Here is a 229,028-nt window from a genome sequence, read left to right on the forward strand (position 1 = left end):
CGATTTTATTCGACGATCTTGGCAACCACGCCGGCACCAACGGTACGGCCACCTTCACGAATCGCGAAGCGCAGACCTTCTTCCATGGCGATCGGAGCGATCAGGGTAACAACCATCTTGATGTTGTCACCCGGCATTACCATCTCAACGCCTTCCGGCAGCTCGCAGTTACCAGTTACATCCGTAGTACGGAAGTAGAACTGCGGACGGTAGCCCTTGAAGAATGGGGTATGACGACCACCTTCTTCCTTGGACAGCACATACACTTCGCACTCAAACTTAGTGTGCGGCTTGATAGTGCCCGGCTTGGCCAAAACCTGGCCACGCTCAACGTCTTCACGCTTGGTGCCACGCAGCAGAGCGCCAACGTTCTCACCAGCACGACCTTCGTCAAGCAGCTTACGGAACATTTCAACGCCGGTACAGGTAGTCTTGGTCGTAGCACGAATGCCCACGATTTCAACTTCCTCACCCACTTTAACGATACCGCGCTCAACACGACCAGTCACAACAGTACCGCGACCAGAGATGGAGAATACATCTTCGATTGGCATCAGGAACGGCTGATCAATGGCACGAACCGGCTCAGGAATGTAAGCATCCAGAGTTTCTACCAGTTTACGTACAGCCGATACACCGATTTCGTTATCGTCTTTGCCTTCCAGCGCCATCAGCGCGGAGCCAACAACGATCGGAGTGTCATCGCCCGGGAAGTCATAGGTGTTCAGCAGATCGCGAACTTCCATTTCTACCAGCTCGAGCAGCTCGGCATCATCAACCATGTCGGCCTTGTTCAGGAACACGACAATGTAAGGAACGCCTACCTGTCGGGACAGCAGAATGTGCTCACGCGTCTGCGGCATGGGGCCGTCAGCAGCGGAACATACCAGGATAGCGCCGTCCATCTGCGCAGCACCGGTAATCATGTTCTTCACGTAGTCAGCGTGACCCGGGCAGTCAACGTGAGCATAGTGACGAACAGGCGAATCGTATTCAACATGGGAGGTGTTGATGGTGATACCGCGAGCCTTTTCTTCCGGTGCGTTATCGATCTGATCGAAGTTACGCGCGGAGCCGCCCCACGTTTCTGCGCAAACCTTGGTCAGCGCAGCGGTCAGCGTTGTCTTACCATGGTCGACGTGGCCGATGGTGCCGACGTTGACGTGCGGTTTGTTACGTTCAAATTTTTCTTTAGCCATCGACACTCTCTCCCATCAAGAATTGAGCAAGTAACGCCGCCATAAAATAAAGGCAGATATTCACATATCTGCCCTTAATAATGGAGCTCATGAGCGGATTTGAACCGCTGACCTCACCCTTACCAAGGGTGTGCTCTACCAACTGAGCTACATGAGCAATCAACAACAAACTGGAGCGGGTAGCGGGAATCGAACCCGCATCATCAGCTTGGAAGGCTGAGGTTCTACCACTGAACTATACCCGCATAGCCTGCAGCTCTTGCAATTTGGTGGAGGGAGAAGGATTCGAACCTTCGAAGTCGTAGACGTCAGATTTACAGTCTGATCCCTTTGGCCGCTCGGGAATCCCTCCAAAGGAGGCGGCATTTTCTTTTCTTGCCGCCGTCGTGTCAAGGATTTTCTTTAAAAACCTCAACTTACGTTGCCTGGGCTGCCGCTAAGCGGCCTTACATCACCAGAGCGGGCGCATTTTATGCATTTAGTCGCAGACATGCAATTACTAAAACGCATAATTTGTAAAAATCTCTTTATAAAACAAAAGGCCGCCGAGGCGACCTTTTGTTTTATAGCTATACGTACTTAAAGCTGTGGGCCTGCCGCCTTAATGGCTTCAGAGACGCCACTGAACTTCTTAAAGTTTTCGACAAATTTGGTTGCCAGCGCCCTGGCAGCCTCATCATAAGCATTCGGATCCGACCATGTGTTGCGCGGATTTAACAACACGGTATCAACACCTGAAACAGCCTTAGGAACGTCCAGATTAATAATTGGTAAATGCTCAGTCTCGACATTTACCAGCGCGCCACTTTGAATAGCCGCAATGACTGCCCGAGTCGTAGGAATGCTGAAGCGCTTCCCTACCCCATAGCCGCCGCCCGTCCATCCTGTGTTTACAAGATATACCTTAGACCCAAAGCCATTGATCCGCTTGATCAGCAGCTCTGCGTATTCAGCGGCTGGACGAGGAAAGAATGGTGCCCCGAAGCAAGTTGAGAACGTAGATTTGATTCCCGGGCCAGACCCCATTTCAGTAGAACCTACCAAGGCAGTGTAACCGGACAAGAAGTGATACGCCGCCTGCTCATTATTGAGAATAGATACTGGCGGAAGGACACCGGTTAGATCACAGGTCAGGAAAATGACCGCATTCGGCTCACCACCCCGATTTAACTCAGCACGCTTGTCGATCAGCTCACGGGGATAAGCAGCACGACTGTTCTGTGTGAGACTGTCATCCGCGTAGTCAGGATTACGCGTCTGTGGGTCGAGCACCACGTTCTCCAGAACAGCACCAAACTGGATAGCCTTCCAGATCACCGGCTCATTCTTCTCGGACAGGTCGATGCATTTGGCATAGCACCCACCTTCAATATTGAAGACAGTACCTACACCCCACCCATGCTCGTCATCACCAATCAGGTAACGACTCTCATCTGCAGACAAGGTAGTTTTACCTGTCCCGGACAAGCCGAAGAACAACGTGACGTCGCCGTCTTCTCCCATATTCGCCGCGCAATGCATCGGCAGAACATCACGTTCGGGCAGAAGGAAGTTCTGCACAGAGAACATAGCCTTCTTCATCTCGCCCGCGTAACGCATACCTGCAATCAGCACTTTCTTGGCTGCAAAGTTGATAATTACGGTGCCATCAGAATTGGTACCATCACGCTCAGGCTCACAGACGAACCAGGGGGCATTCAGAATTTCCCATTCAGGACGGGACTGTGGGTTGTAGCTTTCTGGATTAATGAAGAGGCAACGGCCGAAAAGGTTATGCCACGCCGTCTCGGTGGTCATTTTTACTGCCAGGTAGTGTTCAGGATCAGAGCCTACATGAACATGCGAAATAAAATGATCACGCTCACCCAGATAGCTGGAGACTCGCTCCCATAGCGCATCAAATTTTTCCGCCGGGAATGGACGGTTAATAGCACCCCAATCAATCGCATCACGAGTCGAAACTTCTTCAACAATGTAGCGATCGGCTGGCGAACGTCCCGTGCGATGTCCTGTCTTGACTACAAGAGAGCCATTGGCGGCTAACTCACCCTCGCCGCGCCGAAGCGCCTCTTCGACCAGCTGCGCGGCGCTAATATCGGTATAAACGTTGGCTTGCATCGTGTAGTTCCCCGTCGGCACTCGGCCGGTCCTTTTTTAATTTGTAGCTGAAACCGATCTTGGCTACATAAAAACCGAAGTCGCGATTATGCCAGAAAGCCTATTCCTGATTGCAATGCTTAGTGACGGGTTTCTTGCGGTGTTTGGCTACCACCGCCGGCAAAAATCTGAGCGACATCAGCGGCGTCGAACAGATAACGCTCATTACAGAACTGGCAATCGATTTCGATCTGCCCGCCCTGCTCATGCAATAGCAATTCGACATCCGCCTGGCCCAGAGAGACAAGCGCATTTGCGGATCGTTCCCTTGAGCAGCTGCAATTAAAATGGACGAGTTGCGGATCAAACAGGCGAACAGCTTCTTCGTGATACAGGCGATGCAGCACAGTTTCATTAGGCAAGCTCAACAGCTCCTCAGCCGTTAGAGTATCAGCCAGGGTTGTCAGATGCTGCCAGCTCGCTTCACGCACCTCTTTATCTTTGTGCTTATCGGCTGGTAACTGCTGCAACAACAGCCCGCGGGCACGACGGCCATCGGCATTGAGCCAGAAGCGTGTAGGAAGCTGTTCAGAGGTTGCAAAGTAGCCAGACAGGCATTCTGCCAAGGTCTGACCTTCTAATGGGACGATCCCCTGATAACGCTGACCGTTGGTCGGATCGACCGTAATCGCTAACACACCCTCAGGCATCAAATCCTGCAAAGTAGCGTTGGCAGGAATAGCTTCCGCATCGTACCGGGCAATTCCTCTTACCTCCCGAGAGCTTGAGCACTCAACGATCAGCAACGGCACAGCGCCGCTGGAGCGCGCCTGGAGAACCAACAGACCGTCAAATTTCAGTGTCCCACATAACAGAGCAGCCGCCGCCAGCATCTCACCCAGCAACTGGGCGACAGGTTCCGGGTAGGTATGTTTAGCAAGGACCTCGATGTAGCTGCGCTCCAGCAAGGCCAGCTCACCTCTTACATCGGTTTCATCGAAGAGGAAGCGTTGAGTGTAATCGAATGGAGTCATAACAGAGATGTGCCTGAAAAGGGAAATGACAAACACGTGGCCGAGACGAATACGGTCACGCTTCCTACTTAGTTGCCTAGGTTTACTTCATTTTATGAACAATGCCTTACTCTTCCAAGCCAAAGGGTCGAGTAGACATTTCTTGATCTTCAAGTAAGGCCTTAAGTCAGCCTTCAGCTTTGAGCCGTAAAATCTGGCTCTTAGCCATGACTCGTATAAAACTGGCGCTCGTTACCGCTGCCGATCACGTTGTGAGACTTCAGCCAGGCTCATCAACATATTTTGTCCGACCTGTAGAACAAGGCCATCTCAGTCCATAGAGCGCTGATCGGCATCGCCCCAAAACCGGTGAATCTGGCGACGTTGTTTTTTGGAAGGCCGCCCCTCCGTTGTCATGCCTAAGGCTCCTGCTTTGCGTAATGAGGCAGCACGCTCTCTTCGCTCAAGACTTTCTTCGGTCTCCCGATACAGTAACTGCGCCTCGGGTGCACCACGGCGTTGCTGTGATAAGGCCGTAATCACGACGGTCTTTTCATCGAAACCCTGACGAATCGTCAGCTCTTCGCCGACCTTGGGTTCCTTGCTGGGCTTGCACCGCTCCCCTCGACACTGGACCTTGCCACCTTCAATAGCCGCCTTGGCTAGTGCTCGGGTTTTAAAAAAGCGTGCAGCCCATAACCATTTATCCAACCGGATTTTTTCGTCATTTGCCTGTTGCGCTAACGTCATTAATTAAAGCTCTCCAGGATGCGTTTTTGCATTAACCATTAACTGATTGCTCATGCACCGAGCGTTTATTTTTACGCCCGCCTTTGGTACCACTATGACTACATTTTTCCCTAAAGAGTTGACTCAGCCGACACGCTGCCAGGGTTGCCAACAGAGCGAGCCGTTGAACTTCGACTTTTCATTTGCTTTCCAGCCTATCGTAGACGTAGAAAGTCGTCGTATCTTCGCTCACGAAGCCTTAATACGCGGCCCGGAAGGTCAAGGTGCACTCAGCGTACTCGAGCGGGTAAACGACCAGAACCGCTACCGTTTCGATCAGCGCTGCCGCACGCAGGCGATTGCCAACGCCAGCGCTTTGGGAATGCAGGAAAAGTTATCAATCAACTTTTTGCCAAACGCTGTCTATCGTCCAGAACTGTGCATTCGAAGTACATTAGAAGCCGCACAGGCCCATAACTTTCCTCTCGAACGTCTTATTTTTGAAACCGTCGAGAGTGAACATATGAGTAACAACAAGCATCTCACGCATATCTTGCGCGAGTACCGGCAGTTCGGTTTCATGACAGCCATTGACGACTTCGGAGCAGGCCACTCGGGCTTAAATCTACTAGCTGATTTTCAGCCGGACCTGATCAAGCTAGACATGGCTCTGATTCGCAATATCGATCGTGACGCTGTACGCCAAGCGATTGTTCGTGGCATCGTCTCCATCTGTACAGAGCTGAATGTGCGTATCATCGCCGAAGGTATAGAAACCTCTGCAGAGCGCGATTGTCTACGCGACCACGGCATTATGTTGATGCAAGGTTATTTCTTTGCCAAACCGGCGTTCAATACGCTGGCACTCATCGATACCCAGACATGGGGGCATTAAGCCTCATTTCAAGGATAGCGCTTGAAGACACTCGACGATCTGGCCGTCATCGGCTTGCGGGAATGGGTCGCCTTGCCTGAATTAGGCGTGATCGGTCTCAGGGCCAAGATCGACACAGGCGCCAGTACATCAGCACTTCACGCTACAGAAGTTACCCCCTTTGAACGAAACGGTGAGCGCTGGGTGCGCTTCACTGTTCATCTCGGCACGTTGGTACAGTCACGGCATCGGCATTGCGAGGCGCCGCTGGTTGCTAGGAAAACCATTCGCAGCTCCAACGGCCATGCGCAAACCCGCTATGTCATCCGGACACATCTGGCCCTAGGCGAACGTTCTTGGCCCGTGGAATTCACTCTGGCCTGCCGTAAAAGTATGCGCTATCGCCTGTTATTAGGATCGAAAGCATTGATCGAAGGTGGCTTGATCGTGAATCCGGCCGTCAGTTATGCCCAAGACAAACCAACCCTATCCCTTTCCCCCGCTCCGGGTGCCGCATGAAAATCGCTGTGCTTTCGCGTAATCCTCGCTTGTACTCCACTCGTCGCCTAGTGGAGGCTGGTGAGCAACGTGGCCATGAAATGGTCGTAATCGACACGTTGCGCGCGTATATGAACATTGCCAGTCATAAACCCCAGATTCATTATCGTGGAAAGCCGCTCGAAGGGTTCGATGCGGTCATTCCTCGGATTGGCGCTTCCGTTACGTTTTATGGCTGCGCCGTGCTGCGTCAGTTCGAAATGATGGGTGTCTTTCCGCTCAACGAGTCCGTTGCGATCAGCCGGGCACGTGACAAGCTGCGCTCATTGCAGCTTATGTCCCGCAAAGGCGTGGGCCTTCCAGTAACCGGTTTTGCTCACTCACCGGATGATGTACCGGACCTGATTCGCATGGTAGGCGGGGCTCCCCTGGTCATCAAACTCCTCGAGGGTACGCAAGGCATCGGTGTCGTGCTGTGTGAGACGGAAAAAGCGGCCGAGTCCGTTTTAGAAGCCTTTATGGGCCTCAAGCAAAACATCATGGTGCAGGAGTACATTCGCGAGGCCGGCGGCGCTGACATTCGATGCTTTGTCGTGGGCGACAAGGTCATCGCTGCCATGAAGCGTCAGGCCAAACCAGGAGAGTTCCGCTCCAACCTGCACCGGGGCGGCACGGCCAGTCTGGTCAAAATCACGCCCGAAGAGCGCATGGCAGCTATTCGCGCGGCCAAGGTACTGGGCCTGAACGTGGCCGGTGTGGATATTCTGCGCTCCAACCATGGCCCGCTCGTTATGGAGGTCAACTCATCGCCGGGCCTAGAGGGTATTGAGGAGACAACCAAACAGGATATTGCCGGCATCATCATTCAGTATTTAGAGAAAAATAGCGGCCCCAATTTAACCCGAACCAAGGGCAAGGGCTAATGAGCGATACCGCATCCTGTCAGACCTTTGCGGGCCGAGTCGCCTTGATTGCCCCTGCGGCGGCTATTGCTGTAGAGGCGCTTGAGGCAACGTATGCGCGCCTGACGGCATTGGGAATTAACTACCTGCCGGGCGCCTATGTGCAGGCTCGGCATCGCTACCTGGCCGGAACGCTTGAGGAGCGTCTGACTGATTTGTATACCGCCTACGAAAACCCCGAAACCACTGCAGTCTGGTGTCTGCGGGGCGGGTATGGCTGCGCCCATCTGCTTCCGCATATCGATTGGCAGCGCTTGCGTCGCGTGACGCCAAAGCCCCTGATTGGGTTTTCAGATATTTCCGTTCTGCTCAGCGACTTTCATCGTCATGGATTGACCGGTATCCATGGGCCGGTGGCTACTGCCTGGGCGCGAAGTTATGACGAAGCAGAGCAGCAGGAAATACATGAGGCGTCTCTGTTTAGCCTGCTCGATCTACTGAAAGAGCAGTTGCATACCTTGCCGACCCGCCAGCTTAGCGGCCCGAAAGATGCCATTCGAGGGCCATTGATCGGCGGTAACCTGACAGCCCTGGCCAGTGTAGCCGGGACTGCCCACGGGCTTTATGTGCCGCCACGGTCGATTTTGATCCTGGAAGACGTAGGCGAGCCATATTATCGAATCGAGCGTAGCCTTTGGCAGCTGTTACACAGCATCGATAGGCATCAACTAGGTGCAGTGTGTCTGGGCACTTTTACCGACTGCCCACGCAAAGGAGTCGCCCATAGCATTGAGGAGATTGTGGCGGAATGGCTCGCGCCCTGGGATATCCCCTTGTATGCCGGCCTTCCCAGCGGCCATGGCCCCGCTAATAGGGCCTGGCCTTATGGACGGGATGCGACGATCAGCGCTACAGAGCTCCGGTGGGCTTGAACTCAGCTGGCAGTACGTGGCAACAAAAGGCCCAAGGGGAGGAGCACACGAGCCTCCACCCCACCGCCCTCTCGATTACGTAGCTCCACGCTGCCGCCGTGCTGCGCTGCAATCCGCTTGACGATAGCCAGACCCAGCCCCGTCCCTGAACCGGTACGTGCACGATTACCACGTATGAACGGGTTGAAGATCTCTTCCATGTCTTGCGGATCAATACCTGGCCCGCGGTCCAGTACGCTCAGGACCACATACGGGGCTGTAGCATCCCCTCCCACATAGGCTGCTACTTCAACAGCGCTGCCCCCGTGCTTTAGCGCGTTTTCCAATAGGTTGATCAGCAACCGCTTGATCGATACTCGTCTCAGAACAACAGGCGGCACGCTGGTCTGATACAGACGCACCCGCTCTTCGGTCTGGTTGTAGGGGGAAACGGCTTCCTGGATCAGCTGATTGAGGTCCGTTTCTTCTAAAGGCTCATCTCGCCCATCGCGAATGAAGGCTAGAAACTGATCGAGAATAACGTTCATGTCCTCGATATCGCGAATCATGTCTTCGGTCATTTCATCCGCGTTGGGCAAGAGCTCTACGGAGAGGCGCAGCCGGGTCAGCGGGGTACGTAAGTCATGAGAGACGCCAGCCAGCATCAGCTCACGCTCCCGTCCGGCCTGCTCCACATCATGGGCCATCTGATTGAAAGCGTGATAAACCTCCATGATTTCACTCGGCGCGCTCTGCTCAGGCAGCCGCACACTGTGGCCTTTACCTAACTCCCGTGCAGCATGCACCAGTCGTTTCAAGGGACGGTTGAGCTGACCGACGAAAACCCAGGCCACCGCTGTGGAAAACAGGCCGATTCCGAGGAACCATCCCAACACGCTCCAGATTCGCTGGCCGCGCAGTGGATGGGCATAGAGAGGAATCTTGATCCAGTCTGGCCCTAATGACGGGGCCAGTACCCAGAGCGCCGGCCCTTGCTGTACGCGAACCCGGACCTGAGTATCAGGCCCTAGCTCCTCCTGCATTTGTCTGTCGAATATTTGACTGTAAGGCCAATGATACTCACCAGCCGGTACAGTCTCAGGCGACTCATAATGCAAGCCTGCAGCCTGGGCAATGGCAGGGCGATCCGATTCGTCTGCAGCCCAGTACGCACGCAGGGTAAGCGCTGCGCCATGACTGTACTGACGATCAACCAGAACATCCTCATTCAGGAGCAGGTAGATCAGCGTCAGGGCCTTGGAAAATAAAACCGCAATGAGCACCAGCCATAGCGAGCGGGCGAAAAAACTTTGCGGAAACCACGCGGGGGTTTTCATGAGCCCTGCCCGTTCGTCACGAAACAAAGAAATACGAGGCGGTAATGCTCTGCTAGCACAGGCAAACCTTGCTCCTTTGGCTGTTCATCCCGGACATAGCTGTTGAGCCTGTAGCATCCGGGCTTCGCCTATCAAGACAGGCGTGGGCAAGGGCCACTGCTTCTGCGGTGACCCTTATGCTCTGTTACTGGTAGTCAGGATTTTGCACCGTCCGGCACAAAGACATAGCCTACTCCCCAAACGGTCTGGATATAACGCGGCTTGGAAGCATCCGGCTCGATCATTCGCCGCAGGCGAGAAATCTGGACATCAATCGAGCGCTCCAGCGCATCCCATTCACGGCCACGGGCCAGGTTCATCAGCTTGTCACGGGTTAGAGGCTCGCGGGCATGCTGGACTAACGCCTTGAGGACAGCGAACTCACCGGTGGTCAACATATGCACTTCATCGCCGCGTTTGAGTTCGCGGGTGGCCAGCGACAGCTCGTAATCCCCAAAGGTGACGACCTCGTCCTCGCTTCCTGGTGCCCCCGGCACGACAGGCGCTTGTCGACGTAGCACTGCCTTGATTCGAGCCAGCAGCTCACGCGGATTGAAAGGCTTAGCCAGATAGTCGTCGGCGCCCTGCTCAAGCCCCTGAATACGGCTACCCTCATCACCCTTGGCAGTCAGCATGATGATGGGAATCTGGTTATTCTGCTCACGTAGACGGGCACAGGCCGAAAGGCCATCTTCTCCTGGCATCATCAGATCCAGCACGACGAGATGAAACAGCTCGCGCGCCATCAAACGATCCATCTGCTCGGTGCTTTCTACCGTACGTACACGATAGCCTTGCTCGTCCAGAAAGCGCTCGAGCAGGCGGCGCAACCGGGCATCGTCATCGACGACCAGAATCTTTTCACCTTCCGAGACGGGCGTGGTACTCATGTGAACTCCTTGAAAGACGGCATTAGATTATGGCGTAAGCCCTATTATTAACAGGACAAACCATTGTTAGCAGATTTTTCCCCATAACAGGGGTTCCCGAGCGGATCCAAGAAAAAGCTTGATCACGTATACGCCAAATTGGCGCAGCGCCCAGGTTACTGGTGGTTATAATGCCTGGATTTCAAGCCTGCCGGTCAGGCCCGCTCCTCTGTTTTCAGGTGGTTCCATGGACAGTATCAACTCCCGTATCGCCGAGGAACTCGGCGTCCGCCCTCAACAGGTCGCTGCCGCAGTGGCATTGCTCGACGAGGGCTCGACCGTTCCTTTCATCGCTCGTTACCGAAAGGAAGTTACCGGCAGCCTCGACGATACCCAGCTGCGTCATCTCGATGAGCGTCTGCGCTACTTGCGTGAGCTGGAAGAACGCCGGACGGCTATCCTGTCCAGCATTGAGGAACAAGGCAAACTCACACCTGAGCTAGCGCGTGACATCAAGCTGGCTGAGACTAAGACCCGCCTTGAAGACCTTTATCTGCCTTACAAGCAAAAGCGCCGCACGAAGGGCCAGATTGCCCTAGAGGCAGGCCTTGGCCCACTGGCCGAGGCATTACTGGCCGATCCCACCCTGACGCCCGAGACCGAAGCGGCGCGCTACGTGGATGCCGACAAGGGTGTCGCAGATGTCAAAGCCGCCTTGGAAGGCGCCAAATACATCTTGATGGAACGCTTTGCCGAAGATGCCAACCTATTGGAAAAGCTGCGCGGTTTCCTTAAGCAGGAAGCAACCCTGTCGGCTCGACTGGTAACCGGAAAAGAGCAGGAAGGTGCCAAGTTCAGCGATTACTTCGAGCATGACGAGCCGTTCAAGAACGTACCGTCGCATCGCGCCTTGGCAATTTTCCGTGGCCGTAACGAGGGCATTCTCAGCGCCTCGCTCAAAGTAGGCGACGAAGCGCCTGGCACACTTCATCCATGCGAAGTGATGGTCGCCGAGCATTTTGAAGTTAAGAACCAGAGTCGCGCGGCGGACAAATGGCTCGCCGAAGTTGTACGCTGGACCTGGAAGGTCAAGCTGTATACCTCGCTGGAAACCGACCTATTGGGCGAGTTGCGCGAAAAGGCCGAAGACGAGGCCATCAGCGTGTTCGCGCGCAACCTGCATGACCTACTACTGGCGGCACCGGCCGGGCCGCGCGCCACACTGGGTCTCGACCCTGGCCTACGCACCGGCGTTAAAGTCGCCGTGGTGGACGCGACCGGCAAGTTGCTGGCCACCGACACCGTTTACCCCCATGCACCAAAGAATCAGTGGGACCAGACCCTCGACACCCTGGCCAAGCTCTGCGCCAAGCATGCCGTTGACCTGATCGCCATTGGTAATGGTACGGCCAGTCGCGAGACAGACAAACTGGCCGGTGAGCTGATCAAGAAATACCCTGGCCTAAAGATGACCAAGATCATGGTCAGCGAGGCCGGCGCATCGGTTTATTCTGCGTCGGAGTTGGCTGCGAAAGAGTTCCCGGACCTGGACGTATCCCTGCGCGGTGCAGTGTCTATTGCCCGTCGGTTGCAGGATCCGCTGGCCGAACTGGTGAAGATCGAGCCTAAGTCCATTGGTGTAGGGCAGTACCAGCATGACGTTTCCCAGCTCAAACTGGCGCGCAGCCTGGATGCCGTGGTCGAGGACTGTGTGAACGCCGTTGGCGTGGATGTAAACACCGCTTCCGCGGCCCTACTGGCCCGGATTTCCGGCCTTAACGCAACCCTGGCACAAAACATCGTGGCCCACCGGGACCTGAACGGCGCGTTCAAGTCCCGGACCGAGCTTAAGAAGGTCAGCCGCCTGGGCGAGAAGACATTTGAGCAGGCCGCTGGCTTCCTACGGGTAATGAATGGCAGCAACCCTCTGGATGCCTCGGCCGTTCACCCAGAAGCTTACCCAGTAGTGGAGCGTATTGCGGCCGATACGGGTCGCGATATTCGCTCCCTTGTTGGGGACTCTAGCTTTATCAAGCGGCTGGACCCGAAGAAGTTCACTGACGAAACCTTCGGTCTACCCACCGTAACGGACATCCTGAGCGAGCTGGACAAGCCCGGCCGCGATCCGCGTCCTGAGTTTAAAACAGCAGAGTTCCAAGAAGGCGTCGAGTCGCTCAAGGATCTCAAGCCCGGCATGGTGCTTGAGGGTGTGGTAACCAACGTGACTAATTTCGGCGCATTCGTTGATGTAGGCGTACACCAAGACGGGCTTGTACATATCAGCGCTCTGTCGGAGAAATTCGTCAAAGATCCGTATGAAGTGGTGAAGGCCGGCGATATCGTCAAGGTGAAGGTCATGGAAGTAGATATTCCGCGCAACCGCGTCGGTTTGTCGATGCGCATGAGTGATACACCTGGAGAAAAGGTCGAGGGTACACGCGGCCAATCTCGCGGCGGACAGGCGCGCACCAAACCGTCTCGCGAATCCCATACCAATAATAAGCCTGCGGCTACCGGAGCCATGGCGGCACTGTTTGCCAATGCGAAACAATTGAGGAAATAACCGATGAACCAATCTACGGCGGGCAAAGACAGCGCGTTCAGCCAACTGCTAGGCATGCGTATCCACAAGGCGGAGAACGGTGAGTCCGAAGTGCACATGAGCATGCAGGACAAGCTGCTTAATCTGCATGGCAAGATGCATGGGGGCGCTGTGTTTTCCTTGATTGACACGGCCCTTGGCCAGGCGAGCCACAGCCTGTTCGACGGCAAGGCTGGCAGTGTTACTCTGGAGTGCAAAGTCAACTACATCCGCGGTGTGAGCGAAGGCGATATCGTCTGTCGCGCCAAGGTTATCCACCCTGGCCGCAAGACCCATGTCATCGAAGCAGAGGTCTACCAGGGCGACAAACTGGTGGCCAAGGCCCAGGCTACCTTCGCCTGCCTGTAAGCGAGCGAGCCCGGCACAACCATTCTGTACCGGGCTCTCCTGGCATCGCTACAGTACAGCGTCTTCGCATTCGACTCGTCCGGTGCAACCGCACGGGTCGGTCGAAGTCTATTCGTCAGGCTTGTACACCGGCTGACTCACCCCCATAGTGGGGCCACTGTCGAGTGAAGGAAAACATCTTGAGCGATATCTTGACCCGCCGCCTGGCCCTGCTCGGCGAATCGGCCTACCTGCCCCTACTGACTCAATGCCTGCATGGTATCGAGCGCGAAACGCTGCGCGTCGATTCGCAGGGCAATCTGGCCCAGACGCCCCACCCTGCTGCCCTTGGCTCAGCATTGACGCATCCGCAGATCACGACGGACTACTCCGAAGCGCTGCTGGAATTTATTACACCCACGGCGCAGGATCCCGCGCAGGTCATCGACGCGCTGGACACGATTCATCGCTTCGCGGTACGTCAGCTGGGAGAAGAACTCTTGTGGAGCCCTTCGATGCCATGCGTGTTACCTGAGGAAGAGCAGATTCCCATCGCGGAATATGGTCACTCCAATATTGGCCGGCTCAAGCATATTTACCGACGCGGCCTGGCTGTACGCTACGGCCGGACGATGCAATGCATTGCTGGTATTCATTACAACTTCTCGCTTCCAGAAGCCCTCTGGCCAATGCTGAAGGCCGCAGAAAACGATACGCGCAGCGACCGTGACTATCAGTCGGCCCGCTACATCGCCCTGACGCGTAATTTCCGGCGTTACAGCTGGATTCTGATGTACCTGTTCGGCGCGTCCCCTGCACTGGATGTCGGCTTCATGCGTGGCCGCCCGCATCAGCTGGAGACCTTTGACGCTGACACCCTGTACTTGCCCTATGCAACCAGCCTGCGCATGAGTGACCTAGGTTATCAGAGCGCCGCCCAGGCCAGCCTGACGCCCTGTTATAACGACCTGAAAAGTTATACGGAAAGCCTACGCCTAGCCGTGGGTACGCCATACGCGCCTTATGCCGAAATCGGCACACACCGCGATGGGGAATGGGTCCAGCTCAATACCAACATCCTGCAGATCGAAAACGAATACTACTCATCGATCCGACCGAAGCGGGTAACCCGCACAGGCGAGCGCCCAGTACAGGCTCTGATTGCCCGGGGCGTTCAGTATGTTGAGGTCCGCTGTTTGGATATCAACCCGTTTCTGCCGATGGGCATAGATCTGGCTGAGTCTCGCTTCCTCGATGCGTTCCTGCTGTTCTGTGCAATGGAAGAAAGCCCACCGTTGAACAATGAATGCCGCGAGTGCACCCACAACTTTACAAAGGTTGTTCGAGAAGGCCGCAAGCCGGGCCTACACCTGCAGCATCATGGCGCACCGGTTGCCTTAATGGACTGGGCTGACACCCTGCTGGGTTGCATTGATCGCTGCGCCAAGCTGTTGGACGCTGCCAACGGCGGGGATGCCTACAGCCGTGCCGTGGACGAGCAGCGCATGAAGTTCATCGACCCTTCGCTCACGCCTTCAGCTCAGGTACTGGCCGAGATGAGGACGCATGCAGAAAGCTTTGCTGACTTTGCGCTGCGCCAGAGTAAAGCCCATGCTGAGTATTTCCGACAGCAGCCACTGGCCCCAGAAAAGCGCGAACAGTTCGAGCGCATGGCGCAGCAGTCTCTAACTGAGCAGCATGAGCTGGAAGCCAGCGATGAGGGCGATTTCGATGCCTTTGTTGCCAGTTACCAAGCCAGTATTCTGGGCACATTAAGCGTCTAGAATAAGTTCTGGCTGGCGACATGCCAGCCAGAATGTCTGCTTGTTACAGCGCTTTCTCGAAAATCTTCGAATTGCGCTGGTAGTTGTAAAGCGAAGCTCGTGCGCTAGGCAGCCGATCAACACTGCTGGGCTCGAAACCACGCTCCCGAAACCAGTGAGCTGTGCGTGTCGTCAGTACAAATAGCGTTTTAAGACCCTGGGCGCGGGCGCGCTGTTCTATACGCTCCAGTAACTGATCGCCTCGACCACCATGCCGATAGTCCGGATTAACCGCCAGACAGGCCAGCTCCCCGGCATTCGAGTCGGCAATTGGATACAGCGCGGCACAGGCAATGATCAGTCCCTCACGTTCGACAATGCTGAACTTGTCGATCTCACGCTCCAGTACTTCCCGCGAGCGGCGTACAAGGATGCCCTGCTCTTCCAGAGGCTGAATCAGATCGATCAGTCCTCCCACATCCCCGATATCTGCCTCCCGCAGCGACTCGAACTGCTCTTGAGCAACCAGGGTGCCTCCACCGCTGCGCGTGAACAGTTCATTGAGCAGCGCGCCGTCCTCGACATAACTGACAATATGGCTACGGCGTACGCCACCTCGGCAGGCTTGAGCAGCGGCATCAAGCAGCTCCGCCTGATAATTACCACTGCCGAGACGCTCCAGATGGGGTGGAACCTGCTGCGGGCGCAGTTCGCGAATCAAACGGCCCTGCTCGTCCAATAATCCCTGCTCGGCCCCATAGAGCACCAGCTTGTCTGCTGATAAATCGATGGCGGCCCGGGTAGCTACGTCTTCACAGGCGATGTTGAAGATTTCTCCAGTGGGGGAGTACCCCAACGGGGATAAAAGCACGATGGTGCGCTCGTCCAGCAGCCGGTTAATACCCTTGCGGTCGATTCGACGTACTTCACCGGTGTGATGGAAGTCGACGCCATCATGCACACCATAAGGCCGTGCAGTAACCAGATTGCCGCCAGCAACCCGCAAGCGAGCGCCCTGCATCGGCGAAGCCGCCATGTCCATGGACAAGCGTGCCTCAATAGCGATCCGCAGGCTACCTACCGCGTCGATTACGCATTCCAGCGTAGGCGTATCAGTGATTCTCAGGTCCCGGTGATAACGTGGCGCGATTCCGCGTGCCGCCAGCCGCGCCTCGATCTGCGGACGCGAGCCATGAACCAGGACCAGACGTACACCCAGACTATGGAGCAGCACGAGGTCGTGGACGATATTGCCAAAATTCGGATGTTCTACGCCGTCACCCGGCAACATGACCACAAAGGTACGGTCGCGATGGGCATTGATGTAGGGAGACGCGTGGCGGAGCCAATTGACATAGTCATGCATGGAGCGAAGGGCCTTGGACAGCAAAGAGATAGTAGGGGTGAACGGTGACGGGAACGTTCATCGTCGTCGCAGCGGCACGGTCACTCCTTGGCTCCCGAAGGGGACAGGCAATAATGGTCGATTAACTGGCGCAGCACCTGCACCATGGGTTCGATGCGTGATAAGTCCAGGTGTTCATCCGGCTGGTGAGCGCAGGCGATGTCGCCTGGTCCCAGGACCAGCGTTTCACAACCGAGCTGCTGAAAATAAGGTGCTTCCGTGCCAAAGGCTACCGCCTCGGCGCGATGACCCGTCAGTTTTTCCGCGAGGTAAACCAACTCGCTGGTGGCAGGCTCTTCAAACGGCGGCACTTCTGGAAACAAGGGATGATAATCGATCTGGACGGCATGCCGTTCGGCAAGCGGCTGCAAGCGTGCCTGGATAGCCTGCCGCAGCTCGTCTGGGCGCATGCCTGGAAGCGGCCGTATATCGAACTCTAGAGCACATTGGCCACAGATCCGGTTGGGGTTATCGCCCCCATGAATACAGCCCAGGTTAAGGGTGGGCTGAGGAACATTGAAGAAGGGGTTGTTGTAGTCACGCTGCCATTGCTGGCGTAGCCCCATCAATTCCCCCATTACGTCATGCATCGCCTCTAGAGCGCTATGTCCCAACCGAGGGTCGGAGGAATGGCCGCTCTGCCCCAGAATTTCAATGCGCTCCATCATTACGCCCTTGTGCAGGCGGATGGGCTTCAGGCTAGTGGGCTCGCCAATGACCACGGCACGCGCCAGAGGTCGCCCCGCTTCAGCAATGGCCCGGGCGCCCGACATCGAGCACTCTTCGTCACACGTCGCAAGGATAATGAGAGGCTGGCGGAACGGTTGGTCCAGCAGTGGCCGCACCGCCTCGATGGCCAGAGCGAAAAAGCCTTTCATATCGCAGCTACCCAACCCGTACCAGCGATTTCCTTCTTCGCGCAGCGCCAGGGGATTGCTACTCCAGAGGGCTTCATCATAAGGCACCGTGTCGGTATGCCCGGCCAGCACCAAGCCGCCCGGCCCGGTGCCGTAGGTTGCGATGAGGTTGTATTTGCCTGGAGTGACTTCCTGTGTCTCGCAGCGAAACCCCAGATCACCCAACCACGAGGCCAGGATGTCGATAACCCCCCGGTTGGATTGATCCAGACTAGGCTGGGTACAACTGACGGAGGACTCGGTGAGCAGCGCAGAAAATTGCTGTTTGAGCGTAGGCAACATCATCGAAGTCCTCCAACAGTTCTACAAGCCGATTAGCCGAAAATACCTCTCAGAATGGAGAAGAACACGATCGACAAGATTGCGCCAGCCGGCAAGGTAATGATCCAAGACATAAAAATGGAACCCACTACGCTCAGGTTCAGCGCACCGATACCTCGTGCGATGCCGATACCCAGGACAGCGCCCACCAGCGTATGCGTGGTAGAGACCGGCAGGCCAATAGCTGAGGCTCCAACTACAGTGCTGGCTGTGGCCAGCTCGGCAGCGAAACCACGGCTTGGTGTCAGCTCTGTAATTTCCTTGCCAATGGTGGCAATTACCTTGTAGCCATATGTAGCCAAGCCGATGACGATACCGACTGCGCCCAGCAGGAGGACCCAGGCCGGCACCGGCGATTTCGCCAGGATTTCCAGATTACCGTTTGCGTTAATGACATTCACGACTGCTGCCAATGGGCCGACCGCATTCGCCACATCGTTAGCACCATGAGCGAAGGCCATGGAACACGCAGTAAAGATCATCAGGACGGCAAAGACCTTTTCTACGCTGGAAAAATGAAAAGTCTTGTCGGCTTCCTCGTCGATCTTGATACGGGTCAGGATGGCTATTCCCACCAGCATGACCAATATCCCCACCCCGACCGAAAGCAGCACACTTTCGCCAGAACTCAGACTGATACCAACATGCTTGAGACCTTTGGTAAACGTCATTACGGATATCATGAACCCGGTCAGGAACATATACAGCGGCACGAACCGCTTGGCATTACGGAACGGCTCATCAGTATCGATAATCAGCTTTTGCACGCTCATAAACAGCAGGAAAGCAACAATTCCTGATAGGAGAGGCGATACCACCCAACTGGCCACGATAGGCCCGATAGCCGCCCACTTCACCGCGTCCATCGACACCCCTACCGAAGCAAAGCCGATAATGGCGCCAATGATGGAATGGGTCGTAGACACGGGCCATCCCTTCAGAGTGGCGATCATCAACCACGTTCCAGCGGCCAGCAGGGCCGATAACATGCCAAACACCATAAGGTCCGGTGTAATCACCGAGGCATCTACGATTCCGCCCTTGATAGTGTCGGTAACCTGCCCGCCAGCAAAATAGGCGCCACAGAACTCGAATACCATGGCGATGAAAATGGCCTGCTTAATGGTCAGGGCACGGGAACCCACTGAGGTTCCCATGGCATTAGCCACGTCGTTGGCGCCCACACCCCAGGCCATAAAAAAGCCGAAGAGACAGGCCATAACCAGCAGCACGAAGCCGTAATCCGCAATCAAAGACATAAACGGTAAAATCCAGTGAATCTAAAAGAGCCGGCTTAACGTGCCAGCAGTTGTTCAAGCCGATTACCCACGCGCTGGGCCCGGTCGGCAACATCGCCGATCCAGTCGATGATCTGGTAAAGAAAGATGACATCCACAGGAGGCATGTCCTTTTCCAGAGTAAACAGAGTGCGACGCACCTCGATCTGCAGACGGTCCGAATCCCGCTCCAGGTCGTAAAGCTCTTCCACCATAAGTTCGACTCGGGTCGCCTCTCGCCCGCTGAAGCCTGTCTCAAGCAGAGAATCCAGCTCGTTCATGGCCTTCAGGGCTTGAGCGCTGGCATCTACGCTGCGCTGCACATAGGTCATGATAACCGGACGCAGGCTCTCCGGAATGGCCATCTGCCGCCCTAGAGTCAGCCCCGCAATGTCCTTGGCGCGGTTGGCGATTTTGTCCTGTACACTGAGTAGTTCCAGCAGATCCGAACGGGGAACTGGCAGGAACAGGCTCTTAGGTAGATGCTGACGAACACTTTTCTTGAGTGTGTCAGCCTCTCGCTCCAGACGCACCATGTTCTGTTGCACCTGTTCTACCGTGGGCCATTCCTGGTTGATGACCGCCTGGAAGAAAGGAAGCAGTTGCGCTGCGCACTCGTGCGCCTTGGCCATATGTTGTTGCATCGGTCCGATCGGCGAGCGCCCGAATAGACTGACAAACGGATTGGTTGGCATTGTTAAATCCCCGTTGAAATGAGCGGCAAGCAGGAAAAGGTCCGCTCGTGTTTGTGATCGGGCATCAATATTTCACCATAATAGGCGCTGTCATGGCTAAAGAGACTGAAATCAAGCTGCGCGCCAGCCGCGAAACCCTCGCCGCGCTGCGTGCACATCCCCTGTTGAACACACACAGCAAGGAAGGCTGGGAGCGTAGCGAACTGCTCAACCAGTATTACGACACCGATACGCGTGAGTTAGCTCATGCACGCGTGGCCTTGCGGGTACGCCGAGACGGCGACCGCTATATTCAGACGCTTAAGAGTCGCGGCCAGAGCATGGCCGGGCTGTCCGAGCGTAACGAATGGGAATGGCCGCTGGAAACAGCAGAGCTGGATACGTCCCTCCTTGGGCCAGAATGCTGGCCAGAAGCGCTGGCCCATCTCGATAAGCGTCAGCTCAAACCGATTTTCACTACTGACTTCACGCGTGAGCGTACGCTGATTGCCTGGGAGCATGGCAATACGCGTACGGCACTCGAAGCCGCCCTTGATCTAGGCCAGGTAGTTGCCGGAGAATATCACGAAGATATTTGTGAGCTTGAGCTCGAATTGCGTGAAGGCGAGCCGGCTACCCTGCTTGAACTGGCCGAACAGCTGGCCGCTGACCTACCCTTGATGCCATGCGATATCAGCAAGGCCGAGCGTGGTTACCGGCTGCATGATTCTGCCAGCTATACGCTTTATCTCACCGCCCCCACGGTAACACCTTCCACAGCGCTGGATACGGCCTTCTCAACCCTGGCCTGGCATCTGCTGGGCAGCAGTCAGCGGCTGGCCGAGCAGTATCGTTGGAATGGTCATTGGCGTCTGCTGGTAGACTGGGTCCATCATTTGGTAGACCTGCGCGCTTTGCTCGGCAGTCTGGGGCAAGCTGTTCCGCGATCCAGCAGCCGCGAGCTGCGGCAGGCCCTTGATACCTTGCTACTCGATTGGAAGCCTTTGGCGACGATTGGGCAAGAAGACGAAGAGGCCCGCCAGCAAGCCCCGGCCCGCTTTGCCGCTGAACTGGAAAAGCCACGATGGGGACATTTCTCACTCCTTGCCGCGCGCTGGCTGCACGAACGCACGTGGACTACCTCGCGCAACGCACGCGGCAATACGTTGGGTGAGCGCTCGGTTGGTAAATGGCTGCTGCGTACCTTGGCGGAAGAAGCCGCTGAAATCCCGCTTCAGCGTGCCTTGAACCAGCCCAGCCTGTTGGCTGACCAGCTGCCCCGTATCGAGCGGATGCTTGTCTGGTTGCGCCTGGCCCGCCCAGCCATCGAGCTGCCAGAAATCGACCGCCTGTACGGCGAAATGGCCAAGTTGCCCAGCCTCATTGCACACGACGCGGATGAAGCCTTAGGTGCCCAGGCGCATACACTGATCACACTAGCATCCTGGAAAGCCCTTCTTCGCGGATAAACGATCCGCCGATCAACAACTGGCCCTCTTCATGCTGGCAGAGGGCCAGGCTTTCCGCTACGCCGTACTGTTTATAAAATGATCAAGTCATACCCATCGAAGGTCCTTCCGCCCTCCTAATACGTATCGTCGGGCGTACCGAACTTCCGACCGGTTTTTAGGCTCAGCTGTTATGAGTGGCCAAGCCCAAGCGCCTCTGATCCATCGAAACCGCTATCCTGTCTTCATACCCGCATAACCGGGCGCTCTGAGGTCCTTTACGGCCAGAGCAGCAGTATCTGACGAGGAGACTTGCATGTCCGCCATTGCCTCACCCGCCGCTGACCGTTGGCTTGAACTGTCCGAAGTTCTGCGTGAACTGGTTGCTCAAGGACGTATTGATCAGCAAGCCGCCGAGCAGTGCCTGATGATTCGTCGCGGCTCGCAGCAGAATCAGCAGCTACATCCGCTGGAATTCCTCGCGTCGCAAAATGTGGAAGACCTACAACGTCCTGGCAAGAAGCTGGACCTGGAAACGCTTACCCACTGGCTCGCTGATTATTCCGGCCAGCCCTATTATCGAATCGATCCGCTGAAGATCGACGTCGCAGCGATCACTCCCCTGATGTCCTATGCGTTTGCCCAACGCAACAAGATTCTGGCTGTGGCCGTCGCGGCAGACGAAGTAACGATCGCCAGCGCCCAGCCCTTTGTTAACAGCTGGGAAAGCAACCTGACCCATGTGCTTAAACGCCCGATCAAGCGCGTCGTAGCCAATCCAACGGATATTACGCGGTATACCCAGGAATTCTTCCGGCTCGCCAAATCAGTAAGCGGTGCAACATCGGTCGATCAAAAAACGACCAACGTCGGTAACTTCGAGCAGTTGGTCAACCTGGGAGCCATGGATCAGGAGCCCGATGCAAACGATGCCCACATCGTTAATATCGTCGACTGGCTGTTTCAGTACGCCTTTCAGCAGCGAGCCAGCGATATTCATGTCGAGCCGCGTCGCGATCAGGGCACAGTCCGCTTCCGCATCGACGGCGTGCTGCACAGCGTTTACCAGTTTCCTTCCCAAGTTACCCTGGCAGTAATCAGCCGAATCAAGAACCTGGGGCGGATGAATGTGGCCGAGAAGCGCAAGCCTCAGGATGGCCGGGTAAAAACGCGCATGCCGGGCGACAAGGAAGTGGAGCTGCGTTTGTCCACTATGCCGACGGCCTTTGGTGAAAAGCTTGTCATGCGGATTTTCGACCCGGACGTGCTTCTCAAGAGCTTTGATCAGCTGGGCTTCTCAAGTGACGACCTGCGCCGCTGGACCAGCATGACCAGCCAGCCCAACGGTATCATTCTGGTCACCGGCCCGACCGGGTCAGGTAAAACGACAACGCTCTATACCACCCTCAAGCAGCTGGCTACGCCGGAGGTGAACGTCTGCACCATTGAAGACCCGATCGAAATGGTTGAGGACTCGTTCAACCAGATGCAGGTGCAGCACAACATCGACGTGAACTTCGCCAGCGGTGTACGCGCCCTGATGCGTCAGGATCCGGACATTATTATGATTGGTGAGATCCGTGACCTGGAAACGGCCGAGATGGCGATCCAGGCGGCCCTGACCGGTCACTTGGTGCTGTCGACCTTACACACCAACGATGCACCTAGCTCTATCAGCCGCCTGATTGAACTGGGCGTGCCGTATTATCTGATCCGCGCGACCATATTGGGTGTAATGGCCCAGCGCTTGGTACGTACCTTGTGCCCGCATTGCAAGGCTCCGGTAGAGATGAACCCACAGGACTGGCAAGAGCTGACACGCCCCTGGAATGCACCGTTGCCGACAGGCGCCATGCAACCGGTGGGCTGCCCAGAGTGCCGCGATACAGGTTACCGGGGGCGAGCAGGGGTTTATGAAATTATGATGTTATCGGACGCTACACGTAATCTAATCAATGCCGATACAGATATTTCAGCGTTACGGCGTCAAGCATTCAAAGAAGGTATGCGCAGCCTGCGCCTTTCGGGCGCACAGAAGATTGCGGCTGGCTTGACTACTATGGAGGAAGTGTTGCGCGTGACGCCGCAAAGCGAGCGATAGGAGAATGGATATCCTTTCGTCCATTCATATCGCCGTGCGACATTTTGCCGCAGAATAAGCAATTTCCTGCTGTTGTAGATGGGTTGTATGGACGATGATGAATCATGCGGAGCCTGTATTGAGCCCCACCCCTATGTTGCCGACCGGCTGGAGCGAAAGCGAGCGCCTCGCCGAACTCCGCCGCTACGGTATTCTTGATATACCGGCCACCCCAGCCTTCGATGACATCGTCCAGCTGACCGCCCAGATCTGTCACGCCCCTATAGCTGTCATCAACCTCATCACCGAGGACCGGGAATGGTTCTTGGCCGAAAAGGGTCTGGGTGTTCAGGAAATGCCGCTGCACCTGTCCATCTGTGCCAAAGCGATCCAGCAACCGGGATTGACCGTTATCGCCGACTTACGCGGTGATCGCCGCTTCGCCAGCAATCCACTGGTCCAGACCGCAGACGGCTTGCGCTTCTATGCCGGCGTCCCCTTGGTGACGCCCAATGGCTTCCCACTTGGTACCCTGTGCGTGCTCGATTGGCAGCCACGAGTATTAAGTGCTGCTCAGACGCAGGCGCTGGAAGCGCTGGGCCGTCAGGCCATGAACCTGATCGAACTTCATAAGATCCGGAGCGCCTACCACCGCAGTGAAACCATAAGTCGTCAGCTGTTCGACAGTACGTCCGAGCAGGCCTTGCTGACCCTAGGCCTAGGCGGACATATCCTTTCCGCCAATCCGGCAGCAATGACTGCACTGGGCTGGGCCCCGGATGAGCTGGCTGGCCAGCCTATTGATATCCTCTTCACTGCAGAAGACCAGGCCAAGGGCGTTCCATGTCAACTCCAGAGCCTGGCGGACAGGGACGGTATAACCCAGGATGAGGCCCTGTTCCTGCGCAAGGACAAGCATCTCCTGCAGGCCAATTACACCCTGCGCGCCCTGCTGGACAGCGAGGGGCGGCGTCACGGCTATTTATTTAGCCTGAAAGACGTTACCGCCGAACGAGCACGCCAGCGTAGCGCGATCCAAAACGAAGCCCGGTATCGCGCCCTGATGGATGTGAGCCCGCAGATCGTCTGGTTTGGCGATCGCCATGGCTTTATGGAGTACACCAACCGTTACTGGTACACCTATACCGGTCTGGATCCGCACGACACAGACCCCGATAACTGGATGCGTGCCGTTCACCCTGATCATGCCGAACGTTTACAAAGGACCTGGCGAGAAACACTGATACGCCGCGAACCTTCACGTATCGAGGTACCGTTTCGGGGCGTCGACGGCACCTATCGTTGGTTCGAGGCTCGGGTAACACCTGCCTTTAACGCGGCGGGTGAAATCGAACGCTGGGTAGGCGTTGCCCTGGATATAGATGATCGCCGGCGCGCTGAAGAAGCACGGCTGGAAAGCGAGGCCTTTACCCGCCTCCTACTCGACTCCCTCAGCGAAGCGTTTTACTCCATCGACCGCACCGGCCACGTTACGCTCTGCAATAACGCCTTCTTGCAGCTGCTGGGCTTTACTGATCGTGACCAGGTGCTAGGGCAGCCGATTCACGCCTTAATCCACCCTATGCATGTCGACGGCTCGTCATCTCCAGCACAAGACTGCCCCATTTATCGCACAGCGCAAACCGGCGAATCTTTCCATATCGAGCAGGACTGGATTACTCGTCAGGACGGTAGCTTCTTGCCTGTGGAGTATCGCTCCGAACCGATCTGGCGCGACGGGGAATTAGAAGGTGCGATCTGTACGTTCATGGACATCAGCGAACGCTTGCGCACCCACGACCGCCAACGCTTTCTGCTTGAGCTGGGTGATCGCTTACAAGGTACGCTGACGTTAACCGATGTTGCACAAACCCTAGGCCAAAGCTTGGGTAACGTGCTGCGTGTACAGCGCATTGGTTACGCCTGGATCGATGAGGCAGGCATCCTGCATAAGGAAAGCAGCTGGACGGACGGTAGTGTCGAACCAGACCTGGCGACCTATTCCCTGAACGACTATGGCAATGGCCTCCTGGCCGAGCTGAGACAGGGATCGATTGTTGTAGTGGACGACACGATAGTCGATCCCCGCACTCATGCCTATCAGGACACGCTAGAACAGCTAGCCATCAGGGCCATGCTATTGGTTCCACAGCATGACAAGGGGGTGCTGAAGGGCATGCTCTATGTGCATGCAAGCACACCACATACCTGGTCAGTAGAAGATATCGCCCTGACGCGGGAGGTGGCCGACCGTATCCGCATTGTAGCGGAACGCACCAGTGCCGCCGAAGCCCTGCGCCTGGCGGAACAGCGTATCAACCTGGCCATCGACGTAGCTACGCTTGGTGTCTGGGATTACGACATCAACCGTGACGTAATCAGCTGGGATCACCGTATCACCGAAATGACAGGCATTTCTCCGGAAGCTCTGCTGAGTACCGCCGAGCTGCTGTTCACCATCGTTCACCCGGATGACAGACTTACCGTACAGGCCGCGATCAAGGCGGCAGCGGAAGGCGACGAAGATAGCGAAACACAGTTGGACTTCCGTGTGTGTGGAACGCACCGAGCCGAACCGGTCTGGCTGAGTGTTCGCAGCCGACACTTTACCGAGCCGGACGGCACACGCCGCCTGATCGGTATTGCCCGGGACATCACCCAGGAGAAAGAACATGCCTACACACTCAATGCCATCAACCTGGAGCTGACCCGGCAGATCGAGGAGCGCACCGCAGCGGCCGAGCGACAGGCCGCTTTGAACGAACTGAGCGATGCTCTGCGCGAAGCCAGCGATAGTGATGAAATCGGTGGCGTAGTGGCTCACATCCTGGGCCGTATCCTGAATGTATCCCGGGTTGGCTATGCCCGGATGCTAGAGGATGGTGAAACGGTTCAAATCACACATGACTGGAGTCACAACACCACGAGCTTTACCGGCTCATATTATTTGCCCGATTACGGCACCTACATTGATGACTTGTATCGTGGCGAAGCGGTGGTAATTAATGACGTAGCCAACGACCCACGCACTTGCGATCATGCCTCTGCTTTCCATGTTCTTAATGTCCATGCCTTTATCGACGTTCCTTTACTAGAGCACGGGCAGCTCACTGCCTTCCTGTTCGTCAGCCATGTTCAGCCAAGGGTGTGGAGCGAAGCCGAGGTAGGCTTTCTACGCGACATTGCAGACCGGGTCTGGGCGGCCCTTGAGCGTACTCGTTCTGATCAAGCACTTCGACAGAGCGAAGCACGTTTCCGCCTGATGGCCGATAGTGCGCCAGCGTTGATCTGGGCTTCTGATACCGAAGCCCAAACCATTTTCGCCAACAAGCGTTACGAGACCGAGTATGGTCTTACCTATGAGCAAACCCTAGGCGATGGCTGGCAGCGCATCATTATTAAAGAGGATCTTGAGCGAGCGGTTGCTGAATTCCAGGCTGCATTTACAGCGCGACGCCCTTACCGCGACGAAATGCGCGTTTACGATAAACAAGGCCAAATTCGCTGGCTGCGTTGCGAAGGTATGCCCCGCTACGATACGGAAGGCCAATTCCTGGGCTATATAGGTTGCAGCGTAGATATTACAGAGGCGCGTATTGCTACGGACGCTCTGGAAAACATGATTGCCGAGCGCACCCGCGAATTGGGTGAAAGCCATGCCCGTTTACTGGCCGAAATCTACGAGCGCGAACGGGCTGAGGAAGCCTTGCGGCAATCGCAAAAGATGGAAGCCATCGGCCAGCTTACCGGCGGCATCGCCCACGACTTCAACAACATGCTTACGGGTATTGTCGGAGCACTCGACCTGATCCGCATGCGCGTCATCAGTGGGCGCACCAACGATCTGGATCGCTATATCAATGCCGCCACGGCATCTGCTGACCGGGCGTCGGCGCTGACCCACCGTCTGCTGACCTTTGCCCGTCGCCAGACACTGGATACACGCCCTGTCGACCTCAACCAATTGATCAGCTCCCTACGCGATCTCTTCGTTCGTACGGTGGGCGAGCATGTACGTATCGAGACCCACCTACATGCTGATCTCTGGCCAGCATTCAGCGATGCGCATCAACTAGAGAATGCCTTGCTGAACCTGGTGATCAATGCACGCGACGCGATGCCGTCGGGCGGCCAGTTACGTATCGAGACCAGCAACCTCACCCTGGACAGCGAAAGCGCTCGCCGCGAGACGCTGGAACCGGGTGATTATGTACAGGTTCAAGTCATCGATACCGGACTCGGCATGTCGCCTGAAATCGCCGCCAAGGCTTTCGAACCGTTCTTCACGACCAAGCCTACCGGTCAAGGCACCGGATTGGGTTTAGCGATGATCTATGGCTTCGTCAAGCAGTCGGGAGGTCACGCCCGAATAGAGACTTGTGAGGGTAAGGGTACAACGATCAGCCTGCTACTACCCCGCCATCACAGCCCTGTTTGTGATGAAGTACCTGTAGAGCCTAACCATGCGATGCCACGCGCTCAGGCAGGCCAGACCGTACTGGTGGTAGAAGACGAGGCAGCGGTCCGCATGATCGTTCTCGAAGTATTGAACGAACTGGGCTATACCGCTCTGGAAGCAGGCGATGCCGAACAAGCGCTGCCTATTATCCAGAGTGAGCGACGTATTGATCTGCTGGTTAGCGATGTAGGCTTGCCAGGCATGAACGGCCGTCAACTGGCTGAGCAGGCGCGTCAGCTTCGCCCTGATCTCAAGGTGCTGTTCATTACCGGGTATGCCAAGAATGCTGAAACGCGAAAAGAGTTTTTAGGGCCCAATATGGACTTGCTGACCAAGCCGTTCGACATCGATGCCCTCGCGGTTAAGATCCATGACATGATCCAGGCGAGTTGAAGCCTGGATCAGTCGTCATAGGTAAAGCCAAGTGGCGCACGCCCTGAACAAAGCGGGACGTTCTCAAGGAACTGGACGAGTGACTCGTCAATCCAACGAATACCTGTCAGTAGGAGATGTCCTCATGCGCCTCAAGAAGTTAGCTCTGATTCCCCTTGTAATCCTGCCTTTCGCCGCCAGTTCTGCTATGGCAGATGCCAAGTTCTGGCGTCAAGTCGCGACGTTTGGCGCTACTACGGGTTCGTTTTACCTGACCAGCCGCGATGATGATCGCAAGATGGTTGTTGCGACACAGGATGATGTCAGCACGTTCCTGGCCAGCAACGGCGAAATCCGTGGCCCGTATTTAGAAGCTGCCCTGCGGGAAATGCGTAGCGCCAATCCGAGCGCGCAGGCCAGTGATATGGAGCTGGCCACCCAGATCCTGACAGTGCAGTAACACTGCTAGCGATAGCAAAAAGCCCCGCCGAGGCCACTCGTGCGGGGCTTTTTCATGGCCAGCCGGTACTAGTTCCGCTTCAACCCTGCCTGCTAAAACTCAGACAAGCCCTGGCAGCCTATCCAGGTAGTCTCACCAAGCCAGCAAAGCTGCGGATCGGGCTTGCATTCAGGACAACTTTAACCAAAGCGTAAGCACGCGCACTAGTCTTCGCTAGCAGCGCGGTAGCCCTCTGCATCCAGCAACTTGTCTAACTCTGCAGGATCGTTCGGCTTGATCTTGAAAAACCAAGCCGCGTAAGCATCGGCATTGACCTGCTCGGGCGCATCGGCCAGAGCCTCGTTGATCGCGATAACTTCACCAGATACCGGAGCATAGATGTCCGAGGCGGCCTTGACCGATTCGACCACACCCGCTTCCTGACCTGCCGCGAGGGTCTTACCTACTTCAGGCAGCTCAATGAACACCACGTCACCCAAAGCCTCCTGGGCATGGTCGGAAATGCCGACCGTAATGGTGCCATCGCTCTCCTGGCGCGCCCATTCGTGGCTTGCGGCGTAACGCAGTTCAGCGGGAATAGTACTCATGTTTGGCTCCTCTTGAGACAATCGGCGTTAAATCACGCTTCAAGCGTAGCGTGCCAGAGCCGCCGGCCGCCATGTTACGTGATGAATTTCTTGAAAATGACTAATGGCAGGCGCTTAGAGCAGCGCCTTACCGAAACGAACGAAAGAGGGTTTGACCACCCGTACCGGGAACCATTTCCCGCGGATTTCGACCTCGGCGCGATCACCGGTAGCCATCGGTACGCGCGCCAGGGCAATAGATTTGCCCAAAGTGGGCGCATAGCTGCCGCTGGTGATCTCACCTTCACCACACTCAGCGATTCGCACGACCTGATGCGCTCGCAGTACACCGCGCTCCTCCAGCACCAGACCGACCAAACGGGACGTCACACCGCGGGCCAGCTCTTCTTCCAGTGCCTGACGGCCGATAAATTTACGCCCGAGTGGCTCCCAGGCAATGGTCCATTCCAGATTGGCTTCCAATGGCGAGACGGACTCGTCCATTTCCTGCCCATACAGGTTTAGCCCAGCCTCCAGCCGCAGCGTATCACGAGCGCCAAGCCCAACCGGCCCGATCCCGGCGCCGACCAGCTCGTTCATGAAGCTCACGACTTCGTCTGCCGGAAGGATGATTTCCAGCCCGTCTTCACCGGTATACCCCGTCCGGGCAATGAACCAGCAGCCTTCGGGCAAGCCTTGGAACGGCGTGAGTGCTCGAATGAGCTCAGCACGCTCCGGCGAAACCAGTTGGGCGACTTTTTCCCGAGCATGCGGACCCTGGATAGCTAGAATCGCCAGTTCCGGGCGTGGCTGCAATTTGACCGCATACCCTTCTGCCTGCGTCGCCATCCAAAGCAGCACTTTTTCACGGGTCGCGGCGTTGGTAACCAGCCGATAGCCTTCCTCTAAACGATAGAGAATCAGGTCGTCGACCACGCCACCCTGCGCGTTGAGCATCAGGGAATAAAGAGCCTTACCCTGTGTATCCAGGCGCGCCACGTCACCGACTAGTAAATGTCGCAGGTACTGACTGGCCTGTTCGCCATGAAGATCGATGATTGTCATGTGGGAGACATCGAAGACTCCACAGTCGCGCCGCACCTGATGATGCTCGTCGACCTGAGAGCCATAGTGCAGCGGCATGTCCCAGCCGCTGAAGTCCACCAGCTTGGCCCCCAAGGCCACATGCAGGTCATAGAGTGGTGTGCGCTGTCCCATAAGGGGTTCCTCGTTATCGGCGGCTGCAGCGGCCGGCATTGTAGTCGTTCGAGACGGCAAGCGGGCATCTGAGTTCTCGTCCGTGAGTCCGCGTACGGCTGACACAGACCTCAGGAAAGGTGATCAGTGCCGTGCGGATCGACGAATTAGGCTAATAACAGGTAGCAGACCCACCAGCACCAGTGTCAGGGCGGGCAAAGCGGCACGTGCCCACTCGCCTTCGCTGGTCATTTCAAATATCCGTACAGCCAGCGTATCCCAACCAAAGGGGCGCATCAGTAAGGTCGCGGGCATTTCCTTCAAGACATCCACGAAGACCAGTAACGCGGCGGACAACGCGCCGGGCATCAGTAACGGTAGATAGACCTTCACAAACAGCCCTATTCCCCCTACCCCCAGGCTGCGGGACGCTTCGGGCAAGGACGGTCGGATGCGCGCCAGTGCCGATTCGAGCGGGCCATAGGCCACTGTCAGAAAACGGATCAGGTAAGCCAAGAGCAAGGCGCCCAGACTGCCCAGGAGGATCGGCTTGCCAGCGCCTCCCAACCAGTGGGATAACGGAACCACCAATTCACGGTCCAGCAGGCTGAATGCCAGCATAATGGCTACCGCCAGAACCGAGCCGGGCAAGGCGTATCCCAGATTGGCCAGCCCAATGGCCGAGCGGATCGGTCGGCTAGGCGCCTGCCGACGTGCAAACACAAGAAGCAGTGCGAGACAGACCGTCAGCAGAGCAGCGCACAGGCCGAGCCCCAAGCTGTGCAAAATCAAGCCAATGTAGCGCTCATCAAGATCGAAACGTCCTCGTTGCCAGAACCAGACCACCAGTTGCAGCAGCGGGACACAAAAGGCGCAGGCAAACACGAGGCCGCACCAGCTACTGGCTAACCAGGCCTTCCAACCGTGCAGATGATAGAGTGCGCCACTACGGGCACGTTCATGGGCAGGCCGGGCCACGCCACGTATCCGGCGCTCGCCAAACAGGACCAGCCCGACGCCAAGCAACAGCAGGCTTGCCAGCTGCGCTGCGCTGGACAAGCTGAAGAAGCCATACCATGTCTTGTAGATCGCCGTGGTAAACGTATCGAAGTTGAAAACCGACACGGCCCCGAAATCCGCCAGTGTTTCCATAATGGCCAGCGCCAATCCGGCCCCGATAGCTGGCCAGGCCATAGGCAGTGCCACACGCCAAAATGCTCGCCAGGGAGATAGCCCCAGCACACGAGCCGCCTCCGTAAGGCCTCGCCCTTGGGCTAGAAAGGCACTACGTGCCAGCAGGTAGACATAGGGATAGAAAACCAGAACCAGTACAGTAATCACCCCTCCAGTCGAGCGTACCGGAGGAAAGCGCAGCCGCAGGTCAAGCGTACTGCGCAAAAAGCTCTGCACCGGCCCGGAGAAATCCAGTAGACCTACAAACACAAAGGCCAGTACATAGGCGGGAATGGCGAAGGGCAGCATCAACGCCCAATCAAGCCAACGCCGTCCCGGAAACTCGCAGAGGCTTGTAAGCCAGGCCAGGCTGACACCTACTACGGTCACTCCGATACTAACGCCTACCAGTAGAGTCACTGTATTACTAAGCAGCCGAGGCAACTGGGTCGACCAGAGGTGCGACCAGATTTCACCGTCGATGTGCTGCCAACTCCACAGCAGAACACACAAGGGCATGAGCACCAGCCCCGCCGCTAGAAAAGCCACGGGATACCAGTGGTGCTGAGGGGAATGGGACACTCGGTTACCTTCCTGATAGAGCCATAGCAACAGTCGCTTCGTGAGCGAGTGAGGCGGCGACTTTAACGGGCCGGACCGAGAAAGACCATGCACCAACGCCTGGATAGTCCTTTTGGATGGCTTATCCAGGCGTCAATAACGCTCATCAATGCAGCAGCGCTTACCGGGTTGATTAGTTCCAGCCGACCCTGTCCATCAGCTTGATGGCTTCGGCCTGACGGCGGCCAGCGACTTCTACCGGTACCGTATCTGCCTTGAATGTTCCCCAGCCAGCAACTTCTGCCGAGACAGGCACGGTGGGGTTGGCAGGATATTCCTGGTTGATACGGGCAAACAACGCCTGCGCTTCAGAGCCGGTCATCCACTCTACCAACGCCTTGGCTGCCTCTGGGTGCGGTGCATGCTGGGTCAAGCCGACTCCGGAAAGATTGACATGAACCCCTCGGTCCTGCTGATTCGGCCAGAACAGCTTCACACCCAGATTTGGATTTTCTTTGTGCATACGGCCATAGTAATAAGTGTTGACGATCCCGACATCGCACTGCCCGGCGTCGATTGCCTGCAGAACGGAGTTGTCATCCGGAAAAACACTGGTAGCCAGATTATTGACCCATCCCGACAGGATCTCCTGAGCCTTAGCCTCGCCATGCGTTTCGATCAGCGTAGCGGTCAAGGATTGGTTATAAACCTTTTTCGAAGTCCGCAGGCACAAACGGCCTTCCCACTCCGGGCCAGCCAGCGCTTCGTAGGTACTTAATTCGCCTTCTTTCACCCGGTCCGGCGCGTAGGCGATCGTACGGGCTCGCACGGTGAGGCCTGTCCAGGTACCCACGGAAGAGCGGTATTGGGTAGGAATGTTCTGCTCGATAACCGGGGAGGTAAACGGTTGCAGAATACCCATCTGCTCCGCCTGCCAGAGGTTACCGGCATCCACCGTGATTAGCAGGTCAGCGGGGGTGTTTTCGCCTTCAGCCTTGATTCGCGCCATGAGTGGCGCTTCTTTGTCCGTAATGAACTTGATTTTTACACCGGTTTTCTCGGTGTACATATCAAAGACAGGTTTGATCAGCTCATCGATACGCGACGAATACACAACCACCTCATCGGCAGCAATAGCGGCCCCGGTGGTTGTTAGCAGCAGCAACGTCGCGAATGTTTTACGAAACAGCATATGAAGCGCCTCCAATAGACAGGCGCGAATGATAAACAATCTCTTCTAAGCGTCAGGGTACGATGTTGTGTCGGTTTATTTCGCAAGATTACGCCTGGGCCAATACAGGGAGATCTCCGCTCTGCCCCAAGGCCTGCCGGACAAACAGGGCCTTGGCTTCGAAATGTTTATTTACCAATTTCAGCCCTGTATTACGCAGCCAGCGAATAGGCAGTCGATCATCTTGGAACAGGCGTTGAAAGCCTTCCATAGCGCCCATCATCCCCAGGTTATGTGGCATGCGGCGGCGCTCGTAACGACTCAGGACACGCACGTCAGCCAGGCGCTCACCCCGTGCCAAGGCATGGAGCAGTACCTCGGCCAGCACGGCTGCATCCAGGAAGCCTAGGTTAACGCCCTGCCCCGCCAACGGATGGATCACATGTGCTGCGTCTCCAATCAAGGCCAGACCTGGTTCCACGTAGCGCTTGGCATGGCGCTGCCGCAGCGGAACGCAGACGCGCGGATCAGCGTGCTCGATCATCCCGAGACGATGCTCGAAGGCCTTACCCAGCGCAGCGCAAAAGGCCGGATCGCTCAGGGCCATGAACCGCTCGCTTTCTTTGGGTGTACAGGACCAGACGATAGAGCACCAGTGCTGATCGCCCTGGCGATCCAGCGGCAGGAAGGCCAGCGGACCGTCATCTGTAAAGCGTTGCCAGGCAGTACGTTGATGCGGCTTGGCGCAACGCACGCTGGTCACGATGGCGTTGTGCAGGTAGTCCCACTCTCGCGTCTCGACGCCGGCCAAGCGGCGCACTGTCGAATGGGCACCATCAGCAGCGATCACTAGAGGGGTACGAATAGCCTCGCCGCCGGCCAGCTGAATCAGCCAGTCGTCGCCCGAATGCCGAAGTAATTCCATACGCGCCTCTGGCACGAGACGAATATCGGACTCCTTCAGGCGAGCCAGCAAAGCATCCTGTACGACCCGGTTCTCGACGATATGGCCCAGGACCTCGGCATGTACACTGCTGGCCGTAAAGTCGATCTCGCCTGTTCCCGAGCCATCCCACACATGCATGCGCTCATAGGGGCTGGTGCGCCGCGCCATGATTTCGTCCCAGGCGCCCAAATTTGTCAGGATGCGGCGGCTGGCCTCGGATAGCGCGCTGACCCGCGCCTCGAAGAGCTGGTCCGCCGAAAATGGCTCGACCTGAAGCGACCCACGGTCCAGCAGCAAGATCCGCAGGCCGCAGCCGTCCAGGGCCAGCGCAAGAGCGCTTCCCACCATTCCGGCTCCGACAATAACGATATCTGCTTGGGTCTCCATGGCACAGCTCCTTGAGACGTTAAACGCATTGGAAAAGGATTCACATAAACGGGCGGGACGGCCGAGTACCCAGTCCCATGGCTTGTCGGGCGAAAATGCCTTTGGCCATCGGCGACAGTTCCATACCCAACAGGCCCAGGTTACGACCTGTTGCCAGCCAGGGCCGGTCATTGGAAAACAGACGTGTTACCTGATCGGAAAAACCGATGGTCAACTGTTGATCATGCTGTTGCCCCTGCAGATACGCCTGGAGCGTAGCGAAGTCTCCCGGCTCGGCCGGACTCGCCTGCAAGGCCTCCGCCAGGGCCCAGACATCACGCAGGGACAAATTGAACCCCTGCCCGGCGATGGGATGCAGGCTATGCGCTGCATTACCTAGCACAACAAGATGGGGGCGCACTTGCTCCTGCGCCTCGATCAATACCAGTGGGTAGCAGTGCCGAACGCCCACTTGCTGGAAACGCCCTAAACGATAACCAAAGGCCTCCTGTAATTCGGACAAGAAGCGCTTTTCATCAGCCTCGGCCAGGCGCTGAACGTCCAGCATAGGGCGAGTCCATATTAGCGCACAACGGTTATCCGGCATGGGCAACAAGGCCAACGGGCCGGTCTCTGTAAACCGCTCGAAGGCCCAGCCGTTGTGCGGGTCTCCTGGAGTGACGTTGGCGATTAGAGCCGTCTGGTCATAAGTGGTCCGGTTGACATGTATCCCCAGCTGTTCGCGTAGGCCCGAACGCCCACCGTCGGCCAGCACGGCCAGGTCACATACCAGCTCACTGTCGTCGTCCAGCCTCAAGGTATAGCCCGCAGGCTGCGCCGTGATCGTTCGCACTTCAGCCGGGCAACGCCACTGGACGATGTCTCGATCCAGCGCTTGCCACAGGCAATGCCCCAACCAGGCGTTTTCCACAACATAGCCCAAGGCCTCGACACCTTGTGTCGAGGCCTCCAGCCGGGTAGATCCAAAACGGCCACGGTCAGATACGTGAATGTGGCCGATGGGTTCGGCCCGACTTTCCAGCGCCTGCCAGACACCGAGGCGCTCGTAGATAAGCCGGGAGCCGTAGGACAAGGCCGACGAGCGGGCGTCATAACTGGGCTGAAACGCATCGCCCGGCGCAAAGGGCTCGATCAAGACGATCCGCCAGCCACGCGCACGGGCCAGGCCTTGAAGAGCCAAGGCCAGGCTGGCGCCTACCAGGCCGCCACCAATGATTGCCACGTTGCAGCGCTGCATGTCCACTCTCCTCATTCCGTCGCGCGACGCGCGTCGGCCATCAATCGCTCGATCTCATCGACGGCCTTTGGCACGCCGTCGGTCAGTACTTCATACCCTTGTCGGTTCACTACAACATTGTCTTCGATGCGGATACCGATACCTCGCCACTTACGCGCCACGTTCCGGTTGTCCGGATGCACATAGATGCCCGGCTCGACGGTCATCGCCATACCCGGCTCCAGCATCCGCCACTCATCGCCAATGCGGTAATCCCCGACATCATGTACATCCAGCCCAAGCCAGTGTCCTGCACGGTGCATGTAGAACTCGCGGTAAGCCCCCTGTTCGATCAGGGCGTCGACCGTTCCGCGCAACAACCCCAGATCAACCAGGCCCTCGGTAATGATCCGCACCGTGGCAGCATGGGCTTCGTCCCAGTTCCGCCCTGGGGCTATATAGCCAAAAGCCGCCTCGTTGGCTGCCAGAACAATCTCGTAAAGCACCTTCTGCTCGGGCGAAAAGACGCCACTGACCGGAAAGGTACGCGTAACATCGCTGGCATAGCAGTCCAGCTCGCACCCCGCATCGATCAGTACCAGATCACCGTCTTTGAGCAGGGCGTCGTTGCGCTGGTAGTGCATGATACAGGCGTTGCGACCCGACGCGACGATAGAGCCGTACGCCGTCATTCGCGCGCCTCCCTTGCGAAACGCGTAATCCAGCTCGGCCTCCAGATGATATTCGCGTAAACCGGCCCGGCACGCCTGCATCGCCCGCCGGTGAGCCTGAACGGAAATGGCTGCCGCCTCGCGAATGACCCTGATCTCCGCTGCGGTCTTGAACAAGCGCGCTTCATGAATCAGCGGATCGAGAGCTACCAGCTCCTTGGGTGGTTGAGCCCCCTGGTTGGCCTTGGCGCGAATCAGATTGATCCAGTCGAATAACTGGCGATCAAAATCAGGATTGGCGCCAATGGCGTAATAAACCCGCTCACGCCCTTCGATCAGGCCCGGCAGGATGTCGTGGATATCGCTGATGGGAAACGCATCGTCAGCCCCATAATGACGGACTGCATCCTCGGGGCCGACCCGCTCGCCTTCCCACAGCTCCACTTCCGGATCTTTTTCCCGGCAGAACAGTACGTACTCGCCATATTCGCGGCCCGGAATAAGGGCCAGTACCGCTTCCGGCTCTGGAAAGCCGGTCAGGTACTGGAAGTCGCTGTCCTGACGATAAGCGTATTCGATGTCGCGATTACGGTGACGTACGGGCGCTGCCGGCAGAATGGCAATACTGCCAGCAGCCATCTCGCCCATCAGGGCACGACGGCGGCGGGCAAATTCAGCCTTGGGAATCCGCGTCATACAGCACCCTCGCTACACCATCCTGCCTCGCTCATCCAATACGTTACCAGTATCAGTGCAGGGAAGGCTTCGGCGCTGGCGCAGAGCCCTTGCCGTATTCGTTGTACAGCATCACAGGTGCGACACGCAGGTACTCGGTAACCTCCATATAGTCATTTTCCCCCTCTTCAGTATCTTCAAGGGTGTCCTGCACCTGGGCGATGGCTGCCATATCCTGCAAGACCTCTTGAGCTTCGGTTGTCAGGGCACCGCTACGGCTGACCAGCCCAAAACCGGACAGAAAGCCCTGGCACCATTGAGCCATGGCCGCTAGTCGCTCCTTGAGCGGTGCGTCGTCGGTCGGCAAAAGCAGGACAACAGTTATTTCATTGCCGGCAAATTCCTGTTGAACCATGCCGAGCAGGCCGGTCAATGCCGCCTTCAGGCGGTCCTCGGGCGTCTCGCCCAACAGGTCGGCCGCCGCAGCGAGCCAGTCGTTTTCATCGAAGCCGGACCCGGCGCAGATGCGGCCCATCAGGTGGCCGTGAAGCTCGGCAGGCGAGACCGGAAAGGCCGCGTCGCTAAGCAGGAGGGTGAATGCGGCGTATGCAGAAGATGTACTCGTCATGGATGGCTATGGTCGTCAGCGGACGTGATGGCTAGAATGAACCTGTATCCTACGCGTTGACCTTGTTACCGGCCAACCTTGTATAGCTCCGGAGCAGCCCCCATCCATGCGCGAGCCTTCGATCGACAACGATCTCCAAGCACTGACCGATAAAATCGAGCAATTGCTCGCACACATCGAACAGCTTCGGACTGAGAATCGCCATTTACGCGCCGGAGAACGCGCTTGGCGGGAAGAACGCGCCAAACTGATCGAAAAGAACGATTTGGCCCGACATAAGGTCGAAGCGATGATTTTACGCCTGAAAGCCCTGGAGCAGGATTCATGAGCACCGATACCGTCACCGTCCATATTCTCGATAAGGACTACTGCATCAGCTGTCCCCCGGACGAACGCGCCAACCTCGAAACCACTGCGCGTTATCTCGACGGCAAGATGCGAGAGATCCGCGCTAGCGGCAAGGTCATAGGCTCCGACCGTATCGCGGTCATGGCTGCCCTCAACATTACCCACGACCTGCTGCATCGTCAGGAAGGCGTGAGCTTTGAAGTAAGCAATACTCGCGAACGCGTCCGCGACTTGCTCGACCGGGTCGATCGCGCCCTGACGACCGAGCAGGACGAACGGGGGGTTTGAATCTTGTGGCGACGGGGTATACTGGACGCACTCTCTGGTGTGTTTGCCAGTCGGTCATGTCCCTGAGCCGATAAGCAACACCACGGGGGTCGCTCGCTGAGCTTGTGTGCATGTCCGCACGACGGAAAGCCTAATGGCTCACGACTTCCTCCACCTTGAACTCTCGGGTTCAAGGGCTACACCGGCAGCGGCATTCCGGGGAGCTATTTCTTTTTATGATCAACGCCAGCGATCATTCCCGTCCGGCCCTGCGCCGGCTCTTGCGGCAAAAGCGTCGCGCTTTGAGCAAATCTCAGCAGCGACAGGCTGCACATCATCTGCACCGTCAATTGAGCCATCATCCGCTCTACAGACGCGCCCGGCACATTGCGTTCTACCTGCCCAACGATGGTGAAATCGATCCTCGCCCGCTATTACGTACCGCCCAACGCCGCGGTAAGGCAACTTACCTGCCTGTCCTGAGCGAATGGCCGTCTACTCACATGAGTTTCCAGCGAATAAAACCGGATGAGCGGTGGACACGTAATCGTTTCAAGATCGTAGAACCGCGACCAAATCGCTGTCGCCAACGTAAGCCCTGGACATTGGACCTGATCCTCATGCCGCTTGTAGGCTTCGATGCCTATGGCGGTCGCCTGGGCATGGGTGGGGGTTTCTATGACCGCAGCTTGGCCTATCTGAAACGGCGCACAACGTGGCGCTCACCTAAATTGTTAGGATTAGCCCATGAGTGTCAGAAGGTCGATCGGTTGACGCTAGCGCACTGGGACGTACCCATGGCCGCAACGGTGACGGATAAGGGATGGTATGGGCAAGGCAGAACAGCCCCTACCCTGCGCGAAGAAAGAAGCGCAGGGTCCCCAAAGCAGTAACGTCGTCTTTAGCGCGACGCCTGCACAACATGTGGCGAGGGTAAACGGTCCTGCTGCTTATCCCACAGACTTTGGGTATACCCCGTTGTTACAACACCCAAGCCGAACAGCACTACCAGTACCCAAAGCAAGTCCGGTTTGCGTTTCATGTTATGTGCCTACCCCTTCGTTGGCATAATTAACGTCTCCGCCGCCCTTTTTTTGAGTCAGGCCGTACGGCATTGCAAAAGCCGCGGCATTCTGCGGCAACCTGTTTTTTGACGCAAATGCTGTGTCAACTAACCGACAGACAGCGCAAAGCGCTTTTTCAGGAGCAAGCTTCATGCCGTATTGGCTGATGAAATCGGAGCCCGATGAGTTTTCCATTCATGATCTGCAACGCCTGCGCACTGCGCGCTGGGATGGCGTCAGAAATTACCAGGCACGCAACTTTATGCGAGCCATGGCGGAGGGAGACCTATTCCTGTTCTATCACTCCAGCTGTCCTGAACCAGGCGTCGCCGGCATCGGGCGGATAGAAAATGGTCCCTTTCCTGATCCGACCGCACTCGATCCGAAAAGCCCCTACCATTCGTCGAAAGCCACTGCCGATAATAATCCTTGGGTTGCCCGCGACGTCAGCTTTATTGAGACCTTTCCGCATGTCATTCCACTAACACGTCTACGCGAGCTCGACGCCCTGGCTGACTTTAGCCTCACGCAAAAAGGCAGCCGCCTCTCAGTCATGCCGGTAACCGACGCCCAATGGCACGCTATTTTGGCGTGCCGATGAGCCGTCACGCTTGGTTATGGCTGGATGATCAGGTTATTGAACAGCAGATCTTCGACCAGCGGCTTGCCCTCTTCAGCATTGAGAATATCCTGCGCCTGCTTGAGCGCTGCCTGACGAAGATTCTCGCGGTTCTCGACGCCATTGAGGCTTTCGTCAGTCTGCTGGTCGAACAGCATGATCAACTGGTTGCGAATCAGCGGCTCGTGGAAAGACACTCGGCCAGCCGCTTCCTTGCTCATGGTCATCAAGGCGATATCCGCCTTGTAGTATTTGATTTTGGGCCCGGCACCGTAATTGCCGACCAAGGCTGGCGTCAGGTTCACATAGTTAGGCTGCGATGCGCCCTCCTCGCCCTCCTTGGCTTCACTGGCCCATACGGGCAAGGCGAGAGAGAAAGCGAGTACGCAGGCAAGCAGGGCTTTCACAGGAGAGATCCTCGAACAAAAATGAGTGCATGCATGACGGTGAAACGGTCATGCCAGTAACAGTGTATCGACAGCGGCCGAATTTTCTGAATACACCGCCTCGCTGCCCGTAAATAGGACAGCCGTGTTGTTATGAAAACGCTGCCTGTCTGGAACATCGCCTCGCAGGCAGCGTGACAACAAACATCACTCTGTAACCTTGAAACGCAAGGTTCCGATAAGCTGTCCCGCCTCGGTTACGACCTGGACCTGCCAGCGTCCCTCGACTTGACCAGGAAAATTGCGCTTGTGCGTCCAGGCGCGGTATCCCGCTTCCCGCCCTCCGCTGATATTCAGAGGGATTCGGTCGACCTCGCGGCCATCGTGCCGCCACACATGATAGATACGCTCACTAAGACCACGCGGCGCATTGATAGCGGTATAGGCATAAAGCCCCTGTGATCGAAGTTGAGCCTCGCTGATTTCCTTAAGGCTTTTACCCGGCTCGCGGGCCTGGTTGTCGAATTGACTGGTTATTGCTACGTCGGTCAGCCATAACGTGGCCGGAGGCACCCAGGCCCGCATTATCCAGCCAAAGCCGCCAATAGCCAGCGTAAGAGCTAAAACCATCGGCCACTGCCATCCACGTTTTATACTCAGGGCCACCGCAATACTGGGAAACGACAACAGGACCGCTACACCCAGAGCCAGCTTGTAACTTTCTGGCGTGGTCAAGTGCAAAATGATTGGCAGGGCCGTCAGTAACACAGCAAACAAGGTCAGCGTGTGATACCCAAGAAATACCCAACGTCGCGCTGTCAACGCCTTGTAATACAACGGATCGGTGATGGAAATCAGCGCCATAGTCGCCAAAAGTCCGGTGAAGACTACTTGTCCACTGTTCCAGGTCGTAGTAATGAAAAAGAACGGCAGGACGAAAAACAAGCTCTCCTGGTGGATCATCTGCGTGGCATAGCGCAATAAGCCAGGCGGTACACTCCAGCCGAAACGCCGTGTTACCCATTTCCGCAGGACATTTTCCAGCATCAGCCACAGCCAGCTGGCAAGCATGACCACAGCCATGACCTTGGCAAAGCCGTGCTGACGATCCACCAATAGAAAACTGCACACGCCCGAGATGAACCCCGCCAAGGCGACAAGGCGCGGATAACGGTTGATGATCGTTACGGCGAGGGATACGAGACGTGAGGGGTAGGACTTCCAATGGGACATGATGACCAGTGTAGCGGAGTAAAAAGACAAGAGCCGGATGATAGGAGCGACGATGCTAGGAACATGCAGCATACGCATCGGACACTATCAGAAGAATGCCTGATGTGCGGGTCACCTTTCTTTACTAACGCCTACTCGTGATGGTCATTTTCGACTCTTCCCTTGGATAACGTCTAACATCCGCTCATGTTCACTCCTCCCTATGCTAGCCGATAGGCAAGCCATAGATTGACTATCCAACAGGCAAACCATAGTGCGCGAGTAAGCAACGAAAAGAGCATGCTGCATTATTCACTGGCGACAGACTGGACATTGACCCGCAAAACAGCTCACCCTGACGCCATAGCTATGGTGTACTCGCTGCAACGTTAGTTTCCCTGTATGGAATTTTGCGCGATTCGCCAGCGACTAAGCGTCTTGCCTGTCATTATCCAAGGATGCCCGCCTGATGAAGGTCACCCTACAACCCTCCGGCCTTACACTCGATACGCTGCCGGACGAAAGCATTCTCGACGCCGCGCGTCGGCTCGGCTATGACTGTCCACACAGCTGCCGAAACGGCAACTGTCATCTCTGCGCCGCCCTGCTGATCGAAGGCCGAGTGCAACAAAAAGGACAGGTACTTGATCATGGCGAGATCTTCGTCTGTCTAGCCGTCCCGCTGGAGGATTGCCAACTGCACTGGGATGGCGTTCTGGCACCGGGAACCCTGCCGGTACGCGCCCTGGCCTGCCAGGTAGTGTCATGCGAAGACGTTGGCGGTGACGTACGTCGCGTTCTATTGCGGGCCCCGGCGGGCAAGCCTGTACGCTATTACGCCGGTCAATACCTCATGATCAAGCGCGACGACGGCAAGCAGTCTGCCTTTTCCCTAGCCTCCGCCCCTCACCAGGGCCGCGACCTGGAATTACATATCCTGACGCGCGAGAACAGTACCCAGGCCCTGGTCGCCCAGCTCGAGCGCGAGCGGATCGCACGTGTCCACTTACCCTATGGTGATGCCCACTTGGCCGATCTGCCGGATGGCCCTCTGGTACTGATCGCTGCCGGTACTGGAATGGCGCAGATGCACAGCCTTATCGAAGACTGCCGCGCACGTGACTTTGGTAAGACACTTCATCTGTACTGGGGCGTCCGCCAGCCGGACGACTTCTATGCCCTACCCCATTGGGCAGAATGGGAGCAGGATCCTCGCCTGCACCTGCATAAAGTAGTCAGTGATGTATGCGGCTGGGAAGGACGATGCGGCCTGCTTCACGAGGCCGTACGAGAAGATTTCCCGGATTTGAAGCACCTGCACGTCTATGCCAGCGGCTCGCCAGCCATGGTTTATGCCACGTTGGACGCCCTTGTAGAAGCAGGCATGGACCCGCACCAGATGCGGGCCGATGTGTTTGCCTACGCCCCGCGGGATGCATAAGTAGCTCAGCCTCAAAACATGCAGCCGTAAGCGGCATGCCCGAGAGTAACCAGTCCTGTGAGACGCTTCGTCTTACAGGACTACGCTCAATCGATCCCCAGGCTGTCCCAGAGTTCGTCGACCCGCTTGACCACAGCCTCGTCCTTGACGATCGCCCGTCCCCATTCCCGGTTGGTCTCACCGGGCCACTTGTTGGTGGCATCCAGGCCCATTTTCGACCCTAGGCCTGAAATGGGCGAAGCGAAGTCCAGGTAATCGATCGGTGTGTTGTCGATCATGACCGTATCGCGCTTGGGGTCCATGCGCGTCGTAATGGCCCAGATCACATCGTTCCAATCCCGGGCATTGATGTCATCGTCGGTCACGATCACAAACTTGGTGTACATGAACTGACGCAGAAAGCTCCAGACGCCCAGCATCACTCGCTTGGCATGGCCGGGATACTGCTTTTTCATGGTTACTACTGCCATCCGGTAGGAGCACCCCTCCGGCGGCAGGTAGAAATCGACGATCTCGGGAAATTGCTTCTGCAAAATCGGCACGAATACTTCATTCAATGCTACGCCGAGAATGGCTGGTTCATCTGGCGGACGACCCGTGTAGGTGCTGTGGTAGATAGCATCGCGACGACGGGTAATGCGTTCGATAGTGAATACCGGGAAGCGGTCTACCTCATTGTAATAGCCGGTATGGTCGCCATAGGGACCTTCATCAGCTGTCTCGCCGGGATGGATCACCCCTTCCAGAATGATCTCGGCACTGGCTGGCACCTGTAAATCGTTGCCGATGCATTTCACCAACTCGGTCCGGCTGCCGCGCAAGAGACCGGCGAAAGCATATTCGGATAGTGTGTCCGGCACGGGCGTAACTGCGCCAAGAATCGTCGCCGGGTCTGCGCCCAGGGCAACGGCAACGGGGTACGGTTGCCCTGGATGCTTGGCACACCACTCACGGTAGTCCAGTGCACCACCCCGGTGGCTCAGCCAGCGCATGATGACCTTGTTACGGCCTATCACCTGCTGCCGATAGATGCCCAGGTTCTGCCGCTCCTTATTGGGACCTCTAGTAACGGTAAGACCCCAGGTGATCAACGGTCCAATGTCGCCCGGCCAGCAATGCTGAATCGGCAGCCGAGATAAATCTACCGCCTCGCCTTCCTCGATCACTTCATGACATGGTGCATCTTTCATGACCTTGGGCGCCATGCTGATGACCTTCTTGTAGATCGGCAGCTTTGACCACGCATCCTTGAGCCCCTTCGGCGGCTCCGGCTCTTTCAGAAAGGCCAGAAGTTTGCCGATCTCACGCAGCTCACTGACATCGTCCGCCCCCATACCCAGCGCCACGCGCTCCGGCGTACCGAACAGGTTGCCCAGCACCGGCATGTTGTATCCGGTAGGATTTTCAAACAATAGGGCCGGCCCCTTGCGACGCAAGGTGCGGTCACAGACCTCGGTCATTTCAAGGTTGGGTGAGATAGGCGTCTGAATGCGCTTCAACTCGCCACGCTGTTCCAGGCCGCGGATGAAGTCACGAAGGTCGCGGTAGTGCATGCTGATTCTCGGCAGCGAACGGAAGCAGAAAGTGTACCCCTGTTGGTAAGCGATCTGAAAACGAAAGCCGGAACGCAAACGTAAAAAGGCCGGGTTTCCCCGGCCTTTTTGTCTTACTTACGTTTCATCGAATCGAAGAACTCGTCGTTGGTCTTGGTCTGACGCAACTTGTCGAGCAGGAACTCAATGGCTCCAATTTCTTCCATGGGATGCAGGATCTTGCGCAGGATCCAGATACGCTGTAGTTCTTCCTCACCTGTCAGCAACTCTTCGCGGCGAGTGCCCGAGCGGTTGATGTTAATAGCCGGGAAGACCCGCTTTTCAGCGATCTTACGATCCAGTTGCAGCTCCAGGTTACCAGTACCCTTGAACTCTTCGTAAATGACTTCATCCATCTTCGAGCCGGTGTCTACCAGCGCCGTAGCCAGGATAGTCAGGCTACCGCCTTCCTCGATGTTACGCGCAGCACCGAAGAAACGCTTGGGCTTCTCGAGCGCATGGGCGTCTACACCACCGGTCAGTACCTTGCCGGAGCTAGGAATCACAGTGTTGTAAGCACGAGCCAAACGGGTAATGGAGTCCAGCAGAATGACCACATCCTTCTTGTGCTCGACCAGGCGCTTGGCCTTCTCGATCACCATTTCGGCTACCTGAACGTGGCGGGTCGGCGGCTCGTCGAAGGTGGAAGCAACCACTTCGCCGCGCACGGTGCGCTGCATCTCGGTCACTTCTTCCGGGCGCTCGTCGATCAGCAGAACGATCAAGTGGCACTCGGGGTTGTTACGGGTAATGTTACTGGCGATGTTCTGCAACATCAGCGTCTTGCCCGCTTTTGGCGGGGCGACGATCAGACCGCGCTGGCCTTTACCGATCGGTGCACACAAGTCGATAACACGACCGGTGAGGTCCTCGGTAGAGCCATTGCCCGCTTCCATGATCAGACGCTTGTTTGGGAACAAGGGTGTCAGGTTTTCGAACAGAATCTTGTTCTTGGCGTTTTCGGGTCGATCGTAGTTGATCGTGTCGACCTTGAGCAGGGCGAAATACCGCTCGCCCTCCTTTGGTGGACGGATTTTACCGATGATTGTGTCACCGGTCCGCAGGTTGAAACGGCGGATCTGACTCGGAGAGACATAAATGTCATCGGGCCCGGCCAGGTAGGAGGAGTCCGCACTACGCAGGAAGCCGAAGCCATCCTGCAGAATCTCCAGCACGCCATCACCGGAAATCTCTTCACCGCTTTTTGCGTGTCTTTTCAGCAAAGAAAAAATCACGTCCTGCTTGCGGGAGCGAGCCATGTTTTCCAGGCCCATGGCTTCCGCCATTTCCAACAGTTCCGTGATTGGCTTTTGCTTGAGTTCGGTAAGGTTCATAGGACGTAGCTAACTGAGAAAAGAGGAGGTAAGAAAAATTCAGCTTGAGAGGCTGAGCCGCGGCTAACGACAGATCGCGTTATTTATTCGAATTAAGAGAATGGGCGGCGGCATGCAGAGGGCGACACGAACAATCGGTGTCGTTGCGAGGCCGAATGTAGCACCGACTTCTGTCGGGCGTCTAGTGGAAGTATGAAGAAAAAGCCCCGCAAGGTGCGGGGCTTTTGATCTAAAGCAACAAATCAGATGTTGCTGTCGAGGAAAGCAGCCAGCTGGGATTTGGATAGAGCACCGACCTTGGTTGCTTCAACAGCGCCGTTTTTGAACAGCATTAGCGTCGGAATACCACGAACACCGTACTTAGGCGGCGTATCCTGGTTTTCATCGATATTCAGCTTGCAAACCTTCAGTTTGCCCTGGTAGTCCTTGGCAACTTCATCCAGGACCGGCGCGATCATTTTGCAGGGGCCGCACCATTCAGCCCAATAATCGACCAGCACGGGACCGTCAGCCTTGAGCACTTCTTGCTCGAAGCTGGCATCGCTGACGTTAGTGATGTATTCGCTCATGGACATTCTCCGAATTCGGACACGACAAAAAAAGAACGACCACTATAGCCCCGCCTGCGCTCTACCGAAAGGCAAAAGCCATTAAGTCTTGCTATAGGGACATTTAAAAGACAGTGATTACGTCGATTTACCTAAGATAAGGGCGTTTATTCTATAAACAATCCTAGCCTGCCTGAGGTATCGATACAGACATGAATACGCGCCTTTTTATTGCTTTTTTTACTTTGTTTGCACCAAAAAAGCACAGATAGCTTAAGTCTTCCTGTATCTGGACCTTTGCGAGGCACAGAAAAAGAGCGGCCTGTAAACACGCCGCACTAAAAAGTAAACGAGTGGCATGTCAAATGCACTTACAGGCAGATCCCCCTGCTTGTAGAGTGTCACCATGTTCAAGCGTTGGCCTATTTTTCTTACCCTCACTGCTGGCCTGATGGCTCAGCTTCCGGCCCAAGCTGACCAGTTGGCCGACATTCAAGAACGCGGCACAATCAGGATTGCCGTTCCGCAAGACTTTCCTCCCTTCGGTTCTGTCGGGCCCGATCTCAAGCCACGAGGTCTGGATATCGATACAGCGCATCTGATTGCCGATAAATTGGGTACCACGCTGGTACTGGTACCCGTAACCAGTACCAATCGGATTCCTTTTCTGACCACTGGCAAAGTGGATCTGGTCATTTCCAGTCTAGGCAAGAGCGCCGAGCGAGAGATGGTGATCGATTTCTCCAAGCCCTATGCACCTTTCTTTCTTGGCGTGTTTGGCCCTAAAGACATGAAGATCAGTGCCCCGGCTGATCTTTCCGGAAAAGTGATCGGCGTGACCCGCGGCGGAATCGAGGATATAGAGCTTTCCAAGCAGGCGCCCGAGGACGCGAACATTAAGCGCTTCGAGGATAACAATGCCACGATTGCCGCTTATCTCGCGGGTCAGACCGAATTAATCGCCAGTGGAAGTTCCGTCATGGCGGCTATTGCCGACAAAAATCCTGAGCGTACACCGGTCATGAAGATCACCTTGAAAAACTCGCCTAATTTCGTAGGTCTGAACAAAGGTGAGACGGCCCTGAAAGACAGGGTTAATGCCATCATTGACACAGCCCGTACGGATGGCACCCTAAATGGCGTTTCGCAGCGCTGGTTAGGCCAACCATTGCCCGCTGACATGTAACCGGCATGGCCTATCAATTCGACTTCCAGCCGGTGTTCGCACAAGGCGACCGGCTTCTGCAAGGTGCATTGTTCACACTTGAACTCACAGCGCTAGGCATGCTGTTCGGCATCGGCTTGGGCATTGTTGGCGCCGTGGTCCGAGCCTGGAGAATCAAACCCTTCGACATGTTGTTTGGTGTCTATGTCGAACTGATCCGCAACACACCCTTTATCGTCCAGCTGTTCTTTATTTTCTTCGGCCTGCCCGCGCTCGGGTTGAGGATGAACGAGTGGCAGGCTGGGGCGCTGGCCATGGTTATCAACCTGGGAGCCTATTCCACCGAAATCATTCGCGCCGGTATCGAAGCCGTTCCACGTAGCCAGCTCGAAGCCGCCGCGGCACTGGCCATGAGCCGGATGGAAACTTTTCGTCATGTCGTGCTGCGCCCAGCCTTGGCCAGCGTATGGCCAGCGCTGTCTAGCCAGGTAGTCATTGTGATGCTGGGCTCCGCCGTGTGTTCGCAAATTTCCATAGAGGAGCTGACTTTTGCCGCCAACTTCATCCAGTCGCGTAACTTTCGGGCATTCGAGACCTATCTTGTCACTACACTGTTGTATCTAGTGATGGCGATTCTCATCCGTCAACTTCTGGCCTGGATCGGTCAGCGTTTCGTGATGCGGAGGCGCTGATGGACTTTACCCTTTGGGATATCGTGCGCAACCTGCTGACAGGCCTGCAATGGACCCTGCTGCTGTCGCTCGTGGCATTCATCTGCGGCGGTATGGCTGGATTGGCGCTAGTGTTCGCTCGCCTTTCGCCAATTCAGCCGCTTCGTATAGCGGCGCGGCTATATATCGAGCTGTTCCAGGGCACGCCGCTGCTGATGCAGCTCTTTCTAATGTTCTTTGGGTTATCCCTATTGGGGCTTGAGGTCTCCGCCTGGTTTGCTGCGGCGCTGGCACTCACCCTCTTTACCAGTGCCTTCCTGGCCGAAATCTGGCGCGGCTGCGTCGAAGCCATTCCGCAGGGACAGTGGGAGGCTTCGAGCAGCCTTGCGATGACACGTTTCGAACAGATGCGCCATGTCATCCTGCCACAGGCGCTACGAATCGCCGTGGCCCCTACAGTGGGCTTTTCCGTCCAGGTTGTGAAAGGCACTGCCGTCACGTCCATTATCGGCTTTACTGAATTAACCAAGACCGGCGGCATGCTCGCCAACGCTACGTTCAAGCCGTTCCTCGTGTATGGCCTTGTAGCGCTGGGTTACTTCGTTCTGTGCTATCCGTTGTCATTTGCCGCTCGTCGGCTGGAAAGGAGATTGAATGCGACCGCTGCTTAGGGTTTCAGCCTTGCATAAATACTACGGCGAGCATCATGTGTTGAAAGGCATTGATCTAAGCGTCAAGGAGGGACAGGTTGTAGCCATCATTGGCCGCAGCGGTTCTGGCAAAAGCACCTTTCTGCGAACCCTGAATGGACTTGAGTCAATCAATGACGGGGTGATTGAAGTAGATGGTGAGTACCTCGACGCTGAACGGGTGAACCTGCGCTCGCTACGGCAAAAAGTAGGCATGGTCTTTCAGCAGTTCAACCTGTTTCCTCACCTGACCGTAGGCGAAAACGTCATGCTGGCCCCTCAAGTCGTAAAGAAAACCTCTAAAGATCAGGCCTGTATGGTAGCCCAGCAGATGCTGGAGCGGGTGGGCCTGGGCGAAAAATTCGATGCCTATCCCGAGCGTTTATCAGGCGGCCAGCAACAGCGGGTCGCCATTGCCCGGGCTTTGGCCATGGAGCCCAAGGTATTGCTGTGCGACGAGATCACATCGGCCCTGGATCCAGAATTGGTTACCGAAGTGCTCAGCGTGGTCAAGCAACTGGCTCAGGATGGGATGACCCTGATCATGGTGACCCATGAGATGCGCTTTGCTCGAGAGGTAGGTGATACGCTCGTCTTCATGCATCAAGGCAAGGTGCATGAAACAGGAGATCCTAAAGCACTATTCGCTGAGCCCAAAACCCCTGAACTGGCCCAATTCATCGGCTCAGTGCATTGAGCCAGTGCACAACCGATCGCTTGAGTAGCAACTGACTAGACAATCAGGTTTGGCAGACCTCTGCGATCATGGCACGATTGTCGCCGTTTCCGAATGAGATCGTCAGCATGCCGCACACCTCTGCCGAACCGTTTCCTCTGATTGCAGCCATCGACCTGGGCTCCAACAGCTTTCATATCGTGCGGGCACGGACCGATCACGGCGAGATCCGCATCCTTGAACGGATGGGCGAGAAGATCCAACTAGCCGCCGGACTCGACGAGTCGCGCATGCTCAGCGAAGAGTCGATGGAGCGCGGCCTTGATTGCCTGCGCCGCTTCGCTCAACTGATTACCGGGATGCCCCGTGGCGCCGTCCGAATTGTCGGGACCAATGCCCTGCGCGAGGCCCGCAACCGTAGCGACTTCATCATGCGGGCCCAACACGTACTGGGGCACTCTGTGGAGGTCATTTCCGGTCGTGAAGAAGCCCGCCTGATCTACCTGGGCGTTTCCCACTCCATGCCAGACATGCCAGGCCGTCGTCTGGTGGCCGATATCGGCGGTGGCAGTACCGAATTTATTATTGGGCAGCGCTTCGAGATTCATCAGCGGGAAAGCCTGCAGATGGGTTGCGTGAGCTATACCAAACGCTTTTTTGCCGACGGCAAGATTACCCAGGCGCGTTATGGCCAGGCCTACACGGCAGCACGCCTCGAACTGATGAGTATCGACCAGTCTCTACGCGAAAAAGGCTGGCAGGAAGCCGTTGGCGCCTCGGGCACCATTCGAGCGGTAGCACTGGCTATCCAGGCCGCCGGCCGTGGCAAGGGCGAGGTAAACGCCGACGGCATCGAGTGGCTCAAGCGCAAGATCATCAAGCAGGGCGAGATCGACAAGCTGGAGATCGAAGGCGTCAAACCTGATCGCCGAGCCATCCTGCCGGGTGGACTGGCAATCATGGAAGCCATCTTCAAGGCGCTGGACCTGCAGGAAATGCACCTGTCTGAAGGTGCACTGCGCGAAGGCGTGCTATACGACATGATCGGCCGTCAACACCATGAAGACGTCCGCGAGCGCACCTTGAGCGCGCTGGCGGAGCGTTACCATGTGGACAAGCGCCAGGCCGAGCGTGTAGAGCGGCGCGCCCTCAAAGCATTGGAACAAGTAGCCGAACCCTGGGGGCTGACAAGCGAGGCCTATCGCGAGCTGTTGACCTGGGCCGCGCGAGTTCATGAAATAGGCCTGGATATCGCCCATTACCAGTACCACAAGCATGGCGCCTACCTGATCGAGCATTCGGACCTGCCTGGCTTTTCACGCCGCGACCAGCAAATGCTGGCGCTGCTGGTTCGAGGCCATCGCCGCAACATTCCGCGTGACCGCTTTGCCGAGTTGGGAGAGGAAGAAGGCGAAAGCCTGATCCGGCTGTGCATCCTGCTGCGCTTCGCCATCCTGTTCCACCACATCCGCAGCAATCAGGAGCGGCCTGCTGTCACGCTCAAGGCCGGCCCGCGCAGCCTTGAGGTGTGTTTCCCGGTAGGTTGGCTCGAGCAGAATCCGCTGACCCAGGCAGACTTCGAACAGGAAGCCCAGTGGCTCGAGCGGATCGGCTATCACCTCAGCGTGCGGTAACGCTTGGACTGCTTAGACGCTCCATCAGTGTTGCCTGGACGTTACGTGCGTTCTGGTTCCCTGTTGGGGTAACCCGCTGGTAGCTACCATCCGCTTGCAACACCCAGCTCTGGGTGTTGTCGGTGAGATAGGCTTCCAGCTCCTTCTTTACGCGTGAGATCAGCTTCTTGCCCTCTACGGGGAAGCAGGTCTCCACGCGCATATCAAGGTTACGCTCCATCCAGTCGGCGCTGGACAGGTACATCTTCTCGTCACCGCCATTCAGGAAGTAATAGATTCGGCTGTGTTCCAGGAAGCGGCCAATAATCGAGCGCACCTGAATATTGTGCGAAACACCCGGTACGCCTGGGCGCAGGCAGCACATGCCGCGCACGACCAGATCGATCTTTACACCCGCCTGGCTGGCCTTGTAGAGCGCACGAATGACCTTCGGGTCGGTCAGGCCGTTGACCTTGGCCATGATATGCGCCGGCCGCCCTTCAGCCGCGGCAGACGCCTCGCGGTTGATCATTTCCAGCAGGTTTTTCTTGAGCGTGAACGGCGCATGCAACAGCTTTTTCATGCGCAGCGTCTTGCCCATCCCGATCAACTGGTTAAACAGCTTGTGCACGTCCTCGGTCAACAAGACGTCGGCGGTCAGCAGGCTATAGTCCGTATAAAGCTTGGCATTGCCGGCATGGTAATTACCTGTACCCAAGTGGGCATAACGGCGCAGTTCGCCATTCTCGCGACGCAGGATGAGCATCATCTTGGCGTGGGTCTTGAAGCCTACAACGCCATAGATCACCACCGCACCGGCCTGTTGCAGGCGGCTGGCCAGTTGCAGGTTGGACTCTTCGTCGAAACGGGCCCGCAATTCGATGACAGCTGTGACTTCCTTGCCGCTGCGCGCTGCCTCCACCAAGGCATCAACAATTTCCGAATTGGCACCGCTGCGGTAGAGAGTCTGCTTGATAGCCAGCACGCTCGGGTCCTTAGCGGCCTGACGGAGCAGATCCACTACCGGCGTGAAGGACTCGAAGGGGTGCAGGAGCAGGACGTCAATCTTGCCTAGAACGTTGAACAGGTTTTCTTTCTTCTGCAAAAGCTTGGGAATACTTGGCGTAAGCGGCGGGTTCTGCAGCTCGGGATGGCTGTCGAGCCCGGTTACGCTGAACAACCGCGTCAGGTTGACCGGGCCGTTGACCTTGTACAGCTCGCTCTCGGCCAGGTTGAACTGCTTGAGCAGGTAGTCCGTCAGGTTCTTCGGACAACTCTCAACAACCTCAAGACGTACCGCATCACCGTAGCGGCGAGAGAACAACTCGCCGCGCAAGGCGCGAGCCAGGTCGTCTACATCCTCAGCATCTACCGAAAGGTCGGCGTTACGGGTCAGCCGGAACTGGAAACAGCCCTTGACCTTCATTCCGGGGAACAGATCATCGGCATGGGCATGAATCATCGAGGACAGAAAGACGTAATTGTCGCCTGGCCCGCCAATGTCTTCCGGCAAGCTGATAATACGTGGCAGCGAGCGCGGCGCCGGGATGATGGCCAGGCCAGAGTCGCGGCCAAAGGCATCCATACCCTCAAGCTCAACGATAAAGTTAAGACTTTTGTTAACCAGCAAGGGGAACGGGTGGGTTGGATCCAGGCCGATCGGTGTGATGATGGGAGCGATTTCTTCACGGAAGAACTTACGCACCCATGTCTTGATCTTCATGTCCCAGTTGCGGCGACGGATAAAGCTGATGCGGTGCTTGGCCAGTTCCGGCAGCAGGATATCGTTGAGAATGGTGTACTGCCGCGTCACCTGCTCGTGCACGATGTCGCTGATCCGCGCCAGTGCCTGATGCGGCAGCAGGCCATCGGCGCCGGCCTGCTCACGGGCAAAGGCAACCTGCTTCTTGAGGCCGGCTACTCGGATCTCGAAGAACTCATCCAGGTTGCTGGAAAAAATCAGCAAAAACTTGAGCCGCTCGAGCAGCGGGTAGGACTCATCGAGCGCCTGCTCAAGCACCCGGATATTGAACTGCAACTGAGACAGCTCACGGTGAATGTACAGACTATTGTCATCAACACTGGGGACCGGCAAGGTCGGGGTTTCCGGCACCACTGGTACAGGCATGGTTTCAGTGGTGGGCATGGCGTCGGTCAACGCGGTCTCCTCAGTAAGCAAAGTATGGCTCTCAATGTGTCCCTGGCTGTTCATGGCGGCTCCTGGGAGCGTTAAGGCTCCTGGCGAAGTTGTTGAGCGGCTCGCTTGGCGAAGTAGGTCAGAATGCCATCGGCACCGGCACGTTTGAAAGCAATCAGTGATTCTAGAATCACTGCCTCGGATAGCCAGCCGTTCTGGATGGCAGCCACGTGCATCGCATACTCGCCGCTAACCTGGTAAACGAACGTCGGCACACGAAACTCGTCTTTGACCCGGCGAACGATATCCAAATAGGGCATACCCGGCTTGACCATGACGGAGTCGGCACCTTCGGCCAAGTCCCCCGCCACTTCCTGCAAGGCTTCATCGCTGTTGGCGGGATCCATCTGATAAGTCGCTTTGTTGCCCTTGCCCAAGTTCGCGGCCGAGCCAACGGCATCGCGGAACGGGCCATAGTAAGCGCTGGCGTATTTGGCCGAATAGGCCATGATCTGCACATTATGATACCCAGCCTCTTCCAGGGCGGCCCGAATCGCGCCGATCCGGCCGTCCATCATATCCGACGGGGCCACGACTTGGGCGCCAGCGGCGGCATGGGAAAGGGCTTGCTTGACCAGCACCTCAACGGACACGTCGTTCATGACATATCCGTCTTTATCGAGAATGCCGTCCTGGCCGTGGGTGGTAAACGGATCGAGTGCCACATCAGTAATCACGCCGAGTTCAGGGAACCGTTCACGCAGCGCGCGAGTGGCTCGCTGGGCGATACCGTCCGGGTTATAGGCCTCAGCACCGTCCAGTGATTTTTTTTCAAGCGGTGTCACAGGGAACAGAGCGACGGCAGGGATGCCTAATGCTACGAGTTCAGCCGCTTCTTCCAGCAGCAAATCGATCGATAAGCGCTCGACACCCGGCATGGAAGGAACGCTTTCGCGCCGGTTTTCCCCTTCGAGTACGAACACCGGAAGGATCAGGTCATCGACCGTCAGGGTGTTCTCGCGCATCAGGCGGCGGGAAAAAGCATCCCGACGCTGACGGCGCATACGCGTAGTAGGAAAGGTACGGCTTATAGAAGTGAAACTCACGGTGTACTCCAAGACCCAGGCATGGGCCAGTGTGATGGGTTATAAGGCATTATCATGACCGAATGGTAACAACTGATGACAATAATGCGTGTCTATCGACCCTCTCCAAGACAGACGCTGGTAAGGCTGGCCTTGGCACATCCACTCTTACGGCGGATGTCGAATGCACAGAGCCGGCACCCGAATGCCTTCCCCCCAGCGGCCAACCGGGTTAGGCTGCGCCCTCAATTTGCCCTGTTGTCGTGACGATGCTTCAACAATTCCTTCATGATTTTGGCTACTTCGCCCTGTTCCTCGGCACCTTTTTCGAGGGTGAAACCATTCTGGTCCTGGCCGGCTTTCTGGCCTTTCGTGAATACATGAATATCCAGACGGTTATCATGGTGGCCTTTTTAGGTAGCTATGCCGGTGACCAGCTGTGGTATTTCCTGGGGCGTCGTCACGGTCGAAAGCTGCTCAAACGCAAGCCGCGATGGGAAGCAATGGGCGACAAGGCGCTGGATCACATCCGCCGCCACCCTGACCTGTGGGTATTGAGCTTTCGCTTCGTCTACGGTTTGCGAACGGTCATGCCCGTGGCCATCGGTATGTCAGGCTATCCGCCGGCACGCTATCTGATCCTCAACGGGATTGGGGCTATCGTCTGGGCAACGGTGCTGGGTCTGGCGTCCTATCATTTTGGCGCCGTGCTTGAAAGCGCCCTAGGCAACCTTAAGCGGTACGAGCTAATGGTACTGGGCGGTTTGGTACTGGTCGGCCTGCTTTTGTGGCTATGGCGACGCCTGCGAGCTCCAAAGACCTGATCTAGCCAGCACACCCATCTGACAGCATGCGCTCAAGTCTGCTGTATTTCCGCCGACAACGGGTTATCGATCTCACTCGGTGAGATGCCGTGAGATTATTTCAGTGTCCTTTATTGGCAGGAAGCCCTTTTGTGAGCCTGGAATCATGTTGTTTGCTAGCGATCTACCGGATGGGTTCGTGTCCCTCGGCATGATGCACCACCAGCCGTTGCTGGTTCTTTTATCTTATGTCATCGCAACGGCAGCCGGCTACACAGCCCTCTCGATGGCCACCCTGGCTTCCTCCTCTGCGCTGAACAAGAACCAGACGTTATGGCGCCTTATTGGCGGCTTGTCGCTGGGCAGCGGTATCTGGTCGATGCATTTCGTATCGATGCTGTCCTACGAGGGCCCCGTACCCCTTTATTACAACTACGGCCTTACTGCCGTCTCGCTTGTGATCGCTATGACGGTTTCCTACGTAGTGATCTGCCTAGTGAGTCGCGAATACCTGTCTCCAGGGGAATATAGCCTGGCTTCAATTCTGGCTGGCGTCGGCATCGCCGCCATGCATTACACCGGTATGTACGCTATAGAGTCGGTAGCAAAGCAGGTATACGATCCGGGCCTTTTTGTAGCCTCCATCGTAGTGGCGATACTAGCCTCCCTGGGTGCTCTGATACTGGCGTTCGTACTCCGGAACATGACCGGCCGTTACACCGGCTGGCTTTATGCCGGGGCTAGCCTGATCCTGGGTGGTGCCATTGTCTCCATGCACTTTACCGGAATGGCGGCGCTTACTCTGGTGGTTCCAGAGGGTACCCCTAGCCTAACGCCGACCTCGAACGAGCATGGTTTGTTGATCATTGCCATTACGGTCCTGACCCTTCTGATCATTTGCTCAAGCCTAGCCGCTATGTGGCTGGAAAAGCGTTTCAACGAGCAGAAATCTCAACTAGCCAGGAAGGAATCCGGTGCGCTTAATCAGGTGGCGCTACGCGATCCCTTGACCCACTTGCTTAACGATTACAGCTTCGAGCAGTTTCTGGTCCGGACGTTGAACAGGGCTCAGTCCAATGAGCAGTTTGCCCTGTTCAATCTTGACCTTGATCACTTCAAGCGCATCAATGACAGTCTCGGTCTGAGCGCCGGTGATGATCTCCTGATCCAGGTAGCTCGCCGCGTTTCAGAAATTCTGCCGGATCATTCGGAAATGACACGCCAGGGTGACGAGTTCCGGATACTGGCTCCGTTGAGCGACCCTTCAGATAGCGAAACATTGTCGCTGCGCCTGCTGGAGCAGCTGCGACCGCCCTTTAATCTGAGCGGACAGCAGATCGGCATGACTTCAAGCATTGGCATTGCCCACTTTCCGGAAGATGCTCAGACTGCCAGTGAGCTGCTCAAGAATGCTGGCTTGGCTGTTGGACATTGCAAGCAGAATGGCCGTAACCGCTTCCTGCGCTTCACGCCGGACCTACAGCGACGGGCAGAGGAACTCCTGCACCTGGAGCAAGACCTACGGCAGGCCCTTGCCGAAGGAGGATTGGAAGTTCATTACCAGCCAATCGTTTCCAGCGATGCCCAGCAGGTGATCGGGCTTGAAGCGCTGGTCCGCTGGCGGCACCCTACCCTTGGCCCCGTAAGTCCTGATCGCTTCGTACATGTGGCCGAGCAAAGTGGCCAGATCGGTGAGCTGGATGGCTGGGTCATGCGGCGCGCCTGTCAGGATCTGAAAATCTTGCACGACCTGGGGCACACGCAGTTGCGCGTTGCGGTGAACTGCTCTCCGCTCAACCTGACCAATCGGGGCCTGTTGGCCTCTGTGGAAGGCGCCTTGCGCCAGGCTGGATTGCCCGCCCGTGCGCTGACGCTGGAGCTGACCGAAAACGCACTGATGCATAATTTGAACATTGCCATTGAGTTGCTCGAGCGGATTCGTACCCTTGGCGTGAAGGTATCCATTGACGACTTTGGCAGCGGCTATTCGTCCCTTGCGTATCTCAGCAAGCTGCGCGTGGATACCCTTAAAGTCGACCGGGCTTTCGTACGAGACATTCCTGGTCAACAGACCGATATGGACATTACCGCGGCAATCATTGCCATGGCGCACAAGCTTCAGCTGAAAGTTGTGGCGGAAGGCGTTGAGACACCCGAGCAGTTGGCCTTCCTGCGGGAAAACCAGTGCGACTACATCCAAGGCTATTTTTTCAGTAAACCCCTAGCCCTGCTGCCCTTGCAGGTCTGGTTAAGCAAGTTTGAGAAAGCGGCCGACATGGCCAGTCAGTCTCAACACTTGCCTGTCTGAACCAAATCGCCGCCGCCCCGCTGGCCAAGCAGGCGGCGCACTTATTGCCCTTCCCTCGGCCTTCGCGCTGAACTTCTGCGTCTAATCCGCCTCTCTGAGCAAGCACGTCACTAAAAGACAAATGCTCAGCGGGGGGACGCCATGAAACGGATCAATGCTGGCACTGTTGTCGTTATCACGGGTGCATCGAGTGGGATTGGCCGCGCTACGGCCCATGCCCTTGCCGAGCAGGGAGCCAGGCTGCTGCTGGCCGCTCGCCGCAAGGAGATGCTGGAGGATGCAGTAGAGGAATGCCGTGCACGGGGTGGTGTCGCGTTTGCCATTGCCACCGATGTAACGCGTGAGGAAGAGGTCGAACATCTGGCACGCGAGGCCATCCTTCGCTTCGGCCGTATCGATGTCTGGTTCAATAATGCAGGCGTGGGTGTTTTCGGCCAACTGAACGATATTCCGTCCGAGGTATGGCACCACGTCATCGAAACCAACCTGTTCGGTTACGTGTATGGGGCCAAAGCCGCACTGCGGCAATTCCGTGCTCAAGGGCATGGCGTTCTGATCAACAATGCCTCTATTGTCGGGCGCCTGGCCAAACCCGATTCAACAGCGTACGCCACGAGCAAATTTGCCATTCGTGGCTTTTCCGAGTGCCTGCGCCAGGAGCTGCTGGATCAACCGGACATCCATGTCTGCACGCTCTTGCCATCCGTTATCGACACGCCCTTTTTCGAGCATGCTGCCAACTTCAGCGGGCAGCGTGTCCGTGCCGCACCTCCCGTCTATGATCCGGAAAAAGTCGCCCGCACCGTCATCGGGCTGGTAAGGCGCCCGCGAGCCGAAGTCATCATCGGTGGGTCAGGACGTACAGCCAGCCTGCTAAAGCGCCTAATGCCAAGCCTGATGACTCGTATCAATGGCCGAGCACTGCATCGGGGATTCCTGGCCGAGGAGCCGAGCGACGACACCACAGGAGCCGTACTCGAGCCCATGCGTGACGGGCGTACCGTTTACGGCGACTGGCGCAAGGGGCCAAACAATGGCGGTGTGCCCTCGCTGGTGCTATTGGTGGCGATCGGTCTTCCGCTCGGTCTGCTAGCCTGGCGGCGGTGTAACGCTTCCCGATCAAAAGACCTTGGGTCCTTCTAGCAGGCGCAGGGCCTTTATCCAAGGAGCACACTCATGACTGAACACACCTTGCTCGTTTTGTCCGGCGGTAACGCGCTCGGTGCCTATGAAGCGGGCGCCTATGAGACTTTGCATGCTCAGGGACTCCATCCCGAGCGGATCGTGGCGGTTTCCACCGGTGCCATCAATGCGGCCCTGATTGCCGGCAATCCGCCGGAAAAGCGGGTTGAACGCCTACGCGGCTTCTGGTCTTCCGCCATGCGCGAAACCCCTGGCTGGCCGATGATGTCAACTCATTGGCCGCTGGCCTGGGACAGCAACCGGGCCCGTGCCTTACAGTCCACGGCATTGGGCAGCCCTGCGATTTATCACCCACGTTTTCCCGGCATGCTCTCGATGTTTCCAGGCATGCCGATGGATACCAGCGTTTATGATCTGGCGCCGCTGCGTAAAACCCTTGAGCAATCGGTCGATTTTGGCCGCCTGAACAGTGGAGAAATACGCTTAACCGTGGTTGCCGTCGATATGTGCAGCGGAGAGGAGATACGCTTCGACACCACCGAAGCCCCTCTTGAGATGGATCATCTGCTAGCCAGCTGCGGGTTCGTTCCCTTCTTCTCACCTGTATCGGTCGGGGACCGTTTGGTGGTTGACGGCGGCCTGGCCTCGAACCTGCCCCTGGAAGCGGCCCTGGCGGAGCCCTTTGCCAAGGATCAACTGTGTATTGCCATCGACCTGTTCAGGCGGCGTAGCCAAGGCTTGCGCACCGTAGGGCAGGCTATGGACCGTCAACTTGAACTGTTATTGTCCACCCAGACCTGCCGGGCGCTGGCAGGCTTGAAGCAGGCTCATGCCCTACGGCGGCACCTGCGCCTGTTGGGGGAACGGCTTCCAGAATCCGAGCGGGCCGATCCGGCACTGGCGCAAGCCTTGGCCGAAGGTGCCAAGATTGAGGCAGCAACGACCCTGCTTCTGCTTAACCATGCCTGTGTAACACATGATGCCGAGATGCGAGCCTTCGACTTTTCCCGACCGGCTCTAACCGAGCGCTGGGACTGCGGCCGTTCGGACATGGCGCATGCCCTGGAGGCGCTGGGTAGCCAGCGGGCCGGGCCGGGCGAATTCATGGTACAGGCCTTTAGTGGGTGCGAGCCCCTGGACATGAGTGGCGTAGGGCCGGCCTAAGCCGACCCGGGCTCAGGTGGCTCGCGTCAGGCGCGTCAACAGCCGATCCAGCGCATTGGCAAAGGCTTGCTTTTCACGCTCGCCATAGGGCGGCTGACCGCCGCCCATTTGGCCCTGGTCACGCAGGTCGGTGAGCAGGTTACGTACAGCTAGACGCTCTCCCATGTTGCGGGAGTCGAACTCACGCCCCCGGGGATCAAGGGCATCAACACTCTTCTTGACCAACCGATCAGCCAGGGGGACATCACTGCAAATGACCAGGTCACCCGGCTCGGCCTGTTCGACTAGATAGTCGTCAGCCGCATCCATGCCGCTTTCGACCACGATCAACCGTACGCACGCAAGTGCCGGTTTGACCTGGGGCTGTCCTGCCACCATTACCACCTCAAGCTTGCGTTTCAGCGCAAATTTGAATACCAACTCTTTTGCCGCACGCGGACAAGCGTCCGCGTCGATCCAGATCCGCATGCTTACCTCTTATAGCCCGCTGACAGGCTTGTTCTGCCCTATGGCCGCCTCACGACCACGTTCGGCGCGGCGGCTCCTGGTATAGAGTAGCGCAATGGCTGCCAGGGCGATGGCCTGGGCCGTCAGGGTATAGGCATCCGCATGGATACCGAGCCAGTCGAAATCAAAGAACGGCACCGGGCGCGTACCAAGCACACCCGCTTCCTGCAAGGCCGCCACGCCATGGCCAGCGAACACAACGGACAACACGCACAGCAGGATTGCGTTGGCGCTGAAAAACAGCCCCAGGGGAAGGCGCATCGAGCCACGTAGGATGATCCAGGCCAGACCGATTAACAGGACAACTGCTGTCGCCGCACCGCCCAGCACGGCCGTATGCCCTACCGGGCCCGCCTGCAGCCAAAGGGTTTCGTAGAACAGAATGACTTCAAACAGCTCGCGATAGACCGAGAAGAACGCCAGCACGGCAAAGCCGAAACGGCCACCGCCTCCCACCAGGCTGCTCGTGACGTAGTCCTGCCAGGCTGCCGCGTTACGGCGATCATGCATCCATACGCCTACCCAAAGCAGGACCACACTGGCAAACAGGCCGGTTATGCCTTCCATCAGCTCACGCTGGGCACCGCTGATATCGAGCACATACGCCGCTACAGCCCACGTCGCCACACCGGCCAGCATGGCCAGCCCCCAGCCAATATTCACGCTGCGGATAGCCGATGCCTGACCCGTCTTGCGCAGGAAAGCCAGAATGGCAGCCAGCACGAGGATAGCTTCGAGCCCTTCACGCACCAGAATCAGCAGGCTGGCGAAAAAGCTGAGGGACGTGGACATGCCGCCGCCCTGAAGGAGCTCACCGGCAGCCGACAGCTTGGCTTTGGCGGTTTCCAGCTTGGCCTGGGCATCGTCAGCCGAGAGGCCGTCCTGCAGGGACTGCCGGTAGGCCATCAGGGCCTTTTCAGTGCTCTTGCGCAGATCACTGTCGAGGTTATCAAGCGCGCTTTCGACCAGCTCGAAACCTTCAAGGTAGGCGGCAACGGACAGGTCATAGGCCTGTTCATGCTGGCCTTCCCGGTATACCGCCAGGCTTTTTTCGAGGGTTGTCCGCGTGTAATCGATCAACTGCGCCGGCCCCCGCTGAGCCACGGGCGGCTTGGCCCGCTGGGCACGAAACGCTGCGGCGGCTTGATCACCCTGCGTTGCTGCCACATCAGCCGGCGTTTGACCGGCTAGCTGGGACAGGTCGAAACGGGAGGCACCTGTCTGAGCCGGGTCGGCGCTAAAACTGGCGATATAAGCTGCCACGTCCCAGCGCTCGCGCTCGTCGAGCTGGCCGGCAAACGCTGGCATGTCTGTTCCGTCTACTCCCAAGGTCAGGGTGTTGTACAGATCGTACAGGCTCAAATGGTCCATGCGTGCCGGATCACGCAGGTCGCCAGGCGGCGGTTCCAGACCAATACCGGCAGGGCCGTCTCCAGCACCGGCATTGCCATGGCAGACACTGCATTGCTGCGCATAAAGCGGCGCGCCGCGAACTGGATCGGGGGTGATGGCAGGCGTCCGGGCAACATGGTAGACCTGAGCCAGACGGGCCGAGAGCGCACTCGCCTCCTGAGCAACAGCGGCGCCCTCCGCCTTTTGCATGACGACCTGTTCCAGACGAACCATGCTTTGCTGAAGTGCTGCCTTTTCAGGATGATCAGGCAGACCATCGACCAAGACCGTTACCGTGTGCAAGAGATCCAGCTGGTCGCGGTATTCCGGCTCCTTGACCACCGTACCGGCCTGCACCGTGGCAGGATAACCGGCGCTTAGATAGCCCAGCACGTGCAAGGCGCGGGCGGCCTCCTCCTCAGTCTCGGCCCGTGCGGTCAGACTGAGCAACAAGAGCAGGGGCAAGCCCAAAAAGGCTAATCGGCGGTACAGCTTGAACATAAGGGCTTCCAAACAGGAACAGATGGCATCTGCCATAGTGTTCTACTTGTAAATATTTGTTACAAGTATTGTGTTTGGATTAGGTGCAGATTTTACAGGGGCCTGCCGATTTAGCCTCGAAAAACTGCCCCCCCAGCGTGGCAAGGTGCCCTATCGCTTAAACAACTGCCCGGCGAACCGTGGCTAGCAAGGCGGCGGCACCAATGAACAGGCTGGCAAAGACTCGATTGGTGATCCGCTGCTGGCGCGCCGTTCGCAGCAGGCGCAGCACCCGGGCTGCCAGCCCGGTATATCCCGCCATTACGATCAGGTCGACCGTGACCATGGTCGCGCCAATGATCAGGTATTGCGTGAGTAAGGGTTTTTGCGGGTCTACGAACTGCGGTAGCACTGCCAGCATAAAGACAACGGCCTTGGGGTTACTGGCATTCACGAGAAAACCACGGACGACCAACGCCAGCGGCCGGGTCACTGCCTGCCCGGACGCGGCAGTCAGGTCCATGGGCGGCGCCTGCCACTGTCGAATCGCCAGATAAACCAGATACGCCACGCCAAACCACTTAATCAGCGTAAAGGCCAGTTGTGACGTCGCCAGCAGAGCCCCAACGCCTGCCGCCACGATAGCGATCTGCAAGGCCAACCCTACCTGCAGGCCAATGGCGTTCCAGTAGCCATGCCAGAACCCGTGCCGCAGCCCCGCGGCCATCGACGCGATGGCTCCGGCACCTGGAGAAAGACTGATGACCCAGCAGGCCAGCAAAAAAGCCAGCCATGTGTGCAATGCCATAATGAGCTCCTACCGTTAACGGTCCAGGAAGGTAAACGGGACATCCGTTCCGCGCCAACGCCGCACGGCTTTCTGAAAAAACAGCGAATTGGGAATCTGCAGAAGCGGCGCTTCTTCGATATTGACCCCTTCAGTCATGTCTTCCAGCGTGGTGTACAGCATATTAATGGCCACCACCCGGCCTTTTACGCCCGGCTTATCCGCCGACTCAATCACTTCGACACGATCCCCCAGCCGGAACGGCCCAAGGGTAAAGATCAGCACGGCGCAGAACAGGTTCGACAGTACGCTCCAGATGGCAAAGAACGCCACCGCAGCCACGGCAACGAAACCGGACAGCGCCGCCCAGAGAACCGAGCCGGACACGCCAAAGCGCTCCAGGACCATAAGCACCGCGCTGCCCATGATCAGCCAGCGCAACAGGCCCCGTATGACCAGGACGAACTGCGGCGGCAGATGATAGCGCTCACCGATACGGGTAATGGTACGCGCGACGAAACGTTGCAGGATAAACCCTGCCAATAAAATCGCCAGGACCTGCAGCCCCAGCAGAACGCTGCGCTCCCAGCCCTCGGGAATCAGGTTATATAACGACTCGATCACGAAGCATTCTCCAGCTCCAGTTGCAGACTTTCCAAGCGCTCCAAGGCTTCCAGCCAACTTTCCTCCAGCTCGCTTTCACGGCTTTTCAGCTGTGCCTGCTCTGCCAGCGCCAGCCGTAGCTCTTCCTTGCGAGATGCCTCGTAAAGACCGCTGTCCCCTAGCCGTGTTTCCAGTGCCGCCAGCTTTTCCTGAACTTTGCCCAACTCTTTTTCCAGCTTTTCGGCCTCACGCTTGAGCGGGGCCAACTGCTGACGAAGAGCGGCAGCTGCCTGACGCTGGGCGCGCTTGTCGACCTTATCGGTCAATTCTTCCCCTGTGGTGATTGGTTGCTGCCGGGCACGGTAATCCACCAGCCAGCGGGCATAATCGTCGAGGTCGCCGTCAAAACTTTGCACGCGGCCCTCGGCCACCAACAGAAACTCGTCCGTGGTGCTTTTGAGCAGGTGGCGGTCGTGGGAAACGACCAGCACGGCGCCAGAAAATTCCTGCAAGGCCATGGTCAGGGCCAGGCGCATGTCCAGGTCGAGGTGGTTGGTTGGTTCGTCAAGCAGCAACAGATTAGGCTTTTGCCAGGCGATCAGGGCCAGGGCCAAACGGGCCTTCTCTCCGCCGGAGAAATTCAGCACTGCCTCATCGCAGCGGTTGCCACGGAAGTCGAAGCCACCCAGAAAATCGCGCAACGTTTGCTCACGTTCACCCGGAGCAATACGCTGCAGGTGCAACAGCGGGCTGGCCTTGGGGTCAAGCGAGTCCAGCTGATGCTGGGCGAAATAGCCGATAGCCAGGTTCTCACCACAGATCAGCCGACCGCCTAGCGGTTGCAACTCACCGGCAAGCGTCTTGATCAGCGTGGACTTACCCGCCCCGTTGGGGCCGAGCAGGCCAATACGGGCGCCGGGTGCCAATTGCAATTTGACCGGGTGCAGAATGGTCTTGTCACCATAGCCGAGGCGACCCTCGCTCAAGTCCAGAAGCGGATTGGACAATTTGTCCGATTCGCGAAAGCGAAAATCGAAAGGCGAGTCCACATGGGCTGGGGCCAGCTCTTCGAGCCGTTCCAGTGCCTTGATCCGGCTCTGGGCCTGGCGGGCCTTGGTGGCCTGCGCCTTGAAGCGGGCAATGAATTTTTCCATATGGGCGCGCTGCGCCTGCTGCTTCTCGTAGGCTTGCTGCTGCTGCGCCAGCCGCTCGGCGCGAGTGCGTTCAAAACTGGAATAACCGCCGCGATAGAGCGTTAGCTTTTGCTGCTCAAGATGGATGACATGATCGACTACCGTATCGAGGAAGTCCCGGTCGTGGGAAATCAGCAGCAAGGTGCCTGGATAACTTTTGAGCCAGTCCTCCAGCCAGAGGATGGCGTCGAGATCCAGGTGGTTGGTTGGTTCGTCGAGCAGCAACAGGTCGGATGGGCACATGAGCGCCTGCGCCAGATTCAGGCGCATCCGCCAGCCACCGGAGAAGTCGCCTACCCGGCGCTCCATCTGCTCGGACGTAAAGCCCAGCCCGGCGAGCAGTTTGCGGGCTCGCGCATCGGCGGTGTAACCGTCGGCCGTTTCCAGTTCGGCATGGAGGCGCGCCAGGGCATTACCGTCCTGTGCGGCCTCGGCATCCACCAGACCAGCCTGGACAGCACGCAGGTGTACGTCGCCGTCAAGAACATAGTCCACGGCGAGACGGTCAAGCGTGTCGATCTCCTGACGCATATGGGCGATGCGCCAGGAAGCAGGTAGATGGCAATCGCCGGCATCAGGTGTGAGATGCCCGCGCAGCAAGGCAAACAGGCTGGACTTGCCTGCGCCGTTGGCGCCGATAAGGCCGACATTCTGGCCTGGATGCACGGTCAGTTCAGCATCTTCAAGCAAGCGCTGGGGGCCACGTTGTAGCGTAAGGTTAGATATTCGAATCATGGCGGAGAATGTGGAGCCTATACCCGGAAGGCGAAATCAGGCAGGAGTGCCTGACTGGAAACGGGCCAGTAAAAGAGGTTTCGTGCCGGCTGGCAAGTGCGATAGATGCATGGCGGGCGTTCTCCTGTCAGGATAGACCGTTCCGTGACCATGAGTAACATGATGACTGAAGCCTTATGGCCGTTTGCGCTGGCCGTCTATACCCAGCCTGGCGTTACCGATGCCTGCCTTCGCCTGCAGGCGGCAGGTGCCGATGTCTGCCTGCTACTGACGGCCGCCTGGCTGGACCGCCAAGGCATTCAACTGACGCCTGAACGCCAGCGCGTTCTGGAATCGCTTGCCGCTCCGTGGCGCACCCAGGTTATCGAGCCCCTGCGGCGTGTAAGAACCGACTGGCGCGCCGCCGCTCAAAGCGATCCGGCCCTGACCGCCCTGCGTGAGCGGCTGAAACATCTGGAAGTGGACGCCGAACGTGAACTGCTCGCTCGCCTGGAGCAAGCCAGTGTAGGCTGGCCGGCAGATGGCCAACCGCTTTCGACAGGCTGGCTGGCTGCATTGTCAGGCCATGCTGGCTGGACCGAACCGCAGGCTTTGGCCCAGCTTGCACAGGCAGCTATCGACTGATGAGGATCATGTAAATGTTGCGCCTTTCCCTGTTAAGCCTTTGCCTTGCCTTGCCCTTTGCCGTTCAGGCGCAGGAAAAGGTCAAGGACGAACTGGCCTATAGCCTGGGCACCGAGATTGGCGCCCGGCTGAAGACTGAACTGCCGGACCTTAAAGCCGAAGATCTGCTCCGCGGACTGCGGGATGCCTATAACGGCGAGCCGTTGGCCCTGGACAAGAAGCGGATCGATGAACTTGTCGCCCAGCACAACGAAACCGTCATCCTGGAAAGCGAGGAGGCCGATGCTCAACAGGCCAAGGCCGCCGAGGCGCGCTTTCTGGTCAATGAAAAGACGCGTTACGGTGTGAAGGAGCTGGACGGCGGCGTGCTGGTCAGTGTTATCCACCCAGGAACCGGCCCGCTGCCAAAACCCGGGGGCGATGTTCAGGTTCGTTATGTTGGCAAGCTGCCTGACGACAGCGTTTTCGATGAGCAACAGACGCCGCAGTGGTTCAAGCTGTCCAGCGTTATCCCTGGCTGGCAGACCGCACTCGTACACATGCCGGTCGGTTCGACCTGGCGCATCGTGGTGCCTTCTGCCCAAGCGTATGGGGATGAAGGTGCTGGCGACCTGATTCCGCCGTATGCGCCACTGGTATTCGAGGTCACGCTGGACGCTGTGCGCTAAACATCACCGGCCTACGTTCGATAAATTGAACGAATCGGCGGCCTCATAGGGTTTTTGTCAAATATTGATAACACCCCTACCTTGGTTTAGGGTGGCTGACAGCTTTGCGGATGCGCCAGGCTTTACGGCCACCGCCTCTTCTACCTATTGAGAGGAAACCAGCATGAGCACGCCGACCCGCGCCGAGTGGGAGCAACGCTTCCAAAGTCTGACCATTGAAGGCCGCGCCTTCATCCAGGGTGAATACTGCGATGCCGCTTCCGGCGAGACCTTTGACTGCATCAGTCCGGTCGATGGTCGTTTCCTGACCAAGGTTGCCAGCTGTGATACTGCCGATGCCGACCGCGCCGTCGCCAGCGCTCGCGCTACGTTCGAATCCGGGGTCTGGTCGCGCCTGGCACCCGTCAAGCGCAAGGCCATTATTATCCGCTTCGCCGACCTGCTCGAGCAGAATGCCGCCGAGCTGGGTCTCCTGGAAACGCTGGACATGGGCAAGCCCATCAGCGATTCGTACCATATTGATATTCCTCTCTCGGCTCGCGCCCTGCGCTGGAGCGGCGAGGCTATCGATAAGATCTACGACGAAGTAGCCGCCACCGCGCATGACGAGCTGGGCCTTGTGACCCGAGAGCCGGTAGGCGTCGTTGCCGCTATCGTGCCGTGGAATTTTCCGCTGATGATGGCCTGCTGGAAGCTCGGCCCAGCCTTGGCGACCGGCAACTCGGTTGTGCTCAAGCCCTCCGAGAAGTCCCCGCTTACCGCTATCCGTATTGCCCAACTGGCTATCGAGGCCGGTATTCCACCGGGTGTGCTTAACGTGCTGCCGGGCTTTGGACATACCGTGGGCAAGGCGCTGGGCCTGCATATGGATGTGGACACCATCGTCTTTACCGGCTCGACCCGTACCGCCAAGCAGCTGATGATTTATGCCGGTGAGTCCAACATGAAGCGCGTCTGGCTGGAAGCTGGCGGCAAGAGCCCGAACATTGTGTTTGCCGATGCGCCAGATCTGAAAGAAGCAGCCAAGGCAGCGGCCAGTGGTATTGCCTTCAACCAGGGAGAAGTCTGCACGGCGGGCTCGCGTCTGCTGGTTGAGCGTTCAATCAAGGATCAGTTCCTGCCACTGGTAATCGAGGCGCTGAAAACCTGGAAGCCCGGCCACCCGCTGGACCCGGAAACCAATGTAGGCGCCCTGGTAGACACACAGCAGCTCAATACCGTGCTGGGCTACATCGAAGCCGGACATGCTGATGGCGCTCAGCTGGTTGCCGGTGGCAAGCGGACGCTGGAAGAGACCGGCGGCGTATATGTGGAGCCGACCATTTTCGATGGTGTCTCCAATGCCATGAAGATTGCTCAGGAAGAAATCTTCGGCCCGGTGCTATCGGTCATTACGTTCGATACGCCCGAGGAGGCTATCAAGATCGCCAACGATACCCAATATGGGCTGGCAGCCGCAGTTTGGACGCGTGACATTTCCAAGGCGCATCTCACCGCCAAGGCCCTGCGTGCCGGTAGCGTATGGATTAACCAGTACGATGGCGGCGACATGACGGCGCCCTTCGGCGGCTTCAAACAGTCGGGCAACGGACGGGACAAGTCTTTGCACGCCTTTGACAAGTACACCGAAATCAAAGCCACCTGGATCAAACTGTAAGCCTTGATCCAACGGCAGCAGTGCGCTGCGTTTAGTCCTCGAATGCACTAAGCGCAGCGTAGTACGTCGCCTCAGACGGTACGATCAGGCGGATTTCAGCCCCGATGTGCTGCACCGTTCACGCTTCTGACCAACGGTTTGAGCAAAATCATTTCTGGCCTGTCATTAGCGACAGCGCGTACTATGCGCGCCGTTCAAATCCCCTTGATGAGCAGGACATGAAGATGAGCGACATTACCTTGGGTCAGCCTGCCCTGGTAGGGGTAGGCCATGAGTATGGCGACCGGTCTGCCGGCCAGGCTTTCCGTGCATCGGTCGACGAACAGCGCAAGCGTGTGACAAGTCAGGTACAACGAATCAACGATCAGTTTTGGGAAGTATGGCCGGACGGCCGTCGCAAGCTGCTGAATCGCTGATCAGGTAGATATAAAAACGCCGTGTCAGGGCAACCCGGCACGGCGTTTTGCTTTTTAAGCGCCACCTTACCCGCGGTAATAGCGCTGCGGCACGAACGGCATCCTGGCCACCTTCACGGCAACCGGCTTGTTACGCACCATGGCAAACAGGCTTGTGTCCAACGCCGCATAGGCGCTATCCACATACCCCATTGCCACCGGCGCCCCCAAGCTCGGGCCGAACCCGCCGCTCGTGACACGACCAATCACCGCACCCTGGGCATCCACCAGCTCCGCGCCCTCGCGGACCGGCACACGCTCCTGCACAAGAAGCCCAACACGCTGGCGCGCCACGCCTTCACGCTGCTGGGTAAAGATACGCTCGGCGCCCGGAAAGCCGCCGGCCCGGCCATTACCCTCACGGCGGACCCTCGACACGGCCCACACTAGGCTGGCTTCAACAGGCGTGGTTCCCGTATCCATATCATGCCAATACAGGCACAACCCGGCCTCCAGACGCAGGGAGTCCCGTGCGCCCAGGCCGATCGGCTGTACGTCCGGCTCGGCCAGCAGAGCCCGGGCCAGCTTTTCAGCTCCTTCGGCCGGTACGGAAATCTCGAAACCGTCCTCGCCGGTATAACCGCTGCGGCTGACAATACAGGGATAACCGAGCACGTTAATCCGGCGGACCTGCATGAAGGTCATTTCAGCAACTTCCGGGGCCAGACGTGTAAGTACGTTTACCGCGGAAGGCCCTTGCAGGGCCAGCAGGCCGCGCTCGAACTGCGGATTCACCTGGCAGCGGTCGCCGATGTACTGCTCTAAGTGCGCCAAATCCTGCGTCTTGCACGCGGCGTTGACCACCAGGTAAAGGCAGTCACCCAGATTGGCAACCATCAGGTCGTCCAGGATGCCGCCGTTTTCATTGGTGAACAGTGCATAACGCTGCATGCCGGTAGGCAAGTCGATGATATCGACCGGAACCAGGGTTTCCAGCGCTTCGGCAGCCGCCTCCCCTTCGAGCAGGATCTGCCCCATGTGGGACACGTCAAATAGGCCGGCCTGAGCACGGGTGTGCTGGTGCTCCTTGAGCACGCCGAGGGGGTATTGCACAGGCATGTCATACCCGGCAAACGGCACCATGCGCGCACCTAGTTCAAGGTGCAGGGCATGGAGCGGGGTCTTGAGCAATGATTCGGTCATGGGGACTCCTTCATGAGTCGTGCAGTCGCGTCCAACGCGAAGGAATACGGTAACGGCAATAGACGGGTACCGCGTTGCTCCACCCATCCTACGAGATGACAGAAACAGGATGGGTCAGCCAAAGGCGTAACCCATCGCCGTCACTACTAATCAGGCGTCCTGATACGCCTCGATCGGCGGGCAGGAGCAGACCAGGTTACGGTCGCCGTATACGTTGTCGATACGCGCCACCGGCGGGAAGTACTTGCCATCCACCAGCGACGGCAGCGGGTATACCGCCTGTTCGCGGCTATAGGGATGAGTCCATTCGCCGGTCAGCTCGCGGGCTGTGTGCGGAGCGTTGTTGAGCGGGTTATCGTTGGCATCCAACGTACCTGTTTCAATGGCACGAATTTCCTCACGAATCGCGATCATGGCATCGCAGAAGCGATCCAGCTCGGCCTTGGACTCGCTCTCGGTCGGCTCGATCATCAGCGTGCCGGCCACCGGGAAGGACATGGTTGGCGCATGGAAGCCAAAGTCGATCAACCGCTTGGCCACGTCGTCCACAGTCACGCCACTGGTTTCCTTGAGCGGGCGCAGGTCGAGAATGCATTCATGAGCGACCAGACCACCCTCGCCCGAATACAGCACCGGGTAATGGGTCTCCAGGCGGCGGGCGATGTAATTGGCGTTCAGAATGGCAATCTGCGATGCGCGGGTCAGCCCCTCGCCGCCCATCATCTTCATGTACATCCAGGAGATCGGCAGAATACTCGCGCTGCCATAGGGCGCTGCCGACACCGCACCTTCCTTGCGCTCAAGCCCGGCATGCCCCGGCATGAACGGCGCCAGATGGGACTTCACACCAATCGGACCCACACCCGGACCGCCACCGCCGTGCGGGATGCAGAACGTCTTGTGCAGGTTCAGGTGAGACACATCGCCGCCAAACTTGCCCGGTGCGCACAGGCCCACCATGGCGTTCATATTGGCCCCGTCGATGTAGACCTGACCACCGTGCTCGTGAACGATGTTGCAGATCTCGCGGATCGCCTCTTCGAACACACCGTGAGTCGAAGGATAGGTAATCATCAGCGCAGCCAGATGGGCAGCGTGCTGCTGGGCCTTGGCGCGCAGGTCGCCTACATCCACGTTGCCGCGGCTGTCACAGGCCACCACCACCACGCGCATCCCGGCCATCGAGGCGGTTGCCGGATTGGTGCCGTGGGCAGACGACGGGATCAGGCAGATATCACGCTGAGTATCGCCACGGCTCTCATGGTAGGCACGAATCGCCAGCAGGCCGGCATATTCGCCCTGGGAGCCTGCGTTGGGCTGCAGGGAGATAGCATCGTAGCCCGTAGCCGCGCACAGCATCTGCTCCAACTCGGCCGTCATCTCGGCATAGCCTTCCGCCTGATCAGCAGGCGCAAACGGATGCAGGTTGCCGAACTCGGCCCAGGTCACCGGGATCATCTCGCTGGCAGCGTTGAGTTTCATGGTGCAGGAGCCCAGCGGGATCATGGTGCGGTCCAGCGCCAGGTCCTTGTCTGCCAGTTTGCGCAAGTAGCGCATCAGCTCAGTTTCAGAGCGGTATTGAGAAAAGACCGGATGGATCAGGAACGGTGACTGGCGGCGCAACGCCTCAGGAAGATGCTCCTCAGCCTGAGCTAACAGGCTGTCCAGGGACGGTATTGGCTGTCCACTGCTGAAAACGTTCAGCAGTGCCATCACGTCATCTACCGTGGTGGTTTCATCCAGCGAAACGCCCAGGTCGGTGTCGCGGATTACGCGCAGGTTAAACCCCTTGGCGCGAGCGGCTTCATGAATCGCATGGGTCTTTTCGCCAAACACCAGCGTCAGGGTGTCAAAGAACGTTTCCTGGGTACGATGCCCCATGGCGCGTAGACCGGTGGCAAGCAACGCGGTCAAACGATGCACGCGGGTAGCGATGTGCTTGAGGCCTTCCGGACCGTGGTAGACCGCATACATACTGGCGATGTTGGCCAGCAGGACTTGTGCAGTGCAGATATTGCTCGTCGCCTTCTCGCGGCGGATATGCTGCTCACGGGTCTGTAGCGCCAACCGGTAGGCTGGATTGCCGTGACGGTCGATGGACACCCCCACCACACGGCCGGGCATGTCGCGCTTGTACTTGTCCTGGGTAGCGAAATACGCCGCGTGCGGGCCGCCAAAACCAAGCGGTACGCCAAAGCGCTGGGCCGTGCCGATCGCTACGTCCGCGCCCAGCTCACCGGGCGGCGTCAGCAGCGTCAGGGCCAGCAAATCGGCTGCCATGGCTACCAGTGCGCCAGCGTTATGGAATGCCTCGATCACGTTGCGGTAATCGCGGATTTCACCGGTAGTCATCGGATACTGGAACAGTGCGCCAAAGAAGCGGTTGTGATCACCAATATCCGTCTCCACACCAACAACCACTTCGATACCCAGCGGCTCAGCACGTGTGCGAATCACATCGATTGTCTGCGGATGGCAATGCAGCGAAACAAAGAACGCCTCGGCCTTGCTCTTGGACAGACGGCGGCAAAAGGTCATCGCTTCGGCAGCGGCAGTGGCTTCGTCCAGCAAGGAGGCGTTGGCTACCGGCAGACCGGTCAGATCACCGATCAAGGTCTGGAAATTCAATAGCGCTTCCAGTCGACCCTGGGAGATTTCCGGCTGATAGGGTGTATAGGCGGTATACCAGGCTGGGTTTTCCAGCAGATTACGCAGAATCGGTGCCGGAGTATGGCAGTTGTAGTAACCCTGCCCGATAAAGGATTTGAACAGCTTGTTTTTTCTGGCAATGCCGCGCAGCTCGGCCAGGGCATCAGCCTCGGACAACCCTTTGGGCAGGTCCAGTACGCTGGTGCCCTTGATGCTGTCCGGGATGACCTTGGCAGTCATTGCCTCCAGGGAGTCGTAGCCCAACAGGTCGAGCATGGACACGATATCCAGATCACGCGGGCCGATATGGCGTGGAATGAATTCATCAGCGGTGCTGAGTGAGTCGCGAAAATCGGTCATGGTCACTTCCTCAGGCCTTGATGAATGTAGCGTAGTCGTTTTCGCTGAGCAGCGTACCGAGTGCTTCCGGATCGGCAGGACGCATACGAAAAAACCAGCCGGCGCCGAGAGGTGCCTGATTGACCTTTTCAGGCGCATCGCTGAGCGCTTCATTGATTTCCAAGATCTCGCCACTGATCGGCATGGCAATGTTACTGGCTGCCTTTACCGACTCCAGTACGGCAACCTCTTCGCCTGCAGCGTAGGCACGCAGTTCCGGCAGTTGCACGAAGACCAGGTCACCCAACGCATCCTGGGCATAGTCCGTAATGCCCACGGTAACGATGCCATCGGCTTCCAGACGCAGCCATTCGTGTTCTTCGGTAAAGCGCATAACCATTGCAGACTCCTGAATAAAAGGCAGCCCATACAGGCGGCAGCTCTCCAGCCTTTAGCAAACAGGGTGCCAAGGAGAGAGTGCGCTACAGAGCCCGGAAACTCAGGACATCGCTTTTAGCGAACACGATAAGGCGTAACGATATCGCTACAGATCATGCTGACAAATTAGTCCCGATGCTAAAAAAGACTCATCAATAGTACGCTCACCTGCCCGTATCGATTTCAATACACCGGAATGAAATCATTACAAAAGCAAGAGCTTATCAAACCCAATCCACCCGGCTAGTGCTTTACCTTTGCAACAACACGAATCAGAAGCACTCATCCCGATTCGATCATGTCGCGGATTCGCATAGCCAAGGCTTCGATAGGAAACGGCTTGGTAATCATCGCCATACCGGGTTCTAGAAATCCATTGGCGATTACAGCATTCTCTGCATAGCCAGTCATAAACAGTACCTTGAGATCGGGCCGCGACTGTCGGGCCTGCTCGACCATTAGCCGGCCGTTGAGTCCGGGCAGCCCGACATCCGTCACAAGCAGGTCGATGGATAAATCGGACCGAAGGATTTCCAGTCCGGTGGGTCCATCTGCTGCCTCCAGCGCCCGATAACCCAATTCGCCAAGTACTTCGATAACCAATCCGCGTACGGCGTGTTCGTCTTCTACAACGAGCACAACCTCATCCGTACCAGCATGTGACCTCATCCTTTCAAGTGCCGGGCTATCCTGAACGGGGGTGGCCTCACCGTAGTAGCGCGGCAGGTAAAGTTTTACGGTCGTGCCCTTATCGACTTCCGAATAAATCTTGGCGGCGCCCTCCGATTGACGTGTGAAGCCATACACCATGGAAAGCCCTAGCCCGGTGCCCTCCCCAAGCGGTTTGGTTGTGAAAAACGGATCGAATGCCTTGGCGATGATCTCCGGCGTCATGCCAACCCCGGTATCGGTCACGCTAACGCAAACATACTGACCGGGTCGAATGTCCTGATTACGAGCCGAGTAGGCTTCGTCCAAGCTGGTATTGCACGTCTCAATAATGAGAGTACCGCCATTGGGCATGGCGGTACGGGCATTAATGGCTAGATTCAAAATCGCGTTTTCGAGCTGATGCGGATCACAAAGCGTGAGCCAAAGGCCGCCAGCACGCACGATTTCGAGCTTGACCGCCTCTCCCATGGTGCGATGAAGCAGCTCGTCCATACCCATCACGAGGGTATTCACATCTACAACCTTGGGATCTAACGGCTGGCGACGAGAAAAAGCCAGTAGCCGATGCGTCAAGGCGGCGGCGCGATTGGCTGACGACAGGGCCGTATTGGCGAATCGCTCAATGTCATTCAGCTTACCCTGCTGGACACGCATACGCATAAGCTCGAGCGATCCGATGATGCCGGTCAACAGATTATTGAAATCATGGGCGATACCGCCTGTAAGCTGACCGACCGCCTCCATTTTCTGTGCTTGCCGGAGCTGCTCCTGGGCACGCGTCAACTCTTGGGCAGAAGCCTTTTCCGCCTCGACATCCCGTCCAACAGCGTGAATAAATTGGTCGTCCGGCACCGCTGTCCACGACAGCCAGCGGTAGCTACCATTTTTGTGCCGATAACGATTTTCGAAGCGCAGCGTCGTATAGCCCTGCGCCAGCTTATCCACTTCACTAAGGGTGCCGGAAATATCGTCCGGATGAACAAAGTCCAGCAGCACTTGGCCAAGCAGTTCTTCCTCACGCCATCCCAGCAGCGTTTGCCAAGCCGGGTTAGCCGCTGTGATGGTCCCGTCGAAACGAGCTACCAGCATGACATCCGTGGTGAGTCGCCACATCCGATCAAGGTCGGCTGTACGCTCGGCAACACGCTGCTCCAGCGTCTCGGTGAGCCGACGGGAGGCTTCCTCGGCCAGCGTGCGATCATGAATGTCGTGGTTGTTGCCCAGCCAGCCTGTAACTGTGCCCGTCTCGTCGTGCAGAGGTTGAGCCCGGATATGGAACCAGCGGTAGCTTCCATCGTGACGGCGAAACCGACTTTCCACCTCGTAGAAAATGCCTCGTGTACGGACATCAAGCCATATGCGCTGCAATTCATCGATATCATCGGGATGGACCGCATCGGCCCAGCCTGACGGCAAGGCCTTTTCCGGCGTCTGTCCCGTGTAGTCATACCAGTAGCGGTTCAGATAACTCAGGGAACCATCGGGATTACCAAACCAGATGATGCCAGGCGACAAATCAGTCAAACTGCGGACAAGCGCTTCGCTTTCCTCCGCACGCCGCTCAATTCGCTGCTGCTGAGAAAGATCGCGGGCAATAGCGGCGATTGCGCTGATGTCACCGGTATCGTTACGAACCGTGAACACTGAATAATGCACCGGAACAGGTTGTCCACTACGTCGGTCAAGAAAGCGGAATTCGCCTGTCCATTTTCCGCCCTGCTGAACGGCCGGTAGAATGACGGACTCAACGTATGGACGATCCTCAGGCATAAAATAATCGAGGATTCGGGTATTCCGCACAGCATCCATGCTGTCCAGGCCCACCAGACGTCGCCCAGCTTCGTTCACGAAACTGGGATGACCATCCGGTGAGGCGATACCGATAAAATCAGCAGACTGCTGGATCAGCATCACAGCGAGTTGCCAGTCCTGCCGGGCCTGTACGCGCTCGCTCATGTCGACCACCGTACAGAGAGCACCCTGAACGTTGCCATTCTGGAGGATTGCCTGGGCACGGTATTCGACGGGAATACAGGAACCGTCTCGCCGGCAGAAGACGCCATCCAGTACTTGCTCTGCCGTCCCGTGTTCCATAACGCGATAGATGGGGCTTCCTGCCATCTGGTCCATTGAGGTTCCGCAGGTCGGCTCGATCAAATCCTCCAGCCGCTGCCCAATAAGCTCTGCCTCGTCACGACCGCCAAATAGCGTGACAAAAGCCGTATTGCACAAGGTAACGATGCCGTGCCGGTCGACGGAATAGAATCCCTCCGACATCGAGTCCAGCAATAAACGGTAGTTGCTCCGGCTCGCCTGCAATTCCAGTACTGTTTGGCGCTGCTCCGTACGGTCCCGCAGGATTTTGATAAAACCGGTCACCTCACCGGTAGCCTGCACGAGCGGCATCATCTCGCCGCTTGCCCAGAACCGCTCGCCTGTTTTCCGCATGTGCCAGCGCTCGTCGGCACTTCGCCCTTGGTTCAGGGCCGTCTCGGCTTCCTGCAGCGGAATCCCAAGGGCTCGATCGGATGGCGTAAAGATCTGGTCTGCGGTATGCCCCAGCATTTCCTCCCTGGACCATCCCAGAACCCGCGAGGCACCTTCGTTCCATTCAATGACGTTGCGCTGCAGATCGGTACAGAAGATGGCGTAGTCGACCGCACTGTCGAGCATCTTTTGGCTGTTTGAACTCTCAAGAGGGCTTTCTCTCTGAGCGGCCAGACGGTATAGCTCCAACTGTGCCATGGCCCCGCGGGCCATTTCTTGAAGCAGCCATCGTTCAGTCGTGCCAAATGCGCGTGGCGTATCACCCAAGAGAGCAAGTACACCGACAGGCGTACCGTCTGCTGTTTTGAGCGCCGTACCAGCGTAGAAAAGGATACCGGCCCTGGATAAGGCAGGATTGGCCTTTGTATTCGTAATGACGCACAGCTCGGGCTCATGCAAGGTAGCGCGATATAACGCCGCGGCCTCGGGTGAAGGCTCCTGACCGGCCAATACGCACCAGTCCTCCGCCACGCTCAAACAAATTGTCGCCTGCGCCGGAGCGAAGGCCTGCTGCGCCCGCTCGACAATAGCCTCCAGCTCGGCAAGACACGACCTGCCCTCTAAGCCATAGTGTTCACGTACGCGCTGATGCGCGATTCTGGACGAGTCATTGGTACCTGGCATCATGAGGGTCATGTACAGCCGATTCATGTGATGTAAAGGAGCGACTTGGCGACATGCGACGGAAAATGGTGCTGCGGAGGCGACGCATGAAGGCTCGTGTGTAATAGACAGGCAGATGCGCCATGAATTCGCAACAGCAGGAACAGCCGCCGAAACGACAGCCTAAGGGAGTGTCAGACCTTGCCGGGAATGCCGTACTTGCGCAGACGATGAGCAATGGCAGTATGAGACGTTTGGAGCCGTGCAGCCAGTTGGCGACTCGACGGATAATGCGGGTAAAGTTTTTCCAATAGGGCCCGTTCGAACGTCGAAACAGCCTCGTCCAGGCTGCCTACCTCGCCATCAGCCTGCCGGGCCACCTCGGTCTCGGCGATGTCTAGATCGCCAATATCGACCACGGTACTGTCGCTGATGGCGGCAGCGCGGAAAATGACGTTCTGCAGTTGCCGGACGTTACCCGGCCAGCGATTACCCAGCAGCGCCGGATACGTCCCAGGGGCCAAACGGCAAGGTGGCCGCTGAATCTGGGCACAGGCCTGCTGCATGAAATGCCGGGCCAGTAGCAGAATGTCCTGCCCACGCTCTCGCAGCGGAGGAACCTCAAGGGTCAACACATTCAGCCGGTAGAACAAATCTTCTCGAAAAGCGCCCTCGGCTACCCTTTTTTCCAGGTTGCGATGTGTGGCACTAAGGATGCGAACATTCACCTTCACCTCGCGCTCGCCGCCAACCCGGCGGAAAGTACCGTCCGAGAGAAAGCGCAGCAGCTTGGCCTGCAAGTAAGGTGACATCTCGCCGATTTCGTCCAGGAACACAGTGCCCTTGTCTGCCAGCTCCAAAAGGCCCGGCTTACCGCCCCGCTGCGCGCCCGTAAATGCCCCAGGGGCATAGCCGAACAGCTCACTTTCCGCGAGGCTTTCCGGCAGAGCGGCGCAGTTCAGCGCCAGGAATGGCTCGCCATGCCGCGGGCTGGCCGCATGACAGGCGCGGGCGACCAGCTCCTTGCCCGTCCCTGTCTCGCCCTGGATCAGCAAAGGAGCATCCAGGGCAGCAATACGCTGGGCGCGGGCCTTGAGCGTACGAATCGGCGTCGAGTCGCCCAACAGCGCTTCAAAGCTGTCGGCAGGATCATGCCGCAAGGCCGACAGGCTCGCGCCGATCCGGCTAGGGGCATAGAGCGTCAGCAGACCACCGGCAAGCCGCTGCGTACGGTCGCCTGCCGGCTCGCTGATCGGCGCAGCATCAAGCAGGAGTGCCTGGCCCTGCAGGGTCACTTCACGCATGGGAATACGGAAACCCTGCCGGAGTAACTCTTCTTGCAGAACGGCGTCGCCAAACAGTTCGGCCAGCGTAGCCTCCTGCGGCGCGAACGAATCACCCGCCAAAGCAGCGAATGCAGGATTTGCCAACAGAATACGGCCCTCGCTGTCTACTGCCAGAACGGGATCGGCCATGGCGGCCAGCAGCGCATCCAGATGAAGCGTCCGCCGCTGGCCCGGCAGGATATCAACTACCCGTACCGCCTGAACGCCGTGCACGGTCAGCAGAGCACCTCGGAGTTCTTCCAGGACTTCGGCGCTCAAGGTTGGCGCATCGATATACACATTGGGAGGCACCATCTCCACCGCGTCCAGGTTGAGATTGCGTGCGCCCAACAACGCCAGCACCTCCTGGGTAATGCCGACACGGTCGATAAAGGTGACATGGATTCGCATGAACGAGGAAGATCTATGCAGAAGCGGATGGAAGAAACCATGCCTATGCTACCGGATGCGCTCGATACGCGCAGGTAATCCTTACCATCCGGTCAGCGCTCCGGTGAATCGCTTTCATGCAGTAGAATACCAACGGCTCATATGCTCGAGCCGTCGAGCGAGAACTCTATGAACTCCGAAGATTATTTTAAACTCGATCAACAGCTCTGTTTTGCTCTTTACTCCACTTCGCTAGCCATGACCAAGGTATACAAGCCTCTGCTGGACGCCGTGGGGCTGACCTTTCCGCAATACCTTATGATGCTAGTGCTCTGGGAAAACGACGGCCTGCCGCTTAAGGAGCTGGCCCGCCGCCTGCATCAGGATTCAGGCGCACTGACGCCCGTGGTGAAACGGCTCGAAGCCGAAGGCTATGTGACCCGCCGCCGTAGTACTGAAGACGAGCGCAACCTGTCCATTGAACTGACGCCAGCCGGCCGGGATCTACGGGCCAAGGCCCAAGAGATCAACGGCTCGGTCCGGCTCGCCTGTGCCATGAACGACGAGGACATGAGCCAATTGCGCGCTAGTTTGATTGCATTACGTAAGTCACTGGACGCCTAGGGCACCGAAGCGTCTATGGGCGGCTGGGCCGATAAGGTCTGTCGTGCGATTCTTGCCGAGGCATGCACTACGTGTACGCGCAGTGCATGCCGCTATCGTGGTTCTCAGCCTCGTCCCGCTACGCCTGCATCGCGTCGCGGATATCCTTCGCCAGTTCACGCACGCGCGCTTCCTGGGTATCCCACGAACACATGAAACGGGCGCCGCCGCTACCGATAAAGGTATAGAAACGCCAGCCCCGTAAGCGCAGCCGCTCCAGCGCCGGCTCGGACAGTTGCAGAAATACCGAGTTGGCCTGCACCGGAAACATCAAATGCACATCAGGTATATCGCGCACCAGGTCGACCAAGAGCTGAGCGCAGCGGTTGGCGTGCTGGGCGTAACGCAACCATGCGTCACTTTCCAGAATGCCCACCCACGGCGCAGACAGGAAACGCATCTTTGAAGCAAGCTGCCCAGCCTGCTTGCAGCGGTATTCAAAATCTTCTGCCAGGTCGCGGTTGAAGAAGAGAATCGCCTCGCCTACCGCCATGCCATTCTTCGTGCCGCCAAAGCACAGCACGTCTACTCCGGCCTTCCACGTCAGCTCGGCCGGGCTGCACCCAAGACCTGCTACGGCATTGGAGAAGCGCGAGCCGTCCATGTGCAACCGAAGATTGAGTTCACGGCAGGTTTCAGCCAATGCACTGAGTTCGTCCAGGCTATACAGCGTGCCTACTTCGGTTACCTGGGTAATGCTGACTGCCCGCGGCTTTGGATAATGAATGTCCTTACGCTTGGTAGCCACTTGCCGGATGGCATCCGGCGTCAGCTTGCCCTGAGTGGTCGGAGCCAGCAGCAGCTTAGAGCCGTTGGAAAAGAACTCTGGAGCACCACACTCGTCAGTTTCGACGTGAGCCGTCTCAGCACAAATCACGCTGTGGTAGGACTGGCACAGCGCCGCCAGGGCCAGCGAGTTGGCAGCAGTGCCGTTAAAGGCGAAAAATACTTCGCAATCGGTCTCGAACAATTCGCGGAAACGGTCGGCAGCGCGGGCTGTCCAGGTATCGTTGCCGTAAGCGACCTCATGCCCCTGGTTGGCTTCGGCCATGGCCGCCCATGCCTCGGGGCAAATCCCTGAATAGTTATCGCTGGCAAATTGCTGACTGGTGTCGTTCATCGATGATCCTTGAAGCCGCCAGCCCCTGCCAAGGCAGAGGTCCATCCCGGCGGTAAATACAAAACACCATTATAACGGCTGAGTTCGGCTCTCTAGCCACTCCCGCGCCGCCCCGTCAACCAAGGGGCTGATGCGATCATGCACTTCTGCGTGGTAAGCGTTGAGCCAAGCGATTTCATCCTCCCGCATCAGGCTCCTGTCGATGCAGCGCGTGTCGATAGGGCATAGCGTGAGCGTTTCGAACCGCATGAAATGACCAAAGTCGGTCTTTGGCTCCGCTACGCAAAGCAGCAGATTTTCGATCCGCACACCCCATTGACCGGGTCGGTAAATGCCCGGTTCGTTGGAGGTGATCATGCCGTCGCGCATGGCGCTATGGGGCGTCGGCTGGCCATAAAAGGAAATGGACTGCGGGCCCTCATGCACATTGAGGAAATACCCAACGCCATGTCCGGTGCCGTGGCCATAGTCGATACCTGCCTCCCAGATCGGCGCGCGAGCGATGGCATCAAGCATCTGGGCGGCAATACCCTCGGGAAACCGTGCGCGAGACAAGGCGATCATGCCCTTGAGCACACGCGTGTAATCGCGCTTCTGCTCGGCATTGGGCGTGCCGATAGGAACAACCCGAGTGATATCGGTAGTTCCGCCCAGGTATTGCCCACCGGAGTCGATCAGCAGCAGACCGTCGCCTTCAATCACCGAGTGAGCAGCCTCCGTAGCATGATAATGAGGCAATGCCCCTCCGGCGTTGTAGCCGGCAATGGTGGAAAAGCTCAAGGACACGAAGTTTGGCCGCCGGGTACGAGCCTCTGTCAGCCATTCGTCCACGGTCAACTCGGTAACGCGCTCGCCAGCGGCCAGCGCCGCCTCGAACCTCGCGAAAAATTCGCACAGCGCCGCGCCGTCCTGAGCCATCGCCTCGCAAATATGCTGCACTTCTTCGACGGTCTTGCATGACTTGAACAGGGTCGATGGGTTAATCGCCTCGATACGCTTGATACTGGCAGGTGCCGCTTCGGCCAGGCCAAAGGTTACTCGTGCAGGATCGACCAGCAGTGCGGCATTGTCTGGTAGAGCCGCCAAAGCAGCTGCCGCCTCTTCATAAGGAGCCAGCGTAACGCCATCGGCCTTCAAGAGGTCTTCAAGCTCGGCAGGAACCTTGCCGGTGCCGACGAAAAGCTGGGCCTGATCCGTCCCGATCAACACATGCGCCAAGAAAACCGGGTTATAGGATACGTCGGCACCACGTAGGTTCAGCAGCCAGGCGATATCGTCCAGGCTCGAAAGAAAATGCCAGTCGGCTCCCTGCTCAACCATGGCCTCCCGTACTCGGGCTAACTTGTCGCGACGGGCAACCGGGGCGTAAGGCGCCTTGTGCTCGTAGACAGCTGCCTGAGGCAGCGCCGGGCGGTTTGGCCAGATTGCATCCAGCGGGTCGAGATCCGTGCGTAGAGTGATCCTCTTTGCAGTAAAAGCCTTTTGCAGAGCAGCGGCCGTACCAAGGGACAGGACTGCCCCGTCAACCACCACAGTACCACCGGCTGGCACGTGTTGAGCCAGCCAGTCGATATGGGCCTGCATGCCACCGGCCACCAGCTTCATCAGGGCAACGCCAGAGTCCTTGAGCTCGGCCTCCGCCTGCTCCCAATAACGGCTGTCCGTCCAGACGCCGGCAAACGCCAGCGTAACAATCAAGGTGCCGGCCGAGCCGGTGAAGCCGGACAACCACTGTCTCCCCTGCCACCGCTCCGGCAGATACTCCGACAGATGCGGATCAGCGGAAGGAATCAGGCAGGCATCGATGCCTTCTTCCTGCATCAGGCGGCGTAATGCGGCCAGGCGGTCGGGAATCGAAACGAGATCGTGAAGGGACATGAACACTCCAGTGGGCAACGAGGCATTAGTACAGTGTGCCCATAAATACCCCAGATACAAAAAAGCCGCATCAATGGATGCGGCTCAAGTTAGAAAAACCAAAGGAGCAGTAAGGTTTTTCCCTAAGTGGCCAACCGGACGCGACACTTTGCCTGGGCCCGATTGAACCAGTCAGATCAGTGCTGAGCTGTAGAGGCGATGTGCTGTTGATTAGCCTGATGAGCACGCTCCATAGCCGCATAATTCTGCTCGACAAGCTTGTACCGCTGGCTGTCGGTATCTTCAGCAAAGCTGGTTTGAGTAAAGGCCAGAGCGGAAAGGCTAAGAGCGACGGCAGTAACGAAACGAATCATGGCGAACTCCTGTGGAGCAAATAATGAACTACATCCACAGGATATCCCGTAATAATGATTGAAAAATACCGCTTAAGTAGATAGAGAATTACGAATAGCGTAATTATTATCTAACAATGAAAATCCCTATATAGCCCAATAGGAGCGTACGGTAACAACGTCATCATCCTGCGCTAGTCGCTTGGGTAACTCTTCTTTCAAGATGTCGACCCAAGCCTTAATTTTTGCATCGAGAAACCGTCGCGACGGATACAGCGCGTAAACGCTACGCTCACGCAACCGGTATTCCGGCAGGACACGAACCAGGCTACCCTCGCGTAGCGACGGCGCCGCGATAAAACTGGGCAACAGGCAAAGCCCCAATCCAGCCTTGGCCGTATTGGCCAGTGCCTCACCTACGTTTATCTGAAAAACCATTTGTGGCGTGATAGCAACATCACCGCTTTCAGTGGCAAAGACCCACTCTTCAGGAAAGCTGGGGTCTAGCAACCGCAGACATGTGTGCTGTTCGAGGTCCCGTGGATGATGCGGCGTACCGCGCTGGGCTAGATAGTCCGGCGCCGCACAGACAACGCTGTAGGTACTGCCCAGCCGCTGGGCTACCAGTTCGGAGTCAGGCAACTGCCTATCCATGGTGATAGCAACGTCGTAGCCCTCCTCAATCAGGTCCGGCTTATTCTGGGACAGGGTAAAGTCCAGCGTCACGTCAGGGTAACGCTGTGCATAAAGAGCGGCCAGAGGCGCCAAGTGCTCTGTTCCAAGCCCGGTGAAAGAATGTACGCGTAAGCGCCCAGACGGCTTGAGGTGAGCACCGCTGGCCTCGGCTTCGGCTTCGGCTACCGAGTCGAGAATACGACGGCAACGCTCCAGGTACCGCTCGCCGGCCTCGGTCAACGCCAGGCGCCGCGTGGTGCGATGCAGTAACCGCGCCTGAAGATGCCCTTCTAATTCAGACACCACGCGCGAAACCTGCGCCGTGGATAAGTCCAGCGCCGAGGCGGCCGCCGTAAAGCTTCCTGTATCCACGACACGGGTAAAAATCCGCATGCCTTGCAACGTATCCATATTGTTGCTCGCTCCGTAATGCTGTTTCGCTTAGCAGCCTATTTATTTCTTGATATTACAGACTTATTCTGACTCCTGTGAGTTGCAGCACTGCTGTCGAATCTTTCTTTCATTAGCCCTGATGAATGTCGGCACTGGTTACTCCCTCCCGACCTGCTGTAACTCCGGAGATAGCTCCTTATGGCATGCCTAACCGCCTATTCCCTCCGAGGCGGTTCGGCTGCCGTTTTTTCCCTTGGTGTCCCATCATTCTTAGTGCTCCGTACGCGATGGCTCGTGGATGCGATACCACGCGACATACAAGGCCGGCAGGAATAGCAGAGTCAGTAACGTGGCGGCAACAATCCCACCGATCATGGCATAAGCCATCGGCCCCCAGAAGACCTCGCGGGCGATAGGGATCATGCCCAGGCTTGCCGCAGCCGCCGTCAATAGAATGGGGCGCCGCCGATGATTAGTAGCCTCGATCACTGCATCCCACGGATGGCGGCCATCCTGCTCAAACTCTTCGATTTGAGTGATCAGAATCACCGAGTTGCGAATAATAATGCCGATCAGTGCAAGCACGCCCAGAATGGCCACAAAACCAAGCGGCGTGCCGGTTGGCACCAGAGCCAATACCACGCCGATCAACCCCAGGGGCGCCACGCTGACGACCAGAAACATCTTTTGCACGCTATGCAGCTGGATCATCAGGAACGTGGCCATTAAGAACAGCATCAGCGGCACTACACTAGCAATTGGCCCCTGGGCCTTGCTGCTCTCCTCTACCGTTCCACCGGTTTCGATCCGATAGTTCACGGGTAGTTGCCGGCTGAACTCATCGACCGAAGGCTTGAGGGCTTTTACTAGATCAGGCGCTTGGATTTCTCCTGAAATAGTGGCCTTAAGTGTGATTGTTGGCTGCCGGTCCCGCCGCCAGACGATAGGCTGTTCAAGCTCATATCCCACGGTTGCAAAGGCTTTGAGCGGAATCGACGTCCCGCTGGGCGTGGCGATCTGTAGATTTTCCACGGTTTCGATGGAGTTACGCTCAGCATCCTCCGAACGGCCGACCACGTTGACCAGGTAAATATGATCACGCACCTGAGTGATAGGCGTTCCGCTGAGTACGCCGTTCATGATCTGCGCGACATCCTGCGAGGACAACCCGAGCTGCCGCGCCCGGTCCTGGTTGATATCAACGCGGAGTACACGACCCGGCTCGTTCCAGTCATAAAGAATGTCGCTGATATGCGGGTCGCGACTGATTACACTGGCCAAGGCCTGGGCCTGGCGGCGCACTCCGGCAATATCCGGCCCACTCATCCGATACTGGATCGGGCGGCCTACGGGCGGGCCCATCTCCAGGGGCTGCACATAGCCGTCAAGCCCGACGAAATGCTCCTTCAGGCGCTGGTTGAGCTTTGGAATCAACCGCTCCCGAGCTTCAAGACTCTGACTAACAATCACGATCTGCCCGTAGAACGGCTGGTTAAGCTGCTGGTCCAAGGGCAGGTAGAAGCGTACCGCGCCCTGCCCAACGTACGAACTCCAGCGCAGAATATCCGGATCGCTCTTGAGCGTTGCCTCGAATCGATCCATCTGCGCCTTGGTTTCGAGAATCGAACTGTTTTGCGGCAGGTTAAAGTCCACCAGTATTTCTGGTCGGTCCGAGGAAGGAAAAAACTGGTTCTGCACATAGCGCATGGAAAACATTGCCGCGGCGAACATCAACACAGTCGCGGCAATGGTCAGCCAGCGATGACGCATGGCCCATATCAGGGCATGTTGAGCCCCCCGGGCCATGCGTCCCGGCCCTTTCTCCTGCTTATGCGCCAGGCTTTTCGGCAGCAGATGTACGCCCATTACCGGAGAGAACAGCACGGCCACAATCCATGACAGCAGCAGCGCGACAGCGATAACGGCAAATAACGTGAAGGTGTACTGTCCAGCGGTACTTTTGTTGAGGCCGATGGGAACGAATCCAGCCACGGTTACCAGGGTTCCGGTGAGCATGGGAAACGCCGTATGTTCATAGGCATAAACAGCTGATTTATGCAGCGAGTCACCCTGTTCGAGACGATTCACCATCATTTCGACCGTGATCATCGCATCGTCTACTAAAAGGCCCAGCGCAATGATCAGCGCACCGAGTGAAACCCGCTGCATGGTAATGCCGCTGTACTCCATGAACAGGAACACCATGGCAAGCACCAAGGGGATCGAACAGGCTACAACCAGCCCGGCGCGCAGTCCGAGGCTGATGAAACTCACCACCAGTACAATGATCACCGCCTCGAACAAGGCATGGGTAAAGCTGCTGGAGGCTTTTTCTACTACCTCGGCCTGGTTGGAGACCTGATGCACACCCACCCCAATGGGTAGCTCGTGCGTAACCTGCTCCATGCGCTCGGCCAGCGCCGAGCCGAATGTTTGCACATTACCGCCCTTGCGCATGGCGATAGCCAAGCCAATCGCTGGCTCGCCTTTGTAACGGAATAACGTGGCAGGTGGGTCCGCATAATCGCGATGGATGGTAGCAAGATCGGCCAGCCGATAGAACCGGTCGTTGATCCGCAAATTGACAGCTTCAAGATCCTGCTCAGACGTGAACTGCCCGGACGTGCGTACGGAAATACGCTCGGGCCCGGCCTCGATCACGCCAGAAGGTGTCACGGTGTTTTGCGCTTGCAAGCTCTGCATGATCTGGCGCTGGTCGATTCCTAGCGCGGCCAGCTTGCGGGTCGAGAAATCAAGGTAGATCACTTCATCCTGCGCCCCGAGCAGCTCAACTTTGCCCAGACCTGGCACCGAGTGGATATCCAGGCGCACCCGTTCTACGTAATCGCGCAGCTGACGATACGACAGCCCATCACCTGTAAAGGCATAAATGCTGCCAAATACATCGCCGAATTCATCATTGAACGCCGGCCCCTGAATGCCCTGAGGAAACTGGCCTCGGATATCAGAGATTTTCTTACGCACCTGATACCAGATCGCCGGGATTTCCTTGTCTGGCGTGGTATCCAATAGATAGACGAAAACCGTACTCAGGCCAGGCCGGGTAAAGCTCTTGGTGTATTGCAGGGCATCCAGCTCCTCGAGCTTTTTCTCGATACGGTCGGTGACCTGATCTAGCGTCTCCTGAGTGGTAGCACCCGGCCATTGGGTCTGGATAACCATCGTCTTGATGGTAAAAGTCGGATCTTCTTCGCGGCCCAGCTTGAAGTAGGAATACGTTCCCATCAGCAGCGCAACAAACATCAAGTACCAGACAAAGGACTGATGGCGCAGCGCCCAGTCAGAGAGATTGAAACCTTTCATTGGCGCTGTCCCGCATCCATTTTAACGTTCTGTCCGGGCGTCAGGCTGTGCACGCCCGCTGTCACGACCCGTTCTCCAGCCTGTAAACCCTCGCCTATCGTGACTCGCCCTTCACCACGCGCCAGCACCTGAACCTCACGCAGCGAAACAGTCTGGCTTGCCGGGTCTATGATCCAGACCTGGCTTTTGCCGTCTCGCTCAAACAATGCACTGCTTGGCAGCTCGCTCCGCTGCTGAGGGGTGTCTGCCGTCAGACTTACCGAAACCAGCGAGCCCAGGCGGAACACCGCCGGTGGGTCGTTCAGCGTCAACCGCGCCCGGCGCGTACGGGTCAGGGCATCGGCCTGCGGTGCCAGCTCACGGAGCATACCGGTCGCTGACACGCCAGGATCGAGCTGAGAGGTCACGGTAAAGGTCGCCCTGGCTGGAATATGCTCGGCCAGCCCAGCAGGTAGATCTACCATGGCCTCACGAATATCCGGTCGCGCTATCCTCACAACTGCCTGCCCGGCGGCAACAACCTGGCCGACTTCTGCTTGCCAGGCGGTGATAATGCCCTCGAATTCAGTGTGCAGCTGGCTATAGGACAGCTGATCGCGAGCAGCACGTGCGGCGGCTTCCGCCTGGTCAAGCGCGGCCTGCGCCAGATGCAGCTGCGCCATGACTTGATCCAGTTGAGACTGCGAGCCGACCCCCTTGGCAAATAGCATCTGTTGCCGCTGGGCATTGGCCTGTGCCTCGCGCCATTGCGCCTGCGCACGGGCCAGATCACCCTCACGGCTGCGTAGCGCATTTTGCTGGTCTGTCGGATCCAGCGCTGCAAGCAGTGCGCCCTGGGCAACCAGATCGCCGACATCTGCCATGCGCTGGGCGATGCGCCCGCCTACCCGAAAGCTCAAGGTGGACTCATAGCGAGCCTGAATGCTACCCGTAAAGGTACCCAATGCCTGCGTGCTTTCGGGTTTAACCATTACCCAGAGAACAGGCCGTACGGGTGGCGGAGCCGCCTCGTCCTCCTTGGAGCAGCCAGTCAGCAACAGGACCAGCACCAATATCCATCCCTGATACGTCATGGTGCCACTCCCTGCTCTGACACGGGATCAATCGCGGCAGGCTGTAATGGTGGCGCCTGTTCAGCCGTCTGGACAATGTTCACTGTCAAACCGGGATACAAGAGTTGCCCGCCAGCCGTCACCACCCGATCACCCGGGGATAACCCCTGGTCAATGATGACCTGCCCGGTTACATGGCGGGCAATCTGTACCGGCTGCAAGGACACGGTGTTATCCGCCTCCACCCGCCACACAGCCGGTGCGTCTACAGTGCCGTTGAGAGCGGTCCAAGGCAGCACGACCCTTTGCCGTTCCGGCAGCGCCAGGGAGGCCGTGATGGCCGAACCCAGCGTCATTGCAGCCGGTACGGTATCCAGCTGAACCTTTACCCGCACGGTACCGCTCTGCTCGGAAATAGCCGGCGAAACCTCACGAACATGCCCGGTGGTACGCACATGCGGATCGTTCAGCAGGGCAATCCTAATCACCTGATCGCGGGAACCCTGATTCAGGAGAGATTCTTGAACATGAAAAACCGCGTCACGATCCCCCTCCTGAGCCAAGGTAAAAATAGGCATCGAAGCCTGAACCACTTGGCCGACCTCAGCCAGCCGCTCTGTAATCACACCATCGGCCGACGCGACCAGGCTGGCGTAACTGAGTTGCTTATGAGCATCGTCCCGTTGCGCTCTGGCCGTGGCCAGCGCACTGTTTGCACTGCTCATCGCGGCGAGCGCCTGATCGTACTGGCTCTGAGTAGTGTAACCCTTGGGCAATAAGGTGCGCTGGCGCTCGAACTCGACTTGAGCCAACCGGGCACGAGACCTCATGGCAAATACCTGAGCCTCGGCAGCAGCTACCTGATTGCGCTGATCCTGCGGATCAAGGCGTGCCAACACCTGATTACGGGTCACATGATCGCCAACATCAACCAACCGTTCGCTGATTTTTCCGCTGATTCGAAACGCCTGAGCCGTCTGCACCCGGGCCTGGATGTCACCGCTCAGCGTTGCAGTCGACGGCACCTCTTCCAGCGCGACACGCTGTACCTTGACGCGGGGATGTTCAGATGCAGGCGGCGACTCACCCGAGCAGCCATATAGCGTTCCTGCCAGGAAACCAAGCAGAGCAAGCGCAGCCATAAACCGGATAGGTTCCTGGCCCCGTGAACGAGCGAATAAGCCCATAAGTCTCCATTGCGATCATGACCGACCCTTGTTCGGTACCCGCTTACGCTGGATTACGTACTGACGATACGGCCTTGACGGCAACACAAACATCTTGCCCAGGCAGAGCCCATCAGCGCTACCTGCACACCCAGCCACTGCCTTGTGTTTTGCTGGCCTGCCCGATGGCGACCCTCAGGCTTCGTATCACGTCAGCGTGCAAACGCGTAAACAGGTTTCAAGAGAACCCTCACTACAGGCTATCCCTATACCGTCATACGCAGTCGTTGAAATTATAGGCAACTGACTTTACGGCCCCGCCGTCGTTCCGGCAATTGAACAGACAGGAATAAAGGCCTGGTTTCACCGGACGCCACAGTACAGCGAAAACAGAAATTTCCTATGGGCAAACAGAAGGAGAAAGGAGAAAGGAGAAGACTGTCATTGGAGCCGCCTACTATCAAGCGGCTCCCCGACAGGTCATACCGGCTACGGGGTCACGTAGCCAAACGCACGGCGCTTTAGAAGCGCATAGCGCTTAACGCCAGAACGGCTTGTGCAACTCTTCGTAACGCTGGGCTTCACTGATACCGGCATCAGCCAGCATGCGAGCATCCAGACGGGCCAGCTCATTACGGCTGGCAACGCGGCGTTGCCAAGTGGCCAGAGTAGCCAGAGCGCGCAGGAACAGCGGAGCACGGGCGCTGGAAGAGGTAGAGGAGACAAACGAATCGGAACTTAACGTGCGTTCCATGGTGGTTTCCTTCCTGCTTTTGACAGGTAGCTAAGTAATTTGGTACGCACATTGTCGTGTTACCGAAGTGCTACCGCTAGAAACAGAAGGAGAAAATTGTATAGGTTCAGAAGGCAAAAAGAGAAAACTGTTATGGTCCAATATGGGTCAATCTGTAGCTAATCGCACCGTTTCGGTTCGTTTTAGTTGTTACCTATGGAAACGACATCCATATTTGCATGACAATTTTGCGTGTTAACACCGAGAGATTCAACTGTTTTACCCGGTGCCTACAGAAATGTCTAGTTCTTTACCAGCTTACGAGAGGAAAAAGCACTAAGACGGTGCATGGCCATTTCTTGAATCCATAAAACAAACAGGTGGAACTGACCATTACAGTTTTACCTGTAACGGTCTCTTAATGAGCCACCTTGAGCACATCTCTGATCACTTTCCTAGCATTACCAAATTGCATGCCTTGCACGGGCCACGGCCAAGCCATATCACTGGCGAAATCGCGCCATGTAAACGGTAGCGAGGAGAAATTCGATCTTAAGGTGTGGCGCCCAAGGCGCTTGGAAAAAGACAAGAGGGAGCGGAGCCCCAATGGCATAGGCGCCATCGGGGCTGTAACAGATTAACGGACCTGCGGAGCCGTCATCATCAGGCCATCCTTGCGGCGGCTGTTTGCGCCCACCCAAGACCCGATAGCAACCACAATCAGCGCTAGCAGACCGGTCGACAAGACCTCCATGCGGTGCGCTTCACTCATCAGCATGATAACCAGTGCTGCTACGATGAACACAATCACCAGCCAAGTCAGCCAGGGATACAACCACATACGGCAGGCGATCGGCTCACCACGTGCGTTTAGCAGGCGGCGCATGCGCAGCTGCGAGACAGCGATGACCAGATAAACCAGCAACGCCACGGCGCCGGACGTAGCCAACAGGAAACTGAACACGGCCTCCGGCATGATGTAATTGGCAATCGTAGTTACAAAGCCGATTGCCGTGCTGGCCAGCACAGCGGCACGGGGCACGCCACTGGCTGCCGTACGCCCGAAGGCAGCCGGCGCATCACCGCGCCGACTTAAAGAGAACAGCATGCGCGAAGCGGTATAAAGCGCGGAATTCAAGCAGCTGGCTACCGCGACCAACACTACAATATCGACGATTAATTTGGCGTGGGGAATCGCCAATACCTCCAGGGCCCGCTGATAAGAACCAACGATCGGAAGCTGAGCGTCCTGCCAGGGCACAATGGACACGACTAGGAAGATCGACACCAGATAAAACAGGGCAATCCGCCAGATGACGGAGTTAGTGGCCTTGCCAATCTGTTTGGCTGGGTCCTTGGACTCCGCAGCGGCAATGGTCACGATTTCAGTTCCCATAAAGCTGAACATGGTGGTCAGCAAGGCACCAATGACTGCACTGAATCCATTGGGCATGAAACCGCCATGAGCGGCCATCAATGTTCCCAGCCCACTGACTTCACGGCCCGGCAACGCTCCAACCATGGCTACGGCACCTAGAATAATAAAGGCCAGGATAGCGATGACCTTGAGCAGGGCGAACCAGAATTCGAACTCCCCATATTTCGCCACGCTAAACAGGTTGGTCACGGTCAACAGCGCCGTGATCACCAACGCGAACTGCCAGGTCGCGATGGCTGGAAGCCAGGCGTTGAGAATGGCACCGGCCGCCACCGCTTCCAAGGGAATGACCAATACCCAGAACCACCAGTACAGCCACCCGATAGTAAAACCGGCCCAGCGACCGATGGCCTGATGAGCATAGGAAGAAAACGAACCGGTATCTGGCGAGGCAACAGCCATCTCGCCGAGCATACGCATGACCAGAACAACCAGCGTGCCCGCTAGCAGATAGGCCAAGAGCACTGCAGGACCGGCGGCCGCAATGGCATGACCGGAACCGACAAACAACCCCGCACCAATAACGCCTGCAATGGAAAGCATAGTGACATGGCGAGGTTTAAGTGCAGGAGAAAGGGACGTGCCCCCTTGGGACATGGGGGTCGAGTTTTTTGTCATAAGAATTCCTGTCGCTGTGCTGAAAGGAGTGAACGCATAGGACGCTAACAAAAATTGATCGCAACAGCAGAGCTTTATGTCGTTTAAAGCCAATTTTTGCCGTTTTTTGACATGCAAAGAGTCATAAAGAGACTAAGAGGTCATTTATTTACAGGGAAGACGGCGCCATAGCCGGGCTATGTGACCGCCAATTAAAATTCGTTTGCGTATCGTATGGAGGCTCGCCTGTGAATATCTCTACTAGCGTCTCCCCTCTGACAGACCACCTTGTGAATAGCTTGTACAAGGATGGCTTTGTGCTCCTGCGCCGCGTGATCGACGCCGACCGCATCACTCAGCTCCGTAACGCTATCGATCAGTTGAGGCCGGTGCACTGGGACTACACGGGACTTGTTGATCATTACAAATGTGTGTTCAACCGTGATCCCTCCTGGCTTCCCTATCTGGACTTGCCAGGGGTTATCGAACTCGCCGAAGCCGCCATGGGAAGCGATTGCCACCTCATCGGCCAGACGGCCTGGCGCTGCCATCCCGGCTTTATTGGCGCAGACCTGCATGTGGATTACCTGGCCATGGAGCTTCCGCCAAGTCTACTGGCCGACCCGACCTTTGAGCTGCCCGTACAGATTGCCACGGCACAGCTTTACCTCGACGAAATCACTGAGGATCTTTGCCCAACCCTTGTAATCCCTGGAAGCCATCGTTCAGGACGCAAGCCTCGGGAAAATGAAACCCATTGGCAAGGTGAGGCGCCGCAACCGGTGCTTTGCCAACCGGGGGATGTCCTCTTTCTGCGCAGTGAGCTGTGGCATGCGGGCAGCCGTAACCGAACACCGGATCGCACGCGGTATATGCTGCAAATGCATTATGGACGCAGGATGGTGGCGCAAAAATTTTCACCCTATCTTGAGTGGCGTTTCAACCCAGCGGTTTTGGCAGCCTGTACACCTCGCCAGCGGCGCCTGCTGGGTGATCATGAGCCAGCGGAATACGATTAAACCTGGCTCACGTTTTTAGCGTATCGCCATACACATCAGGAGCAGATGCGCTGAATGATCGGTCCCATCGTTCACACAGACATCCATTGACCGGAGCTTTCATGCCCTCTTTCGCCTATCGCCAGTGCTTTCGCCTGCTATTTGCCGCCCTGCTTGCCCTGGGCCTTGCGGCCTGTAGCACACTGGGGCAGCGTGATCCGCTGCGGATCGGCGTGGCCGGTATCGAACCCTTACCGGGCCAAGGACTAGAAGCGCGTTTTGCAGTGAAACTGCGTGTACAAAACCCGAACGACACGCCCATCGACTATAACGGCATAGCCATGGATCTGGAGGTAAACGGCCAGCCACTGGCCAGTGGGGTAAGCGATCAACGCGGGACGCTGGCGCGCTACTCAGAGGCAGTGATTACCGTACCGCTGACGGTTTCCGCATTTTCGGCGGTGCGCCAATTCTGGGGGCTTACGGAAAACACGCCAGCGCAAAAGATGCCTTATGTAATTAAAGGCAAGCTGGCAGGCGGGCTGTTTGGCACGGTGCGCTTCAAGGAAAGCGGCCAGTTGAGCTGGCCGGAGGTTACAGGTATTACGCCGTAGGCAAGGAGCCGCCGCGTAATGAATAAGGCTTTTCCCACCAGATAACGGGAGCGCGCTTGCAAGCCGCACCACAGCAGTAGATGCAATCTCTTTTTAGATCACCTGCTTGGTAGCAATGGCTATTTAGGCCTCTTATCCCTAAGCCTGCCTGCCGGACGGACACGGCCCTGACTGAAGAGGCGCGGCTCGTTATGGCGCTTCCTCTCCCAAGAATACCGTGCATACGCGGTACGGAAAGATGTGTCGGCTCCACAGTGCAATAGACATCCTGCCTTTCCCTCGGCGAGACGCTACACTCGCAGCATGCCCCACGGATACGGACTATGACAATAACGTCCCGGACCCTGTTGCTAACTGCTCTATCTCTGCTTGCTTTTGCAGGCAACTTTCTTCTTTGTCGGCTCGCGTTTACACAAACTTCTATTGATGCAGCCAGCTTTACCAGCCTGCGCCTGCTCTCCGGTGCCGCGATGCTGGCCCTGCTGTTGAACTTGCGCCAACCCAAGGGACGCCCGGCCGGCCGCTGGTCGGCTGCCGCGGCCCTACTCCTTTATGCGGCCGGGTTTTCCTTTGCCTACCTGAGCCTGGAGGCTGGTACGGGGGCGCTTATCCTATTCGGTGCAGTCCAGGTCACAATGATCGTGTATGGCTTGATCCAGGGCGAGCGACTCAACCGCTGGGCTACCCTGGGCCTGGTACTGGCAGTAAGCGGCTTGATTGCCTTGCTCTTACCCGGCGCCACCGCACCCGCTTTCTCAGGCGCCGCGCTAATGCTTACCGCTGGCGTCGCCTGGGGTGTCTATACACTTTTGGGCCGCGGTGTAGCCGATCCGCTGGCCGTCACGGCCGGTAACTTCTTGCGAGCCGCTCTTCCGGCCGCCATCCTCAGCCTGATCATGCTGGGGCGGCTCCACGGCGATGTGCCTGGTGTGCTGTACGCACTCCTTTCAGGGGCGGTCACGTCTGGAATTGGCTATGCACTTGGGTATACCGCTCTGCGTGGGCTCGGATCGCTCCAGGCAGCAACAGTGCAGCTCAGCGTGCCAGTTTTAACTGCACTAGCAGGCAGCCTACTTTTAGATGAAACATTAACGCTTCGACTGCTCCTGACCTCACTGCCCGTGCTTGGCGGCATCGCTCTGGTATTAGGTGCGAAACGGCAGTAAGCCCTGGCAAGAGCCGAACAACCGGAAGAAGCAAAAGCTGCAACTCACGCATGGCCCAGCTAAAAGTTACCTAACGGGCTGACAACGGCTTCCCCATCGCCAGCGACCGCACCTCATAGCCCAGCGCCTCATACAAGCGCCGCGCTGCCTCATTAAAAGCCCATACATTCAAACGCAAGTCCACCGCGCCGTTTTCGATGGCCCAGCGTTCCGCCTTGGTCATCAGTTCACGACCGATTCCCTGCCCGCGGCAGCTCTCCACCACGCAAATAGACTCTACAAAGGCATACCGTATCGGTTGATAAAAGGCATGGCGCTCATCTACTAAATAGACAATAACGAATCCGACGATCTCGCCTTTATCCTCCGCCACAAAGGCGCGGGCCTTTTCTGCACCGATCAGCCGCTTTTCGCTCGGCTCACCCTGCTGAGCGGTTTCCGGCAGAGCGAACACCTCTGGCAGTGCGGCATGATGTTGTACATTCAATAGCTGCCGCAAACGCCTGATAGCGGGAATATCTTCAAGAATCGCCTCTCGGTAGTAACACATAGAGCGCTCTGAGCTTGGCAGAAAAACCTTGACGCTAATGATCCTGCCAGGCCCTGTCTACTCACAGCGCACCTAGGCTCGTCAGTTCACGCTCATGACCCAGCCACTCGGTGGCGCAAATACCCTATCCTGTAGCGTTACAGTCAAGACAAAGGACGCATCATGAAACAGAACGGCTTTCGCCCGGCGCTGGCCCTGGCAACCATGCTGCTTGCAGGGGCCGGCCTGCCGAGCGCACAGGCACAAACCTCTGCCCCCTCCACCAACGCCAATAAACCGGCCGCAACCGAAACCCATGGCGACTGGACCGTTATCTGCCGCGAAGTCCCTCAGGAAGGCAAAGTCTGTGCAATGTCCCAAGTGGTGAATAACCAAGAGGGGCAACGGATGCTGGCCGTGGAACTACGTCCTCAGCGCGACGGACTCAGTGGCTTTATCGTCCTGCCCTTCGGCGTAGCGGTAACTCAGGGCGTACACCTGCAAGTCGATGACAAGGCTGAGCGGTCGGTCGAATTCCATACCTGCTTGCCGGTCGGCTGTATCGTCCCGCTGGAGTTTGACAACAGTGCAGTCAAGGACTTGCAAAAAGGCAAGGCACTCAACATCACTGCGCGCATCGCCACAGGCGGAGAGGCTCATGGGCCGTTGTCTCTTAAGGGATTTACCAAGGCAGCCGAGCGAACCCGCGCACTGATGAAATGATGCAGAACCGTGGCAGGTGTGACGGCGTACTTTCTCAAGGCCGCCTTTTACAAAGGGTATTGATCGGCCGTCACGCTGCCATGCACATGGGCCTTAGACGTACCGCACGCTCCGAAGGCACGATGCATAGCGCTCTGCGCCGTAAACGGCACACGCTGTACAGCGCCTGCTCGTAGGACCTTATACACTGCCGGGCTTTACCCTTTTGAAAAGGAACCTGCGTGAGCATTCTGCCGCCCTGCCCCCATTGCACCTCCGAATACACCTATGAAGATGGCTCGCTGCTGATCTGCCCTGAATGCGCCCATGAGTGGTCGGCTCATAGCCTGGTCGAGGCAAGCGATGACGCCAAAGTGATCAAGGACTCGGCTGGCAACACCCTACAAGACGGCGATACCGTTACCGTTATCAAGGACCTCAAGGTCAAGGGCTCCTCGCTTGTGGTAAAGGTTGGTAGCAAGGTCAAGAACATCCGCCTGGTCGAAGGCGATCACGACATTGATTGCAAGGTCGACGGTATTGGCGCAATGAAACTCAAGTCCGAGTTTGTGCGGAAGGTATAAGGTCACGCTACATCCGAGTGCATGAAGCGTAGCACCAGCACTGCCTCATTGCACCGGCAGAAAGTTCATGAACAGCAGGCTTTGCGCATAGCTCACCCCAAGCCGCCGGTAACGCTCATCCAACACTTCGCTCAGCAAGTCGAGCCGCGCCACAATCTTGCCAAACTCTACGGCAAAACTCAGGTTGCGCCTGCCCCCGGATAGCTCGTTGGCCAGGAGCAGGCGTTGGCCGCTCAACCCCTTTCGATGACCAAGCATCCAGGTAGCCTTCTCGATGTTACGGGCAGCATTGTGAATGAACTCCGCATTAAGCGTGTCGGTGATATAGAACTCCATGCGCCCACCGTGCGCGGTGATCAGCATAGTACCAATGGCATAAATGAAGGCACCGACCCGATCCCCCTGGAATTCTGGACTGAGAGCGTAACTGAGCGCCTGGATATCCCGCACTCCATTCAGCGAAGGCAGGTCCCGATTCTGCTCGATAGACGCCTGAATCGCGCGCTCGGCTGACTCAACGTCAGGCAAACCGGTCTTACGCCATTCCGCCGGGTTACGTCGATACAGCTTGCTCAGTAAGCGATAAAGGCTATTCAAGTTGTCACGCATGGCAAGCGTGGCCATCCGGTCAACGTTGGTCTGGAAAAACTCACCCGGCTCGACAGGGCTGTGCTTTGTCATGATCGAAGCATGATCAAACTGACCGGAACAGCCCGCCAGACTGCCCGTTGCTAGCACAAGCAACACAACGCAATGAGCATTCCGCTTACAGAAGAGGCGAGACAACAGGGTTACAACGGTAAAAACGGAAATCATTGCCTTCATCACTTACGGCTTGGCCTTTAGGCCCATGCAAGGCCGTCTGGTTCAGCCGGTGAATAAAGGCAATGCGCAATGTGTGCTGCAGTCTTACTAATGAAAAGAAAGGAAGCGCTCGGCCATGCACTCGCATCCTTGGCTGATGAAAAAACTTCGTCTAGCACAACAGGCCAAGGCGAAGCCTTTTTACCGTATGAATGGAACGGGCTGAGATAGAGCGCACCTATCAAAAGACCATATCTGCAAGCGATAGACCTGCAAAAAGGTCAGCGTGGATAGCTGGCGGATTACCACCCAACCATACCGCTACCGGATATCTATACCTTACCTAGCAAAACAATCTGCTCTCATTGGAGAAAAAAGGGCATGTTTCTCTAGATATCAACACAATTGAAAGAAAATAAGCTTATTTAAGGCTTGGTTTAACCAACAGCTTTTTAAGAAAAGCGGTCACACCATTAGCCAACCCCAGGGCAGAAGCGTGCAAATAAGCCAAATACGGCGGAATATCGCCACTTAAAACACCAGAACCGGCGGATTTCCGCCATGCAAGCAGAAAAGCTTGCCTAATACGCGTTTAAAGCTAAAAGGCATACGGTTACTAACCTTTATGAAACCGGTCTAGCAAGCTATTTACAAGATCATTGTGACAGGGTATTGCATGCTGGAGGCGCCCGCTATTCTTGGCATGCGGGTTGCTCTAGGATCGTTACAGGCGAATCTTGCATATACCCACTAGGATTGCTCCTGGTAGCGAGTGCTCTAGACGTAGTGCATAACCTGCTTTCACCTGCCTAAACGCTAATAATCACAATAAAGGAACACTTACATGTTCAAAATGACACTCAAGACGCTGGCCTGCGCCCTGACGCTAAGCATTGCTGGATTGGCCCAAGCGGCTGAGTCAGCTACAGCACCGATCGTAATCAAGTTCTCTCATGTCGTAGCCGAGCACACGCCTAAAGGGCAAGGCGCCGTCCTGTTCAAGAAGCTTGCTGAAGAACGCCTGCCTGGCAAGGTCAAGGTCGAGGTTTATCCGAACTCGTCCCTGTTCGGCGATGGCAAGGAAATGGAAGCGCTTCTGCTCGGCGACGTGCAGATCATTGCTCCTTCTCTAGCTAAATTTGAGCATTACACCAAGCAGGTGCAGGTCTTTGACCTTCCCTTCCTGTTCCAGGATATGGCTGCCGTTGACCGCTTCCAGCAGAGCCCCGAAGGGCAAAAGCTACTCAAGTCGATGGAAGACAAAAACATTACCGGCCTGGCTTACTGGCACAACGGGATGAAGCAGCTGTCTGCCAATAAGCCCCTGCGCGAACCCAAGGACGCCCGTGGCTTGAAGTTCCGCGTTCAGGCTTCTGCCGTACTGGAGGAGCAGTTCAAAGCCGTACGCGCCAACCCGCGCAAGATGAGCTTTGCTGAGGTATACCAGGGCCTACAGACCGGCGTGGTCAACGGTGCCGAGAACCCCTACTCCAACATCTATAGCCAAAAGATGTATGAAGTACAAAAGTACATCACCGAGTCCAACCACGGTCTTCTGGACTACATGCTGATCACTAACACCAAGTTCTGGAACGGCCTGCCTGCTGATGTACGCAGCGAGCTGGACAAGATCGTTGTGGAAGTGACTGCCGAGGTGAACAAGCAGGCTGATGCCTTGAACCAGGGCGACAAGCAGCGCATCCTGGATGCCAAGACCACCGAGATCATCACCCTGACGCCAGAGCAGCGCAGCCAGTGGCGCGATGCCATGAAGCCTGTGTGGCAGAAGTTTGAAGGCGAAATCGGTGCCGACCTGATCAAGGCCGCTGACGCATCCAACCAGAACTAAATCCAGCAACGCGTAGCGCGGGTCCCTACCGGTGGCTCGCGCTCTGACGGGAGGCCACCCCTGCGTTGGCTCACCTGTCCTTCCCAGCTCAGCGGGAGATTCAATCGATGAGTGCCCTACGACGTATTTGGGACCACTTCGAGGAAGGCTTCATCGCTTTTCTTCTGGCGGCCATGACGCTAGTGACCTTCACGTATGTGATCCTCAATAATTTTTACACCCCTTTCTATAATTTGGGCGACTACCTGGGCGGCAACGAAACGCTGCTGGCCATTGGCGACACGATTCTTGATATGGCGCAGTCCATGACCTGGAGCAGCGCCCTGACCAAAGCCCTGTTCGCCTGGCTGATCTTCTTTGGCCTTGCCTACGGCGTACGTACAGCAGGTCATATTGGAGTGGATGCATTGGTCAAACTGGCCAGTCGTCCGATTCAGCGCGTTATTGGACTCATCGCCTGCCTGTGCTGCCTGGCCTATGCCGGCCTGATTGCCGTAGCCAGCTACGACTGGGTACATACCCTCCTGACCGCCAATATTGGCGCAGAGGATCTGGGGCACTTTGGTATCAAGCAGTGGCACATCACCCTGATCGTGCCATTCGGCTACGCCATGGTGTTTATCCGCTTCCTGGAGATTTTCGTGAGAATTGCACGTAACCAGCAGACCGGTCTCGGCCTGGCGGATGAAGCGGCCGATGCCCTGAAACTGAAAGAGCACGAGGGTCAGAAGCCATGACCGTACTGTTTCTCTTTGTTGTACTGTTCGTTTTGATGTTTATCGGCGTACCGATTGCGGTATCTCTCGGGCTCGCCGGCTCCGTCACGATCATGCTGTTCAGCCCTGACTCGGTTCGCTCGCTGGCTATCAAGCTGTTCGAGACCTCCGAGCACTACACGCTGCTGGCGATCCCGTTCTTCCTGCTGTCCGGCGCCTTCATGACCACCGGCGGCGTAGCCAGGAGACTGATCGATTTCGCCAACGCCTGCGTGGGCCATATCCGTGGCGGTCTGGCTATTTCCGCTGTACTGGCCTGCATGCTGTTCGCCGCCCTTTCCGGTTCTTCTCCGGCAACTGTAGCCGCCGTGGGATCCATCGCCATTGCCGGGATGGTTCGCTCTGGCTATCCCCAGGCCTTTGGCGCCGGTATCGTGTGTAACGCCGGTACGCTAGGCATCCTGATTCCACCGTCCATCGTCATGGTGGTATACGCCGCCGCCACCGAGCAGTCGGTTGGCAAGCTGTTTATGGCAGGGGTCATCCCAGGTTTGCTGCTGGGTGTCGTGTTGATGGTGGCGATCTATATCGTCGCACGAAAGATGAATCTGCCCGCACTGCCCCGCGCTACGCTCCGTGAGTTTCTCACCACTGCACGCAAGGCAATCTGGGGCCTGCTGCTGATGGTGATCATCCTTGGCGGGATCTATTCGGGCATGTTTACACCGACCGAGGCCGCGGCCGTGGCTGCAGTGTATGCAGGCTTCGTGGCCTTGTTCGTCTACAAGGACATGACCCTGCGCGACTGCCCCAAGGTGCTTTTGGAATCCGGCAAGCTGAGCATCATGCTGATGTTCATCATCGCCAACGCCATGCTGTTCGCCCATGTGCTGACCACCGAGCAAATCCCGCAACAGATCACCGCCTGGGTAATCGAGATGGGGCTGCAACCCTGGCAGTTCCTGCTAGTGGTAAACGTTCTGCTGCTAGTAGCCGGTGCGTTCATGGAGCCTTCGGCAATCATTCTGATTCTGGCGCCGATTCTCTTCCCGATTGCCATACAACTAGGCATCGACCCGATCCACCTTGGCATCATTATGGTGGTGAATATGGAAATCGGTTTGATTACGCCACCGGTAGGATTGAACCTGTTCGTCACTTCCGCCGTAACGGGTATGCCGTTGGCAAGTGTAATCCGTGCAGCAATGCCATGGTTAATGCTGCTGATCAGCTTCCTAATCATTATCACTTATATCCCGGCCATTTCTCTGGCTTTGCCGAACTGGTTGGGAATGAGCTAACACCCCTCCAGTGCACACAACAGCCCGGTCTCTGCCGGGCTGTTGTGTTTAGGCAGTTTGTGATTAAAACAACAAGGGCAACCCCTGCAGGCGATGAAAAAACAATACATCCAGCCAAAAGACCTGATGCATCAACACGATGATCCAGAATACTGCCTGGTAACTCACCTTACGCGTCTTGTGGCGAAATACCTGCTGAGCAATAAGGCCACCTGGCCAGCCGCCTGCCAATTCGATCAGATGCAACGTGTTTTCCGGGATACGCCGCTGCTCCTTTTGTGCGCTCTGCTTATCGTGCCAATAGAACAGGAACGCCACGAGACTCACACTGAAGTAGAGGGCTAGCGGGAGCAAACCATGCCGAGCCGACAAGGCATATAAGCTACCCCAAAGTGGTAGTACACACAGGGCTCCAAGCACCACGAGCTTAAGCAGCAGAGCGTGAACCCCCTCATGCGCCTGACGACGCGGGCACGGTGCCTGAGCGGTGCGGGAAGTCGCCTTGGCGACTCCGGGCCGCTGCCGGATGGAGGGTTGATCCAACGTCAGGCTGGCAGCCAGACGAACATGTTCGGCCCGTAGCCGCCCGGTGCCATCTGGTGTGGCGACATACAAAACCTTATCCCCTGCCACCGGACGCCGGTCATCCCGTACGACCGAGATATGGGCGAACACTTCCTCTCCGCCTCGATCAGGCCGAATGAACCCGAAACCCTTCTGGTCGTTCCAGTGCCTTAACGTCCCGCGTTGCTTCATCTGCCCGTTCTACCTGAAAAAGCGGGCATGCTACCGGAACACGACGGAGCGGTAACGATATTGCTAGAGCTCGACATGTAGTGTCTTTAATGACTCAGCACACCATCACTTGACCGGCCTAAAAAGATTTCCAGCAGGTAAAATCTTTAAAGCCCACGCTACATAGCGTTACAGGCGAGAGGCCAGGTAAGCCGGGCCTTTCAAACACATAAAATCTCCTGATACGTAACTATGTAAAGACTGCGTAAGGCTTGGGTAAAATCTGTAAATCACTACCGTGGCCTGTGCTTTGATAGGGTTTTTATTTCCCCAAGGACTGCCATGAATCGCATGAACGTTCTCCCCCTGACAACTCTGACACTGAGCCTGTTTAGCGGCCTCGCCCTGGCCGGCCAGGATTCCGGCCCGCCGCCAGGCCCGCATACGCCGCCTCCCTTCGTCTTTAAAGCCTGCGAAGGCCACCATGCAGGCGATACTGTTTCGTTCAAGGCGCCGGATGGCAAAATGCTCTCAGGTGTTTGCAAGGATCTTGACGGCAAATTGGCCGCCCTGCCGGATCATCCGCCCCGTGAAAAGCATGATGGTCCGCCGCCAGAGAAGTGATTGCGAAGACCGCCCCGAGGGGCGGTTTTTTATGCCAATTCATAGCAGCATCTGTCGACACGTCACACAGGGCCGAAGCGGCATAGCCGCCCGGCACGGGGCACAGACGCCCTGGCGTACTGTCAGTTGTCTACACCAGACCTGCAGGCCAGACCTCTCAATCTTATCCCGCTGGTGATGAAAGGAGATCTGGCACCCACTTACGAATCGCAGTATGGTCATGACATCTTCCTCTCACGGACGAGCCCATGGCCCGTAACGACACTACGCCTCAATCCCAGCACCTCGCCGTTCTCATCGACGCCGATAATGCCCCGGCTGCCATCGTCGAGGGCTTGTTCGAAGAGATCGCCAAGTACGGCATTGCCAGCGTGCGCCGCATCTATGGTGACTGGACCGGCCCGCAGCTCGGCAAATGGAAACAGGTCCTGCTCGACCATTCCATCCAGCCCATGCAGCAGTTCGCCTACACCAAGGGCAAGAATTCGACTGACAGCTCTCTCATCATCGACGCCATGGACCTGCTCTACACCCGGCGCTTCGATGGTTTCTGCCTTGTCTCCAGCGACAGCGACTTTACCCGCCTGGCCATGCGCCTGCGTGAAGAGGGCCTAACGGTCTACGGTTTTGGCGAGGAAAAGACGCCCAAGCCCTTTGTTGCGGCCTGCGACAAGTTCATTTACACCGAAATTCTGAGAGCCGACGCCGAGCCTGCCGTCGAGCCAGCGGTTATGGGAAAGTCCGCTGCACCTTCCTTGGGAGACGATCCCAAACCTGCCGCCAAACCCAAACCGCAAAAGGTTCCGGTGGACTTTATCGCCAAGGTTATCGACGACCTCTCAGACGAAGACGGCTGGGCCAGTCTTCGCGTGCTTGGCCAGAACATTACCAAGATCCGACCCGCCTTCGATCCACGCCTGTACGGCTTCAAGAAACTCAGCGAACTGCTTAAAGCGCAACAGCGGCGCTTCGAGATGCAAGAGCATGGCACCAGTGGCGGCAGGATGCTGTATGTGCGGAATCGGCAAGGGAAGAAGGGCGAGAAGTAAGTAATAGCGCTCGAGTCCATTTGATAGGTACCGCCCTGCTCGCTCCTAGTCCGTGACTTAACAACGCGCTTTCTAAACGTAAAAGGCCAGTCTCTTGACTGGCCTTTTACTAATTAACCATTACTCGGAAACGCAAATTGCGCCGCCTCATGGCTGGCCCGTTGCGGCCAGCGTTGGGTAATGGTTTTGCGGCGGGTGTAGAAGCGCACGCCATCCGGGCCATAGGCGGCGAGGTCGCCAAAGATCGAGCGCTTCCAGCCGCCAAAGCTGTGGTAGGCCACCGGAACGGGTAGCGGGACATTGATGCCGACCATGCCCACTTCAATCTCGTCGCTGAACAGACGCGCAGACTCGCCGTCACGGGTAAAGATGCAGGTACCGTTGCCGTACTCATGGGCGTTGATCAGCGCGATGGCCTCTTCCAGGCTGTTTACGCGCACCACGCACAGCACCGGGCCAAAGATCTCTTCTTTATAGATACGCATCTCCGGCGTGACGTGATCGAACAGGCAACCGCCGAGGAAGAAGCCGTTGCTGTGGTCGGCGACCTTGAGGCTGCGACCGTCGACAACCAGCTTGGCACCCGCTGCTTCGCCGTCTTGTACATAGCCGGTGACTTTTTCCAGCGCGGCCTTGGTGACCAGCGGGCCCATGTCGAGCCCCTTGCAGGTGCCAGGGCCAACCTTGAGGCTCTGAATCTGTGGGGTGAGTCGCTCGATCAGCGCATCGGCAATCTGATCACCCACGCACACCGCCACGGAGATGGCCATGCAGCGCTCGCCGCAGGAGCCGTAGGCAGCGCCCATCAGTGCGCTGACGGCGTTGTCCAGGTCGGCATCAGGCATCAGCACCGCGTGGTTCTTCGCGCCGCCCAGGGCCTGGACGCGCTTGCCGCGGGCCGCGCCTTCCTTATAGATGTATTCAGCAATCGGGGTGGAGCCGACAAAGCTCAACGCCTTGACCTCGGGCGCCTGAATCAGCGCATCCACGGCATCCTTGTCGCCATGCACCACGTTTAGTACGCCCTTGGGCAGACCGGCTTCATACAGGAGTTCAGCAATCAGTAACGTGGAGCTGGGGTCGCGTTCGGAGGGCTTGAGGATAAAGCAGTTGCCGCAGGCAATCGCCAGCGGGTACATCCACAGCGGCACCATGGCCGGAAAGTTGAACGGCGTAATACCGGCAACCACACCTAGCGGCTGGAAGTCGGACCAGCTGTCAATGGCAGGACCGGCGTTGCGGCTGTACTCGCCCTTGAGCAGCTCGGGCGCAGCGGTGGCATATTCGACGTTCTCGATACCACGCTTGAGTTCACCGGCGGCGTCTTCCAGTGTCTTGCCGTGCTCTTCACTGATCAGCTGCACGATACGCTGCTCGTTCTGCTCTAGTAGTTGCTTGAAGCGGAACAGGACCTGGGCGCGCTTGGCCGGTGGAGTGTTGCGCCACGCGGGGAAAGCCGCCTTGGCCGCGTCGATGGCTTTTTGTACCGTTTCGCGGCTGGCCAACGGTACCTGATGGATGACGTCGCCAGTCGAAGGGTTGTAGACGTCTGCCGTTCGGCCGCTGTCGGCAAAGGCTTCGCCGTTAATGAGGTGATTCAAGGTGGTCATATCGATTCCCTGTAGAGGCGGCGCGCCGGGTAATGGTGGCGCGCCGCTGTACGAAAAATGATCAAGCCGTTGCGTTGAGGGCTTCGCCTACGGCGTCGAACAGGCGGTCCAGCTCTTCCGGGGTGCTGATAAAGGGCGGGCCGAATTGCAGGGTGTCGCCGCCGAAACGGACGTAGAAACCGGCTTTCCACAGTTTCAGTGAGGCCTCGTAGGGGCGGACGATCGCATCGCCGTCACGTGGGGCGAGCTGGATCGCACCCGCCAGACCGTAGTTACGGATGTCGACGATGTGCTTGGCACCGCGCACGCCGTGCAAGCGGCTCTCGAAGTGCGGGGCCAGTTCAGCCACACGCTGAATAAGGTTGTCTCGCTCCAAGATTTCCAGCGCAGCAAGGCCTGCGGCACATGCCACAGGATGCGCTGAATAGGTATAGCCGTGACCGAACTCGACGGCATAATCCGGTGTGCCTTGGTTCATGAAGGTGTCGTGGATTTCCTTGGTCGCTACCACCGCGCCCATAGGGATCACGCCGTTGGTGATCTGCTTGGCAAGGTTCATGATGTCGGGCGTGACGCCAAAGCTGTCTGCACCAAACATGGAGCCGGTACGGCCAAAGCCGGTAATCACTTCGTCAAAGATCAGCAGGATGTTGTGCTGCGTGCAGATCTCGCGCAGGCGTTGCAGGTAGCCCTCCGGCGGCACGATTACACCAGCCGAGCCGGACATGGGCTCGACGATGACCGCCGCGATGTTGGAAGCGTCGTGCAGTTCGATCAGTTTGAGCATTTCGTTCGCCAGCTCGACGCCGGTCTTGGGCATGCCCTTGGTAAATTCGCTGCCCGGCAAGAGGGTGTGCGGCAGGTGGTCTGCATCCATCAGCTGGCCGTACATCTTGCGATTGGCGCCAATGCCGCCCAGGCTGGTCCCGGCGATGTTGACGCCGTGGTAACCCCGGGCTCGGCCGATCATCTTGGTCTTGGTGGCCTGCCCTTTCAGACGCCAGTAAGCACGGGCCATCTTTACGGCCGTATCGGTGCACTCAGAGCCTGAGTTGACGAAGAACACGTGGTTCAGGTCGCCCGGCGTCAGGCTGGCGATCTTCTCGGCCAGCTTGAAGGACAACGGATGGCCGTACTGGAAACCCGGCGAATAGTCGAGTTGCAAGGCCTGTTTGCCTACCGCCTCGGCAATCTCCTTACGCCCATGCCCCGCCCCTACACACCACAGTGCGGAAAGACTGTCGTACAGCTTGCGGCCCTGATCGTCCGTCAGGTACGCGCCCTCGGCCGCCACCAGGATGCGCGGATCCTTTTTGAACGCACGGTTGGCGGTATAGGGCATCCAGTGATGGGTCAGGTCGAGCTCGCTGGCAATCGGTGGAGAAACAGTCAACGGCTGGTTCATAGGGGCCTCGGAACGGTAGCTTCAATGCTGGGATCGGGGCGCGAAGCGTCCTGCGCTGGGGCAGCACGGCAAGCACCGGTGCCATCAGATTGAACCTGACGTTGGTTGAGTTAAAGCGTATTCTTCTCACGCTTACTCAAGGAAAAACTCACCTAATGAGCACATCCCGCAAAGCGCCGCTCGGCCAAGTGAGCGACTTCGATATTCGCCTCCTGCGTCTGTTCAAGACGGTGGCGGAATGCGGCAGTTTTGCAGCGGCAGAAAGCGCGCTGGGTATCACCCGCTCGGCCATTAGCCTGCACATGGGCGATCTGGAAAAGCGGCTGGGGATGCGGCTGTGCCAGCGGGGCCGTGCCGGGTTTGCCCTGACTGATGAAGGCCGTGAAGTGCTTAGGGCGAGCCAAAGTCTTCTGGCGGCTTTGGAAGGCTTTCGCAGCGATGTGAATGCACTGCATCAGCAACTGCGCGGCGAATTGAACATTGGCGTTATCAATAATCTTGTCACTCTTCCCCGGATGCGAGTGACCCATGCCTTGCGTGAGCTTAAGGCGCAGGGGCCGGGCGTGCGGGTAAATATTGGCATGATGACGCCAGGCGATATTGAGCGCGGAGTGCTGGAGGGTCGCCTGCATATTGGCGTGGTGCCGCTGATCAGCCCGCTTTCCGGGTTGGAATACACGCCGTTGTATGAAGAGCGCTCGCAGCTCTATTGCAGCCACGAGCACCCGTTCTTCACCCGGCCGGACGATGAAATCAGCGACGCTGAGTTACAAACGGTCGATGCCGTCGCGCCCAATTATCGGCTTACCGCGGAAGCGCTGGGGCGTCACCAGCTACTCAACTGCACCGCGTCAGCCTCCGACCGTGAAGGCATTGCCTTTCTCCTGCATACCGGGAGCTACATAGGCTATCTACCTGATCACTATGCAGCCAGCTGGGTTGCCCAGGGTGCGTTGCGAGCCCTCAAGCCGGAGCGTTTTCACTATGCCATTCCACTCTGTGTAGCGACGCGAAAAGGGCGCCGGCCCCATCTGATTCTCCAGCGGTTCCTAGAAGCCTTGGCGCTTACTCAAGGTTAGGCCTACTACAAAACCTTACTATTTATAGGACTAATGCCGGAACCTCGCTAGGGCAGTCCGGTCGTAGTGTGACCACATGCCGCAGCACTCATAATTTGTTACACTATTCTATAGATAGCTTGCTAATAATTTTATGCCTTACGACTGATGGGACCCCTTATGTCTGCTGACGATACGCTAAACGCTCGCCGGGACTTCCTGCGTAAATCTCTGACCCTTATCCCTGTAGTTACCCTAGCCACAACAGGCGGTGCCGGACTGGCATTGGCAGAGCCCGAGCGACAGCATAGCGATAACAAGCCGGGTGAAAGCCCTGCAGCGGATGCCTATCAGCCTACGTTCTTTACGCCAGAAGAATGGGCCTTTCTTCAAGCTGCCGTAGCACGCTTGATTCCCGCCGACGACCGCGGCCCCGGCGCCCTGGAAGCCGGGGTGTCGGAATACATCGACCGGCAGATGAACACGCCTTATGCCCAGGGTGCGAACTGGTACATGCAGGGCCCTTTCCAACCTGATGCGCCCTCCGAGATGGGTTATCAGCTCAGGCTGAACCCCCAGCAGGTCTACCGCCTCGGCATCAAGGCGGCGGATGATTGGTCCCGCCAGCAATACGGTAAAACATTTGCCGAGCTGGATGCCGAGACGCAGGACACCACGCTCAAGCAGTTCGAAGCCGGCAAAGCCGACTTTCAAGCACTGCCATCCAAGACTTTTTTCGCTGCCCTGCTGCAAAACACCAAGGAAGGGTTCTTTTGCGACCCGATCCATGGGGGCAACAAGGACATGATCGGCTGGAAGCTGGTGGGCTTCCCCGGTGCCCGCGCCGACTTCATGGACTGGGTGGAGCGTGACGTGTCCTACCCCTTCCCGCCCGTTTCCATCCGCGGCGAGAGGGCTTGATCCATGGCCAAAGTAATGCAGAAAACCGATGTGGTCATCGTGGGCTTTGGCTGGACCGGCGCCATTATGGCCAAGGAACTTACCGAAGCGGGCCTTTCCGTAGTTGCCCTGGAGCGCGGCCCGATGCGCGATACCTACCCGGACGGCTCCTATCCGCAGGTCATCGACGAGCTGACCTACAGCATCCGCCGCAAGCTGTTCATGGATAACTCCAAGGAAACCGTCACTATCCGCCACACCGTGAACGACACGGCCCTGCCCTATCGTCAACTGGGTGCCTTCCTTCCCGGTGACGGCGTGGGTGGCGCGGGACTGCACTGGTCCGGCGTGCACTTTCGGGTCGATCCGGTGGAGCTGCGCCTGCGCAGTCATTACGAGGAGCGCTACGGCAAGAACTTTATCCCGGACGGTATGACGATCCAGGACTTTGGCGTGACCTACGAGGAGCTGGAGCCCTACTTTGATTTTGCCGAAAAGGTCTTTGGTACCTCAGGCCAGGCGTGGACGGTGAAAGGCGAGCTGGTGGGTAAAGGCAAGGGCGGCAATCCGTTCGCACCGGACCGCTCCGATCATTTCCCGCTGCCGCCGCAGAAAAATCCCGTCTCGGCGCAGCTGTTCCAGAAAGCGGCCTGGGACGTGGGCTACCACCCCTACGACCTGCCTTCGGCCAATACGTCCGGTCCCTACACCAACCCGTACGGCTGCCAGATGGGGCCATGCAACTTCTGTGGTTACTGCAGCGGCTACGTCTGCTACATGTACTCGAAGTCCTCGCCGAACCTGAACATTCTCCCGGCGCTGCGCCAGGAGCCCGGATTCGAGCTGCGCGCCGGTGCCCATGTACTGAAGGTAAACCTGACCGATGACAAGAAACTCGCCACCGGCGTGACCTATGTGGACGCCCAGGGCAACGAGATCGAGCAACCGGCGGATATCGTCATTCTGGGTGCCTTCCAGTTCAACAACGTGCGGTTGATGCTGCTCTCGGGGATCGGCAAACCCTACGACCCGAAAACGGGCGAAGGGGTAGTCGGCAAGAACTTCGCCTATCAGAACATGGCGACCATCAAGGTCTATTTCGACAAGAACCAGCACTTCACCAACCCCTTCATCGGGGCGGGCGGCAACGGCGTGGCGGTGGACGATTTCAACGCGGACAACTTTGACCACGGTCCCCACGGCTTCGTGGGCGGTTCACCGTTCTGGGTCAACCAGGCGGGTACGCGCCCCATCGCCGGTGTAAGTAACCCGTCCGGCACGCCCAACTGGGGCAGCCAGTGGAAGGCCGCAGCTGCCGACTATTACAACCATCAGCTCTCGATGGACTCCCACGGCGCGCACCAGTCCTACCGTGGCAATTACCTGGACCTCGACCCTACCTATAAGGACGCGTACGGCATGCCGCTCTTGCGCATGACCTTCGACTGGCAGGAAAACGACTTCAAGATGACCCACTTTATGGTGGGCAAGATGAAGAAGATCGCCGAGGCCATGAACCCCAAGGCGATCAACGTACAGGTCAAGTCGCCGGGCACGCATTTCAACACAGTCAGCTACCAGACCACCCACCTGAACGGTGGCGCGATCATGGGCACCGACCCGAAGACCAGCGCAGTGAACCGTTACCTGCAGAGCTGGGACGTGCATAACGTGTTTGTGCCGGGCGCGTCGGCCTTCCCGCAGGGGCTGGGTTACAACCCCACGGGCCTGGTGGCAGCGCTGACGTACTGGTCCGCCCGGGCGATTCGCGAGCAGTACCTGAAGAACCCCGGCCCGCTGGTTCAGGCATAAGGAGCAGTGACCATGAAAACGATCCTCTCCGCCCTGGCCTTGAGCCTGCTGGCTTCGTCCGCGTTCGCCCAGGACGCCGCTCCCGATCAGGCCCTGATCAAGCAGGGCGAATACCTCGCTCGTGCCGGGGACTGCGTAGCCTGCCATACCGCACAAGGCGGCAAGCCTTTCGCCGGCGGCCTGCCTATGGAAACCCCCATAGGGACGATCTACTCCACCAACATTACGCCGGACAAGAGCACCGGTATCGGAAACTACAGCTTTGAAGATTTCGACAAAGCCGTGCGCCATGGTATTGCAAAGGAAGGCTATACCCTGTATCCGGCGATGCCGTATCCCTCTTACGCCCGGGTGACCAAGGAGGACATGAAGGCGCTGTATGCCTACTTCATGTCTGGCGTCGATCCGGTGACCAAGCCCAACCAGGATGTAGACATTCCCTGGCCGTTGTCCATGCGCTGGCCGCTGGCGGCGTGGCGCATGCTGTTTGCCCCCGAGGTCGCCGACTTCACGCCTGCCCCGGGCCAGGACCCAGTCATCGCCCGCGGCGCCTATCTGGTGGAAGGCCTGGGCCACTGCGGCGCCTGTCACACGCCACGTGGTTTCGCCATGCAGGAAAAAGCCCTCAGCGATGCCGATGGCAAGGACTTCCTCGCGGGTAGCGCTCCGCTGGAAGGCTGGATCGCGAAAAGCCTACGCAATGACCATAAAGACGGCATTGCCCGCTGGGACGAAGCGCAGTTGGTGGAATTCCTCAAGACGGGCCGCTCGGACGACATGGCCGTCTTTGGAGGTATGACGCAAGTGGTCGAGCACAGCCTGCAATACCTGAGCGACGAAGACCTGACTGCTATCGTCCGTTACCTGAAGACGCTTTCGCCAGTCCATCCGGACGCCCAGCCTTACCAGCGCAACAATGCCGTTTCCGAGGCACTGGTAAAGGGCGACGAAAGCCCGCGCGGCGCAGCGGTCTATATTGATAATTGCAATGCCTGTCACCGCTCTGACGGACTAGGCTACGACCGAGCCTTCCCGGCACTTGCGGGCAATCCCGTGGTGCAGACAGACGACCCAACCTCATTGATTCACATCGTGCTGGAAGGCGGCACACTACCGGGGCTCAAGCACGCCCCATCAACCATCGTCATGCCGCCTTTCGGCTGGCGCCTGGACGATCAGCAGGTGGCGGACGTGGTGACCTTTATCCGTACCAGCTGGGGTAACAAGGGCGGCCCGGTAGACCCCAAGGCCGTTGCCGCACTGCGTAACGACAAGAACCGCACCACGTCGGGCGACGACGTCGGCCAGACAGCCTATAGCAATCAGCCGGACCAGACGCCGGACCTCCGCTAACAGGGCTGCTGTAAACCCAACACCCGCTTCGGCGGGTGTTGTTCTTTGAAGCTCAAGGTTCAGTCAAGCGCTTCGCCCGCCAGTAAGGACAGGCCCACCTCCGAGGCTTTATCCCCCGGCAGGATCTTGCCCGGGTTAAGAAGGTTCTGCGGGTCCAATGCCTGCTTGATCAGCCGCATGGTGTTCACCGCGCCTGCACCGTGTTCCAGCTCCATGAACTTGATCTTGCCTGACCCGACGCCATGCTCACCGGTCGCGGTGCCGTCCAGGGCAATGGCACGGCGGACCAGCCGGTTATTGAGCGCTTCAGCCTCAGCCAGTTCGGCTTTGCTGTCCGGGTCGACGACCAGTCCCAGATGGAAATTACCGTCTCCCACGTGGCCAACCATGGCAATAAAGAACGAAGCCTGTGCAAGGTCTTTCTCGGTCTCGATAATGCAGGGAGTAAGCTGCGAGATCGGCACGCATACATCTGTACTCCATATCCGCCCGTTGGGCCGCATGGATTGCATGGCGTAGTGCACGCTATGACGGGCTTTCCATAGGGCATTGCGCGCGTCTGCGTCGGCTGCCGCAACAAAGCCCACGGCGGCGTTTTCCTCCACAATGGCCTGGGTCTGCTCGATCTGCTCGGCCACGCCAGCGGGCGAGCCGTGGAATTCAAAGAACAGCGTGGGTTGCTCATCCAGCGTCATCTTGGAATAGCGGTTTACCGCCATGACGGTACGGGCATCCAGCAATTCGACCCGTGCCACAGGAATACCGTACTGGATAATCGATACTACCGAGTTCACCGCACTCGCTACGTCCGGGAATGTGCAGACGGCCGCCGAAATCGTCTCGGGGATACCGTACAGCCGCAAGGTAACTTCGGTAATGATGCCCAGGGTGCCTTCCGAACCCACAAAGAGTCGCGTCAGGTCGTAACCCGCCGACGACTTGCGGGCACGGTTGGCTGTCTTGATCACACTACCGTCCGCCAGCACCACGGTCAGCGACAGCACATTTTCCCGCATCGTGCCGTAGCGCACGGCATTGGTGCCGGATGCACGGGTCGCGGCCATACCGCCCAGGGTGCTTTCACCGCCTGGATCGATGGGAAAGAACAGCCCCGAGGTTCGCAGCTCAGTGTTGAGCTGCTGCCGGGTCACGCCGGCCTCCACCGTAACGTCCAGATCGCCCGGCCGGATCGCCAGGATGCGCTGCATACGGCTCAAGTCGATGCAGATACCCCCATGAACAGCGCAAACATGCCCTTCCAGCGAAGTGCCGCCGCCAAACGGAACAATAGGCACGCCGTACTTCGCACAGGTTTTGACAATACAGGACACTTCTTCCGTGCTCTGCACATAGCAGACGGCATCAGGCAATTGGGACCGATGATAGGACTCGCCATGCCCGTGCTGCTCGCGCTCGGCCAAACTGGTAGAGAGCCGGTCGCCTAGCAGTGGTCTGAGTTCATCGAGGACGGCCTGGACAGGCATCGGATAGGGCTGCTGCGCATTCATGAATGGGGCACCTTGTTCTTGTTGTGACGATAGGCTGATCTTTAGCCTAGTACATTCCTATTTGCGAGAGGTCACAAAACCAGGCGTTACAGGGCGGGCCTAAATCAAGAGTGGGAGGCAATAGAAATAAATATTTCAGCCAGTCCGCTAATCTTTCGCCTGCCTGTAACAGGGAAACAGGCAGAACGATGGAATGGGTTAAAAAGACAGGACTTCCTGCACCACTTCGGAGCTTGCTCCGGCGCTCCGCTCCTTCGTTTCTCTATAGCTCAGGGCCTGGATACCTAACCGCTCAGCCCCCTTTTCTAACTCCACACCAGCAACCACAGCGCCTGCGCTCAGCGCAGTTGTTAGACGTGTTGTTGTGACTCCCCTCTGCTGAACACAAGGACGAAGCGATGCCTGAACTGGAACACTGCCGGGAAATTTCCTATAAGCCGAAGTGGCAAGAGCGTTTTGCCTTTTTTGATAAGTACGGCGATCCCAGGAGCGAAACCTGGAAAGCTGCCTTTAAGTCACTTCCCTTCATGAAAAAAGTGCTGATCAACAGGAACTGGCTCGCCTTTTTCTTCGGCCCGGTTTATCTCTTCATTCTGGGCCTATGGAAAATGAACCTGACGCTGATCGGCATCATAGTTCTAATCGCCCTGCTTGAAGTCTTACTTAGCGAATACGGCGGTATCGAAATACCGCAAATTCTGGACGTCGGCATCAACTTCGTACTAGCCAACCTGTACGCCTTGGTCACCAACTATGCGTATTACCTGAAGGAAACAAAAAACACGCAAAGTTGGAATCCATTCAAAGGAGTCAGGCTCTAACCACAGAAAGCCCCGTGCCGCATCGGTTTTGTTGACCTGCTAACACTCTATGATCAAGCCCTGATGTAATTTGGCAACGGGCTTGATCAAGCCAGCCGGAACAGTTCACCCTGTAGCACCATCGTTTCGCCTGGGTGACTGTGCTGACTACGATTCGTCATCATCTCCTTACGCCTCGTTGGCTGCGCAGAGCAGGCGTGCTGCTGTTCCTGCTATTAATGCTTCTGGCATTAGGCAGCCTCGGCTGGGCCTTGTTCTTACGTGGTCTGGAGATCACCCATTGGCAGACGACCGGCCTATCAATCGACCGGCACGGTATCGGTTTGGCTGCACTAGAAGTAGAGCGGCATAGCGATGATGGTTCGGGGATGAAAATAACGGCCGGGCCCGCTCGTCTTGACTGGACCGCCAGCAGGGTTACGTTGGAGCAGGTCGAGATGACGCTTGATCAGGCCGAGACGCCCACCCCATCTACAGACGATACACCCTTTACGCTGGATGATTTCCCCACCCTACCCGGCTGGCTGCCCCATCACCTGAGCGTCAACGCCTTCCGGCTCAACCTGCCCTGTACACAGGGGCATTGCCTGCTTGAGGGCACCCTTAGCGTCGACCGCGCCCGGGATACGCTGTGGCCGCTCACCTTGAATGTAGAGCTACTACACGACGGAAAGCGACTCCAAGGAGTGGCATTGATAGAGGGAAGCCGCGAAGCACCTCGCCTGACAACTACCCTGGCTCTTGATGGCCAGCCTCGCCTCACGCTGCGCATGGCCCTTACGCGCACTACCGAAGGCCAGGCCTTGAGTGGCGATCTGTTGATTCCTACCCTCAACGAAGCGCCCTGGCTGTTGGCCTGGCTCAACGATTGGTGGCCACTCCCGCCGCTGTCCACCGAGGCAATGCCAGGCGCTTTGCATGTTCTGGGTGACTGGCAGCTCCTGTTACCGTCTGACGTACGTGCGCTCGGCGACCTGCTAAGCGCCACAGGAACGGTGCGGCTCGATGCACACCTGCCGCAGCCGTGGCCGGTGCCTAACGTAGGCGCAGTTCAGGGCGATCTGAAGCTGCAAGCCGCTCTGGATGCAGGCCGTGTACTGCCTCAGGTGTTGAAGGCCGACCTGAACCTGGCCACACAACAAACCGCCTGGCACAAGCAGCTACCGAAAGGCATCCGCTTCGATAATGTGCGTTTCAAGGCCGCCACGCTGGACAATACCAAGCCTGACGCTGATGCACTGCTGCCGCTTGAGATCGATATCCGCACGCAGGGCGAGGCCGCCTTGACCCTGCAAGGGCGAATGGCCGTAGCGACCCAACCGCCTTGGCGCCTGCGTCTGGACAACACCGCACTCAGCGGGCAGCTGGACGGCATCCAACAACCCGGCGTTAATCTACAGCGTGCCGGTATACAGCTGAGGGCGAGCGGCACGTTGAACACGACACAGGCCGACCTGACCTTTTCTGAGTTCATACTCAAGGCCGCCCGGTTGGACACAGGAAGCGGCGAATCCTCGATCCGCCTGGAAAACACGACCGCTACGGTTCCCGGACTTCGCCTGCAAAGTACATGGGGGCAGGACACTGCCTTGACCTATCGTGCAAGTGGCCCGCTTGAGTTACGCAGCGAACGACTGACCCAGGCGCAGCTCAAACCACAGGGCTGGCGCTGGGTCGGCCCGGTGGAGGTAACAGAGCAACGCCTGACCTTGAACGGCACCCTGCGGACAGACAGCGGCCTGAGCCTGCCTACTCAACTAACCCAGATTTATGCCAGTGGGCTCGACCTCAAAACCGAATTCGCTCCGCTCTTCATGCGGGCCGGCAATCCTTTGGCCGGCACGCTGGCCGCCTGGCCGGATACGCTCGAATTCAATGACGGGCGCCTACAGGGCTCGGCCCGCCTGAAGCTGCCCGTCAAGGGCGCCATGACTCTAAACCTGCAACTCGATGGCCAGGGCCTGGGTGGGCTGTACGACCGCGCCGAGTTCAGCGGGCTGACGGTCCGTCCTTCTCTCACCCTCACAGGCAATCGCCTGGCCGTAGAGATTCCCGATCTAATGCTGCGCGAGCTTAATCCAGGCGTGGTGCTGGGGCCGCTGCAGTTGAGCGGACGTTATCAGGCCTCTCTGGACGCACCACTGGCCGGCACGCTGAATTGGCAGCAGGTTACACTCGACGTATTGAGCGGTCAGGTCTCGCTACCGCCGGGGCAAGGTAATCTGGGTAACTTATCCCTTAACCTGCCGGTTCGGATTCAAGGTATCCAACTCGCCTCGCTGCTTGAAGCCTATCCCACCGAGGGCTTGAGCGGCAAAGGAACAATCGACGGCGAACTTCCGCTGCGCTGGACGCGTGAGGGCATTCGCGTCGAGCAGGGATATGTCGCTGCGCGCGAGCCGGGCTTTCTGCGTTTTCGTTCGGAGCGCATCACAGCTTTGGGTCGTACTAATCCGGGAATGCAGTTGGTAGCCGACGCCCTGGAGGATTTCCATTACGCTGTGCTGCGCAGTGGCGTCGACTATCACGAAGACGGCACGCTGAATTTGTCGCTACGCCTGGAGGGTCGCAACCCGGATCTTCAGAAAGGACGCGCCTTTAATTTCAGCATCAACCTGGAAGAAAACATTCCGCAGCTGTTGACCAGCCTGCAACTGACTGACCGAGTCAGCGAGACACTTCAGCGTCGTGTGCAGGAACGTCTGCGGCGCGATTCATCGCATCCATGACAGAGGAGAGCCCTGATGGGGTTAAGCCCAAAGATTTACCTGTTGCTGCTCTGCCTGTTGGGCAGCGGCTGTACCCCGACCGTTCAGGTAGCGGTCCCCAACGAACCGATCAACATCAACCTGAACGTAAAGATTCAGCACGAAATCTATATCAAGGTCGACAAGGCCCTGGATAATGTACTCAGCGAATCCAGCGGGTTGTTCTAAGGAGCCAGACTCATGCGTACGTTCATTCGAATCGCCAGCTTGTGCCTGGCCTTTTCCTGCATCGCCCCTGCCTGGGCGATGGATCTCAATCAGGCCATGGAAGCGCTGGGCAGCGCCAAAGCGGCTGGACAGCTAGGTGAGCAGCCTAACGGCTACCTGGGTATAGTCAGCGGTGGCGGCCAAGCGAAAGAAATCGCGACCTTGATCAACAATGCCCGCCGCGCTGAATACAAGCGCCTGGCCCAGCAGAACGGCATTCAGCTGGGCGATGTGGAGGCCATCGCCGGGAAAAAAGCCTTGGATAAAACGCCGTCAGGCCAGTACATCCAGCTCAACGGCAAGTGGATCAGAAAGTAAAGCCATCACGATAGAGCCCGCATGGTGCGGGCTTTCATTGAGGCATCATGCCGTCAAGGTCACTTTCTAATTGCCGGAGCGCTCACCTTTAGCCTCTGGAAAAGAGTCGATAACTGACGGTCCATGTGTCAAGCGAAGACCTGACGGCAACAACCATCACTGTATCCCTGTCGAGACCTGTGCACTGGTCGCAGGAAAATATCGTGGAAAGACGACTGCCATACACAGAGCCCCGCTCGAACCGCCACGATCGTTTGCATAAATCCAGGCAGTTATGCAGGCAGTCCAAAATCTTCCAGCCGGCCGGCTCCTGCCATAACTGATGCTCGTCTGCAATCAAGCGATCCACACCATACCTCCCAAAAACCGTGCGATAGGCTTTGCTTCCCGCACTTACCCTGCCCTGCACATCGGGTATTGGATGACCGTACACCACGGTACGACTCTGTTCTTTCTTGACCCAATGAATAGGTGAAAATTTCGTTAAATGTCTACGGACAAGCATGAGTTGACTGGAGGCTGCCCTTAAAAGAAAAGGTGACGAAACACCTAAGAAAGAACTTGAACGCGCATTTTGTACAAGTGTCGTACAAAGTGTTCGCGTCGCAGCGGCATGCCAGGATAAAGGTGTCAGGATCGCACCTGTAGACCCCTATTTACCTGGAGCGCTACCTCGGCCAGCCCCAGCAGACTCGAACTCCTGAAGGCACTACGGCAGAGGTCTCCTATGAATGTTCATCAATTAACGCAACACGTGAAGAACGGTGATGTACAAGAAATCAATCTTGTTTCCATGGAGGGCGGCTCCTATGTTCTTCATGCCTTGAAAGACAATGCGTCCTGCCCGATCGTAGATGCGAAAGGCGATACCTTGCATATCGCCTCGGTAGAAGAGGCGCGCAAATTCCTGTCTGACGTACCTGATGTTCAGCTCTACCTGGTCCAGCCGGCGGTCTATGAAGAAATGGTTGGCCAGCCCAGCGCGCCGTTGGATTCCCGCGAGCCGCTCCCGCTTCGCTCCAGTTTTTGATACCCCGTAGCAAAGCAGGCTTTAAGCCCTGATATAGAGCCGCCCATACCCGTCCGTGCCGCTTCGAGCTTGAACTTCTCGAAGCAGCAAGGTTACTAAATATTGTGGACGTAACGCCTCTCTGGGCCTGTATATAAAAGGAGTTCACCGTGAGACAGCAGCAAGAGAACACAACAAAACGTAACAAGATAACCATGACTTACGTGGTTGCTCTTTCTATCGCCGGGCTGATACTTGCGCTTATCCTCATTAAATTCGTTCTGCCTCAGTCTGAAACGTTTGATGGCGATGCCGTGAAACAAAGACCACCTTTAAGCGACTTCATTACACAGGTGCAGGCAGAGGCGTGCCCGAACGAGACCTCACAAACACCTTCTCAAGACTGCCTGAACGCTCTCTCGGAGCGAGCCAAGGACGAGGGGTATGATCAAAGCGAAATCGTGAACTACCTGAAGCAGCGCTTCCCCGCTATTCCCTGATCAAGGCCTTAATTAGGTGAGCGCTCCAGCAGTTACCAAGAAAACCGCCCAAATAAATAAAATCAGCTCAACTGTAATAAGCTGGCTGATTTTATTTATTATCCCGTATATTATTTAAAGCAATCTTTTTATTTTCATAAGTTTATTACATCACCAAGCTTAACCTTTTAAACTAAAATCCATTACCCGCTGAAACTTATATACATATCATTTTTAGTTAAATGGCATTGACAGCCAAACTCTTGGCAAGCAAAGCGATTTCTTCACCTTAAAAACATCCTAGCCCGCTTACTTATTAAATCTATTAATAGAAAATTAATTTAATTTTATAGCTATAACTTCTTTCTATACTTGAGCGTTCTTTTATAACGTTTATTTACATATCTTTCAGAAAATCCGTTTTAATCCTGAGCACCTGTAGAGTCTTGAGATAGAGCATGAACGTCAAAGTCAGAGAAAACACTTGGCTTGCCTAGCTCATATATCACCAGCATGCAAGGTCTTTATTTTGTTGACTCTGTTCAATTCATCTCCTCACTTGTTCAAAAATCGTTCAGACACTCTGTGCAAAACTCCTGTTGAATAGCCGCATAAACTCCCCACGCCAACTTTGTCATCGCTCCGTAATAAATTCCTAACCATTCCGTCATTATCCCTCGCAATACTGGCCCCGTTTTAAGTCGGGTTACTGGCCTTTATTCCAAGGCCTTTTCTGCCGGTAGCTTACGGATGGCCCGCGTCATCCCTTTAATACGGAGAGTTATTATGCGTCTTGTTTCTACACGAACCGCAGCAGCCGTTTGCGGCAGCCTGTTGCTTGCCTTAAGCATCCCGGCCAACGCCGCGGTCGACGCCAAACTGCTGGACATGCTGAGGGCCAACGGTTCCATTACGCCCGCCCAGCATGCCGAGTTGAAGGCTGAACTGGCTCGCGAGACGCAAGCGACGCAGGCAGCCTCCAGCAACAGCCAGGCGGTTACGAAAGCAGACCTGACAGCATTCGAACAAAAGCTGGCTTGGGCAGCCAAGACGCAAATCAAGGGTGACGTTCGCCTACGCTACGAAAACGTAGATGCCGACACTAACGCCAGCGAACAGAGCCGCGAGCGCGTTCGCGCCCGTATCGGCTTCTACAGCGAGATCAATCCGCAGGTCGATGCTGGTGTACGTATCGCCACAGGCAGCAGTTCGGATCGTCGCTCGACCAACCAGAGCCTGGAAAATTACTTCAGCAAGAAAAGCATGTGGGTCGACCTGGCCTACCTGGACTGGCACCCCACGGCAGTCAAGGACCTTCACCTGGTCGGCGGCAAGATGCTCCAGCCCTGGGTCAGCATGGGCGACGTGATCTGGGACGGCGACATCAATCCGGAAGGTTTCGCGGCCACTTACAAAATGCCGCTGGGCAGCACAGGCGCTGAAGTCTTCGGTAGCGCGGGTTACTACATTCTGGACGATAACGTCGATGGCGATGGCGTCGAGTTCAGACACGACCTGAGCATGTACGCCGGCCAGTTGGGCACTCGCTTCGCGCTGACCGATGGCCTGAAGCTTACCTTGGGCGGCAGCGTGTACGCCTTTGATGGCGACAACAGTGAAAACGCCCAGGCAGCCCTGGCCGTCAACGGCAACACCACTACACAGTTCCGCCTCTATGAAGGCTTCGGTCAGCTTGACGTAACTACTCTCCCAGTCCCGCTGGCTGCCTATGGCCAGTATGTTGTCAACGACGATTCAGCAACCGATCAGGATACCGCCTGGCTGGTGGGTCTGAAGAGCAAGGTGGGCAAGTTCGGCCTGGACTACAACTATCGTGACGTTCAGCGCGATGCTGTGATCGGCGCCTTTACCGACTCTGACTTCGCTAATGGCTACACGGGTTCGCGCGGTCACAAGTTCAAGGTGGCCTACCAGATCGACAAGAACTTTGGGCTTGGTTTGACCTACTTCCTGGCCGAGTCCGATACTGCAGCCAGCAGCCGCACCGATGCAGACGTGAACACCCTGCAAGTAGACCTGGAAGCCAAGTTCTAAGGCTCTTTACGCAGCGGTAAGTACTACCAGCGGCCAGACATCCTTCCGGAGTCTGGCCGCTGTGCTGCCAGAGGTCCGCTATAGTGCAGCACACGTATGGCCTTCTGCCTTCATATGTAACCCCGCCGTCATATCTCTCTTTTATGCTACCTGCGTCTCATTTTCGAGGTAGTACCTTTATGTCATCTCTTCAGGACACCTATCGGCCCAGCCATACGATTGCCTGGGTTATCCTGGCCTTTGTTTGCTATGCCCTGCCCTGGTCAGTATTGGCCGCGACGCTGCCTCTCCCGGCAAACGGCCAGCCCGCTCTCAGGATTCATGGGTCTAATACTATCGGCGCACAGCTATCGCTGCTCATGGTTAGGGGATTTCTCAAAGAACAAGGGTTCGAGCGCGTAGTGAGTCAAAATGGTCTCCAGGAAAACGAACGTCTCGTGATCGGCACACGGGCAGATGGCAAAAGCGTGCGTATCGAAATGGCCGCACATGGCTCCAGTACCGGTTTTCAAGGTTTGATAAGCGGTGAGGCGGATATCGCCGCCGCCTCGCGGCCGATCAAGAGCAGCGAAGCGTTAAAGCTGGAAAGCCTGGGAGACTCACGCGGCGCCGGATCCGAGCATGTGATCGGGATCGATGGCATCGCCATTATTGTCAATCCCGCTAATCCCCTGGCTTCACTTTCCACGGAAGACCTGGCTCGTGTGTTTTCGGGTGACATTCAGGACTGGAAAGCACTGCAGGGCCCGGCCGGACCGATTCATCTCTATGCCCGTGATGACAGGTCCGGAACCTTCGACACCTTCAAGGAGCTGGTCATGGCATCCTCCGGGAAAAGCCTGGCCGCTACGGCGGAGCGTTTCGAATCCAACGACGCATTGTCTGCAGCAATCCTCAAGGACCCTAACGGCATCGGTTTTGTCGGCCTAGCTGCCATCGGCAAGGCCAAGACTTTGACCGTCTCGGATGGTCAGGCCTTGCCCTTGGCCCCGACGACCAACACCATTGCCACCGAGGATTATCCCCTGTCGCGGCGTCTGTTCTTTTACACCCGCCCCCTCGAGACCAACCCGTGGGTAAAGGCTCTGGTTAGTTATGCCCAGAGCCCTGCCGGGCAACAGTGGGTCAACCTGAGCGGCTTTGTAGCCCAGGAGATCATGGCGGTTCGCCCCGTAGTACCGTCTAACGCACCTGACAGCTACCAGGCGCTGACGACCAGCGCGCAGCGGCTGTCCGTTAATTTCCGGTTCGCCGAGGGAAGCGCCACCCTGGATAACAAGGCCAATCGCGATATCCAGCGACTTCTGGACTACCTCAAGCAAAACGACAAGCTGGATAAGAAGGTGACCCTGATCGGCTTCAGCGACACGAAGGAAAACCTCAAGCGGGCCGAGTTGTTATCTAAGCTGCGCGCCATGGCGGTTCGCCGGGAGCTGAATAAAGGCGGTGTGATCTTTCACGATATTGTTGGCCTCGGCGAAGCCCTTCCCGTGGCCTCGAATGCCAGCAATAACCGTTTGAAGAACCGTCGAGTTGAAGTGTGGGTGCATTGAGGAGCAGCTAACTTCCCTATGGCCGCAGCGTTATGCCTGAAAGACTGCGGCCTGGGACCGTCAGCCGTAACAACCGGAACCACACCTGAGCTAACTGTTGCCGGCAGCCGCAGCCAGAATCTCCTGCCCACACAGGTCATTCGATAATCGCATTGATTCTCGGTACAGCAAGCCACCCCGAATGCCTGACCTTAGATTACAATCCGCGCCTCAGGCATGGATGCCGTCTAGTGCGCGTAGGTCCAGTGATTGGGTGAGCGCAAAGCCTATGACTGACCGTGACCGAGTAAACGCATGCTGCCCGCCCCCCTACCCGTTAATGAACAAGCGCGCCTGCGCTTACTGCACAGCCTCGAGATCCTGGATACCCCTGCCGCAGAAACCTTCGACCGTATCACGCGGGTCGTAGCCGAAATGCTCAAGGTGCCTATTGCGCTGGTCTCGCTGGTGGATGAGCACCGGCAATGGTTCAAGTCGAAAGTGGGTCTCGATATCGTCGAAACGCCCCGAAATCTTTCCTTCTGCGCATATGCCTTGCATGAGGAAGACATGCTGGTTATTGAGGATGCCAAGGCCGACCAGCGTTTCACGGACAACCCTCTGGTGACGGGCACGCCGCATATCCGCTTCTATGCCGGCGTACCGCTCCGGATGTCCGGCGGGCTGGTCCTCGGCACGCTGTGTGCCATCGATAAAACACCCCGCTCGCTGACACCCAGCGCCCGGGCCGCACTCAAGGATCTGGCCCGTATCATCGAGCGGGAGCTGATCCAGCAAGAAACCATTAAAGATACGCGAATCGTACATGAGTATGACCGGCGTGCCCTGGCGGTAAGCGAGGCGCGCTTCGCGACTGCTTTTCACAAGACACCCACCGGCAAAGCCATCATCGACCTGAAGGGACACTTTATCGAGGTGAATCCGCGTCTGTGCGAGATGCTAGGCTACGCCCCAGAGGTCTTGCAGCAGAAAACGCTATCCGACATCACCCATTCCGAAGACCTGAGTCTTAGCCTGCAACTGGTCGATGAATTGCTGGCCGGTACGCGAGACACGTACATGCTGGAAAAGCGCTACCTCTGTCAGGACGGCACCTTTATCTGGGCCGAACTCAGCGTAGCGCTAGTTCGAGACGAAAACGCAGAGCCGCTGCATCTCCTCTCCGTTATTCAAGATGTCAGTGACCGCAAGCAAAGCGAGGCGTTGCTACACGATCACCAAATGGAGCTGGAGCGACGCGTAGTACAGCGAACCGCGGATCTGCAAAGCAGCCGCGAGACGTTGCAGGCCATCACGGACAACCTCCCGCTGCTCATCGCCCATGTTGATCGCACACTGTATTATCAATTTGCCAATGACATCTATCGTCAGATTTTTGGTATCGACCCTGTGAGCCTGGTGGGCAAGCCTTTGTCATCCATGCTGCACCCTGAGTTATATGAAGAGTTACTACCCTGTTTCCAGGCTGTTCTGGCAGGCGAGCGGGTGATACGCGACAACATCCGCTACAGCCTTCAGCAGGACCGCATCTGGTGCACCACCTATATCCCCGATATACGCCAGGGCGAGGTAGTAGGCTTTTATGTGATGTCGCAGGACGTGACCGAGCGCAAATTGGCTGAGAAAGTTCTTATCGACAAAGCCATGCTGGATCCGTTGACCGGCTTGCCTAATCGTCGTGCTCTGGGCGAAAAGCTGGAGCAGATAATCCATGCCGCGCAAACCGAGCAAATACCGTCCGCTATTTTCTTCATGGACCTGGACGGCTTCAAGGCCATCAATGATATGCACGGTCATGATGCAGGCGATGAAATCTTACGACAGGTTTCGCGCCGCTTGACGCAAACCGTCCGCCGAGATGATTTCGTCAGTCGCCTGGCCGGTGATGAATTTGTGATCGTGGCCAGCGGCATACCGTCACCCGGCATTGGCAGCCGTATCGCTGAAAGTATCTGCCAAGCCCTGGCCGTTCCCTTTCCATTGGATAACGGTTTCGCCAAGCTGGGCGCAAGCATTGGCATTACCTTGTGCCCCACAACCGGCGAGGTTTCGGCCGAGAACCTACTGGCCCAGGCCGACGCGGCCATGTACGAAGCCAAGCGCAAAGGCCGAAACAACCATCGCTTCGCCTCTCCGTTAGTGCACCCGGCCAAGCGTGCGTCAGCGGCCAAACATCCTGTGTAGCGCTGATACAAGGCGGCCCGGCACTTGAGCCGTCTTGTAAGAGAGCATCAACGGCTATCAAGAGCCTGCTGAACCGTTGGCAATTCTCGCCTGACAGTAGGCTTTGAAAGGCTCAAGGTCAGACGAACAGAGCAGTTTCGCTATTGAGCGCACCTCAGACTCTGGCCACTCCCACCATCGACTGGCGAGAAGAAACTCACAGGTCTCATCATTGAACCGTTTTTTGATGACACGTGCTGGATTTCCGCCTACTACGGTATACGGAGGAACGTCCTTCGTAACTACACTACCCGCCGCCACTACAGCACCGTGACCGATCTTGACCCCGGACAAGATGATCGCTTGGGAACATAGCCACACATCACTACCAACAATAATATCCCCATGCGTACCACCAAAATCAGGGACACCTTTCGCTTCTTCGATGAAAGCTGGAAAGGGAAAAGATGATAGCCAATCTGTTCGATGGTGACCGCCCAGATAGAAATGCACGCCTTCTGCAATCGAGCAGTAATTGCCTATTTCCAGCGTCGAGCCTTCCTTCCAGTCGGATATGCAGGGACGGCCATACGTGCCTACACCAAACTGATAGCCGGGATAACGCCCCTGCATACGCGTCTGATTGCGCAGTAGCTTATTAGGCTCTTTCTTCTTTCGCTTGAAGAGTTGAGACAGGGAATCGATAAGCACCATGTGTTACAGCCATCGCGCAGTAGCGCATTCAGTGTATATATTCAATCGATAGCAGACTATCGACGCCTCGTCAGGTAGTTCATGATCACGCCAGGTGCTCTAGGTAATGGCCTTTACTCGTTTCAACCTGTGTATCCATTAGGATACATGGTGCAGAAAGACTGGAAAGCATCTTGAGTCGCTGGTATCGCGGCTACCTAAACACATTCAAGAAAAAGGCAGGCCGCGAAGCCACCCATGGGCTTTCCCGGCGGCAGGTTACCGGCGCGCTGGTCCTTCTGGCATTACTGGTCTTTTCGAAGTACATCTACATGGCCAGCATCACCAGTTATTTCACCTTTTACCTGATCGAAAAATTCGACCTTTCCGTCGCCAGTTCCCAGATGCATCTGTTCCTCTTCCTGGGTGCCGTGGCAGCCGGTACGTTCTTTGGCGGGCCGATTGGCGACAGGATCGGGCGTAAGGCTGTGATCTGGTTTTCCATTCTTGGGGCCGCGCCGTTTACCTTGGCAATGCCCTACATGGACCTGTTCTGGACAAGCGTTCTAAGCGTAATTATCGGATTCATCCTGGCCTCGGCCTTCTCGGCCATTGTGGTGTACGCACAGGAGCTGGTGCCCGGTAACGTCGGCATGATCGCCGGGATATTCTTTGGTCTGATGTTTGGCTTTAGTGGAATCGCGGCGGCTGCGCTGGGGCACCTGGCTGACTTGCATGGCATCGCGTACGTCTACACGCTGTGCTCGTTCATGCCGCTTCTCGGCATTCTTACCGTCTTTTTGCCCTCTACTAAAGCAAAGCGCAGCGTGCCCTCCTGACTTCTGATACCCGCCTGAAAGCTGCAAGCCCTTCGCAGGAGGGCTGCGGCGCAACGTAAATGAAGTATTTGCCTTATCGTATGCCGCGTCTTGCCGAGGTTAAGTGCTGTGGAAGCAGAAATCGTTATAGAACCCTCGTTCTTGCTCATCCTGGGATTGGTCGCGTTTGCCGCCGGGTTTATTGACACCCTGGCTGGCGGTGGCGGGTTGATTACCGTTCCGACACTCATGCTGGCCCAGATCCCGCCCCTGTATGCACTGGCCACGAATAAGCTTCAAGCCTCGTTCGGGACCTTAATCGCGACGCTGACATTACTGCGCAAGCGCAAAATCGTTTGGTCCGAGGTCAAGAAACCCTTTCTGGCCTCATTCGTAGGATCGGCACTTGGTGCGTTGGTCATTCAACACGTCGATGCAGGTGCCCTGGAGGTGCTGGTTCCAGTTGTGCTTGGTGTTATCGCCCTGTATTTCCTGCTGGCCCCGAATGCAGGCGCGCTCGAACGCAAACCGCGCATGGGCCCGCGTCTGCATCGGCTTCTGGTCGTCCCGCTCATTGGTTTCTACGATGGTTTCTTTGGCCCCGGCACCGGCTCTTTCTTTTCACTTAGCGAAGTTGCCTTGAGAGGCCGCGACCTGATTGCAGCAACCGCCACGGCCAAGTCCCTGAACCTGGCGAGCAACGTTGCCTCGCTGCTGATCTTCATCCTCGGCGGAAAAGTGCTCTGGCTCGTGGGCGGGGTCATGGCGATCGGCCAACTGGCCGGGGCCTACCTGGGCTCCCTGGCCGTCATCGGCGGCGGCGCCCGGCTGATCAGGCCGCTTATCGTGCTGATCTGTTTAGCGATGCTAGGGCGCTACCTGTATCAGAACGGGTATTTTTCAGCTATTGGCTGATTGGCTTTTGTGCCTGTCTGTTACATACCGATTGTGTAGTTCGCTCTGGGCTGGCTGCCTATATCCAGTGACCGCAACCCCAGAATCGGCTATGGCAGCCAGGAATTTCCAGTGTTCTTGCTTGCCTCTAGACACGCAAGAAAGCACCCAGGCTCCTTGATTGGCAAACGCCATAGCAGCGATTTCTATCACCAATCGCAGGATGAGCCCCTCGTACTTCATCTCCTTGGGATTTGTGATCCTTTAACCACCACCCGGTGCGGATAACCGAATGAGCGGCCGCCTCCAGCTGGCATATCAGGCGATATAACGTAGGCGATTTACATCTTTGGATGGTGGGCACCCAAACTGACGGCTGTACTCGCGGCTGAATTGCGAGGGGCTTTCATAACCAACGCGATAGCAGGCGCTGGATACATCGAGCCCTTCATTGATCATTAACCGGCGAGCCTCCTGCAAGCGTAGCTGTTTCTGGTACTGCAGCGGACTCATTGCGGTGACAGCCTTGAACAGGTGATACAGCGCAGAGCTACTGAGCAAGCGATGCGCCATGCATGCTGCCAAGGGCGAGAAAACCCTGGCCAACGCAGCCGGGCGTTGGGTTATCAGCGACGATAGAGCAGCATGCCGGCGTGGTACAGGATACCGTCGTGAAACTCACCATCAGCCGTGAAGCCGGCCGGATGTAATGACCTTCGACCTCATAGCGCCCCTGGTAGATAGTCTGGCGGTTACCTCGCGCCTCGTTGTAGCGACCACGGGCAACAACTCATGGCGAATGTATCCGTCGGCGGTGATCCACGAACCGACATAAGGGTGACTAGCGGCGACGATTCGAGCGCTTTGCATGTGAAGTTCCTCCATCACTAATGGAGCGATTAGCCGAGGCGGCCAATCGCGGTGCGGTCGGAGCCGTCTTCGACGATGCGAACCCCCGGCGTACGTTTCGCACCGTCTCCAGTCACACGAAACATGGACGTGCACTTTGCACCATCCTTTAGAAAGGGTGTACCTACCGGTGCGAGGCCGGCAGTAGAAACGATGAAGACGCTGAGCGCAGTACCGATGAATACGTGGTCGAAATCGTTCATGTGGATGCCCTCACAAGTCGAGTAGCAGGTGGGGATGGCCTGTCCGGGCCACTCGGGGCCATCCGTTTCGTGAGTTCAGGTTTGGACGTCAGGTGGCTTGCCCGTTAGGCCGAAAATGCTGCCGGCTTGCCTGATCCTGCACGGCAGCACCCTCTTCTCCCTGGATGGATCACTTACTTGCCCCACTCAGGGCCGCCGTCGGTTGCGGTCTGCCCGCCGTCGACCGCGAGCGTAGCACCCGTGATGAAAGCAGCCTGGTCGCTGGCCAGGAAATAGATCGCGTTGGCGACCTCATCGACCGTACCGGCCCGGCGCAGCGGGATGCGTTCCCAGGCTTTGGCCAGTAGCGTCTCATCGTCCATGATCGCCTCAGTCATCTCTGTAATAGTCAGCCCGGGGCAGACGGTATTGGCGCGCACGCGGTCGCGACCATAATCGCAGGCGATGCTGCGCGTGAGATTGGCGACCGCAGCCTTGGCAGCGCAGTACGCGGCATGATTCCAACCACCGCCGAGCGACGACACAGAGCCTACATTGATGATCGAACCATGTGCTTTCTTCAGGTGGGGAATGGTCGAGCGTGCCGACCAGGTTCATGCCGACCGCGTTGACCAGCGTATCGAGACGCCCAAAGCGCTCGACGGTCAGGCGCACCAGCTCATCGCAGGCCTCGCGCTGCGACACATCCGCGATGTGAGCCAATACACGCTCGGCCGGTAGATCCGCAGCGAAACGCTCCAGCCGGACCCGATTACACCCGGCAACCACCACCAGGTAGCCCTCACGCAGGAACCGGCGAGCAGCGGCAGCCCCGATACCGGAGCCACCACCGATGATGAGTGCGACCTTGCTCTGAAAGTGATTCATGACCCTAACCTCCACCCAGGCGATCAGCGTTGGGCTTCGGGAAGTCGGCTCCGCGCGCAGTAGCTTCCCAGGCACGAAATTCTGCCTGCATGTCCGCAAGCTTGTTTGTCGCGACTTCAAAGGCGTCATTGCCCAACAGCAGCCATTTAGGCGGCCTCGGTGCAGTAACGGCGGTATGTATGGCTGCCGCCGCACGGGCCGGATCACCGGCCTGGTGTCCGACCGAGGCGTGATAGGCGCGGCGCGCCTCGCCGGCGGTCATGTCGTAATCGTCGATCGGCTCGGCTACCTCGGCTGCCGATCCGGCCCACTCGGTACGAAACGCGCTGGGCTCTACCGTCATGACCCGTATGCCCAGGGGCTCGACCTCGGCACGCAGGGTTTCCGAAAGCCCCTCGACGGCGAACTTGCTCGCGCAGTAGTAACCCACTGCGGGAAAACCGGCGAGGCCGCCAATGGAGGTCAGGTTGACGATCATACCCCGGCGTCGCTGGCGCATGCCGGGTAGCACTGCGTGGATCATGTGGGCAGTGCCGAAGAAGTTGACCTCGAACAGTCGCCGCGCCGATTGCGGATCGGTTTCCTCGACTGCGGCGAAGTGGCCGATACCAGCGTTATTGACCAAGACATCGACCGAACCGAACACGTGCTCGGCTTCGGCCACCACAGCCTTGACCTGCTCGGCATCGGTGACGTCCAGCGGCAGCACTACGGCCTGGCCGAGTCTGGCTAGATCCTGCACCTGCTCGACCTTGCGCGCGGTGACGACCACGCGCTCGCCCCGTTCCAGCAGATGGGATGCGATGTAGCGGCCGAAACCCGTTGAACAGCCCGTTATCAGCCAGGTGTTTTGCGTGCTCATGGGGTGGTCCTCTTGTGAATGGATCAGGATCAGCGCTCAGCGGCTTCCGAGCGACGCTCAAAGGTACGAATCTCGGGGGCTTCGCTGCAGAGCGCGTCTAGGTCTTTCATGAAGGCTTGAACGTAGGGCGTCTGCATGTGCCCGTCGAAGTCGGCGGGTGATTGCCAGTCCTCGTAAACAAACCAGTAGTCAGACGAATCGGTCGCCCGGTAGATGTCGTAACGAACGCAGCCAGGCTCCTGCCGGGTAGGCCCGGCCAGCGCCAATAGGCGCTGACCAAGGGCATCGCCCTGTCCGAGGCGCGCGTTGAAAAAAGCCACATTAGTCAGCATGCTCATGAAGGCTCTCCCGTGAGTGACAGGTCGATCAGCCAGCGGTAACGGTCATGCCGCCGTCGGCCATGACAACCGAACCAACAATAAAGCTGGCGCGATCCGAGGCGAGAAAGGCCACGATTTCGGCGATTTCCTCTGGCTGCGCAGCGCGGCCAATGGGCGCGGCTTCGCCATGCCGGGCCAGGAAACCGGGGCCGTCGTCGACCACGTCATTGAGGATATTGGTAACTACGTCACCGACACCAATGGCGTTGACGCGGATGCCATGCTCGATGGCTTCGAGCGCCAGGGTACGGGTCAGCTGTGCCAGCGCACCTTTCGAGGCGGTGTAGGCGGCAATGGTCGGAAAAGCGAAGTAGGACGCATAGGAGGCGATGTTAACAATGGCCCCCGACCGGTTAGGCATCATGGCCTTGACCGCTTCACGCGAATGCAGAAAAGCGGCAGTAGCGTTGACCGCCTGGATGCGCTCCCAGTCCTCGCGAGTCATGTCCACGACCCGCTTGTTGATAATGATCCCGGCATTGTTGACCAGGATGTCCAGGCGGCCGAACTGCTCGACGGCCAAACCGACCGCACGTTCGGCAGCGCCGTCGTCGGTGATGTCAGCCACCAGCGGGACCAGCCCGGGACAAGCAAGCTCCTCGACGGCTGGATTCAGGTCTTCAGCAATAACGTTAGCGCCACGTGCATGCAGCAGCAGTGCGATAGCCCTGCCAATTCCGCTGGCAGCTCCGGTGACTAGCGCGACTTTGCCTTCGACTTCATGGGGGACGCTGTACTTGATATCAGTCATGATGATCTCCTGCGTTGCGAGCAGACGAGACATTCGCCGGCTCAGCGCCCGTAGGCGCCGTCGTGATCGACGGTTCTACTGTCTCGCAACAAGAAGCGCTGAGCTTTCGCAGGTTTGCCGAGGCTGTCGGGGTTTTGCGCCAAGAGGCGATTGCGGGTCATCTTTGTTGGTCAGGCCTTGAATCGCCACCGCACCTGTGAGTCATCGGGCAGCGGGATAAACTCGTCGTCTCCTGGTACATCAGGAAAGCGTCGGGCACGCCAGTCTTCGGCCGCCTGAAGAATGCGCTCGGGCCGACTGGAGACAAAGTTCCAGTAGATGTGCCGGTTCCCTTCCAGCGGCTCGCCACCCAGCAGCAAGAGCCGCGACGGCCCAACGGCACGAAGCACAATCTCGCTGTTCGGGCGAAGCACAACCAAACAATCTGCACTGAATCGTCCTGACTGGCCTACCACCTCAATTTCGCCGCTAACAATGTAAAGAGCACGCTCGATGTGTTCGGCTGATAAGCGATAACGCGCACCGGCTTGCAACTGGAGGTCCGCGTAGAACAGATCGGAAACCGTCTGGGTAGGCGAGCTAAGGCCATCGAGCGAGCCGGCCAGCAGGCTCAGCGAAGCGCCCTCGCCTTCGGTATGCGGGATGCGCTCAGCCAGCAAATGCTGAAAGCGTGGCTCGGCTTCCTCATGCGCCTCGGGTAGCGCAACCCAGGCCTGAAACCCCATGAGCTCACCACCGCTGGCTCGAACCGGATCGCTTGAGCGTTCGGAGTGGACGATGCCGCGCCCGGCGGTCATCAGGTTTACCTCCCCGGCATGCAGCTGCTGAATGTGCCCGGCACTGTCGCGGTGCAGCATTTCGCCCTGCAGGAGATAACTAATCGTCGATAGCCCGATATGCGGATGTGGGCGGGTGTCAACGCCCTCCCCTGGCCCAAAGACCACCGGTCCGAAGCTGTCAAGAAAGATAAACGGCCCGACCATCCGCCGCTGCGCCGAGGGCAATGCACGGCGTACATCGAACCCACCGAGGTCACGCACGTTGGGAAGGATGATTTGCTCTATGGAGCCCGTAACGGAGGTTTGCAAGGTCATGGCGGTCTCGCTGAATGAGTGGGGATGTGTTCACTCTAAGCTCACTGCCTTATCAGCAAAACCCGGATAATATGCACCGAAACGTTCGAGGAATTCGAAATGATTTCAGACCCAGGTACGCCTACGCTGGACCAGTTGCGCGTCTTCCTTACCGTGGTTGATGTTGGCAGTTTTGCTGGCGCAGCGCGCAAACTGCATCGCGCCACCTCGGTGGTAAGTTATTCCATTGCCAATCTGGAGATGCAGCTGGGCGTCACTTTGTTCGATCGCAAGACGACCCGCAAACCGCAACTGACCGATGCCGGGCGCACCGTACTGGCAGAAGTGCGAACCATCTACAACGGTATCGACGGCCTGCGGGCAAAGGTGCGTGGCCTCCTGCACGGCCTGGAAGCGGAGGTGCATCTGGTACTCGACGTGATGCTGCCCAGCGAGCGGGTAGTCGATGCGCTCAAAGCCTTTCGGGAGGAGTTTCCTACCGTGTCGTTGCATCTTCATATCGAGGCGCTTGGCGCAGTAACGCAACGGGTGCTCGAGCGCGGCGCGACGTTAGGGGTAAGCGGCCCGTTGGCTACCAGCATTGACGGTATCGAACGTATTGGCGTAGGCAAGGTGGCGCTGATCCCGGTCGCCGCGCCCAGCCATCCTCTGGCACAACAAAGGCCGCATGCACCCGGTGCTGGCCGAGCGCATGTGCAGCTAGTACTTACCGATAGCTCCACGTTTACCGAGGGCCAGGAATTTGCTGTCGTCGGCACACGTACGTGGCGACTGGCGGACCTGGGTGCCAAGCACATGCTACTTCGTGAAGGCATCGGCTGGGGCAACATGCCGATCGACAGGGTGCACGACGACTTGGCCTGTGGACGGCTGGTCCACCTTGATCTGCCCGACTGTACTGGCGGTGACTACGCCTTCGATGTCATCTACCGAACCGATACGCCTCCCGGGCCTGCGGCCAATTGGTTGATTGAGCGCTTCAAGACGCAAGCGGCCGGACAAGTTTTACTGTTCTAAAAAGTCGAACCTGAACGTCGATATTACCTGTCTTTTATCGATACTAATGCCGTGCGACAGTAGCTCTATCGCGGTAACACAAGCCGCTTGCCACTCACCAATGGAGACATCCCATGGCTAAGGTTCTGGTTCTTTACTACTCGTCTTACGGTCATATCGAAACCATGGCCAATGCTATGGCTGAAGGCGCTCGCACAGCCGGTGCACAGGTAGACATCAAGCGCGTCCCGGAAACGGTGCCTGAAGAAATCGCCAGGGGCGCACACTTCAAGCTGAACCAAGCCGCGCCAGTGGCAACAGTTGCTGAATTAGAGCATTACGATGCGATCATCGTCGGCACCGGCACCCGTTTCGGTCGTATCAGCAGCCAGATGGCGGCCTTCCTCGATCAGGCCGGCGGGCTTTGGGCACGCGGTGCACTCAATGGGAAGGTTGGTGGAGCCTTTACCGCCAGCGCTACCCAGCACGGCGGCCAGGAAACCACGCTATTCTCGATCATTACTAACCTGCTTCACTTTGGCATGACCGTTGTTGGCCTGCCTTATAGCCATCAGGGCCAGATGGAGATTTCCGAGGTGGTTGGCGGTGCACCTTATGGCGCAACCACGATCACCGGCGGTGATGGCTCGCGTCAGCCCAGCGAAATCGAACTGGCCGGTGCCCGCCATCAGGGCGAGTTGATCGCCAAGACAGCTATCAAGCTGTTCGGCTGATGGTTGGGGCTTGCCCACAGGCAAGCCCTCTTCCTCTTTCTTTATGAAGCGAGCACCGACCATGACAACTGCCGAGCACCTGTTGCACCTGCATTTCGAAACCTTTGTTGATGACCACGAACGGTGGAAGACACTGATTGCCGACAGCCTGATATGGGAGCTTCCGTTTGCCCCTACACTCGGCCATCCAGCACGGCTCGAAGGCCGCAGTCAGGTGTTAGAACATGTCGGCTGGTTTGTTGGCGCAGTGGAAAACTTCCGCTTCTATGACTTACGTATTCATCCGGGCGCAAACCCGCAGGAAGCCAGCGCTGAGGTCAAGGCCGAAGGCCTGATCAAGCCGACCGGACGCACCTACGAACAGGATTATGTGCTGTTCGTACGGGTCGAAAACGGCAAGTTTACATTCATTCGCGAATACTTCGACCCAGTCCGGGCAGCCGTTGCGCTGGATGTCCCCCTTCCTGCTCTGGCAGGCTGACTCACCGAGCAGTCTTGCTCCACGCCGCCGCTGCGCTACCCTATCGATGCCAGCCCTCACTTGAGGGCTTTATCGATGGAGCATCCTGTGCGCCAAGCCTATTTTGATGAGCCGACGGTAAGTGACGCCCAGCGCATAACAGCCGAGTCGATGCTGCATTACTTGCCGGGCAAGCCGCAGGTAGTGCCGCCGCGCCTGCAGATGCAGGACGTAGTAGTGCACCTGTTCAGCCATCACACAATCGCCGAGCCAATCCTCGTTCCCGCCGTAATAGAACCATTACTGGTGCTGGTCCTGTCAGGCACTGCTAGCGTCGAAGAACGCTCTCTCGGTGATGAATGGGAAACCGCTATTGTTCAGGCGGGCGACTTCTTTCTTACCAACACCCAGGAGCCCTACGAGATGCGCTGGCAGACGCAAGGCTGCGACACCTTTCAGGTGATGCACCTGTACCTCGGCCTGCCATTGATAGATCAGGCCGCACGGGAGGTGCTTGGTCAACATGCGGCGTCAGTGACCTTTCTCGACATCTCCGGCGCACAGGATGACCGGGTAAACTTTATGCTGGATCAGCTGCGTGTCGAGCTGATCGAGGAGCGCCAGCCCAGCCCGCTGTTTGCGCGTAGCTTGGCCCAAGCGTTGGCTGTACATTTGGTGCGTACCTACCTGGACCCGCGCAGCAAAGCCCGACGCAGTAACGCGTTACAGGCGTACAAGCTACGCCGCGTAATCGAGGCGATGAACCAGCGTCTGGCCGATGACTTCAGCCTTGCACATCTGGCTGAACATGCGGATCTCAGCGAATACCACTTCAGCCGAATGTTCAAACGCGCCACGGGGTTATCGCCCTCGCAGTACTTCATCCGCCTGCGTATGAGTCGCGCCCGGGAGCTGCTGCTTGAGACAGACCGCAGCATTATCGACATTGGACTGGAGGTCGGCTATTCGAGTCCTAGTCATTTCTCCCAGGTGTTTCGCCGCGAGGTTGGCGTCACGCCCAGCGCCTATCGTCAGGCATGACCTCTATCGCCAGCCTTACAGGTTTGCGGCCTGAAGCGCTTACATAAACCGAGTATTTGGCCTCTTACACGGCAATGCCCGTTGTGGCCATGGAGTCTTCCTCGCAAATGAGCAGGCCGTATTTCCCAGCAGGTGCCTCCGCTATAGCGGAGGCTGCGCGCCTAGACATAGCACCTAAAAGCGCCAGCTGAACAGCATCATCAGATGCCAGCACAAGCTTATGATATTAGTTTCGCCCTGCTAGCTCACGATGGGTAGCATGCATAAGCAGGAGTCTTGAGTTTCGACTTGCCGCCTGTTATGAGCCTGCCAAAAGGTTGGGACACTACGGACGAAAAAAGCCGGGCGTGTGCCCGGCCTGATCCACTGTCTGCCATGCGCTTACAGGCTGGCGTCGAGCACCAGCTTGCCGCGTGTATGCCGGCCCCAGCTCTTGCGCAGCGCGCCCTCAGCGTGGGACAAGGGCAGCACTTCCACCTCGATTACCAGCTCACCTTTTTCGAACAATGCGGCGATCGCCTTAAGCTGCGTACCATCGGAGCGGGTAGCGAAATGCTTACCCGTCGCGCCGACCGCTTCAGCATGCTTGGCGTCAGGTGGGCTTACCGGGGATACCAGTACACCCCCAGGCTTCAATACCGACCATGACCGCGTTTGGGTATCACTACCCACCAGATCCAGCACCACGTCGACCGGCTCTACAACAGTTTCGAATAGCGTTTGGCTGTAATCGACTACGACCGAGGCGCCCAGCTCGCGAAGATAACTGTGGTTGCGCGTCGAAGCGGTGGCGATAACGGTAGCGCCAGCAATACGGGCTATCTGCACTGCCATGCTGCCCACCCCGCCAGCGGCGCCATGGATCAGCACCCGCTGCCCAGGCTTGATTTGCGCATGTTCATGCAGCGCCTGCCAGGCAGTCAGGGCTGCGGCCGGTACACCACTGGCTTGTAACGCTGTCAGCCGACTCGGCCGATGAGCCAGACGGTCTGCGCTGGCCACAACCTCAGTGGCGTAACCGCCAACGATGTTGATGAAACCAAATACCTCATCGCCCACTGCGAAACCGCTGACCTCTTCACCCACCGCCGCTACTCGACCGGCCACTTCGACACCCGGCGTGTAGGGCAGCTGGAGCGGAATGAAAGCTTTCATGGCACCGGAAAGCACCTTCCAGTCGATTGGATTCACCCCACTGCCCGCCACCTCAATTCGTACCTCGCCTTTGCCCGGCACGGGCGACGGCAGCTCTTTGAACATGAAACCCTCTGGCTGCCCATATTGCGCTACGCGAATCGCTTTCATGTGTCACCTCGAAAAGTAGGTTGAACGCTGCTTGAAAACACTGGCCCCAGGATCAGCCGCGACGTGCGTCCAGGCTGAAACGGCCAGCACCAGAGGCGACGATCTGTAACAGGCCGCCAGCCATGGCAATGTTCTTGAAGAATTGGATGAACTGGTTCTGATCGCCCAGCTGGTTATGAAACGCCAACGCAGTGGCAATGCTGAACAGCGCAAGCCCTGCAGCTACCAGCCGAATGCGATAACCCAGAATCAGGGCAATGCTGCCTACTACCTCCACTAGGATCGCAATGGCTAGGGCAAGGGTCGGAAACGGCAGACCAACTGATTCGATATAACCAATCATGCTGGCAGGAGCATTGATCTTGGCGATTCCCGAGAGCAGGAATATAGCGCTCAACAGCACGCGACCGGCAAGTGAGGCTGAGGCGGAGAACATGGCGGAGTTATTAGTGGTAATGCTGGAGAAAGCGATGGATTGCGTCATGACTGTTTCCTCTAGAAGGGCTCACCCTCATGGTAAGCCGCAGTGAGGAGAATTCTGCCTGCGGTTCTCTTATCGAAATAGCCGTCTAATATCGAACTGAACATTCTATTAAATCGAACATATTCGGCACTTTATAGCGGCTTCGGTACAGCACCCTTTAAGTAGAAGTGATCAGCCTGCAAGCACCGCATAACTTCAAAAGTAAGCCCTATACACAAGCCGGCCTAGCTTCTAAACCTTAAAGACACGCGGTGAACCATGCAGAAATAGGCAAGCACCGTGCAGGTATCGGCATTCGCTCATCCGCCACACTTCCCTAGCATCGTACCTATCAGCTTCCACTTGCCCGCACATGGCGTAAGTGGAAGAAACTGAGCCCGAACTGACGACCTCAAACAAGGAGATCCGGTTATGTCGAACATTCAAGGCAAGGTAGTACTGATTACAGGCGCGAGCAGCGGAATCGGCGAAGCGGCTGCCAAACTGATCGCCGCCAAGGGCGCCCATGTCGTTCTTGGCGCACGGCGAACCGATCGGCTTGAAAAGCTTGTAGCCGACATTCACGCGCAGGGCGGCTCAGCAAGCTTTCGCGCCCTGGATGTTACTGATTACGCAGACATGCAGGCCTTCGCCGATTTCGCCAAGGCACAATTCGACAAGATTGACGTCATTATCAACAACGCCGGAGTTATGCCGCTGTCACCGCTCTCCTCCCTGAAGGTAGCGGAGTGGAACCAGATGCTGGACGTCAATGTTCGCGGCGTGCTGCATGGCATTGCCGCCGTGCTACCAACCATGGAAGCCCAAGGGTATGGACAGGTAATCAATATTTCCTCAATCGGCGGACTCGCGGTATCGCCTACCGCGGCGGTGTACTGCGCCACCAAGTTTGCCGTGAGGGCCATTTCCGACGGTCTGCGCCAGGAAACCGACAAAATCCGCGTAACGGTTGTCTGCCCAGGCGTGGTGGAATCCGAACTTGCCGACTCAATTTCCGACGCCGCCGCGCGCGAGGAAATGAAAGCATTTCGCCAGGTGGCATTGACTCCAGATGCCATCGCCCGGGCACTAGCCTATGCGATCGAACAGCCCGACGATGTGGACGTCAGCGAAATCGTCGTCCGCCCCACCGCGAGCCCGCACTAAACCTTGAGCGACAACATTTGCCTGAAATCCGATAGCGGCAACCAAATTGGTACACTCATACTTCCGTTATCCCCTGAGCAGACCAAACGTATAACCGTCGCCCGGGCGATACGAGCGACGGTATCGATATACCGGATGCCTCTACGCTATCGGTACAGGGGAACAACATGAGTGTGTGCATTACCACTCCATTACCTATCCGCAAACAGTGGTGACAGCATGATCGAAGTAACCGAGGTTTCCATTGCCGCGTTGCGTGCCGCGCTTGAGTCGGGGCAGACGACTGCGGTCGAGCTGGTGCAAGCCTATCTCGCCCGGATCGACGCCTACGATGCGCCCAACACACCCACCGCCCTTAATGCGGTCGTGGTTCGAAACCCCGATGCACTCAAGGAGGCCGAGGCCTCAGACGCCCGCCGTGCTCGGGGCGAAACCCTAGGCCCGCTGGATGGCATCCCCTATACCGCCAAGGACAGCTATTTGGTCAAAGGGCTGACGGCAGCTTCTGGTAGTCCCGCATTCAAGGACCTGGTTGCCTACCGCGACGCCTTTACCATCGAACGGCTTCGTGCAGCCGGCGCGATCTGCCTGGGCAAGACCAACATGCCTCCCATGGCAAACGGCGGTATGCAACGGGGCGTTTATGGCCGTGCGGAAAGCCCATATAGCGCCAACTACCTTACCGCCCCCTTCGCCTCGGGCTCCTCGAACGGTGCCGGTACAGCCACTGCCGCCAGCTTTGCGGCCTTTGGCCTTGCGGAAGAAACCTGGTCAAGCGGACGAGGCCCGGCCTCGAACAACGGTTTGTGCGCTTACACACCTTCGCGTGGTGTGATTTCGGTGCGGGGAAACTGGCCGCTGACGCCAACGATGGATGTTGTCGTGCCCTTTACTCGAACCATGGCGGACCTGCTTGAGGTGCTGGACGTGATCGTGGCGGAAGATCCCGAAACCCGGGGAGACCTGTGGCGGATGCAGCCTTGGGTGCCGATTCCCCCGGTGAATGCAGTACGTCCTGAGTCCTACAAGGCATTGGCTGCGGAGGCCTCCGCCCTGGCTGGCAAGCGCTTTGGCGTGCCGCGCATGTTCATCAATGCCGACCCCGAGGCAGGCACAAGCGAAAACCCCGGTATCGGCGGCCCGACGGGGCAGCGAATCAATACCCGCCCCACGGTGATCGCACTCTGGGAGCAGGCGCGCCAAGCCCTCGAAGCGGCGGGTGCCGAGGTAGTGGACGTTGACTTTCCGCTGGTCTCCAACTGCGAGGGCGACCGCCCCGGTGCGCCAACCGTGTTCAATCGGGGGCTGGTGTCGAAGGAATTCTTGCATGACGAGCTCTGGGAACTGACTGCCTGGGCGTTCGACGACTTCCTGCAGGCTAACGGCGATCCTCATTTGAACCGGCTGGTCGATGTGGATGGCCCGCAGATCTTCCCGCACGATCCGGGAACCCTGCCCAATCGGGAAGGCGACCTTGCCGCCGGCATGGACGAGTACGTGAAGATGGCCGAACGCGGTATTACACCCTGGGACAAAATCGCCACGCTTCCAGACGGGCTGCGGGGGCTTGAGAAAACGCGAAAGATCGATCTTGAGGATTGGATGGCGCAGCGGGGCTTGGACGCCGTGATTTTCCCGACCGTTGCCGATGTTGCGCCGGCAGATGCGGACATCAATCCAGAGTCGGCGGATATCGCCTGGAGCAACGGCGTCTGGGTCGCCAACGGCAACCTTGCGATCCGCCACCTGGGCGTGCCTACAGTTACCGTGCCGATGGGTCTCATGGCGGATATTGGCATGCCTGTAGGGCTGACCTTTGCCGGCAAGGCTTATGACGATACCTCTCTGCTTCGCTTTGCGTCGGCCTTCGAGTCAACAGGATCGAGACGAATGATCCCGCCACGTACTCCGCCCTTACAGGGCAACTGACCAACGCTGGGGCGGGCATTCACTCGGGCGTCCGCTCCGGTGTCGTTGAGTAGAGACAGATACTTTGCGATTAGGGCTACAGACTAAAACAGAAGCCTTTTTACGCATTGAAGGGAGGCTAGTGAAAGCCTCCTTGTTTAGCAGTGAAACCTACCACCTGTACCGGAGGCGCCTCCGGTACAGGTAGCCTCTGTTGTTACTGGGAGATCTTGAGGATCCAGTTGATCATGTCAACGTTGTCGTAGTTGCCGCTATGCGGCTGGTTCCAGGCAATCTTGTAGTCGACGTCCTTACCCTGGTTTTGTAGGGCCGTGGCCAGGTTCATCGAGATGAACGGTGAGGAGTCACGGTCATAGGAACCTACGCGGATGCGCCAGTGCTTGGCGACCTTGCTCGTGTTATACATCTGAGCGGCATAGGGGTTCACGTCAAGTCCTGTATTGCGCTTGCTCTTCACGATGAAATACATCGGGTTCATCATCGCAGCCCACTGAGCGACCGCATCCGGCACCTTGAAGTTATTTAGGCTGGTATACCCCGAAACACCTTTCAGCCCAGCCTTGACAATGGCATCACCCAGGTTGACGTCGAAATGATTCCACCCCTCTGCGACGGTAACGTCATTTTGCAAGGCCGTCGGGTCGGTGTTGAACACATCCATTTCGCCAGTAACGTAATAGAAGCCGTTATCGAATGCACCAACAGGCTTCAGGCGGTTCATGAACCGGAGAAAGTTTTTCCAACTGGTCAGCGTTGCGGTCTTGGTACTGGCATTCCAGCCGATGAAGTCCTGCGGTGCCAGGCCGGAAGTCGCACCATTCATGGCGGTTGGTGTGGACATGTAGGCCTGTCCGTCCTCGTTCAGGCTGCCATCCGCGTTCACATAGCCGGAATCGATGATGAACCGGGTCGCAGAGTCACCCAGGATGCCGTACAGGTAGTTCCGATAGGAGCCGCCCATAACCGCGTCAGGGCTGTAGCTATTCAGCCTCAGCGGTACGCCGGTATTGGGGTTCTTCAGACCGAGGCCGTTGATGTAGTTGGGATACATGTTGGCCATGACGCCGGACAAGCGCTGGTCATTGGCCGTCATGGTCAGGATCGACGTACTGCTGCGATTGACCGTAGTGATGCCGGAACCATAGAAGAAGTATTCATAGGCGGCGTTGGCATTGTCGATATCGGTAATCGGACAGAAAGGCGATACCGCAAAAACGCTGTCACTGGCGTTAGCCGCACCGATTTCGTTCAGGTAGCGCTTGAAGACCGGACTATCACCAGTAGCGCCGATCAGCGAGCTGAATGCCCCGCCGCCGCTGGTACCGCTGATGACGATTTTTTCGGCACTCCCCAGCATGACGCTGTCGTTGTGCTTCAAATAACGCACCGCAGCTTTCAGATCGACGATGGCCGCCGGACCGTTGCCCACTTCGGTGGTGACACCGTTGACATCCATGGTGGTGTTACGACCACGCCCGGCAGGGCTTACAACAACGATACCCTTCGACAACGCCAGGGCGGCGGCACGGGTAGAACCGGACTCATTATCCTCAGTCACATCCGCTGGAGCAGAAAGGCTGATCTGGTTGTATCCGCCGGTGTTGAGCGGCATGAAGATGGCGGAGTTCTTTGTAGCGGTCGAGGGGATGTAGATAGTCATGACCTGCTGATCGGCCTTGACCGGCTTGGATACGTAGGAAACCGTATAGGCCGTGTAGTTGACCGTCTGCCCGTACACGCTTACCTGGCCTGCCGTACCGCCGCTGTCGGGATTGAATCTCAGCGCATCCTGGTTATTGCCATTGCTTGCATAGACAGAAAATGATGCCGTAGCTCCCAGTGCCCCGCAAAGAACCATTCTTCTAAACGGGAACTTCATGGACGTGGCCCACATAGCTTTCTCCTAACAAAGAGACTTGGTTGTTTTTGTTTTTCCGTTCTTTGATTAAGGCCGACCACTCAACTGGCTTATCAAAGCAGGGCGGCCAAAGCAGCAGCCACCGAATTGAATCTCATTCAATCCAAACATGACTCTTGCTCTACAGTGATGCATTTGAGTTTTTTAGCTATGCGTTCTTCTTATACGGCTTTTTTGATGCCTGCATCCACAAAGCATATTCCCTTCATTTGTTGATTTTTAACCACCCGATTCCAACAGGTACCCTAAAGAAACCAAGTTCCTTCCTCATGGTAAATACGGTTGATTTATGAGGAAGGCCATACCTGCTTCAAAAGAAGGGACTTATCAGTTTCCAAGAGCTACGGTTGATAAGCGGCACAATCGTACAAGACCGCTAACCACCTACACGCCACGCTAAGGCATCTTTTAGAGAGTGCCACGTCATGACACACAATCACCCGAGAACGACCTACTCAGCAGTAAATTTTATGCACAAGCTATCCTTGCTCAGCGAGCAGTGGAGGCCCAAGGTCATTGCTGAAATGAACGACTATCAGTTCAAAATCGTGAAAATCGAAGGTGATTTCCTCTGGCATACTCACGATGAAACAGACGAAACCTTCATAGTGCTGGACGGTTCCCTGCGTATCGATTTTCGTGACGGCGAGGTGTATCTCAATACTGGAGAAATGTATGTAGTACCCAAAGGCATTGAACATAAGCCCTACGCCGAATGCGAGGTAAAACTTCTGCTGATCGAACCGCGTGGCGTAGTGAATACGGGTAACGAGGGCGGTGAGCGGACGGCGATGAATGATGTCTGGGTATGAGGCGCACGTCCAGCCTGATGGTCTCACTAAAAGGAAAGCAAACATGCCCTGTACAATCCGAGCGGCCCGCCAAGAGGACGCTGCCAGCATCAGTCATGTCATTATCACGGCGCTTCGTGAAACCAATGCCAGGGACTACCCTCCCGCTATTATCAAGCAGGTTGAGAAGAGCTTTAGTCCCGCCTCGGTTCAGGAGTTGCTAGCCTGACGAGCCGTATTCGTCGCCGTCATAGAGGATCGCATTGTCGGTACGGCCAGCCTGGAGGGAGCCGTCGTGCGAACCGGTTTTGTGGCACCGGCCCATCAGGGGCATGGTATCGGCCGGCAATTGATGGCTACTGTTGAGCAGGCCGCCAGGGCCTCTGGTGTAGCCCTGCTGACTGTGCCTTCATCGGTTACAGCCGAACGCTTTTATGCTCAGCTGGGCTACCGTTTTGTACGGGACCACTACCATGGCGAGGAGCGCACACTCATCATGGAACGAGTCCTATGAAAATAACGTTCGCCTTGTTGTGATGATCCTAGCCTCTCCTGATTCGCCGCACCAGCTGTTTGCGCTTCCTCTTCGCTGCGCTTCTGCCTAACCAGAGCACAGAGCTTTCGTCGGGCGCTGAACCCCTTGCTGGAACGACTGCAGGCATAAATTATCCCTTGTATAGGACCGTCGTACTGCCTGCTACAGGCAGCGCGGAAGATGACACAACCTACTCAGGCCAGCAGATGCAAGACAGCCGTATAGCCTTGGCCTTGCCGGAACTGAGCTCAACCAGAGGGTAATTGCAATGGATCTGGAACAACGCATTCGCGAACGTGCCTACGAGATCTGGGAAGCGGAGGGCCGCCCGGATGGACAGGGCTTCGAGCATTGGCGTCGAGCGCAGGAAAGCATCGACTATGATGCGGATAACGACCCGCACTCGGGCGGTATCGAAACCAGTGTCGCGCAACCCATGCCCAAGCCAGGCGCAGGGGAAGAGACCGAGCACTAAAACCAGCAAGGCTTTCAAGGGCGGCGTCTCCTGCTGCCCTTATCCTTTCATGAAAATTCTTGGGCGCAAACAGCTGAACTCTTCACAGCCCGAAATGACTTCTTGCATGATAAGCCGCAAAAGATCTGCTACACAGGCCATTACGCCAGCCCACAGGTGCTTAAACCCTCTCGCCGCCGCTATCTCATATGTTCCCCCTGCCTGGCTTAAGGCTTTACGGGAAGACTCGACCTCAAAGTCCCTTATGAAAGACTACGCGATCATGCTAAAACGATAGGGCGAACCTTATGACCCGTCCTAGGGTATAAAGAAGTAGCATGTTGGCAGATCGCCAGCCGATCAGCCCAGCGCTTTATCGTAGACGGAGACGCATGAACTGAACGCACCTGCTCCTTTACTCTTCAAGATGAAATAACCGGACTTCAGCGTGTCGAACAGGTTCATCCGTAGTGCTTTCATACCGGCCTGCAAGCCGGTCAGGATCAGGACATCATTGATTGGCGCTAAACGACCGCATTCCCCTGCATGACCATCATCTCCGGCCTCGAAGCCGCTTCATGCGCTCCTTTCCCGGCCTGCAACCGGCGAGCCACGTTACCCGCTACGCACGATCCTGTTCGACATCCACCCTCCTGATGCCGCCGCTTTTCCTGGCTCGACGGCACTGTTTACAGGAAATCTAGAATGGCCTCACGACATGTAATCAACGCTTCGGTAAGCCCCAAGGGCAGTCTGGAAACGCTCTCTCAACGTGAAGTGCAACAGTTGAGCGAAGCAGGATCAGGTAGCATTTATGCCCTGTTCCGCCAATGCGCCCTGGCAATCCTTAACACCGGCGCGCATAGCGACAATGCCAAAACGATTCTCGAGGCTTACCAGGATTTCGAGGTACGTATCCACCAGCAGGACCGGGGGGTCCGTCTGGAGCTGATCAACGCCCCGGCAGATGCCTTCGTTGACGGCGAAATGATCGCCAGTACTCGTGAAATGCTATTCAGCGCCCTGCGCGATATCGTTTATAGCGAGAGCGAGCTGGAAAGCCTGCGTATCGATCTGAGTACGTCTCAAGGTATCACCGATTACGTCTTTCACCTCTTGCGCAACGCCCGCACGCTACGGCCTGGTGTAGAGCCCAAGATGGTGGTGTGCTGGGGCGGCCACTCGATCAGCAGCGAAGAATACAAATACACTAAGAAAGTAGGCCATGAGTTGGGGCTGCGCAGCCTCGACATCTGTACTGGCTGCGGCCCCGGCGTGATGAAAGGCCCTATGAAAGGCGCCACCATTGCCCATGCCAAACAGCGGATCATTGGTGGCCGTTACCTGGGGCTGACCGAGCCCGGCATTATTGCCGCCGAAGCGCCTAACCCGATCGTGAACGAGCTGGTGATCCTGCCGGATATCGAGAAGCGCCTGGAGGCCTTTGTTCGGGTCGGCCATGGCGTCATCATTTTCCCAGGCGGCGCCGGGACGGCTGAAGAGTTTCTCTACCTGCTCGGCATCCTCATGCACCCGGACAATAAGGATTTGCCGTTCCCTGTCATCCTGACCGGCCCTCGGAGCGCGACACCCTACCTGGAGCAGCTGCATGCCTTTATCAGTGCAACCCTGGGCGAAGCGGCCCAGCAGCATTATCAGATTATTGTCGATGACCCTGCTGAAGTAGCACGGCAGATGGCGCAAGGCTTGAAAAACGTCAAACAGTTCCGTCGGGAGCGTAATGATGCCTTCCACTTCAACTGGCTGCTCAAGATCGAGGAAGGTTTCCAGCGCCCCTTCGATCCCACGCATGCGAACATGGCAAGCCTGAACCTGAGCCGCGATTTGCCGCCCCATGAGCTGGCCGCCAACTTGCGCCGCGCCTTCTCGGGCATTGTTGCCGGTAACGTGAAGGACAAAGGCATCCGCCTCATCGAGCAGTACGGCCCTTACGAAATCCATGGCGATACGGCCGTCATGCAGCCACTGGATCGCCTGCTGCAAGCCTTTGTCGAACAGCACCGCATGAAGCTACCAGGTGGTGCGCCCTATGAGCCCTGCTACCGGGTCGTGACATAACACGAGAGCCCATCAGTCCACCTGCTTCGTACAGCTATCCATTGTACGAAGCAGGCTTGGCCAGTCGCTTAGGCCGTGACAGGAAACTGCACGCGGACCGTCGTACCCTGCCCGCTATGGTATTCGACCCGACCGCCTAATTGGCTTGAAAGACTCTGGATGATCGTAAGGCCCAGGCTCTTGCTTGAGACCTTGGCAAAAGAGGCCGGGACGCCTTTGCCGTCATCGGTAATGATCAGGCTGTACGTATCGGGTGTAGTCATCTCCAGCTGGACGGTAATCGTACCGTGAGCGTCTGTCGTAAACGCATGCTTGACGGCATTGGTCATGACCTCCACGACTAGCAGAGACAGGGTAGTTAGTCGCGTCAGATCCAAAGTGATGGGCGGCGCACTAACCTTGCAGACAATGTTTTTCGCTCCTGTAGCCTCTAGCAAGCCGGTGCATAGTTCCTGAAGATGTTGGCTGACGGGTAGATTGGCCCGCTCGGGTGCATACAGATGCCGGTGGATCTGCGCCAGCATCTCAAGCCGTTCACGCGCCTCGTCCAGGGCTGCCGTAGCAATCGGGTCTTCGCTGACCTTACGCCGCTGCATCTTCAACAACGCTGCCACAAACTGCATGTTGTTGGCGACCCGGTGTTGCAGCTCCTGAAACATCGTTCGCTGCTGCTGATAGAGACCTTCCGTAACAGCCTGCTGCTCGCGCAGCCGATCACTTGCAACATGCATGAAGTGAATCAAGGCGATATCCACCGAGACGATAAAGGCATAGAACACCATCGCCAGAATGCCCTGACCATCCAGATGGAGCGAATAAGCCGGTGTAATGAAGAAATACCAGGAGGCCACGCCCGATAGCATTGCACAGACGACACCGGGCCGCGTTCCGCAAAAAAAGGTCGTCAGGATGACTGCGGGAAAGAACGTCAGATAGGGAAATCCGCCAGAAAGCACGTCGGACAGGCCAAGACGGATAAACAGCGCCAGGCCAAATGCCAGGAGCCCGGTTACGTGCGCCAGCCAGGGGCGGTTTCTAAACATCAAGGTGGTGCGAAGGATACACTCTCTCAAAGAAGGTCCCGATGCCAATGGAGTAAAAAAAAGACAAACAAAACAGCGAAACGTCCCAGGCACTGCTCGAAAGCCCGTTCTTCATCAAATATCAAAGCGCCATCAAAAGCAACGTGCAGTCTGTTGCTCAAGGCGTCATGCGTGGCATTGGGTTGGGCTGTGTATAGGCCATTAGACGTGTTGACTAACGACTACCCTTGGTTAGCACACGGCGTAGCGACCCGGGTGTTTCGTTGAAACGGCACTTGTAAGCCCGCGAGAAGCTTGATGCATCAGCAAATCCGACTTCAACCGCCACGGCCGTCAGAGACATGGCGCTATTAAGCAGAAGAAACTGTGCTCGGCGCAGGCGTACATTCATTACATACTGCTGTGGCGTCATGCCGTACTGTTTGTGAAACACATAATTGAAATGACTTTCGCTCAGGTTCACCCGGGCAGCCAGCTCACGATTGGTTGGCGGCTGGTCCAGACGTTCGTTGATCAGCCGATCAAGCTCTGTGAGATCCAGGCGTGCGTTCAGCAGTGTCGGCTTCACCTCTGAGGTACAGAGCTGCGACAGCTGAGTCAGCAGTAACGTTACCAGCTGGCAGGTCACCAGGGCGCGTGCCTGCCCCTCCGTCCGCTTCAGTTGCGCCGTAGCGAACTCGATCAGCGCCAGGGTTTGGGCATCAAGGCACATGAAATCCGCACAGCTAAACAAAGTATCGGCAAACGACACATTGCATGCCTGCTCCAGCGCCTGGACCAAGGGATCGCCCCAGGCAATGTCCAGGACAAGCAGCTCGCTGTCTTCCGTGAGGCCGGTGTACAGATGTGATGCCGAAGCCGGGACCAGCGCGGCCTTGCCCATGGAAAGACGACCAGCGGAGTGATCGAACTCGCAATCCATTCGTCCACGCCAGCCAAACAGGACTTGAGCGTAGTCGTGACAGTGCTCTCCGCTCTGGCAGGCAATAACATTGCGACGAGCCTGACTGCTGCTCATTGCGTTGGACTGTAGCAAGGAATGCCCGGATCGATTCATAGCCTGGGTATAGAACTCCAGCGTCTGGGTCAATGGCACGGCACAGCGTGTGAATACCATGAGGATACGGGAAGTCAGGGACACCTGCACATCCTCTCGTCTTTGCGTACCTAACAACGGAAATCGCCGCCATGCAACTGAACGCCGAGCAAGTCCGCAATGCCCTCCCATGGCCCCGCCTGATTGAAGCGCTAAGTGCCATGTTCGCGCGTGATGATGTCTGTGCGCCCATCCGCCATCATCATGCGGTTAACGTACCCGGTGAGCCGGAAGCCACCTTGCTGCTCATGCCCGCCTGGATCGAGGGCGAGTACCTGGGCGTCAAGCAGGTTAACGTGTTTCCCGGCAACAACAGCCGCAACCTGCCCGGCCTGAGCAGCCACTACCTGCTGAGCTGCGGGAAAACCGGGCAACCACTATGCCTGCTCGAGGGCAACGAGCTGACGGCACGCCGTACCGCTGCTGCCTCGGCCCTGGCATCGATGTTTCTCTCGCGGGAAAACGCGAACCATCTGTTGATGGTAGGTGCAGGCCGTATGGGGCGTCGCCTGATTCCTGCTCACATGAGTGTACGCCCGATCACCAAAGTGCATGTCTGGGATCGCAACGAGGCAGCCTCAGCCGCGCTGGTCGCCGAACTCACAGCCGCCGAAATCAATGCCAAGGTTTGCCGCGACGACCAACTGCAACACTGTGTTGGCGAGGCGGACATCGTCAGCTGTGCAACGCTGGCCACTGAGCCGGTCATTCTGGGGGACTGGCTGAAGCCAGGCGTTCACCTCGACCTGATCGGCAGCTTTACACCTACGATGCGCGAGACTGACAACCGCGCCATGCAGCGGTGCGACGTGTTTGTGGATACCCGGGCGGGTACCCTGAGCGAAACCGGTGACCTGATCATTCCGATCCGAGAGGGCGCGATCAGCGCTGACAAGATCGTGGCTGAACTAAGCGAGCTTTGCCGCAAACAGCATGCCGGGCGCCGTGCACTGGCGAATCCTGACGAGGCCATGACATTGTTCAAGTCCGTAGGAGACTCACGAGAAGATCTTGCCGCCGCTATTCTGGCGCATAGCAATCACACCTAAGCAGGCAGCGGTTCAGACATTCGTTCTTGTATATATCTTTCCGAAACCTGTTTACGACTTTGCAAAATAGAATGAGGACGTCTCGACGGCTCCACCCAGGAGTCGTATCTAACGCGCAGCAGATGTGAACAGGCTCTTAAAAAAACAACGATAGGGGTGAGGACGCTTGCGTCGTCACCCTCTGGGGAGCCACTCATGACAGACACCCATTCTCCGGTTATTGCGCCGCCAAATATCTGGCTGGCCTTGATCCCCATTGTGCTCACCATCGGGCTGCTCAGCCTGCAGATCATCTACTACGGTGACTTCACACCTCACATCCCACTGGCCATAGGCTTTGCCATTACCGGCATTGTGGGCTGGATACAGGGCTATCGCTGGAAGGATATCGAAGAAGGTGCCTTCCACGTCCTACACGTTGCCATGCCCGCCATTGCCACGCTGATTCTGGTAGGCATGCTGGTGAGCGTGTGGATCGCCAGCGGCACCGTACCAATGCTTATCTACTACGGGCTGGAGCTGATCAATCCCGCCTGGTTCCTGGTAGCCTCCATGCTGCTTTGTTCGCTCGTATCGCTGGCCATCGGGTCGAGCTGGACAACCGTCGGCACCATCGGGCTTGCCTTGGTAGGCATCGGAACCGCCTTTGGTATTCCACTTTATTGGGTCGCAGGCGCTGTTGTTTCCGGTTCGTTTTTTGGTGACAAGGTTTCGCCGTTGTCGGATACCACCAACCTGGCCGCTGCCGTTACGGAAACCAACGTGTTCGACCACATCCGCAACATGATGCCGACCACGATCCCAGCCATGCTGATTGCCTTTGTGCTCTATCTGCTTGCAGGTGGCCAGGTCATGGTCGATGACAGCCAGCTCGAGCAGATTCGCCAGCTCAAGGAAGGTCTTCGCGCGAATTTCGATATGGGCGTGCTGGCCCTGTTACCGCTGCTTGTAGTCATGGCCCTGGCTTTCTTCAAGGTCGCGCCGATTCCCGCTCTGTTTACAGGTTTCGCGCTGGGCGGCGTTGTGGCGTTCATCAACTACGGTTACAACTTCAATCAGTTGCTCGCCTTTGCCCACGCTGGATTCAAGATCGAAAGCGGCAGCGCATCGCTGGATAGCCTGCTCAATCGCGGCGGGGTCACGTCGATGACCTGGGTCGTGACGCTGATGATGTTCGCACTGGCTTTTGGCGGGGCGCTCGAACGCACTCGCTGCCTGGAGTCGGTTGTGGCAGCCGTAATGCGCATGAGCCGAGGCATCAAGGGCTTGCAGCGCAACGCGATCCTGACCTCCATCGCTACCAATGCCGTTGCCGGCGATGTGTACCTGTCCATTGCGCTGCCCGGGCGGATGTACGGCCCTGAATATGATCGCCTGGGCTATAGCCGCCTCAACCTGTCTCGCGCTATCGAGGAAGGCGGTACGCTGATGTCGCCGCTCATTCCATGGAATGCCGGAGGCGCCTTTGTGATTGGCACGCTGGGCCTGGGCGTTGCGTCCGGCGATTACAGTACGCTGCTCTACGCCCCGCTGGCGTTTGCGTGCTGGCTCTCCCCCTTGATTGGCATCTTCTATGCGCAGATGGGCTGGTTCTGCAAACGCGCGCAGAATGAGCCGCCAGTATCGGGCGATACCGCGGGGCTCCAGCCAGTGAGTGAACGATGAAACAAAGTAGTACCATGCAGTCCTCAGCCATGCCTTCGGCCACTCCAGGTGTCGCCGTCGTCGGCGCGGGCATCGTTGGCCTGTGCACAGCGCTGCAAGCGCAGCGCGCAGGCTATCAGGTGACCCTGATCGACAGGGACAAGCCCGGCAGGGGCGCTTCCTTCGGCAATGCCGGCTATCTGGCAACAGAGCTGATTGATCCATTAGCCACGACCGACACCCTGCAGCGTGCTCCACGCATGCTGCTGGACCCGCAGGGTCCGCTCTCCCTGCCAATCCGTTATCTGCATAAGAGCTTTCCGTGGCTGCTGCGCTTCCTGGCTGCAGCCCGGCCGGCGCAGGTTGAGCGCTCCTGTGACGGCTTGCGGCAACTCAACCGAGAGGCCATCGCCGCCTGGAAGCGCTGCCTGCAGGATATAGACGCCACGGATCATCTTGTGCCGTCGGGCTATCTGCTGGTGTGGGAATCACCGGAGCGTCGCCCGGAAGCCGAAGAACACAGCCGCTATTTGAAAGGCTGGGGTATCGAGAACATCCTGGTAGATGCCAAGCAGGTTGCCGAACTGGAGCCAGCCCTAAGCACGGCAGTGTCCCATGGTTTGTTCTTTCCCAATGCCTGCCAGATGCGTGACCCTTACCTGCTGTGCCAGCAGCTGTTTGCCGTATTCGAGGCCCGCGGGGGACGATTCGTCCAGCAGACCATTGACCACCTGAAGGCTGACGCACAGCAGGTAACCCTGACCGGACCGCGCGAAACGCTGAAATGCGATACCGCGATCATTTGTGCCGGTGCATGGAGCAGAACGCTGCTGAACATGACCGGTCTTGATGTACCGCTGGAGGCCGAAAGGGGTTATCACCTGACCGTACAGGGCAACACTGCGGCACTTAACCGCCCGGTAGGTTCGGCGGAGCGTCATTTTGTTCTGAGCCCCTTGGAGTCAGGTCTGCGCGCGGTGGGCTTCACCGAAATCGGTGGCTTGCTGGCAAAACCCTTCAGTCGGCGCTTCAAGGCGCTGCTAAAGCACAGCCAGGCGCTTGTTCCAGCGCTGAATACCCCTTCCTTGCAAAAAAGTGAATGGATGGGGCATCGCCCTACCCTACCGGACTCCCTGCCGGTAATCAGTCAACACCCTGCACATGCGAACCTACTGTTTGCCTTTGGAAATCAGCATCTGGGTGTTACTCAAGCGGCCATAACCGCCGAAGTTGTCGTCAGCCTCATGACTGGCGAAGAACCTGCCGTTGACACTCACCTGTTCAGAGTCGACCGCTTCTAAATGTCCATCAATAGCGCTGCGGCCTCGTAGCGCTATTGATGGAGCTCAAGGTAGTCCAGCAGCTTTTCGACTCTCTGCTTGTCGCTGATCCCCCAAAACCGCATCTTGGTACCGGGCACCACCTCGTCAGGATCGGCAAGAAAGGCGGTCACTGTTTCTCGCGTCCAGACCACGTCCGACGTCTGCATAGCGGGTGAGTAGTTATAATCCTTCAGAGCGCCCGCACGGCGTCCGAACAGCCCGTTGAGGTGCGGACCAAAGCCGCTACGGGCAGCGGGCCCAACGCTATGACAATTACCACAGCGCTGGGTGAACAGCACCTTGCCGGCATTGAGGTCGCTCGCCGCCTGCACACCAGGATGAATAAGCAGGGCCAGCATCCATAGAACCGTTTTCTTCATGCGCTCCTCAGGTCATCTATAGGCAAGGAAATAAGGGCTCGAACGTGTCATTGGATGCTTCTTTTACTGGCTTTACCCATTATTTCAAGAGCATGCGCCTAGCAGGCTAAAGAAACCACACACTCCTACCGTTAAGGTGGTGCCCTTTCTCCTTTCTCTCCTTATTGGTATCCCATGTTCAATGCTCGCTTGAAAAAGGATTTGCAAGACCAGGCCGCAGAGCTGCTCGCTTTACGCCAATTGTTCAATGGCATGAACGACTCGATGATAGCGTTGACGCTGGATACCGAATTTCGGATTCAGAGCTGCAACGCCGCGTTTCTCAAGGCGCTCGGTTATTCGGCTCATCAAGTGCAGAATCGACCCATGGCAGAGGTCGTACCGTCCTATGTAAAAACGCTCCCCTGCTTTCATAACTTTCGGGCAGCCGTGGCCAAGGGCACGCCCGTCAGCGATAACTATCGTTATCTCCGGGCCGATGGCAGCCTCGCCTGGCTAAAGATTCACTGGCAGCCGATCCGTAATGAACGGGGCGAACTGATGCATATCCAGGGCTTCGGCTCGGATGTCAGCACGTCGGTCGAACTGGCAAAGGAGAACGAAAACTTCATTAACGCCTTGCTGCGTTCCACGGCCGTCATTGAGTTCAACCTGGACGGCACGGTCATCAAGGCCAACGACCTGTTCCTGAAAACGATGGGCTATTCGCAGGCCCAGATCGTAGGCAAGCACCATCGCCTGTTCTGTACCGCGGAGGAAGCCTCTTCCACTCAGTACTCGGGTTTCTGGGCGCGGCTCAACCGCGGTGAGTACGTGGCGGATCGCTTCAAGCGGGTTGATAGCCACGGCCGCGAGGTCTGGCTCGAGGCCACCTACAACCCGGTCTACGACATGCAAAACAGGCTGTACAAGGTTGTAAAGTTCGCCACGCTGATTACCGACCAAGTAACGCGGGAAACCGAAGTGCGCGAGGCGGCTGGCACTGCCTACGATATTTCGCAGCAAACCGACCTGATTGCCCAGCGCGGTACCACTGTGGTTCAGGACACGGTAAGCACCATGCAGCAGATTTCCGCCGAAATGCAGTCCGCCGCGCAGGGTATCGAGGCGTTGGGTAAGCAATCGCTGCTTATCAGCTCGATTGTGCAAACCATTGGCGGGATCGCCGCGCAGACCAACCTGCTGGCCCTGAACGCAGCCATCGAGGCGGCGCGTGCAGGCGAACAGGGTCGCGGTTTTGCCGTTGTGGCCGATGAGGTACGCCAGTTGGCTGGGCGGACCAGCGCGGCAACCGAAGAAATTGTCGAGGTCGTCCAGCAAAACCAGAAGATGGTTGACGATGCCGTGCGTGACATGGCCAACAGCCGCGAGCAGGCGATACGCGGACTGGAGCTGGCGACCCAGGCCGGTGCGGCTATCGTCGAGATTCAGGATGGAGCCCAGCAGGTCGTGACCGCAATAAAGCGTTTCGCGAACGAGCTGTAAGCGCTCCAGCGCCTTTATACCGGCGGGTGCCGGCTCGGCCTGAAAGGCCGACCACTAACACGAACTGGCCAACCTTATGGCAGGCTAACCCAACGCTTCGGCCACAACTCGTGCCGCCGAGGCGATCACGTCATTACGGGCCTTGGCTGTCGGCTCCGTCTGCGCCGTGTAAATGGCAATGATCATTGGTGCACGTCCGGGCGGCCAGAGCACGGCTATATCGCTTGCCGTGCCGTAATCGCCCGTGCCGGTCTTGTCACCCACCTGCCAGTCGCTGGGCACGCCAGCGCGGATACGTGTGTTGCCCGTGGTATTGCCGCGCAGCCAGGCCTGTAGCTGTTCACGTGACGCCGCAGAAAGGGCGTCACCCAAGGCGAGCCGCTGCAGGCTATAGCCCATTGCCTCAGGGGTTGAAGTGTCGCGGGGATCACCGGGAATCGCCGTGTTGAGCTCCGTCTCCCAACGGTCAAGACGAAACATTTCATCGTCAATCGACCGGGCGAATGCCGTGACCGCAGCCGGACCGCCCAGGTGCGCCATCAACAGATTGGCGGCCGTGTTGTCGCTGTATTGGATCGCTGCGGCGCACAGCTCGGCGATTGTCATGCCCTGAGCGAGATGTTTTTCAGTAATGGGTGAGTAGGTTACCAAGTCATGCTCTGTATAACGGATATGCTGCTCCAGCAACCCGTGGGCCTTTTCGTTCTGCGCCAGAATGGCAGCGGCAAGCATGACCTTGAACGTACTGTTCATGGGAAAGCGCTCATCCGCCCGGTAACGCAGCACTGTGCCCGCTCCCGTATCCCACGCAAACACCCCCAAACGGCCGTTAAGTTCTTGTTCAAGCCTCGCCAGTCGCTGTTCAGTTGCGGCAGGCTCAGGTCGGATTGCGGCCCAGGTGGAAACGGTACCTATCATCAGCGGAAGCGCAGACACACCCAGCAAGAAGGTCCGGCGAGGTAGAGAGTTCATCGGCATATTCCCATGGCAGCTCAGGAAGCATCATCGTACCGGCTTTTTTGTGCACCTACGAAGGCGGCCAGTGGCTTCAGCCCACCGCGCGCACCAGCGAGTGAAACCCCAACAGCAGCAAACCCAAAAAGAAACAGCGCTTGAAAACGGCCTCGCTAAGCCGCTGGCGAATCCACTGGCCCAGGGCTAGCCCTGCCAGGGCCGGCAGTACCATCAGGCCAGACACGCCAAGCGAGCCGGTCGGCAGCCCGCCGTGCCACCATAGGCCCGCACCTAGCGCCACGGTAGAGACCGTGAAGGAAAGGCCCAATGTCTGGATCAGCGCTTCCTTGCCGAGCCCCAGCGCCTGGAAATAGGGTACAGCCGGCACGACGAAAACACCGGTAGCACCGGTCACCAGTCCGGTTAGAAACCCTACAAGAATTGACAGGCTGCCCTCTTGGCGAGGCGCTACGAACCATCTGATCGACATCAGCCCCATACCGCCATAAAGCATCAGAATCAACCCTAGCAGGGCCGGAATCCAGCCAGAGCCCGCATCGGCCAGCCAGCGCGTCGTAATCAGGGTGCCTAGAATGAGGCTTACCATCATGGGCCAGAAGCGCCGTAACAGGGCTCCCAGGGCAGGCCCGTCCCATAGCTGCCACAGGTTCGTGACCAGCGACGGGATCAATAGCAAGGCAGCGGCTTCGGCCGGTGGCATGCACAACGCCAGCAGCCCCAAGGCAACAGTGGGCAACCCCATACCCAGCACGCCTTTAACCAGGCCTGCGCCTAGAAAGACGATAAAGGCAAACAATACGGCCATGCTTTTGCCTCGAAGGGATTCAACACCACCCTGCACCTTTGGCAGCGGATTGAGTATCGGTATTTTCCGAGCGATGGCTTAGGCTGGGGCGAAAGCCAATGAACAGCGGGCCTGCATGCGATTCAGTCTGACCGACCTGAAGCTCTTCCTAAACGTCGATGAAGCCCAGAGCATGACACGCGGGCCGGGCGCTAGCCCATCATGCATGTACCGATTTGTCGCCTTATCACCCCAGGCCCGGCTACTGGCGGGCGGTCTACTCGCCGCGTCTCGCCAGGCCTAAGCCGCTTGGGTCACTCAAACGCTGTGTTAGGCATAGCACTAACGATACGCAGGCATTGTCCTTCATAACCGTCCAGGTTGAGGGTCAACTCACCGTTTTCCAACAGATCGCCTTCTACGGTTTCGTTGATCATGTCAACGACCGGCCCTGGCGTCACGTTGTTCAGGGTAATGGTCTCCTGGATCGATGTGGCGCCAAAGTTGAGAGCGGTAATCTGCGTACCACGTCCCGCCGGCAGTTCGTGAACCATGACCAGCAGCCCCGGCGATACCACATCCGGCACGGCAATCTGGTGACTGGAGGCAATGCCATAGGCCTGCCGTACCGCCAACAGGCGCTTGAGCTTGTTGGCAAACGAGTCCGGATTGGCCAGTTGCTCGTTCAGGCTGCCGTAAAGGCTTACCGCCCTGGGCAGGCCGTCGCTGGAATGTGTGGCCTCGGTGTTGGCATCCGCTAGATCGTAACCGCCCCGCTCGATCCAGCGGGTATCGCCATCACGCATACGGTCTTCGACCAGGGCGAACGGCAGCGGCAACGCACCAACCAAATCCCAGCCAGATAGAGCAAACACGCCGGGCTGTAGGGCATTGAACATGGCCAGCAGCAGGTGTAACTGCTGAATACGAGCCTTGTCCTCGTCGGTCATCGAGTCGAGTTCGCGAATGCCCAGGGCGGCAGCGATTACGCTGGCTGTAGTACAGGCTACGCCATTGGTGACGAACCGCAGGTTATACGGCGCATGTTCGCCACTGAGCCGCTCGTACATGACTTCGCGGATATGCTCGCGCAGGATCGAGCCGCGCCAGGTCTGGCCCTGGTACATGAAGTTAGTGTCCGCATGCAACGTCCAGAAATGCACGAGTTCAAGCGTGAGTTCGTCGTGATTCTGCAACGCATGGATCAGCGAAGCCGGGTCGATATTGTACTGGTGCATGATGCGCAGCATCAGGCGCAGGAATTCGGTATCGCCGGTCAGCAGCGCATGGTGATAGGCCGGACGGGTAATGAAATCGTAGGACAGATCCGCCCCGCCCTTGCTCATGGCGGCAATGTCGTCCACGGTCAGGTTCAATTCCTGAAAACTGAAACCGCCTGCCTTACGCACTGCGCCACCAATCAACTGGTTGCCGACGATGGCAAGCGGATGGCCTTCCGACCAGGCTTTGTCATGGGCTCGCCGCTCTACGCCGAGAAACCCGTTTGCATCTAGCCGCAGGCCACGTGCGCCAAGCACGTCGAGGGAATGCAGCGCATCGCCAATGACCATTTGCTGTGCGGCAAAGCTGGGATCGAGCCAATTGAGGGCCGGCTGTCCTTCCTTGAAGTAATGCAGGTACACCCAACGCCGGTCCTTACCGTCAACGCCCGTGATGACCGGCGTAGCGCTCCAGTCCGTTTCCTTCACGCCCGGCTCGAAAAAGATCACCCGCTGAAGCTGGCCGACGATGTAGCACTTCTCTTTCAGCGTATCGACAACTTCCGGTGGGAGATTGACCGCATCGCGGCCCTCCGGGACTTCCGGCAGTAACTCCCAGTCCTCAGGCTTGATCTCAACCATGTGATAGAGGCCGGGATAGTCTTCATAGGCCAGTTCAGCCAGACGAAAATCAGCGCCTTTACCGGTGTGAGCCGGGATGACGTCATCCACTACGACGGCATTGTGCGCCGAGGCCATGCGGCTCAGGGCAATGAATTCCTCTTCTGTTCCGTACTGGGGATCAATGTCAAAGCTGATCCGGTCGAAGTTACCGTCAATGGTAGGTGTTGCTTCATAGCCCTTGAGCCCGCCAGAGGCTTTGGTCGGGCCGGTATGAATGGCCTGAACGCCAATAGCGGACAAGGCATGCCAGAGCGTTGGGCTCCCGAGTGTTTTCAGTACCGAATCACCAGCGCCTGTGATCACCGAACTGGGATAGGCCGTAAACCAGACGGAAGCGACCGCCGTTGCCCGTCGTGGGCGCGTTTCGGCATAGGGGTGCATCCAGAAGCGGGCCTGCCCACCGTAGGTCTTTGCACGCTGACGAGCCTGGTGAAGCATGGATTGCTCGACGAGCCATTGTACGTATTCGGGATCTGGCGCTGTCATATCGGACCCTGGGCATTGAGTTCGAACGTTGGACTATTGCGCCTGGATTTTCTATCCCGACCGGCTGCGTCAAAATTCTCGCAGGGGTTACCCTTCCCTCCTATTTTTATGCCTTCCTGCCGTATGGCAAGAGGCTACGGTAGCTCATCATCGCCTTGGTTTCAGCCTGGTCACTACACTATCTGGCCGCCAGGAATACCCTGCGCTTCCGCCAGTTCACGCCGTGACAGGCAAGGTCGCGATCTGGTTACGCCCTGCATGTTTCGCCTGATAGAGCGCCTGATCGGCCAGTTCTACAAGCTCCAGACTACCCAACATGCCACTATCGCTTAACCGGCAAGCGTGTACACCACCGCTAAACGTGACCCGGCCGTATGGGCTGTTCCCATGGGGAATGTTTAGTTCATCCAGCGCTTTTTTAATACGCTCGGCTACGACCAGTGCGCCTTCGACTTCGCAGCCCGGCAGCAGCACCGCCATCTCTTCGCCACCGTAACGAGCCGCGACATCGCCTGTACGAGGCAGAGCCGACTGGATAACCTCGGCAACTGCCTTGAGGCATTGGTCACCGGCGGGGTGCCCGTACAGGTCGTTATAGCCCTTGAAGTAGTCGATATCGATCATGATCAATCCCAGGGGCTGGCCGGTCCGCGCGGCCCGCTTCATTTCCTGCGGTAGGGCCATATCGAAATAACGCCGATTAGCCAGACCAGTGAGCCCGTCCGACATGGCCTGCCGCTCCAAGGTGTTACGCGCCTCGATCAGGTCGACCTCTATCCTTTTGCGATAACGGATCTGTCGTAACAAGACGATGCCAAATGCCCCCATGATGAGCGAAAGCGCCAAAACGATATAAGCCGACCGCCACATGTGGTTTTCCCACCCGGCCAACAATGCCTTGCGTGACAGGGCTGCCATGACCACCAGTGGATACTTCTCCAGACGCTGGTAACCATACAAGCGCTCGACCCCGTCGATTACCGCCTTGATGCTCACGATGCCCGAAGAAGATTGCTGCAGGCTCGTGGTAAAGACGTAGCTTTTTTCCAGGTTTCTGCCTACCAGGTATTCGTCCTTGAACGGGCGTCGTGCCAGGATTGTTCCGTCAGGTATAGCCAACACAATGACGCCGGACTCATCGATCTCGAAATCTTTATAAAAATCGAGGAAATAATCCATTTTCAATGTTGCCAGTATCACACCAGCGAAGCGGCCATCGTCCCGATAGAGCCGCCGGGAAACGGGAATAACCCAGTTTCCTGTCGTGCGTGAATGAAGGGCCGAGCCGATATGCAGATCCGGATTGGTATTACGCCGGTGAAAATCAAAGTAGTCTCGGTCTGCATTGCTACCTTTCCAGGGTGAATACTCCATGGAAGTAGCCAGCCAGCGCCCTTCTTGATCGAAAACAAACAAACCCTCGACTTGCTCCAGAGCAGCCTTGTACTTCTTCAGCAAAGCCCGTATGGACTCCCGTTGAAACGCCCTTTCGTCTTGCAGCTCAAGTTGATGCTGGAGCCCAATCAGGGCGATATCCACCTCGGACAAAGCGTCTTCGGCATGCTGCGCCAAGGATTTGGTCAGGTTGGCGGTTGCCTCTTCGGAGCGTTGTACTGCCACGCCATGCGCAGTCCAGCCCTGCCATAGCTCCAAACCGGCAAGGGAGAGAAAAACCAGGCCGAGGAAGGAAAGGGTCAGTGCTTCAAGAGGTAACCGCCTGAAGGACGTTCGTGTAGATGAAGGATGACCCATGGATAACGTTGACTACCTTTATTCGCCTGTCATCCATGAACGTTTGGTCCTGCCAGCATGCCTGGGGAGCGGGCCTGTCGAACGCAACTAAACGTCGACAATGCCTGCCCTACCGCCCTGGTCTATCAGTTAAAAGCCAACCCCTGACGCCACCACAGCGCCATTTGGGTCAAGCCGCGCCGGTTGAGCTATGTAGCTCAATCAATACAGATTAGTGGCTCTTCACCCATCGTTATCATCACCAAACCGCGCCTCATAGGCAGATTTGTTTACTGGTTTTAGGCCAGTGGTACCCATGGCTTCGATCGCAGTGCTGGAATTTAGGTAATCGATAAAACGCTGGGCCTGCTCAGGCCGCTTGCTGCCTGGTAAAAGGCACGCTGTATAAAGCGTCATTTGCTGGGCCTGGTCGGGAATCAGGCCCACCACGTCGACGCCTTCTACGTCTTTCAACTCGCTGAGTTGAGCGAAGCCTATATCGGCTTCCCTATGTGCCAGGACATCACTGATCGGCCGGTCCCTGACCAAACGGGTAGCGGCCTGAATGCGTTCCTTGATGCCCATCAGATTGAACAGGACGTTTTCCAGATACAGGCCGCTGGCCGTATTGGGATAGACCATGCTTTTAGCTTGAAGCAGGGTCTGCTTGAAGCTTTCCATGCTTGTGATATCAGGCTTTGCGGTTCCTGTCGGAACGGCCATGGCAATGTACGAACGGGCGAAGTCAGTACACTGCTCGGCCTTCAACTCACCGGCACTGGCCAATTTGAAAATGGCCATCCGGTCCAACAGCGCCACGTCAGCACTCTGTCCATTTGAAAGAGAGCCGAACAGGGTACTCAATGCGCTACCGCGGGACGGGGCAAGGTAGGCTGCCAGGGTTTCTCCGTAGGTTTGTTCATAGGTGGGACGAACGGCCTCGAAGGCGGCCAGAGCGCCTCGGGCACTTACTATTTGCAAGGGCGCAGTTGGCGCCGAAGCGGCCCACACGGCTGCAGCGAGCGGTAAGCTCAGTACAACCAGTGTCAGCGTAAAAAGGAAAAGGGATGTTTTCATGATTCCAAACGATCCGAGCACGCGGGTCGGATCCGGGTTCCAGATTGATAGCCAATGGCCCGATTTTACGTCAATACAAAGAAACCTTACCTGAACAAGCCGTTACTAGGCATGTTTTATACGCACCTTGTGGGCAATAACCCTTCAGCACAGGATTCACCTATTTCAAGGCTTGCCTTAAAAGAGCTGAGTGAGCGACCTAACACCTAAGTATGGCACGAGGTAGTACTTCCATTCTCTCAGCCGTCGATCATCTCGGTGATCTTGTCGGCGAGGTCAGCCATCGCGAAAGGCTTGGTAATTAGTTCCATCCCGGGTTCCAGATAACCATTGCCAACGGCGGCATTCTCCGCATAGCCCGTGACGAAAAGCACCTTTAGGTCGGGCCGCGAAATCCGGGCGGCGTCCGCGACCTGGCGGCCATTCATGCCACCGGGCAATCCGACGTCGGTGATCAGCAGATCGATCCGTGTGGCAGTTTCTAGAATCTTTAGGCCGGACGGCCCGTCCTCTGCTTCAAGGGTTGTATACCCCGCTTCCATTAGCACCTCGACAATAAGCATCCGCACGGTGGGCTCATCATCAATGACGAGCACCGTCTCGCCAGCGCCCGTTGCAGATATTGAAGCATCAGTGTCCGTCGGTCCCGCGTCCAACGGACCGGTGTAGCGTGGGAGATAGAGGCACATCGTCGTGCCGTGTCCATCCTCGGAGTAGACCCGCACCTGCCCACCTGACTGGCGCACAAACCCGTGGATCATCGAGAGCCCGAGACCTGTTCCCTGCCCAATCGGTTTGGTGGTGAAAAACGGGTCGAAAATGCGGTCGACGATATCCTTGGGAATTCCGGTTCCGCTGTCGGTCACACAGATCGAGATGTACTGGCCCGGCGGAAGATCGCGCTCCGCGCCGGCGCGTCCATCGAGCCATTTGTTGGCGGTTTCTATCGTGATCCGCCCCCCTTCGGGCATTGCATCGCGCGCATTGATCGTGAGGTTGAGCAACGCGCTTTCAAGCTGAGCCGGGTCGACCTTGGTCGACCAAAGCCCCGCAGCTCCCACCACTTCGACGAGGATGGACGGTCCGACGGTGCGCCGAATGAGGTCCTCCATACCGAACACTAGCCGGTTGACGTCGGTGGGTTTTGGATCGAGGGTCTGGCGACGGGAGAAGGCCAGCAGTCGCTGAGTGAGGGTAGCCGCGCGTTGTGCCGAGTTTTGCGCGCCAACGATAAAGCGTTCAATGCCTTGGGTACGACCCTGCGAAAGCCGACGCTCTATCACTTCAAGGCTGCCACAAATGCCTGCCAGCAGATTGTTGAAGTCGTGAGCGATGCCGCCCGTGAGTTGCCCTACTGCTTCCATTTTCTGTGCCTGGCGTAGCGCCTCGTTGGCCTTGGTAAGTTCGGCCGTTCGCTCCTCAACACGCTGCTCCAGTGTTTGGTTAAGCCGCGAGAGTTCTAGATTTAGGTGATCCGCGTCCGATAGCGCAGCCGAAAGCTCGGTTGCTTTTTCGCGGATATCCGCCCGTGCTCGATCTAGGGCAGCGGCCAATTTATTGGCGCGATCGGTTGCGTCGCGGGCGACACCGACCAAGCCGCTGCTGGCAAGCTGCACCGCCTCCGCATTGAGAAGCGCCGACAGCAGAGGGGTATCGGCGAAGCGCTCAATCGGCAGCTGATAGGCTGTCCCGATCAGCAGGAAGACGACTGAGCCGCATGCGAAGCACAGCGCGGGCTTGAATGTATCCTGGTCCGGAAAGGGGAGCTGGAGCGTGAATGTGGCTCCGGAGACCGGCTGCATGTTCAGAAAGGCACGCCAAGACGGGCCGCCGGGCAACGTCTTCGGAAATCCGGGGGCTGGCAACAACGCGCCAATTTCCGCATCGTGCAGAAATATAAGGAACGCTTCGCCACCCGCTTCACGTGCAATCTGCGCTGCTTGCTCCGCCCGTGTCTCCGGCTGGGCTAAGCGGTTGGCGATTTCATGGATGTTGCTGAACACTATCAGCCCGGGAACAGGCATACGACCGCCGTGCAGTTGTGAAACCCCTCGAACTGCCCTTCAGCTCGAGCGATTTGGCCGTGGGTGTTGCAGCCAACGAGCGCAGCGTCTCCAATCCGGCTCGTCACTGCGTCGACTTCGGTTTGGAAATGATCGCCACATCTCAGCCGCGTGGCAACGCAGTCGAAAAATAGAGCCGCCTTTGGCAGGTTAGGGCCAAGTGCAGCAATTGCTGCATCTGTTGCGCGTTCGGCCGCTTCGGCCGCGGATGCATGTGAACTCTTCATGATCCGCACGACACTGCCGGTGGGGATTTCCGCCGCGCAATGAAGAGATCCATCCTCATTGACAACAAGTGGCACCCGCAACCTGTAGCCGCTGCCTGTGTCTATGCCGATAATGTTCTGGAGAAAAAACGGGATTGGCGCAGCGCGGTCGATATGCATGCCGTTGGCCTGCGCATGTTCTTCAAATGCTTCGACTGCGGGCAGGCCATTCAAGCTGACGAGCCTCAGACCAATCGCCTCCGTGACTCGTAAAGGCTTAGATGCCGGCTCCCACCCATGACTGACGCCGATCCCGAGCGGCTTTAGGGAGAGGATTTCGAGAGCCACTGCCGCATCCGAGAGCACTTGGGTCCCATGAAAGACGGTGGTGCGCTTGAAGTCGGCATTGTCGCCGGCACCGCCCCCGAAGAACTGATATTCGCCTGCGGTCTCGAGTGTCAGGGCATCGGTCAGAGTATCCGCATAGCCGGCCAAGGCATCGGTCAGGATCAAGGCTGATCGATGCGGGAAGGAATGATCCGAAATGCCCGCGAAACCACGCGCGATCTCGCGCGCTGCCGCGCCCGGATCATCCTTTAAGCGATGGCCGATTTGCGCAGTAAACTTCGACTCTTCATCGCGAATTGCAAGCGCGGTCGCAAACCCGACCCCAATCGTATCGTTCGTAAACTCTCCAGCTGAGGAGGCCCCGACGATTATTGAAGACGGCGCCGCGTCCCGGAGAGCCTTCAGCAAGAGTGCATGATCATAAGTTGGCGCCGCAAAAACAATGATAACGTGCGGGGGCAGTGGCAAGGCTGCATTTATCTGCTCCCCAAGAGCAGCTCCTGCTACTGCGCTGTCGGTCTCCGCCGTCGATACTGCAACTGTATTCATGGACATCGCCTTGAAAGCCATCGAGAAAAAGCCATAGCGGCTGGAAGGGGCCGGTCAACATACGGTGCTTGCGGCTCTTCGGCTGCTGCTTTCGCGGGTGGTGCCCCGTGAGGTGGTGTAGGAACACCGATCCTCGGTATGGCTAAGGATGATCAGGCTGCCAGTGCCGGCAGGCTGCTCAGTGTATATCATAATTTTTTCCAGCGTCATGTAGCGGCGCGACATCGACCCATTCGTCGTTTTGCTCGAGCATGAGCGCGCCGACGAGGCGGATGACCGCGGCGGTGTTGGGGAAGATGCCGATGACGTCGGCCCGTCGCTTGATCTCTTTGTTGACGCGCTCGAGCGGATTCGTAGACGAGATCTGGCCGATGGGAGAAGCGCTTCACGAGACCACCATCCTGCCTCAATTCGCGGGCTGAGTCTGGAGCCTATCCCAGACGAAACCACCATCCTCATCTTCCGCCGGCTGCTGGAAGTAACACGCATGGTTTACTAGGGATATGGCTCATCCCAACTCGATACGACAAGCTGGCCAGAAGCTTTGAGGCCATGGTTACGCTGCATGCGACACTACTTTTCGTACAAAACCTGACAAACACAACGCGCGCCTTTGTTGTTACGTTTTCATGACTAGAGAATGACGCTCAAATGAAGTGTAAGTGTCGTTTTTAAGACAACGCCAGAACGCTTGTCTTTATTAATAAACAAGGCTTCAGACCGTTCGTCGGCTTCTTTAAAAGCCGACTTTATCAACTGAACTTGGCCGTCTAAGAAATACTCAGGTGACTATTGATTTGCTACGTAGAAACGCTTGAAAGCGAGCCTTAGCGCCTGTTTCTTGGGTGTCTGGAAAATGCAGTTACCGACCAGCGGGACACCTGTTGGTCAAGAACAAGCTATTACTTAAGAGCGATAACAAGAACAACGCAAGAACACTACCTTCATGAACCCAGTGGGTTGCTGAGCAGCTGCGAAACGACAGTTGCATTGCAGGCATGAGCAGTACTGCCTGGACAGGACAAAGGGATGCATGTGTCGAGCCCGCAGTACGACATGTGATGGGTACGGCAATAGCCACTTCATAGGGTGTGACACGGCGACCAGCGCTCCCAGCAGGTAATGGGCAGCAGTCTCCTGGCTATGGAGGGGCAGGATCAAGGACTCAGGACGATGCTTTTCAATTCTGCGGTGTTCATTACCGGCTTTCTGCCGATCGTTTTATTAGGTTTTTTTCTTCTTACCGGAACAGGTCGATCACGCCTAGCCGTGCTATGGCTGACAGCCGCCTCGCTGGTGTTTTACGGCTGGTGGAATCCGGCCAACGTTCCCCTGCTGTTTGGCAGCATCGTATTCAACTACCTGCTCGGTGGTTATCTGCTGCGCCACCCTTCGAAGGCTGTGCTGGCGCTTGGGGTAATCGCCAACATTCTGTTGCTTGTCTACTACAAGTACACCGGCTTTCTCTTCGGGACGCTTGATGATGCCCTCGATTTGGGCTGGTCGATTGATGAAATCATCCTGCCGCTGGCCATCTCGTTCTTTACCTTTCAGCAGATCGCCTACTTGGTAGACGCCCATGACGGTGAAGTGGTCGAGCACGATTTTCTCAACTACTGCCTGTTCATCACGTTCTTCCCCCAATTGATTGCCGGCCCCATTACTCACCATGGCGAGATGTTCGACCAGTTCAAGGACAAAACCACTTTTCGTCCTCGTCTGGACAACATCTCTATTGGCGCTACCGTTTTCCTGCTGGGCTTGTTCAAGAAGGTCGTTATCGCCGACCCCTTGGGTGAAAAGGCTTCGCCCATCTTTGCCCTAGCGGCGGACGGGACGACACCTGGGCTTTACGACGCCTGGACCGGCGCGCTCAGCTATACCCTGCAGATTTATTTCGACTTTTCCGGCTACACCGACATGGCCATTGGTCTGGGGTTGCTGTTTGGCATCAGCCTGCCAACCAACTTCAACAGCCCGTTCAAGGCGCGCAACGTCATTGACTACTGGTCGCGCTGGCACATGACGCTAACCCGCTTTCTGACAGCCTATATTTACAACCCTATTGTCATGCGCACCACCCGGGCGCGTATGAGCGCCGGAAAACCCCTGCCCAAGCGGGGCAAGATGAACGCCAGTACCTTTATAGCCCTGGTAGCTTATCCCACGATCTTAACCATGTTCATCTCTGGCGTCTGGCATGGGGCAGGCTGGCAGTTCGTAGCGTTCGGTTTGCTGCACGGCTTCTATTTAATTGTCGCCCATGGCTGGCGCACCTATAAAGTCAGCAAGGGCTGGAAGCTCGATAGCGATCGGCTGGTGCACAAGATTCCGGCCGTCCTGTTGACCTTCTCCTGCGTTGTAGTCGCCATGGTGTTCTTCCGCGCCTCCACTCTTTCAGCTGCTTTGACCATGCTATCCGGCATGGTGGGCGTAGGTTCGACCGCAGCGGACCTGGAGCTACGCCGCGACGACGCCGTAACCTTCCTGAAAATCGGCCTGCTACTGGCCTTTGTCTGGACCTTGCCCAACATCCAGCAATGGATGAGTCACGTCCGCACCGCCCTGAATGCCCGCCCGCAAGAGCACTGGATCATGCGCTGGTTTCCCGGCATGACCTGGCATCCCAGCCCGACCATGGGCGTTGCCCTGGGCGTGCTGGGATTCTTCGCCCTGGCCTGCGCCTTTTCCGTCGCACCGACCGAATTCCTTTACTTCCAGTTTTAGATATTCACTTTCGAACCGGCTTGAGCGCCACCTACAGGAGCATCTCTCATGGATTCGCTACTTTGGCTCCCCTCGCACCCTGATCTCGACGCGGCTCTTGGCGAGGCCAAGCGGGAGACCGATCCAATGACCCGCCTCGCCCTGGCCGTACAGCTGGCGGGTTACCGTCGCGATTTCACCCTCACGGCCCGAATGGACAAGTTGGCTACCGAGGGCCTCGCTACCTTGGCCGAAACGGGGGACTGGGCGGCTCACCGACTCACCCCGCTACGCGTTGCGCTGTTGTCCTCCCATACGGTGGATCATCTGGTACCGGCGATTCGGGTGGCAGGTTTGAACCGCCGACTGGCCGTTTCGGTTCATGTCGCGCCTTACGGTATGTACCGGCAGTGCCTGCTTGCCGAAGACCCGGCACTTACAGCTTTTGACCCACAGATTCTGGTACTGGCCCTCGACGCGAAAGATGCCCCGTTACAGCTGCCTCTGGAGGCCTCTGAGGAAGAAGTGGATGCGGCGGTCGAGGCCCGTGTCGAAGAGTTGCGCCTGCTCTGGCGCCGGGCCCGGCAGCGCTTTGCCGCCCAGGTTATCCAGCAAACGCTGGTCCCGGCCGACCCGCCCCTGTTCGGCTCATACGAGTCCCAGGTACCGGCCGCTCCCTATGCGGTAATCGAGCGTCTGAACGCCGCCATTCGCACCGCCGCGCGCCAGGATGGCGTGCTGCTGCTCGATCTTGCCTGGCAGGCGGCGCAGGGCTTGTATGGACAAGGGCTGGCCGATCCGGTCCGCTGGCACCAGGCCAAACAATTGGTTAGCCCAACCCTGGCGCCCCTGTATGGCGATCATCTCGCCCGAATCCTGGCGGCCGGGGTGGGGTTATCCCGCAAGTGTCTGGTGCTCGACCTTGATAACACCCTATGGGGCGGTGTGGTGGGCGATGATGGCGTCGAGGGTATTCAACTTGGCCAGGGCAGCCCGAGCGGTGAAGCCTTCCTCGCCTTCCAACGCTATGCCGCCCAGCTGGCCCGGCGCGGGGTCATTCTTGCAGTGTGCAGCAAGAACACCCAGTCCGTAGCCGAGGCGGCATTCAACCATCCGGAAATGGCCATCAAACGGGGCGACATCGCTGCTTTTGTGGCCAATTGGGAGGACAAAGCCGGCAATCTGCGGCAAATCGCCTCGATGCTGGACATCGGCCTGGACAGCCTGGTCTTTGTTGACGACAACCCCGCCGAGCGGGACATCGTACGCCGTGAGCTGCCAGAGGTGGCTGTACCGGAGCTGCCGGACGACGTAGCCGATTATCCGGCCCGAGTATCGGCGGCCGGCTACTTTGAGGCCGTCTCCTTTACCGCCGATGACACCACGCGCAGCCGCAACTATGTGCTCAATGCCGAGCGCAAGGCAGCCTTGAGCCAGGCGACTGACATGGAGGGTTACTTGCGCGGCCTGGAAATGACGTTAACGGCCACACGCATCGGCCCGGCCGAGCTTGCCCGTACTACCCAACTGATCAATAAAACCAATCAGTTCAACCTTACCACCCGCCGCTACACCGAGGCCGAGGTCGAGCAGCTTGCCGTTAATCCTCGTGCGATAGCGCTTGCCCTGCGCCTGAAGGACAAATTTGGCGATAACGGCCTGATCAGCGTGGTGCTAGCCCGTCCCGACGCGAGCCTTGCGCCCGGCGAACTGCTCATCGACACCTGGTTGATGAGTTGCCGTGTGTTAGGGCGGCAGGTCGAAGAAGCCGTACTGGACGTCCTGACCACCGCGGCCGCCGGAGCGGGCTACAGCGCCCTGATTGGTGAGTACCGTCCCACCCCGCGCAACGGCATGGTGGCCGAACACTACCCCAACCTGGGCTTTGATTACCGACCGGCGCCGGAAGGTGCCGAGGCCGACGCCAGTTTCTGGCGCTACGACCTGACCGCTTCCCGTACCTCCCACCACTTTATCGAGATGACAGGCCTATGAACGAAACGGAACTTTATACAGCCCTGACCCAGGTTTTTCACGACGTTTTCGACGACGATAGTATCGTATTGAAACCGGACATGACCGCTGACGATATCGATGGCTGGGACAGCCAGACCCATGTCTTGCTAATCGTCTCGGCAGAACAGCGCTTCGGCATTAAGTTTCGGACCGCTGAATTGGAGTCACTGAAAAACGTCGGCCACTTCGCTCAGTTGATCAACACCAAACTCGAGGGACGCTAACGCCATGAGCCTGCCAGCAGAACATGCCAATGACGCATCATCCAAGGAAGAGTCCGCTACCAAAACCGGTATTTCACCGCGCTACATGGTGGCATTGTTTGGGGGTATGACCGGCGCCCTGGCGGTGTTCTGCCTGGGCCTGCTCGGCCTTAGCACGACCGATAACCTTCCACCGCCTGCATTTTCCAACAGCCTATGTGTGGACGAAAAACTGAGCTTTCTCCGCGAACGCCCGGTCACCTCGCCCAATCTTCTGGTCGTAGGCTCCTCAGTGGCCTGGCGTCACTTCGACGGTGCCGCCATCGTCAATCACGACCCAAGCGCAAGGCCGCTCAATGGCGCCTTTTGCGGCCTGCATGCCAACCAGTCGGCTTATGTAGCCAACTGGCTGCTGGACCGGGAACCTACTATCAAACAGGTCCTCATGATCGTCGACCCGCAGGATTTCGCCGGCTGCTGGAAGATACCCAATGAGGTATTCAATCGCGACGATGCCGATCAGTATGTATATGGCCAAGCCTCCCGCTGGGGCTATTACATGCGCTACTTCTCCCCCGGCTCGCTTGTACGCAACTCCCTGAGCGTCAAGGACCAGCGCGCCAACCGGATCGAATTCGACCCATTGGTCTTTGACCGTTTCGGCGATGGTCCACTCATGACTGAAAACAGCCGCGGCCTGCTTTATGGCCGTCCGGAGCCACTTGATCAGACCTGCTTTGACGCGCTTACCGCACTGTCCGAGCGGCTGCATCAAGAGGGACGGTCGCTAACCGTCGTGTCGACACCCCTGCACCCTGACTGGAAGGCTCAACAAGACCCCACCGGTACATTCCTTGCCGATTTCGACCGCAGGCTGGTATCGGCGTTGGCCTCTACCAACGCGCAATACTGGAATGGGGACAAGGAGTGGACCGCAACCCCCACGGCATTCATTGATGCCATTCACCTGCGCTGGTCAGCCGCTCAAGACTTCTCCGCCGCGCTGGCCAAACAACTGTATCTGGCAAAGGCATCGAACGATGACCGGCATGAGGAGCGCCTGGCCAGCACCACCCCTTGAGCGGGGCGTTTGCCTAACGGTCCTCCAAGGCCTTTTGCCGGGCTTCACGTTGGGCATCGATTTCCTGGTGCTTTTGCCGGATCGCCTCTTGACCGCGCTCGGTCACACTGGGCCGGGGCCGCTCAGGCTCCGGATCCCTCGGCCTTCCCGTGGAAGGGCGGTCCCGGTCCGGGTGCCTGTCATCAGGCTCCCCCCGACCCGGCAAACGGGGCGGATAGTGCCGGGGATAATGGGGATTACCGTAGTAGGGATAAGAATAAGGGTATTCGTAGGAGCGCTCGATGCCCATGGCGGGTGGATCATAGTCCTGCGGCGGCGCGACCGGCCGGGACGGCACCGGGTCGCCTGTCACTCGCGCAGGCGCCTGTGAAGTAGTGGTATCCGGGGCCGGTTCGCTTACCGGCGGTATGGGCGGGGCCATGAGCGTGGCCGGGCCCGTGCCGCTGGGGCGGGGACTGTCCAGCTCAAGCTGTTCGACCAGAGACTGGCCTGCCGGACAACGGCCCTGGGTAAAGGTCGTTTGGCCTTTTTCATCAACACATTTGATGACCGTATCGGCCTGTGCCGTTCCGGCGCCTGCCGCCATGCCCGTTACCAGCAGCACGGTTGCGTTCAGGAGTTTCCCGTTCATGGTAATCCGCCTCCAGGGCTTACAAGAGAGCAGCCCATTCCGGTTGGACCATAACTGCCGGGAAGCGCTTACCGGCTCCGGCCACCCTAGCTAATGCCTTTGAGTACTTAACTGCGTCCCCGTGCCAGGCAGCGCTGGTAACGTGTATCGACACGCTTGGCAAACCAGGCCGTGGTGAGTTTCCGGGTAATCTTTGGGCTTTCAAGGGTGATACCCGGCAGGACTGCTCGGGGCAGTTTACGCCCTCCGCGCTCGGCCAGCTCGAAAACCCGCGCATAGAGTTCCGTCTCTTCGAAGTCCAACCGGTCGCCCCGCTCCAACGCACGACGAATATCCGTTTCGCTCATGTCCAGCCGTGCACCCAACGTGCGTACTGCGCGCTCCGTCGAGCCCACGGCCAGGCTTCCATGAATGATGAGATCGCCGTCGAGGGCTAACGAAATACCCGTAGCACGGCTGACAGCCGCTTGAAACGCCGCATTGCGGCTGGCATACCAGCCCGCGTTGAAATCGGCGAAACGGTACAGCGCCTTGGGATAATTGGCCGGATAACCTAATAGATGCGCGGTACCAAAGTACAGGCCGCCCCGGCGGGTAAATACCTCACGACGAATCGAATCCTTCACCGTATAGGGATAATCGCGTGCGTTTTCTTCCGCAAAAGCAATACTGACCTGCATCGGCCCGCCCGTACGTACCGGGTTGAATGAGCCGAACAGCTGTCGACCCAGCGGCACCATCCCGATCAGATCGTCGAAGATAACGCTCAGTTCTCGCTCGGTACGGGCTGTTCTCAACCGTTCGCTATAGGTTTTTCCGTTGGGCGAGGAGATACGCAAGGCCGCGTTCACCACAAAACCAGGGATATGCAATTGAGCGGCGCGGCGGTCGATTTCCTGGCGGGCAATTTTACCCAGCCCCGGCACAGGCGGATCGACCTGAAACGTGGACTCCTGTTCAACCACGGCCAGGACAGCGCACAGGTTCTCGGTAGTAGGCTCCAGCTTTTGCGCCGTGAAAGCCGTCTGCAGATCGGTTGCCCACCCCTCGCGGTTAGCTACTGTCGTAGGCAGCAGTCGAATGATCTTCGCTCGAGTTTCCGCCGGACTGGGCATCGGTGCCTGTCGTGTAAGCGACGTGCCGCAACCTGCCAGCCCAAGCAGCGCGACGAGCGCCAGCAGTCCGGCTCCGTGACAGCGCAGTAAGCGCCACCCTGCCAGGCAAGGCCCGGGAGCGTCTGGTTTCCGGAGGTTAAGAAACGGTATGAAGGATGCGAAGGTAGTCAAAGGCATTAGGGCTTTAAGTAATGAAATGGCTCAGCTCTGACAGTAAAACACTAGAGTCGCTGCACGGGCCGCTCTTAAAAACCCATAAATGTATGCCCTTGTTTCGGCAAACCCTATCTCTTTAACAGGAAAGGCTTGCCACACAGTAGAATCGCGCCCCTTATTCACAGCGTGGACTTCCCCATGAGCAGCGAACTGCTGGTAGAAGACATTCAGATCGGCGAAGGCAAAGCGGTAGTCAAAGGCGCCCTGATCACTACTCAGTACAAAGGCACCCTTGAAGACGGAACGGTCTTCGACTCCTCTTATCTTCGCGGCAAACCGTTTCAGTGCGTCATTGGCACTGGCCGGGTAATCAAAGGCTGGGACCTGGGCCTGATGGGCATGAAAGTTGGCGGCAAGCGCAAGCTCTTTGTCCCGGCTGAGCTCGCCTATGGCGACCGCCAGGTCGGTGCGCATATTGCGCCGAACTCGAACCTGCTGTTTGAGATCGAATTGCTGGAAGTGCTGACGCGAGACGAGTAAGTCTCACACGTTACCCCTTCATCCCTGCCTTCTTACCGTTGCCAGGAGAACCGCTGCTGACTCGCTATCCCCTGACGCCCGATGGCCGCTATTTTGTCGTACGCGGACGTCTATGGCGTTGCACTAACCCCTCACTTCCGGCCCCGGAGCGCACGCGGCTTACTCATGAGTTGATGACGGCTCGTCGCGCCGTAGGAACGGCCAAGCGGGCCGGCGACAGGGAGGCCGAGCAGCGCGCACGGCACGCGGTTGATGAAGCCAAGCGTGCCTTGGGTGAGCGCGGCCCGGTCTGGTGGACAGACGGCGCCCCGGACTACAACCGCCGTCTCGTCCAAAACACGCCTTATGCCGCCTGGTTTCAGGCATTGCCCGACTCCAGCCAAAGCGTCTAGCTGATCTGACTGGGCCGTTCAACCTGAGGATTGAGAAACCTCGTAATGCTTTAGACCGCTACTCCTAGGCCAACATCGGAACTCCCAAAAGCGTGTCAGGCTCTCTAATGCACGTTTGATGCAAGAAGGGTTCGTGGCCGCCACGTCACACCGTCTGCCGATTATGACCCCTCCACGCTGGCCGGGTCTGGATCAGCAGAGGGAAACCCTTACTGGCATTCGAGGCCTCTGCCCATAGGCAGCAAGGTCACCGTAATACTTCGCCGCTCCACGGCCCCGGACAAGGTGCGGATAGAAGAACACGCCATACCTGACCACGAGGATACGCATGACCCTGATGACCTTCGTCTATTTGATTGCCGGCCTGGTTTTACTCGTCGGTGGCGCTGAAGTACTGGTACGCGGCGCTTCCAAGCTGGCGGCGCAACTGGGTATTACCCCGCTGGTCATCGGCCTGACCGTTGTGGCCTTTGGGACAAGTGCCCCGGAAACAGCCGTTAGCGTACAGGCCGCCTTTAATGACAAGGGTGACCTCGCCATAGGCAACGTAATCGGCAGCAATATTGCCAATGTCTTGCTCATCCTGGGGCTGACGGCACTGATTGCACCGCTGATCGTATCGCGCCAGTTGATTCGCCTGGACGTACCGATTCTGATTGGGGCCAGTCTGCTAACGTTTTTCCTTGCCCTGGATGGCATCTTGAGCAGACTTAATGGCGCCTTGTTATTTATCTGCGTCCTGGCTTATACCGCCTTCATGATCATCAGCAGCCGACGCGATCAACTCGCCATTCAGGCCGCGAGCGACATGCCGGATGATCTGCTTGAGCCCGCAACGCCCCACGCCTGGCTGATCAACCTGGCGCTGGTCATCGTAGGCCTGGTACTACTTGTCGGTGGCTCCCATTTTCTGGTGGAAGGCGCAGTCAGTCTTGCACGAGCGCTCGGCCTGTCGGAGTTGGTGATCGGTCTCACGGTCGTTGCCATAGGCACCTCTCTACCAGAGCTGGCTACCTCAGCCATGGCGGCCTTGCGCGGCGAACGTGATATCGCGGTGGGTAACGTAGTGGGCAGCGGTATTTTCAACCTGCTCTGCGTACTTGGCCTGGCCTCGCTGGTCTCGCCTTCGCCCATTCCAGTATCGCCTAATGCGCTGGCGTTCGATTTTCCTGTGATGATTGCCGTTGCCTTTGCTTGCCTGCCCATCTTTTTTTCCGGTTATCGCATCGATCGCTGGGAGGGACTGCTGTTTTTCGCCTATTACATCGCCTATACCGTCTATCTGGTCCTGTTCTCTACCGGACGACCATCCGCTGAGATATTTGGCCATGCGATGCTCGTCTACGTCCTTCCGCTGACCGTGATTACGCTGCTGGTCATTGCCAGCCATGCCTGGCGTAAACAACGAAAGCATCGCGGTTGATCATATCGCCTTAGGGTGGGTCTACAGTAGGGAGATGAATGAGGAGAACCAAACCGTGCCGACGTACTACCAATACATCATCAATGGCGAAGCAAAGACAGGCGTGATCGAGCAATCCTCTACGGAGCATCAGCATCACGACGCGATCGCCCAAATCGTGCAGGCCATTGCTGACACGGAAAATACTGTCGTCAACCTACCATCCTCTCCGCCCGCCAACAGGCACCTTGCCTACCCCAAGGCCATGATTGCGCCAGAGCAGGACGATGCTGTTTATCACTTGTCGATCGAGGAGCTTGAGATCAGCTCGGACGGCATCAAGTGGTACAAGATACAGACGGTCGGCTGACACCTTCTGAACGTCTGCAAAGGCTGCATCAGGAGCGCTGAAGCAATGCCCTGACGTAAAGAAACGCCCCGATAAACACACCGCCTCCGGTACTGAAAATCAGAAACAGGTAGTCGGAACCGAGGCCGCCAAACGACAGGATTACAATAGCGACCAATAACATTCCTGTGGCTCCTAGCACCAGAGCAAAACCTAGTGCTAGCAAGGCATCTATCGCCTCCTTCATATCCTTACCCTTCCAGCGGTAAGCCCGCTTCCCGGCTGATTGAACAAGCGATCACATCCCGCACCCTATCAAACTGCATAGCCCAGCGTTACTTTTCTGACGCCATTCGTGCATTCGATCATTTCAAGGCGCTTCGAGTGAAGCACAAGAGCAGGACAGAAGGAATTCAACTCTTTATCTACTTGTTGCTGCTAGTTCTAACTCGGGATTTCAAGGCAAGTCCGTCACAGGAGCAGATAGGCGTCAAGGTTCTGCCCCAAAAGAGCGGCACGGGGCTTGCAAAAGGGATACTGAGCTTATGTTCGACATGACTGAAAGGAATAGGTTGTGTGTTAGCCAGATCCTGCACCAAGCCAGGTTCTGCCTATAAACACAGGAGTCCATTCACGTACGGCGGCAAGCCGCTCGAGATGTACATTCATGCGAAAAGAATATGTAGCAGCAGTAATAGCCACCTGTTTGGCACTTCCCGTTCATGCCGATCTGACTCGAGCAGAACAGTCCTTTTTCAATGCCCATCCCGATTGGTCCAATACCAGTCAGAATCTCAGCAAAGCTGATCTTGCATGGCACGCCGTCAATACATTTGGGTTTAACTGCCCAGAGGTGATCAAGGAAAAACGCATCCTGGGCAGCCATCACTCCATCATTATTTGCAACACTGGTACACGGGTAAGGGTACATCCGGTCATCAATGACAAGCCGTTGATGACACTGGTCGTTAATCAGTTCTGACCTACGCGTTCCGGCACTCCAGGCGGTTTGGCGACTCCAACCAGGTACAAGCCCATACAAGGGCCTGTACCTAGACCTGGAGGAAACGACATGACCGACTACAGCCACGGCAGATATCTTGTGTTTGGCTATGGCAAAGACGCCAAGCAGATCGGATTGATCAACCAGGATGGCTTCGTTCGCTCAAGTGATGACTCTAATGTACTGATCTACCGTATTGACGGTGATCAGGTCTATGACATGGACGACAACTACCTGGGCGACATCGACGAAGGTACCGCGATCTCAGCCAATGGCGAGCATCTATTCACGATACAAGCCGAGTAGGGCCACGAGGCTTCACTCAATCAAGACATAGACAAGCAGGTATAAGGTCAGAAAGCCTACCGCTCCGATGCATCCGGTAAGCGCGAGAGAAATCAGGATGGCTTGAGAGTAACCATCATAATAAACGGCAAATGCTCCCAATGAGCACAACACAACAATGGCAAAACAGACGCTAATCGCCGTAGCCAAGACAAGCTCTTCCAGAGGCTTCGTCCTGTACGTCATATCCCGGGACCTCTTGTCGGCTTTGTAGCTGAAAGCAGCAAAACGGCTGCACCCAATGCGCTGACAGCCGTTATTGCTGCGTCAGAATTAGTAGCAAAGAGCTACCAGCGCATCTGAGCCTGGGTCTTTAAAAAGGTTCATCACCCCAAAGATGGCAGTACCGGCTTATAGGCCGGTACCGGGGCTGAAAACCTTTATTGATAGGCGCAGGGCAGAAAGGCCCTGGCGTGGAAGAGCCGAGACGGCAAAGGGGTGGTCAGTAAAGCGACCATGCCACCATCAAAGGTGGAATCAGTACCAACAGACCGAGAAGCCCAACGGTCAACGGCGCTCGCCTTGTAAAGCTCTCCGACAAGCCTTCGCAGAAGACCACGACGATGCCGGCTGCCGAAAGGCTGGCCGTGCCAAAGCCGATTGCTACGAGAAAAGGTACCCAGAAGATGTTCAGATCCTTGATCACAGCGTCGTCCTCTGAATCGCTTGAATGCGTCATGCTTTATTAGCAATAGCACAGCCATCCTGTCGCACAGATGAAAATGCGCGCAGAAGAGATACCACTCATCGTTTCGCTAGAGTAGGGCAAGGTTAAAGCCCTTCTTTCAGGCTACCGGTGCGAATACACGCTGTGAACAGGCTTGTCTGTAGCTCAATAGATCACATTCCGAATAAAGCGTACCGGCTGGGAGCTGTCATTTCGATAAGCGTAACGATTGGCATCGCCAGAAAACGAAAAGCACTCTCCGGCCTTGATAATCTGTTCATGCTTATCCTGCTCCAGCACAAGCTGTCCTTCGACGACGATGAACATTTCCTGCCAGCCGGCCGGGTTGGAAGCCGATATATAACGCTCCCCTGGCATCAAGCGCCACTCCCAGAGTTCGACTTCGCTTCGAGCGGGACAGCTACCCAGCAAGACCCCCTGGGAACCCGTCTTCTCGCCCTTCCAGACTACCGCACCGACCTGCCGAGCATCATGGGCTGAAGCCTCCAGAACCAGCTCCTTGAACTTGACCCCCAATGCCTCGGCGAGCCGGTCCAGTGTATTGAGGCTTACATTTGAGTCGCCCGACTCAATGGAAACCAGCATCCTGCGACTGACGCCCGAACGCTCAGCCAGGGCTTGCTGACTAAAGCCGGCTTGAATACGAAGCCGACGTAGGTTTTCTGCGACATGTTCAAGCACATCCATTTGACCTCTCCTCTGCGCACTACCATGCTCGTGTCTACTTGACTGCCCTACTCTATAGGGGCTCCATTCAGCAGATACTCATGCGTACATCGACCCCTTCCACTGTATCCGTTCTGCCTGCCATTGCCTTTTTATTGGTCGCCATGCTGTCTATCCATTCGGGTGCCAGCTTGGCCAAGACCCTGTTCCCCTCTGTCGGCGCCACGGGAGTCACAGCCTTGCGTCTAGGCTTTGGAGCACTCTTGCTACTTATCGTGTTTCGCCCCTGGAACGCGCCGCTCGGCAGGCTACCGTGGCGCATGTTGCTAGGCTATGGCCTTTCCATGGGCCTGATGAACGTACTGTTCTATCTCGCGCTTGAGCGTCTTCCGCTGGGCATCGCCGTGGCCCTTGAATTCACCGGCCCCCTGTCATTGGCGCTTTTAGGCTCGCGCCGACCACTCGATTTTGCCTGGATTGCTTTAGCCGTGATCGGCATTCTCCTTCTGCTTCCCTGGTCAGCACAGCAGGCACCTATCGATCTTTTGGGCGTCGCGTATGCGTTAGGCGCTGCCCTTTGCTGGGCGCTGTATATCGTGTTCGGCCAGAAGACCGGAGCTGAACACGGCACGCAAACAGTTGCCCTGGGCGCCGTCATTGCCGCGCTGGCGGTTGTTCCCTGGAGCGTCGCCGTGGCTGGCAATGCCCTGCTGTCAGCTACCCTGTTGCCTTTAGGACTGGCTGTCGCGGTCTTGTCCATGGCGCTGCCCTTTACCCTTGAAATGATGGCCATGACCCGTCTACCGACCTCTACGTTCGGCCTGTTGATGAGCCTTGAGCCGGCAATTGGCGCGCTGTGTGGCATGCTGTTCCTGCATGAGCACCTGAGTACGCTGCAATGGATAGCAATCGCCTCGATCATGGCCGCCACGGCCGGTACGGCTTATGGCGCCCGGCTCAAAGCGCTGCCTGTAGCGGATTGATCCGACGAAGGAAACCGTTTCATGGCCAATCGCAGGGACTCTTGCCCTCCTATGAATGGTCATAGTGTTATCTGATCCTTAACGAGACAAACCATGACTTCTACATCTCATCCAACTTTTCAGGCCCTGGAAGAAGCGCAGCGCATTGCTGCACGCTGGCAGGAGCCCGACTGCAAGTGCACCGCCGAAGAGCCCAAGGAAGCGTTCGACGCTCTGTTTGCCCAATGGGCGCCAAGTGGGGCCGATGTAGGCTTTCTCAAACAGGCTGACGAAGCGCTGCTTGCGGTAAAGCACGTTCTCAATGATTGGGCGCAACGGGGCGGAGACAGCGCCGAAGTACAGACCCAGCTACTCTGGATTCTCGAACAAGAGGCCCTATTGGCCGCTCAACGGAATTACATAGCCGGACTCAACGGTGCCTGAACCCAAGGCAGCCGAACCCTGCGGCTGTCAGTGTTTCAACCGGTCGATGATCTGGTTGGTCGCGGTAATGGCCTGCTGATTGTTCCGCTCTACGTCTTCACGAATCAGCATGGCCATGACGGTCATGATTGAGGCCCGACAGACCGAGGACATGTCGTTTGCCTCTTCCATCATCAGCCGATAGAGAATGGAGCAGGCCAGTTTGCGGTCGTATGGAGGCAACGTCTCGCTACTGGCAAGGCGGGTAAGTTCTTCGTTAATCACGTGTGAGTCCATTCTGAGGTCCGTCAATGTTCCGCCTGGGCAGGCCATTGGAAAGCACCATGTTGCCTTCCAATGGCTACCGCCCCGACTGTTCGGGGAATGGCACTTTGATAGGTGAAATTCAAAAGAGTTTATTCCAGCCGTCGGCCGCTGCTGATTTATCCCGTATGAAACAGAGTGGCATCCTCCAAAAGTTACCCCGCGCATTTCAGCTCTTATTTTCAAGTAGAAAGTAACAGTCCTTCACTATAGGCAGAATTTATTCGCTTACAGTTACCTAATACCATTCAATCACGCTTTAAATACGCGGCGAAACACTCTTGCAAGGGCTCACCCAATGCCCTTTCCGTTTCGCATGCTTCAGTACGGCAAAACCGTTGAAGCCGATCATATTTGCGTTATAGGAGTGATGATAATGAAACGTTTAACAACCCTGTTTGCAGCTGCCTGCGCCACGCTGACGGTATCGCTGGCTCATGCAGCGGAACACCCTGTTGTAGAGCAATACACCTATTCGACTCAGCTGGATATCGCCAAGGTGATCGACCTGGAACAACCCGCTGATGTATGCAGCGTGGTGCCGGTACATATGACCTATGAAGACCATCAAGGTCAGCGTCACACCATCGAGTACTCCGTCATGGGCACTGGGTGCACCAATAACTAAGCGTACTCCAGCAGGAGACAAAGGCTTCTTGCCTTCGAAATCACGACCGTTCGGGGCTATTTGGATCGCCACATTCCGACACGAGTGATACCCGCTCAGTGGCTTCACGTGTACAAGCGCTTATAGCCTCGACAGACGTCATAGTCTTTGCAGCATGTGGTTTCTCAAGCAAACGCCTGACTCCTCTCGCTCCCTCCCCAGGCGGCTCGAATAGGGCCGCCTGGTACCGCCGAGACAAAAGCTATCGCCGGGTCACTCCGCCCGTTCTCAAAGACCGCTGCTGCGCTTGCAAAGCACGGTCTTGATGGGATCTGAAGATTGAAAATTTGTTACAAAGTAATGATAATAAGAAACGCTTTTATTTGAGTTTAGTTTTTTATGGAATCCCGCGTTCTAAAAGAGCTTTTAGATGGACGTAAATTTATTAAGCTAAACTTAAGCGTCATCGCCATAGCAAGTACGCTACAGCTTGATCCACTACTTGCCGCAACAACTTCTGAAGATACCAATCCTGACCAGAAAGCCGAGCTCAATCTAGGTCCGACCACTATCGTTGGCGAGTCCTCACCTGCCGGCACCACTTATCAACCTCCTCCTATCTCCAACATCCTGCGTTCTGGCACGCCTGTTCAAGAAAGTCCGCAAAGCGTGACGATCGTGCCCGCGCAAGTGATCAAAGATCAGGCCCCAGCCTTTATTGATGATGCGCTGCATAATGTTAGCGGCATTACCCAAGGCAATACCTTGGGTAGAGTGCTGGACGCCGTGATGAAACGCGGTTTCGGTGACAACCGTGATGGCTCCATCATGCGTGACGGCGCCCCGGTGGTGCAGGGTCGCAGCCTGACCGCTACGACAGAAAGCGTCGAAGCGCTCAAGGGCCCGGCCTCACTGCTGTACGGCATCCAGGATCCTGGCGGCGTGGTCAATGTAGTGACTAAAAAACCGCAATTGACCGCCTATAACGCGGTTACCGCTCGTGTTTCCACTTATGGCAATGGAAAAAACGGTAGTGGTGGCCAATTTGACTCTACAGGTCCTATCGGCGATTTCGGCCTGGCTTACCGTCTTATCGTAGATTACAGCGACGAAGACTACTGGCGTAGTTTTGGCAACGATCGCTCCGAACTCATAGCGCCTTCACTTGCCTGGTATGGCGACAATACTCAAGTAAGGCTGTCCTTTGAGCAGCGTGAGTACGACTCGCCATTTGATCGTGGCACAGTGATTGACCCTACGACCAACCGTCCACTGCATATCTCGGCAACTCGCCGTCTGGATGAACCGTTCAACGTCAGGGAAGGACGCTCGACCCTTACTCAGTTCGAGGTCGATCATCAGTTCAACGAAAACTGGAACGGTCACTTTGGCTATAGCTGGAACCGCGAGACCTATGATGACAATCAGGCGCGTGTTACGGGTATCGACACTACTACCCAGACAGTAACCCGCCGTATTGACGGTACCCATGGTGCTGTCAGCACCGACAGCTTCGCTACCGCCAGCCTGACGGGAAGCACTGAGCTCTTGGATATGCAGCATGACATGCTGGTGGGTGTGGATTCGGAAAAGCGCAAGTATTTCCGGGCAGACCTGGTACGTGGCGATGACAGCGTTCTGAGTTATACCAATCCGGTCTACGGCACCGTTGGGACATCGGATAACGTGGTTGCCAGCCAGAGCGACCAGACCGACAAGCTTCGCCAGGATGCCCTATTCCTGCAGGACAGTATCCACCTGGACGATCATTGGATCGTTGTGCTGGGCGGACGCTACCAGATCTATGATCAATATGCCGGTAGAGGGCGCCCTTTTACCGCCAATACCGACATCAATGGCCAGAAATGGGTGCCGCGGGCCGGTCTGGTGTACAAGCTGAATGATCAGCTTTCGTTCTACACCAGTTATGCCGAATCGTTAAAACCTAATTCGACTGTCGCACCGTTAAGTACAGGCCAGATCATCGATTCTACGATCAAGCCTGAAGAGTCCAAGTCCTGGGAGATTGGAGCCAAACTTGATATCCCTGGCAGACTGACAGGGACTCTCGCGGTCTATGACATTCACAAAAAGAATGTACTGGTATCCCAAGCTGACGACGCGGGTGTAATCACCATGCGCAATGCCGGAAAGGTACGTTCTCGTGGTGTGGAACTGGATGTTTCCGGCCAGCTCACAGAGCGCTGGAGCCTGATTGGCGCCTACGCCTACACCGATGCCGAAGTCACTGAAGACCCTGACTATGCAGGCAACAACCTTGCCAACGTAGCGCGCAACACCGCGTCGCTGTCGGCAGTCTATGACATGGGTGAGATATGGGGAGGCGATAAGCTTCGCATAGGTGCTGGTGCCCGTTACGTTGGCGAACGAGAAGGCGACTCGGAGAACTCGTTCAAGTTGCCGTCTTACACCGTGGCCGATGCTTTTGCCAGTTACGACACGCGAATGCTCAATCACAAGGTAAAGTTTCAGCTCAACGTGAAAAACCTGTTTGATCGCACTTATTACACGGCAGCAGCCAGCAATTATTACGTGTATCTAGGCGACAGCCGACAGGTGATCCTGTCTACGACGCTAGAATTCTAATGACTTTCAAACATGCTTGACCGCCGTACGTTTCTGCGTGCCACAAGTGCGGCAATGGCGCTGACTGCTGCCGCACCCGCACTTTCCTTGGCCACTGTTATGGAGCCCGCCAGTGAACAGTGGCCAAGGCGGGTCAATCACCTTCTTGGCAAAACGCTGATCCCACACGCACCACGGCGGGTAGTGGCGATTTCCACGGGCCAGCTGGATGGTCTTTTGACGCTAGGGCTGGTACCGGTCGGTGTTACCCGTGTCGATAACCATGAACTGACCCCAGGCTATCTACAAAAAGCGTTTCCGGAGCAGCGTGAAGCGCTGGCACAGATAACCGACCTGGGCGGCCGTGGTTCACCGGACATTGAAACGCTGGCGCAATTGGCTCCTGATCTGATCCTTCTCAACAAGACCGCGCTCAAGTTCAACGGATACCAGTTGTACTCACGCATCGCACCCACTGTGGTGACTCGCGGCTATGGTGCGAACTGGCGTCATGACTTTTTGATAATTGCCAATGCTCTGGGTCGCGCTCACGAAGCACATAACTGGTTGGCAAGACTCGACTCCGATATGCAACGCTTTGCAAGTAGCCAGGGCTCGAGGCCGCCAACCGTGTCTTTTCTGTTCGCCAGCGGCCCCCGTTTACGTCTGATGTGTAGAGGCTCCCTGGTTGGTGGTCTTAGTGATGCGCTAAACCTGGCTCGGCCACATGCTCAGCAGTTCAAGGGAAACTCTCTTGATATCAGCCCGGAACGCCTGGATATGGCTGATGCCGATTGGCTTTTCTACGCGGATCAAGGCTCTGGTCTTGCCAGTTTGAAAAAGCAGCCACTGTGGAATTACCTGGAGGCGGTACGTAATCGCCGTGCAATCCGAATCGATGCTGACGCTTTCTACCTTAATGCCGGTCCCTCTGCCTGCCGGCACATAGTGGATACCCTGACCGATACGGTAAGGCCCATATGAACGATCGGCCCTCACCGGTTATAGCAGACACAACCGCATCGCCGGCAATTTCCTTTCCATGGCGTGCCTTGTTAACGGCATTAGCCCTATGCAGCCTGTTGCTGATCGTTATCCTGGCTAGCCTTAGCCTGGGCGCCCGAGACATGAGTAGCCATCATGTAGTGGATTTGCTGATGGCTCCCGATAGCTCGGCGGACAGCGTAGTTATCTGGCAAATGCGTCTGCCGCGTACAGTGCTCGGCCTGCTCGTAGGCGCCGCGCTGGGTCTGGCGGGCACCCTGATACAGGCATTGACGCGTAATCCGCTGGCCGATCCGGGCTTATTGGGTATCAATTCAGGGGCCGCGTTTGCTGTAGTGGTTGGCCTCAGCCTATTCGGCATTGACGATGCAGGGGTCCGTCTCGCAGCGGCACTGGGTGGTTCAGCGTTCTGTGCGGTACTGGTGTATATCCTGGGCGGCTCCAGTAACGGTAAGAATCAACATACGAGACTTGTGCTGGCAGGCGTTGCAATCAGTGTCAGTTTAGGTGCCTGTACCGGGATCATTACGTTATTCGACAGTGCCGTCTTTGACAGCTATCGGTTCTGGGCTGTAGGCGCGCTGAACAGTCCACCCCCTGGTCTTTATTCGGTCCTGTTGCCGGTCATTGGATTAGGAGCAGTCATTGCCTTGTCCCTGGGCGGCAAGCTTAATGCCCTGGCGCTAGGCGACGACCTTGCCCTTGCGCTTGGCGCCCAACCCGTGCAGGTACGAGCGCTGAGCTTTCTGGCTATTACACTGCTTTGCGGCAGTGCCACCGCCGCGGCAGGGCCTATCGGCTTTGTCGGCCTGGTAGTTCCCCACGCGCTGCGCCTGCTGGTAGGTCAGGATTGGCGCTGGATCATGTGGTTGTCACCGTTAGCCGGAGCTGCCCTGGTATTAGTCAGCGATATTCTCGGTCGATTGATCGTACTGCCAGGCGAGCTGGAAGTAGGGATCGTTTGTGCGCTGATCGGCACGCCGGTGCTGTTGGGTCTGATTATTCACTTTTCGCGCAGGTCACGCTGATGTCGAAATTTCGTTTCGCCCCTCACGCCAATCCTCTGCTAAAACGTTGTCAGCTTTATCTGCTGCTGGGCTGTATGGCGCTGTGCCTGGCCACGCTTACTGGCGGACAGTATGACCCCAGCGCTTCACGTTTACTGGCTACTCTACTGGGTCATGGCGACCCGCTGACCAACCTGATCATTCTGGACCTGCGCCTACCGCGCTTTCTTGCCGCACTGGGTATAGGCGCAGCCTTGGCCGTCAGCGGGTCTATTTTCCAACGCACCGCCGGTAACCCCCTGGCCAGTCCCGACCTGGTAGGTTTTACTGTCGGGTCGGCCAGTGGTGCGCTAGTCACTCTGCTGTTGCTGCAGTTAAGTGGCAACGCGGTAATCCTGGGAGCGCTTCTAGGCGGCGTGCTGTCAGCTCTGTTGGTGACGGGTATCGCTCACGTTGCTCAAGCCCGAGGAGAGCGGATGATCATGGTTGGTATCGCCATCGCCGCACTGCTCGCCGCGCTGAATGAATACCTGCTGACTCGCGCTGAACTAGACGACGCTCAGGAGGCCCGGCTCTGGCTGTTTGGTAGCCTAGATAGCCTATCCTGGAGCAAAGCGTTAATGGTATTGGGCGGTTGCGCCTTGCTGTTACCGATCGCCGCGCAGCTGGGGCAACGCCTGCGCTTGCTGGAGCTAGGCAACGACCTGGCGGAAGCCTTAGGTCTACCGGTTGCATACAGTCAGTATGCCCTTCTTCTGGTAGCCCTGGCGTTAACAGCCCTGGCCATCGCTACGGCTGGCCCGATTGGTTTTATTGCACTGGCGGCCCCGCAACTCGTGAAGCGGCTAACTCATACCAGTGATATTGGCATCGTTGCGCCAGCGCTCATGGGCGCGCTACTCACCGCAGCTGCTGATTTGCTGGCACAGCGATTGTTGGCGCCTTTCCAGATCCCGGTCGGGCTGCTGACCGGCGCCCTGGGCGGCCTTTACCTTATCTATCTGCTAGCAAGCCAATGGCGCCGGACCTTATGAATATCCATGTCTCCTATCCGTCCCGGCTGTATAGCGACAAGCTGTCGTTGGATTGCGGCAGCACGCGTATCTGCCATGACATTTCGGTCGCCATCCCCGATAGAGGCTTTACCGTGATCATCGGGCCTAACGGCTGTGGCAAATCTACCCTGCTGCGGGGCCTGTCGCGTCTGGTTCGGCCCAGCGCAGGCAAGGTACATCTGGACGGCAAGGTGATTAGTGACTACAGCACCCGCGAAGTCGCCCAGCGATTAGGGCTGCTGCCACAAAGTGCACAGGCGCCGGAAGGCATCCGGGTTGGTGAATTGGTATCGCGCGGTCGCTTTCCCTACCGGAGGGCCTTTTCTACCTGGAGCGACGAAGATGAGCGTGCAGTACTTGCCGCGTTACAAGCGACTTCAACCCTAGAGCTGATTGACCGGGAAGTAGATACCCTTTCCGGCGGCCAACGCCAGCGGGTATGGATCGCCCTGGCCCTTGCTCAGGAAACACCCGTACTGCTACTGGATGAGCCCACCACCTTTCTCGATATTGCGCATCAGATTGAGTTACTCAACTTACTGCGTAACCTCAAAGAAACCGGCAACCGTACCCTAGTGGCCGTGCTGCATGATCTTAACCACGCCTGTCGCTATGCCGATCACCTCATTGCCATGCGTGACGGTCGTATCCTCTTCGAAGGTAGCCCTGCAGAAATCATCACGCCTTCAAACATAGAAGCACTCTTTGGCCTGCGCTGTGTCGTGATCAGCGATCCCGTTTCTGGCACCCCGCTGGTAGTGCCACGCTAACCTCCTGCCGCAACAGGGCGCGAAGGCTACGTCCTGGAGAAAAGCATGCGCATGAACGCTGCGAAGTGTCAGCCCAGCGGCTCCCTGCCTCTAGGAGGGTAAGGTAGCGTTCATGTCAGGTTTCGCGGGCTGCAAGGTTTGGTGCCGCGGGCGATCCACGAATACATTGCGCCAGAACACACGGTACGGGTTGAACCCGATCAGAAACAGCGTGAGTCCGCCTGCAAGGGTATGGGTTGTGTTGTGTTGAGGCAGCCCAAGGGCTAGTAGGAAAATATAGGTAACGAGGTAGCAACCCCAGCCTCGACTAATACCCATACAGGCTACATATAACTGATCCAGCCAGAGCTGGCGATCCGTTGAAAGCTTCATGCACAAGGCATAGCCCTGGTCTTTCACCGGCGTCCACCATCCCTGTCGGAATTTCGCGGCATCCTGCCAAAGTGTGCGTTTCTTCTTCATAGCGGCGCTCACTGTAGCGAGTTGACGCCTTTAGCATAGCCAGTGTTAGAAATTACGCGAGAAATTGGCGTTAGTTTGTTGACATAGTTGAAATAAATACGGATTCCTTACTTTTCTCAGGACTCCGCCGGTGTATTGGGCGGCTCTTGATAAGTCCATAAGAACATACCGATAACTTTTCCTCGGCACGCCTAACCTTAGCGCCATGGAAAATCGTACTTCGTAACCGCTACGTCTACACTGCAAAGAAGTGCCTGATGACTACTGTCTATCGGCGAACCTCTCCTGCGAAAAGTAACTCCATTGAGCATTGGCAGGCCGCGCGAGTCTTAACCCAGGCAAACTTCACCTCTTAGTTATTGGAATATCCCAAGCGCCAGGAACAGGCATGCCCGTACAGGACATCGTTTTCGTGCCCGAAACCGTATGAGGCTCTTCAAGGTATAGGTATGCTTAAGGAATTCATTAGTAACGTTGCCCTCCTTATCTGCTGTTGCTGGCTGCATTCGCAATTAAGCTATGCCAAACAGCTCCGCCCAGTAGCCCATCGCGTATTGACCGGGCTCTGCTTTGGCCTGATCGGTATCGCCGTGATTTCCTATTCCATCCCCGTGCAGCCAGGCGTAATCGTCGACACCCGGCTGGTACTGGTCAGCGTTGCCTCTTTAATCGGCGGCCCCTTGGTAGGCCTGGTCGCAGGCACTCTGGCAAGTCTCTACCGTTTCTGGCTGGGCGGGGCGGGTACCACGTCAGGCATTCTCAATCTTTATATGGCTGTAGGTATCGGCCTGCTCTATCGCGCCTGGCCCCTTTCGCCCCTCTCGACGCTGGATAAGCAAAGCCCCGGCGCACTCTTTTTATTTGGGCTTGCCATTCATGCCGTTTCGGTGGTGGTTCTTAACGTATTTAATGATCTAGGGCCGGCGTTTCATGAAGAAACCGCTTTTCTGTTGGTTCTGCTTATGCCCGCCGCCACCGCGGCGCTGGGTGTACTGCTCAAACAACAGCAGCAGCGGCGCGAAACAGAAAGATCATTAGAAGAAGCCGAAGCACATTTAAGAGCTATTACCGAAGCCATTCCTGACTCGCTGTATGTCCTGGATGAAGACGGCACCTATCTGGAAGCAGCAGGAAGCCAGACACGAAATAACCAGTCAGGCTCGAGAGACAAGACGGGTAAACGCATCGAACATTTCTTTGCTCCAGACGATGCCCAGAGCATTCGGAGCGCTATTCGCAAGTCCTTGGACGGCAACGAGCCGGCCAATATCGAATACGCCTACCGTACGGCAGCGGAAACCCGCCACTTCGAAGCCCGTGTACAGCCGATCCACTCGCCGACGTTTCCTCGCCGCTCCGTCGTGCTGGTAACCCGCGATGTCACCCAGCGATACGAACATGACGCTCAGATCAAGAGACTGGCCTTCAGCGATGTTCTGACCGGCTTGGCGAATCGCCTTTATCTGATGAACCGCTTGAGCATTGCCCTCAGCCTGTGCAAACGCAACCATACTCATGCAGCATTACTGTTCATCGACCTGGACGGCTTCAAGAAAATCAATGACCTGTACGGGCACGACAAAGGTGACGTTGTCCTTATCCACGTAGCCAAGCGCCTGCGCACACTCATGCGGCCGAGCGACACGGTAGTGCGTCTCGGCGGGGATGAGTTTGTCATCCTGCTTGAAAACCTGGCCAGCTCTTCAGACGAGGCGGGACGGCAGGCCAACCGGGTTGCCCTGAAAGCACTGCATGCCCTACGTGAGCCTTTTCAGCTGGACCAAGAGGTACAAATCAGTGCCAGCATTGGCATCGCCCTGTTCGATGAGCACACCGCGTTGTCTGGCGAAGAAATTCTCAAACAGGCAGACCTCTCAATGTATGAAGCCAAGGCGACCGGGAAAAACGACATCTGTTTTTTCGACAGCCGCATCGAAGAGGCGCTTACTCAACGTTTGAACCTGGAAAACGAGATCTGGAAAGGGCTCAGGCAAAATGAATTTTTAGTCTTTTATCAGCCGCAGTTTAATGAAGAAGGCGTCATTATCGGCGCAGAAGCGCTGTTGCGGTGGCAGCATCCACAATGGGGCCTGGTTGCCCCGGACCGTTTTCTAGCGGTGGCTATGGCAGCGGGCATCATGCCCAAGCTGGATATCTGGCTACTGGAAGAGGTATGCCGACAGGTCGAGCACTGGAGCAGCCATGCAGTGCTTTCTCGGATCCCCTTTGCCATCAACGTCTGTGCCCACCATCTCCATCAGCCTGACTTTCCTACTACGATCAGAGACACCCTTCACGCCTTTCATATCGAGACGGACCGGATCAAACTTGAGCTGACCGAGTCCGTTCTGGTCAATGATTTCGACCAGGCGCGCCTGCACATGGCGACCTTGCAGCATCAGGGCATCGGATTTTCTCTAGATGACTTCGGAACGGGGTATTCGTCGCTCAGCTATATCGACAGGCTGCCCTTCGAACAGCTGAAGATCGACCGATCCTTTATTCACAGGCTACCGAACACCGGTAGCGTGGCGATTATCCAGTCGATTATTCAACTCGCCAGCGGCCTGGGGATCGGCGTTATCGCCGAAGGCGTGGAAACCTCTTCCCAGCGCGCCTTTCTGATCGAGAACGGCTGCATGTATTACCAGGGTTTCCTGTTCTCTCCGCCGCTTCCCGCTAACGACTTCGCAGCGTTTGCTTCAAAGGCGGCAAACCAGTGACTCTTGCGAGCCCCGGGCCCCTCATGCCGGTGCTAAGGGCATGAGAGGCCCACCCTATAGAGAGACGCCCCGTTTAACGCGGTGTACGACCAATGCTGGGCTGTTTGGGATCGTACTTCCAGCCGGGAATCAGGTACTGCATGGCCATCGCATCGTCACGGGCACCCGTGGCGACTTTCTTGTACAACTCATGGGCCTGCATGATCCGATCGAGGTCAGGCTCGATGCCCAACCCAGGCTTTTCCGGCACGCTCACCTGCCCATCAACGATCTGCAACGGTTCGCGCGTTAACCGCTCCTGTCCTTCCTGCCAGATCCAGTGAGTATCGATGGCCGTGATCCGGCCCGGCGCGGCAGCGGCCGCATGGGTGAACATCGCCAGTGAAACGTCGAAATGGTTGTTGGAATGCGAACCCCAGGTCAGGCCCCACTCCTCGCACAGTTGCGCCAGCCGTACCGATCCTTGCATGGTCCAGAAATGCGGATCGGCCAAGGGAATATCAACCGCGTCGAGGCGGAAGGAATGCCCCATTTGGCGCCAATCGGTTGCCACCATGTTAGTCGCGGTTGGAATGCCCGTGGCACGCTTGAATTCCGCCATGATTTCACGGCCGGAATAGCCATTCTCTGGGCCGCACGGGTCTTCGGCATAGGCCAGAAGATGGCCCTGCCCCTTGCACAAGGCAATCGCCTCGTCGAGCGACCAGGCGCCGTTGGGGTCGAGCGTGACCCGGGCCTTTGGAAAGCGTGACTTGATGGCTGCGATGGCTTCCATCTCTTCGCTGCCGTGCATCACACCGCCCTTGAGCTTGAAATCATTGAACCCGTATCGCGCCGCGGCGGCTTCGGCCTGACGGGCGATGGCTTCCGGCGTGACAGCCTCCTGATGGCGCAGGCGATACCACTCCTCGCTCGCGCCTTCGCCCGTCAGGTAGGGCAGATCAGCTCGGGTGCGGTCGCCAATGTAGAACAGGTACGCCAGCATCGGTACACGGTCGCGCTGCTGACCACTGCCTAGCAGCTCTGCGACGGGTACGCCAAGGTGCTGACCCAGCAGGTCCAACAGAGCGGCTTCGACGGCTGTAATAACGTTATCGAGTCGCAGGTTGATCTCATGCGGCTGCTTAAGCACTTCTGCTTCGGCGCTTGAAGTAACCTGATGCTGAGTCGCCTGCGGTGCACCACTGCTACGCCCTGCGATCGTATCGCGCAGGCTATTAAGGATACGGTTATAACGGCCGATGGGCTGGCCAACGACCAAGCTGCAACAGCGCTCAAGCGTTTTCCGGATACCCTCGCCGCCGGGTACTTCGCCAACCCCGGTGCGGCCGGCGCTGTCTTTCAGCAAGACGAGATTACGCGTGAAGTAAGGGGCGTGGGCGCCGCACAGGTTGAGCAACATGCTGTCGTAACCAGCAACCGGAATGACCTGCATATCCGTCACGTGCGGGGTAGCGGTAGGCGTTTCTTGTACCATCAGGATTCTGCTCCACATGTCGACGGCATTAGGCCGTCTGCCGATAGAAAGCCCACGAGCACGACGGCAAGGCAAGATCGAGCCGGCCATCCTGTTCTAAGGCTAAAAAGGATACGAATGAAAGCGAAACGGGAGAGCACTGGAGCCAGAATGGCCTAACGGCTCCTGACGGGCGAAGTGCGGCTTGCCGTCTCGTAATGAAACGGCGAAAGGGTGATCGGGCCTCGATCATCATGGCAGGACCCCGACTACATAGTTTGTTATTGTTGAGGCATCAGGTTGTCATATGACTTGAGGCGATTATTGGAAGCTTATGGCAGTCTGTCAATCTGCAAAATCAGCACACTGGGATTGCAACAAAAAAGAAATCATGAGCAGAAATAGTGCTAAGTGTGGCGAACAATCTAAGACGCAGCCTTAAAAGCCCAGATCTTCATGCTTATCGTTTGGCCATACTTTGTTTAAAGGCCATATGGCCTGCGACTTAAGTTGTATGACAAGCAGCACATAGTACATTCGCCTTTTCCCAGCCGCGCCATCGCACCGAGAGGGCTCTTGCATCACCATGTCGACTACTTGGTATAACCGTCACGTATTGCCGTATCTGCTGGATTTTGCCTGTAGCCTGAAGCCCATCCAAGTGCAGCGACGATCGTTGATTCCCCTGGCCTGTGGCCATGTGCTGGAAATCGGTATTGGTACCGGGCTGAATCTGGCCTACTACGACCGCACCAGGGTAGAGCGAATCGTAGGGCTGGACCCTGCACTTGACATGCACCCGCTGGCGGCAAAGCGTATTCAGCAGACAGGACTGACGGTTGAGCTGGTAGGGCTGTCCGCCGAGCGCATTCCCTTTGAGGCGGCTCAATTCGATACAGTTGTCATAACGTATTCACTGTGCAGCATTCCCGATCCGCTGGCAGCATTAAAAGAAATGCACCGCGTCCTCAAGCGCCAGGGCCGTCTTATCTTTTGCGAGCATGGTGCGGCGCCTGACGCCTCGGTACGTTGTTGGCAGGATCGGTTAACTCCCGCGTGGTCCCGTCTGGCGGGTGGCTGCCAACTCAACCGCGATATTCCGCAGCTATTGAGGCAAGCCGGCTTTCAACCCGATACGCTGGAGAAAGCCTACCTGCCAGGGCCACGTCCGCTGACCTACAGTTACTGGGGAACCGCGACGCCCCGCCAGTAGTGAGCCGATCAAAAGATCGCCCGCAGCAGAAGAAAGGCCACGGCACTGATCACGGCCGCTGCTGGCAAGGTAATCACCCAAGCCAGGGCAATCGGTCTCATCAGCGCCCAGTTGGTCTGCCGGTTGACCAGGCCAATTCCCAACACGGCGCCGATCAGGATGTGCGTGCTCGACACCGGCAGCCCCAGTAAGGAAGCAGCCATAACCACGGCCGCAGCACTCAGCTCGGCAGAAAATCCAGACGCCGGGTGCATGGCGGTCAGGTTGTGGCCAACGGTCTGGATAACTTCCTTGCCGATAAACCAGAGCCCAGCGATCAGCGCCACGCCAAAGGTCACCATGGCCAGGGTAGGAATGGCAGCCTCGGACCCAATCTCACCGGACTTCAGTACCCCCAAAATGGCCGCAAAGGGGCCGATGGCATTGGCGATATCATTAGAGCCGTGGCTAAAAGCGAACCCCGACGCGGTAAACACCTGCATCCAGCTAAAAATAAGAAAGGTAGCGCGGCCAAGCGATTCGCTCTTGAGCGTCTTGGCAAAAATAAATGTAGCCATCCAGACCGCAGCGCCAATCATGCCCATGACCAGGTAGTTGTGCAGCGTGCTGAGCCCGATGTTCATGTGTTCGAGCCCTTTGAATAGCAGCATCGACGTGATGATCATGGCGCCGACGGCAGCAATCACGGGCACCCACTGCTCCAGCGCACGGTGGGCGTGCAGATGCTCGCGGCGCTGGTCGATCGCATACAGTTCGCGGTAGTAGTCGGACTCCAGATCGTCCGGTCGGAAATCGCGGTCGGTCAGCGCCTGCATGTCTCGCGCCATGGCCTGGGTGTAAGAAATCTTCTGAATCTCGGACAACCGCTCGAAGGCTTCCTTGAAGCGATGCTTATGCGCCTGCTTTTCCTGACGAATGTCTTGCAGGACTTCGTCGGCCCGCTCGTTGTAGGAAAGGATGTGCTTCTTGATCTGAAAGAACAGCGTATACGCCACCAGACCGCCCAGCACAGGAGATAACACCCAGGATATAGCGATCTGCCCAATCTTATCCCAATGCACCAGTGATAAAGCCGCATCTGTGCCGCTCATCAGGATACCTAAAACGATCGAACTGCCTACGATTGCCCCGACAATGGAATGGGTCGTGGAGACCGGATACCCCTTGCGTGTCGCATACAGTAGCCAGAAGGCCGCTGCAATCAGGGCCGACGTCATAATAAAAATGAAGTCCTGCGGCGTGACCGCCATCGCGCCCAGGTCGACAATACCGCCACGAATAGTCTGGGTGACCTCGCCTCCGGCGATCACGGCGCCACTTACCTCAAAGATGGCCGCCACAAGCAGAGCCTGTCGGATCGTCAGCGTACCGGCCCCTACGCTCGTGCCAAACGAGTTGGCTACGTCGTTACCGCCAATATTGAAAGCCATGAACAGGCCGAACAGTGTGGCCAGGATGAACAGCGGCGTCTGATGGCCTTCGGTGTAACGAGCGCCCCAAATCATGAAATACAGCGTAAACCCCGCCAAGAGCGCAGCAAAAAGCAGGCTTGTCTTGGAGAGCGGTGGCATATCCAGCCGGGGTGGATGTCCTGACGTTGTGTGATTGGCCATGAGGTCTCCTGCTATGCACGCGTGTGAATGCGTCAGCGTCTTGAAGAACCGATGGGCAATGGCCCTCTTCGCGCTGGCCAGATCAGCCTCCGGGGCTCATAACGGCAGGCTTGATCGCTCCACTTATGCCGCACGAACATGACAGTGCCGTGACCGGAACGGCGCATGCTGACTAGCAGCGTCTTTCGCCATGCCACTGTTGAGGCTGGCTATACCGCTGTAACACAAGAGAGCTAGGGTTAGGAGTGGAGGCCGATCAGATGGGCAGCAGGTCGGCCGGCTGAATCTATTTCGGTCACTGGAGAATCATTATGAAGCCTGAAGCTCTTCGCACATGGGCCAGCCAACGCGCGCTCATTGCCCAGACCAAACGCAACACCAATCGTCCTATCAACAGGCGCAATCCGTTCAATGTGCTGGAGTGGGCCGTGGCCCTGTTGCTGATCGGCCTAACCTGGTATTTGCTCTACCGCTTTTTTACCTGATCGCCGCTATCTTGAGCTGACGCTAGGGGTGCGGCCTGAAGACTGGCTGGGAAGATCAGGCCAGCCCGAGCACTGCTGTAGAGCGCCCATTGCCGGTCATTCCAGGATACTGCTGGCATTAACCATGCCGACTTACGGTTCTGGATAGTTGCAGGCGCTGGCTTTTTCATAGGCAAGAAAAAACCCGCCGAAGCGGGTTTCTGCTGACCGTACTCAACATCCTATCAAGCTGCCATCCTGGCTTGGTCATCATCCTTGATCTAACTGAGCGCGTCCTGCGCTGCATCCGATGTACACAGAATACGGATCTTGTGATCCCGAGCCTAGCGCCAACCCTCTCGGGTACGTGTAAGCTTTTAGCTATAGTGCGTGTCTACCGCCTATAGCCACCCTACCGCACAGACGCTGTCTATACTGCAGATGCCATACCGGCAGCGGTAAGCTTTACCCGCTCCTACACCAACAAGGACTCCGCCCGGAATGACCCGTTCGATGAACGACCCCGTAACACTGCCCATGGCCTTTTTAGCGGGCGGCGGCATCATGGGTCGCCAGATGCGGGACCACGACTGGTCCAACTCACCGCTGGGACACCCAGAACAATGGCCGCAATCCTTACGGACCGCTGTAAGCATCATGCTCAATTCAGGTCATCCCATGTTTCTCACATGGGGTCCAGAACAGATCTTTCTCTTCAACGATGCCTACCGACCGATCCTTGGTGCCAAGGTCAGTTGGGCGCTGGCCCAACCATTTGAGCAGCTCTGGGCCGATATCTGGGACGTACTGAGCCCAGCAATCGAACGAGCGTGGGCCGGTGAAGCGACCTGGTTCGAGAATCAGAAGCTGGTCATGCAGCGGAACGGTTACGCCGAAGAGACCTATTTTAATTACTCCTACAGCCCCATCCGCGACGAAACCGGTGCTGTAGCCGGAATGTTCTGCGCATGCACCGAAACCACTGCAACAGTGTTCACGACACGGCAATTGCGCGAAACCGAGCGGGCGCTACGGGAGGCCAACGCGGCCTTACAGGTCGAGCGCGAGGCTGTCAGGGCCGCGAATCGCCAATTGATGGCAGAAACGGAGTTCCTGCGCCAGCTGTTCGAGCGTGCCCCAGGGTTCATCGCGGTTCTGCGGGGCCCCAATCATGTTTTTGAATTGGTGAATGCGGCTTACCAGCAGTTGATCGGCTATCGCGATGTTCATCAGAAACCGGCTCGTCTGGCCTTGCCCGAAGTCGAAGGGCAAGGCTTTTTCGAACTACTCGATCAGGTCTATCGCACAGGCGAAGCGTTTGTCGGCAAGCAGAACGCTATCCAACTGCAGCGCCAGCCTGGCGCGCCGTTCGAAGAGCGCTTTGTCGATTTTGTCTACCAACCGCTTACCAATGCCGAAGGCCAGATTACCGGGGTGTTCTGCCAGGGCTCCGACGTAACGGAGCGCGTGCAGGCTGAGCAGGCGCTGCGCCAGATCACCGAGACCCTTGAGGAGCAGATACAGGCCCGTACACGCGAGCTTCAGCAGGCCGAAGATGCGCTGCGTCAAGCCCAGAAAATGGAAGCGGTGGGCCGGCTGACCGGGGGTATCGCCCATGACTTCAATAACCTGCTGATGGGTATCAAGGGGTCCCTCGGCCTCATCGAAAAACGCCTCGCCGCAGGCAGGTCGAACGAGATTGGCCGGTTTATCGCACTGGCCATGAGCTCCACCGACCGGGCCGCCGCGCTGACCCATCGCCTCCTGGCCTTTTCCCGACGCCAGCCACTCGACCCGCGTACTGTACGCATCAATCAGCTAGTCGCCTCTATGGAAGACCTGCTGCGCCGAACCCTGGGCGAAACCGTTTCCCTTGAACTTCGCCTCATGCCCGAGCTGTGGCCAACGTTGTGCGACCCCAATCAACTGGAAAGCGCCATCCTGAACCTCGCGATCAATGCCCGCGATGCCATGCCCGACGGAGGCTGCCTGATCCTGGAAACCTCTGCCCTGACGCTCGATGATGTGCAGGCACAGGCTTATGAAGTCAAAGCAGGCCAGTACGTCTGCCTACAAGTGATCGATAGCGGCGTTGGAATGTCCAGCGAAGTAATCACCCACGCCTTTGACCCCTTCTTCACGACCAAACCTATTGGCCAAGGGACAGGGCTGGGGCTATCCATGGTCTATGGCTTCGTTCGCCAATCCGGAGGGGCCGTCCGGATTGACAGCCAGATCGGCGTTGGTACTCGCCTATCGCTGCTCTTGCCGCGTAGCCAGCAAGACGTAACTGCCGACGCACATGCACCGGCCCGGCCAATGGAGACCCCGCTCGCCGAGTCAGGCAAGGTCGTGCTGGTAGTTGAGGATGAAAGCAGTGTACGCCTGCTGATTGTCGAGACATTACGTGAATGGGGATATCGCACACTGGAAGCCATCGATGGCGGTGCCGGCCTGATCATTCTGCAATCCAATACGCCGGTGGACCTGCTGATAACCGATGTGGGCCTGCCTGTGGTCAATGGCCGGTTAATGGCCGAGGCCGCCCGTGAAGTCCGCCCCAACCTGCCCGTGTTGTACATGACCGGGTATGCGGAAGCCGCCGCGGCGGCCGAGGGTTTTCTCGAGCCTGGCATGGCGCTTATCACCAAGCCTTTTGAGATGGATGCCTTCGCCGCACGTGTACATGAAATGGTCAACGGCAGACGGGAAAACACCCTTATCCAATCGGACAGCCCGGACGAGTGCAGCGCTGACTGACCTGGCGCAATGCGGCTACGCTAGGATTCTACGTGACGCCGCATTCCAACATGGGGAATATCGTCCTCAAGATAAACAGCCGTGACCGGTGTGAAACCGTAGCGGCCATAGTATTCCTGCAGGTGCGCCTGGGCGGACAGGTAAACAGGCAAGCCTGCCCAGCGCTGTGCGCAGACCTGCAGCGCTTGCTCCATGAGTGCATGCCCTAGCCCACGCCCACGTGCAGCTGGTGCGGTTACAACGCGGCCGATCACTACTTCGCCGTCGTGGTACGCTGGGTCGAGAAGACGCAGATAAGCCTGTAGCGCCTCGTCTTCCCACGCCATGACATGGCAGGTATCGCCCAGCAGGTCCCGCCCGTCCACCTCCTGATAGGGGCATGCCTGTTCAACCACAAAGACTTGAGTGCGCAGGGCCAGGATGGCGTAAAGGGTGTCCTTGGACAGTTCAGCGTGATGAGCAGCAACCCAGCGAATGGACATGAATAACTCCCGGACGAGGTGATCCGCTATTGTTGATGATCACCCCGCCCGTGACCAGCGTAACGGCTCTAAAGGCGCGGCTATCCCGGATCTCGACAGTTAGTACTTGGGCTGCCCCCTAAAGGCCAGACCTGTGCCTGGCCTTTAGTACCGGCTAACGGCTACTGGAACTCGTACCGATTCTCCGGTGTGATTAATTTGAACGGCACCCAGTTCAACGCCTGTACCGGCTCACGACGGATCAGACGCATGGCCACGTCCACCGCGCCGCTGGCTTGGCCTGCTGCACTCTGCAATACACTAACCGTCAGTTTGCCTTCGCCCATCAGCGCGAGAGCATCGGGCGTGCCATCGATCCCACCGATAAGATAATCCTTCGGATTCTTACCAACCTTCTCAAGCCCCATGACTGCACCGATAGCCATTTCATCGTTATTCGCAGCAATGATGTCAAACTCCACTCCCTGCTTGACCCACTCCATAACGTACTGGGCCGCCTCGCTGCGCTGCCAGTGGGCAATCTTCTTTTGGATGATCTTCATCTCCGGATACTTGGCCACTACGTTCTCGACATCCTCGGTACGGATCTTAGAGGCTTTGTTGCCTGGGTCGCCTACTAGCACGACGACCTTACCTTTATAATTCGCACGCCGAGCTAGCTCTTCCATTTGCAAGGTGCCGGATTCGATTTCGTCGGACCCTACAAAGGCTGTATTGGGCGTCCATTGGGCCGGCTCGGGATTACGGTTGATGAATACCAACGGAATTCCGGCTTCGTTGGCCAGGCGGGTCATCTCTGGGGCAGTTTGCATGTCTACTACCGTTACGATGATGGCATCCACCTTGGACGCAATAAAGTTGCGTACCTGCCGTAGCTGCAGTACACCGTTGTCCTGGCCATCTTCCATAAAGACATCTGCCCCATGGCTGCTAGCCTGACTTTGCACCCCGTTGCGCAAGAGCACCTGGAAGTTGTCATCATACTTTGCCATGCCCACGCCAATCAGCGGCGTGGCGGCTTGGGCGAGGCTGCCAATAAACAGGCCGGCAGCCAGAATCATCTTTAATGTACTTTTCATGTTCGGACTCCTGCTTAATTCGCGTCAGACCGTGAAGCGATGCAGCAAATCACGCTGCATTTGGGCCATGTGCGATAAATCCTGGCTGCTTTGCGAGGTGCGTTCGGCCCCCTCGGCGGCTTGCTGAGCCGCATCATTGATATACGTGACCATCCGGCTAGTCTCCTGCACCGTAGCACTCTGCTCCTCGGTCGCGGCGGCGATCTGGATATTCATGTCACGAATGCTGCCAACCGCCTCGCTCATGGTAACCAGCAGCTCATCAGCGCCAGAGGCTAGGTGTACACACGTATTGGACTGAGCCTGACTTTCGTTCATGACCTGCACAACTGAATGAATCTTGTTCTGCATCTGCTCGATCATCTGCTGGATTTCGCTGGTGGAGGTCTGAGTACGACTGGCCAGCGAACGAACCTCGTCGGCCACAACGGCGAAGCCACGGCCCTGCTCCCCTGCCCTCGCTGCCTCAATGGCGGCGTTGAGAGCCAGCAGGTTGGTCTGTTCAGCAATGGTACGAATCGCATCGACAATCCCGTCGATATTCCGCCCATAGCCCTGGAGTTCGTCGGTTACCACTGAAGCCCGGTTGATCTGTTCGGCCTGCTGGCGAATACCACCGATGGTGTCGGCTACCCGCTGCTGGACCTTAGTGGCCAGATCACGAGTATCATCCACGGCACCACGCGTATCGTTAGCGCGACGAGCTACTTCCTGCACAGTACTTTCCATCTGGGTCATCGCCGAGGCGGCGGAGTGCAGACGATCCCGCTGCTGGTCCACTGCATGCGTGGTCTGCTCGCTGATCTGGGCATTGTCTTGTGCAGTCTGCGCCAATTGATCAGCCGAGCGAGTCAACTGGCGAATCGTGTTCTGCAAGGTATCGGTCAGTTCGTTGAGATAACCGCCCAGCTCGCCAAATTCGTCCTTGCGCTGCACATCGAAGCGCACTCGCATATCGCCCCCGGTCACCTGCTTGAGTACCTGCCGAAAGGCGGCCAAGGGACGACGCAAACTGTAGGCAACCCAGGCACCAATCACGGCTGCCGCCGCCACTGCTAACAGGCACGCCACTACTAACAAAACACGACTCGTGGCAATCGTGGCATCGGCATCGGCTTTCGCCGCGCTGGCCACGGCAACGGCTTGCGTGCCAAAGATGCCGATAGCGTCTAGCGTTGCCTGGAGCTTGGCATCGGTGGCCTGGCGCTGCGCTGCAAGCTGCACTTTCAGCGCAGCGTCCTGCCGATAGGCTTGGAACAGGCCGTCCTGCGAGGTCAGGTCGTTGAGCAGATGATTGACCATGATCCCCACAATACGTCCGCTCCGTGCGTCGACGACTTGGAAGTCCCGCAGCCGCTTACCAATGACCTCATCCTGCAAATTAAGAACACGCATAAGCTGCTCAATGTCTGGAAGAGCTTTATGCGCGGCGAAGCCGTCATACGCCTTATTGACTTCCAACAGCAGTTTTTCGGCCGCTGCAACGTATTCGCCAGCGCCTGAAGCCTTTTGCCGAGCAATATAATCCTGCAAATAATCTTTGAGGCGATTGCTCTGCGCCGTACTAAAGCCGTCTAGAACATTAACCAGACTCTGCTGGAGTACCTGCTGCTCATGAGTTTTCATAAGCGTCCGGGCCTGCTCGGCATAGGCGGCGATCAACTGACGCTGCTGAGCCAGGTTGGCGCCCAAAGCTGGGTTATCACCCAGATAACCAGGAATGGTTTTTAACAAATCGCCAAAACGCTCAAGGCTTTCCTCGAACGGTTTTTTCTCATTGGTAAACGTCGCGACGTCCTTTTCGATCAGTACCGTCTGCATGGCTTGGTTAGCGCGCAGGATATGTACGTACAGCTCACTTGCTGCCTGGCTCAGAGGCGCAGATTGGCCAGTGATAATGGCAAGCCGGTTGTTGATGGACGTCGTGCTCTGATAACTGATACCGACTATGGCTAGTAGCAGAATCAGCAAGAGCGCGAACCCACCCACTACACGCTGGAGGATGGTCATAGGGAATGCCTGTCTTGTCTTTTATTGTTAAAGAGCATGGGTCACGCCATGCAAGGTCTGCCTGAACTGTATCGGCGTAAAAACAGAACAGTTAACTATCAACCAGGCCCTAAGAAGCTGACTTTCCCAGGATCGGATGAACGGTAGCCTTTGGAAAGCCGGGCTTTGCGCTAATAACAAGATGGATAGACGGCAACAAGACAGGGCCAGACTATGCTTTCCGAACAGAGCCGAGAGGATGTTGTTGCCTCTACTGCTTCAGGTACAACGCGGAAGGCACACGGCGGCTGTCCGGTTGTCCAACCTTCAAATGGCACAGGAACCGGCTATGCGATTGCTACTCGCCGCGTGGGCGCTCACACTTTCCGCCTGCACGAACTCCGCGTCACTCGATGCGCCCCGGTGGCTGGAGGCCAAGATCATCGAATTCGGGGCGCAGCCCCCTGCGAATCCGCCACGCTCGATCTGGCGCTCCGAACTGGAGGGAAAAACGGTGTACTACATCTCGCCGGCCTGCTGCGATATTCCCAGCGAACTCTATGATGCCAATGGAAAGCTCTTGTGCTACCCAAGCGGCAGCCTGATCGGATTCGACGTGCGCTGCCCTACCTTCGTAAGCGGCCGCCCGCGCCTGGAACCGGTCTGGCAGGACTTCCGGACCTCACCCTGAACGCTCGGGCGTGCACATCTGCGCGGGACGGGCTATAAAGAATCCTCCTTTCTGCAGGATGCAGCCATGAACCTGATAGACATTCCTTTCGGCGTTACCGACTGGTCAACGCTCGAACCTACCGTGCATGCCGGCGAAAGCGGCATGGCCTATTGGCGCACGCAACAGTTCGGTTCGGTACGGGTCCGTCTAGTGGATTACACGCCTGGCTACCGGGCTGATCACTGGTGCGTTAAGGGTCATATCCTGTTCTGCCTTGAAGGCGAGCTGCATACCGTGCTGGAGGATGGTCGTGCCTTCGTGCTTAAACCCGGCATGAGCTATCAGGTAGCCGATCAGGCCGAGCCGCACCGCTCTTCGACCGAGACCGGCGCCAAGCTGTTTATTGTGGATTGACCATACCGCCTCTGTTTCCATCGCAACGCCTACCCTGGAGAAGTCATGCAATTGATCGGAACGCTCGACTCGCCCTACGTCCGCCGTGTCGCCGTCTCACTGAACCTGCTCGGCCTTCCCTACGAGCACAAGTCGGTTTCGGTATTTAGCGCCTTTGACGAATTCAGGGCGATCAACCCGGTAGTGAAAGCCCCTTCACTGGTCTGCGATAACGGCACGGTCTTGATGGATTCCACCCTGATTCTCGACTATGCCGAAGCCCTGGCTGCCGGCTCGGGGCGAACCCTCATGCCGACGGCGTTGCCCGAACGTGCGCAGGCGCTGCGCCTGATCGGCCTTGCCCTGGCCGCCTGTGAGAAGACCGTGCAGATCGTCTACGAACGCAAGCTGCGACCCGCCGAGAAAATCCACGAGCCTTGGATCGACCGGGTCACCAGTCAGCTGCTGGCTGCCTACGGCGAGTTGGAGACGGCTCTCGGTCAGACGCCTCTTGCCGCGACAGAAGAGAGCATCGACCAGGCGGGACTTACCGTTGCCGTCGCCTGGCGCTTTACCCTGCACATGTTGCCCAACAGCGTCATTCCCGATAATTTCCCGGCGCTACGCGAGTTCTCCCGCCAAGCGGAGACGCTACCGGCCTTTCAGGCAGCTAATTTCAGCTGATCGTACGGACGACAGGCACAGGTCTGTCGTCCTCCCGCATCGTCCTCAGTACAATGTGCGGCCCCGACAGGCCGGGCCTACTTTCAAGGTCCAGCGTTCGGGTCCGTGTTTAGCCAGGCGCCCAATCAACGCAGCGTCGAGCCTTCCCGGCTCGCCTCCGCTTTGCCCTTGCGATCACCGAGCCAAGCCACTCGGTGACGGTACGCCTGTGATTTTCATTTCAAGGAAAGCAACAGTATATGTTGAACAAGAAAAACACGCTGGCTCTTCTGGGCCTGCTGGGTACCACCCATGCTCTGGCCAGCGAAGCGCCGGCTTCCCAAGGGTTCATCGAAGACAGCACCCTGAAGCTGTTTTTACGCAACGCCTACATGAACCGTGACTACAAGCACGGTAATGAAGACAAGGCCGAGTGGGGCCAGGGCGTTACCGCCACGTTCACCTCCGGTTTCACCCAGGGCACCGTAGGCGTCGGTGTTGATGCCTTTGCTCTTTACGGCCTGCGTCTGGATGGCGGGAAAGGCCGCTCGGGCGCTGGCGGCATCGACTTTTTCAAGCAGGACAGCAGTGGCGAGGCGGCTGACGATGTCGCCAAGATGGGCGCCGCAGTTAAAGCGCGGCTATCCAATACCGTTATCACCTACGGCGACCAGATGCCTGCCCTGCCGGTACTCAATACCGACACCTCGCGCCTCTTGCCTGAGAGCTATACCGGTACGCTGATCACCTCCAAGGAAATTGACGGCCTTGAGTTCAATCTGGGCCATTTCACCAGAGAGTCGCGCAAGAGCGCAGGTGGCCATGACAGCGGCGGACTCAAGAGCATTGATGTGATCGGTGGCAGTTATCGTTTCACTGATCAGTTCTCCGGCTCGCTCTATGCGTCCGATGTGGAGGACGTGCTGAAAAAGCAGTACATCAACCTCAACTATGCCCTGCCGCTGGATACACGCCGGTCGCTTACATTCGACTTCAATGGCTACAAGACCCGCCTGGACAGGGACTTCGCCCAAACCTACGGCGGCGACGCGAATGCCCGCGACAACACCATCTGGAGCCTGGCGGCTACCTATGCGGTCGGCGCACACTCCTTTACCCTGGCTCACCAGCGCAGCACGGGTGACATCGGCTATCCCTATGGCTGGTATCAGAATGCGGGCGGTGTTGGCGACGGCGGCATGACGATCTACCTCGCCAACTCCTACTGGTCCGACTTCAATGCCAAGGATGAGCGCTCCTGGCAGGTCGCCTATGGCCTCGACTTCACGGAGTACGGTCTGCCGGGTCTGAACTACCGGGTGGCCTACGTACGGGGCAGTCATATCGACGCTGGCAATGGCCGTGGCGAAGAGCGCGAGCTCTTCAATCAGGTGCAGTATGTGGTGCAGAGTGGCCCAGCCAAGGACCTGAGTATCCGCCTGCGCAGTTCGATCCTGCGAACCTCGAACAACGTGAGCAGCTACAACGATGATGGCAACGAAGTTCGCGTGTTCGTCGACTACCCCATCAATGTGTTCTAACACCAGGGTCCCTCGTCGGGTCTGACACACTAGGGGCGACCCCACTGTCGCCCCTGGCCTGCCAAGCGTTGATCGACGCTGTGCCTTGGCAGGCCCGTTTTTCATGTATCACGAGCTGTATGCCTTAAGCGCTACCCCTCGCGAATACAGCGCTGAAGCAATGAGCAATTGTGCGATTCAGGACACACGGAGCGCACACGTTTCCATGGGTTGATGGTCTACTCTATTGGAACCCCCGTCTCGCCACCGAAACGTTCGGTAGGATTCGGCCCTGACGGTATTTATCGACCGCAGCGCTCAGCCAAGGATTGCTCATGAACGACCCCTTGTTGCTTGATATTCCCGAACAGCTTGAAACCGAACGCCTCCGGCTCCGCGTACCCCATGCCGGCGACGGGCTCCAGATCTATGAAGCCATTGTAGAATCGCTCGAGGCGTTGCGCCGCTTTCCAGCTTCGCTGCCCTGGGCCTTGGCAGAGCCGTCGGTAAACAGCTCCGAACGCTTTAGCCGCCATGCCCACTCCAGCTTTGTTGCCCGTATATTTCTGACCTACCTGATTCTGGATAAGAAACTCGGCACCTTGATCGGCTGCGCCAGCCTGCATGACATCGACTGGCGAGTGCCCAAACTGGAAATGGGCTATTGGTGTCGAACCTCGCGTCAGGGCCAGGGTTACGTTACCGAAGCGGTCAACGCCCTGGCTGAACTGGCCTTGGGACATTTGAAGGCGCAGCGTCTAGAAATTCGTACAGATGATGAAAACACCGCCTCCTGCCAGGTCTGCGAGCGGGCCGGCTTTACCTATGAAGGTACGCTTCGCTATGAGCGCCGGACATTGAATGGCCTCTTATGCAGTACACGCATTTATGCTCGCTGGCCTGATTGCTAGCTACGGCTCCTTTCCAGCCAGGGCCGTTCCGGTGAACCCTGGCACACTGTTTTCAAGCAGGGGTCGCCCATGGAGCTGATCGTGTTCATCGGCATCCAGGCGGCTGGCAAGTCAACGTTTTATCAGCGCTGCTTTTTTGATACACACGTCCGCATCAACCGGGACATGCTACGTACCAAACACCGGGAACGCGTTCTGCTGGAAGCCTGTTTGGCCGCCCGGCAGCGCCTTGTAGTCGACAATACCAATCCCACCGCAGCCGAACGGGCCCGCTATATTGCGCCAGCCCGGTCCGCCGGCTTTACCGTAAAGGGATACTTTTTCGAGCCGGACCCGCGTGGCTGTGAGGCTCGCAATCAGGCACGGGCGCGCCAGGTGCCTCCGGCCGGACTGTTCGGCACGCTCAAGCGCCTGGAGCGGCCGCACTATAGCGAAGGGTTCGATGAACTCTACCGTGTTGTGCTTCAGCCAGATGGCCGCTTCCGGATTTCGCCTTACCGACCGTAGCGTAGCTCGCCGCTCTTTTGCCTTGATGAGCGAACGATTCAGAGCGCCTGTGTTTCTTATGGACTAGGCCGTGAAAACGCAGCCCATGCATTGTTGTTCATGCAGGAGGAGCACAGGATGGTTGAAGTTGAATTTGAAGGTGACGATGTCATCTTTATAGTGAAAGGTATCCACAAGCTGTGGGCGTTAAAGAGTCAGCTAACGATTCCCCAAGCCCACATTTTGGCTGTCCGCCGAGACGATACGGTCTTGCACGCCTGGAAAGGCTGGAAGGCACCGGGCACCAAGATTCCCAACATCCTGACCGCGGGTACGTTCTACCTGGAAGGCGAGCAGGTCTTCTGGGATGTCAGCCATGCGGAGGGCGCCCTTGTGATCGACCTGGAAGATGAGCAGTACAAACGCCTGATTATCGAAGTCGAACATCCAGAAGCGGTAATCGAAGCCTTGGCCAGCGCTATCGAGCGCAACCGGGCGCAACGAGGCTAACGGGGCGGCCTGGACAAAAAGGCAGGTGTACTTACAGGTCCCGATCTGCAAAGGTCCTCGTTTCCGCCCCATACAGAAAAGGACCTTCCATGATCGTTGTTTACGGCATCGCTGCTCAACTCAATCCGCATAAGGCTCGGCTTTCCGAAGTGATCCACGGTTGCATGATGGAGGTGCTTGGCCTGCCAGAAGGCAAGCGTGCCCACCGCTTCGTACCGCTGGCCGCTGACGACTTCTACTACCCAAGCGATCGTTCACCGGCCTATACCGTCATTGAAATCAATATGATGGAAGGCCGCCAGGTCGAAACGAAAAAGGCCCTGATCAAAGCGCTGTTCCAGCGTATCGAGTCCGAGTTGGCTATCACGCCGACCGACATCGAAATCACCATCAAGGAACAGCCTGCCCACTGCTGGGGCTTTCGCGGTATTACAGGGGACGAAGCTCAGCTGAACTATGCTGTGCACGTATAAACCTGAAGCGCCACTACTACGTGGCGCTCTTCTTGCTTGAACGATACAGGGTGCTGTAAGCATAGCCCCTGCACGCTGTCGATCCTGACCTTAGCCGTCGAGCTTCTTATCTCCCTCTCTTTTGCCCTCGTCGGAGTGATGCTCGATCACGGCGTTAATCTCGGCGCCAAACAAGAGTACCGCCGACGAAATGTACAGGTACAACAACAGGATGATAATCGTACCGATACTGCCGTACATAGCGTTGTAATTGCTGAAGTTCTGCACATAGTAGGCAAACCCCAGTGACGCGGCGATCCAGACGATAACGGCCAGGACCGAGCCCGGAGTAATAAAGCGGAAGTCCTGTTCTACATCTGGCGCCACGTAATAGATAACGGCGACGGCCAGCATGAGCAGTATGACGGCCACTGGCCAGCGAGCCCAGGCCCATATAGTAATGAACATCTGTTCCAGCCCAATGTAGCCTGCCATCCAATTCAGGATTTGTGGCCCTGTCACCATCAGGGCAGCTGCTGAAATAAGCATCACGGCAAGGCCGATGGTATAGAGCACTGACAGCGGTAGCCGTTTCCAGATAGGCCGCCCTTCCTCGACATCGTAGGCCGTATTGAGTGCAGTCATTAGAGAGCGAACCGCCCCTGAGGCCGACCAAAGCGCAATAATAATCCCCACGGAAAGTAGGCCGCCCTTGTCACTCTGTTGTAGCTGGTCGATAACTGGATTCACCTGCTCCAGCGCCTGGCCGGGCAATAGCAGGTTGGCCTGCTCACGGAGCCAGTCGAAGAAATTGGGCAGGTTGAGAAAGCCCACCAGCGAAATCAGGAAGAGGATGAAGGGAAACATCGAAAAGAATATCTGATAAGCCAGTGCTGACGCATAGGTCGTCATGTCATCGTCGCTGAATTCCTTGAGTGCCTTCTTGAACAGCGTAAACGCTCCCACCCCGCGCAGATTGAACCCTAACATTTCTCTCACCTCTCTCGTCTGTACGCTGCCTGGCGCCAAATCACCCTCAACCGTCACGACGGTTTGTAACTTCGAAGGAATAGCCTTGTAGCGATAGACCGAGGCGCATGACAGATGTCACCGCACGAATCGCTTCTGGAAACCGCACCATAGACGGTCCGGCGCATATCTGTGCGTTATCACCCCGCCGGGATACTGTCTAGTACGCCGGTTTGCCAGGGCTAAAAGATCGGCTGGAAGGCCTGACAAACGGGAAAAAATGTTCTGTCTCATCCTTAAAAACGCTTGAAATAGCGCTATTACTGAAGGAGGACCGGAGGCTCTAAGCCGCACCAGCCATCCGGTGCGTCTCCCCATCGATACATAGTGTTCGTTTGCAGGTCCTATCTGTGCTTCACCCAGACATATACCCAATGCAGGAGACGAGCGATGCGTTACGAATTGCACTACTGGCCGACCATCCAGGGCCGCGGAGAGTTTGTTCGCCTGGCCCTTGAAGAAGCCGGTGCCGATTATATAGACGTAGGTAACGGCTCCGAGGAAGAGGGGCTGGGCATACCGGCCATGGAGCCCTATCTGAGCGGCGAGGTTACCCCCTTCCCGCCGTTCGCCATGCCGTTTCTCAAGGCCGGCGACCTGATCGTGTCTCACGTTGCCAATATTCTGCAATTCCTTGGGCCACGACTGGGCCTGGTTCCGAACGACGAGGCCTTGCGCCTTTGGACGCATAGCCTGCAACTGACCCTGGCTGATTTCGTGTCCGAGGCGCATGACATGCATCATCCGATCGCCTCCTCGCTCTACTACGAAGATCAGCACGTGGAAGCCAAGCGCCGTGCGGAGTTCTTTATCAAGGAGCGTATTCCGAAATTTCTCGATTATTTCGAGCATGTGCTCGAAGGCAGCCCCAAGGGAGATACCTATCTGGTGGACGGCATGCTGACCTATGCGGACCTGTCACTGTTCCAGGTTGTATCGGGCCTGCGCTATGCCCTGCCGCAGGCCATGCAAAGGATCGAAGTGGACATGCCGCGGGTCGTCATCCTGGTCGAACGGGTAGCGCAACGGCCTAACATTGCGGCCTATCTCGCCTCGGACAGGCGCCTGCCGCTCAACGAATCCGGGATCTTCAGACATTATCCGGAGTTGGATGAGTGACCCGCTAAGCAATCAGCCCTGCATAAGACGTCTGTTACAGGCAGGGCCTTCCTCTAAAGGCGTTAGGCCAAGCGCTGCATCTGCCCGCCACGCGTCTCCAGAGGCGAGTAGTGCGCCAAGGCGGCAGGGTCCTTTAGCACCGCGATGAATGCCTCACGGAATATACGCATGTCTTCCTCCGTGCCTACACTAACTCGTACCCACGTAGGCCACGCTGGCCAGGTGCGCCCGATTACAACATTGCGCTTAGCCAGCGCGGCGATTACCTGCTGACCCGGATGCCCGGTATCTACCATGAAACAGTTGGACTGTGATGCCGTACAGCTAAAGCCCTGCTTGCGCAGCCAGGCGAGGGTTTCGTCACGGACCTGTGCATTGAGGCGACGACGCTCGGGTACCAGTTGCCGGTCTTCCAGGCTGGCGATACCGCCCAGCATAGCGGATACCGGAATTGCGTTTTCGCCGCCAAACACTTCTAACTTTGCCAGGAGCGCTGGCTTACCGACTGCCAGACCCAAGCGGGCCCCGGCCATACCGTACAGTTTGGAGAACGTGTGCAGGACGATGACCTCGTCGTGCTCGACAGCCAGGTCCAGACAGCTTGGTTCATTGGACAAGTGAATGTAGGCTTCATCGATCATGAGGATACTGCCCTTCGGCTTGTTGGCCAGAGCAAACTCGATGCGCTGGCGAGACGTCACGGTGCCGGTGGGATTGTTCGGGTTGCAGATATAGATCAGCCCGGCTTGGCTGTCTGCCGCCAGCATAGCGGGAATGTCATGGGCATGATCGACATCCAGCGGGACTTCATGCACAGGTGCGCCCTTGGCCCGCGCGGCCACCATAGCAGCCTCGTAGGAAGGATTTGCAACCACCAGGCTGCGCGTCCCGGTAAAGGCCATGACAGCGTACTGGAGGGGCTCGCTGGAGCCGCAGAAAGCATGAACATGATCCGAGGGGATCTTATGCTGCTGCGCGAACAACTCGATCAAGCGCGTCTGACTCTCAAAATGATAACGACCACTCAAGCCAACACCCTGCTGCATCGCCTCAAGGGCCTTGGGAGAAGGACCAAGTGGGTTTTCGTTGTAATTAATGAGGATTTTGCTCTGGGGCTGGGCCTTAGAGACACTGTCGGCCGTTGCCAGGGAAGGTGTACCGAGTAGTGGAACAGCGGCGGAAGCCATAGCGGCCAGACTGACGAAAGAGCGACGAGAAAGATCGGTCATGCAGGCGGTTCCTTGTAGCGGTAATTAAAGGAGCAGCAGGACTGCCACACGCTCTGTGCAAACGCCGTACCCGCTCTAGAACGGCGATTTCATTAGAAAAACCCTACATCCGGACCATAGCTGCCGGGTTATGCCTCATGGCAGTGCAAAGGCTCGACCGAAGCGGTGCACACCTAGATACATCTTGAGTAGCTAGCTATAGATTGGTAGAACTAGTCGGAAGGAGTATTGCTAGACAAGCACTGCGTGCCTTTTACATTTAGCTCACGTGAAAAAAGGCCACCGTGAAAAGGTCACGCAGTAGGCCTCGCCACTATCCATACGGCCGGCGGGCCCCGCTCATTGGGGAACTGTCCAGATGGGCCTGTCCAGGCTGACCTGCCAAGCACCACCGCTCGTACAATTTCCCAACTTCACCCTTAATAGCGAAGCCCTTATGTCCCATTCTTCCCTGGCTCAGGAATACCGCAGCCCGGCGACATCAGCACCCCTCGGTTTTATGGCCGCCTTTGTCACGGTTGCCATCTGGACCACCTGGATCATCAGCACCCGCTTCACCGTACATGCCGAGCATCCGGTCAGTGCCGAACTCCTGGCGTTTTTGCGCTTTAGCACAGCGGCCCTGCTCCTTTCCCCCTATTGGTGGCGGCTGCGTCCGGTACCCAAGGGTATTTCACGCTGGGCACTGCTGGGGCTGCTGTTTGCCGGGATTCCCTACTTGGCTTCGGTCCTTCTGGGGCTGACTTACGCACCGGCGCTGGAAGCCGGGCCATTGCTAACGGGCAGCCTGCCGCTATTCGTAGCATTGCTCTCGGCGCTCTGCCTGGGTGAGCGCTTCACGCGGCTACGCCTCCTGGGGCTTGCCCTGATTGCCCTGGGGGTTGTGGCCATTACCGGACACGGCCTGTTCAACATGACCAGCGGAGCGTGGCGAGGGCACCTGATGATCTTGCTCGCGGCGCTGTCCTGGTCGATCTATACCGTGGCGTTCCGCAAGACTGGCCTGACCGGCACAGCCGCAGCAAGCTTTATCGCGTTCTGGTCCTTGATCCTGTGGGTGCCCTTCAACTGGCACGCCATCGTCACGGAGCTGAGTACCCTGCCCGTTACGGTACTGATCACGCAGGTCTTGATTCAGGGCGTTCTGGCGGGCATCGTGGCATTGATTACCTACGCCACGGCGGTCAGTCACCTGGGCGCCTCGCGCACGGCAGCCATTACAGCCATTACGCCTGCCAGCGCGACCTTGGCAGCGATCCTGGTACTGGGCGAAGTGCCCGGTCTGTTCGCCTTGATCGGCTGCGGCCTGCTCATGGTGGGTGTGGTACTTGCCAGTGGCGTGCTCAACCGTACAGCCTGAGCGTTGGGAGAGTTCATGCGCGACGTGGCACATACCCGCCTATCCATTCTGGATCTTGCCCCAGTCAGTGTTGGCCAATCAGTCAGCGAAGCCCTGCGTAATACGCTGGCCCTGGCAGAGTATGCGGATCGCTGGGGCTATCACCGCTATTGGCTCGCAGAGCATCACAACATGGACGGAGTCGCCGCCTCGGCCACAGCCGTATTGATCGGCCAGGTGGCCGCCCTGACCCGACGCATCCGCGTAGGGGCCGGTGGGGTGATGCTGCCCAACCATACACCACAGACCGTGGCCGAGCAGTTCGGTACGCTGGAAATCCTGTATCCGGGCCGCATTGACCTGGGACTTGGCCGGTCGCCCGGCGGGGATTACGCCACCATGGAGGCCTTGCGGGTGGACATGATCAAGGCCAGCCGTGAATTTCCCGAGCGGGTACGCGACCTGTTGCAATGCCTTACTCGGCGCAGCGGCCCGGCGTTCAGTGCTCCTCCCGGCGAGGGCGCAAACGTTCCGGTCTGGCTGCTGGGCTCAAGCCTGGTCAGCGCTCGACTCGCTGCCGAGCTGGGCCTGCCGTATGCCTTTGCCGCCCAGTTTGCCCCGGCTCGTCTGCAAGAGGCGCTGGCGCTCTACCGGGAACGCTTTCAGCCGTCCGATTATCAACCGAGGCCCCGGGTCATTGTGGCCGCGCCAGTCGTTGCGGCTGATACAGATGAGCAAGCCCGGCATCTGGCACGCTCGATGTACCGGCGAACGCTGGACTGGGCACGCGGTGAATCCGGCCAGCTAAAACCGCCCTCTACCGAACTGGATTGGAGCGACACCGAGCGCGCGGTCGTGGAGGAACACTATGTCGAAGCAATCATCGGAGGGCCGGATACCGTGCGTACCGGCTTGCAAGACCTGCTGATTCGTACCGAAGCGAATGAACTCCTGATCCATACCGATACCTATGATTTCAAGGATCGGCTGCGGTCCTATGAGATCGTGAGTCAGATCAAGTCGTAGACGAGCCGCTATGGCGAGCATTAACGGTATAGCTATGTACGCTCAACCCACACGAGTCGGCCCTCTGTAATCGCTGAAGTGATAAGCTGGCTATCTATTGTCAGGAGAACCTCAAATGACCTTGAACGAACTGAACAACCTTCCGGGCGTAACCGCTCAACCCGATACGGCCACGGCCGACTATGTGTACAACCACACCATGATCCGGGTGAAAGACATCGAGAAATCGCTGGACTTCTACACCCGCGTCCTGGGCTTTACCGTACTGGAAAAGAAGGATTTCCCGGCTGCCAAGTTCAGCCTGTACTTTCTGGCGCTGATTGCAGACAAGTCGCAGATTCCGACCGACCCGGAAGAGCGTCACCGCTGGCGCAAGTCGATCTCCGGCCTGCTGGAGCTAACACACAACCACGGTACTGAAGACGACCCGGACTTCAGCTACCACAGTGGTAACAGCGATCCACGTGGCTTCGGCCACCTGTGCGTGGCGGTGCCGGATATCCACGCCGCCTGCGCTCGCTTCGAAGAGCTGGGCGTGTCTTTCCAGAAGCGCCTGACCGACGGCAGCATGAAGGACATTGCGTTCATCAAGGACCCGGACGGCTATTGGGTCGAAATCATCCAGTTCACGCCTGTCGTGTAACGAAACGCCCAGGGCACCGCATCTTCAGTCGGCGCCCTGGAGTGGCTCATAAGACGGCTCGCCCGAGTCGTCTTATGAACCTTCAATATCATCAACTCATTCCTCATCAACCAAACGTGCATTCAACTGCTGCGTAGGCCGGTGATTGTCTGGAAACAGCGTGCGAAACCGCTCGATCTGCTGATGAGATAATTCGATGGGCTGTTCGAACACTACCCACTGCACGGATTCGGTACAGGGTGGCGTTGTCAGCGAGCCCTGATAAGTAACGTGCCTGGCAGTACCCTTCCCGGGTAACAAGCGGCCCAGGTCAGGATCGCTCTTACCCGTCAGGTGGACCTCTCTGCCCTCCTCCCGTGGGAGGCGCTTCCATAGCGCCGCCAGCTCCTGATTCTCCTTGCCTTCCTTGATCATCAGACCCACCACCAGAAGATGGCCGTTCTTGTCCTGATTAACCAGATGCATTTCCATTGGATAGGCCTGGTGATTGAACTGGTGCTCGCTGGGGGTATGGAAGTGAAACTGGACCAGGTGATAGTTATCGCCCTTGTACGTCAGCAGATCTTTCCCGCTGGGCGTGGCCTGGATCGTATGGCCATTGTTGATCATGGTGAGCGAGCTGCGCATATAGGCGATCTTGAGATTCTGGGTGTTGGCCTTGTGGTGAACGCCATGATGCAGATCGATATCGATAGGCGACTGAGCCGTTCCCTTGGCACAGAGCGCATTTTCCAGGGACGACCCTACTTCAGCCCAATGCTCGGGGCCGCTCTGCCCTTGATAAGTCCACTGGCTGCTAGCGGCCAGGACCGGCAAAGGCAGGCTGAACAGAAGGGACACGAGCAGATGACGAGATAGCCGACGCGTTGCCATGGGTGCCTCAAAGAGCAGTGATGGATGGTGACAAAATCATAGCGAAGGTCACCACAGCTACTTCATCGCGTCTTTGAAATATTTTGAAACATAGACGCAATTTACGTTTCGCCCGTCGCTAATTTCTCGCAACGGAGGCTTATCTCCTTCATGGCAAGGTTTATTGCTATCCGGCTCGTCTGTTTGCGTCTCATACACAAACCGCTCCCCTGAACACAGCTAGTATAAGCAGCCTGATATACTGTATATAAAAACAGTATCAATATGCAGGGGCCGCCCTATGTCCAACCAAACACCTCCCCGTGGCCGAGGTACTACCAGTAACCCGGCCAACCGTTATGCACCGACCCATTCGGAAGCCTATGACGACGGCTGGCAGCAGGACGTCCCCCTTACTCAAGCGACCGAAGTACGCCTGGAAACCGCCAGGACCGTCATTTCACGAAACACCTCGCCTGACATTCCCTTCGAGCAGTCGCTCAATCCCTACCGGGGCTGCGAGCATGGTTGTATCTACTGCTACGCTCGACCTACCCATGCCTACTGGGACCTCTCGCCCGGATTGGACTTCGAGACGCGCCTGATCGCCAAGACCAACCTGGCGGATGCGCTGGAGCAGGAGCTGTCCAGGCCCGGTTATGTTTGCAAACCCATCGCCATTGGAGGCAACACCGACCCGTATCAACCGATTGAGCGTGAGCATCGCCTGACACGGCAGGCGTTGGAGGTCCTGCTGCGCTATAGGCACCCCGCTACCCTGGTTACCAAAGGGTCGCTGATCCTGCGCGACCTCGATCTGCTGACCGAATTGGCCAGTCACGGGCTGATCAAGATCGGTATCAGCCTGACCACCCTGGATGACGACCTCAAGCGCATTCTCGACCCGCGTGCCGCCGCCCCCTTGGCACGACTCCGGGTGATTCGGGCCTTGAGCGAGGCTGGCGTGCCTGTGGGTGTCATGTGCGCGCCGATCATCCCCATGATCAATGATCATGAGTTGGAACGCCTGCTTGAGGCAGCCCGAGACGCCGGTGCGCGCTCGGCTGGCTATGTACTAGTACGCCTGCCGCGAGAGGTCGCGCCGCTGTTCGAGGAGTGGCTACACACTCATTTCCCACAGCGGGCCGCCCATGTGATGAGCCTGATTCGTCAGAGCCGCGGTGGCGAAGCCTATGACAGCCGTTTCGGCATACGCATGCGCGGTAAAGGTTTGTTCGCTGATCTTCTGGAACAGCGTTTCAAAGTGGCCTTGCGCCGCCTTGGCCTGAACCGGCGCGAGGAGCGCGTCTCGCTGGATTGCACCCAATTCCAACCTCCCGGACGGCAGATGCCGTTGTTCTAGTACCGTTACACCAGATCGGGACACAACATCCGTTCCGGTAGAGGAAAACTTTTGAAGAAACCTGCGCAGAACAAGACTTACACCCCTTGAGCACTATGTCATCAATGGTTTGCTGAACAGGACGACAAGGCCGGATACCCGTTGTTACGGATTAAGCAGGCACATACGAAGAGAACGGGCCTCACACAGGTCAAAACGAATTGAGCCGGAAAATGGTTCAGACACGGAGGACAGCCCGGCCCTGTGCAGGCCTGTCCATCATGATGTTTACAACACTGAGAGAACGTGCCATGCGGAACATTCTGATCGCGACCGACCTTTCAGCCCCGTCCGACCGGGCACTCGACCGCGCCCTGCTCTTGGCAAAGACGTGTGGAGCACGCCTTTTCGTGTTGCACGTGCTTGAGCAGCAGGAGCACACGGAGGTCTTCGACCGGCAGGAATTGAACGCTACCCAACAGCTCCAGACCTATCTGGCCGCACGTGGTCAAGGCTGCGATGCGCAGGTGAAGATTGTGACTGGCCAGGCACCAAAGACTATTCTGGAGCAGGCCGAGACTCTAGAGGCAGGCCTGATCGTGATCGGCCTGCATCAGATTACACCGGACGACCCGTCCCGTTTTAATAAATCTACGGCATGGAAGGTTCTACATGCGGCCAGTTGCCCTGTTCTGCTGGTCCGGCAGCCCGCCTTTCAACCCTACCGGAAACTGGCCGTCGGGTTTGACTTCTCGGGCTTTTCCGAGGCTGCCTTGCGTCTGGCGCTAACGTTCAATCCGGAGTCGATTGATGTTATCCACGCCTATCACGTGCCGTTCGAAGGGTTCCTTTATGGGGCCGATACGCATCAGGAAGTACACGGGCAATCCGAGCAAGACCTGCTGCGCTCGATTGAGGCCGTCATGCAGCCGCTTGAGGCCGCCGCGGGTGGACAGCCCGTACGTCTGACTCCCATGCTGTGCCAAGGTGAAGCCGTCCCGGTGTTCTGGCAGGTATGCACGGAGCAGCGTACCGAGTTGCTGGCCATCGGCACACATGGCCGATCAGGCCTGTCCCATGCGCTGTTCGGCAGCGTGGCGGAAAGCCTGTTGCGTAACCCGCCCTGCGATGTGGTCGCGGTGAAAACGTCTCCTGCCGCCAGCGACTCGCCAACCTGACGCTATAACCGTCGCGCCAGGAGCCAGTCGTAGATCCGGGCGTCCCGGTAGGCCAATCGTGCCGAACCCACATGGTCCTGGCCTTCGTCGAGGTAGATTCGGTCGGCTTCCAGCCCGTCACTCGCAGCCTTCAGATCCAGCGCCTGGACAAACCCTTTTGTATTGCGTCGGGCCACCTCGCCCAGGGAAATCCACACGGGCCGCTCAGGGTCGCCGACGGGGACACGCGTCAGGTCCACCGGCCATAACGCAGCCCAAATATCTTTCTGCGTGAGCGCCAGATCCAGTACTCCGTTGCCGCCAAAACTAAAGCCAGTCAGGTACAGGCGGTGACGGTCGCCATGATGGCTGTCCACGCTGCTCAGGACCACTTCCTTGACCGCTCCGGCAAAGCGGTACCAGCGGTCTCCGGCTACAGGCATCTGGGGCGCTACGATAATGAATGTTTCCTGAACCCGCTCGGGATTGCCGGGATTAAGCGGGCCGTGCAGCGTCAAGGCTTTGTGAATCGGCATGGGCGCGGCCTCGTCGTATCCATGCAGAAAACAGAGCACCGGCCAGCCGCTTTCCGGTGGCGTACCGTCTGGCACGGACAGCAGATAAGGCAGTGCAGCGGAATCGATCAGGCGTAGCTCGGGCATGGAAGTCTCCAGAAGCCTATAGATCATTCCGGTTGGACTGCACACCGCGCCTGTCTTTCGCCGCCGCTCGTCTTCTACCACGTCCTATCTAAACCTGCCCACTGAAGGTCAGGAAACAAACAGCCTTGAGTGACTTTGGGGAATCATAAAGGGCTTGGTGCCTGCGTAGCACCGAAGACGTAACCGGCGGTAAATAGGTCATTTTCAGGTGCGTAAGGCACTGTGATAATCACTTACTGCAATTTTCTTTTTAAAAGCCCCAGGTTGGCGGACACGCTGTGGTTGTTTTCATCTGGAGTGAAAAGCAGGCGCGGATTTTGACCTAGGCTGTGATGTAGTTACTAATCAATATGGTTTAAAAAGAAGTTATCTAAAATTTTTCCTCTGGTTTCACCCATGAAGGCCGTCACACTTTAGAACATTCGTCCTAGAGCCAAAGCCAAGAATAAGGCGACATTTTTTTGTCACAAAAAAGTCTTCGCATTGTCACTACAGGGTAAATCCGCTGATTCTTTGCTCAGTGATTAACGGCCTCTTTCCTTTTAAAACCGTGCCCTAGAGCGGTCTTTTCTTCTTGATAGTCATTCTCAACGCAATCCGATTGCTTTATGAAATGATTTCAAGCAATTGCCCAAAAGATAGTGGCATATTGATTGCAATAAAAATTTAGAAATATGTCTAAAACAGGTGTTTTAAGCCTTTTCTGTTCAGCCTGGATTAAGCTTTAGGCTCTAGAGTTAGAGCACGCCAGGTCTGGGGCCCTCCCATTCACACGTGGCCTGGGAGCTCGGATAGCAAATATGTATTTAAATGACTATTTGCAGCGTCACTGTGAAATCCGGGCAGTGTTTTGGAATGTCCACGTAACGAGGTTGGACCATGAACGAGAAAAATCAAAATGTCTGCACTGCTGCAGACGAAGCCTTGCAACAAATCGTCGATGGATTCAAACGTTTCCGTCAGGATGTATTTCCTGAGCAGAAAGAACTCTTCAAGAAACTGGCCAATGCCCAGGCGCCACGGGCCATGTTCATCACCTGTGCCGACTCGCGCATCGTGCCCGAGCTGATCACCCAGAGCTCACCAGGCGATCTGTTCGTTACCCGTAACGTAGGTAATGTCGTACCGCCTTATGGACAGATGAATGGCGGCGTGTCGACAGCCATCGAATATGCCGTCTCCGCTTTGGGTGTAAAGCACATCATCATCTGCGGTCACTCCGACTGTGGTGCCATGAAAGCCGTACTCAATCCTGACTCGCTGGAAAAGATGCCTACGGTAAAAGCCTGGCTACGCCATGCCGAAATTGCCAAGACCGTGGTTGCCGATCACCAACGTTGTGAGCATACCCATGGCGGCCAGCTGGAGTTTGTTACGGAAGAAAACGTAGTGGCCCAGCTCACGCATCTGCAAACGCACCCGTCAGTGGCTTCGCGCCTGGCGAGCGGTCAGTTGTTTATCCATGGCTGGGTCTACTCCATCGAGACCAGCGAGATCAAAGCGTACGACGCCATAGAAGGTCGTTTCCGTCCTCTGGACGGCGAAGGCCCAATGCCTATCGCCACACCGCGTGCGCGTTTGACATCACTCTGATAAACAACCTCGGCGTGACCACTACGCCGAGGTGCCAGCTCCCATAACAAAAACAAGAACGCTGGCCGTCGAGGCGAGGCCTTCGGCTGCATGCAGCATGGGCGTTGTCCGCCTCTCCAATCGGAAATGATATTTGATCGGTGCTGCCAACCGGCCGTGCCGCAGGCTCGTCTTTGATTTTTTTGGAGGATAGGACCCATGCTCGGAAATCATTCTGCAGCGTCTTCGCTCAAGCAGACCTTTCCACGCGACGCCCTGGCCTCGCTGGTGGTCTTTCTCGTAGCCCTGCCCTTGTGCATGGGCATCGCTATCGCATCGGGTATGCCACCAGCCAAGGGCTTGGTCACTGGTATCATCGGTGGTCTCATCGTCGGCTTTCTGGCCGGCTCGCCGCTTCAGGTGAGCGGCCCAGCAGCCGGACTCGCCGTACTTGTCTTCGAACTGGTCAACCAGCACGGCATGAAGGCCCTTGGGCCCGTTCTGGTTCTGGCCGGTATTATCCAGCTAGCGGCCGGCTTCGCCCGGCTAGGTGCCTGGTTCCGCGTTACCTCCCCTGCCGTGGTCTACGGCATGCTGGCAGGTATCGGTATTTTAATTGTGCTCTCTCAGGTTCACGTGATGCTTGATGCATCGCCACAAGCCTCAGGCCTATCCAACCTGGTGGGCTTCCCCGGCGCGGCCGTTCAGGCGGCAGGCGAGTGGGGCGGCCAGGAAGGTAGCGGTGCTTATGCGGCCCTGCTCGGCATCGCGACCATTGCCATCATGTGGCTCTGGGAGAAAAAGCGACCACAGGCCCTGCGCTTCCTGCCTGGTGCCTTGATTGCCGTCACGGCCGCTACTGTGGCCAGTCTTTGGATGGGATTAAACGTCAACCGGGTCAACGTACCGGACAATCTGGGCGATGCCATCGACTGGGTAACCTTCGCAGACCTGGGCATGCTGGCTAACCCAACGCTGTTCATGGCTGCCGTGGCCATGGCCTTTATTGCCAGTGCTGAAACCTTGCTGTCCGCTGCTGCAGTTGATCGTATGCACCAGGGGCCACGTTCGCAGTTCAACCGTGAACTATCAGCTCAGGGCGTTGGTAACCTATTGTGTGGGATCGTAGGTGCCCTGCCGATGACTGGGGTAATCGTCCGCAGCTCGGCCAACGTTCAGGCCGGTGCCAAGACGCGCGCTTCGGCGATCCTGCATGGTCTATGGCTGCTCGGTTTTGTTGCCGCACTGCCTTTCGTGCTGAAGCAGATACCTATCGCCAGCCTGGCGGGCGTACTGGTCTATACCGGGGTAAAACTGGCCAGCCCGGCGGCCCTGCAAGGCCTCAAGCAATATGGCCGCACTCCGATCGCCATCTATGCCGTAACCGCCTTGACCATTGTGTTCACTGACCTGCTGACCGGCGTGCTCCTGGGCTTTGCCCTGTCCGTCGCAACCCTGGCATACAAATCCTCGCGCCTGAAAATCACCCTGGTCTATGACAAGGATGACGAAACTCAGGCGGAACTGCGTATGATCGGCGCGGCAACCTTCCTGAAGGTGCCCAAGCTGACGCAGGTGCTGGAAAGCATAAAGCCGGGTACAACCTTGCACGTACCGCTGGATCGGGTGAGCTATATTGATCACGCCTGCATGGAATTGCTGACCGACTGGGAACGTACTCATCAGGCGAGCGGAATGAAGCTTCTGATCGAGCCTCGTGCGCTTAAGCGTCGCCTGGAAGGTTGCCATCACAATGCGGCTTCGCTGGGAAGCGGACCGTCTACCTCAGCAGCAAGCCCTGTCTAAAGGCGGGCCCTGTCAGGGCTGAAAATAAAACAGCGCGCTCGACATGGATACGAGCGCGCTGTTTGTCAGGCGTCCTGCCGCAGGAAGGCCTGAACGTACATGAATAACGTCATGCAGACGTAGTTAGCTGATGCTGTCACGCAGTGCTTTTCCCGGCTTGAACGCGACAGTATTACTGGCGCGAATCTTAACCGGTTCGCCGGTCTGGGGATTCTTGCCGGTACGTGCGCCGCGATGGCGCGGCAGGAAGGTACCAAAGCCTACCAGCGTCACATTGTCTTTGCGGTTCAATGCGCCGGCGATTTCATCGAGCACGGCATTCAAGACGGTATTGGCTTGTTCCTTGGATAGGCCAACTTTTTCAGCGATCGCGCTGGCGAGTTCCGGTTTGCGCATATAGATGCCTCTTATCGATGATTATTGTTGTTGTATCCCTACCTCTACGTTTAGACGATAGAACCCATAGCGAGTTGCCTAAACCCAGATAGGGTGAGAATGGCATGGCGCAAACCCCCGCGCTAGTCACATACCCGTACATTTACATACGTTGAAAACGCCGGGAATGTAACCAGTTCTTACACAATCATGCCAAAACAGGAGGCAAGGTCTTGTTCAAGGTCAGTTTCTCGCTGACAGCCGAGCCAGTGAGAGCATACCCAAGAAGCTGACCAGTGGCATCGCGATACAACGCCTTGATATCACTGCCGTTTCCTTCGACCGACCAGTCACCCTTGGACTGCTTGTTCGGAATCGCAACAACCAAGGGGCAGGCCGGCGTTTTTACCGTAACCGGCATCGGCCCATAGACGACTGCTGTGGGCGTTCCTGTCAGCGTCTTGGCCAGCGCCCGGGCACAGGCCATGAGCGGCATGACGTACATCAGGTTCACTCCGTCCACTTCAGCGCAATCACCCAAGGCATAGATATGGGCGTGCGAGGTCTGTAACTCTCGATTGACGACAATGCCTCGCTCGACAGCCAGTCCAGCAGCCTGGGCCAGATCGACCCTGGGCTTCAGCCCAACGGCCGATACCACCAGATCGCATATGCGTTCGGTGCCGTCCGACAGGTGCGCGACGTAGTGATCGGCCTCTCGTCGCAGGCTAACCAGCGTCAGGCCCAGATGGAATCGCACCCCGATCGCTTCGAGCCCCGTCTGTACCGCAGCTGCCGCCTCGGCAGGAATCAAAGTAGGCATCACCTGTTCGCACGGCGCAACCACGTCTACCTCGTATCCCCCGCAGCGTAGATCATTAGCGAACTCGCAGCCGATCAAACCGGCACCCAGGATCAGCACCCGCTGCTTGCCCTCGGCTGCCGTGCGGAAACGGGCGTAATCCTCCAGGTCATTGATAGGAAAAAGAATCGCATCGGCTTCGCCGGCCACCGGGACCCGGATCGGTTCGGCGCCCCAGGCGACCACGAGGTCGCGATAACGAACTTCCTCCTCGCCTAGCCACAATCGGCAGTGCCCCGGATCGATGGCCGTTACGCGGGTATGGGTAAAGATACGGGCATTGAGCTGCTCGGCCATGGCACCGGGCTCAGCCATCACCAGGGCCTCGGCCGTTTTGCCCTTGGCGAACCCGTTGGACAGCATCGGCTTGGAGTAGGAACGGCCATCGTCAGCAGTAATCATTAAAAGCGGCGTCTGGCTGTCCAGCTTGCGCCACTCCTTGGCCAGCGTATACCCCGCCAGACCTGTACCAATGATTACCAAGGGTAGGGTTTCGCTCATAACGCTCCTTGAACGACACGGCGGTCATGAATGCCGCCGCAGTCGGGTCAGCTCGAAATCAGGCGATTTCGATCATTTCGAATTCGGATTTGCCTACGCCGCAATCAGGACACATCCAGTCCTCTGGAACATCCTCCCAGCGGGTGCCGGGTGCGATGCCGTCGTCCGGCCAGCCCAGCGCTTCGTCATAGATATAACCACACACGATACACTGCCATTTACGCATTACTGTTTTATCCTCTAATACTCATCAGGTCGGCGAAGCGACAGGATTGTACCGCTTAACTCGCCTCGCCAGGCTCACCCTCTAGAGCCTTCAAGCCGCGTTGGGTTCCCTGAACAAACCAGCCGTAGAGGGCATCCTCAGCAGACCCTGAATCCCTTACACTGCCCTTACCCGTGGTGGGCTCCTCGTAGCCGAGCCTGCAGGCAGCAGGCGTCGCGCCAAGCCGGCATCGATAGTCCCCTGGGATCACAGCGTACAACCTAGGGATACCGGAAACGTCCATGCCCCGCCGCTTCAGCCAAAGCAAACGCCGCGCCGTCGCCCAGGCGATACTGTCCATGGATGACAGCTGGATCGCCCTGTTTGGCGACCTGGGTCTTTCAGACCTCAGTTACTCCAATCTGCTGCTCTCGATGTGGCTGCGGCAGAAGCAATCGCTGCGCAAGACCGATCTGTATGACTTCATGCCCAGCATCAGTCGCCGTACGGCCGTGAAATACGTTCAGCACCTGATCGATCAGGGGCTGCTGATCGAGACCAGTGCCGAGCACGACAAGCGGGTTCGTTGGGTTAGCCTTACCCCAATGCTCATCGAGCGCCTGAAGCATTTTTGCGATGTGGCGTGCGGTCATGTTAGCGGCCTTAATCAGGCGTAACCGCCTAGCCGTTGCGGTCAAACCGTTTTCGGTCAAGGAATCATCATGCGCTGGGCCACCTATTTCGCCGTTCTGGGCGCCATCATCAGTGTAGGGCTGGCTCTGGGGCTAAGCATGCCCCTGGTATCGCTTCGCCTTGAAGGATGGGGTTATGGCGCGTTCGCCATTGGGGTCATGGCCGCGACGCCTGCACTGGGTGTCTTGCTGGGTGCAAGTATCACGGGGCGCCTGGCCGCCCGCTTCGGTACGCGCCTGCTCATGCAAAGTTGCCTGTTGGCCGGTGCTGTCTCGGTCGCTCTGCTGGCCTTGTTGCCAAGCTATCCCGTATGGCTGCTGCTGCGCCTGCTGCTGGGCATTGTTCTGACTATGGTGTTCGTGCTGGGTGAAAGCTGGATCAACCAGATCATTGTCGAGCAGTGGCGCGGCAAGCTCGTTGCGCTCTACGGCAGTGCCTATGCCTTGAGCCAGTTGACCGGCCCGCTACTCTTGACCGTACTGGGCACCGAAAGTAATAACGGTTTCTGGCTGGGCACCGCCCTGCTGATCATCGGGTCAATAAGCCTGTGGGGACGCAGCGGGGCGCCCAAAGCCAGCGATCATGGGGCCATGAGCCGTGGGCTCCTGCTGTTTTGCCGCGAGCTGCCAGCCATTGCCTGGGCCGTTGTGCTGTTCGCAGCCTTCGAAGCGATGATGCTGACCCTTTTGCCAGTCTATGCCCTTACCCAAGGCTTTGATCAGCACACGGCCTTGCTCATGGCCAGCACGGTGGTCATTGGCGATGCGCTGCTGCAATTACCCATCGGTGCACTGGCCGACCGCATCTCACGGGCCGGACTGTTCAAGGCTTGCGGCATCGCTCTGCTGATTACCAGCCTGGCCGTTCCCGCCCTGCTGCACACGTCCTTGATCTGGCCGCTGCTGGTGTTGTTCGGCGCCAGTGCAGGCGGCTTGTTTACCCTGGCCCTGATCCTGATTGGTGAGCGCTACCGTGACGCGGCGCTGGTGCAAGCCAACGCACGCATCGCCCAGCTTTGGGGCCTGGGCTGCCTGCTTGGCCCCTTGTCTACCGGCGCCGCCAGCCAATGGCTGACCGGCCACGCTATGCCTTTGCTGCTGGCCCTGGGCGCACTGATTATGGTGGTTATCATTCAATGGCGGGGTGTGCTTCCTGAACGGGATGATGTCTTAGCGGAATGTTCAACCAAACACAGTAGTTAATCCATCAAACAAAATAATTGTGACGCATTCATCAATTTAAATGATGTCATTTTAATGTTACTCTATTGCAGCCAGGGTAGGTAACGCTTCAAAAAAGGATTTTCGGCTCTCTCTTTCCACTCCCGTCTATTCCCGTCTTCCCTGGCTAAACATCATATGGATTGGCTGCTTTTGGCTGCCAACAGCTTTGCCAACTCAACATGCTAGGGATTGAAATGAAAAAGAATGGATTGGCCTTATCTAGTATGGTCGTTGCACTGATTGCGCTGGCTGGCTGTCAGGCCACCGGGGAAAACTACGCGGCCAATGTCTATAAGGCAGGTCAGGTCAATGCGCGGCAGAATGCCAAGACCGTGAATATTCTGGCGGTCATGCCAGCGAAAATCGAAGTCGATAACACGCAGGCCAAGCAGAGCGCGCAAATCTTCGGTGCCGTGTTAGGTGCGGTCGCCGGCGGCGTGGTCGGGCATAACGTTGGTTCAGGTCGTGCGCCTAATACGGCCATCGGCGCCGTAGGCGGCGGTGTAGTCGGTGCGGCAGCCGGCTCCCTGGTCAAGGACACCACACTGGTCGATGGCGTATCTATTACCTATGTGGAAGAAGGTCAGACGTTTAATTCCGCCCAAGTAGGCCGCTCCTGTGAGTTCTCTCCGGGCATGGCCGTAGTGGTTTCAACCGACGCTAACGAGACGCGCATACAACCAAACGCCACGTGCCCTGTTGAAACAAAAGGGTAAGACGGATGAGAAAACCATTCATAGCCTGCCTGTTCCTGCTTACGGTTAACGCTTACGCCGCTCCTTCGCTCCAAGATCAGATCGCAGCGGTCCACCAAGCCGAACTCAAGCAGCAGGCGGCCGAAAAAGCCGCCATGCAGGCCCGCGAGGCCGAGCTCATGCGAGTCGCTCAGGAGCAAGCCGCCAAGCAAAGAAAGGCCGAGCAGGCCAGAGCAGCGCAGCTTAAAAAGGCGGAGCAGGAACGTGCCGCGGCAGCTGCACAACGCAAGGCCGCTGAGAATGCCCAAGCAGCTGAAGCGTACGCTGACAAGAAGCGCGATCAAAGTTACGAAGATGAGCTACGTCAACTAGAGATCGAAGAGCGCAAGCTGAAGCTTGCCAGCCTGAAGGCACGCACCAATCGAACCGATGACTACATCGATCAGGAACTCAAGCAGAAGGCAGCTGAAACTGAAGTCATTCAATCGCAGGCTGATGCGACACGTAACCTTTCCGAAGGGAGCAAGGAGCTTCTGAAAAGCGAAGGGGAAGCGCGCAAGAAAGAGGCATCCAACTGGTTCAAATAAGAACCTGGCTGCTCGAGGCTTCCTGTCCTCTAAATCGGTGCAGCGTTTTGGCAGCCCGCGATGTCAATACGACTAGCGGGCCTTGTAATGCTTCGGCAGTGCCTTCTCATGACTATGATTGAATGCACCTACCTGATGTTTCATTATATTTCCGCTGTATTCACCCATAGGCTGGAAGTGCCCTCATGCCGTCTCGCGAGCCTACCGACCCGCTGCTGCGCCGTGATCTGCTACGCTTGGTCACTCACTCTATCGATGAAGCTCTGCCTTTTTGGCAGGGTGCGCTAGGGTTTCGCCTTTTACGTCGCGTCGCGCTGACGCCAGAGGATGCGCTGCCAGGTGGTGTGATTCCAGAAGCCACTGCGTTGGCCGATTTGGGCACCGGCGAGTTTCAAATCCTGTTGGTTGAGCGAGCACCAGCCGCTGGCTCTACACCTTTCCCGGCGGAGCGCTTCAAACCGGTCAGGCTTCATTTCAAGGTCGACGATCTGGCCGGGCGGATCGCGCGTATCCGGGCGGCCGGCTTTTGGGTCGACTCGCCCCGGACCGTCGCCCTGGGGCCTCGCGCCGGTTGGCAGGTCGTGCAGATCGATGCGCCGGACAATGTCATCCTCGAGCTCACGCAGCCCGCCCCCCACTGAAACTCCTCAGCCACCGCCAACAGCCATGAAAAAACCCGCCAGGCTAAAGCAGGGCGGGTTTTTTCGTAAATAAAGCCAGCGGTAGATAACCGCTCGCCTTTAGCAGCTTAGAACGCTGGAACTACGGCGCCCTTGTATTTTTCTTCGATGAATTTCTTGGTTTCCGGGCTGTTCAGTGCCTTGGCCAGCTTTTGCATGGCATCGCTGTCCTTGTTGTCCGGGCGGGCCACCAGCAGATTGGCGTAAGGCGAGTCGCTACCTTCAATGATCAGCGCGTCCTGGGTCGGATTCAGACCAGCGTCCAGAGCGTAGTTGGTGTTGATCATGGCCACATCGACCTGCTTCAGCACGCGAGGCAGGGTCGCCGCTTCCAGCTCACGGATCTTGATGTGCTTGGGATTCTCGACAACATCACGCGGCGTGGACAGGATGTTGCCCTCGTCCTTCAGCTTGATCAAGCCGGCCTTCTGCAACAGGATCAGCGCGCGACCGCCGTTGGTGGCATCGTTCGGAATGGCCACGGAACCACCTTCCGGCATGTCCTTCAGGTCCTTGATCTTGCTGGAGTAGGCACCGAACGGCTCTACATGGACGGCCGTTACCGGAACCAGGTCCAGTTTGCGGCTCTGGCTGAACTCATCCAGGTAGGGCTTGTGCTGGTAGTAGTTGGCGTCCAGGTTCTTCTGGGCAACCTGCAGGTTGGGCTGCACATAATCAGTGAAGACGCGAACCTTAAGATCAACCCCTTCCTTTTCCAGCATTGGCTTCACGAAATTGAGGATTTCCGCGTGGGGCACCGGCGAGGCCGCTACGGACAGGGTTTCAGCCGCATGGGCAGTGGTAATGGCCGCAAAGGCGGCAACGGCAGCAAACAGTTTTTTCATGGAGATAGTGTCCTTTTCAAGGATTCGTGAAGTGGTTTATTTACGTGAGAATAGTACGACCAGCCGGTCACCAACGGTCTGTAGCACCTGGACCAGGATCAGCAGAAGCACGACGGTAACGGCCATGACATCCGGCTGATAACGCTGATAACCGTAGCGCACCGCCAGATCGCCTAACCCGCCGCCGCCGATCAGACCGGACATGGCCGTATAGGAAACCAAGGTAATGGCCGTGACGGTAATGGCCGCCAGCAGCCCCGGCAGGGCCTCGGGCAACAAGGCGCGCCAGATGATCTGGCCCAGCGAGGCGCCCATGGCCTGCGTAGCCTCGATAATGCCGCGATCAACCTCACGCAGCGCAGTCTCCACCAACCGGGCAAAGAACGGTGCAGCACCTACCACCAGCGGCGGGATCGCACCGGCCACACCCAGCGAGGTACCCGCCACGAGTTCGGTGAGCGGAATCATCAGGATCAACAAGATTACGAACGGCAACGAGCGCAGCAGGTTGACGAGGAAGGCCAGTACCCGATAGACCGCCGCCTGCTCCAGCAATTGCCGTGGCCCGGTGAGAAACAGCACGATACCGAGCGGCAGGCCGATCAGGACAGTGAACGGCAGCGCACCGACTAGCATCAGCAGGGTGTCCAGGCTGGCTTGCCAGATTTCGTCCCAATAAACGTTAGGAAAGAAGCGAGTTAACAAGGCGTCCATCAGCGCAGTACCTCCACGTGGACATCAGCCGCCTCGAACTGGGCGAGTGCAGCGTTGATATCTCCGCCCACTAGGGCAATAGTTAGCTGGCCGTAGGGCGTCTCGCGGATGCGGTCGATCCGTCCGGCCAGAATGCTGTAGTCCACGCCGGTCTTTTGAGCAACACGACCCAGGAGCGGTGCGTAAGTGGCCTCTCCGGTAAACGTGAGCCGCAGAATACGACCCTGGACATGCTCAAAGTCAGCATGCTGGCTTTCTTCGTCCACATGCTCGGACTCGAAGACGAACCGGCGCGTTGTAATATGCTGCGGATGCAGAAACACGTCGGCCACAGTGCCCTGCTCGACGATCTGTCCGGCGTCCATGACGGCCACGCGATCACATACGCGGCGGATCACGTCCATTTCATGGGTGATCAAAACAATGGTCAGGCCCAGTTCGCGGTTAATTTCGGCGAGCAGTTGCAGGACCTGTCCTGTCGTTTGCGGATCAAGGGCGCTGGTGGCCTCATCGCACAGCAGGATCTTGGGTCGCGTTGCCAGGGCGCGGGCAATGCCGACACGCTGCTTTTGGCCACCGGAAAGCTGCGCCGGGTATTTGCGGGCATGGTCGGTCAGCCCGACCCGCGCCAGCAGCTCCTGCACGCGCGCGTCGATCTCGGCACGAGAATGCTCGCCGGCCAGTTCCAGCGGCATGGCGATATTGGCCGCCACGGTCTTGGACGATAACAGGTTGAAGTGCTGGAAGATCATGCCCACACGGCGGCGAAAAGCGCGCAGACCCGTGCTGTCCAGGGCGGTCACGTCCTCGCCGTCGACCATAATACGCCCGGCGCTTGGCGCTTCGAGCCGATTAATGAGGCGCAGCAGCGTACTCTTGCCTGCACCGGAATGGCCGATGAGGCCGAAGACTTCTCCCGCTTCGACGCGCAGGTCGGTGGACTGCAAGGCAGGCACCTCTCGCCCTGCGACACGGTAAGTCTTTGCAACGTTTTGAAATTCGATCACTAAAGCGAAACCTTGTGGGTGTTGCTATCAAGCGTAGGCGCTTTCGGCCCCGGTAGAGACCGCCCGTAAAGGGCTACGCCAAAGGGTTAATAAGTAGATGCAGACGGCACATCTCCGTCAGGGGGCGCAGTTTAACGCGCTCATTGATGGCCTCTTAATATTTGTTTTGCTAGCGAAACGGTCAAAAAGGCATAACCACGTA

The 229,028-nt window shown here is 57.3% G+C and carries 204 protein-coding genes, 3 tRNA genes, 1 other RNA gene and 7 pseudogenes; 114 read left to right on the top strand and 101 right to left on the bottom strand.

Annotation, left to right across the window (positions count from 1 at the left end; all coding sequences use genetic code 11):
• Positions 1–5: 5 nt before the first annotated feature.
• From tuf to IQ22_RS02480, 7 genes are all read right to left on the bottom strand, one after another.
• Entirely contained in the window at positions 6–1,199 is a 1,194-nt protein-coding gene (gene tuf, locus IQ22_RS02450; protein ID WP_145137604.1) for an elongation factor Tu, read from the bottom strand.
• A gap of 81 nt (positions 1,200–1,280) precedes the next feature.
• Positions 1,281–1,356, bottom strand: a tRNA-Thr gene (locus IQ22_RS02455).
• 14 nt (positions 1,357–1,370) lie between these two features.
• A tRNA-Gly gene (locus IQ22_RS02460) sits at positions 1,371–1,444 on the bottom strand.
• A gap of 22 nt (positions 1,445–1,466) precedes the next feature.
• Positions 1,467–1,551 (bottom strand) — tRNA-Tyr (locus IQ22_RS02465).
• A gap of 227 nt (positions 1,552–1,778) precedes the next feature.
• Positions 1,779–3,317, bottom strand: coding sequence for a phosphoenolpyruvate carboxykinase (locus tag IQ22_RS02470; RefSeq protein ID WP_145137607.1), 1,539 nt, complete (start codon positions 3,315–3,317; stop codon positions 1,779–1,781).
• A gap of 119 nt (positions 3,318–3,436) precedes the next feature.
• Positions 3,437–4,330, bottom strand: coding sequence for an Hsp33 family molecular chaperone HslO (gene hslO / locus IQ22_RS02475; RefSeq protein ID WP_145137610.1), 894 nt, complete (start codon positions 4,328–4,330; stop codon positions 3,437–3,439).
• 309 nt (positions 4,331–4,639) lie between these two features.
• The gene (locus tag IQ22_RS02480; RefSeq protein WP_145137613.1) at positions 4,640–5,059 is read right to left on the bottom strand and encodes an RNA-binding S4 domain-containing protein; all 420 of its coding nucleotides are present in this window, start codon (positions 5,057–5,059) and stop codon (positions 4,640–4,642) included.
• 94 nt (positions 5,060–5,153) lie between these two features.
• On the opposite strand from IQ22_RS02480, the gene rimA reads away from it, so the two are divergent.
• The 4 genes from rimA to IQ22_RS02500 are packed head-to-tail and all read left to right on the top strand — an operon-like array spanning position 5,154 to position 8,244.
• Positions 5,154–5,933 carry a S6 modification regulatory phosphodiesterase RimA gene (gene rimA / locus IQ22_RS02485; RefSeq protein WP_145137616.1) on the top strand — a complete coding sequence of 260 codons (780 nt, stop codon included), beginning with the start codon at positions 5,154–5,156 and terminating at the stop codon, positions 5,931–5,933.
• A 21-nt stretch (positions 5,934–5,954) separates the two neighbouring features.
• Positions 5,955–6,431, top strand: coding sequence for a retropepsin-like aspartic endopeptidase RimB (rimB, locus tag IQ22_RS02490; RefSeq protein ID WP_145137618.1), 477 nt, complete (start codon positions 5,955–5,957; stop codon positions 6,429–6,431).
• Complete coding sequence (gene rimK / locus IQ22_RS02495) at positions 6,428–7,333, top strand: 30S ribosomal protein S6--L-glutamate ligase (RefSeq protein WP_145137621.1); 906 nt, start codon at positions 6,428–6,430, stop codon at positions 7,331–7,333. Before rimB ends, rimK begins: the two co-directional genes overlap by 4 nt.
• Positions 7,333–8,244, top strand: coding sequence for a S66 peptidase family protein (locus IQ22_RS02500; protein ID WP_145137625.1), 912 nt, complete (start codon positions 7,333–7,335; stop codon positions 8,242–8,244). Before rimK ends, IQ22_RS02500 begins: the two co-directional genes overlap by 1 nt.
• 2 nt (positions 8,245–8,246) lie before the next feature.
• Here IQ22_RS02500 and IQ22_RS02505 read toward each other — a convergent pair whose 3' ends face one another.
• Positions 8,247–9,560, bottom strand: a complete 1,314-nt coding sequence (locus IQ22_RS02505) for an ATP-binding protein (protein ID WP_145137628.1) — start codon at positions 9,558–9,560, stop codon at positions 8,247–8,249.
• A 194-nt stretch (positions 9,561–9,754) separates the two neighbouring features.
• Entirely contained in the window at positions 9,755–10,489 is a 735-nt protein-coding gene (ompR, locus tag IQ22_RS02510; protein WP_145137631.1) for an osmolarity response regulator transcription factor OmpR, read from the bottom strand.
• A gap of 226 nt (positions 10,490–10,715) precedes the next feature.
• Between ompR and IQ22_RS02515 the strand changes: the two genes are divergently transcribed.
• The 3 genes from IQ22_RS02515 (at position 10,716) to gshA (ending at position 15,181) form a co-directional block, all read left to right on the top strand.
• Positions 10,716–13,031, top strand: a complete 2,316-nt coding sequence (locus IQ22_RS02515; protein ID WP_145137634.1) for a Tex family protein — start codon at positions 10,716–10,718, stop codon at positions 13,029–13,031.
• A 3-nt stretch (positions 13,032–13,034) separates the two neighbouring features.
• Complete coding sequence (locus tag IQ22_RS02520) at positions 13,035–13,418, top strand: PaaI family thioesterase (RefSeq protein WP_145137637.1); 384 nt, start codon at positions 13,035–13,037, stop codon at positions 13,416–13,418.
• Positions 13,419–13,582: 164 nt separating this feature from the next.
• A complete protein-coding gene (gene gshA, locus IQ22_RS02525) occupies positions 13,583–15,181 on the top strand; it encodes a glutamate--cysteine ligase (RefSeq protein WP_208733592.1) in 1,599 nt (532 codons plus the stop codon).
• Between the two features lie 43 nt (positions 15,182–15,224).
• Here the strand turns inward: gshA and argA are convergent, their stop codons facing one another.
• The 4 genes from argA to IQ22_RS02545 all read right to left on the bottom strand — a co-directional run bounded on the left by argA (position 15,225) and on the right by IQ22_RS02545 (position 19,775).
• Positions 15,225–16,526 (bottom strand): amino-acid N-acetyltransferase, encoded by a 1,302-nt coding sequence (gene argA / locus IQ22_RS02530; RefSeq protein WP_145137642.1) that lies wholly within the window; start codon positions 16,524–16,526, stop codon positions 15,225–15,227.
• An 80-nt stretch (positions 16,527–16,606) separates the two neighbouring features.
• A complete protein-coding gene (argE, locus tag IQ22_RS02535) occupies positions 16,607–17,767 on the bottom strand; it encodes an acetylornithine deacetylase (RefSeq protein ID WP_145137645.1) in 1,161 nt (386 codons plus the stop codon).
• Positions 17,768–17,796: 29 nt separating this feature from the next.
• On the bottom strand, positions 17,797–19,062 hold the full coding sequence (locus IQ22_RS02540; RefSeq protein ID WP_145137648.1) for an inorganic phosphate transporter: 1,266 nt from the start codon (positions 19,060–19,062) through the stop codon (positions 17,797–17,799).
• Positions 19,063–19,097: 35 nt separating this feature from the next.
• Positions 19,098–19,775, bottom strand: coding sequence for a TIGR00153 family protein (locus IQ22_RS02545; RefSeq protein WP_145137651.1), 678 nt, complete (start codon positions 19,773–19,775; stop codon positions 19,098–19,100).
• Positions 19,776–19,867: 92 nt separating this feature from the next.
• Here IQ22_RS02545 and IQ22_RS02550 point away from each other — a divergent pair, with 92 nt between their 5' ends.
• The 4 genes from IQ22_RS02550 to IQ22_RS02565 all read left to right on the top strand — a co-directional run bounded on the left by IQ22_RS02550 (position 19,868) and on the right by IQ22_RS02565 (position 28,573).
• Complete coding sequence (locus IQ22_RS02550) at positions 19,868–21,223, top strand: CYTH domain-containing protein (protein WP_145137653.1); 1,356 nt, start codon at positions 19,868–19,870, stop codon at positions 21,221–21,223.
• 295 nt (positions 21,224–21,518) lie between these two features.
• Positions 21,519–23,303: a type IV pilus assembly ATPase TfpB gene (tfpB, locus tag IQ22_RS02555; protein WP_145137656.1), complete on the top strand. Its 1,785-nt coding sequence runs from the start codon at positions 21,519–21,521 to the stop codon at positions 23,301–23,303.
• Between the two features lie 118 nt (positions 23,304–23,421).
• Entirely contained in the window at positions 23,422–28,134 is a 4,713-nt protein-coding gene (locus tag IQ22_RS02560) for a PAS domain S-box protein (protein ID WP_158635400.1), read from the top strand.
• Between the two features lie 124 nt (positions 28,135–28,258).
• Positions 28,259–28,573, top strand: a complete 315-nt coding sequence (locus tag IQ22_RS02565) for a DUF2388 domain-containing protein (protein WP_145138708.1) — start codon at positions 28,259–28,261, stop codon at positions 28,571–28,573.
• Between the two features lie 203 nt (positions 28,574–28,776).
• Here IQ22_RS02565 and gcvH (IQ22_RS02570) read toward each other — a convergent pair whose 3' ends face one another.
• From gcvH (IQ22_RS02570) to IQ22_RS02605, 8 genes are all read right to left on the bottom strand, one after another.
• On the bottom strand, positions 28,777–29,160 hold the full coding sequence (gene gcvH / locus IQ22_RS02570; RefSeq protein ID WP_145137662.1) for a glycine cleavage system protein GcvH: 384 nt from the start codon (positions 29,158–29,160) through the stop codon (positions 28,777–28,779).
• A gap of 114 nt (positions 29,161–29,274) precedes the next feature.
• Positions 29,275–30,357: a glycine cleavage system aminomethyltransferase GcvT gene (gcvT, locus tag IQ22_RS02575; protein ID WP_145137664.1), complete on the bottom strand. Its 1,083-nt coding sequence runs from the start codon at positions 30,355–30,357 to the stop codon at positions 29,275–29,277.
• 123 nt (positions 30,358–30,480) lie between these two features.
• A complete protein-coding gene (locus IQ22_RS02580) occupies positions 30,481–32,091 on the bottom strand; it encodes an ABC transporter permease (RefSeq protein WP_145137667.1) in 1,611 nt (536 codons plus the stop codon).
• Between the two features lie 172 nt (positions 32,092–32,263).
• Complete coding sequence (locus IQ22_RS02585) at positions 32,264–33,262, bottom strand: extracellular solute-binding protein (RefSeq protein ID WP_145137670.1); 999 nt, start codon at positions 33,260–33,262, stop codon at positions 32,264–32,266.
• An 88-nt stretch (positions 33,263–33,350) separates the two neighbouring features.
• Complete coding sequence (locus IQ22_RS02590; RefSeq protein ID WP_145137673.1) at positions 33,351–34,574, bottom strand: 2-octaprenyl-3-methyl-6-methoxy-1,4-benzoquinol hydroxylase; 1,224 nt, start codon at positions 34,572–34,574, stop codon at positions 33,351–33,353.
• A 40-nt stretch (positions 34,575–34,614) separates the two neighbouring features.
• Positions 34,615–35,811, bottom strand: a complete 1,197-nt coding sequence (gene ubiH / locus IQ22_RS02595; RefSeq protein ID WP_145137676.1) for a 2-octaprenyl-6-methoxyphenyl hydroxylase — start codon at positions 35,809–35,811, stop codon at positions 34,615–34,617.
• Between the two features lie 11 nt (positions 35,812–35,822).
• On the bottom strand, positions 35,823–37,157 hold the full coding sequence (gene pepP / locus IQ22_RS02600) for a Xaa-Pro aminopeptidase (RefSeq protein WP_145137679.1): 1,335 nt from the start codon (positions 37,155–37,157) through the stop codon (positions 35,823–35,825).
• Positions 37,158–37,209: 52 nt separating this feature from the next.
• Positions 37,210–37,764 carry a UPF0149 family protein gene (locus IQ22_RS02605; RefSeq protein ID WP_145137682.1) on the bottom strand — a complete coding sequence of 185 codons (555 nt, stop codon included), beginning with the start codon at positions 37,762–37,764 and terminating at the stop codon, positions 37,210–37,212.
• A 106-nt stretch (positions 37,765–37,870) separates the two neighbouring features.
• Between IQ22_RS02605 and IQ22_RS02610 the strand changes: the two genes are divergently transcribed.
• From IQ22_RS02610 to IQ22_RS02625, 4 genes are all read left to right on the top strand, one after another.
• On the top strand, positions 37,871–38,092 hold the full coding sequence (locus IQ22_RS02610; RefSeq protein WP_145137684.1) for a TIGR02449 family protein: 222 nt from the start codon (positions 37,871–37,873) through the stop codon (positions 38,090–38,092).
• Entirely contained in the window at positions 38,089–38,400 is a 312-nt protein-coding gene (locus tag IQ22_RS02615) for a cell division protein ZapA (RefSeq protein ID WP_145137687.1), read from the top strand. The genes IQ22_RS02610 and IQ22_RS02615 overlap by 4 nt, the downstream gene beginning before the upstream one ends.
• A gap of 28 nt (positions 38,401–38,428) precedes the next feature.
• A non-coding RNA gene (ssrS, locus tag IQ22_RS02620) (6S RNA) lies at positions 38,429–38,606 on the top strand.
• Positions 38,607–38,615: 9 nt separating this feature from the next.
• Entirely contained in the window at positions 38,616–39,272 is a 657-nt protein-coding gene (locus tag IQ22_RS02625) for a 5-formyltetrahydrofolate cyclo-ligase (protein WP_145137690.1), read from the top strand.
• Positions 39,273–39,280: 8 nt separating this feature from the next.
• Here IQ22_RS02625 and IQ22_RS23310 read toward each other — a convergent pair whose 3' ends face one another.
• The gene (locus IQ22_RS23310) at positions 39,281–39,421 is read right to left on the bottom strand and encodes a hypothetical protein (RefSeq protein ID WP_167654149.1); all 141 of its coding nucleotides are present in this window, start codon (positions 39,419–39,421) and stop codon (positions 39,281–39,283) included.
• Positions 39,422–39,594: 173 nt separating this feature from the next.
• On the opposite strand from IQ22_RS23310, the gene IQ22_RS02630 reads away from it, so the two are divergent.
• Positions 39,595–40,044 (top strand): EVE domain-containing protein, encoded by a 450-nt coding sequence (locus tag IQ22_RS02630; protein WP_145137693.1) that lies wholly within the window; start codon positions 39,595–39,597, stop codon positions 40,042–40,044.
• A gap of 14 nt (positions 40,045–40,058) precedes the next feature.
• On the opposite strand, the gene IQ22_RS02635 is transcribed toward IQ22_RS02630, so the two are convergent.
• Entirely contained in the window at positions 40,059–40,469 is a 411-nt protein-coding gene (locus IQ22_RS02635) for a flagellar basal body-associated protein FliL (RefSeq protein ID WP_145137696.1), read from the bottom strand.
• 186 nt (positions 40,470–40,655) lie between these two features.
• On the bottom strand, positions 40,656–41,681 hold the full coding sequence (locus tag IQ22_RS02640; RefSeq protein WP_145138711.1) for a DUF5924 family protein: 1,026 nt from the start codon (positions 41,679–41,681) through the stop codon (positions 40,656–40,658).
• Between the two features lie 448 nt (positions 41,682–42,129).
• Here IQ22_RS02640 and IQ22_RS02645 point away from each other — a divergent pair, with 448 nt between their 5' ends.
• Positions 42,130–43,101, top strand: a complete 972-nt coding sequence (locus IQ22_RS02645) for a CDP-6-deoxy-delta-3,4-glucoseen reductase (protein ID WP_145137699.1) — start codon at positions 42,130–42,132, stop codon at positions 43,099–43,101.
• Positions 43,102–43,187: 86 nt separating this feature from the next.
• Here IQ22_RS02645 and ubiD read toward each other — a convergent pair whose 3' ends face one another.
• The 3 genes from ubiD to trxA form a co-directional block, all read right to left on the bottom strand.
• Positions 43,188–44,654: a 4-hydroxy-3-polyprenylbenzoate decarboxylase gene (gene ubiD / locus IQ22_RS02650; protein WP_145137702.1), complete on the bottom strand. Its 1,467-nt coding sequence runs from the start codon at positions 44,652–44,654 to the stop codon at positions 43,188–43,190.
• A gap of 113 nt (positions 44,655–44,767) precedes the next feature.
• Entirely contained in the window at positions 44,768–46,027 is a 1,260-nt protein-coding gene (rho, locus tag IQ22_RS02655) for a transcription termination factor Rho (RefSeq protein ID WP_145137705.1), read from the bottom strand.
• A 242-nt stretch (positions 46,028–46,269) separates the two neighbouring features.
• Positions 46,270–46,596 (bottom strand): thioredoxin TrxA, encoded by a 327-nt coding sequence (gene trxA / locus IQ22_RS02660; protein ID WP_145137708.1) that lies wholly within the window; start codon positions 46,594–46,596, stop codon positions 46,270–46,272.
• A gap of 385 nt (positions 46,597–46,981) precedes the next feature.
• Between trxA and IQ22_RS02665 the strand changes: the two genes are divergently transcribed.
• The 5 genes from IQ22_RS02665 to ppx all read left to right on the top strand — a co-directional run bounded on the left by IQ22_RS02665 (position 46,982) and on the right by ppx (position 51,410).
• Positions 46,982–47,761 carry a transporter substrate-binding domain-containing protein gene (locus tag IQ22_RS02665; RefSeq protein WP_145137711.1) on the top strand — a complete coding sequence of 260 codons (780 nt, stop codon included), beginning with the start codon at positions 46,982–46,984 and terminating at the stop codon, positions 47,759–47,761.
• A gap of 5 nt (positions 47,762–47,766) precedes the next feature.
• Positions 47,767–48,432, top strand: a complete 666-nt coding sequence (locus IQ22_RS02670) for an amino acid ABC transporter permease (RefSeq protein WP_145137713.1) — start codon at positions 47,767–47,769, stop codon at positions 48,430–48,432.
• Positions 48,429–49,082, top strand: coding sequence for an amino acid ABC transporter permease (locus IQ22_RS02675; protein ID WP_208733600.1), 654 nt, complete (start codon positions 48,429–48,431; stop codon positions 49,080–49,082). Before IQ22_RS02670 ends, IQ22_RS02675 begins: the two co-directional genes overlap by 4 nt.
• Positions 49,066–49,797, top strand: a complete 732-nt coding sequence (locus IQ22_RS02680; RefSeq protein ID WP_145137719.1) for an amino acid ABC transporter ATP-binding protein — start codon at positions 49,066–49,068, stop codon at positions 49,795–49,797. Before IQ22_RS02675 ends, IQ22_RS02680 begins: the two co-directional genes overlap by 17 nt.
• Before the next feature lie 107 nt (positions 49,798–49,904).
• On the top strand, positions 49,905–51,410 hold the full coding sequence (gene ppx, locus IQ22_RS02685; RefSeq protein ID WP_145137722.1) for an exopolyphosphatase: 1,506 nt from the start codon (positions 49,905–49,907) through the stop codon (positions 51,408–51,410).
• Here ppx and ppk1 read toward each other — a convergent pair.
• Both ppk1 and hemB read right to left on the bottom strand, forming a co-directional pair.
• Complete coding sequence (ppk1, locus tag IQ22_RS02690) at positions 51,397–53,535, bottom strand: polyphosphate kinase 1 (protein WP_244308926.1); 2,139 nt, start codon at positions 53,533–53,535, stop codon at positions 51,397–51,399. The genes ppx and ppk1 overlap by 14 nt on opposite strands.
• An 83-nt stretch (positions 53,536–53,618) precedes the next feature.
• Positions 53,619–54,632 (bottom strand): porphobilinogen synthase, encoded by a 1,014-nt coding sequence (gene hemB / locus IQ22_RS02695; protein ID WP_145137728.1) that lies wholly within the window; start codon positions 54,630–54,632, stop codon positions 53,619–53,621.
• A 248-nt stretch (positions 54,633–54,880) separates the two neighbouring features.
• Here hemB and IQ22_RS02700 point away from each other — a divergent pair, with 248 nt between their 5' ends.
• The 4 genes from IQ22_RS02700 to IQ22_RS02715 all read left to right on the top strand — a co-directional run bounded on the left by IQ22_RS02700 (position 54,881) and on the right by IQ22_RS02715 (position 60,029).
• Positions 54,881–55,435, top strand: a complete 555-nt coding sequence (locus tag IQ22_RS02700; protein ID WP_145137731.1) for a DedA family protein — start codon at positions 54,881–54,883, stop codon at positions 55,433–55,435.
• 145 nt (positions 55,436–55,580) lie between these two features.
• Entirely contained in the window at positions 55,581–57,722 is a 2,142-nt protein-coding gene (locus tag IQ22_RS02705) for a putative bifunctional diguanylate cyclase/phosphodiesterase (RefSeq protein WP_145137734.1), read from the top strand.
• Positions 57,723–57,863: 141 nt separating this feature from the next.
• The gene (locus IQ22_RS02710) at positions 57,864–58,865 is read left to right on the top strand and encodes an SDR family oxidoreductase (RefSeq protein WP_145137737.1); all 1,002 of its coding nucleotides are present in this window, start codon (positions 57,864–57,866) and stop codon (positions 58,863–58,865) included.
• Between the two features lie 33 nt (positions 58,866–58,898).
• The gene (locus IQ22_RS02715) at positions 58,899–60,029 is read left to right on the top strand and encodes a patatin-like phospholipase family protein (RefSeq protein WP_145137740.1); all 1,131 of its coding nucleotides are present in this window, start codon (positions 58,899–58,901) and stop codon (positions 60,027–60,029) included.
• 12 nt (positions 60,030–60,041) lie between these two features.
• On the opposite strand, the gene IQ22_RS02720 is transcribed toward IQ22_RS02715, so the two are convergent.
• From IQ22_RS02720 to IQ22_RS02740, 5 genes are all read right to left on the bottom strand, one after another.
• A complete protein-coding gene (locus tag IQ22_RS02720; RefSeq protein WP_145137743.1) occupies positions 60,042–60,497 on the bottom strand; it encodes a YaiI/YqxD family protein in 456 nt (151 codons plus the stop codon).
• A gap of 9 nt (positions 60,498–60,506) precedes the next feature.
• Complete coding sequence (locus tag IQ22_RS02725) at positions 60,507–62,429, bottom strand: FTR1 family protein (RefSeq protein ID WP_145137746.1); 1,923 nt, start codon at positions 62,427–62,429, stop codon at positions 60,507–60,509.
• A 157-nt stretch (positions 62,430–62,586) separates the two neighbouring features.
• Positions 62,587–63,216, bottom strand: a complete 630-nt coding sequence (gene rhtB / locus IQ22_RS02730) for a homoserine/homoserine lactone efflux protein (RefSeq protein ID WP_145137749.1) — start codon at positions 63,214–63,216, stop codon at positions 62,587–62,589.
• 15 nt (positions 63,217–63,231) lie between these two features.
• Entirely contained in the window at positions 63,232–63,816 is a 585-nt protein-coding gene (locus IQ22_RS02735) for a mechanosensitive ion channel family protein (RefSeq protein WP_244308928.1), read from the bottom strand.
• Positions 63,816–65,726 carry an ATP-binding cassette domain-containing protein gene (locus IQ22_RS02740; RefSeq protein ID WP_145137755.1) on the bottom strand — a complete coding sequence of 637 codons (1,911 nt, stop codon included), beginning with the start codon at positions 65,724–65,726 and terminating at the stop codon, positions 63,816–63,818. The genes IQ22_RS02735 and IQ22_RS02740 overlap by 1 nt, the downstream gene beginning before the upstream one ends.
• Positions 65,727–65,876: 150 nt before the next feature.
• On the opposite strand from IQ22_RS02740, the gene IQ22_RS02745 reads away from it, so the two are divergent.
• The 4 genes from IQ22_RS02745 to IQ22_RS02760 all read left to right on the top strand — a co-directional run bounded on the left by IQ22_RS02745 (position 65,877) and on the right by IQ22_RS02760 (position 69,091).
• Positions 65,877–66,350 (top strand): TIGR02444 family protein, encoded by a 474-nt coding sequence (locus IQ22_RS02745; RefSeq protein WP_244308930.1) that lies wholly within the window; start codon positions 65,877–65,879, stop codon positions 66,348–66,350.
• 14 nt (positions 66,351–66,364) lie between these two features.
• Complete coding sequence (locus tag IQ22_RS02750; RefSeq protein WP_145137758.1) at positions 66,365–67,018, top strand: FKBP-type peptidyl-prolyl cis-trans isomerase; 654 nt, start codon at positions 66,365–66,367, stop codon at positions 67,016–67,018.
• A 163-nt stretch (positions 67,019–67,181) separates the two neighbouring features.
• Positions 67,182–68,675, top strand: coding sequence for an aldehyde dehydrogenase (locus IQ22_RS02755; protein ID WP_145137761.1), 1,494 nt, complete (start codon positions 67,182–67,184; stop codon positions 68,673–68,675).
• Positions 68,676–68,899: 224 nt separating this feature from the next.
• On the top strand, positions 68,900–69,091 hold the full coding sequence (locus tag IQ22_RS02760) for a hypothetical protein (RefSeq protein WP_145137764.1): 192 nt from the start codon (positions 68,900–68,902) through the stop codon (positions 69,089–69,091).
• Positions 69,092–69,157: 66 nt separating this feature from the next.
• Here the strand turns inward: IQ22_RS02760 and gcvT (IQ22_RS02765) are convergent, their stop codons facing one another.
• The 5 genes from gcvT (IQ22_RS02765) to IQ22_RS02785 all read right to left on the bottom strand — a co-directional run bounded on the left by gcvT (IQ22_RS02765) (position 69,158) and on the right by IQ22_RS02785 (position 79,257).
• Complete coding sequence (gene gcvT, locus IQ22_RS02765) at positions 69,158–70,273, bottom strand: glycine cleavage system aminomethyltransferase GcvT (RefSeq protein ID WP_145137767.1); 1,116 nt, start codon at positions 70,271–70,273, stop codon at positions 69,158–69,160.
• A gap of 150 nt (positions 70,274–70,423) precedes the next feature.
• A complete protein-coding gene (gcvP, locus tag IQ22_RS02770; RefSeq protein WP_145137770.1) occupies positions 70,424–73,282 on the bottom strand; it encodes an aminomethyl-transferring glycine dehydrogenase in 2,859 nt (952 codons plus the stop codon).
• A 10-nt stretch (positions 73,283–73,292) separates the two neighbouring features.
• A complete protein-coding gene (gcvH, locus tag IQ22_RS02775) occupies positions 73,293–73,661 on the bottom strand; it encodes a glycine cleavage system protein GcvH (RefSeq protein WP_145137773.1) in 369 nt (122 codons plus the stop codon).
• A gap of 320 nt (positions 73,662–73,981) precedes the next feature.
• Positions 73,982–77,554 carry a hybrid sensor histidine kinase/response regulator gene (locus IQ22_RS02780; RefSeq protein WP_208733593.1) on the bottom strand — a complete coding sequence of 1,191 codons (3,573 nt, stop codon included), beginning with the start codon at positions 77,552–77,554 and terminating at the stop codon, positions 73,982–73,984.
• A gap of 161 nt (positions 77,555–77,715) precedes the next feature.
• Positions 77,716–79,257, bottom strand: a complete 1,542-nt coding sequence (locus IQ22_RS02785; RefSeq protein ID WP_145137776.1) for a sigma-54-dependent transcriptional regulator — start codon at positions 79,255–79,257, stop codon at positions 77,716–77,718.
• 168 nt (positions 79,258–79,425) lie between these two features.
• Here IQ22_RS02785 and IQ22_RS02790 point away from each other — a divergent pair, with 168 nt between their 5' ends.
• Entirely contained in the window at positions 79,426–79,860 is a 435-nt protein-coding gene (locus tag IQ22_RS02790) for a MarR family winged helix-turn-helix transcriptional regulator (RefSeq protein WP_145137779.1), read from the top strand.
• Positions 79,861–79,978: 118 nt separating this feature from the next.
• Here the strand turns inward: IQ22_RS02790 and IQ22_RS02795 are convergent, their stop codons facing one another.
• The 9 genes from IQ22_RS02795 to gabP all read right to left on the bottom strand — a co-directional run bounded on the left by IQ22_RS02795 (position 79,979) and on the right by gabP (position 92,628).
• Positions 79,979–81,019: a threonine aldolase family protein gene (locus IQ22_RS02795; protein ID WP_145137782.1), complete on the bottom strand. Its 1,041-nt coding sequence runs from the start codon at positions 81,017–81,019 to the stop codon at positions 79,979–79,981.
• A gap of 69 nt (positions 81,020–81,088) precedes the next feature.
• Positions 81,089–82,897 carry an aminopeptidase P family protein gene (locus IQ22_RS02800; RefSeq protein ID WP_145137785.1) on the bottom strand — a complete coding sequence of 603 codons (1,809 nt, stop codon included), beginning with the start codon at positions 82,895–82,897 and terminating at the stop codon, positions 81,089–81,091.
• 176 nt (positions 82,898–83,073) lie between these two features.
• Entirely contained in the window at positions 83,074–83,250 is a 177-nt protein-coding gene (locus IQ22_RS23315; RefSeq protein ID WP_167654150.1) for a hypothetical protein, read from the bottom strand.
• 126 nt (positions 83,251–83,376) lie between these two features.
• Positions 83,377–84,315, bottom strand: coding sequence for a LysR family transcriptional regulator (locus IQ22_RS02805; RefSeq protein ID WP_145137788.1), 939 nt, complete (start codon positions 84,313–84,315; stop codon positions 83,377–83,379).
• Positions 84,316–84,567: 252 nt separating this feature from the next.
• On the bottom strand, positions 84,568–87,621 hold the full coding sequence (locus IQ22_RS02810; protein ID WP_145137791.1) for an efflux RND transporter permease subunit: 3,054 nt from the start codon (positions 87,619–87,621) through the stop codon (positions 84,568–84,570).
• Positions 87,618–88,694, bottom strand: coding sequence for an efflux RND transporter periplasmic adaptor subunit (locus IQ22_RS02815; protein ID WP_145137794.1), 1,077 nt, complete (start codon positions 88,692–88,694; stop codon positions 87,618–87,620). The genes IQ22_RS02810 and IQ22_RS02815 overlap by 4 nt, the downstream gene beginning before the upstream one ends.
• Positions 88,691–89,815, bottom strand: a complete 1,125-nt coding sequence (locus tag IQ22_RS02820; RefSeq protein ID WP_145137797.1) for an efflux RND transporter periplasmic adaptor subunit — start codon at positions 89,813–89,815, stop codon at positions 88,691–88,693. The genes IQ22_RS02815 and IQ22_RS02820 overlap by 4 nt, the downstream gene beginning before the upstream one ends.
• A 562-nt stretch (positions 89,816–90,377) precedes the next feature.
• Positions 90,378–90,593, bottom strand: a complete 216-nt coding sequence (locus IQ22_RS02825) for a DUF1127 domain-containing protein (RefSeq protein WP_145137801.1) — start codon at positions 90,591–90,593, stop codon at positions 90,378–90,380.
• Positions 90,594–91,209: 616 nt separating this feature from the next.
• Positions 91,210–92,628, bottom strand: coding sequence for a GABA permease (gene gabP / locus IQ22_RS02830; RefSeq protein WP_145137804.1), 1,419 nt, complete (start codon positions 92,626–92,628; stop codon positions 91,210–91,212).
• Positions 92,629–92,855: 227 nt separating this feature from the next.
• Here gabP and IQ22_RS02835 point away from each other — a divergent pair, with 227 nt between their 5' ends.
• The 3 genes from IQ22_RS02835 (at position 92,856) to IQ22_RS02845 (ending at position 95,385) form a co-directional block, all read left to right on the top strand.
• Positions 92,856–93,626 carry a phytanoyl-CoA dioxygenase family protein gene (locus tag IQ22_RS02835; RefSeq protein ID WP_145137806.1) on the top strand — a complete coding sequence of 257 codons (771 nt, stop codon included), beginning with the start codon at positions 92,856–92,858 and terminating at the stop codon, positions 93,624–93,626.
• A 101-nt stretch (positions 93,627–93,727) separates the two neighbouring features.
• Complete coding sequence (locus tag IQ22_RS02840; RefSeq protein ID WP_145137809.1) at positions 93,728–94,219, top strand: LEA/WHy family protein; 492 nt, start codon at positions 93,728–93,730, stop codon at positions 94,217–94,219.
• A 329-nt stretch (positions 94,220–94,548) separates the two neighbouring features.
• Positions 94,549–95,385, top strand: a complete 837-nt coding sequence (locus IQ22_RS02845; protein WP_145138720.1) for a DMT family transporter — start codon at positions 94,549–94,551, stop codon at positions 95,383–95,385.
• Between the two features lie 70 nt (positions 95,386–95,455).
• On the opposite strand, the gene IQ22_RS02850 is transcribed toward IQ22_RS02845, so the two are convergent.
• Complete coding sequence (locus tag IQ22_RS02850; protein WP_145137812.1) at positions 95,456–95,935, bottom strand: GNAT family N-acetyltransferase; 480 nt, start codon at positions 95,933–95,935, stop codon at positions 95,456–95,458.
• Between the two features lie 162 nt (positions 95,936–96,097).
• Between IQ22_RS02850 and IQ22_RS02855 the strand changes: the two genes are divergently transcribed.
• Entirely contained in the window at positions 96,098–96,637 is a 540-nt protein-coding gene (locus tag IQ22_RS02855; protein ID WP_145137815.1) for an invasion associated locus B family protein, read from the top strand.
• Positions 96,638–96,858: 221 nt separating this feature from the next.
• Positions 96,859–97,200 (top strand): zinc ribbon domain-containing protein YjdM, encoded by a 342-nt coding sequence (locus IQ22_RS02860; RefSeq protein WP_145137818.1) that lies wholly within the window; start codon positions 96,859–96,861, stop codon positions 97,198–97,200.
• Positions 97,201–97,245: 45 nt separating this feature from the next.
• On the opposite strand, the gene IQ22_RS02865 is transcribed toward IQ22_RS02860, so the two are convergent.
• The gene (locus IQ22_RS02865; RefSeq protein WP_145137820.1) at positions 97,246–98,016 is read right to left on the bottom strand and encodes a hypothetical protein; all 771 of its coding nucleotides are present in this window, start codon (positions 98,014–98,016) and stop codon (positions 97,246–97,248) included.
• Positions 98,017–98,848: 832 nt separating this feature from the next.
• Here IQ22_RS02865 and dctP point away from each other — a divergent pair.
• From dctP to dctM, 3 genes are all read left to right on the top strand, one after another.
• Positions 98,849–99,853, top strand: coding sequence for a C4-dicarboxylate TRAP substrate-binding protein DctP (gene dctP / locus IQ22_RS02870; protein ID WP_145137823.1), 1,005 nt, complete (start codon positions 98,849–98,851; stop codon positions 99,851–99,853).
• A 107-nt stretch (positions 99,854–99,960) separates the two neighbouring features.
• Positions 99,961–100,590: a TRAP transporter small permease gene (locus IQ22_RS02875; RefSeq protein WP_145137826.1), complete on the top strand. Its 630-nt coding sequence runs from the start codon at positions 99,961–99,963 to the stop codon at positions 100,588–100,590.
• Positions 100,587–101,870, top strand: coding sequence for a C4-dicarboxylate TRAP transporter large permease protein DctM (dctM, locus tag IQ22_RS02880; RefSeq protein WP_145137829.1), 1,284 nt, complete (start codon positions 100,587–100,589; stop codon positions 101,868–101,870). The genes IQ22_RS02875 and dctM overlap by 4 nt, the downstream gene beginning before the upstream one ends.
• Before the next feature lie 63 nt (positions 101,871–101,933).
• Here the strand turns inward: dctM and IQ22_RS02885 are convergent, their stop codons facing one another.
• A complete protein-coding gene (locus tag IQ22_RS02885; RefSeq protein ID WP_145137832.1) occupies positions 101,934–102,626 on the bottom strand; it encodes a DUF1294 domain-containing protein in 693 nt (230 codons plus the stop codon).
• Between the two features lie 321 nt (positions 102,627–102,947).
• Between IQ22_RS02885 and IQ22_RS02890 the strand changes: the two genes are divergently transcribed.
• Complete coding sequence (locus IQ22_RS02890) at positions 102,948–103,229, top strand: hypothetical protein (RefSeq protein WP_158635401.1); 282 nt, start codon at positions 102,948–102,950, stop codon at positions 103,227–103,229.
• A gap of 248 nt (positions 103,230–103,477) precedes the next feature.
• Positions 103,478–104,278: an NYN domain-containing protein gene (locus tag IQ22_RS02895; protein WP_145137839.1), complete on the top strand. Its 801-nt coding sequence runs from the start codon at positions 103,478–103,480 to the stop codon at positions 104,276–104,278.
• A 113-nt stretch (positions 104,279–104,391) separates the two neighbouring features.
• Here the strand turns inward: IQ22_RS02895 and IQ22_RS02900 are convergent, their stop codons facing one another.
• Both IQ22_RS02900 and aptA read right to left on the bottom strand, forming a co-directional pair.
• Entirely contained in the window at positions 104,392–105,888 is a 1,497-nt protein-coding gene (locus IQ22_RS02900) for a CoA-acylating methylmalonate-semialdehyde dehydrogenase (protein ID WP_145137841.1), read from the bottom strand.
• 61 nt (positions 105,889–105,949) lie between these two features.
• A complete protein-coding gene (aptA, locus tag IQ22_RS02905) occupies positions 105,950–107,293 on the bottom strand; it encodes an omega-aminotransferase AptA (protein WP_145137843.1) in 1,344 nt (447 codons plus the stop codon).
• 155 nt (positions 107,294–107,448) lie between these two features.
• On the opposite strand from aptA, the gene IQ22_RS02910 reads away from it, so the two are divergent.
• The 4 genes from IQ22_RS02910 (at position 107,449) to IQ22_RS02925 (ending at position 112,416) form a co-directional block, all read left to right on the top strand.
• Positions 107,449–108,372 carry a LysR family transcriptional regulator gene (locus IQ22_RS02910; RefSeq protein WP_145137845.1) on the top strand — a complete coding sequence of 308 codons (924 nt, stop codon included), beginning with the start codon at positions 107,449–107,451 and terminating at the stop codon, positions 108,370–108,372.
• A 159-nt stretch (positions 108,373–108,531) separates the two neighbouring features.
• Entirely contained in the window at positions 108,532–109,272 is a 741-nt protein-coding gene (locus IQ22_RS02915) for a gluconate 2-dehydrogenase subunit 3 family protein (RefSeq protein WP_145137848.1), read from the top strand.
• 3 nt (positions 109,273–109,275) lie between these two features.
• Positions 109,276–111,063 (top strand): GMC family oxidoreductase, encoded by a 1,788-nt coding sequence (locus IQ22_RS02920; RefSeq protein WP_145137851.1) that lies wholly within the window; start codon positions 109,276–109,278, stop codon positions 111,061–111,063.
• 12 nt (positions 111,064–111,075) lie between these two features.
• Positions 111,076–112,416, top strand: coding sequence for a cytochrome c (locus tag IQ22_RS02925; RefSeq protein ID WP_145137855.1), 1,341 nt, complete (start codon positions 111,076–111,078; stop codon positions 112,414–112,416).
• A gap of 59 nt (positions 112,417–112,475) precedes the next feature.
• Here IQ22_RS02925 and IQ22_RS02930 read toward each other — a convergent pair whose 3' ends face one another.
• Positions 112,476–113,924, bottom strand: a complete 1,449-nt coding sequence (locus tag IQ22_RS02930) for an FAD-binding oxidoreductase (protein ID WP_145137858.1) — start codon at positions 113,922–113,924, stop codon at positions 112,476–112,478.
• A gap of 398 nt (positions 113,925–114,322) precedes the next feature.
• Between IQ22_RS02930 and IQ22_RS02935 the strand changes: the two genes are divergently transcribed.
• From IQ22_RS02935 to IQ22_RS02975, 9 genes are all read left to right on the top strand, one after another.
• On the top strand, positions 114,323–114,745 hold the full coding sequence (locus IQ22_RS02935) for a DUF2628 domain-containing protein (RefSeq protein WP_145137861.1): 423 nt from the start codon (positions 114,323–114,325) through the stop codon (positions 114,743–114,745).
• Between the two features lie 134 nt (positions 114,746–114,879).
• Positions 114,880–117,474, top strand: coding sequence for an intermembrane phospholipid transport YdbH family protein (locus IQ22_RS02940; protein WP_145137864.1), 2,595 nt, complete (start codon positions 114,880–114,882; stop codon positions 117,472–117,474).
• Between the two features lie 15 nt (positions 117,475–117,489).
• Positions 117,490–117,681 carry a YnbE family lipoprotein gene (locus tag IQ22_RS02945; RefSeq protein WP_145137867.1) on the top strand — a complete coding sequence of 64 codons (192 nt, stop codon included), beginning with the start codon at positions 117,490–117,492 and terminating at the stop codon, positions 117,679–117,681.
• Positions 117,682–117,693: 12 nt separating this feature from the next.
• Positions 117,694–118,038 carry a YdbL family probable chaperone protein gene (locus tag IQ22_RS02950; protein ID WP_145137870.1) on the top strand — a complete coding sequence of 115 codons (345 nt, stop codon included), beginning with the start codon at positions 117,694–117,696 and terminating at the stop codon, positions 118,036–118,038.
• 727 nt (positions 118,039–118,765) lie between these two features.
• Entirely contained in the window at positions 118,766–119,068 is a 303-nt protein-coding gene (locus IQ22_RS02955) for a DUF6482 family protein (protein ID WP_145137872.1), read from the top strand.
• A gap of 149 nt (positions 119,069–119,217) precedes the next feature.
• Complete coding sequence (locus IQ22_RS02960) at positions 119,218–119,547, top strand: hypothetical protein (protein ID WP_145137875.1); 330 nt, start codon at positions 119,218–119,220, stop codon at positions 119,545–119,547.
• Between the two features lie 765 nt (positions 119,548–120,312).
• Entirely contained in the window at positions 120,313–121,581 is a 1,269-nt protein-coding gene (locus IQ22_RS02965; protein ID WP_145137878.1) for a putative porin, read from the top strand.
• 179 nt (positions 121,582–121,760) lie between these two features.
• Positions 121,761–123,134 (top strand): phosphate ABC transporter substrate-binding/OmpA family protein, encoded by a 1,374-nt coding sequence (locus tag IQ22_RS02970; RefSeq protein WP_145137881.1) that lies wholly within the window; start codon positions 121,761–121,763, stop codon positions 123,132–123,134.
• 294 nt (positions 123,135–123,428) lie between these two features.
• A complete protein-coding gene (locus IQ22_RS02975) occupies positions 123,429–125,318 on the top strand; it encodes a bifunctional diguanylate cyclase/phosphodiesterase (protein WP_145137884.1) in 1,890 nt (629 codons plus the stop codon).
• 57 nt (positions 125,319–125,375) lie between these two features.
• Here IQ22_RS02975 and IQ22_RS23815 read toward each other — a convergent pair whose 3' ends face one another.
• Positions 125,376–126,011, bottom strand: coding sequence for a CatB-related O-acetyltransferase (locus IQ22_RS23815; RefSeq protein WP_145137886.1), 636 nt, complete (start codon positions 126,009–126,011; stop codon positions 125,376–125,378).
• 173 nt (positions 126,012–126,184) lie between these two features.
• Here IQ22_RS23815 and IQ22_RS02985 point away from each other — a divergent pair.
• A pseudogene (locus IQ22_RS02985) lies at positions 126,185–126,829 on the top strand (MFS transporter); the annotation flags it as partial.
• Between the two features lie 108 nt (positions 126,830–126,937).
• Positions 126,938–127,723, top strand: coding sequence for a TSUP family transporter (locus IQ22_RS02990; RefSeq protein WP_244308902.1), 786 nt, complete (start codon positions 126,938–126,940; stop codon positions 127,721–127,723).
• 297 nt (positions 127,724–128,020) lie between these two features.
• Here IQ22_RS02990 and IQ22_RS02995 read toward each other — a convergent pair.
• The 8 genes and pseudogenes from IQ22_RS02995 to IQ22_RS03030 form a co-directional block, all read right to left on the bottom strand.
• Positions 128,021–128,260: pseudogene (locus tag IQ22_RS02995) on the bottom strand (helix-turn-helix domain-containing protein); the annotation flags it as partial.
• A gap of 68 nt (positions 128,261–128,328) precedes the next feature.
• A pseudogene (locus IQ22_RS03000) lies at positions 128,329–128,572 on the bottom strand (Atu4866 domain-containing protein).
• Between the two features lie 29 nt (positions 128,573–128,601).
• On the bottom strand, positions 128,602–128,814 hold the full coding sequence (locus IQ22_RS03005) for a hypothetical protein (protein ID WP_145137889.1): 213 nt from the start codon (positions 128,812–128,814) through the stop codon (positions 128,602–128,604).
• A 173-nt stretch (positions 128,815–128,987) separates the two neighbouring features.
• A pseudogene (locus IQ22_RS03010) lies at positions 128,988–129,681 on the bottom strand (SDR family NAD(P)-dependent oxidoreductase).
• Between the two features lie 4 nt (positions 129,682–129,685).
• On the bottom strand, positions 129,686–130,543 hold the full coding sequence (locus IQ22_RS03015; RefSeq protein ID WP_145137892.1) for an oxidoreductase: 858 nt from the start codon (positions 130,541–130,543) through the stop codon (positions 129,686–129,688).
• A 29-nt stretch (positions 130,544–130,572) separates the two neighbouring features.
• The gene (locus IQ22_RS03020; RefSeq protein ID WP_244308904.1) at positions 130,573–130,881 is read right to left on the bottom strand and encodes a putative quinol monooxygenase; all 309 of its coding nucleotides are present in this window, start codon (positions 130,879–130,881) and stop codon (positions 130,573–130,575) included.
• A gap of 28 nt (positions 130,882–130,909) precedes the next feature.
• The gene (locus IQ22_RS03025) at positions 130,910–131,674 is read right to left on the bottom strand and encodes an SDR family NAD(P)-dependent oxidoreductase (protein WP_145137895.1); all 765 of its coding nucleotides are present in this window, start codon (positions 131,672–131,674) and stop codon (positions 130,910–130,912) included.
• Between the two features lie 170 nt (positions 131,675–131,844).
• Positions 131,845–132,768 carry a pirin family protein gene (locus IQ22_RS03030; RefSeq protein WP_145137898.1) on the bottom strand — a complete coding sequence of 308 codons (924 nt, stop codon included), beginning with the start codon at positions 132,766–132,768 and terminating at the stop codon, positions 131,845–131,847.
• A 99-nt stretch (positions 132,769–132,867) separates the two neighbouring features.
• Between IQ22_RS03030 and IQ22_RS03035 the strand changes: the two genes are divergently transcribed.
• From IQ22_RS03035 to IQ22_RS03050, 4 genes are all read left to right on the top strand, one after another.
• On the top strand, positions 132,868–133,785 hold the full coding sequence (locus tag IQ22_RS03035) for a LysR family transcriptional regulator (protein ID WP_145137901.1): 918 nt from the start codon (positions 132,868–132,870) through the stop codon (positions 133,783–133,785).
• 113 nt (positions 133,786–133,898) lie between these two features.
• The gene (gene wrbA, locus IQ22_RS03040) at positions 133,899–134,498 is read left to right on the top strand and encodes an NAD(P)H:quinone oxidoreductase (RefSeq protein WP_145137904.1); all 600 of its coding nucleotides are present in this window, start codon (positions 133,899–133,901) and stop codon (positions 134,496–134,498) included.
• Positions 134,499–134,559: 61 nt separating this feature from the next.
• The gene (locus IQ22_RS03045; protein WP_145137906.1) at positions 134,560–134,979 is read left to right on the top strand and encodes a nuclear transport factor 2 family protein; all 420 of its coding nucleotides are present in this window, start codon (positions 134,560–134,562) and stop codon (positions 134,977–134,979) included.
• A 150-nt stretch (positions 134,980–135,129) separates the two neighbouring features.
• A complete protein-coding gene (locus IQ22_RS03050) occupies positions 135,130–135,999 on the top strand; it encodes a helix-turn-helix domain-containing protein (protein ID WP_145138728.1) in 870 nt (289 codons plus the stop codon).
• A 381-nt stretch (positions 136,000–136,380) separates the two neighbouring features.
• Here IQ22_RS03050 and IQ22_RS03055 read toward each other — a convergent pair whose 3' ends face one another.
• The gene (locus IQ22_RS03055) at positions 136,381–137,304 is read right to left on the bottom strand and encodes an NADP-dependent oxidoreductase (protein WP_145137909.1); all 924 of its coding nucleotides are present in this window, start codon (positions 137,302–137,304) and stop codon (positions 136,381–136,383) included.
• Between the two features lie 52 nt (positions 137,305–137,356).
• Positions 137,357–137,788 (bottom strand): DoxX family protein, encoded by a 432-nt coding sequence (locus IQ22_RS03060; RefSeq protein WP_145137912.1) that lies wholly within the window; start codon positions 137,786–137,788, stop codon positions 137,357–137,359.
• 411 nt (positions 137,789–138,199) lie between these two features.
• On the opposite strand from IQ22_RS03060, the gene IQ22_RS03065 reads away from it, so the two are divergent.
• A complete protein-coding gene (locus IQ22_RS03065) occupies positions 138,200–138,934 on the top strand; it encodes an SDR family oxidoreductase (protein WP_145137915.1) in 735 nt (244 codons plus the stop codon).
• Positions 138,935–139,153: 219 nt separating this feature from the next.
• Positions 139,154–140,863 (top strand): amidase, encoded by a 1,710-nt coding sequence (locus IQ22_RS03070; RefSeq protein WP_145137916.1) that lies wholly within the window; start codon positions 139,154–139,156, stop codon positions 140,861–140,863.
• 196 nt (positions 140,864–141,059) lie between these two features.
• Here the strand turns inward: IQ22_RS03070 and IQ22_RS03075 are convergent, their stop codons facing one another.
• Entirely contained in the window at positions 141,060–142,757 is a 1,698-nt protein-coding gene (locus IQ22_RS03075; RefSeq protein WP_145137917.1) for a subtype B tannase, read from the bottom strand.
• Between the two features lie 449 nt (positions 142,758–143,206).
• On the opposite strand from IQ22_RS03075, the gene IQ22_RS03080 reads away from it, so the two are divergent.
• The 4 genes and pseudogenes from IQ22_RS03080 (at position 143,207) to ppnN (ending at position 146,640) form a co-directional block, all read left to right on the top strand.
• Positions 143,207–143,593 carry a cupin domain-containing protein gene (locus IQ22_RS03080; RefSeq protein WP_145137918.1) on the top strand — a complete coding sequence of 129 codons (387 nt, stop codon included), beginning with the start codon at positions 143,207–143,209 and terminating at the stop codon, positions 143,591–143,593.
• 43 nt (positions 143,594–143,636) lie between these two features.
• Positions 143,637–144,086 (top strand): annotated as a pseudogene (locus tag IQ22_RS03085) (GNAT family N-acetyltransferase).
• Positions 144,087–144,375: 289 nt separating this feature from the next.
• Complete coding sequence (locus tag IQ22_RS03090) at positions 144,376–144,582, top strand: DUF2934 domain-containing protein (RefSeq protein WP_145137919.1); 207 nt, start codon at positions 144,376–144,378, stop codon at positions 144,580–144,582.
• A 684-nt stretch (positions 144,583–145,266) separates the two neighbouring features.
• Positions 145,267–146,640, top strand: a complete 1,374-nt coding sequence (gene ppnN / locus IQ22_RS03095; RefSeq protein WP_145137920.1) for a nucleotide 5'-monophosphate nucleosidase PpnN — start codon at positions 145,267–145,269, stop codon at positions 146,638–146,640.
• 68 nt (positions 146,641–146,708) lie between these two features.
• Here the strand turns inward: ppnN and IQ22_RS03100 are convergent, their stop codons facing one another.
• The gene (locus tag IQ22_RS03100) at positions 146,709–147,683 is read right to left on the bottom strand and encodes a sensor histidine kinase (RefSeq protein WP_145137921.1); all 975 of its coding nucleotides are present in this window, start codon (positions 147,681–147,683) and stop codon (positions 146,709–146,711) included.
• A 214-nt stretch (positions 147,684–147,897) separates the two neighbouring features.
• Positions 147,898–148,824 (bottom strand): helix-turn-helix domain-containing protein, encoded by a 927-nt coding sequence (locus tag IQ22_RS03105; RefSeq protein ID WP_208733594.1) that lies wholly within the window; start codon positions 148,822–148,824, stop codon positions 147,898–147,900.
• Between the two features lie 47 nt (positions 148,825–148,871).
• Here IQ22_RS03105 and lhpI point away from each other — a divergent pair, with 47 nt between their 5' ends.
• The 3 genes from lhpI to IQ22_RS03120 all read left to right on the top strand — a co-directional run bounded on the left by lhpI (position 148,872) and on the right by IQ22_RS03120 (position 152,773).
• A complete protein-coding gene (gene lhpI / locus IQ22_RS03110; RefSeq protein WP_145137922.1) occupies positions 148,872–149,828 on the top strand; it encodes a bifunctional Delta(1)-pyrroline-2-carboxylate/Delta(1)-piperideine-2-carboxylate reductase in 957 nt (318 codons plus the stop codon).
• A 195-nt stretch (positions 149,829–150,023) separates the two neighbouring features.
• Positions 150,024–151,493 (top strand): Na+/H+ antiporter NhaC, encoded by a 1,470-nt coding sequence (nhaC, locus tag IQ22_RS03115; RefSeq protein WP_145137924.1) that lies wholly within the window; start codon positions 150,024–150,026, stop codon positions 151,491–151,493.
• Positions 151,490–152,773: an NAD(P)/FAD-dependent oxidoreductase gene (locus tag IQ22_RS03120; RefSeq protein ID WP_208733595.1), complete on the top strand. Its 1,284-nt coding sequence runs from the start codon at positions 151,490–151,492 to the stop codon at positions 152,771–152,773. Before nhaC ends, IQ22_RS03120 begins: the two co-directional genes overlap by 4 nt.
• Before the next feature lie 32 nt (positions 152,774–152,805).
• On the opposite strand, the gene IQ22_RS03125 is transcribed toward IQ22_RS03120, so the two are convergent.
• Positions 152,806–153,174, bottom strand: a complete 369-nt coding sequence (locus IQ22_RS03125; protein ID WP_145137926.1) for a c-type cytochrome — start codon at positions 153,172–153,174, stop codon at positions 152,806–152,808.
• 174 nt (positions 153,175–153,348) lie between these two features.
• Between IQ22_RS03125 and IQ22_RS03130 the strand changes: the two genes are divergently transcribed.
• Positions 153,349–154,659: a methyl-accepting chemotaxis protein gene (locus IQ22_RS03130; protein WP_145137928.1), complete on the top strand. Its 1,311-nt coding sequence runs from the start codon at positions 153,349–153,351 to the stop codon at positions 154,657–154,659.
• An 84-nt stretch (positions 154,660–154,743) separates the two neighbouring features.
• Here IQ22_RS03130 and bla read toward each other — a convergent pair whose 3' ends face one another.
• On the bottom strand, positions 154,744–155,631 hold the full coding sequence (gene bla / locus IQ22_RS03135) for a class A beta-lactamase (RefSeq protein WP_145137930.1): 888 nt from the start codon (positions 155,629–155,631) through the stop codon (positions 154,744–154,746).
• 76 nt (positions 155,632–155,707) lie between these two features.
• Positions 155,708–156,439, bottom strand: a complete 732-nt coding sequence (locus IQ22_RS03140; protein WP_145137932.1) for a sulfite exporter TauE/SafE family protein — start codon at positions 156,437–156,439, stop codon at positions 155,708–155,710.
• A gap of 115 nt (positions 156,440–156,554) precedes the next feature.
• On the opposite strand from IQ22_RS03140, the gene IQ22_RS23130 reads away from it, so the two are divergent.
• Positions 156,555–156,722, top strand: coding sequence for a hypothetical protein (locus IQ22_RS23130; RefSeq protein WP_158635402.1), 168 nt, complete (start codon positions 156,555–156,557; stop codon positions 156,720–156,722).
• 10 nt (positions 156,723–156,732) lie between these two features.
• Here the strand turns inward: IQ22_RS23130 and treS are convergent, their stop codons facing one another.
• From treS to IQ22_RS23505, 6 genes and pseudogenes are all read right to left on the bottom strand, one after another.
• Positions 156,733–158,808, bottom strand: a complete 2,076-nt coding sequence (gene treS, locus IQ22_RS03145; RefSeq protein ID WP_145137934.1) for a maltose alpha-D-glucosyltransferase — start codon at positions 158,806–158,808, stop codon at positions 156,733–156,735.
• Between the two features lie 216 nt (positions 158,809–159,024).
• Positions 159,025–160,560, bottom strand: a complete 1,536-nt coding sequence (locus IQ22_RS03150; protein ID WP_145137937.1) for a sensor domain-containing diguanylate cyclase — start codon at positions 160,558–160,560, stop codon at positions 159,025–159,027.
• Between the two features lie 222 nt (positions 160,561–160,782).
• Positions 160,783–161,616, bottom strand: coding sequence for a substrate-binding domain-containing protein (locus IQ22_RS03155; RefSeq protein WP_145137940.1), 834 nt, complete (start codon positions 161,614–161,616; stop codon positions 160,783–160,785).
• Positions 161,617–161,855: 239 nt separating this feature from the next.
• Positions 161,856–163,640, bottom strand: a complete 1,785-nt coding sequence (locus IQ22_RS03160; protein ID WP_145137943.1) for an ATP-binding protein — start codon at positions 163,638–163,640, stop codon at positions 161,856–161,858.
• Positions 163,622–164,782, bottom strand: coding sequence for an FIST signal transduction protein (locus IQ22_RS03165; RefSeq protein WP_145137946.1), 1,161 nt, complete (start codon positions 164,780–164,782; stop codon positions 163,622–163,624). Before IQ22_RS03165 ends, IQ22_RS03160 begins: the two co-directional genes overlap by 19 nt.
• 54 nt (positions 164,783–164,836) lie before the next feature.
• Positions 164,837–165,149 (bottom strand): annotated as a pseudogene (locus tag IQ22_RS23505) (transposase); the annotation flags it as partial.
• An 806-nt stretch (positions 165,150–165,955) separates the two neighbouring features.
• On the opposite strand from IQ22_RS23505, the gene IQ22_RS03175 reads away from it, so the two are divergent.
• From IQ22_RS03175 to IQ22_RS03190, 4 genes are read left to right on the top strand one after another with little or no spacing between them, the layout of a single operon-like run.
• On the top strand, positions 165,956–167,509 hold the full coding sequence (locus tag IQ22_RS03175; RefSeq protein ID WP_145137949.1) for an MBOAT family O-acyltransferase: 1,554 nt from the start codon (positions 165,956–165,958) through the stop codon (positions 167,507–167,509).
• Between the two features lie 48 nt (positions 167,510–167,557).
• Positions 167,558–169,483 carry an HAD-IIIC family phosphatase gene (locus IQ22_RS03180; RefSeq protein WP_145137952.1) on the top strand — a complete coding sequence of 642 codons (1,926 nt, stop codon included), beginning with the start codon at positions 167,558–167,560 and terminating at the stop codon, positions 169,481–169,483.
• Positions 169,480–169,728 (top strand): acyl carrier protein, encoded by a 249-nt coding sequence (locus IQ22_RS03185; RefSeq protein WP_145137955.1) that lies wholly within the window; start codon positions 169,480–169,482, stop codon positions 169,726–169,728. The genes IQ22_RS03180 and IQ22_RS03185 overlap by 4 nt, the downstream gene beginning before the upstream one ends.
• Positions 169,729–169,732: 4 nt before the next feature.
• Positions 169,733–170,788 (top strand): hypothetical protein, encoded by a 1,056-nt coding sequence (locus IQ22_RS03190; RefSeq protein WP_145137958.1) that lies wholly within the window; start codon positions 169,733–169,735, stop codon positions 170,786–170,788.
• 13 nt (positions 170,789–170,801) lie between these two features.
• On the opposite strand, the gene IQ22_RS03195 is transcribed toward IQ22_RS03190, so the two are convergent.
• Both IQ22_RS03195 and IQ22_RS03200 read right to left on the bottom strand, forming a co-directional pair.
• Complete coding sequence (locus IQ22_RS03195) at positions 170,802–171,419, bottom strand: DUF4124 domain-containing protein (protein ID WP_145137961.1); 618 nt, start codon at positions 171,417–171,419, stop codon at positions 170,802–170,804.
• Positions 171,420–171,526: 107 nt separating this feature from the next.
• The gene (locus IQ22_RS03200) at positions 171,527–172,621 is read right to left on the bottom strand and encodes a DUF1615 domain-containing protein (RefSeq protein ID WP_244308934.1); all 1,095 of its coding nucleotides are present in this window, start codon (positions 172,619–172,621) and stop codon (positions 171,527–171,529) included.
• A 267-nt stretch (positions 172,622–172,888) separates the two neighbouring features.
• On the opposite strand from IQ22_RS03200, the gene IQ22_RS03205 reads away from it, so the two are divergent.
• The 4 genes from IQ22_RS03205 (at position 172,889) to IQ22_RS03220 (ending at position 175,394) form a co-directional block, all read left to right on the top strand.
• The gene (locus IQ22_RS03205) at positions 172,889–173,230 is read left to right on the top strand and encodes an FKBP-type peptidyl-prolyl cis-trans isomerase (RefSeq protein WP_145137966.1); all 342 of its coding nucleotides are present in this window, start codon (positions 172,889–172,891) and stop codon (positions 173,228–173,230) included.
• A 38-nt stretch (positions 173,231–173,268) separates the two neighbouring features.
• Positions 173,269–173,622 (top strand): hypothetical protein, encoded by a 354-nt coding sequence (locus IQ22_RS03210; RefSeq protein ID WP_244308906.1) that lies wholly within the window; start codon positions 173,269–173,271, stop codon positions 173,620–173,622.
• A gap of 328 nt (positions 173,623–173,950) precedes the next feature.
• Entirely contained in the window at positions 173,951–175,045 is a 1,095-nt protein-coding gene (locus tag IQ22_RS03215) for a calcium/sodium antiporter (protein WP_145137969.1), read from the top strand.
• Between the two features lie 55 nt (positions 175,046–175,100).
• A complete protein-coding gene (locus tag IQ22_RS03220; RefSeq protein ID WP_145137973.1) occupies positions 175,101–175,394 on the top strand; it encodes a hypothetical protein in 294 nt (97 codons plus the stop codon).
• A gap of 28 nt (positions 175,395–175,422) precedes the next feature.
• Here the strand turns inward: IQ22_RS03220 and IQ22_RS03225 are convergent, their stop codons facing one another.
• Positions 175,423–175,620, bottom strand: coding sequence for a hypothetical protein (locus IQ22_RS03225; protein ID WP_145137976.1), 198 nt, complete (start codon positions 175,618–175,620; stop codon positions 175,423–175,425).
• Between the two features lie 420 nt (positions 175,621–176,040).
• Between IQ22_RS03225 and IQ22_RS03230 the strand changes: the two genes are divergently transcribed.
• Together IQ22_RS03230 and IQ22_RS03235 are read left to right on the top strand one after the other, a co-directional pair.
• Positions 176,041–176,355, top strand: a complete 315-nt coding sequence (locus tag IQ22_RS03230) for a hypothetical protein (RefSeq protein ID WP_145137980.1) — start codon at positions 176,041–176,043, stop codon at positions 176,353–176,355.
• Between the two features lie 90 nt (positions 176,356–176,445).
• A complete protein-coding gene (locus tag IQ22_RS03235) occupies positions 176,446–176,682 on the top strand; it encodes a hypothetical protein (RefSeq protein ID WP_145137983.1) in 237 nt (78 codons plus the stop codon).
• Positions 176,683–176,694: 12 nt separating this feature from the next.
• On the opposite strand, the gene IQ22_RS03240 is transcribed toward IQ22_RS03235, so the two are convergent.
• The 3 genes from IQ22_RS03240 to IQ22_RS03250 all read right to left on the bottom strand — a co-directional run bounded on the left by IQ22_RS03240 (position 176,695) and on the right by IQ22_RS03250 (position 178,096).
• The gene (locus IQ22_RS03240) at positions 176,695–176,907 is read right to left on the bottom strand and encodes a hypothetical protein (protein WP_145137986.1); all 213 of its coding nucleotides are present in this window, start codon (positions 176,905–176,907) and stop codon (positions 176,695–176,697) included.
• 256 nt (positions 176,908–177,163) lie between these two features.
• Entirely contained in the window at positions 177,164–177,367 is a 204-nt protein-coding gene (locus IQ22_RS03245) for a hypothetical protein (RefSeq protein WP_145137989.1), read from the bottom strand.
• Positions 177,368–177,553: 186 nt separating this feature from the next.
• Entirely contained in the window at positions 177,554–178,096 is a 543-nt protein-coding gene (locus IQ22_RS03250; protein ID WP_145137992.1) for a helix-turn-helix domain-containing protein, read from the bottom strand.
• 80 nt (positions 178,097–178,176) lie between these two features.
• Here IQ22_RS03250 and IQ22_RS03255 point away from each other — a divergent pair, with 80 nt between their 5' ends.
• Positions 178,177–179,058 carry an EamA family transporter gene (locus tag IQ22_RS03255; protein ID WP_145137995.1) on the top strand — a complete coding sequence of 294 codons (882 nt, stop codon included), beginning with the start codon at positions 178,177–178,179 and terminating at the stop codon, positions 179,056–179,058.
• Between the two features lie 93 nt (positions 179,059–179,151).
• Positions 179,152–179,481, top strand: coding sequence for a hypothetical protein (locus IQ22_RS03260; RefSeq protein WP_145137998.1), 330 nt, complete (start codon positions 179,152–179,154; stop codon positions 179,479–179,481).
• A gap of 27 nt (positions 179,482–179,508) precedes the next feature.
• On the opposite strand, the gene IQ22_RS03265 is transcribed toward IQ22_RS03260, so the two are convergent.
• On the bottom strand, positions 179,509–179,745 hold the full coding sequence (locus tag IQ22_RS03265; protein ID WP_145138000.1) for a hypothetical protein: 237 nt from the start codon (positions 179,743–179,745) through the stop codon (positions 179,509–179,511).
• 415 nt (positions 179,746–180,160) lie between these two features.
• On the opposite strand from IQ22_RS03265, the gene IQ22_RS03270 reads away from it, so the two are divergent.
• The 6 genes from IQ22_RS03270 to IQ22_RS03295 all read left to right on the top strand — a co-directional run bounded on the left by IQ22_RS03270 (position 180,161) and on the right by IQ22_RS03295 (position 186,814).
• Positions 180,161–180,412, top strand: a complete 252-nt coding sequence (locus IQ22_RS03270) for a DUF2790 domain-containing protein (RefSeq protein ID WP_145138002.1) — start codon at positions 180,161–180,163, stop codon at positions 180,410–180,412.
• Positions 180,413–180,790: 378 nt separating this feature from the next.
• Positions 180,791–182,998: a TonB-dependent siderophore receptor gene (locus tag IQ22_RS03275; RefSeq protein WP_145138004.1), complete on the top strand. Its 2,208-nt coding sequence runs from the start codon at positions 180,791–180,793 to the stop codon at positions 182,996–182,998.
• A gap of 12 nt (positions 182,999–183,010) precedes the next feature.
• The gene (locus tag IQ22_RS03280) at positions 183,011–183,961 is read left to right on the top strand and encodes an ABC transporter substrate-binding protein (protein WP_145138006.1); all 951 of its coding nucleotides are present in this window, start codon (positions 183,011–183,013) and stop codon (positions 183,959–183,961) included.
• A complete protein-coding gene (locus IQ22_RS03285; protein ID WP_145138008.1) occupies positions 183,958–185,010 on the top strand; it encodes a FecCD family ABC transporter permease in 1,053 nt (350 codons plus the stop codon). The genes IQ22_RS03280 and IQ22_RS03285 overlap by 4 nt, the downstream gene beginning before the upstream one ends.
• Positions 185,010–186,023, top strand: a complete 1,014-nt coding sequence (locus IQ22_RS03290) for a FecCD family ABC transporter permease (protein ID WP_145138010.1) — start codon at positions 185,010–185,012, stop codon at positions 186,021–186,023. Before IQ22_RS03285 ends, IQ22_RS03290 begins: the two co-directional genes overlap by 1 nt.
• On the top strand, positions 186,020–186,814 hold the full coding sequence (locus IQ22_RS03295; RefSeq protein ID WP_244308908.1) for an ABC transporter ATP-binding protein: 795 nt from the start codon (positions 186,020–186,022) through the stop codon (positions 186,812–186,814). The genes IQ22_RS03290 and IQ22_RS03295 overlap by 4 nt, the downstream gene beginning before the upstream one ends.
• A gap of 90 nt (positions 186,815–186,904) precedes the next feature.
• Here IQ22_RS03295 and IQ22_RS03300 read toward each other — a convergent pair whose 3' ends face one another.
• Entirely contained in the window at positions 186,905–187,276 is a 372-nt protein-coding gene (locus IQ22_RS03300; RefSeq protein WP_145138015.1) for a hypothetical protein, read from the bottom strand.
• A gap of 449 nt (positions 187,277–187,725) precedes the next feature.
• Between IQ22_RS03300 and IQ22_RS03305 the strand changes: the two genes are divergently transcribed.
• On the top strand, positions 187,726–189,999 hold the full coding sequence (locus IQ22_RS03305; RefSeq protein WP_145138018.1) for a putative bifunctional diguanylate cyclase/phosphodiesterase: 2,274 nt from the start codon (positions 187,726–187,728) through the stop codon (positions 189,997–189,999).
• Positions 190,000–190,072: 73 nt separating this feature from the next.
• Here the strand turns inward: IQ22_RS03305 and IQ22_RS03310 are convergent, their stop codons facing one another.
• Positions 190,073–191,494 (bottom strand): enolase C-terminal domain-like protein, encoded by a 1,422-nt coding sequence (locus IQ22_RS03310; RefSeq protein WP_425298834.1) that lies wholly within the window; start codon positions 191,492–191,494, stop codon positions 190,073–190,075.
• Between the two features lie 547 nt (positions 191,495–192,041).
• Here IQ22_RS03310 and IQ22_RS03315 point away from each other — a divergent pair.
• Complete coding sequence (locus IQ22_RS03315; RefSeq protein ID WP_145138023.1) at positions 192,042–192,668, top strand: class I SAM-dependent methyltransferase; 627 nt, start codon at positions 192,042–192,044, stop codon at positions 192,666–192,668.
• Between the two features lie 8 nt (positions 192,669–192,676).
• Here IQ22_RS03315 and IQ22_RS03320 read toward each other — a convergent pair whose 3' ends face one another.
• Complete coding sequence (locus IQ22_RS03320) at positions 192,677–194,281, bottom strand: inorganic phosphate transporter (protein WP_145138026.1); 1,605 nt, start codon at positions 194,279–194,281, stop codon at positions 192,677–192,679.
• A gap of 311 nt (positions 194,282–194,592) precedes the next feature.
• Between IQ22_RS03320 and IQ22_RS23135 the strand changes: the two genes are divergently transcribed.
• Both IQ22_RS23135 and IQ22_RS03325 read left to right on the top strand, forming a co-directional pair.
• Positions 194,593–194,766 carry a hypothetical protein gene (locus tag IQ22_RS23135; RefSeq protein WP_158635403.1) on the top strand — a complete coding sequence of 58 codons (174 nt, stop codon included), beginning with the start codon at positions 194,593–194,595 and terminating at the stop codon, positions 194,764–194,766.
• 492 nt (positions 194,767–195,258) lie between these two features.
• Positions 195,259–197,505, top strand: a complete 2,247-nt coding sequence (locus IQ22_RS03325; protein ID WP_158635404.1) for an ATP-binding protein — start codon at positions 195,259–195,261, stop codon at positions 197,503–197,505.
• A 20-nt stretch (positions 197,506–197,525) separates the two neighbouring features.
• On the opposite strand, the gene IQ22_RS03330 is transcribed toward IQ22_RS03325, so the two are convergent.
• The 4 genes and pseudogenes from IQ22_RS03330 to IQ22_RS24000 form a co-directional block, all read right to left on the bottom strand.
• A complete protein-coding gene (locus tag IQ22_RS03330; RefSeq protein ID WP_145138033.1) occupies positions 197,526–197,987 on the bottom strand; it encodes a GNAT family N-acetyltransferase in 462 nt (153 codons plus the stop codon).
• 161 nt (positions 197,988–198,148) lie between these two features.
• The gene (locus tag IQ22_RS03335) at positions 198,149–199,066 is read right to left on the bottom strand and encodes a substrate-binding domain-containing protein (protein WP_145138036.1); all 918 of its coding nucleotides are present in this window, start codon (positions 199,064–199,066) and stop codon (positions 198,149–198,151) included.
• Between the two features lie 24 nt (positions 199,067–199,090).
• Positions 199,091–199,804 carry a methyl-accepting chemotaxis protein gene (locus IQ22_RS23995; RefSeq protein WP_425298838.1) on the bottom strand — a complete coding sequence of 238 codons (714 nt, stop codon included), beginning with the start codon at positions 199,802–199,804 and terminating at the stop codon, positions 199,091–199,093.
• A gap of 144 nt (positions 199,805–199,948) precedes the next feature.
• Positions 199,949–201,076 (bottom strand): annotated as a pseudogene (locus tag IQ22_RS24000) (HAMP domain-containing protein); the annotation flags it as partial.
• A 328-nt stretch (positions 201,077–201,404) separates the two neighbouring features.
• Here IQ22_RS24000 and IQ22_RS03345 point away from each other — a divergent pair.
• The 8 genes from IQ22_RS03345 (at position 201,405) to IQ22_RS03380 (ending at position 206,684) form a co-directional block, all read left to right on the top strand.
• Positions 201,405–201,746: a DUF6970 domain-containing protein gene (locus tag IQ22_RS03345; protein WP_145138042.1), complete on the top strand. Its 342-nt coding sequence runs from the start codon at positions 201,405–201,407 to the stop codon at positions 201,744–201,746.
• Positions 201,747–201,812: 66 nt separating this feature from the next.
• Positions 201,813–202,142, top strand: coding sequence for a DHCW motif cupin fold protein (locus tag IQ22_RS03350; RefSeq protein WP_145138045.1), 330 nt, complete (start codon positions 201,813–201,815; stop codon positions 202,140–202,142).
• A 45-nt stretch (positions 202,143–202,187) separates the two neighbouring features.
• Positions 202,188–202,805: a glutathione S-transferase gene (locus IQ22_RS03355; RefSeq protein ID WP_145138048.1), complete on the top strand. Its 618-nt coding sequence runs from the start codon at positions 202,188–202,190 to the stop codon at positions 202,803–202,805.
• 239 nt (positions 202,806–203,044) lie between these two features.
• Entirely contained in the window at positions 203,045–204,325 is a 1,281-nt protein-coding gene (locus tag IQ22_RS03360) for an OprD family porin (protein ID WP_145138051.1), read from the top strand.
• A gap of 314 nt (positions 204,326–204,639) precedes the next feature.
• Positions 204,640–205,215: a GNAT family N-acetyltransferase gene (locus tag IQ22_RS03365; RefSeq protein WP_145138054.1), complete on the top strand. Its 576-nt coding sequence runs from the start codon at positions 204,640–204,642 to the stop codon at positions 205,213–205,215.
• A gap of 69 nt (positions 205,216–205,284) precedes the next feature.
• Positions 205,285–205,722 (top strand): AAA family ATPase, encoded by a 438-nt coding sequence (locus IQ22_RS03370; RefSeq protein WP_145138057.1) that lies wholly within the window; start codon positions 205,285–205,287, stop codon positions 205,720–205,722.
• A gap of 117 nt (positions 205,723–205,839) precedes the next feature.
• Positions 205,840–206,211, top strand: coding sequence for a PH domain-containing protein (locus IQ22_RS03375; protein WP_145138061.1), 372 nt, complete (start codon positions 205,840–205,842; stop codon positions 206,209–206,211).
• Between the two features lie 89 nt (positions 206,212–206,300).
• The gene (locus IQ22_RS03380; RefSeq protein WP_145138064.1) at positions 206,301–206,684 is read left to right on the top strand and encodes a tautomerase family protein; all 384 of its coding nucleotides are present in this window, start codon (positions 206,301–206,303) and stop codon (positions 206,682–206,684) included.
• A 90-nt stretch (positions 206,685–206,774) separates the two neighbouring features.
• On the opposite strand, the gene IQ22_RS03385 is transcribed toward IQ22_RS03380, so the two are convergent.
• Positions 206,775–207,653 (bottom strand): YihY/virulence factor BrkB family protein, encoded by an 879-nt coding sequence (locus tag IQ22_RS03385; RefSeq protein WP_145138067.1) that lies wholly within the window; start codon positions 207,651–207,653, stop codon positions 206,775–206,777.
• A 429-nt stretch (positions 207,654–208,082) separates the two neighbouring features.
• Here IQ22_RS03385 and IQ22_RS03390 point away from each other — a divergent pair, with 429 nt between their 5' ends.
• Positions 208,083–208,811, top strand: coding sequence for a glutathione S-transferase (locus IQ22_RS03390; protein ID WP_145138070.1), 729 nt, complete (start codon positions 208,083–208,085; stop codon positions 208,809–208,811).
• 62 nt (positions 208,812–208,873) lie between these two features.
• Here the strand turns inward: IQ22_RS03390 and ptaA are convergent, their stop codons facing one another.
• Entirely contained in the window at positions 208,874–210,040 is a 1,167-nt protein-coding gene (ptaA, locus tag IQ22_RS03395; protein ID WP_145138073.1) for a pyoverdine biosynthesis transaminase PtaA, read from the bottom strand.
• A gap of 436 nt (positions 210,041–210,476) precedes the next feature.
• Between ptaA and IQ22_RS03400 the strand changes: the two genes are divergently transcribed.
• From IQ22_RS03400 to gloA, 3 genes are all read left to right on the top strand, one after another.
• Positions 210,477–211,400: a DMT family transporter gene (locus tag IQ22_RS03400; RefSeq protein WP_158635405.1), complete on the top strand. Its 924-nt coding sequence runs from the start codon at positions 210,477–210,479 to the stop codon at positions 211,398–211,400.
• A 15-nt stretch (positions 211,401–211,415) separates the two neighbouring features.
• Positions 211,416–212,405: an LLM class flavin-dependent oxidoreductase gene (locus tag IQ22_RS03405; RefSeq protein ID WP_145138079.1), complete on the top strand. Its 990-nt coding sequence runs from the start codon at positions 211,416–211,418 to the stop codon at positions 212,403–212,405.
• A 115-nt stretch (positions 212,406–212,520) separates the two neighbouring features.
• A complete protein-coding gene (gloA, locus tag IQ22_RS03410) occupies positions 212,521–213,048 on the top strand; it encodes a lactoylglutathione lyase (protein ID WP_145138082.1) in 528 nt (175 codons plus the stop codon).
• A 96-nt stretch (positions 213,049–213,144) separates the two neighbouring features.
• Here the strand turns inward: gloA and IQ22_RS03415 are convergent, their stop codons facing one another.
• Positions 213,145–213,921 carry a carbonic anhydrase gene (locus tag IQ22_RS03415; RefSeq protein ID WP_145138085.1) on the bottom strand — a complete coding sequence of 259 codons (777 nt, stop codon included), beginning with the start codon at positions 213,919–213,921 and terminating at the stop codon, positions 213,145–213,147.
• Between the two features lie 280 nt (positions 213,922–214,201).
• Here IQ22_RS03415 and IQ22_RS03420 point away from each other — a divergent pair, with 280 nt between their 5' ends.
• The gene (locus IQ22_RS03420; RefSeq protein ID WP_145138088.1) at positions 214,202–215,263 is read left to right on the top strand and encodes a PA0069 family radical SAM protein; all 1,062 of its coding nucleotides are present in this window, start codon (positions 214,202–214,204) and stop codon (positions 215,261–215,263) included.
• A gap of 290 nt (positions 215,264–215,553) precedes the next feature.
• Positions 215,554–216,420: a universal stress protein gene (locus tag IQ22_RS03425; protein ID WP_158635406.1), complete on the top strand. Its 867-nt coding sequence runs from the start codon at positions 215,554–215,556 to the stop codon at positions 216,418–216,420.
• A gap of 2 nt (positions 216,421–216,422) precedes the next feature.
• On the opposite strand, the gene IQ22_RS03430 is transcribed toward IQ22_RS03425, so the two are convergent.
• The gene (locus tag IQ22_RS03430; protein WP_145138095.1) at positions 216,423–217,061 is read right to left on the bottom strand and encodes a hypothetical protein; all 639 of its coding nucleotides are present in this window, start codon (positions 217,059–217,061) and stop codon (positions 216,423–216,425) included.
• 879 nt (positions 217,062–217,940) lie between these two features.
• Between IQ22_RS03430 and IQ22_RS03435 the strand changes: the two genes are divergently transcribed.
• Positions 217,941–218,654 (top strand): carbonic anhydrase, encoded by a 714-nt coding sequence (locus IQ22_RS03435; RefSeq protein WP_145138098.1) that lies wholly within the window; start codon positions 217,941–217,943, stop codon positions 218,652–218,654.
• A 198-nt stretch (positions 218,655–218,852) separates the two neighbouring features.
• The gene (locus tag IQ22_RS03440) at positions 218,853–220,439 is read left to right on the top strand and encodes a SulP family inorganic anion transporter (RefSeq protein ID WP_145138101.1); all 1,587 of its coding nucleotides are present in this window, start codon (positions 218,853–218,855) and stop codon (positions 220,437–220,439) included.
• A gap of 123 nt (positions 220,440–220,562) precedes the next feature.
• Here IQ22_RS03440 and IQ22_RS03445 read toward each other — a convergent pair whose 3' ends face one another.
• The 3 genes from IQ22_RS03445 to IQ22_RS03455 all read right to left on the bottom strand — a co-directional run bounded on the left by IQ22_RS03445 (position 220,563) and on the right by IQ22_RS03455 (position 222,403).
• Entirely contained in the window at positions 220,563–220,835 is a 273-nt protein-coding gene (locus IQ22_RS03445) for an HU family DNA-binding protein (RefSeq protein ID WP_145138104.1), read from the bottom strand.
• A 187-nt stretch (positions 220,836–221,022) separates the two neighbouring features.
• Positions 221,023–222,177 carry an FAD-dependent oxidoreductase gene (locus tag IQ22_RS03450; protein ID WP_145138107.1) on the bottom strand — a complete coding sequence of 385 codons (1,155 nt, stop codon included), beginning with the start codon at positions 222,175–222,177 and terminating at the stop codon, positions 221,023–221,025.
• A gap of 58 nt (positions 222,178–222,235) precedes the next feature.
• Complete coding sequence (locus IQ22_RS03455) at positions 222,236–222,403, bottom strand: rubredoxin (protein WP_145138110.1); 168 nt, start codon at positions 222,401–222,403, stop codon at positions 222,236–222,238.
• A 281-nt stretch (positions 222,404–222,684) separates the two neighbouring features.
• Here IQ22_RS03455 and IQ22_RS03460 point away from each other — a divergent pair, with 281 nt between their 5' ends.
• The 5 genes from IQ22_RS03460 (at position 222,685) to IQ22_RS03480 (ending at position 226,221) form a co-directional block, all read left to right on the top strand.
• Positions 222,685–223,059, top strand: coding sequence for a MarR family transcriptional regulator (locus IQ22_RS03460; RefSeq protein ID WP_145138114.1), 375 nt, complete (start codon positions 222,685–222,687; stop codon positions 223,057–223,059).
• Positions 223,060–223,104: 45 nt separating this feature from the next.
• A complete protein-coding gene (locus IQ22_RS03465) occupies positions 223,105–224,277 on the top strand; it encodes an MFS transporter (RefSeq protein WP_145138117.1) in 1,173 nt (390 codons plus the stop codon).
• A 215-nt stretch (positions 224,278–224,492) separates the two neighbouring features.
• A complete protein-coding gene (locus tag IQ22_RS03470; protein ID WP_145138120.1) occupies positions 224,493–225,014 on the top strand; it encodes an outer membrane lipoprotein in 522 nt (173 codons plus the stop codon).
• A gap of 5 nt (positions 225,015–225,019) precedes the next feature.
• On the top strand, positions 225,020–225,580 hold the full coding sequence (locus IQ22_RS03475; RefSeq protein ID WP_145138123.1) for a DUF5384 family protein: 561 nt from the start codon (positions 225,020–225,022) through the stop codon (positions 225,578–225,580).
• Between the two features lie 185 nt (positions 225,581–225,765).
• Positions 225,766–226,221, top strand: coding sequence for a VOC family protein (locus tag IQ22_RS03480; RefSeq protein ID WP_145138126.1), 456 nt, complete (start codon positions 225,766–225,768; stop codon positions 226,219–226,221).
• Between the two features lie 107 nt (positions 226,222–226,328).
• Here IQ22_RS03480 and IQ22_RS03485 read toward each other — a convergent pair whose 3' ends face one another.
• From IQ22_RS03485 to IQ22_RS03495, 3 genes are read right to left on the bottom strand one after another with little or no spacing between them, the layout of a single operon-like run.
• Positions 226,329–227,105, bottom strand: a complete 777-nt coding sequence (locus tag IQ22_RS03485) for a MetQ/NlpA family ABC transporter substrate-binding protein (RefSeq protein WP_145138129.1) — start codon at positions 227,103–227,105, stop codon at positions 226,329–226,331.
• Between the two features lie 36 nt (positions 227,106–227,141).
• Positions 227,142–227,819: a methionine ABC transporter permease gene (locus IQ22_RS03490; protein ID WP_145138131.1), complete on the bottom strand. Its 678-nt coding sequence runs from the start codon at positions 227,817–227,819 to the stop codon at positions 227,142–227,144.
• Positions 227,819–228,826: a methionine ABC transporter ATP-binding protein gene (locus IQ22_RS03495; protein WP_145138134.1), complete on the bottom strand. Its 1,008-nt coding sequence runs from the start codon at positions 228,824–228,826 to the stop codon at positions 227,819–227,821. Before IQ22_RS03495 ends, IQ22_RS03490 begins: the two co-directional genes overlap by 1 nt.
• Positions 228,827–229,028 lie beyond the last annotated feature (202 nt).

Origin of the sequence: Pseudomonas duriflava (genome assembly GCF_007830155.1) — a bacterium.
GTDB lineage: Bacteria > Pseudomonadota > Gammaproteobacteria > Pseudomonadales > Pseudomonadaceae > Chryseomonas > Chryseomonas duriflava.

Excerpts from the sequence above, each read along its gene's own strand:
- tuf (WP_145137604.1), bottom strand. The coding sequence starts at position 1,199 with ATGGCTAAAGAAAAATTTGAACGTAACAAACCGCACGTCAACGTCGGC.
- IQ22_RS02470 (WP_145137607.1), bottom strand. The coding sequence starts at position 3,317 with ATGCAAGCCAACGTTTATACCGATATTAGCGCCGCGCAGCTGGTCGAA.
- hslO (WP_145137610.1), bottom strand. The coding sequence starts at position 4,330 with ATGACTCCATTCGATTACACTCAACGCTTCCTCTTCGATGAAACCGAT.
- IQ22_RS02480 (WP_145137613.1), bottom strand. The coding sequence starts at position 5,059 with ATGACGTTAGCGCAACAGGCAAATGACGAAAAAATCCGGTTGGATAAA.
- rimA (WP_145137616.1), top strand. The coding sequence starts at position 5,154 with ATGACTACATTTTTCCCTAAAGAGTTGACTCAGCCGACACGCTGCCAG.
- rimK (WP_145137621.1), top strand. The coding sequence starts at position 6,428 with ATGAAAATCGCTGTGCTTTCGCGTAATCCTCGCTTGTACTCCACTCGT.
- IQ22_RS02500 (WP_145137625.1), top strand. The coding sequence starts at position 7,333 with ATGAGCGATACCGCATCCTGTCAGACCTTTGCGGGCCGAGTCGCCTTG.
- IQ22_RS02505 (WP_145137628.1), bottom strand. The coding sequence starts at position 9,560 with ATGAAAACCCCCGCGTGGTTTCCGCAAAGTTTTTTCGCCCGCTCGCTA.
- ompR (WP_145137631.1), bottom strand. The coding sequence starts at position 10,489 with ATGAGTACCACGCCCGTCTCGGAAGGTGAAAAGATTCTGGTCGTCGAT.
- IQ22_RS02515 (WP_145137634.1), top strand. The coding sequence starts at position 10,716 with ATGGACAGTATCAACTCCCGTATCGCCGAGGAACTCGGCGTCCGCCCT.
- IQ22_RS02520 (WP_145137637.1), top strand. The coding sequence starts at position 13,035 with ATGAACCAATCTACGGCGGGCAAAGACAGCGCGTTCAGCCAACTGCTA.
- argA (WP_145137642.1), bottom strand. The coding sequence starts at position 16,526 with ATGCATGACTATGTCAATTGGCTCCGCCACGCGTCTCCCTACATCAAT.
- argE (WP_145137645.1), bottom strand. The coding sequence starts at position 17,767 with ATGATGTTGCCTACGCTCAAACAGCAATTTTCTGCGCTGCTCACCGAG.
- IQ22_RS02540 (WP_145137648.1), bottom strand. The coding sequence starts at position 19,062 with ATGTCTTTGATTGCGGATTACGGCTTCGTGCTGCTGGTTATGGCCTGT.
- IQ22_RS02545 (WP_145137651.1), bottom strand. The coding sequence starts at position 19,775 with ATGCCAACCAATCCGTTTGTCAGTCTATTCGGGCGCTCGCCGATCGGA.
- IQ22_RS02550 (WP_145137653.1), top strand. The coding sequence starts at position 19,868 with ATGGCTAAAGAGACTGAAATCAAGCTGCGCGCCAGCCGCGAAACCCTC.
- tfpB (WP_145137656.1), top strand. The coding sequence starts at position 21,519 with ATGTCCGCCATTGCCTCACCCGCCGCTGACCGTTGGCTTGAACTGTCC.
- IQ22_RS02565 (WP_145138708.1), top strand. The coding sequence starts at position 28,259 with ATGCGCCTCAAGAAGTTAGCTCTGATTCCCCTTGTAATCCTGCCTTTC.
- gcvH (WP_145137662.1), bottom strand. The coding sequence starts at position 29,160 with ATGAGTACTATTCCCGCTGAACTGCGTTACGCCGCAAGCCACGAATGG.
- gcvT (WP_145137664.1), bottom strand. The coding sequence starts at position 30,357 with ATGGGACAGCGCACACCACTCTATGACCTGCATGTGGCCTTGGGGGCC.
- IQ22_RS02585 (WP_145137670.1), bottom strand. The coding sequence starts at position 33,262 with ATGCTGTTTCGTAAAACATTCGCGACGTTGCTGCTGCTAACAACCACC.
- IQ22_RS02590 (WP_145137673.1), bottom strand. The coding sequence starts at position 34,574 with ATGGAGACCCAAGCAGATATCGTTATTGTCGGAGCCGGAATGGTGGGA.
- ubiH (WP_145137676.1), bottom strand. The coding sequence starts at position 35,811 with ATGCAGCGCTGCAACGTGGCAATCATTGGTGGCGGCCTGGTAGGCGCC.
- pepP (WP_145137679.1), bottom strand. The coding sequence starts at position 37,157 with ATGACGCGGATTCCCAAGGCTGAATTTGCCCGCCGCCGTCGTGCCCTG.
- IQ22_RS02605 (WP_145137682.1), bottom strand. The coding sequence starts at position 37,764 with ATGACGAGTACATCTTCTGCATACGCCGCATTCACCCTCCTGCTTAGC.
- IQ22_RS02610 (WP_145137684.1), top strand. The coding sequence starts at position 37,871 with ATGCGCGAGCCTTCGATCGACAACGATCTCCAAGCACTGACCGATAAA.
- IQ22_RS02615 (WP_145137687.1), top strand. The coding sequence starts at position 38,089 with ATGAGCACCGATACCGTCACCGTCCATATTCTCGATAAGGACTACTGC.
- IQ22_RS02625 (WP_145137690.1), top strand. The coding sequence starts at position 38,616 with ATGATCAACGCCAGCGATCATTCCCGTCCGGCCCTGCGCCGGCTCTTG.
- IQ22_RS23310 (WP_167654149.1), bottom strand. The coding sequence starts at position 39,421 with ATGAAACGCAAACCGGACTTGCTTTGGGTACTGGTAGTGCTGTTCGGC.
- IQ22_RS02630 (WP_145137693.1), top strand. The coding sequence starts at position 39,595 with ATGCCGTATTGGCTGATGAAATCGGAGCCCGATGAGTTTTCCATTCAT.
- IQ22_RS02640 (WP_145138711.1), bottom strand. The coding sequence starts at position 41,681 with ATGTCCCATTGGAAGTCCTACCCCTCACGTCTCGTATCCCTCGCCGTA.
- IQ22_RS02645 (WP_145137699.1), top strand. The coding sequence starts at position 42,130 with ATGAAGGTCACCCTACAACCCTCCGGCCTTACACTCGATACGCTGCCG.
- ubiD (WP_145137702.1), bottom strand. The coding sequence starts at position 44,654 with ATGCACTACCGCGACCTTCGTGACTTCATCCGCGGCCTGGAACAGCGT.
- rho (WP_145137705.1), bottom strand. The coding sequence starts at position 46,027 with ATGAACCTTACCGAACTCAAGCAAAAGCCAATCACGGAACTGTTGGAA.
- trxA (WP_145137708.1), bottom strand. The coding sequence starts at position 46,596 with ATGAGCGAATACATCACTAACGTCAGCGATGCCAGCTTCGAGCAAGAA.
- IQ22_RS02665 (WP_145137711.1), top strand. The coding sequence starts at position 46,982 with ATGTTCAAGCGTTGGCCTATTTTTCTTACCCTCACTGCTGGCCTGATG.
- IQ22_RS02670 (WP_145137713.1), top strand. The coding sequence starts at position 47,767 with ATGGCCTATCAATTCGACTTCCAGCCGGTGTTCGCACAAGGCGACCGG.
- IQ22_RS02680 (WP_145137719.1), top strand. The coding sequence starts at position 49,066 with ATGCGACCGCTGCTTAGGGTTTCAGCCTTGCATAAATACTACGGCGAG.
- ppx (WP_145137722.1), top strand. The coding sequence starts at position 49,905 with ATGCCGCACACCTCTGCCGAACCGTTTCCTCTGATTGCAGCCATCGAC.
- ppk1 (WP_244308926.1), bottom strand. The coding sequence starts at position 53,535 with ATGCCCACCACTGAAACCATGCCTGTACCAGTGGTGCCGGAAACCCCG.
- IQ22_RS02700 (WP_145137731.1), top strand. The coding sequence starts at position 54,881 with ATGCTTCAACAATTCCTTCATGATTTTGGCTACTTCGCCCTGTTCCTC.
- IQ22_RS02705 (WP_145137734.1), top strand. The coding sequence starts at position 55,581 with ATGTTGTTTGCTAGCGATCTACCGGATGGGTTCGTGTCCCTCGGCATG.
- IQ22_RS02710 (WP_145137737.1), top strand. The coding sequence starts at position 57,864 with ATGAAACGGATCAATGCTGGCACTGTTGTCGTTATCACGGGTGCATCG.
- IQ22_RS02715 (WP_145137740.1), top strand. The coding sequence starts at position 58,899 with ATGACTGAACACACCTTGCTCGTTTTGTCCGGCGGTAACGCGCTCGGT.
- IQ22_RS02720 (WP_145137743.1), bottom strand. The coding sequence starts at position 60,497 with ATGCGGATCTGGATCGACGCGGACGCTTGTCCGCGTGCGGCAAAAGAG.
- IQ22_RS02725 (WP_145137746.1), bottom strand. The coding sequence starts at position 62,429 with ATGTTCAAGCTGTACCGCCGATTAGCCTTTTTGGGCTTGCCCCTGCTC.
- rhtB (WP_145137749.1), bottom strand. The coding sequence starts at position 63,216 with ATGGCATTGCACACATGGCTGGCTTTTTTGCTGGCCTGCTGGGTCATC.
- IQ22_RS02740 (WP_145137755.1), bottom strand. The coding sequence starts at position 65,726 with ATGATTCGAATATCTAACCTTACGCTACAACGTGGCCCCCAGCGCTTG.
- IQ22_RS02745 (WP_244308930.1), top strand. The coding sequence starts at position 65,877 with ATGAGTAACATGATGACTGAAGCCTTATGGCCGTTTGCGCTGGCCGTC.
- IQ22_RS02750 (WP_145137758.1), top strand. The coding sequence starts at position 66,365 with ATGTTGCGCCTTTCCCTGTTAAGCCTTTGCCTTGCCTTGCCCTTTGCC.
- IQ22_RS02755 (WP_145137761.1), top strand. The coding sequence starts at position 67,182 with ATGAGCACGCCGACCCGCGCCGAGTGGGAGCAACGCTTCCAAAGTCTG.
- IQ22_RS02760 (WP_145137764.1), top strand. The coding sequence starts at position 68,900 with ATGAGCGACATTACCTTGGGTCAGCCTGCCCTGGTAGGGGTAGGCCAT.
- gcvT (WP_145137767.1), bottom strand. The coding sequence starts at position 70,273 with ATGACCGAATCATTGCTCAAGACCCCGCTCCATGCCCTGCACCTTGAA.
- gcvP (WP_145137770.1), bottom strand. The coding sequence starts at position 73,282 with ATGACCGATTTTCGCGACTCACTCAGCACCGCTGATGAATTCATTCCA.
- gcvH (WP_145137773.1), bottom strand. The coding sequence starts at position 73,661 with ATGGTTATGCGCTTTACCGAAGAACACGAATGGCTGCGTCTGGAAGCC.
- IQ22_RS02780 (WP_208733593.1), bottom strand. The coding sequence starts at position 77,554 with ATGACCCTCATGATGCCAGGTACCAATGACTCGTCCAGAATCGCGCAT.
- IQ22_RS02785 (WP_145137776.1), bottom strand. The coding sequence starts at position 79,257 with ATGCGAATCCATGTCACCTTTATCGACCGTGTCGGCATTACCCAGGAG.
- IQ22_RS02790 (WP_145137779.1), top strand. The coding sequence starts at position 79,426 with ATGAACTCCGAAGATTATTTTAAACTCGATCAACAGCTCTGTTTTGCT.
- IQ22_RS02795 (WP_145137782.1), bottom strand. The coding sequence starts at position 81,019 with ATGAACGACACCAGTCAGCAATTTGCCAGCGATAACTATTCAGGGATT.
- IQ22_RS02800 (WP_145137785.1), bottom strand. The coding sequence starts at position 82,897 with ATGTCCCTTCACGATCTCGTTTCGATTCCCGACCGCCTGGCCGCATTA.
- IQ22_RS23315 (WP_167654150.1), bottom strand. The coding sequence starts at position 83,250 with ATGATTCGTTTCGTTACTGCCGTCGCTCTTAGCCTTTCCGCTCTGGCC.
- IQ22_RS02805 (WP_145137788.1), bottom strand. The coding sequence starts at position 84,315 with ATGGATACGTTGCAAGGCATGCGGATTTTTACCCGTGTCGTGGATACA.
- IQ22_RS02810 (WP_145137791.1), bottom strand. The coding sequence starts at position 87,621 with ATGAAAGGTTTCAATCTCTCTGACTGGGCGCTGCGCCATCAGTCCTTT.
- IQ22_RS02815 (WP_145137794.1), bottom strand. The coding sequence starts at position 88,694 with ATGACGTATCAGGGATGGATATTGGTGCTGGTCCTGTTGCTGACTGGC.
- IQ22_RS02820 (WP_145137797.1), bottom strand. The coding sequence starts at position 89,815 with ATGGCTGCGCTTGCTCTGCTTGGTTTCCTGGCAGGAACGCTATATGGC.
- IQ22_RS02825 (WP_145137801.1), bottom strand. The coding sequence starts at position 90,593 with ATGGAACGCACGTTAAGTTCCGATTCGTTTGTCTCCTCTACCTCTTCC.
- gabP (WP_145137804.1), bottom strand. The coding sequence starts at position 92,628 with ATGACAAAAAACTCGACCCCCATGTCCCAAGGGGGCACGTCCCTTTCT.
- IQ22_RS02840 (WP_145137809.1), top strand. The coding sequence starts at position 93,728 with ATGCCCTCTTTCGCCTATCGCCAGTGCTTTCGCCTGCTATTTGCCGCC.
- IQ22_RS02850 (WP_145137812.1), bottom strand. The coding sequence starts at position 95,935 with ATGTGTTACTACCGAGAGGCGATTCTTGAAGATATTCCCGCTATCAGG.
- IQ22_RS02855 (WP_145137815.1), top strand. The coding sequence starts at position 96,098 with ATGAAACAGAACGGCTTTCGCCCGGCGCTGGCCCTGGCAACCATGCTG.
- IQ22_RS02865 (WP_145137820.1), bottom strand. The coding sequence starts at position 98,016 with ATGATTTCCGTTTTTACCGTTGTAACCCTGTTGTCTCGCCTCTTCTGT.
- dctP (WP_145137823.1), top strand. The coding sequence starts at position 98,849 with ATGTTCAAAATGACACTCAAGACGCTGGCCTGCGCCCTGACGCTAAGC.
- IQ22_RS02875 (WP_145137826.1), top strand. The coding sequence starts at position 99,961 with ATGAGTGCCCTACGACGTATTTGGGACCACTTCGAGGAAGGCTTCATC.
- dctM (WP_145137829.1), top strand. The coding sequence starts at position 100,587 with ATGACCGTACTGTTTCTCTTTGTTGTACTGTTCGTTTTGATGTTTATC.
- IQ22_RS02885 (WP_145137832.1), bottom strand. The coding sequence starts at position 102,626 with ATGAAGCAACGCGGGACGTTAAGGCACTGGAACGACCAGAAGGGTTTC.
- IQ22_RS02890 (WP_158635401.1), top strand. The coding sequence starts at position 102,948 with ATGAATCGCATGAACGTTCTCCCCCTGACAACTCTGACACTGAGCCTG.
- IQ22_RS02895 (WP_145137839.1), top strand. The coding sequence starts at position 103,478 with ATGGCCCGTAACGACACTACGCCTCAATCCCAGCACCTCGCCGTTCTC.
- IQ22_RS02900 (WP_145137841.1), bottom strand. The coding sequence starts at position 105,888 with ATGACCACCTTGAATCACCTCATTAACGGCGAAGCCTTTGCCGACAGC.
- aptA (WP_145137843.1), bottom strand. The coding sequence starts at position 107,293 with ATGAACCAGCCGTTGACTGTTTCTCCACCGATTGCCAGCGAGCTCGAC.
- IQ22_RS02910 (WP_145137845.1), top strand. The coding sequence starts at position 107,449 with ATGAGCACATCCCGCAAAGCGCCGCTCGGCCAAGTGAGCGACTTCGAT.
- IQ22_RS02915 (WP_145137848.1), top strand. The coding sequence starts at position 108,532 with ATGTCTGCTGACGATACGCTAAACGCTCGCCGGGACTTCCTGCGTAAA.
- IQ22_RS02920 (WP_145137851.1), top strand. The coding sequence starts at position 109,276 with ATGGCCAAAGTAATGCAGAAAACCGATGTGGTCATCGTGGGCTTTGGC.
- IQ22_RS02925 (WP_145137855.1), top strand. The coding sequence starts at position 111,076 with ATGAAAACGATCCTCTCCGCCCTGGCCTTGAGCCTGCTGGCTTCGTCC.
- IQ22_RS02930 (WP_145137858.1), bottom strand. The coding sequence starts at position 113,924 with ATGAATGCGCAGCAGCCCTATCCGATGCCTGTCCAGGCCGTCCTCGAT.
- IQ22_RS02935 (WP_145137861.1), top strand. The coding sequence starts at position 114,323 with ATGCCTGAACTGGAACACTGCCGGGAAATTTCCTATAAGCCGAAGTGG.
- IQ22_RS02945 (WP_145137867.1), top strand. The coding sequence starts at position 117,490 with ATGGGGTTAAGCCCAAAGATTTACCTGTTGCTGCTCTGCCTGTTGGGC.
- IQ22_RS02950 (WP_145137870.1), top strand. The coding sequence starts at position 117,694 with ATGCGTACGTTCATTCGAATCGCCAGCTTGTGCCTGGCCTTTTCCTGC.
- IQ22_RS02955 (WP_145137872.1), top strand. The coding sequence starts at position 118,766 with ATGAATGTTCATCAATTAACGCAACACGTGAAGAACGGTGATGTACAA.
- IQ22_RS02965 (WP_145137878.1), top strand. The coding sequence starts at position 120,313 with ATGCGTCTTGTTTCTACACGAACCGCAGCAGCCGTTTGCGGCAGCCTG.
- IQ22_RS02970 (WP_145137881.1), top strand. The coding sequence starts at position 121,761 with ATGTCATCTCTTCAGGACACCTATCGGCCCAGCCATACGATTGCCTGG.
- IQ22_RS02975 (WP_145137884.1), top strand. The coding sequence starts at position 123,429 with ATGCTGCCCGCCCCCCTACCCGTTAATGAACAAGCGCGCCTGCGCTTA.
- IQ22_RS23815 (WP_145137886.1), bottom strand. The coding sequence starts at position 126,011 with ATGGTGCTTATCGATTCCCTGTCTCAACTCTTCAAGCGAAAGAAGAAA.
- IQ22_RS03005 (WP_145137889.1), bottom strand. The coding sequence starts at position 128,814 with ATGAACGATTTCGACCACGTATTCATCGGTACTGCGCTCAGCGTCTTC.
- IQ22_RS03015 (WP_145137892.1), bottom strand. The coding sequence starts at position 130,543 with ATGAGCACGCAAAACACCTGGCTGATAACGGGCTGTTCAACGGGTTTC.
- IQ22_RS03020 (WP_244308904.1), bottom strand. The coding sequence starts at position 130,881 with ATGAGCATGCTGACTAATGTGGCTTTTTTCAACGCGCGCCTCGGACAG.
- IQ22_RS03025 (WP_145137895.1), bottom strand. The coding sequence starts at position 131,674 with ATGACTGATATCAAGTACAGCGTCCCCCATGAAGTCGAAGGCAAAGTC.
- IQ22_RS03030 (WP_145137898.1), bottom strand. The coding sequence starts at position 132,768 with ATGACCTTGCAAACCTCCGTTACGGGCTCCATAGAGCAAATCATCCTT.
- IQ22_RS03035 (WP_145137901.1), top strand. The coding sequence starts at position 132,868 with ATGATTTCAGACCCAGGTACGCCTACGCTGGACCAGTTGCGCGTCTTC.
- wrbA (WP_145137904.1), top strand. The coding sequence starts at position 133,899 with ATGGCTAAGGTTCTGGTTCTTTACTACTCGTCTTACGGTCATATCGAA.
- IQ22_RS03045 (WP_145137906.1), top strand. The coding sequence starts at position 134,560 with ATGACAACTGCCGAGCACCTGTTGCACCTGCATTTCGAAACCTTTGTT.
- IQ22_RS03050 (WP_145138728.1), top strand. The coding sequence starts at position 135,130 with ATGCTGCATTACTTGCCGGGCAAGCCGCAGGTAGTGCCGCCGCGCCTG.
- IQ22_RS03055 (WP_145137909.1), bottom strand. The coding sequence starts at position 137,304 with ATGAAAGCGATTCGCGTAGCGCAATATGGGCAGCCAGAGGGTTTCATG.
- IQ22_RS03060 (WP_145137912.1), bottom strand. The coding sequence starts at position 137,788 with ATGACGCAATCCATCGCTTTCTCCAGCATTACCACTAATAACTCCGCC.
- IQ22_RS03065 (WP_145137915.1), top strand. The coding sequence starts at position 138,200 with ATGTCGAACATTCAAGGCAAGGTAGTACTGATTACAGGCGCGAGCAGC.
- IQ22_RS03070 (WP_145137916.1), top strand. The coding sequence starts at position 139,154 with ATGATCGAAGTAACCGAGGTTTCCATTGCCGCGTTGCGTGCCGCGCTT.
- IQ22_RS03075 (WP_145137917.1), bottom strand. The coding sequence starts at position 142,757 with ATGTGGGCCACGTCCATGAAGTTCCCGTTTAGAAGAATGGTTCTTTGC.
- IQ22_RS03080 (WP_145137918.1), top strand. The coding sequence starts at position 143,207 with ATGACACACAATCACCCGAGAACGACCTACTCAGCAGTAAATTTTATG.
- IQ22_RS03090 (WP_145137919.1), top strand. The coding sequence starts at position 144,376 with ATGGATCTGGAACAACGCATTCGCGAACGTGCCTACGAGATCTGGGAA.
- ppnN (WP_145137920.1), top strand. The coding sequence starts at position 145,267 with ATGGCCTCACGACATGTAATCAACGCTTCGGTAAGCCCCAAGGGCAGT.
- IQ22_RS03100 (WP_145137921.1), bottom strand. The coding sequence starts at position 147,683 with ATGTTTAGAAACCGCCCCTGGCTGGCGCACGTAACCGGGCTCCTGGCA.
- lhpI (WP_145137922.1), top strand. The coding sequence starts at position 148,872 with ATGCAACTGAACGCCGAGCAAGTCCGCAATGCCCTCCCATGGCCCCGC.
- nhaC (WP_145137924.1), top strand. The coding sequence starts at position 150,024 with ATGACAGACACCCATTCTCCGGTTATTGCGCCGCCAAATATCTGGCTG.
- IQ22_RS03120 (WP_208733595.1), top strand. The coding sequence starts at position 151,490 with ATGAAACAAAGTAGTACCATGCAGTCCTCAGCCATGCCTTCGGCCACT.
- IQ22_RS03125 (WP_145137926.1), bottom strand. The coding sequence starts at position 153,174 with ATGAAGAAAACGGTTCTATGGATGCTGGCCCTGCTTATTCATCCTGGT.
- IQ22_RS03130 (WP_145137928.1), top strand. The coding sequence starts at position 153,349 with ATGTTCAATGCTCGCTTGAAAAAGGATTTGCAAGACCAGGCCGCAGAG.
- bla (WP_145137930.1), bottom strand. The coding sequence starts at position 155,631 with ATGAACTCTCTACCTCGCCGGACCTTCTTGCTGGGTGTGTCTGCGCTT.
- IQ22_RS03140 (WP_145137932.1), bottom strand. The coding sequence starts at position 156,439 with ATGGCCGTATTGTTTGCCTTTATCGTCTTTCTAGGCGCAGGCCTGGTT.
- IQ22_RS23130 (WP_158635402.1), top strand. The coding sequence starts at position 156,555 with ATGCGATTCAGTCTGACCGACCTGAAGCTCTTCCTAAACGTCGATGAA.
- treS (WP_145137934.1), bottom strand. The coding sequence starts at position 158,808 with ATGACAGCGCCAGATCCCGAATACGTACAATGGCTCGTCGAGCAATCC.
- IQ22_RS03150 (WP_145137937.1), bottom strand. The coding sequence starts at position 160,560 with ATGGGTCATCCTTCATCTACACGAACGTCCTTCAGGCGGTTACCTCTT.
- IQ22_RS03155 (WP_145137940.1), bottom strand. The coding sequence starts at position 161,616 with ATGAAAACATCCCTTTTCCTTTTTACGCTGACACTGGTTGTACTGAGC.
- IQ22_RS03160 (WP_145137943.1), bottom strand. The coding sequence starts at position 163,640 with ATGCCTGTTCCCGGGCTGATAGTGTTCAGCAACATCCATGAAATCGCC.
- IQ22_RS03165 (WP_145137946.1), bottom strand. The coding sequence starts at position 164,782 with ATGAATACAGTTGCAGTATCGACGGCGGAGACCGACAGCGCAGTAGCA.
- IQ22_RS03175 (WP_145137949.1), top strand. The coding sequence starts at position 165,956 with ATGCTTTTCAATTCTGCGGTGTTCATTACCGGCTTTCTGCCGATCGTT.
- IQ22_RS03180 (WP_145137952.1), top strand. The coding sequence starts at position 167,558 with ATGGATTCGCTACTTTGGCTCCCCTCGCACCCTGATCTCGACGCGGCT.
- IQ22_RS03185 (WP_145137955.1), top strand. The coding sequence starts at position 169,480 with ATGAACGAAACGGAACTTTATACAGCCCTGACCCAGGTTTTTCACGAC.
- IQ22_RS03190 (WP_145137958.1), top strand. The coding sequence starts at position 169,733 with ATGAGCCTGCCAGCAGAACATGCCAATGACGCATCATCCAAGGAAGAG.
- IQ22_RS03195 (WP_145137961.1), bottom strand. The coding sequence starts at position 171,419 with ATGAACGGGAAACTCCTGAACGCAACCGTGCTGCTGGTAACGGGCATG.
- IQ22_RS03205 (WP_145137966.1), top strand. The coding sequence starts at position 172,889 with ATGAGCAGCGAACTGCTGGTAGAAGACATTCAGATCGGCGAAGGCAAA.
- IQ22_RS03215 (WP_145137969.1), top strand. The coding sequence starts at position 173,951 with ATGACCCTGATGACCTTCGTCTATTTGATTGCCGGCCTGGTTTTACTC.
- IQ22_RS03225 (WP_145137976.1), bottom strand. The coding sequence starts at position 175,620 with ATGAAGGAGGCGATAGATGCCTTGCTAGCACTAGGTTTTGCTCTGGTG.
- IQ22_RS03230 (WP_145137980.1), top strand. The coding sequence starts at position 176,041 with ATGCGAAAAGAATATGTAGCAGCAGTAATAGCCACCTGTTTGGCACTT.
- IQ22_RS03235 (WP_145137983.1), top strand. The coding sequence starts at position 176,446 with ATGACCGACTACAGCCACGGCAGATATCTTGTGTTTGGCTATGGCAAA.
- IQ22_RS03240 (WP_145137986.1), bottom strand. The coding sequence starts at position 176,907 with ATGACGTACAGGACGAAGCCTCTGGAAGAGCTTGTCTTGGCTACGGCG.
- IQ22_RS03250 (WP_145137992.1), bottom strand. The coding sequence starts at position 178,096 with ATGGATGTGCTTGAACATGTCGCAGAAAACCTACGTCGGCTTCGTATT.
- IQ22_RS03255 (WP_145137995.1), top strand. The coding sequence starts at position 178,177 with ATGCGTACATCGACCCCTTCCACTGTATCCGTTCTGCCTGCCATTGCC.
- IQ22_RS03260 (WP_145137998.1), top strand. The coding sequence starts at position 179,152 with ATGACTTCTACATCTCATCCAACTTTTCAGGCCCTGGAAGAAGCGCAG.
- IQ22_RS03270 (WP_145138002.1), top strand. The coding sequence starts at position 180,161 with ATGAAACGTTTAACAACCCTGTTTGCAGCTGCCTGCGCCACGCTGACG.
- IQ22_RS03275 (WP_145138004.1), top strand. The coding sequence starts at position 180,791 with ATGGAATCCCGCGTTCTAAAAGAGCTTTTAGATGGACGTAAATTTATT.
- IQ22_RS03280 (WP_145138006.1), top strand. The coding sequence starts at position 183,011 with ATGCTTGACCGCCGTACGTTTCTGCGTGCCACAAGTGCGGCAATGGCG.
- IQ22_RS03285 (WP_145138008.1), top strand. The coding sequence starts at position 183,958 with ATGAACGATCGGCCCTCACCGGTTATAGCAGACACAACCGCATCGCCG.
- IQ22_RS03290 (WP_145138010.1), top strand. The coding sequence starts at position 185,010 with ATGTCGAAATTTCGTTTCGCCCCTCACGCCAATCCTCTGCTAAAACGT.
- IQ22_RS03295 (WP_244308908.1), top strand. The coding sequence starts at position 186,020 with ATGAATATCCATGTCTCCTATCCGTCCCGGCTGTATAGCGACAAGCTG.
- IQ22_RS03300 (WP_145138015.1), bottom strand. The coding sequence starts at position 187,276 with ATGAAGAAGAAACGCACACTTTGGCAGGATGCCGCGAAATTCCGACAG.
- IQ22_RS03305 (WP_145138018.1), top strand. The coding sequence starts at position 187,726 with ATGCTTAAGGAATTCATTAGTAACGTTGCCCTCCTTATCTGCTGTTGC.
- IQ22_RS03310 (WP_425298834.1), bottom strand. The coding sequence starts at position 191,494 with ATGTGGAGCAGAATCCTGATGGTACAAGAAACGCCTACCGCTACCCCG.
- IQ22_RS03315 (WP_145138023.1), top strand. The coding sequence starts at position 192,042 with ATGTCGACTACTTGGTATAACCGTCACGTATTGCCGTATCTGCTGGAT.
- IQ22_RS03320 (WP_145138026.1), bottom strand. The coding sequence starts at position 194,281 with ATGGCCAATCACACAACGTCAGGACATCCACCCCGGCTGGATATGCCA.
- IQ22_RS23135 (WP_158635403.1), top strand. The coding sequence starts at position 194,593 with ATGAAGCCTGAAGCTCTTCGCACATGGGCCAGCCAACGCGCGCTCATT.
- IQ22_RS03325 (WP_158635404.1), top strand. The coding sequence starts at position 195,259 with ATGAACGACCCCGTAACACTGCCCATGGCCTTTTTAGCGGGCGGCGGC.
- IQ22_RS03330 (WP_145138033.1), bottom strand. The coding sequence starts at position 197,987 with ATGTCCATTCGCTGGGTTGCTGCTCATCACGCTGAACTGTCCAAGGAC.
- IQ22_RS03335 (WP_145138036.1), bottom strand. The coding sequence starts at position 199,066 with ATGAAAAGTACATTAAAGATGATTCTGGCTGCCGGCCTGTTTATTGGC.
- IQ22_RS23995 (WP_425298838.1), bottom strand. The coding sequence starts at position 199,804 with ATGACCCAGATGGAAAGTACTGTGCAGGAAGTAGCTCGTCGCGCTAAC.
- IQ22_RS03345 (WP_145138042.1), top strand. The coding sequence starts at position 201,405 with ATGCGATTGCTACTCGCCGCGTGGGCGCTCACACTTTCCGCCTGCACG.
- IQ22_RS03350 (WP_145138045.1), top strand. The coding sequence starts at position 201,813 with ATGAACCTGATAGACATTCCTTTCGGCGTTACCGACTGGTCAACGCTC.
- IQ22_RS03355 (WP_145138048.1), top strand. The coding sequence starts at position 202,188 with ATGCAATTGATCGGAACGCTCGACTCGCCCTACGTCCGCCGTGTCGCC.
- IQ22_RS03360 (WP_145138051.1), top strand. The coding sequence starts at position 203,045 with ATGTTGAACAAGAAAAACACGCTGGCTCTTCTGGGCCTGCTGGGTACC.
- IQ22_RS03365 (WP_145138054.1), top strand. The coding sequence starts at position 204,640 with ATGAACGACCCCTTGTTGCTTGATATTCCCGAACAGCTTGAAACCGAA.
- IQ22_RS03370 (WP_145138057.1), top strand. The coding sequence starts at position 205,285 with ATGGAGCTGATCGTGTTCATCGGCATCCAGGCGGCTGGCAAGTCAACG.
- IQ22_RS03375 (WP_145138061.1), top strand. The coding sequence starts at position 205,840 with ATGGTTGAAGTTGAATTTGAAGGTGACGATGTCATCTTTATAGTGAAA.
- IQ22_RS03380 (WP_145138064.1), top strand. The coding sequence starts at position 206,301 with ATGATCGTTGTTTACGGCATCGCTGCTCAACTCAATCCGCATAAGGCT.
- IQ22_RS03385 (WP_145138067.1), bottom strand. The coding sequence starts at position 207,653 with ATGTTAGGGTTCAATCTGCGCGGGGTGGGAGCGTTTACGCTGTTCAAG.
- IQ22_RS03390 (WP_145138070.1), top strand. The coding sequence starts at position 208,083 with ATGCGTTACGAATTGCACTACTGGCCGACCATCCAGGGCCGCGGAGAG.
- ptaA (WP_145138073.1), bottom strand. The coding sequence starts at position 210,040 with ATGACCGATCTTTCTCGTCGCTCTTTCGTCAGTCTGGCCGCTATGGCT.
- IQ22_RS03400 (WP_158635405.1), top strand. The coding sequence starts at position 210,477 with ATGTCCCATTCTTCCCTGGCTCAGGAATACCGCAGCCCGGCGACATCA.
- IQ22_RS03405 (WP_145138079.1), top strand. The coding sequence starts at position 211,416 with ATGCGCGACGTGGCACATACCCGCCTATCCATTCTGGATCTTGCCCCA.
- gloA (WP_145138082.1), top strand. The coding sequence starts at position 212,521 with ATGACCTTGAACGAACTGAACAACCTTCCGGGCGTAACCGCTCAACCC.
- IQ22_RS03415 (WP_145138085.1), bottom strand. The coding sequence starts at position 213,921 with ATGGCAACGCGTCGGCTATCTCGTCATCTGCTCGTGTCCCTTCTGTTC.
- IQ22_RS03420 (WP_145138088.1), top strand. The coding sequence starts at position 214,202 with ATGTCCAACCAAACACCTCCCCGTGGCCGAGGTACTACCAGTAACCCG.
- IQ22_RS03425 (WP_158635406.1), top strand. The coding sequence starts at position 215,554 with ATGCGGAACATTCTGATCGCGACCGACCTTTCAGCCCCGTCCGACCGG.
- IQ22_RS03430 (WP_145138095.1), bottom strand. The coding sequence starts at position 217,061 with ATGCCCGAGCTACGCCTGATCGATTCCGCTGCACTGCCTTATCTGCTG.
- IQ22_RS03435 (WP_145138098.1), top strand. The coding sequence starts at position 217,941 with ATGAACGAGAAAAATCAAAATGTCTGCACTGCTGCAGACGAAGCCTTG.
- IQ22_RS03440 (WP_145138101.1), top strand. The coding sequence starts at position 218,853 with ATGCTCGGAAATCATTCTGCAGCGTCTTCGCTCAAGCAGACCTTTCCA.
- IQ22_RS03445 (WP_145138104.1), bottom strand. The coding sequence starts at position 220,835 with ATGCGCAAACCGGAACTCGCCAGCGCGATCGCTGAAAAAGTTGGCCTA.
- IQ22_RS03450 (WP_145138107.1), bottom strand. The coding sequence starts at position 222,177 with ATGAGCGAAACCCTACCCTTGGTAATCATTGGTACAGGTCTGGCGGGG.
- IQ22_RS03455 (WP_145138110.1), bottom strand. The coding sequence starts at position 222,403 with ATGCGTAAATGGCAGTGTATCGTGTGTGGTTATATCTATGACGAAGCG.
- IQ22_RS03460 (WP_145138114.1), top strand. The coding sequence starts at position 222,685 with ATGCCCCGCCGCTTCAGCCAAAGCAAACGCCGCGCCGTCGCCCAGGCG.
- IQ22_RS03465 (WP_145138117.1), top strand. The coding sequence starts at position 223,105 with ATGCGCTGGGCCACCTATTTCGCCGTTCTGGGCGCCATCATCAGTGTA.
- IQ22_RS03470 (WP_145138120.1), top strand. The coding sequence starts at position 224,493 with ATGAAAAAGAATGGATTGGCCTTATCTAGTATGGTCGTTGCACTGATT.
- IQ22_RS03475 (WP_145138123.1), top strand. The coding sequence starts at position 225,020 with ATGAGAAAACCATTCATAGCCTGCCTGTTCCTGCTTACGGTTAACGCT.
- IQ22_RS03480 (WP_145138126.1), top strand. The coding sequence starts at position 225,766 with ATGCCGTCTCGCGAGCCTACCGACCCGCTGCTGCGCCGTGATCTGCTA.
- IQ22_RS03485 (WP_145138129.1), bottom strand. The coding sequence starts at position 227,105 with ATGAAAAAACTGTTTGCTGCCGTTGCCGCCTTTGCGGCCATTACCACT.
- IQ22_RS03490 (WP_145138131.1), bottom strand. The coding sequence starts at position 227,819 with ATGGACGCCTTGTTAACTCGCTTCTTTCCTAACGTTTATTGGGACGAA.